This is a genomic window from Bacteroides cellulosilyticus, assembly GCF_020091405.1.
Taxonomy (GTDB): Bacteria; Bacteroidota; Bacteroidia; order Bacteroidales; family Bacteroidaceae; genus Bacteroides.
Window position 1 is genome coordinate 519042 of record NZ_CP081903.1, and the last position, 230686, is coordinate 749727.

Annotated in this window: 180 protein-coding genes, 4 tRNA genes and 2 pseudogenes (2 of these 186 only partly in view); 60 read left to right on the forward strand and 126 right to left on the reverse strand. The window is 44.0% G+C overall.

What is annotated here, in order from left to right; genetic code table 11:
* The 5 genes from K6V21_RS01750 to K6V21_RS01770 form a co-directional block, all read right to left on the reverse strand.
* On the reverse strand, positions 1-2130 hold the 5' portion of the coding sequence (locus K6V21_RS01750) for a DUF6055 domain-containing protein (RefSeq protein WP_224320663.1). Its footprint begins 216 nt before the window's first position; 2130 of the gene's 2346 nt are visible here — the first part of the coding sequence; the start codon lies at positions 2128-2130; the stop codon falls past the left edge of the window.
* A 34-nt stretch (positions 2131-2164) separates the two neighbouring features.
* Entirely contained in the window at positions 2165-3163 is a 999-nt protein-coding gene (locus tag K6V21_RS01755) for a DUF4859 domain-containing protein (protein WP_025832589.1), read from the reverse strand.
* A gap of 6 nt (positions 3164-3169) precedes the next feature.
* The gene (locus K6V21_RS01760) at positions 3170-4864 is read right to left on the reverse strand and encodes a RagB/SusD family nutrient uptake outer membrane protein (RefSeq protein ID WP_224320664.1); all 1695 of its coding nucleotides are present in this window, start codon (positions 4862-4864) and stop codon (positions 3170-3172) included.
* Positions 4865-4886: 22 nt separating this feature from the next.
* Positions 4887-7940: a SusC/RagA family TonB-linked outer membrane protein gene (locus K6V21_RS01765; protein ID WP_224320665.1), complete on the reverse strand. Its 3054-nt coding sequence runs from the start codon at positions 7938-7940 to the stop codon at positions 4887-4889.
* Positions 7941-8009: 69 nt separating this feature from the next.
* Complete coding sequence (locus tag K6V21_RS01770; protein ID WP_224320666.1) at positions 8010-10445, reverse strand: glycoside hydrolase family 127 protein; 2436 nt, start codon at positions 10443-10445, stop codon at positions 8010-8012.
* Positions 10446-10854: 409 nt separating this feature from the next.
* Here K6V21_RS01770 and K6V21_RS01775 point away from each other — a divergent pair, with 409 nt between their 5' ends.
* The 6 genes from K6V21_RS01775 to K6V21_RS01800 all read left to right on the forward strand — a co-directional run bounded on the left by K6V21_RS01775 (position 10855) and on the right by K6V21_RS01800 (position 21579).
* Positions 10855-11112, forward strand: a complete 258-nt coding sequence (locus K6V21_RS01775) for a type II toxin-antitoxin system HicA family toxin (RefSeq protein ID WP_117988064.1) — start codon at positions 10855-10857, stop codon at positions 11110-11112.
* A gap of 16 nt (positions 11113-11128) precedes the next feature.
* The gene (locus tag K6V21_RS01780) at positions 11129-11467 is read left to right on the forward strand and encodes a type II toxin-antitoxin system HicB family antitoxin (RefSeq protein ID WP_034524379.1); all 339 of its coding nucleotides are present in this window, start codon (positions 11129-11131) and stop codon (positions 11465-11467) included.
* 218 nt (positions 11468-11685) lie between these two features.
* Positions 11686-14418, forward strand: coding sequence for a glycoside hydrolase family 97 catalytic domain-containing protein (locus tag K6V21_RS01785; protein ID WP_224320667.1), 2733 nt, complete (start codon positions 11686-11688; stop codon positions 14416-14418).
* Between the two features lie 67 nt (positions 14419-14485).
* A complete protein-coding gene (locus K6V21_RS01790) occupies positions 14486-16888 on the forward strand; it encodes a family 43 glycosylhydrolase (RefSeq protein WP_224320668.1) in 2403 nt (800 codons plus the stop codon).
* Between the two features lie 22 nt (positions 16889-16910).
* Complete coding sequence (locus K6V21_RS01795; protein WP_224320669.1) at positions 16911-19316, forward strand: beta-L-arabinofuranosidase domain-containing protein; 2406 nt, start codon at positions 16911-16913, stop codon at positions 19314-19316.
* A gap of 13 nt (positions 19317-19329) precedes the next feature.
* Positions 19330-21579, forward strand: coding sequence for a S9 family peptidase (locus K6V21_RS01800; protein WP_224320670.1), 2250 nt, complete (start codon positions 19330-19332; stop codon positions 21577-21579).
* Positions 21580-21627: 48 nt separating this feature from the next.
* Here K6V21_RS01800 and K6V21_RS01805 read toward each other — a convergent pair whose 3' ends face one another.
* The 7 genes from K6V21_RS01805 to K6V21_RS01835 form a co-directional block, all read right to left on the reverse strand.
* Entirely contained in the window at positions 21628-23067 is a 1440-nt protein-coding gene (locus K6V21_RS01805) for an ATP-binding protein (protein ID WP_224320671.1), read from the reverse strand.
* A 21-nt stretch (positions 23068-23088) separates the two neighbouring features.
* Complete coding sequence (locus K6V21_RS01810) at positions 23089-24213, reverse strand: hypothetical protein (protein WP_007217220.1); 1125 nt, start codon at positions 24211-24213, stop codon at positions 23089-23091.
* Between the two features lie 202 nt (positions 24214-24415).
* Positions 24416-25165 (reverse strand): hypothetical protein, encoded by a 750-nt coding sequence (locus K6V21_RS01815; RefSeq protein ID WP_118424427.1) that lies wholly within the window; start codon positions 25163-25165, stop codon positions 24416-24418.
* Positions 25166-25402: 237 nt separating this feature from the next.
* Entirely contained in the window at positions 25403-25975 is a 573-nt protein-coding gene (locus K6V21_RS01820; RefSeq protein ID WP_217713730.1) for a K(+)-transporting ATPase subunit C, read from the reverse strand.
* A gap of 14 nt (positions 25976-25989) precedes the next feature.
* The gene (gene kdpB, locus K6V21_RS01825) at positions 25990-28038 is read right to left on the reverse strand and encodes a potassium-transporting ATPase subunit KdpB (protein WP_224320672.1); all 2049 of its coding nucleotides are present in this window, start codon (positions 28036-28038) and stop codon (positions 25990-25992) included.
* Positions 28039-28057: 19 nt separating this feature from the next.
* Complete coding sequence (gene kdpA, locus K6V21_RS01830) at positions 28058-29764, reverse strand: potassium-transporting ATPase subunit KdpA (protein ID WP_224320673.1); 1707 nt, start codon at positions 29762-29764, stop codon at positions 28058-28060.
* A 50-nt stretch (positions 29765-29814) separates the two neighbouring features.
* Positions 29815-29895 carry a potassium-transporting ATPase subunit F gene (locus K6V21_RS01835; protein ID WP_073313148.1) on the reverse strand — a complete coding sequence of 27 codons (81 nt, stop codon included), beginning with the start codon at positions 29893-29895 and terminating at the stop codon, positions 29815-29817.
* 369 nt (positions 29896-30264) lie between these two features.
* On the opposite strand from K6V21_RS01835, the gene K6V21_RS01840 reads away from it, so the two are divergent.
* The 8 genes from K6V21_RS01840 to K6V21_RS01875 all read left to right on the forward strand — a co-directional run bounded on the left by K6V21_RS01840 (position 30265) and on the right by K6V21_RS01875 (position 38692).
* Positions 30265-31947, forward strand: coding sequence for a helix-turn-helix transcriptional regulator (locus K6V21_RS01840; RefSeq protein ID WP_224320674.1), 1683 nt, complete (start codon positions 30265-30267; stop codon positions 31945-31947).
* 192 nt (positions 31948-32139) lie between these two features.
* Positions 32140-32412: a hypothetical protein gene (locus tag K6V21_RS01845; protein WP_224320675.1), complete on the forward strand. Its 273-nt coding sequence runs from the start codon at positions 32140-32142 to the stop codon at positions 32410-32412.
* 11 nt (positions 32413-32423) lie between these two features.
* Entirely contained in the window at positions 32424-32936 is a 513-nt protein-coding gene (locus K6V21_RS01850) for a hypothetical protein (RefSeq protein WP_224320676.1), read from the forward strand.
* Between the two features lie 96 nt (positions 32937-33032).
* The gene (locus K6V21_RS01855) at positions 33033-33572 is read left to right on the forward strand and encodes a DUF3575 domain-containing protein (protein ID WP_224321985.1); all 540 of its coding nucleotides are present in this window, start codon (positions 33033-33035) and stop codon (positions 33570-33572) included.
* Entirely contained in the window at positions 33569-34474 is a 906-nt protein-coding gene (locus K6V21_RS01860; RefSeq protein ID WP_224320677.1) for a hypothetical protein, read from the forward strand. The genes K6V21_RS01855 and K6V21_RS01860 overlap by 4 nt, the downstream gene beginning before the upstream one ends.
* A 99-nt stretch (positions 34475-34573) precedes the next feature.
* Positions 34574-35536, forward strand: a complete 963-nt coding sequence (locus K6V21_RS01865) for a fimbrillin family protein (RefSeq protein WP_224320678.1) — start codon at positions 34574-34576, stop codon at positions 35534-35536.
* 41 nt (positions 35537-35577) lie between these two features.
* Entirely contained in the window at positions 35578-36462 is an 885-nt protein-coding gene (locus K6V21_RS01870) for a hypothetical protein (RefSeq protein ID WP_224320679.1), read from the forward strand.
* A gap of 49 nt (positions 36463-36511) precedes the next feature.
* A complete protein-coding gene (locus K6V21_RS01875) occupies positions 36512-38692 on the forward strand; it encodes a fimbrillin family protein (RefSeq protein WP_224320680.1) in 2181 nt (726 codons plus the stop codon).
* Here K6V21_RS01875 and K6V21_RS01880 read toward each other — a convergent pair.
* Positions 38632-39033, reverse strand: a complete 402-nt coding sequence (locus K6V21_RS01880) for a hypothetical protein (protein ID WP_224320681.1) — start codon at positions 39031-39033, stop codon at positions 38632-38634. The two genes, K6V21_RS01875 and K6V21_RS01880, sit on opposite strands and share 61 nt — an antisense overlap.
* Positions 39034-39841: 808 nt before the next feature.
* Between K6V21_RS01880 and K6V21_RS01885 the strand changes: the two genes are divergently transcribed.
* The 4 genes from K6V21_RS01885 (at position 39842) to K6V21_RS01900 (ending at position 42076) form a co-directional block, all read left to right on the forward strand.
* Positions 39842-40354, forward strand: coding sequence for a DNA-binding protein (locus K6V21_RS01885; RefSeq protein ID WP_224320682.1), 513 nt, complete (start codon positions 39842-39844; stop codon positions 40352-40354).
* Positions 40355-40528: 174 nt separating this feature from the next.
* Positions 40529-40687 (forward strand): hypothetical protein, encoded by a 159-nt coding sequence (locus tag K6V21_RS01890; RefSeq protein WP_217713739.1) that lies wholly within the window; start codon positions 40529-40531, stop codon positions 40685-40687.
* Positions 40688-40695: 8 nt separating this feature from the next.
* Positions 40696-41208 (forward strand): GNAT family N-acetyltransferase, encoded by a 513-nt coding sequence (locus tag K6V21_RS01895; RefSeq protein WP_224320683.1) that lies wholly within the window; start codon positions 40696-40698, stop codon positions 41206-41208.
* A gap of 265 nt (positions 41209-41473) precedes the next feature.
* Positions 41474-42076, forward strand: coding sequence for a hypothetical protein (locus tag K6V21_RS01900; protein WP_224320684.1), 603 nt, complete (start codon positions 41474-41476; stop codon positions 42074-42076).
* Positions 42077-42212: 136 nt separating this feature from the next.
* On the opposite strand, the gene K6V21_RS01905 is transcribed toward K6V21_RS01900, so the two are convergent.
* The 3 genes from K6V21_RS01905 to K6V21_RS01915 form a co-directional block, all read right to left on the reverse strand.
* A complete protein-coding gene (locus K6V21_RS01905; RefSeq protein WP_224320685.1) occupies positions 42213-42956 on the reverse strand; it encodes a DUF3990 domain-containing protein in 744 nt (247 codons plus the stop codon).
* Positions 42950-43198, reverse strand: coding sequence for a DUF3791 domain-containing protein (locus tag K6V21_RS01910; protein WP_224320686.1), 249 nt, complete (start codon positions 43196-43198; stop codon positions 42950-42952). The genes K6V21_RS01905 and K6V21_RS01910 overlap by 7 nt, the downstream gene beginning before the upstream one ends.
* Positions 43199-43282: 84 nt before the next feature.
* Positions 43283-44626, reverse strand: a complete 1344-nt coding sequence (locus K6V21_RS01915) for a sigma-54-dependent transcriptional regulator (RefSeq protein WP_044267437.1) — start codon at positions 44624-44626, stop codon at positions 43283-43285.
* A gap of 280 nt (positions 44627-44906) precedes the next feature.
* Between K6V21_RS01915 and K6V21_RS01920 the strand changes: the two genes are divergently transcribed.
* Complete coding sequence (locus K6V21_RS01920) at positions 44907-46244, forward strand: ACT domain-containing protein (protein ID WP_224320687.1); 1338 nt, start codon at positions 44907-44909, stop codon at positions 46242-46244.
* A gap of 189 nt (positions 46245-46433) precedes the next feature.
* Here K6V21_RS01920 and K6V21_RS01925 read toward each other — a convergent pair whose 3' ends face one another.
* From K6V21_RS01925 to K6V21_RS02000, 16 genes are all read right to left on the reverse strand, one after another.
* Positions 46434-47225, reverse strand: a complete 792-nt coding sequence (locus K6V21_RS01925; protein WP_034753418.1) for an SGNH/GDSL hydrolase family protein — start codon at positions 47223-47225, stop codon at positions 46434-46436.
* A gap of 41 nt (positions 47226-47266) precedes the next feature.
* The gene (locus tag K6V21_RS01930) at positions 47267-48454 is read right to left on the reverse strand and encodes an AGE family epimerase/isomerase (protein WP_224320688.1); all 1188 of its coding nucleotides are present in this window, start codon (positions 48452-48454) and stop codon (positions 47267-47269) included.
* 47 nt (positions 48455-48501) lie between these two features.
* On the reverse strand, positions 48502-49887 hold the full coding sequence (locus tag K6V21_RS01935; protein WP_007217204.1) for an MFS transporter: 1386 nt from the start codon (positions 49885-49887) through the stop codon (positions 48502-48504).
* Positions 49888-50065: 178 nt separating this feature from the next.
* Complete coding sequence (locus K6V21_RS01940; RefSeq protein ID WP_007217201.1) at positions 50066-51241, reverse strand: glycoside hydrolase family 130 protein; 1176 nt, start codon at positions 51239-51241, stop codon at positions 50066-50068.
* Between the two features lie 14 nt (positions 51242-51255).
* Entirely contained in the window at positions 51256-52371 is a 1116-nt protein-coding gene (locus K6V21_RS01945; RefSeq protein ID WP_224320689.1) for a glycoside hydrolase family 26 protein, read from the reverse strand.
* Positions 52372-52505: 134 nt separating this feature from the next.
* Positions 52506-52958: a hypothetical protein gene (locus K6V21_RS01950; RefSeq protein ID WP_147330719.1), complete on the reverse strand. Its 453-nt coding sequence runs from the start codon at positions 52956-52958 to the stop codon at positions 52506-52508.
* A gap of 99 nt (positions 52959-53057) precedes the next feature.
* Positions 53058-54761, reverse strand: a complete 1704-nt coding sequence (locus tag K6V21_RS01955) for a glycosyl hydrolase (RefSeq protein ID WP_224320690.1) — start codon at positions 54759-54761, stop codon at positions 53058-53060.
* A gap of 80 nt (positions 54762-54841) precedes the next feature.
* Positions 54842-57157 (reverse strand): hypothetical protein, encoded by a 2316-nt coding sequence (locus tag K6V21_RS01960; RefSeq protein ID WP_224320691.1) that lies wholly within the window; start codon positions 57155-57157, stop codon positions 54842-54844.
* A 20-nt stretch (positions 57158-57177) separates the two neighbouring features.
* Entirely contained in the window at positions 57178-58521 is a 1344-nt protein-coding gene (locus tag K6V21_RS01965) for a glycan-binding surface protein (protein WP_025834435.1), read from the reverse strand.
* A 20-nt stretch (positions 58522-58541) separates the two neighbouring features.
* The gene (locus K6V21_RS01970) at positions 58542-60272 is read right to left on the reverse strand and encodes a RagB/SusD family nutrient uptake outer membrane protein (protein ID WP_224320692.1); all 1731 of its coding nucleotides are present in this window, start codon (positions 60270-60272) and stop codon (positions 58542-58544) included.
* Between the two features lie 20 nt (positions 60273-60292).
* The gene (locus K6V21_RS01975) at positions 60293-63496 is read right to left on the reverse strand and encodes a SusC/RagA family TonB-linked outer membrane protein (protein ID WP_410490258.1); all 3204 of its coding nucleotides are present in this window, start codon (positions 63494-63496) and stop codon (positions 60293-60295) included.
* A 163-nt stretch (positions 63497-63659) separates the two neighbouring features.
* Positions 63660-64643: a glycoside hydrolase family 5 protein gene (locus tag K6V21_RS01980; protein WP_217713754.1), complete on the reverse strand. Its 984-nt coding sequence runs from the start codon at positions 64641-64643 to the stop codon at positions 63660-63662.
* A gap of 1 nt (position 64644) precedes the next feature.
* Positions 64645-65931: a glycoside hydrolase 5 family protein gene (locus K6V21_RS01985; protein ID WP_224320693.1), complete on the reverse strand. Its 1287-nt coding sequence runs from the start codon at positions 65929-65931 to the stop codon at positions 64645-64647.
* 26 nt (positions 65932-65957) lie between these two features.
* A complete protein-coding gene (locus tag K6V21_RS01990) occupies positions 65958-67241 on the reverse strand; it encodes an acetylxylan esterase (RefSeq protein ID WP_224320694.1) in 1284 nt (427 codons plus the stop codon).
* A gap of 71 nt (positions 67242-67312) precedes the next feature.
* On the reverse strand, positions 67313-68200 hold the full coding sequence (locus tag K6V21_RS01995; protein WP_007211754.1) for a helix-turn-helix domain-containing protein: 888 nt from the start codon (positions 68198-68200) through the stop codon (positions 67313-67315).
* 179 nt (positions 68201-68379) lie between these two features.
* Positions 68380-70680: a glycoside hydrolase family 3 N-terminal domain-containing protein gene (locus K6V21_RS02000; RefSeq protein WP_224320695.1), complete on the reverse strand. Its 2301-nt coding sequence runs from the start codon at positions 70678-70680 to the stop codon at positions 68380-68382.
* Between the two features lie 295 nt (positions 70681-70975).
* On the opposite strand from K6V21_RS02000, the gene K6V21_RS02005 reads away from it, so the two are divergent.
* Positions 70976-71983: an aldo/keto reductase gene (locus tag K6V21_RS02005; protein ID WP_217713759.1), complete on the forward strand. Its 1008-nt coding sequence runs from the start codon at positions 70976-70978 to the stop codon at positions 71981-71983.
* 437 nt (positions 71984-72420) lie between these two features.
* Here the strand turns inward: K6V21_RS02005 and K6V21_RS02010 are convergent, their stop codons facing one another.
* On the reverse strand, positions 72421-73305 hold the full coding sequence (locus K6V21_RS02010; RefSeq protein WP_254888453.1) for an IS3 family transposase: 885 nt from the start codon (positions 73303-73305) through the stop codon (positions 72421-72423).
* Positions 73306-73313: 8 nt separating this feature from the next.
* A complete protein-coding gene (locus K6V21_RS02015; protein WP_224319826.1) occupies positions 73314-73697 on the reverse strand; it encodes a transposase in 384 nt (127 codons plus the stop codon).
* Between the two features lie 176 nt (positions 73698-73873).
* Between K6V21_RS02015 and K6V21_RS02020 the strand changes: the two genes are divergently transcribed.
* Entirely contained in the window at positions 73874-74506 is a 633-nt protein-coding gene (locus tag K6V21_RS02020; RefSeq protein WP_217713760.1) for a DUF4136 domain-containing protein, read from the forward strand.
* Positions 74507-74576: 70 nt separating this feature from the next.
* The gene (locus K6V21_RS02025) at positions 74577-75206 is read left to right on the forward strand and encodes a porin family protein (RefSeq protein ID WP_224320696.1); all 630 of its coding nucleotides are present in this window, start codon (positions 74577-74579) and stop codon (positions 75204-75206) included.
* Between the two features lie 197 nt (positions 75207-75403).
* On the opposite strand, the gene K6V21_RS02030 is transcribed toward K6V21_RS02025, so the two are convergent.
* From K6V21_RS02030 to K6V21_RS02045, 4 genes are all read right to left on the reverse strand, one after another.
* Positions 75404-78544, reverse strand: coding sequence for a glycoside hydrolase family 3 N-terminal domain-containing protein (locus K6V21_RS02030; protein ID WP_224320697.1), 3141 nt, complete (start codon positions 78542-78544; stop codon positions 75404-75406).
* 130 nt (positions 78545-78674) lie between these two features.
* Positions 78675-81677, reverse strand: a complete 3003-nt coding sequence (locus tag K6V21_RS02035; protein ID WP_224320698.1) for a glycoside hydrolase family 3 N-terminal domain-containing protein — start codon at positions 81675-81677, stop codon at positions 78675-78677.
* 199 nt (positions 81678-81876) lie between these two features.
* Positions 81877-82797, reverse strand: a complete 921-nt coding sequence (locus K6V21_RS02040) for a bifunctional metallophosphatase/5'-nucleotidase (protein WP_224320699.1) — start codon at positions 82795-82797, stop codon at positions 81877-81879.
* Positions 82798-82842: 45 nt separating this feature from the next.
* The gene (locus K6V21_RS02045) at positions 82843-83616 is read right to left on the reverse strand and encodes a 5'-nucleotidase C-terminal domain-containing protein (RefSeq protein ID WP_224320700.1); all 774 of its coding nucleotides are present in this window, start codon (positions 83614-83616) and stop codon (positions 82843-82845) included.
* Positions 83617-84097: 481 nt separating this feature from the next.
* Between K6V21_RS02045 and K6V21_RS02050 the strand changes: the two genes are divergently transcribed.
* Entirely contained in the window at positions 84098-85063 is a 966-nt protein-coding gene (locus tag K6V21_RS02050; RefSeq protein ID WP_224320701.1) for a GNAT family N-acetyltransferase, read from the forward strand.
* Complete coding sequence (locus K6V21_RS02055; protein ID WP_224320702.1) at positions 85060-86202, forward strand: DegT/DnrJ/EryC1/StrS family aminotransferase; 1143 nt, start codon at positions 85060-85062, stop codon at positions 86200-86202. Before K6V21_RS02050 ends, K6V21_RS02055 begins: the two co-directional genes overlap by 4 nt.
* Here K6V21_RS02055 and K6V21_RS02060 read toward each other — a convergent pair.
* From K6V21_RS02060 to K6V21_RS02185, 26 genes and pseudogenes are all read right to left on the reverse strand, one after another.
* Positions 86199-88958: an endo-1,4-beta-xylanase gene (locus K6V21_RS02060; RefSeq protein WP_408912639.1), complete on the reverse strand. Its 2760-nt coding sequence runs from the start codon at positions 88956-88958 to the stop codon at positions 86199-86201. The genes K6V21_RS02055 and K6V21_RS02060 overlap by 4 nt on opposite strands.
* Positions 88959-88995: 37 nt before the next feature.
* Positions 88996-90555, reverse strand: coding sequence for a glycoside hydrolase 43 family protein (locus tag K6V21_RS02065; RefSeq protein WP_224320703.1), 1560 nt, complete (start codon positions 90553-90555; stop codon positions 88996-88998).
* A 260-nt stretch (positions 90556-90815) separates the two neighbouring features.
* Positions 90816-91181: a DUF86 domain-containing protein gene (locus tag K6V21_RS02070; protein WP_224320704.1), complete on the reverse strand. Its 366-nt coding sequence runs from the start codon at positions 91179-91181 to the stop codon at positions 90816-90818.
* Positions 91174-91467, reverse strand: coding sequence for a nucleotidyltransferase family protein (locus K6V21_RS02075; protein ID WP_224320705.1), 294 nt, complete (start codon positions 91465-91467; stop codon positions 91174-91176). The genes K6V21_RS02070 and K6V21_RS02075 overlap by 8 nt, the downstream gene beginning before the upstream one ends.
* Before the next feature lie 156 nt (positions 91468-91623).
* Positions 91624-91719, reverse strand: coding sequence for a smalltalk protein (locus K6V21_RS02080; RefSeq protein WP_157445240.1), 96 nt, complete (start codon positions 91717-91719; stop codon positions 91624-91626).
* A gap of 47 nt (positions 91720-91766) precedes the next feature.
* On the reverse strand, positions 91767-92276 hold the full coding sequence (locus K6V21_RS02085; RefSeq protein WP_007217172.1) for an HU family DNA-binding protein: 510 nt from the start codon (positions 92274-92276) through the stop codon (positions 91767-91769).
* A 308-nt stretch (positions 92277-92584) separates the two neighbouring features.
* Complete coding sequence (locus K6V21_RS02090) at positions 92585-92797, reverse strand: hypothetical protein (RefSeq protein WP_224320706.1); 213 nt, start codon at positions 92795-92797, stop codon at positions 92585-92587.
* 1 nt (position 92798) lies between these two features.
* A complete protein-coding gene (locus K6V21_RS02095) occupies positions 92799-94205 on the reverse strand; it encodes an undecaprenyl-phosphate glucose phosphotransferase (RefSeq protein WP_224320707.1) in 1407 nt (468 codons plus the stop codon).
* A 93-nt stretch (positions 94206-94298) separates the two neighbouring features.
* The gene (gene rfbC, locus K6V21_RS02100) at positions 94299-94871 is read right to left on the reverse strand and encodes a dTDP-4-dehydrorhamnose 3,5-epimerase (RefSeq protein WP_224320708.1); all 573 of its coding nucleotides are present in this window, start codon (positions 94869-94871) and stop codon (positions 94299-94301) included.
* Between the two features lie 10 nt (positions 94872-94881).
* Positions 94882-95432, reverse strand: a pseudogene (locus K6V21_RS02105) (NAD-dependent epimerase/dehydratase family protein).
* Positions 95433-95442: 10 nt separating this feature from the next.
* Positions 95443-96528 carry a GDP-mannose 4,6-dehydratase gene (gene gmd / locus K6V21_RS02110; RefSeq protein ID WP_224320709.1) on the reverse strand — a complete coding sequence of 362 codons (1086 nt, stop codon included), beginning with the start codon at positions 96526-96528 and terminating at the stop codon, positions 95443-95445.
* Between the two features lie 31 nt (positions 96529-96559).
* Positions 96560-97603 (reverse strand): mannose-1-phosphate guanylyltransferase, encoded by a 1044-nt coding sequence (locus tag K6V21_RS02115; RefSeq protein WP_224320710.1) that lies wholly within the window; start codon positions 97601-97603, stop codon positions 96560-96562.
* A 15-nt stretch (positions 97604-97618) separates the two neighbouring features.
* Complete coding sequence (locus tag K6V21_RS02120) at positions 97619-98443, reverse strand: YjbH domain-containing protein (protein ID WP_224320711.1); 825 nt, start codon at positions 98441-98443, stop codon at positions 97619-97621.
* Positions 98444-98465: 22 nt separating this feature from the next.
* Entirely contained in the window at positions 98466-99596 is a 1131-nt protein-coding gene (locus K6V21_RS02125) for a glycosyltransferase family 4 protein (RefSeq protein WP_224320712.1), read from the reverse strand.
* A gap of 21 nt (positions 99597-99617) precedes the next feature.
* The gene (locus tag K6V21_RS02130; protein WP_224320713.1) at positions 99618-100490 is read right to left on the reverse strand and encodes a polysaccharide pyruvyl transferase family protein; all 873 of its coding nucleotides are present in this window, start codon (positions 100488-100490) and stop codon (positions 99618-99620) included.
* Positions 100477-101760 (reverse strand): hypothetical protein, encoded by a 1284-nt coding sequence (locus K6V21_RS02135; protein ID WP_224320714.1) that lies wholly within the window; start codon positions 101758-101760, stop codon positions 100477-100479. Before K6V21_RS02135 ends, K6V21_RS02130 begins: the two co-directional genes overlap by 14 nt.
* Positions 101761-101824: 64 nt before the next feature.
* Positions 101825-102895, reverse strand: a complete 1071-nt coding sequence (locus K6V21_RS02140) for a glycosyltransferase family 4 protein (RefSeq protein WP_224320715.1) — start codon at positions 102893-102895, stop codon at positions 101825-101827.
* An 809-nt stretch (positions 102896-103704) separates the two neighbouring features.
* The gene (locus K6V21_RS02145) at positions 103705-104655 is read right to left on the reverse strand and encodes a glycosyltransferase family 2 protein (RefSeq protein WP_224320716.1); all 951 of its coding nucleotides are present in this window, start codon (positions 104653-104655) and stop codon (positions 103705-103707) included.
* A gap of 61 nt (positions 104656-104716) precedes the next feature.
* A complete protein-coding gene (locus K6V21_RS02150; RefSeq protein WP_224320717.1) occupies positions 104717-105940 on the reverse strand; it encodes a hypothetical protein in 1224 nt (407 codons plus the stop codon).
* A 44-nt stretch (positions 105941-105984) separates the two neighbouring features.
* Positions 105985-107493, reverse strand: coding sequence for a lipopolysaccharide biosynthesis protein (locus tag K6V21_RS02155; protein WP_224320718.1), 1509 nt, complete (start codon positions 107491-107493; stop codon positions 105985-105987).
* Between the two features lie 10 nt (positions 107494-107503).
* Entirely contained in the window at positions 107504-108697 is a 1194-nt protein-coding gene (locus K6V21_RS02160; protein ID WP_224320719.1) for a polysaccharide pyruvyl transferase family protein, read from the reverse strand.
* Between the two features lie 177 nt (positions 108698-108874).
* Positions 108875-111343: a GumC family protein gene (locus K6V21_RS02165; protein WP_224320720.1), complete on the reverse strand. Its 2469-nt coding sequence runs from the start codon at positions 111341-111343 to the stop codon at positions 108875-108877.
* Between the two features lie 50 nt (positions 111344-111393).
* The gene (locus K6V21_RS02170; protein ID WP_224320721.1) at positions 111394-112191 is read right to left on the reverse strand and encodes a polysaccharide biosynthesis/export family protein; all 798 of its coding nucleotides are present in this window, start codon (positions 112189-112191) and stop codon (positions 111394-111396) included.
* Between the two features lie 50 nt (positions 112192-112241).
* Positions 112242-112673 carry a BT0820 family HAD-type phosphatase gene (locus K6V21_RS02175; protein ID WP_224320722.1) on the reverse strand — a complete coding sequence of 144 codons (432 nt, stop codon included), beginning with the start codon at positions 112671-112673 and terminating at the stop codon, positions 112242-112244.
* Between the two features lie 311 nt (positions 112674-112984).
* Positions 112985-113470: a UpxZ family transcription anti-terminator antagonist gene (locus tag K6V21_RS02180; protein WP_007217155.1), complete on the reverse strand. Its 486-nt coding sequence runs from the start codon at positions 113468-113470 to the stop codon at positions 112985-112987.
* A gap of 18 nt (positions 113471-113488) precedes the next feature.
* Entirely contained in the window at positions 113489-114022 is a 534-nt protein-coding gene (locus tag K6V21_RS02185) for a UpxY family transcription antiterminator (protein ID WP_025835383.1), read from the reverse strand.
* A 690-nt stretch (positions 114023-114712) separates the two neighbouring features.
* On the opposite strand from K6V21_RS02185, the gene K6V21_RS02190 reads away from it, so the two are divergent.
* The 3 genes from K6V21_RS02190 to K6V21_RS02200 all read left to right on the forward strand — a co-directional run bounded on the left by K6V21_RS02190 (position 114713) and on the right by K6V21_RS02200 (position 116333).
* Positions 114713-114973, forward strand: a complete 261-nt coding sequence (locus K6V21_RS02190) for a hypothetical protein (RefSeq protein ID WP_025835117.1) — start codon at positions 114713-114715, stop codon at positions 114971-114973.
* Between the two features lie 169 nt (positions 114974-115142).
* Positions 115143-115496, forward strand: a complete 354-nt coding sequence (locus K6V21_RS02195; RefSeq protein WP_224320723.1) for an SH3 beta-barrel fold-containing protein — start codon at positions 115143-115145, stop codon at positions 115494-115496.
* A 33-nt stretch (positions 115497-115529) separates the two neighbouring features.
* Positions 115530-116333, forward strand: a complete 804-nt coding sequence (locus K6V21_RS02200) for a DUF4373 domain-containing protein (RefSeq protein ID WP_224320724.1) — start codon at positions 115530-115532, stop codon at positions 116331-116333.
* Between the two features lie 136 nt (positions 116334-116469).
* Here K6V21_RS02200 and K6V21_RS02205 read toward each other — a convergent pair whose 3' ends face one another.
* The 7 genes from K6V21_RS02205 to K6V21_RS02235 form a co-directional block, all read right to left on the reverse strand.
* Positions 116470-117567 carry a glycosyltransferase gene (locus K6V21_RS02205; RefSeq protein ID WP_224320725.1) on the reverse strand — a complete coding sequence of 366 codons (1098 nt, stop codon included), beginning with the start codon at positions 117565-117567 and terminating at the stop codon, positions 116470-116472.
* Positions 117564-118466: a glycosyltransferase family 2 protein gene (locus K6V21_RS02210; RefSeq protein ID WP_224320726.1), complete on the reverse strand. Its 903-nt coding sequence runs from the start codon at positions 118464-118466 to the stop codon at positions 117564-117566. The genes K6V21_RS02205 and K6V21_RS02210 overlap by 4 nt, the downstream gene beginning before the upstream one ends.
* A gap of 75 nt (positions 118467-118541) precedes the next feature.
* Positions 118542-119852 (reverse strand): TolC family protein, encoded by a 1311-nt coding sequence (locus K6V21_RS02215; protein WP_224320727.1) that lies wholly within the window; start codon positions 119850-119852, stop codon positions 118542-118544.
* Positions 119853-119894: 42 nt separating this feature from the next.
* Positions 119895-120995 (reverse strand): efflux RND transporter periplasmic adaptor subunit, encoded by a 1101-nt coding sequence (locus K6V21_RS02220; protein ID WP_007211957.1) that lies wholly within the window; start codon positions 120993-120995, stop codon positions 119895-119897.
* 74 nt (positions 120996-121069) lie between these two features.
* A complete protein-coding gene (locus K6V21_RS02225) occupies positions 121070-122314 on the reverse strand; it encodes an ABC transporter permease (protein ID WP_224320728.1) in 1245 nt (414 codons plus the stop codon).
* 59 nt (positions 122315-122373) lie between these two features.
* A complete protein-coding gene (locus K6V21_RS02230; protein WP_224320729.1) occupies positions 122374-123633 on the reverse strand; it encodes an ABC transporter permease in 1260 nt (419 codons plus the stop codon).
* Between the two features lie 34 nt (positions 123634-123667).
* Positions 123668-124384: an ABC transporter ATP-binding protein gene (locus K6V21_RS02235; protein WP_224320730.1), complete on the reverse strand. Its 717-nt coding sequence runs from the start codon at positions 124382-124384 to the stop codon at positions 123668-123670.
* Between the two features lie 178 nt (positions 124385-124562).
* On the opposite strand from K6V21_RS02235, the gene K6V21_RS02240 reads away from it, so the two are divergent.
* Complete coding sequence (locus K6V21_RS02240; RefSeq protein ID WP_007217144.1) at positions 124563-125543, forward strand: ROK family protein; 981 nt, start codon at positions 124563-124565, stop codon at positions 125541-125543.
* 108 nt (positions 125544-125651) lie between these two features.
* On the opposite strand, the gene K6V21_RS02245 is transcribed toward K6V21_RS02240, so the two are convergent.
* From K6V21_RS02245 to K6V21_RS02295, 11 genes are all read right to left on the reverse strand, one after another.
* Entirely contained in the window at positions 125652-126089 is a 438-nt protein-coding gene (locus tag K6V21_RS02245; protein WP_034753399.1) for a helix-turn-helix transcriptional regulator, read from the reverse strand.
* 25 nt (positions 126090-126114) lie between these two features.
* Positions 126115-127797 carry an O-antigen ligase family protein gene (locus K6V21_RS02250; protein ID WP_224320731.1) on the reverse strand — a complete coding sequence of 561 codons (1683 nt, stop codon included), beginning with the start codon at positions 127795-127797 and terminating at the stop codon, positions 126115-126117.
* Complete coding sequence (lepB, locus tag K6V21_RS02255; protein ID WP_224320732.1) at positions 127797-128690, reverse strand: signal peptidase I; 894 nt, start codon at positions 128688-128690, stop codon at positions 127797-127799. The genes K6V21_RS02250 and lepB overlap by 1 nt, the downstream gene beginning before the upstream one ends.
* A 6-nt stretch (positions 128691-128696) precedes the next feature.
* On the reverse strand, positions 128697-130613 hold the full coding sequence (locus K6V21_RS02260; RefSeq protein ID WP_224320733.1) for a hypothetical protein: 1917 nt from the start codon (positions 130611-130613) through the stop codon (positions 128697-128699).
* Between the two features lie 19 nt (positions 130614-130632).
* Positions 130633-131505, reverse strand: a complete 873-nt coding sequence (locus tag K6V21_RS02265; protein ID WP_007217139.1) for a DUF1573 domain-containing protein — start codon at positions 131503-131505, stop codon at positions 130633-130635.
* Positions 131506-131509: 4 nt separating this feature from the next.
* Complete coding sequence (locus tag K6V21_RS02270; protein ID WP_007217138.1) at positions 131510-132127, reverse strand: hypothetical protein; 618 nt, start codon at positions 132125-132127, stop codon at positions 131510-131512.
* On the reverse strand, positions 132124-133329 hold the full coding sequence (locus K6V21_RS02275; RefSeq protein ID WP_007217137.1) for a 6-bladed beta-propeller: 1206 nt from the start codon (positions 133327-133329) through the stop codon (positions 132124-132126). Before K6V21_RS02275 ends, K6V21_RS02270 begins: the two co-directional genes overlap by 4 nt.
* Positions 133330-133398: 69 nt before the next feature.
* The gene (locus K6V21_RS02280) at positions 133399-133638 is read right to left on the reverse strand and encodes an NVEALA domain-containing protein (RefSeq protein ID WP_007217136.1); all 240 of its coding nucleotides are present in this window, start codon (positions 133636-133638) and stop codon (positions 133399-133401) included.
* 259 nt (positions 133639-133897) lie between these two features.
* Positions 133898-134974 (reverse strand): BF3164 family lipoprotein, encoded by a 1077-nt coding sequence (locus K6V21_RS02285; protein ID WP_007217135.1) that lies wholly within the window; start codon positions 134972-134974, stop codon positions 133898-133900.
* The gene (locus tag K6V21_RS02290; protein ID WP_007217134.1) at positions 134946-135173 is read right to left on the reverse strand and encodes an NVEALA domain-containing protein; all 228 of its coding nucleotides are present in this window, start codon (positions 135171-135173) and stop codon (positions 134946-134948) included. Before K6V21_RS02290 ends, K6V21_RS02285 begins: the two co-directional genes overlap by 29 nt.
* Positions 135174-135321: 148 nt before the next feature.
* On the reverse strand, positions 135322-136383 hold the full coding sequence (locus K6V21_RS02295) for a hypothetical protein (RefSeq protein ID WP_224320734.1): 1062 nt from the start codon (positions 136381-136383) through the stop codon (positions 135322-135324).
* A gap of 379 nt (positions 136384-136762) precedes the next feature.
* Between K6V21_RS02295 and K6V21_RS02300 the strand changes: the two genes are divergently transcribed.
* On the forward strand, positions 136763-137692 hold the full coding sequence (locus K6V21_RS02300; RefSeq protein WP_224320735.1) for a DUF6266 family protein: 930 nt from the start codon (positions 136763-136765) through the stop codon (positions 137690-137692).
* A gap of 531 nt (positions 137693-138223) precedes the next feature.
* On the opposite strand, the pseudogene K6V21_RS02305 reads toward K6V21_RS02300, so the two are convergent.
* The 4 genes and pseudogenes from K6V21_RS02305 to K6V21_RS02320 all read right to left on the reverse strand — a co-directional run.
* Positions 138224-139009, reverse strand: a pseudogene (locus K6V21_RS02305) (AAA family ATPase); the annotation flags it as partial.
* Between the two features lie 131 nt (positions 139010-139140).
* Positions 139141-139494 carry a 50S ribosomal protein L19 gene (gene rplS, locus K6V21_RS02310; protein WP_007212144.1) on the reverse strand — a complete coding sequence of 118 codons (354 nt, stop codon included), beginning with the start codon at positions 139492-139494 and terminating at the stop codon, positions 139141-139143.
* Positions 139495-139633: 139 nt separating this feature from the next.
* The gene (locus K6V21_RS02315; protein ID WP_224320736.1) at positions 139634-140710 is read right to left on the reverse strand and encodes a hypothetical protein; all 1077 of its coding nucleotides are present in this window, start codon (positions 140708-140710) and stop codon (positions 139634-139636) included.
* 120 nt (positions 140711-140830) lie between these two features.
* Positions 140831-141679, reverse strand: a complete 849-nt coding sequence (locus tag K6V21_RS02320) for a S1 RNA-binding domain-containing protein (RefSeq protein WP_224320737.1) — start codon at positions 141677-141679, stop codon at positions 140831-140833.
* A 241-nt stretch (positions 141680-141920) separates the two neighbouring features.
* Here K6V21_RS02320 and K6V21_RS02325 point away from each other — a divergent pair, with 241 nt between their 5' ends.
* The 4 genes from K6V21_RS02325 (at position 141921) to K6V21_RS02340 (ending at position 143816) form a co-directional block, all read left to right on the forward strand.
* Positions 141921-142922, forward strand: coding sequence for a malate dehydrogenase (locus K6V21_RS02325; protein ID WP_007217126.1), 1002 nt, complete (start codon positions 141921-141923; stop codon positions 142920-142922).
* Between the two features lie 156 nt (positions 142923-143078).
* Positions 143079-143151, forward strand: a tRNA-Phe gene (locus K6V21_RS02330).
* Between the two features lie 16 nt (positions 143152-143167).
* Positions 143168-143240, forward strand: a tRNA-Pro gene (locus K6V21_RS02335).
* 96 nt (positions 143241-143336) lie between these two features.
* Complete coding sequence (locus tag K6V21_RS02340) at positions 143337-143816, forward strand: DUF456 domain-containing protein (RefSeq protein ID WP_224320738.1); 480 nt, start codon at positions 143337-143339, stop codon at positions 143814-143816.
* Positions 143817-143906: 90 nt separating this feature from the next.
* Here K6V21_RS02340 and K6V21_RS02345 read toward each other — a convergent pair whose 3' ends face one another.
* The 3 genes from K6V21_RS02345 to K6V21_RS02355 all read right to left on the reverse strand — a co-directional run bounded on the left by K6V21_RS02345 (position 143907) and on the right by K6V21_RS02355 (position 152732).
* The gene (locus K6V21_RS02345) at positions 143907-147068 is read right to left on the reverse strand and encodes a DUF4450 domain-containing protein (protein WP_224320739.1); all 3162 of its coding nucleotides are present in this window, start codon (positions 147066-147068) and stop codon (positions 143907-143909) included.
* 231 nt (positions 147069-147299) lie between these two features.
* The gene (locus K6V21_RS02350) at positions 147300-149450 is read right to left on the reverse strand and encodes a hypothetical protein (protein WP_224320740.1); all 2151 of its coding nucleotides are present in this window, start codon (positions 149448-149450) and stop codon (positions 147300-147302) included.
* 342 nt (positions 149451-149792) lie between these two features.
* A complete protein-coding gene (locus K6V21_RS02355; RefSeq protein WP_224320741.1) occupies positions 149793-152732 on the reverse strand; it encodes a glycoside hydrolase family 2 protein in 2940 nt (979 codons plus the stop codon).
* A gap of 724 nt (positions 152733-153456) precedes the next feature.
* Here K6V21_RS02355 and K6V21_RS02360 point away from each other — a divergent pair.
* The gene (locus K6V21_RS02360; protein ID WP_224320742.1) at positions 153457-153978 is read left to right on the forward strand and encodes a hypothetical protein; all 522 of its coding nucleotides are present in this window, start codon (positions 153457-153459) and stop codon (positions 153976-153978) included.
* A 24-nt stretch (positions 153979-154002) separates the two neighbouring features.
* On the opposite strand, the gene K6V21_RS02365 is transcribed toward K6V21_RS02360, so the two are convergent.
* The 21 genes from K6V21_RS02365 to K6V21_RS02465 form a co-directional block, all read right to left on the reverse strand.
* Complete coding sequence (locus tag K6V21_RS02365) at positions 154003-155223, reverse strand: PepSY-associated TM helix domain-containing protein (protein ID WP_224320743.1); 1221 nt, start codon at positions 155221-155223, stop codon at positions 154003-154005.
* Between the two features lie 92 nt (positions 155224-155315).
* Complete coding sequence (locus K6V21_RS02370) at positions 155316-156713, reverse strand: DUF4374 domain-containing protein (protein ID WP_224320744.1); 1398 nt, start codon at positions 156711-156713, stop codon at positions 155316-155318.
* Between the two features lie 165 nt (positions 156714-156878).
* A complete protein-coding gene (locus K6V21_RS02375; protein ID WP_224321989.1) occupies positions 156879-159176 on the reverse strand; it encodes a TonB-dependent receptor in 2298 nt (765 codons plus the stop codon).
* A 227-nt stretch (positions 159177-159403) separates the two neighbouring features.
* On the reverse strand, positions 159404-160780 hold the full coding sequence (locus tag K6V21_RS02380; RefSeq protein WP_224320745.1) for a polysaccharide lyase family 1 protein: 1377 nt from the start codon (positions 160778-160780) through the stop codon (positions 159404-159406).
* Positions 160781-160909: 129 nt separating this feature from the next.
* Positions 160910-162907, reverse strand: coding sequence for a RagB/SusD family nutrient uptake outer membrane protein (locus tag K6V21_RS02385; protein WP_007217113.1), 1998 nt, complete (start codon positions 162905-162907; stop codon positions 160910-160912).
* 14 nt (positions 162908-162921) lie between these two features.
* Complete coding sequence (locus K6V21_RS02390; protein ID WP_224320746.1) at positions 162922-166128, reverse strand: SusC/RagA family TonB-linked outer membrane protein; 3207 nt, start codon at positions 166126-166128, stop codon at positions 162922-162924.
* A 331-nt stretch (positions 166129-166459) separates the two neighbouring features.
* Entirely contained in the window at positions 166460-167857 is a 1398-nt protein-coding gene (locus K6V21_RS02395) for a sulfatase-like hydrolase/transferase (RefSeq protein WP_224320747.1), read from the reverse strand.
* A gap of 61 nt (positions 167858-167918) precedes the next feature.
* A complete protein-coding gene (locus tag K6V21_RS02400; RefSeq protein WP_224320748.1) occupies positions 167919-169340 on the reverse strand; it encodes a glycoside hydrolase family 28 protein in 1422 nt (473 codons plus the stop codon).
* Between the two features lie 235 nt (positions 169341-169575).
* Positions 169576-170496 (reverse strand): AraC family transcriptional regulator, encoded by a 921-nt coding sequence (locus K6V21_RS02405; protein WP_007210551.1) that lies wholly within the window; start codon positions 170494-170496, stop codon positions 169576-169578.
* A 133-nt stretch (positions 170497-170629) separates the two neighbouring features.
* On the reverse strand, positions 170630-171928 hold the full coding sequence (locus K6V21_RS02410) for a glycoside hydrolase family 105 protein (RefSeq protein WP_007217108.1): 1299 nt from the start codon (positions 171926-171928) through the stop codon (positions 170630-170632).
* Between the two features lie 70 nt (positions 171929-171998).
* On the reverse strand, positions 171999-172808 hold the full coding sequence (gene rhaD / locus K6V21_RS02415; RefSeq protein WP_224320749.1) for a rhamnulose-1-phosphate aldolase: 810 nt from the start codon (positions 172806-172808) through the stop codon (positions 171999-172001).
* A 100-nt stretch (positions 172809-172908) separates the two neighbouring features.
* Positions 172909-173940 (reverse strand): L-rhamnose/proton symporter RhaT, encoded by a 1032-nt coding sequence (rhaT, locus tag K6V21_RS02420; protein ID WP_007217106.1) that lies wholly within the window; start codon positions 173938-173940, stop codon positions 172909-172911.
* A 246-nt stretch (positions 173941-174186) separates the two neighbouring features.
* Positions 174187-175437 (reverse strand): L-rhamnose isomerase, encoded by a 1251-nt coding sequence (locus tag K6V21_RS02425; RefSeq protein WP_007217105.1) that lies wholly within the window; start codon positions 175435-175437, stop codon positions 174187-174189.
* 66 nt (positions 175438-175503) lie between these two features.
* The gene (gene rhaB, locus K6V21_RS02430) at positions 175504-176961 is read right to left on the reverse strand and encodes a rhamnulokinase (protein WP_007217104.1); all 1458 of its coding nucleotides are present in this window, start codon (positions 176959-176961) and stop codon (positions 175504-175506) included.
* 119 nt (positions 176962-177080) lie between these two features.
* A complete protein-coding gene (locus K6V21_RS02435; RefSeq protein ID WP_022209528.1) occupies positions 177081-178604 on the reverse strand; it encodes a glycoside hydrolase family 28 protein in 1524 nt (507 codons plus the stop codon).
* A gap of 37 nt (positions 178605-178641) precedes the next feature.
* Positions 178642-180471 (reverse strand): silent information regulator protein Sir2, encoded by a 1830-nt coding sequence (locus tag K6V21_RS02440; RefSeq protein ID WP_224320750.1) that lies wholly within the window; start codon positions 180469-180471, stop codon positions 178642-178644.
* Between the two features lie 143 nt (positions 180472-180614).
* On the reverse strand, positions 180615-183443 hold the full coding sequence (locus K6V21_RS02445; protein WP_224320751.1) for a glycosyl hydrolase: 2829 nt from the start codon (positions 183441-183443) through the stop codon (positions 180615-180617).
* Between the two features lie 8 nt (positions 183444-183451).
* Positions 183452-185983: a glycoside hydrolase family 88 protein gene (locus tag K6V21_RS02450; RefSeq protein ID WP_224320752.1), complete on the reverse strand. Its 2532-nt coding sequence runs from the start codon at positions 185981-185983 to the stop codon at positions 183452-183454.
* Positions 185984-186136: 153 nt separating this feature from the next.
* The gene (locus K6V21_RS02455; RefSeq protein ID WP_224320753.1) at positions 186137-186439 is read right to left on the reverse strand and encodes a type II toxin-antitoxin system RelE family toxin; all 303 of its coding nucleotides are present in this window, start codon (positions 186437-186439) and stop codon (positions 186137-186139) included.
* Positions 186436-186690 carry a hypothetical protein gene (locus tag K6V21_RS02460; RefSeq protein WP_224320754.1) on the reverse strand — a complete coding sequence of 85 codons (255 nt, stop codon included), beginning with the start codon at positions 186688-186690 and terminating at the stop codon, positions 186436-186438. The genes K6V21_RS02455 and K6V21_RS02460 overlap by 4 nt, the downstream gene beginning before the upstream one ends.
* 112 nt (positions 186691-186802) lie before the next feature.
* Positions 186803-187027: a hypothetical protein gene (locus tag K6V21_RS02465; RefSeq protein WP_224320755.1), complete on the reverse strand. Its 225-nt coding sequence runs from the start codon at positions 187025-187027 to the stop codon at positions 186803-186805.
* An 843-nt stretch (positions 187028-187870) separates the two neighbouring features.
* Here K6V21_RS02465 and K6V21_RS02470 point away from each other — a divergent pair.
* The 12 genes from K6V21_RS02470 (at position 187871) to K6V21_RS02525 (ending at position 203249) form a co-directional block, all read left to right on the forward strand.
* Positions 187871-190639 (forward strand): two-component regulator propeller domain-containing protein, encoded by a 2769-nt coding sequence (locus K6V21_RS02470; protein WP_408912640.1) that lies wholly within the window; start codon positions 187871-187873, stop codon positions 190637-190639.
* Positions 190640-190779: 140 nt separating this feature from the next.
* On the forward strand, positions 190780-192783 hold the full coding sequence (locus K6V21_RS02475) for a family 16 glycoside hydrolase (protein WP_224320757.1): 2004 nt from the start codon (positions 190780-190782) through the stop codon (positions 192781-192783).
* A gap of 3 nt (positions 192784-192786) precedes the next feature.
* Positions 192787-194511: a family 43 glycosylhydrolase gene (locus tag K6V21_RS02480; protein WP_224320758.1), complete on the forward strand. Its 1725-nt coding sequence runs from the start codon at positions 192787-192789 to the stop codon at positions 194509-194511.
* Positions 194512-194523: 12 nt separating this feature from the next.
* Complete coding sequence (locus K6V21_RS02485; RefSeq protein WP_224320759.1) at positions 194524-194691, forward strand: hypothetical protein; 168 nt, start codon at positions 194524-194526, stop codon at positions 194689-194691.
* Between the two features lie 119 nt (positions 194692-194810).
* On the forward strand, positions 194811-196181 hold the full coding sequence (locus K6V21_RS02490; RefSeq protein ID WP_224320760.1) for a glycoside hydrolase family 43 protein: 1371 nt from the start codon (positions 194811-194813) through the stop codon (positions 196179-196181).
* Positions 196182-196206: 25 nt separating this feature from the next.
* Positions 196207-198294 (forward strand): glycoside hydrolase 43 family protein, encoded by a 2088-nt coding sequence (locus tag K6V21_RS02495; RefSeq protein ID WP_224320761.1) that lies wholly within the window; start codon positions 196207-196209, stop codon positions 198292-198294.
* A gap of 135 nt (positions 198295-198429) precedes the next feature.
* Positions 198430-198903 carry an arginine repressor gene (gene argR, locus K6V21_RS02500; protein WP_007210574.1) on the forward strand — a complete coding sequence of 158 codons (474 nt, stop codon included), beginning with the start codon at positions 198430-198432 and terminating at the stop codon, positions 198901-198903.
* Between the two features lie 99 nt (positions 198904-199002).
* Entirely contained in the window at positions 199003-199560 is a 558-nt protein-coding gene (locus K6V21_RS02505; protein ID WP_044267617.1) for an N-acetyltransferase, read from the forward strand.
* A gap of 12 nt (positions 199561-199572) precedes the next feature.
* The gene (locus K6V21_RS02510) at positions 199573-200778 is read left to right on the forward strand and encodes an argininosuccinate synthase (RefSeq protein WP_022394330.1); all 1206 of its coding nucleotides are present in this window, start codon (positions 199573-199575) and stop codon (positions 200776-200778) included.
* A gap of 110 nt (positions 200779-200888) precedes the next feature.
* Positions 200889-201101: a PspC domain-containing protein gene (locus K6V21_RS02515; protein WP_007210577.1), complete on the forward strand. Its 213-nt coding sequence runs from the start codon at positions 200889-200891 to the stop codon at positions 201099-201101.
* Between the two features lie 21 nt (positions 201102-201122).
* Positions 201123-202091 carry an N-acetyl-gamma-glutamyl-phosphate reductase gene (gene argC / locus K6V21_RS02520; protein WP_044267620.1) on the forward strand — a complete coding sequence of 323 codons (969 nt, stop codon included), beginning with the start codon at positions 201123-201125 and terminating at the stop codon, positions 202089-202091.
* Between the two features lie 33 nt (positions 202092-202124).
* Positions 202125-203249, forward strand: a complete 1125-nt coding sequence (locus tag K6V21_RS02525; protein WP_224320762.1) for an aspartate aminotransferase family protein — start codon at positions 202125-202127, stop codon at positions 203247-203249.
* Positions 203250-203399: 150 nt separating this feature from the next.
* Here K6V21_RS02525 and K6V21_RS02530 read toward each other — a convergent pair whose 3' ends face one another.
* Genes K6V21_RS02530 through K6V21_RS02550 form a run of 5 tightly spaced genes read right to left on the reverse strand, consistent with a single transcriptional unit; the run spans position 203400 to position 208279 of the window.
* Complete coding sequence (locus tag K6V21_RS02530) at positions 203400-205052, reverse strand: WG repeat-containing protein (protein ID WP_224320763.1); 1653 nt, start codon at positions 205050-205052, stop codon at positions 203400-203402.
* Between the two features lie 58 nt (positions 205053-205110).
* Complete coding sequence (locus tag K6V21_RS02535) at positions 205111-205917, reverse strand: hypothetical protein (protein ID WP_224320764.1); 807 nt, start codon at positions 205915-205917, stop codon at positions 205111-205113.
* Positions 205918-205927: 10 nt separating this feature from the next.
* Positions 205928-206533, reverse strand: a complete 606-nt coding sequence (locus K6V21_RS02540; RefSeq protein ID WP_224320765.1) for a hypothetical protein — start codon at positions 206531-206533, stop codon at positions 205928-205930.
* Between the two features lie 13 nt (positions 206534-206546).
* The gene (locus K6V21_RS02545; RefSeq protein ID WP_224320766.1) at positions 206547-207719 is read right to left on the reverse strand and encodes a caspase family protein; all 1173 of its coding nucleotides are present in this window, start codon (positions 207717-207719) and stop codon (positions 206547-206549) included.
* Positions 207720-207721: 2 nt separating this feature from the next.
* On the reverse strand, positions 207722-208279 hold the full coding sequence (locus K6V21_RS02550) for a hypothetical protein (protein ID WP_224320767.1): 558 nt from the start codon (positions 208277-208279) through the stop codon (positions 207722-207724).
* 679 nt (positions 208280-208958) lie between these two features.
* Here K6V21_RS02550 and proC point away from each other — a divergent pair.
* From proC to K6V21_RS02570, 4 genes are all read left to right on the forward strand, one after another.
* Positions 208959-209735, forward strand: coding sequence for a pyrroline-5-carboxylate reductase (proC, locus tag K6V21_RS02555; RefSeq protein WP_025725745.1), 777 nt, complete (start codon positions 208959-208961; stop codon positions 209733-209735).
* 33 nt (positions 209736-209768) lie between these two features.
* On the forward strand, positions 209769-210323 hold the full coding sequence (locus K6V21_RS02560; protein ID WP_224320768.1) for a helix-turn-helix domain-containing protein: 555 nt from the start codon (positions 209769-209771) through the stop codon (positions 210321-210323).
* 95 nt (positions 210324-210418) lie between these two features.
* Positions 210419-212074, forward strand: a complete 1656-nt coding sequence (locus tag K6V21_RS02565; RefSeq protein ID WP_217712418.1) for an AMP-binding protein — start codon at positions 210419-210421, stop codon at positions 212072-212074.
* A gap of 137 nt (positions 212075-212211) precedes the next feature.
* The gene (locus K6V21_RS02570) at positions 212212-212409 is read left to right on the forward strand and encodes a DUF2007-related protein (RefSeq protein WP_025725744.1); all 198 of its coding nucleotides are present in this window, start codon (positions 212212-212214) and stop codon (positions 212407-212409) included.
* A 70-nt stretch (positions 212410-212479) separates the two neighbouring features.
* On the opposite strand, the gene K6V21_RS02575 is transcribed toward K6V21_RS02570, so the two are convergent.
* The 11 genes from K6V21_RS02575 to prmC all read right to left on the reverse strand — a co-directional run bounded on the left by K6V21_RS02575 (position 212480) and on the right by prmC (position 220688).
* Positions 212480-212929 (reverse strand): hypothetical protein, encoded by a 450-nt coding sequence (locus K6V21_RS02575; protein ID WP_217712420.1) that lies wholly within the window; start codon positions 212927-212929, stop codon positions 212480-212482.
* A gap of 5 nt (positions 212930-212934) precedes the next feature.
* Entirely contained in the window at positions 212935-213579 is a 645-nt protein-coding gene (locus tag K6V21_RS02580) for a hypothetical protein (RefSeq protein ID WP_217712421.1), read from the reverse strand.
* Between the two features lie 72 nt (positions 213580-213651).
* Complete coding sequence (locus K6V21_RS02585) at positions 213652-215313, reverse strand: beta-N-acetylhexosaminidase (protein ID WP_224320769.1); 1662 nt, start codon at positions 215311-215313, stop codon at positions 213652-213654.
* Between the two features lie 745 nt (positions 215314-216058).
* Positions 216059-216145, reverse strand: a tRNA-Leu gene (locus tag K6V21_RS02590).
* A gap of 14 nt (positions 216146-216159) precedes the next feature.
* Positions 216160-216232: transfer RNA gene (locus tag K6V21_RS02595), tRNA-Gly, on the reverse strand.
* A gap of 85 nt (positions 216233-216317) precedes the next feature.
* Entirely contained in the window at positions 216318-216767 is a 450-nt protein-coding gene (locus tag K6V21_RS02600; protein WP_217712423.1) for a Rieske (2Fe-2S) protein, read from the reverse strand.
* A gap of 12 nt (positions 216768-216779) precedes the next feature.
* A complete protein-coding gene (argH, locus tag K6V21_RS02605) occupies positions 216780-218120 on the reverse strand; it encodes an argininosuccinate lyase (RefSeq protein WP_224320770.1) in 1341 nt (446 codons plus the stop codon).
* A gap of 25 nt (positions 218121-218145) precedes the next feature.
* Positions 218146-218556: an SRPBCC family protein gene (locus tag K6V21_RS02610; RefSeq protein ID WP_217712425.1), complete on the reverse strand. Its 411-nt coding sequence runs from the start codon at positions 218554-218556 to the stop codon at positions 218146-218148.
* A 99-nt stretch (positions 218557-218655) separates the two neighbouring features.
* A complete protein-coding gene (gene pyrE / locus K6V21_RS02615) occupies positions 218656-219294 on the reverse strand; it encodes an orotate phosphoribosyltransferase (RefSeq protein WP_007210602.1) in 639 nt (212 codons plus the stop codon).
* A gap of 81 nt (positions 219295-219375) precedes the next feature.
* Positions 219376-219855 carry a regulatory protein RecX gene (locus K6V21_RS02620; protein WP_224320771.1) on the reverse strand — a complete coding sequence of 160 codons (480 nt, stop codon included), beginning with the start codon at positions 219853-219855 and terminating at the stop codon, positions 219376-219378.
* Positions 219852-220688: a peptide chain release factor N(5)-glutamine methyltransferase gene (gene prmC, locus K6V21_RS02625; protein WP_224320772.1), complete on the reverse strand. Its 837-nt coding sequence runs from the start codon at positions 220686-220688 to the stop codon at positions 219852-219854. Before prmC ends, K6V21_RS02620 begins: the two co-directional genes overlap by 4 nt.
* Before the next feature lie 53 nt (positions 220689-220741).
* Here prmC and ribD point away from each other — a divergent pair, with 53 nt between their 5' ends.
* The 10 genes from ribD to proB all read left to right on the forward strand — a co-directional run.
* Positions 220742-221779 carry a bifunctional diaminohydroxyphosphoribosylaminopyrimidine deaminase/5-amino-6-(5-phosphoribosylamino)uracil reductase RibD gene (ribD, locus tag K6V21_RS02630; RefSeq protein WP_217712428.1) on the forward strand — a complete coding sequence of 346 codons (1038 nt, stop codon included), beginning with the start codon at positions 220742-220744 and terminating at the stop codon, positions 221777-221779.
* 144 nt (positions 221780-221923) lie between these two features.
* Positions 221924-223285, forward strand: coding sequence for a DUF6242 domain-containing protein (locus K6V21_RS02635; RefSeq protein WP_224320773.1), 1362 nt, complete (start codon positions 221924-221926; stop codon positions 223283-223285).
* Between the two features lie 55 nt (positions 223286-223340).
* Positions 223341-224036, forward strand: a complete 696-nt coding sequence (locus tag K6V21_RS02640) for a DUF6089 family protein (RefSeq protein ID WP_224320774.1) — start codon at positions 223341-223343, stop codon at positions 224034-224036.
* Positions 224037-224041: 5 nt separating this feature from the next.
* Entirely contained in the window at positions 224042-224776 is a 735-nt protein-coding gene (locus tag K6V21_RS02645; RefSeq protein WP_007217075.1) for an isoprenyl transferase, read from the forward strand.
* 28 nt (positions 224777-224804) lie between these two features.
* Entirely contained in the window at positions 224805-227447 is a 2643-nt protein-coding gene (gene bamA, locus K6V21_RS02650) for an outer membrane protein assembly factor BamA (protein WP_217712431.1), read from the forward strand.
* A gap of 23 nt (positions 227448-227470) precedes the next feature.
* Positions 227471-227986: an OmpH family outer membrane protein gene (locus K6V21_RS02655; protein WP_044271366.1), complete on the forward strand. Its 516-nt coding sequence runs from the start codon at positions 227471-227473 to the stop codon at positions 227984-227986.
* Between the two features lie 133 nt (positions 227987-228119).
* Positions 228120-228623 carry an OmpH family outer membrane protein gene (locus tag K6V21_RS02660; RefSeq protein WP_217712432.1) on the forward strand — a complete coding sequence of 168 codons (504 nt, stop codon included), beginning with the start codon at positions 228120-228122 and terminating at the stop codon, positions 228621-228623.
* 168 nt (positions 228624-228791) lie between these two features.
* Positions 228792-229631, forward strand: a complete 840-nt coding sequence (gene murI / locus K6V21_RS02665; protein WP_224320775.1) for a glutamate racemase — start codon at positions 228792-228794, stop codon at positions 229629-229631.
* A gap of 83 nt (positions 229632-229714) precedes the next feature.
* Complete coding sequence (locus K6V21_RS02670; RefSeq protein WP_021968041.1) at positions 229715-229951, forward strand: DUF2007-related protein; 237 nt, start codon at positions 229715-229717, stop codon at positions 229949-229951.
* Positions 229952-229997: 46 nt separating this feature from the next.
* Positions 229998-230686, forward strand: partial view of a glutamate 5-kinase gene (proB, locus tag K6V21_RS02675; RefSeq protein WP_217712435.1) — the 5' portion only. 394 nt of this gene lie beyond the right edge of the window; the window shows 689 of its 1083 coding nt (coding positions 1-689); its start codon is at positions 229998-230000; its stop codon lies off the right edge, out of view.

A 230686-nucleotide genomic window follows, 5' to 3' on the forward strand; every position in this document is an offset into this window, starting at 1 on the left:
TAACTCACCACCACAATTATCTTCATAACTATAAGTACCATCAGGCAATTTCAGACGCATACAGATTTTTCCTTCGGCCAATCCCTCAGAACTATGTTGCTGGATGGCTGCAAAATCTTCCGGCATCAGGCAGAAAGCATGGCAAATAGCTGCATTATCGTAGTAAGCGATGTTATAATGAGCAAATTCATAAGATGCATCAGCCGTACCGCGCACATTAATAATCATCTCAACGCTTTTAGGCTTAGCATTCGGATCAAGCACCACTTCAACTACATCATTATAACTTTCCACGTCGGTGCCACTCAAAGTAATAGTATAAGGCCATTGTTCGTCATCTTCTTCCTTATCATTCCAATACTGACGATTGTATTCATCGGGAGCAGCCATTATCACGAAGTAGAGTTCATTGGTGCCTGCAGGTACTATATATGAAGCCGTACCTTCGGCACCTTTGCTCATTTCCGAATAGGTCGGTTTACCATTTACTATAGCTACATAACCATAACGGTAATCAGATGAAGTATTATCCGAAGTATTGTAGGCCGTGGTTTTAGCCACAACTTTTCCATCTCCATCTACCTGCTCGCCTTTATCTCCCTTGGCAAGAGCACTTCCGGGAGTGATAGCACCAACCGTAGTAGAAACTGTAGTACCGGCAGCAGGCACTTTCATTTTAATAACATTGAAACCGGTAGTTCCGGGACAACTCGCATAACCCACCTGATATTTGAGGTCGCCTACCTTGTATAAATCAGTACTATAATCACCTTTCACATAATCAGGTACAGTCACCGGTTTACTTTCATTATTGGCAAACTTCAAGTCATAGTATACCATACGTGAAGCATAGTCATAAAGATCAGCATAAAGAACATTCTGATTATTACCGCAATATATACGCTGGTAAGTTTGCAATGGATCTTCAGGATATTCCGAATCACGCCAAATACGTCCATATGCATCAATTCCATGTTTCTCTACCCAAGTATGCTGCAACCAGTAACTGGCGTAACGCATCCATTCATGGTTGAAGTGTCGATGATAATTCTTTTTCCAAACATCAAGATGATAGCCGAACATTTCTTCCGGATAGTCAAGTTGAGCTTGCCATTGCGCACACTGTTCCCAGAAAGCACAACCTCCGGCACCATCGGGGCCAAATCCATAACGGAATCCATGATGTAAATCAGCCGGAGCCCCCTGCTTGTTCACTTTATCAGCATAAACTTGGTACTGGAATGAGTGACCGATTTCATGAGCTATGGTAGACCCTACAGGCTGACAAGTAGATGGATTTACCCAAAGGGCACCTATTTTGTCATCATAACCAGAACCAGTGGCAAGCCACTCATCCTGATAAATCAGATAAATCTGCATCTTATAATCGTCAAGCATAGATTTACCTTCACCCAAAGTCGCCATCTTAAGAATGTTAACATTGGTATTGAAGTATAACTCCGCTTTCTTAAGAAGGTCATCAATATCTACGCGCATGGCAGCCGAAACGCTTTCCGCATTTGGATCTTCTCCAAACTCCGGTGACCAGAATACAAAGAAGTGTTCACTTTGCTTCATGCGATGCCATGAATAGTAGCTGTCATGACGAAGCATATACTCAGGACCTTCCTCGAAGTGAGGATTTCCGGCACCGGGACAAATGTATTTGGCATAATCTTTAATTTCATCAGGTTTCAGGTACAATACCTTATACTTTTGAACCAACTTAATAGCCTGCGACTGACCTTTTACGGTAGAGATTGTAACAGTGGCAGAACGGTCATTGGCAGTGTCTTCGTTCTCCTGCATGGTCACAGTCAACTTCAACTCTTCACCAGCTTTACCTTCAGCAGGTGACACACTAGCCCATGAACAGGCATTACCTTCGGCATCCACAACGGCAACCGTCCAGTCCATGTCACTCTTAAAGTTTATTTCCAAGTTCTTGTCTTCGGCTTCAACCGCATAATCGGCCTCCATACCTGCAATAGAACCTTTATATCGAGGATCATAATCAGCTACACGTTTTGACATATCGTCATCTTCACATGCAGTAGTGAGAAACGATGTTCCACTAACAACCATCAACATAGCTGCGAAGTAGAAATAGTGTCGTATATTGCTTTTCATTTTATATTGTTTTAGAAAGTTTAAAAATAAGGTATTACTCGAAAGTTGCGTTCAAAAGGAACGACATCGCTTTTTGTTTATCAGGAGTAGCCAAACCAAATTTAACCATCATTGTAGTTCCCGATGCGATACCCGGAGCACGTCCGATAGCCATGCAAGCCGGATCATCCTCTAACCAAGGCTCGATGAAGAAAGAGAAGCCATCTGCTCCCCAAGTGCAAATTTCGTTATTTGCATTACACCAGTAACCACCATTATTTGCAGTAGAAGTGCCGTCCCAAACATATGCATTAGTTTCAAGGTTCATTATATAAGGTTTTACTGCGCCATCAGAAACAGCAGCAACCAATTCGGCAGAAGACATGCCAAACACATAATTGATATTTTCAGCTACACTCTCGAATGTCAACGAATAAGCATTATAGTCACCAGCAGGAATCGTTATATCCTGAATGATGAAACTCTTATCAAATACAGTCATAGCCATAACGAAACGAATAGCCGTATTGTAGTTTGGTCCATCAAGGGCAAAGCCAAACTCTATCGAAGCTGCACCACCGGCATTTCCATCGGGATAAAAATTGAAGCATTTGGTTGCGGCATCGAATTCAATGATGCCATACAAGGATACATCATCAATTTCACATACATTACCGTTTTTATTAACATACCAGCCATATTTCTTCCCTTCTACATTGGCTTTTGCTTTGTTCCATACACTACGGGAGGCATTAATGGGACAGACAACCACTTTCCCGCTCTCAATAGCACTCATCAGTTCATCTACTGTCATGCCGAGCTGTTGCTGTATTATTGTTTCATATTGTTCGATACTAATGGTAGCAGGAACAGGATCGCCAGCTTTTTTATCAAAGGTACTGGTTACAGTTCCCTTTTCATCTGTTTTCACGGGTGGATTCTCATTTGGACCGTACACATGCATACTTGTAGCATCTGTATATTCTTCACTGCAAGCGGTTGTCATAAACAACGCACCACAAATCATCAGTATATAGATTAATTTCTTTTTCATGGTTCTTTATTTTGCGGTTGTATAACCAGGGTTCTGAACTAAGTTAGGATTGGCATCCAGATTATCCTGCAGGATGGGGAAGATGTCAAGATGGTGATCATTCGGATTAGTGTTAGCACTCTTGCCGAACCATGACTTACCATTGAAAACATTGCATCCATTAGTCATCTTGAAGCGAATAAGGTCTTGACGACGGTGGTGTTCATACACAAACTCCCAAGCCAATTCATCAAGCAAACCACCAAGAATGATATCATCACCACCTTCGTGAGTAGTAATAACTTCAACATTGGTAAGGTTCTTGTCATCATCAAGCGTACCTTGCGTTTCGCGCAATCCATAATCGTATACGCTGCCTCCTTTCAGTTGGGCAACAGTACGGACTGCTTTTTCAGGGTTGTTTTTGAATGCACGACGACGAATCATCGTTACAATATCCGCAGCATCCTGCTCTGTCTCACCATTATATCCGCCCAGACGGAGCAAACATTCAGCCTTAATAAAGTAGGCGTCTGTCAAACGAAAGAAAGGTACATTGTCATCACTGGTACCAATGTTACCCGGTTGAATCTCATAGAGCCATAAACGAGCACCCTGATAGTCACCTGCACCTGGCTTTTCAATAGCCCATACTTCGGGAGTAAGATTCACCTCTTTTCCGTTATCATAGAGTATATTTCCTTGTTGGTCACGCTGAACGCCCCATTTCCAAGTATCAGCCTTACGGGTGTCATCTTCATCATAAGTATCAAAAAACTGCGGTACGCAAGCACTTCCATTCCAAGGGTCGAACGAAACGCCAAATACATCCTTGCAGATGGCGGGAAACCATTTGCAGAAGTGGTTCGTACCATGACCAGCATATTTATTGCTATACATCAGTTCGAATATATTTTCCTTGCTCCCGGCTACGGAGAAAGGCTCACGATAATTCTCGGCCAATGTATAGGCACCATCATTGATGACTTCATTCACCTGTTCGATAGCCAAACCATAGTATTTATTATCAGGAGCATCGGGGAACCAAGCATCATGGTTCAGATACATCTTTGCCAGTAGCATACAGGCACCATAGTAATTCAGCTGTCCTTTTTCCACTTCTTTAGTAAGCAATGGTTTCGACTCTTCTACTTCTTTCACTATGAAATCGAAAGTAAACTGCGGAGTCTCCTGTTTCGGCATATAGTCGGCCGGCAGTTTCAAAGTAGTAGTTACAGGAATATTGCGATGCAAATCGAACAATACATAATAGAACAGCGCACGGAAAGTGCGCAACTCGGCTGTTGCTCTTTCGTTACTGCTGATGGTTTCATCGTCAAGCAACTGATTGCAAGAGTTTATACCTTGATAACAAGAGTACCAAGGGCGATAAAGATGATTAATAGTAGGATGGAATTCATGCTTGTGCAATGAAACATATTGTGCACCCCATCCTCCATAAGTACGGTAAGGGGTCATAATCAAGTCACCACACTCTTGGCTAATATCCATATAACCTTCCCAGCCATCGTACATATCGCGTAAACGGTCGTAAATTACACCATATTGAGCCGCAATCTCGGTTTCAGTAAATTCGTAGCTACCATCACCAGGAAGTTCACTATATAAGGTTTCACTCAAATCGGTGCAACTGCCTAACAGAATTGAACCGGCAAATAATATACCGACAGCACCTTTCTTAAATATCGTATTATATTTCATAATTATTTTGCTTTTAATGAGGTTAGAAAGTTACGTTCAAACCTACAGTGAATGAACGTACAGTGGGATATTTATCACGACTGTCTACACCAGCAGTCCAAAAGTTGTTGCTGCCGAGTTCCGGATCAGATCCCTTGTACTTAGTGATTGTAAAAAGATTATCTATACTACCATAGAAGCGTATGCTTTTTACATAAGTACTTTTCTTAAAGTCATAAGTATAGCCCAAAGTCATATTGGTCAGTTTCAAGTAATCACCATCTTCAATGTAATAACTGGTTACTACTTGTGACTGCTGTGCAGAGAGTGGGCGAATACCGCCAATTGCATCGGCTGCCGATTTCAACTTATTGTAAGCATGGGCGTTGTTTTCATAAAACACACGCTGCTGGTTGATAATCTTATAGCCAAACTGACCGGTAAACTGCATAGTCAAATCAAAATTCTGATAGCGGAATGTATTATTCCATCCCATAGAGATTTTGGGAATGCCATTACCCATACGTTGGTACCAGTTGTCGCGGTCGTTACGCATTTCCTGATAAAATTCGGCAGCCTGGCCAGTTTCCGGGTTTTCTATCAAGAACAGACCTGTCTTTTCTGATACACCAACTGCTTTCAGTGACCAGATTTCGCCAAAGCTCTTGCCTACCTCCACTTTGTGGGTATACTGGCTCACAGGGTCACCTACACCTTGCTGCCAAAGAATATTCTCAGTCTGATAAAGGTCATTGGAAAGGCTTACCAACTTATTGGCATTATGTTGCATTGTTAGTGCAGTATTCCATTCAAAATCTTTGGTTTGAATAGGAATGGCACGAACCATAATTTCGATACCGGAATTGCGCATCTTACCTACATTGGCCAGGGTAGAAGTATACAAATTAGGGGGACTGGGTACGGCATAATCAAAAAGCATATCCGAGGTATTCTTTACATAGAAGTCTACGGAACCACCCAAACGGTCATTCAATACGCCCCAGTCCAGACCTACATTGAGTTCTTTGGCAATCTCCCATTTCAAATCAGGATTGGCATTTGATAATGCTTTCAATCCTTTAGCCCATTTCCCATCACGGTAATAATTACCACCGGAGTAACTATAGCGAACAATAGATTGGTAAGAATAAGCCGGAATTACACCAGTCACACCATAACCGGCACGAAGTTTTAAATTGTTCAACCAGTTACGAGTCGATTCCAGAAAACTCTCATTCATGATATTCCAACCCAAGGAAACAGAAGGGAAAGCGCCCCATTTATGGTTGGCACCAAACTTGGAAGAACCCTCGTAACGAACAGAAGCCAAAATGTTATAACGATTATCAAAACCATAGCTGATACGGGCAAATGTACCAATCAAAGTCGATTCTGTCTTTGAGCTACTCATTGAAGCCTTACCATCAGTAAGATATTCACCGGCACCCATATTGTTGTAACCAAAGTAATCTGTCGGGAAATTGGCATTCCACATACCAGCACTCTCATAAGTATTTCTTGACCAGCTGTAACCTACCATACCTTCAAAACGGTGCTTTCCTGCAAATGTAGCGTGATATTTAGAAGTCAATTCCAAGTAATCTGTACGATCATAATTATCACTTAGACTTGCCTCGCCAGTCAGGTTACCAATCGCAGTAGTAGTATGATACTTAGTGTTGTATGAACCGGTTTTACCTGTTGAACGGTGACTGGCCAACATTAAGTTAGTTTGCCATCCTTTAATCGGTTCAAAAGTTACATTTCCGGTAATTCGAGTATTTATTTCCTTTGTTTCACCTGTACTTTCATTCTGCAACGAAACAGGATTGTAGTATTGTAACAGTGAACGTTCGTTGTAAGTACCGTCTTCATTCCAAATTGGAGAAGTCGGATTTCGAATTACAGCTTGTCTATAAATTTGCGTAAGGCTATTTACTCCATAAGCATCATACTTATCCAAATACTTATAATTGTCTTGCACAATGTTTAGGTTTACCTTCAACATATTGTTGAACATCCAATGACTCACATCAAACGACACACTCAAGTCTTCGTTACCAGACTTCTTCATTACCCCCTGCTGATTGCGATAAGTTACATTACCATAATAAGAGGTAGTAGAAGAACCGCCTGTGATAGAAAAGCTATGATTATGTGTCACACCAGTACGACTCACCGCATCGAGCCAGTCAGTGTCATACCCTTCGTCATTATATTGTGTTTTTCCTGCACGAATGTCATCAGGAGTCATGAAATCTGCTTTCTTGACCCAATTAGAAAATGAGACGTAACCAGAATAAGTGGCAGTTGCTTTCTGTTCGCGCATGCCGGTTTTGGTAGTGATAAGAATAACTCCACCTGCACCTCGCGTTCCATAAATAGCGGCAGCAGAAGCATCTTTCAGTACATCAATAGAGGCTATGTTCTCAGTAGGAACAGTACTCATGCTACCAGGAACTCCGTCAATCAGTACTAATGGAGAAGCGTTACCCGATACAGAGACAATACCACGAAGACTGATTTCAGTGCCTACATTAGGGTCACCCGAAGGTTTAGCAATGGTCAAACCGGCCACTTTACCCTTCAGTAAATCACCCGCATTATTAAAATTACCTACCAAGAAGTCTTCAGCTTTCACACTGGCAATGGCACTCGTCACATCACCCTTCTTCTGCGTACCATAACCGATAACCACCACTTCATCCAACAACTCCGTATCATCGGCAAGAGTAATATCTATTTTTCTCTTGTTTCCTACCGTTATTTCCTGTGCCTTATAGCCTATATAAGAAACAGATAATACTGAATTGGCACCTTTCACCTTTAGTGTGTATTGGCCGTCTACATTGGTTATCACACCGTTAGTGGTTCCTTTCTCAAGAATGTTGGCACCAATAATAGGCTCGCCACTCTTATCTTTTACTACACCCGTGACTGTTACCACCTGCTGTTGTACAGCCTCGATGTCCATTGCTCCCACTGTTTCCGCAAACGTTGCTGTCGGACTGATGCCGACACCCGCTGCAAGGAAAAGACAGGCCGTAGCCCTTAGAACAGCTTTGCTGAACAAGGCTCGATTTTCATGTGTTTTCATATTACATCTTTAATTAAAAGGTTACTATTCAATTACAAGTTATTATTTTTTAATTTTAAAAAAATGGATTTAGTTTACTTTCCATTCAATCACCCCGCCCGAAGCACCTTTCTGCAACTGAGCGGCAATTTTCAATCCTGTCGTTTTTACCGGCTTAAAGTCAAGGCTATTATAGCAGTCTTTCTTCACCACATACTCACTCAATGCCTCTACTTCTTTCCAAGTTTTACCATCTTTATAGTAGAGTTTCCAGCTTTCCGGCACACGGAAGTTTCCATCGTAATGATCGAAGTCCAGCCAATAAACCTCTACGTTTGAAACAGTGTAAGGCTGATCAAATTGATAGGCCAAGGTTTCTAGCGTTCCGTTTCTCAACCACCAATAGTGGTAAGGCTTAGAAATATCCGATGAACGTTTCGGTTCCCATTGGTCATTCACACCCCATGCCCAAGTTTCAACTGAGGCAGATTCAGGAGCGTCTTTCTGGATAGGAGCCTGTATCATCAGCGTACGTGCCTTGCTGGCAATTGTCGGTTCGGGAGTGGGGTGGGCATACTCGGCAGCTTCGGGAATCCATACTGCCATCTGGTCTGCACCACGGTTATTCCAGGTTGAATAAGGGATAGCTTTGAAAGGAACCTCTTTCACACTGCCGTCTTTACCTATTTCTTTCGCATGACCGGTCAGCACCACAACACCGTTCAACAGATCAGCGTCAAAAGCAGCTTCCATAGATGTTCCATCGGGAATGAATTTGTTGAAAACAATGCTGTCCACTTGGTCTTTGCCTTCCAGACAGAACATGATAGGACCACGCTCGATAGCCAGTTTACCACGGTCATCCTCTACATTATCATTGGCTTTAATGCGGCGTACATCCATCGGAAGACTAATTTCTACTACATCACCCGCCTTCCAGGTACGTGAAATAGTGGCGTAGCCATCATACTGCTTGGCATTTATCTTTTTACCATTAACTGAAATGCTGTAAGCACCTGCTTTATCAGTAAATGAATAAAGATCCGTCGGCACGGGAGCATCCTGCGCCCAACCCGGAATGCGGAAACGCAAAGCGAATTCCTGCTCTTTCTCTGGAGTAACCGAGATGGAAACCTTTCCTTCCCAAGGATAATCAGTAGTCTGTTCCAAAGCTACATTGTTGCTTTCCGTATTCAGATCAGCTTTGCTCTGGATATAAAGATTAACGTAAATATCATTGCTTTGAGTAGCGTACATATAATAAGGTACAGAAGCCATGAAACGGGTCACATTGCCCGGACAGCAGGCACAACCAAACCAATGCTGGCGTTCGTGCTGACCCATGGATTCCAACGGGTTATCATAGAAGAACTTGTCACCACTGAGAGAAACACCAGAAATGACTCCATTATATAAAGCACGTTCCAATACATCGGCATATTTGGCATTACCTGTAGCCAGGAACATGCGATGATTCCAATAGACATTGGCAATGGAGGCGCAAGTTTCGCAATAGTTGGTATGGTTGTTCAACTCATAGTTGGGACCGAAGCCCTCGCCTTGAGGACGTGAACCGATACCGCCGGTTATATAAAGTTTCTTGCTCGCCATATTCTCCCAGATGTGGCTCAGGGCGTTGAAGTATGCTGTATCCTGAGTCAGGGCAGCCACATCGGCAACACCGGAATAAAGATATCCGGCACGCACGGCATGCCCCACAATCTCATCTTGCTGCAAAATAGGTTTATGATCCTGACTGTACTCGCTGAGGTGGTGGCCGTCCGTTCCGCGTCCGGTTTCTTCTACGAAGTATTTAGCCATTTTCAGATACTTCTCGTCGCCTGTCACCTTATATAATTTAGCAAGTGCCATTTCGGCAATGGGATGGCCGGAAGGAACATGTTTTTGCCCTTCATCGGGACCAAACACCTGACAAACAAGGTCGGCGTTTTTGATAGCGACATCGAGCAAGGTACGTTTGCCTGTTGCGCGATAGTGGGCAACCGCAGCTTCGTACAAATGACCGCAATTATAAAGTTCGTGGCTGTTGATTTTCTCCCAACGATGCGTTCCCCACCAGCCGGAAAGGCGGTAACACTTATTAGTTACGCATGTAGTGAGGTATCCGTCCGGTTCCTGGGCAGCGGCAATAAGATTTATGACACTGTCCAGATAAGCATCCAGTGCTTTATCATACTTCACAGCCAGCGAGTAGGAAGCTCCTTCTATTATCTTATAAGGATCGGTATCGTCAAAAGAGAAATCACCACGGTGTTCACCTTTCATCAATCCTCCGGCAATGGCAAAATTATCGAAGCGTCCGTTCTTCTCACATTCTTTAAATGCAGAAGGAATGGAGACGGTGCGATTGGTTTCAATACGCGGAGTCCAGAAGTTATCGTTCAGGTGGACTTGTGTGAAAGGGACTTCTTTTATCGGAGCATCAGGCTGAACGTAGGGTTCGCTGCAAGCAATCATACCCAAGAGGGCGATGCTACCGAAAAGGAATTGGATTCGTTTCTTCATAATATCATATATGTATTTTTAGTTCGTTACCAAAAGTGTACGGCAAAGGAAAGGGATTTATCTTAAACTGAATAAAACGAAAGTCCATATGAATGCAAAAATAGTCGGGCTATAAAGGCTCTGGAGGATATTTAGATTATTATTGTATTGGCTTGGATTATTTTTTCATGGCTACAGATATTATACCCGAAACGTATCTGGGATGCACTTGCTCCGTACATTCTTCGCTCAGAAGTACCTCTACACGGAGAAAGTACGGAGAAGGTACGGAGCAAGTACATTCCAGGAAGGGAACAGAGTATAGATTCATTCATTTTGGAGTAATTATGAATATTTTTTGTATACTTTATACCTACCTCCATTGGATTGTAACTATTTTGTAGTTACATTTGCAAAAACTTATAAATGAATGGGTACAAAAGAAAAACTTATCGAACGTTTTAAGACATTGCCCACAAACTTTACATTTGAGGAAATGGAGCGTTTGTTGTTGATATTTGGTTATAAAAAATCAAATAAAGGCAAAACCTCCGGTTCGAGAGTTATCTTTAAAAATGAAGATAAACGCCCGATAATGATTCATAAACCCCATCCCGGCAATATCATTAAAAGTTATGCCATGAAGCAAGTACTGAATGATTTGACGGATGCAGGTTTTATAAAATGAAGAAAGGAGTATAATTATGAACACGTTAAAGTACAAAGGCTTCATTGGTTCTGTCAATTTCAGTGAAGAGGACAGTATTTTCTTCGGCAAAATAGAAGGAATAAATGGAATGGTCAACTTTGAGGGACAAAGCGTTCAGGAATTAACAGAAGCATTCCATGAGGCGGTCAATGATTATCTGGCATATTGCGAAGAGGAAGGAATACAGCCACATAAAAGTTACTCAGGATTATTAAACGTTCGTCTAACTCCTGAAATACATAGCCGTGTGGCAATGCTGGCACAACGTGCCGGAATCTCAATCAATGCTTTTATCAAGCAAGCATTGGAAAAACAAATTACAGCTATGTTATAAAAGTACCCTCTTAAAGGAACTGATTATGAGATGTAATTCCTAATCGACTCCTATGCAAAAATAGTCCAAAGACTAAAAAGATAATCCAAACATAGTCCAAGAATATCACAAAAGGGTGATTCTTGGACTATTCTTTTATTACATTATATTATTCAATCCTTCCGTTCATCCTTTTTTCGTTTACTTTGCACACGAACCAAATAAAGAGCTAATCGATTATGAAAAACTGCACATCTCTCAAATTAGTCGTTATTTCCTTATTTTTATACCTCGGAAATAATCCACTCGGGGCAGCTCCCGGAAAGAAATATGCGCTCTCCTCTCCCGATGGGAAGTTGAAGGTAGAAGTTACTACCGGAGACAAACTGTCTTATCAGGTGATGCACGAAAACGATACAATTCTCTCTCATTCTAACATAGGATTAGTTCTGGCAGACGGAACTACAATAGGAAACAATTCTCAGGTAACAGGTATTAAAAGGAAAAAGGTCAGGGATAATGTAGCATCTCCTTTCTATCGCTTCAAGGAGTTCATAGCCACATGCAATGAACTCAACTTGAAGCTGAAAGGTGATTTCGGCATTACCTTCCGCGCCTATAATGAAGGAGTGGCTTATCATTTTTACACAACGCAAAAGACAGAAGTAACCATCAAAGAGGAAGTGGCAGAATTTAACTTCAATCAGGATTACACAGCCTATCTTCCTTATACAACCAACGATAAGAAGCCAATGGCAATGGCGTTCCAGAATGTCTACGACATCACTCCACTATCGAAGGCACAGCCGAAACCGGCTTTCCTGCCCGTAACCGTGGACTGTGGTAAAGCCAAGCTGACGATATTGGAGTCTGACCTCGAAGCTTATCCCGGTATGTTTGTAGAGAAAGTTGTCTCCTCGTCAACTTACTCCCTGAAAGGAATATTTGCCCCCTACCCCATCAAGACAGATTTCTACCCCTGGCGCAGACAGGAGTATGTGACAGAGACAACTGATTTCATAGCCCGCAGCAAAGGCGCCCGTCCTTATCCCTGGCGTGTGCTGGCTGTGACGGAAAAAGATACGGATATGCCCGTCAACAATCTGATTTATGCACTGGCATCCCCCAACCGCATAGGCGACACTTCCTGGATAAAAACCGGGAAAGTGGCTTGGGACTGGTGGAATGACTGGAACCTAAAAAGTGTTCCCTTCAAGGCAGGCATCAATATGGATACTTACAAATATTATATAGATTTCGCCAGCCGCAACGGCATCGAGTTTATTGTGCTCGACGAAGGCTGGTACGACCCCAAAAGCGGTGATATGCTGACCGTCATTCCCGAACTGAACCTCCCGGAGCTGGTCGCTTACGGAAAGGAGAAAGGAGTGGAACTCATACTTTGGACAGTATTCAACGTACTCGACAGCCAACTGGAAACTGCTTGCAAGAAGTACTCCGACATGGGCATCAAAGGTTTTAAAGTCGACTTCCTCGACCGCGACGACCAGAGAGCCGTTGAAATGGTATACCGCATTGCCGAAGCCACCGCCAAGCATAAACTGACGCTCGACCTGCACGGCATCTATAAACCGACAGGTATCAACCGTACTTATCCGAACATCATCAACTTCGAAAGTCTGTTTGGCATGGAAGAAGTGAAATGGACGGACATTAAAAATAACATGCCGCTTTATGATGTCACTTTCCCCTACATCCGTATGATGGCAGGTCCGGTAGACTACACCCCGGGAGCTATGCGTAATGCCACAAAAGCTGACTGGCGTGCCGTTTACTATACGCCAATGAGTATGGGAACCCGTTGTCATCAACTGGCTGCCTATATCGTGCATGATTCCCCCCTCACCATGCTGTGCGATGCACCGACAAATTATCTGAATGAACAGGAATGTGTAGATTTCATCACTTCCATTCCTGTAGAAACTGATTCTACTTTTATCGCCGCAGGCAAATTAGGAGAATACATTGTGACTGTCCGTAAGAAAGACATCAACTGGTACATCGGCGGAATGACAAACTGGGATGAACGGGATGTGGAAATAGACTTTTCTTTCCTGCCAACAGATGCCCATTACACCGCCACATTATTCACTGACGGCATCAACGCCAACAAACAGGCGGAAGATTACCGCACAGAAACGCTCACAATAGATAAAAACAGCCGGATGAAATTGCATTTAGCTTCAGGAGGAGGATTTGCAATGAAACTCGAAGCCTGTCCGATACGCGGAACGGTGACGGCAATACCCGAAGGCAAAAATATTCCTTCTTTCTACAAGAAATACATTGAAACGGAAGGTTTATATGTCACTTCATCTGAGCGGGTGAGCGACGAGGCGTTGCTGAAGGCCTGCGATATTATCAGTCTGATGTTGGCCAAACGCCCTGATGTAAAAGCGTATATGGTGAAAAAAGGTTGCCATGTGATGGTTATCGGTAAAGACGAAGAAACTTGTGATTTACCGGAGTTTGCCCATATCTGCAATTCTCCTGACAGCATTGCATACTGGAACTGGCGTGCCCGTGGTTTCGGTGGAGCACCGGAAGATGAGTTCTCCGCCAGTTGCGGAGAAGAGAATCTGTTGGCTTTACCACAAGATAAATATACGGGCGAAAATATTCTGATTCATGAATTTGCCCATCTGATACATATGGTAGGAATAGCAGGTGTGGAACCGGATTTCAATGACCGACTGGAAGCATTGTGGAAAAGTGCTGGAGAAAAAGGACTATGGACCGGTACTTATGCATTAAGTAACAAAGAAGAGTATTTTGCGGAATGTGTACAGTCTTTCTTCAACTGTAACCGTTACGCTGATCCTGCCAATGGGGTACACAACTCCATGAACCGTCGCATAAAGCTGAAAGCCTACGATCCGGAAATGTACAAACTGTTGAAAGAATATTTTTATGAAATAGAGATACCGATTAATAATGAAATACACAAATGACCAGCGTAGCGCTGGAGCAAGGTTTGCTGCGCGGTGCAAGTAATTTTTCTAACAATAAAGTAACAATATGAATAGAACCATCCTTTTAATCACTTCCTTTTTAATAGGAGTTGTCTCCGCCTTTGCGCAGGCCGCTTTCAATACTCCCGGTGCCGGCAATCCCGTGATTCCCGGATATTTCGCCGACCCTACCATCAAGAAGTTCGGTGATACCTACTACATGTACGCCACCACCGACGGCAGCGGTGCAGGCTTCGGTCCTGCACAAGTATGGATCAGCAAGGACTTCGTTAACTGGACCCTGATGCCCATGAACTGGCCCGACAGCCACTGGATATGGGCTCCCGACGTGATGCAGCACTCCGACAGGAAGTACTATTACTTCTATTGCCAACCCTGCATCATCCATTGCGGCGTTAGCGAAACGCCCCGCGGCCCGTGGAAGAATATCCTGGGCGATAGCGAAGCTGTCCTCATCCCCGACCGCTTCGTAACAAATGCCATCACTCTGGACGGACAAACATTTGTGGACGATGACGGCTCAGTCTATATGTACTGGGGAACCTGGGGCATTTACAAAGGCTTTGGTTGCGGTGCCGGAAAATTAGCTCCCGATTTGAAGAGTTTTACCGAAACCCGCCTCATCCCCAATACCGAAGCCACCGATTTCTTCGAAGCACCTTTTGTAATCAAACGCAATGGAACCTACTACTTTATGTATTCCTCCGGTTCCTGCCACGACCACACATACCGTGTGCAATACGCCACCTCAGACAAGCCTCTGGGTCCTTACACCTATGGCGGCTGCATCCTCGAAACCAATGCTGACGGAACCATTCACGGTCCCGGCCACCACAGCATCCTTCAGGAAGGCAATGATTACTATATCGTTTATCACCGCCACGACAATCCACACTCCAACCGTGGCTTCCACCGCCAGCTTTGCATCGACCGCATGACATTCAATGCAGACGGGACGATTCAGAAAATCATCCCTACTCATGACGGCGTAGGTGCACTGGCCCCCTCCGTTGTTAAATCAACCAACCTTGCCTTTGGTAAAAGCGTGCGTGCCTCTTCCTCTTATGATGACAATTTCCGTCCCGAATATGCCGTAGATGATAACAACGGAACTTTATGGCGTCCGCGCGGTATGGGACAGGAATGGCTTGAAATAGACCTGGGACGCCCCCAACAGATACAAACGATCTGGACACAATTTGAATATGGCACTCAGTTCTATCAATACCTGATTGAAACTTCAACAGATGGTAAACGCTGGACTATCTTTGCCGACAAGCGGAACAATCATCTGGCAGGCAGTCCGATGGTAGATTTCGGAAAAACCAAAGCCCGCTTCGTACGCCTCACCTATACCGGCGGACAGAAGAATGGTTTCGGTGGCGCTATCTGGAACATCAAGGTATTTTCCGGTATCGAAGACTCCGCTCCCCAACAGTGGCTCGGACTGACAGCCGCTGACTGGAATGGCCGCGAATGGCAGAACAATGAAGGAATGTTAGGAGGTGCTTTTATCCTGAAAGCAGGATCAGCCCGTACCGAGCGCATTGACGGACGCGACGCACTGGTTCTCGAACCGGGCACTACGCTGGAATACCGTCATCCGTTACTTTCTCCCTCCAAAGAGCATACAATTAGTGGGTTAGTTCATAGGTTAGGTGAATGGCAAAGCTACGAAGCGGAGTCCGCCCTTTCATCCGGTGTGATTTCGCTTCAAAGCGGAGCCGAACCCTTAACCATCACTAATCTGCGCTATTATAACTGGAAACAGGCACCTGCCGAACAGGAATATGATACCACTACGGATATCGTCCGCTTACCGGCTGCCGATCAGCAAAAGCGTGGCTTGATAGTAAGCATTACCGCTGATGACTTCGCCGCAGGAGACACCGTACATTATCTTTCCAATCATGGAATAGAAGGATACTTCGAAGCCCACAAAGCCCCCTCCATCATCAAGGAAGTGGAAGGCAAGAAAAGTTTCAGCTTTGATGGTCATCAGGTATTCCAATCCAACTTCTCCCTGCCTGCAACATTGCTGAACAATGCCCCCTATACATTGGAAGCCTGGATACTGAATGATTCCATTGCTGAAAATGAATGTGTAGCCGACTTCACGACTTCGCATGACGAATTGGAAAAGATTATGCTCGTAAACGGTACGGAACCCCGATGCGGCGTCATCAACCACTATGGCTGGTACGAAGATGCCGGATACAAGGACATGAAAGAGCTGACCGGCAAATGGCAGCATATCTATATTGGTTTCGACGGCCGCATGGAACAAGTATATATCAATGGTAAATTAATTAGCGAAAAAGATATTCAATTGCTGATAAAACCATCACAATACGTAACTTTGGGGCGGAATGCAGAACGCAACTGGCCGTTCACGGGCTACCTGCATTCACTGAAACTATGGGACGAATATATTCCAATCAAGAAATAATACCATAAAACGAATAATAACCATGAGAAAAGTATTAGTTACCACCCTGCTGGTTGCCGCCACCGTAGGCAGCCAGGCGCAAGTGAAAAACCAATCGCACGGGTATCCCATCGATCCCGTACCTTTCACCTCGGTGAAAGTAACCGACTCCTTCTGGGGACAACGCCTCAACGCGAGCCGAGAGGTAACCATCCCCCTGGCATTCAGCAAATGCGAGGAAACCGGAAGATATCAGAACTTCGTCAACGCAGCCCACCCCAGTGATACCATTAAAGTAGGCGGACTCGCTTTCGACGATACGGACGTATACAAAACCATCGAAGGTGCCAGCTACCTGTTGCAGACATATCCCGATAAGAAACTGGCCAAATACATTGACAGTGTGCTCGTCATCGTAGCCGCCGCACAGGAACCGGACGGATACCTCTACACCAGCCGAACCATGAATCCGAAACATCCACACGAATGGGCGGGAAGCAAGCGCTGGGAAAAGGTAGAAGACCTGAGCCACGAGTTCTACAACCTGGGACACATGGTGGAAGGCGCCATCGCCCACTACCAGGCCACCGGAAAGAAGAACTTCCTCAATATTGCTATCCGATATGCCGACTGCGTATGCCGTGAAATCGGTACAGGCGAAGGACAGCAAATCCGTGTCCCCGGACATCAGATTGCCGAAATGGCACTTGCCAAACTTTATCTGGTCACCGGGGACCAAAAGTACCTCGACCAGGCCAAGTTCTTCCTCGACCAGCGTGGATATACCAGCCGTACCGATGAATACAGCCAGGCACATAAACCGGTGGTTCAGCAGGATGAAGCTGTAGGACACGCCGTTCGCGCCGCATATATGTATGCAGGTATGGCCGACGTAGCCGCCCTGACGGGAGACACTGCCTATATTCATGCCATCGACCGCATTTGGGACAATATCGTCGGCAAGAAATATTACATCACCGGCGGTATCGGAGCTACCGCAGCCGGAGAGGCTTTCGGCAAGAGCTACGAATTGCCCAACATGTCAGCCTATTGCGAGACTTGTGCTGCTATCGGCAATGTGTATGTCAATTATCGTCTTTTCCTCCTGCACGGTGAATCCAAATACTACGATGTACTGGAACGCACTTTATACAATGGTCTGATTTCAGGCGTATCCCTGGACGGTGGCGGTTTCTTCTACCCCAACCCGCTGGAAAGTATGGGACAACATCAACGCCAACCCTGGTTCGGTTGTGCCTGCTGCCCGTCCAACATCTGCCGTTTCATCCCGTCCCTGCCGGGATATATCTACGCAGTGAAAGATAAAGACGTTTACGTTAACCTCTTCATGTCCAATACTTCCGACCTGAAAGTGGATGGCAAAGCTGTTTCTATCGAGCAAACCACCAAATACCCGTGGAACGGTGACATCACCATCGGCATCAACAAGAATAACGCCGGACAGTTCAACCTGAAAGTCCGTATTCCCGGATGGGTTCGGGGTCAGGTAGTTCCCAGTGACCTGTATGCCTATAGTGACGGCAAGCGTCTGAAGTATACAGTAAAAGTAAACGGAGAAGCCGTACAGAATGAACTGAAGGATGGTTATTTCTGCATTGACCGCCGTTGGAAAAAGGGTGATAAGGTGGAAGTACACTTAGACATGGAACCGCGTACCGTGAAAGCCAGCAATAAGGTGGAAGCCGACCGCGGACGCATTGCCGTAGAACGCGGACCGATTGTATACTGTGCAGAATTCCCGGATAATAACTTCGACATCTTCAGCGTATTCATGAACCGCAACCCGAAGTTTGAAGTAGTGGAAAAGCCCGATCTACTGTATGGCATCAACCAATTGAAGACCGGCGCACAGACACTTGGCTATGACGATCAGGGGCGCCTGACCACTACCGATGTGAGCCTGACACTGATACCTTACTACGCATGGGCCCACCGTGGTTCGGGAGCTATGGAAGTATGGTTGCCGCAAGAGCTGAGCGCATCCCGCCCCACCATGCCTGCCACACTGGCTTCGGAAAGTAAAATAGACGCATCCCACCGCGCAAGCTCCATTTCAGCCATCAACGACCGCCTGGTTCCGAAAGATGAAAATGACCGCTCCCTGCCCTACTATCATTGGTGGCCCAAACAGGGAACTACGGAATGGATCACGTATGAGTTCCCGGCAGAAGCTACCGTATCAAGTTCTACCGTATATTGGTTCGACGATGCTCCCTGGGGCGGTTGCCGTGTACCGAAAAGCTGGAAGGTATATTATAAAGATGCACAAGGCCAGTGGCACCCCGTCACAGGTACCGACAAATATGGCGTTGTAAAAGGTGCGGGAAACACTGTAAACTTTGATCCCGTGAAAACCAAATCAGTAAAACTGGAAATTACCCTGCCGGACAAACATGCAGCAGGTGTTTATGAATGGGAAGTACAATAAAGGTTAGTTAGATATGAATGTTTGTAAGTTAGGTTTGTCGATAGCCATGCTCCTTAGCGGGGGCATGGCTTTCGCACAAGGCACAGTGGATGATTATAACCGTGCCTACGCATTAAGAGAGAAATTCAGTGCCAACAAAGTTTTCTACTCCAACGTCACGCCGCAATGGATAGAAGGCACACATCAGTTCTGGTATGTACGCAATACGCCCGAAGGCCGTATCTACGTATCGGTGAACGCAGACAAGAAAAACAGAAAGGAGTTGTTCGACCATAAGCGTCTGTCAAGCGCACTGAGCAACGCATCCGGCAAAGAAGTAAAGCCCGAGACAATCCAACTGGAACGGTTACGGGTGAACCCGAGCTTAGATACGCTTCGTTTTGTATTTGGCAATCAGCGCTGGATGTACGCCACCCGCAAAAATCAGTTGGTAAATGAAGGCAACCTGCCCGGCCGCAATGCACCACAGAAACACTGGATGGAACGGGATGACGAAAAAGAAGCCGCTCCCGTAACTTCACCCGATGGAAAGTATACCGCCTATATCAAAAATCAGAATGTATATGTGAAGGAACTTACCACCGGAAAAGAGAAGCAGTTGAGCCTTGACGGTACGCTCAGCAACTACTACTCAGCTTATATCCGCTGGTCTTCGGACAGCAAGAAAGTGGCATCCTGCAAAATCCGCCCGGTAGAGAAACGATATGTATACTATGTAGAGTCTTCTCCGGCAGATCAGCTCCAACCGAAACTGCACAAGCAGGAATATGCCAAACCGGGAGACGAACTTCCTTTCAAAATACCTTGCATTTATGAAGTTGAAACAGGACGAGGCATCATCCCCAGCACCGACCTCTTCGACCGGCAGTATGAAATATACGGCCCCGAATGGAACCCGGACAGCCGTTCTGTTACCTTCGAGTACAACCAGCGCGGACATCAGGCATATCGTGTACTTGAACTCTCTGCCGAGACAGGCGCCGTGCGTCCTCTGATAGAAGAAACCAGTGACAAGTACGTGAACTATACCCGCCGCTTCCGCCACGACCTGAGGGACAACAAGCACATCATCTGGATGAGCGAACGGGACAACTGGAACCACCTATACATGTACGACCGCACTACCGCACAGCCCGTCCATCAGATAACCCGCGGCGAATGGTATGTGCGCGAAGTGCTCCGCATAGACGAGGACAACCGGCAGATTTATTTCTCCGCCAACGGTGTGCAGCCGGGCGAAGATCCTTACCTCATCCGCTACTACCGCATCGGCTTCGATGGCAAAGGATTCACCTGCCTCACTCCCGAAGAAGGTATGCACCGGGCCTGGTTCTCACCGGACATGAATTATCTGGTAGACGTTTACTCTATGGTAAACAAAGCCCCCGTTGCCGTATTGCGCAGTGCCGAAGACGGCAAAGTGGTGATGCCGCTGGAGACAGCCGATATCAGTCGTCTGGAAGCAGAAGGTTGGAAAGCCCCCGAAGTATTTACAGCCAAGGGCCGCGACGGGAAAACGGACATGTGGGGATTGATTGTACGCCCTACCAATTTCGACCCGAACCGGAAGTACCCGGTGATCGAATATATCTACCAAGGCCCCGGCGACCAATATGTGCCCAAAACCTTCATTCCGTACAATTGGTACATGACTTCCCTTGCCGAACTCGGCTTTATCGTCGTCATGGTAGATGGAATGGGAACCTCATTCCGCTCACGTGAATTTGAAAATGTATGCTACAAGAATCTGAAAGATGCAGGACTTCCCGATCACATCTCCTGGATTAAAGCTGCCGGAGAGAAGTATCCGTATATGGATATGGACCGCGTAGGCATCTATGGCTGTTCCGCCGGAGGCCAGGAATCCACCACTGCCGTGCTGCTGCATCCCGAATTCTATAAAGCCGCTTATTCCGCCTGTGGCTGCCACGACAACCGCATGGATAAAATCTGGTGGAACGAACTCTGGCTGGGATATCCCGTAGGAGATCAATATAAGGAAGGATCGAATGTAGAGAATGCCCATCTGCTGAGCCGCCCCCTGATGCTGGTGGTAGGCGAACTGGATGATAATGTAGATCCTGCCTCAACCATGCAGGTGGTGAACGCACTGATAAAAGCCAACAAAGATTTTGAATTGGTAGTGATTCCCGGTGCACACCACACGATGGGAGAAGATTTCGGGGAACATAAACGCTATGATTTCTTTGTACGCCATCTGATGGGGGGAAACCCGCCGAAGTGGGAAGAGGTGAAGAAGTGATAAAGTGATAGGGTGATAGAGTGCTTATCACTTTACCACCCTATCACTCTACCCCTTCAGTCGCATAATGAACTTACTTCCTTTCCCCAATTCGCTTTCCACCGTCAATGTTCCCCCATGTGCCTCCACAAAGTCTTTTGAAATGGAAAGTCCCAGTCCACTGCCTTGCACCTTTGTGCCGGGCACACGGAAATAACGGTCGAAGATACTCTGATGATAACGGGGATCGATACCTTTACCAAAATCCTGCACATACAGTTCAACAAAGTCTCCCTCACGCTTGGCACCAATAACGACACGTCCGTTTTCTTTTGAATAACGGACTGCATTGCTCAGAAGGTTCGTCAATACCCAGGCTATCTTCTCACTATCCACAAACAGTTTCGGCATTTTTTCCTCCGGATACTCCACTTCTATCTGGATGCCGAACTTATCCGCCTGAACCTGATTGGCTTTAATGGCATATTCTATAAGTTCGATAGGCTTGGTTATCTTCGGCATCATCTGGAGCTTGCCGGCTTCTACTTGTGTCATGTTCAGGAGTTCACCGGTGATACCCAGCAGGCGGTCGGCATTCTCTTTAATGCTTTTCGATAATTGTTCCTGCTCATCATTCAAAGCTCCTACCCGCTTGTCTTCCAACAACTGCAAACTCATAAGAATAGCTGAGATAGGCGTTTTCAGTTCATGGGAGATGGTGGAGATAAAGGTTGTTTTGGCAGAATCCAACTCTTTAAATTCGGTGATATTCTTCAGCAGGATCACATCACCCAGATTCTGCGGTTCATCCGTATCGGCATCCGTATTCATAATGGTGATGTAAGAAGCCTGAAAATAGCTTTCCTTATTATCCGCATAGATTTTCAAGGGTTCTTTCTTCTCACCCGGAGTAATCAGTTCCCGAACCAGACGACGAAGGAGATCATTCTTCAAGGACAGTTCCTCGGCAGAGTGGCGGATTACATCTTCACGTTTCAGATTCAATACGGTAAGTGCTTCTTTATTGATAAAGAGTATTTCATGCTCACAATTCAGACCGATAATAGGTTCATGGATACTGTTCACAACGGCTTCAAGAAACTTCTTGGCAAAAAGAATATCGTTCAGCGTACTGGCACGATATTCAGTCAGGCGCTCGGCCATACTGTTGAAGCTATCGGCCACCTGGCGGAATTCCTCGTGTCCGCTCATATCCAAACGTTTCTCATAGTTATGATTGGCGATTTCAAGGATGCCACGCGTCAGTTCCTGGATAGGCTTGTTGATGGAACGGGGAAGCCAGACCAGCAACACGATACTGGCAAGAATGCAAATAGCACCTGTAACGGAAATCCACAGCAAAGCACGTTCCAGTCCGGGCATGGCGGCAGGGCTGTCCGGTTCGGTGGCTGTCAGTATCTGAAGATTCACTACGGAGAGAGCAACCAGCAAAATGATCATACCGGCCAGAATGCCTACACTGAGTATTAATTTAGTACGAATATTCATAATGCACTGATGAATTAAATTTTATGCAAGTATAATCAAATCTATGTTTGCTTGCGCCAATTCGCTCACAAATTTTCTGTATTTCAACACCATGAACAAGGATTGCGGAAAGCGGAAAGCAGGACTACCCATGCAAACCGTCGTAATTTGCCGCTCCCGGCAGGCCCGTACCACGGCATCCAGCACGTCCCGGGACTGTACCTGGAGGACTTCACCATCCAACTCAGTGACCAGTTTGAAGTGGTTCAGCAGATAACGCTGGCTTGCCAGGTCGATGCGGTCGGCACTCTCGCGGGGCGTCTGCACATACAGGGCAATGAAAGAAGTATTGTAGCGGGTAGCCAGCCGTGCCGCCTTACGGATGATGCGCCGTGGCGTCTTCTCATGACTGCTGATGCATGCCAGAAACTTCTCGTGCCGGACGCCTACGCTCGAAATGACGACTTCGTTCTCCACCTTCTTCTCCACTCGCAGGGCTACTTCCTTCAAGGCCAGTTCACGGAGTTGGAGGATGTTCTCGGTGCGGAAGAAGTTGGTCAGTGCCGTCTGCACCTTCTCCGGGCGATAAATCTTGCCGGCTTTCAGACGGGTTATCAGTTCTTCGGCAGTCAGGTCGATGTTCACCACCTCGTCCGCTTCCTGAAGGACACTGTCGGGGATGCGCTCTTTGACTTCGATGCCGGAGATGCCTTGCACTTCTTCGTTCACGCTCTCGATGTGCTGGATGTTGACGGCGGAAATCACGTTGATGCCTTCATCTAAAAGATCCATCACGTCCTGCCAACGCTTTTCGTTACGACTGCCTTCTACGTTGGTATGCGCCAGTTCGTCCACGATGACTATTTCGGGATGGATGCGGATGATACCCTCCAAATCCATTTCTTCCAGTTCCTTGCCTTTGTAGAATATCCGGCGGCGGGGGATGACGGGCAGGCCTGCAAGGAGAGCTTCCGTCCCGGCACGTCCGTGGGTTTCGATGTAGCCGATTTGCACGTCTACGCCGTTGTCCAGCAGATCGTGGGCTTCCTGGAGCATCCGGTAAGACTTGCCCACACCGGCTATCATGCCGATGTAAATCTTGAACTTGCCACGACGGGATTTCTTTATCAGGTCGAGGAAGTGTTGCACGTTTTGTTCTCTGTCCATACCTTTAAGTAGTTATCATTATGGGTTAGCCGGGATTAGTAAGTGAGTTGGCATATCATCAATACGGATGATGGGTATCATCAATACGGATGATGGGTACAATCAATGCCAATGATTCCTACAATCAATGCCAATGATTCCCACAATCAATGCCAATGATTCTATGCTAAGTCATAGAGACAAGATACCTCTGTCACTTACATTAAGGCTTTAAGGTTATGCCAAAGACTAAGTGGGTATCTTCCAAACAAGGATTCCAGATAGCCTGTGCAAATATAGGCAATGAAAACGAGTCTGTTATCCTGATAGCCGTAGTAGCTTTCAATGCTACATTGGTAAAGGCAAAACCGGAGTTTCCATATCCTACCGTATAAGTTTCATAAGGAACGAATCCTACGGTTGCATTCAAACCTACCGACTTCACGCTGAACGGATAGTTCAGTTCACAATAGGAAGAATAGTTTTGCGCGCCTTCCTCATTCTTATCGGCACCGGCAAACATAGTGTACCAAGCTATGGACAGGGGAAACTTCTCGCAAGGCAACGTATAGGCCAGACCAGCTTCAAAGAAATGTGCCGTCTCATGACTTTTGAAGTTGAAATACTGACGGGCACCCTGTCCCGCCCACCAAAGGCTCGCCACAGACAGTGACAGACCGGACTCGCCGAATGCGTAAGCTGCCGTCAGGTCTATCTCCTTGTTTGCCTGGCCTTCGGTAGATTTATAACCGTCGAAGTCCGTGGAACCCCACGCAGTCAGAGAAAAGCCGCCGATGCCGAAACCCAGTGTAGGTTGGAAGCTGGCTCCCGTCTGATATACGCCGCGCCAGACGTAAGAGCTTACTAAATCACCCTGCACGGTAAATTCCTGTGCCTTCACATCATTTGTCCCGAAAAAACATGCAGCAACAATGGCTGCTATTACAAAAAACGTTCTTTTTACTTGTTTCATAATTCATTCAATCTTTAAAATACAATCTTTTAAAAAGAGAGAGGCGTGTCTCCGTTCACCCTGTTTTTAGACATCACCATGGCAAAATATGAACGGAGCCTGTCCGCCTCTCTGTGAGATACAAGATACGAGCTACAAGCTACGAGTGACGAGTACCTTTCGGCATGATAGCCGGGCGAATAATTATTCGCCCACAAGTATAGCGCAGCAACTTGTAACCTGTAGCTTGTAGCTTAACTACTTATTTGCCTCTTCGAGTGCAATGTTCAGTTTCAGCACATTCACTTTCTCCGTACCGAAAAGGCCGAGAAGCGGTTTCTGTACTGCATTGTCTACGAGAGTCTTTACTTGTGCCTCATCCATGCCACGTGCCTGGGCTACGCGTTTCACCTGTACATAAGCACTGGCGGGAGTGATATCCGGATCAAGCCCCGAAGCACTGGCTGTCACCATTTCAGCCGGAACGTCCTTGCGTTGCAGATAGGGATGGTGCACCAGGAAAGTATCAATACGGGCTTCTACTTCCGAAAGATATTCTTCGTTGGTAGGGCCTTTGTTGCTACCGGAAGAACTGGTAGCATCGTAACCGTCACCGGCATGGGAAGGGCGTCCCCAGAAGTAGATGTCTTTTGTGAACATCTGTCCTACATTAGCGGCACCGACCACCTTACCATCCAGAGTCGCTACTTCCGCATTACCCTTATTTGGACCTGCCACCTGGGCAAATATCCACAGGATAAGGATATAGAATACAGAGAAGAACACGCAAAAAGCAAGTGTTATTTTGAGGGATTTCAATAAAGTTTTCATTATCTTGTTATTTATTAAAAGAATAAACTGACCACCATATCTATTAATTTAATTCCGATAAAGGGTGCAATGACACCGCCTAAGCCATAAATCAGCAAATTGCGGCGAAGCAATGCACTGGCACCAATCGGTTTATACTGTACTCCTTTCAGTGCCAACGGAATCAATATAGGAATAATGACAGCGTTAAAGATTATAGCTGAAAGGATGGCTGACTCAGGACTATGCAGCCCCATGACGTTCAGCGGTGCTAACTGAGGGATGGCTACCATAAACAAAGCGGGAATAATCGCAAAGTATTTAGCCACGTCATTTGCTATAGAGAACGTGGTCAATGTACCGCGCGTCATCAACAACTGTTTACCGATTTCCACAATTTCAATCAGCTTCGTAGGATCATTGTCCAAGTCCACCATATTACCGGCTTCCTTTGCAGCCTGCGTACCGCTATTCATAGCAACGCCCACATTTGCCTGTGCCAATGCCGGAGCATCATTTGTACCGTCTCCCATCATTGCCACCAGTTTACCGGATTGTTGCTCTTTCTTGATATATTCCATCTTGTCTTCCGGCCGGGCCTCAGCTATAAAATCATCCACACCGGCCTTTTCTGCGATGTACTTTGCCGTCAGCGGATTATCTCCAGTCACCATCACCGTCTTCACTCCCATCTTGCGCAGACGTTCGAAACGTTCCTGAATACCCGGTTTGATGATATCCTGCAACTCAATAACGCCAGCCACCTGCCGGTTGACACACACTACCAACGGTGTACCGCCGTTACTTGAAATTGCAGCAATCACATCTTCCACCTCTTTCGGGAAACTGTTTCCGGCACTCTCCGCAATCCGGCGGATAGCATCGAAAGCACCTTTACGTATCTGAGTACCATTTTGCAAATCCACGCCTGAACACTTCGTTTCGGCAGTGAACTTAATCATCCGGGCACCCGTAGTATTCAGGTCACGCATGCGGCGACCTGTTTCCCGTCCCAGTTCTATAATTGATTTACCTTCCGGCGTTTCATCGGAGATGGAGGACAGCAGGCAAGCCTCTATAAAATCACGTTCGTCCACACCGGGAGCTGCATAGAACTTCGTAGCTTTACGGTTACCGATTGTAATAGTTCCCGTCTTATCCAGCAGCAACGTATCAATATCACCGGCCGTTTCCACCGCCTTACCCGATTTCGTTATCACATTGGCACGAAGCGCACGGTCCATACCTGCAATGCCGATAGCGGAAAGCAGCCCACCGATTGTGGTCGGTATCAGACAGACAAACAGGGAGAGAATAGCTGCAATCGAGATGTACGTTCCCGGATGATCTATGTTCGTATAGTCCGCCATCGGAATCAGCGTGACGCAAACAATCACGAACACCAGTGTGAAACCGGCCAGCAAGATAGTCAACGCTATTTCATTCGGTGTTTTTTTCCGGGTAGCGCCTTCCACCAGGGCAATCATCTTGTCGAGGAAGCTCTCACCCTGTTGTTGGGTTACCAATACCTTTATCTTATCAGAAAGTACCTTCGTACCACCGGTTACAGAACTTTTATCTCCACCCGCCTCACGGATTACCGGGGCAGATTCGCCTGTGATGGCACTTTCGTCAATGGAAGCCAATCCTTCTACAATCTCACCGTCAGCCGGAATCGTATCACCGGCTTCGCAAATAAAGTAATCACCTTTCTTCAGGCGTGCACTACTGATATTGCAGACTTTGCCATCAATCAGGATTTTAGCGGGAGTCTCCTCACGCGTCTTGCGCAGGCTGTCTGCCTGAGCCTTACCACGAGCCTCGGCAATGGCCTCAGCGAAGTTGGCGAACAGCAGAGTAACAAAGAGAACGACGAACACCAGGAAGTTGTACCCGAATGTTCCATATTCCGTAGTCCCCAGCGAGAGGATGCAGACTACCAGCATCACCAGCGTCACAAGCTCCACCGTAAACATAATCGGATTCTTAATCATCACCCGTGGATCCAACTTCACGAATGATTGCTTCAAGCTTTCCATAACTTGCTCCTTTTGAAACAAAGAAGCTGATTTCTTATCTTTCATATCTTTCTTTTTCTACTACTTACAAACTAAAATGTTCAGCAATCGTACTCAACGCATGCACCGGGAAGAATGACAGGGCAGCTACAATGAAGATAACCGCAAAAGTCATCACAGCAAATGTAACCGTATCTGTCTTCAGTGTACCGGCACTTTCCGGGATGAACTTCTTCTGCGCCAGCAGTCCCGCAATGGCCACCTGCCCTACAATCGGGATAAAACGGCTCAGAATAAGCACCCAACCGCAAGCGTAGTTCCAGAAATAAGTATTATCTCCCAGTCCCTCAAAACCGGACCCGTTATTAGCTGCACACGAAGTAAACTCATACAGTTGCTCGCTCAGCCCGTGGAAACCCGGATTATTCAGCCAACCGCCCTCGCTTGCCACAAAGTCGGGATGATGGGCAAACAGATACGTGGACAGAGCCGTTCCTACCAGAATCACAAACGGATGAAGCAACGCCACAACGGTCGCAATCTTCATTTCGCGTGCTTCCACCTTCTTACCGAGGAACTCCGGTGTACGCCCCACCATCAGTCCGCTGATAAACACGGCTATAATTATAAATGTATAGTAGTTCATCCAACCTACCCCGACACCACCAAACCAGGTATTAATCTGCATATTCAGCATCTCCATCAGTCCGCTGAGCGGCATCGTAGAGTCGTGCATACCATTCACTGAACCGTTGGAAGTGACGGTGGTCGTAATACTCCACAAGGCTGTTGCAGCAGCACCAAGCCGCACCTCTTTTCCTTCCATCGCTCCGCCATCCTGCGCAATACCCAGTTCGTCAATACGCGGGTTACCGTTCATCTCCTGATAGACATTGATGCCGACACCCGCCAGATAGGCAAAGAGCATTACACCGAATATACTATAAGCCAGTTTCTTACGATTGGAATAGAAACCGAGTGCGAAAACCATTGCCATCGGGATGATAAGGATAGACCAACATTCCACCATATTGGACAGATACGTAGGATTCTCCAACGGATGCGAAGAGTTTACACCGAAATAACCGCCGCCATTGGTACCCAGTTGTTTAATAGGCACAATGGCAGCCGCAGGCCCCTGCGATACCAGTTGTTCCTGTCCTTCGAGCGTGGTCATCTCCATCTTTCCGTCAAAGCCCATCGGAGTACCTTCTATAATAAGGATGAAACCCACAATCAGCGAAAGTGGCAACAGGATACGTGTACTACTCAATACAAGGAAGTTCCAGAAGTTACCTATTGTCTTCGTTGTCTTTGCGGAGATGGACTTCATGATACCCGCCATAGCCGCCATACCCGTTGCCGCCGTAATAAACTGGAACAGCATGATGACAAACAACTGCGTAAAATAAGTCAATCCACTTTCACCGGAATAGTGCTGCAAGTTACAGTTCACCATAAAACTGATGCAGGTGTTGAATGCCTGATCCGGTGTCTGCGACCCGTTACCGTCGGGATTCAGAGGCAGCCAGTGCTGAGTAACCAGCAGCACCATGCCCCACACAAACCAGAAAGCGTTTAGTATCAACAATGCTTTCAGGAACTGTTTCCAGTTCATCTCCTCCTGTGGGTTAATGCCGGAAACTTTAAATATCAATCTCTCAATCGGCTTCATGAAGTCCGACCATGTCTTCTCTCCTTTATAGACCTTTGCAATATACCGTCCCAACGGATAAGCCAACGCCACCATCAGGACTATTTGCAGGACTACACCTAAAATTTCTGTGTTCATTTCTCTAATTCATTAATAGAATGATACCTTAATTGTCAACTGTCAATTATCTAAAACTTCTCCGGCTTCACGAGCACATACATCAAATACCCGAAAACCGCAATACCTACTACAAATAATGCTGTGTACATACTTCTCTCTCCTTCTTTAAATCCGTTCAAACCAATCCACACATTTCCAAAACAGCCCGAAGGCGAGTAACCCGCTCAACAGGCAGAAAATAAATGAAACCGTTATTCCCATGTCTTTTACCTTTTATCAGATTAATACTATTATCTTGTTTATCACAACAATGCCAAAGACGTGCCAAAGAAAAGAGAAGAGCCTTAATAAACTGATTTACAACAGGCTGATAATTTCATTGCAGCTACTCCACCTCCGCCCCACCCTTCCAAAATGAAAGGGTTCCCTATCAAAACAGCAAGAAAAAGTCTCACATTTCTCTACCGTTTCTCACTTTTTTATTACTTTTGCCGCTACACACATAAAATCAAGACAGCATGAAAAACCTACTCATACTCCTCGTGTTCCTCACCCTCTTTCCGATGCCCCCCGCAGCCGCCACCTCCCTCGTCGACTCCCTGCGCCAACTCGCCCCCACCCTGCAAGGAAAAGACAAACACTTCGCCCTTGCCCGCATCGCCCTCACCACCAACGACATTGCCGACTGGGATTCCGTCATTGCCAACGCACGCACGCTGCAAGACACCGTCTCCCTCTCCATGGGACTCACCAACCGCATCATCTGCCTGTCCAACCAAGCCCCCATCGAACTCCTGCAAACCGAAGTAGACAAAGCCCTCTCCTTCCTCCGAAGTTCCCGCCAGTTCAACTATTACTTCCATACCTACCGGGTATATATCAACACCCTCTTCACCGCCAGGCAACGCGAAGAGGCCCAACAAGCCGCCACAGACATGTTCGAGGCCGCCCGGCAGGAAAAGCAACCCCTGGGAATGGCCATGGCCCTGCAAGTGCAGGGCAGCATGTACTACCAGCTCAACCTCTACACCAAGGCTATGGATGCCCTGGAAGAAGCCTGCCGCGTCTGCCCCGCCTATACCAGCGAAATCAATACCCTCGTCACCCACGCCCTCATCTGCGAGTGGCTGTGCATGACCGCCCTGAAGCTGGAGGACACCGGCAAACTCACCACCTATGCCGACCGCTACCACGAGAATGTGGAATACCGGAACGAAATCCGCCTGGGCGACCCCTCCGGGCACTTCCCCGTCACCGCCGCCGCTTTCCGCGCACAGGCAATGCTCCGCTCCGGACGGCAGGAGGAAGCCCGTGTGCTCCTCGACCATGCCCTCACCTTCATGCGTCCCGGCATCCCCGCCCGTGCCTACGAACACTACTACGAAGCCCGTTGCGAACAACTCTGCCGGCAGGCCGATTACACCGGCGCCCTCATTGCCATCGACACCTTGCTGAATACCCACCAAGGCTACTTCCCCTTCTACCTGCACGACCTACTTCGCAAGGCCGAGATACTCGCCCACCAGGGGAAAGGCGTAGAAAGCACACGTCTCTATTCCCGCTACATCGCCATGCAGGACTCCATCGAACGGATAGAGATAGCCGCCCGGATGGACAAGCTCCAGACCCTTTACGAAGTAGACCGCCTCAAAACGGAGCAAAGGAACTCCTTCCTCTGGTTCCTTATCGCCACAAGCAGTTGCACACTCACCCTCATCATATTTGCCGGATACATCGTCTATTCCCGCCGCCTGCACCGCAAGAACCGCATCCTCTACCAGCGCTACCTGGAACAGGAGAAGATGGAGGAACGTGTACTCGACGCCATCGAAGTGCTTCCCATCAACAGCCTCTCCAAAGAATCGCAACTCTTCTGCCAGCTCAGCGAACTGATGCACGAACAGAAACTCTTCACCAACCCCAACCTGAAACGTAAAGACCTCGCCGAATTGTTGCACACCAACGAAACCTATCTTGCCAACGCCATACGCACCAACACCGACGGCAAGAATTTTCACGACTACATCACAGACCTGAAACTGAAATATGCCTCCCGCTTGCTGATAGAAGACGACACTTTGTCCGTTTCAGAGGTGGGCGAAAAGTCCGGTTTCAACTCTTCATCCACCTACTTCCGCGTCTTCCGCGAGCGTTTCGGCATGTCTCCAACCTACTTCCGCAACATCTCAAAGGAAAAATAATCGTTTGTAACCATCTGATAGTGTGTGAATTCCTATTTTGGGAGTTTAATTACCTATTTTGGGAGTTCACTTTCAAATACATTGTCTACCTTCACCCCAGCTTACGACAAAAACCGGGGTGAAGCCTTGCGGGTTCCGGCGGATTTACAGTCCGCCCAACATCCGCCGCCACCCCATAAAACGACAAGAGATATGATAGAACTATTAACAGACAAACTGCCTTATTCCGAGTGGATGGAACAGTTGAACCAATGGGAATACCTGTGGATAGCAGAGGTCATCGGCGTATTCCTGTTACTGATACTTACCGGCATAGCCTTGCGGACATACTTCAGGATGAGAGAAGCAAAGCGCAAGCTGGACGAATACAAAAAACGAAGGGAGCGCAAAGACCCTTTCGACTACCTGACCAAAAAGGAAGGAAGCCCTAATCACGACTTTACAGAAAGCCCCAATCACGACTAAATAATATAAATATGAAGAAGATTATTCTTATACAACTACTATGCCTGTCATGCCTCGCCACGGCATGGGCACAGAAGGCAGACAGTCTCTACATCTTCCGCTTTGTGCAGGAGAAAGACGTGTTCTACGTTCCCTGGCGGGACAATGGCGGACAGCTTGAACAACTCGTCAGCTTGCTGCAACAATACAAGGAAGCCATCACCGCAGGCAGCATCCCCCTGTACATCAACGGTTATTGCACCGGACAACCCACACACCGGAAAAACCTCCGCATGACAGCCATACGCAGCAATCGCGTCAAGTCCGAACTTATCAGGCGGGCAGGGCTGGCCGAGGAACATTTCATCACCGCCAACCATCAGGGCAGTTATAAAGAAGAACGGAACGTAGTGACCGTAACCGTCCGCATTCCTGTAGATACAAGGGAAGTGGCGGAAAGAGATTTTTCAGACACGGATGACACGGATGACACGGATTTAAAAGCTGCGCAACCCCAGGAACCGACTGCGCAACAAACCGTGTAACAGCCTGAAAACGCTGTGCAGCAACCGAAGAATACCGTACAGCAGCCTGAGAACACCCCACAGCAAGAAAAAAAATCCGTGTCATCCGTGTCATCCGTGTCTAAAAAATCCCCTGCATCCCCCTCCCGCAAAACATGCATCCCCCTCTCCCTCCGCGCCAACCTCCTCCGCTGGGCAACCCTCACCCCCGACCTGGGCATCGAGTGGTACGCCACCCCGCACATCAGCATCCTGTTGAACGCCTCCTGGACCTCTTGGAGCTGGAAGGAGAAAGACCGCCGTTACGCCCTCTGGAACCTCTCCCCCGAAGTGCGCCACTACCTCGGCACCGCCCGCCACGGCTACCTCGGACTTATGTACCACACCGGAGAGTTCAACTACAAACTCACCTCCACCGGCCGCCAGGGCAGTTATCACGGTGGCGGCATCACCGGCGGCTACCTCTGGATGTTCCGTCCCTCATGGGGCATCGACTTCCACCTCTCCGCCGGATATACCCGTGCAGAGTACGACACCTACACCCTCGCACCGACAGGCATACGCGTATATAAAGAACACAACGCCTCCCGCAACTACTGGGGCATCAACAGCGCAGCCATCACACTAATATGGAAGATAGGAGGAAACAAGCAATGAAGACAATCAGCACCCGCACCCTGACCCAGGCCATCAGCATCCTGACGCTGACCGCCGCAACACTCACCGCCTGCATCAAGGACGACCTGTACAACACCCCGCACCCCGACCAGGGCGCCATCATCCTCACCACCGACTGGACACAGCGTGGCGAAGGCATCCCCATCCCCACCGACTACACCGTCGAGGCAGCCCGTTCCACCTTCGTCCTGCAAGCACAGGAGAAGGCCATCCCCGCACTCTTTGCTCCGGGCGCCATAACCCTACTGGCCTACAACCTCCCCGACGGCGTAAGCATCGCCAACGGCACCGCCACCGTAGCCCGTACCACCACCGGCGGCAGCCTGCAACGCCCCGACCCCGGAATGCTTTTCGGCGGCACCGCCGTCACCACCGTCATAGCCGACGACACCGTGCGCGTCGGCCTGCCCATGCGCCAGCTTTTCCGCCGGGTGCAATTCGAACTCACCATCACCGGAGGCGACCCCGAACGCATCACCGGCATCGAAGCCCGGCTGGAAGGCGCAGCCCCGTCCGTCCGTATAAGTACGGGGGAAGTGACAGGCGAAACGATAAATGCAACCGCAAATACAGCCACAGGCAGCGCCGTCGCCGTGCAAATCCCCTTCGTCCGCACGGGCAACAAGCTGACAGCCGCCATACAGATGCCCGGCATCATCGCCACCGCCCCGCAACGCACCGTCATCACCCTCACCTTCACCGACGGCAAACGGCAGACCGCCGAAACCGACGTCAGCGAAGCCTTTACCAACTTCAATGCCAACCGGCTCACTCCCCTGCGCCTCAGCGGCAGCCTCTACGCCCCCGAAAGCGCCGAAGCGAGTGGCAGCATCGTCAATTGGACGGATGTGCAGGGAGGAGACGTAGACGCGGAAATGTGACAATCCGGTCACCTCTTAGTACATAAACTAATTAGAAACATTTTACTTATTCATAAACTAACAATTAATTATTAACAACTTTCAAAAACAGTAACGATTATGAAAACCAACTCAATTCTCAGCAACCTCGCCGCTCCGGCATTGTTCATCCTCCTCTTCGCGGCATGCGAATCAGACAATCACCTGACAGACGACAGCCCCATAGCCGCCCGCATCACTTCCACCATCGCCCAAACCGCCGACACCCGCGCCAGCGAAACCACCTGGAACGACAACGACCGCATCGGCGTAAGCGCCACCTCCACCGAGGGTGCCACCGCCTACACCAACATCCAGTACACCGCCACCGACACCAGGGGCGACTTTGCCGTAGTGAACGCCGCAGGCGAGGACAACGACATCTACTTCCAGGACAAGAAGTCCGTAGACTTCATCGCCTACTACCCCTACACCGGCTCCAACGGCACCCTCCCCGGCACCAACGGCATCATCTCAAAGACCCTCACCCCCGCCGACCAGGTACTTGCCGACCTGCCCCGGATAGACTACCTCTGGAGCCACGCCGACGGCATCACCTCCGCCAACCCGCAAGTCAACTTCAACTTCACCCACCGCATGAGCCGCCTGAAGCTGAACTTCGTGGAAGGTATGGGCATGGCCTTCCCCGCCTCCGGACTGACCTACACCCTCTCCGACCTCAAACTGGCAGGCACCTTCAACACCCTTAACGGAACCGCCGAAGCCGATGCCTCAGCCACAGCCGCCAAACTGGAAAACATCCCCGCTTCCACCACCGCCCAGAACACCCTCTCCACCCTCATCCTCTGGCCGCAGGAAGCCGCCACCGCCTCACTCAGCGTCACCGTCAGCGGCAGCAACTACAGCGCCACCCTCAACCTACTCGACCTGCCCGGCGTAACCCCCGCCACGCAAGGACTTGCCTCCGGCTATTCCTACACCTACAACGTGAAAGTGCACAAGACCGGGATAGAAATCTCCGCAGCCCAAATCACCGCCTGGACCACAGGCACAGGAGGCGATGTAGACGCCAAAGAAGAATAGACCGGCACCGGAAAAAAGAATAACCCTAAATACCGACAGATATGAATCCCATCCTCCCATTCACAGCCCTCGCCCGTGTCCTGCGCCGGACAGGCTTCGTGCTCCTTCTCGCACTCAGTGCGGGAAGCTGCACCACCAACGACGTGTTTCCCAACACCGCCACCGATGACGCCACCCTCATCCGCTTCGACATAGCCCCACGCCCCGGCTTCACCGACCGGTCTTCCACCCGCATCGCACAGACCACGGACGCCGCGCAATGGGAGGAAGGAGACATACTGTGGATACGTGCCGAATTCTACGACAATACGAACACTCCGAAAACCACCTACATCACCGCCCTGAAACGGGACGGAGGCCGCTGGCGTTCACTCACATACGAGGAAGAAGCCGCCCACATAAGCCCATGCACATCACTCCGCGACTACTACAAGAACGAAATAAGGTGGCCCAAGAGTTTATACGGCACCACGGGCACCTATTGCCGAATCTACGCCAGATATCTCGGGCAGCAATACCCCGACGCAAGCGGAAAGATAGCAGTGACCCCGGACATCGACGTGATTAATATCCCCAATAACTACAGCACCTCCTATCCGGGAGAGGTTGTCGAACTCCGGTTCTTCCAGCCTCTGGCGCGCCTGCGCATCACAAAGGCATGCCTACTCAAGTTCAAGAGTTTGAACTACGCGTTCCGTTTCCCCGAGTTTCTCGAAGCCCCAGACTCGTATGTCGACAATGTCTTTTATGTTCCCTCGGACGGAAAAGACTATTTCCTCGACTCCGAGGACAAGAACAGCCAAACCATTCGCATAAACGGGCAGGAAATCCAACTCCTTCCCGATGCCCAAGACAACTTTAAAGGCATGTCCTACACCATCGACCCCGATGCCCTGCCCTCCGGCCCCATCGCCCCCGAATTCTGACGGACATTCAAATAGCCCCCCCATATTCACCCCATAACCCGCAACAGATATGAAAACCTCCACATACACCCGCTTCCGCCGCCTCGCCCACAGCCTCGCCCACAGTGCCGCCCTCGTGCTCGCCGCCGCCTTGCTTGCCACCGCCTGCACCGACCCCGCCGACCCCGCCGACGGAAGCCCCGCCTCCACCGATGCCCTCAGCTTCGGCGCCTCCCTCCTTGCCCCCGGCAACTCCGGCAAGCACACCGCCGACACCCGCACCCGCGCCACCGCCCCCGTCACCAAAGATGCCTTCACCAAGGGCGACCGCATTGCAGTAAGCATCGACAACCAAGTGAAACCCTACGTCTACGGCACCGACCGCCGCTTCACCGCCACCGCCACCGACAACTCCTTCTACTGGACACCGGGACAGCAGCGACAGGACGGCGTCATCGCCTGGTACCCTTACTCCGACGAACTCCCCTCCCTATCCTCCCCGCTCAACATCTCCCGGCAAGACACCGACGACGCATTTGCCGCCGCCGACTTCCTCTTTGCCGGCCCCGCCACCCTGACCCGCAACCCCTCATCCGCACTGACCTTCAGCCACCGCACCGCCCTGTTGCGGCTGAACATCAAAGCAGACGGAAAGACCGTAGTCCCAACCCAGGGATTCGACGTGACCGGAGTAGACGTTAAGGGCACACCGGTAGACGCCACCATCAACCCCACCGACGGCACACTGACGGGAACCGGCAACACCGCCGTCATACACACCCACCGTTGCGCCGCCACCCCCGACGGCTACACGGCCACCTACGAGGCGCAAATCATCCCGCACACCATCCCCAGCGGCGGCACCAGCCTCACCATCCATACCACCAATCCCGATAAGAGGTACAACGGCATCATCCTCAGCGGCAGTTACGAAGCCGGACACATCCATACCTACAACATCACCCTCGGCAACGACCGCGTCTCCATCACCCCCACCGACGAAGACCTGTCCTGGAACGACGGTGACATCCGCCCCGGCCTACCGCCCACCGGCTACGACCTCACCGTCTCCACCGCCCAAGAACTGAAAGACTTTGCCGACGCAGTGAACAACGGCAGCACGATAGGCACCTCCTTCGTAGAAGCCCGCAGCGCCCGCGTGCTGCAAACCGCAGACATCGACTTGACGGGGATAGACGACTGGACGCCTATCGGGAACTACGTTTCTCCCTCTAACAACTATTTCAAAGGAAGCTATAACGGAAACGGATACACCATCTCCAATCTGAAAATCAAAAGTGGAGAATGGTTTAGGGGGCTGTTTGGGCTGGTAATCGGTGAAAGTAGTTCAACTCCCGCTGTGCTCACAGGCATTCATTTGAGGAATGCGGATATAGAGGTGTCTCACAATTCGGATATATCGTGCGGTGCCATTGCAGGGAGAGTTAGCAATGCGGTCATCACCTTCTGTTCCGCCCAGGGAGAAATAAAAACAGATATGAACCAACAAAGGCGAGCAGATAACCATAGCGGAGGGATAATCGGGGATAATAACGGCGGGACTATCAGCTATTGCCGGGCCGATGTAAAAGTCGCCGCTTCTTCCGATACAAATGATACGGGTAGAGAATGCAACGCCGGAGGCATAGCGGGTAGGAATGACGGCACCATCCTTGCCTGCGAAGCCTCAGGCAGCGAGGTTTCTGCCAAAGCCTATGGTGCAAAAGCCCGAGCCGGAGGCATAGCAGGAACGACTTACGGCAGTAGCTACATCGCCTCTTGTGCATCCGGAGTGGGAAAAATTATTGCCAAGGCCGATAGACAAGAAGCAAATGCCGGCGGTGTGGTAGGATATAAAAGCGGGGTGCTGTACAGCTCTTACGCACGGGGAGATGCAACAGCAGAAAGTGCAATATCCACAAATATGGGTGCCATCGTGGGCGACAATAGCTCTGGCGATACAGACCTGTGCATCGGCACCGGCGCAGGCGGGCAAGGTACGTCAAACCTGCCACCATCACCCGGTAGTATCCTCTACGATGCAGATGCCACCGATAAAGAGATATACAACCTCATGAAAACCAAAGATTTTACGAAAGAAATCTCTACCACCACCTACGACGCCACACGCTTTCCCGCCTATGGCATCGAGGTGACGAAGGTGACATTCAGCAGCAAAGGCGCATGGAGTTACGACCCCGCCAGCGGCAAAATCCGCATCAGGGGTCTGCCGTCCGTCCCTCTGCCCTGATGCTGTTCGCGCAAGCGGATATGTAATCCCGGCACCGTTCTCCACCCCGATACCGTTCGCGCAAGCGGATATGTAATCCCGGCACCGTTCTCCGCCCCGATACCGTTCGCGCAAGCGGGCATGTAATCCCGGCACCGTTCTCCGCCCCGATACCGTTCGCACAAGCGGATTTGTAATCCCGGCACCGTTCTCTGCCCCGATACCGTTTGCGCAAGCGGATTTGTAATCCCGGCACCGTTCTCCGCCCCGATACCGTTCGCACAAGTGGATTTGTAATCCGCATCCTCAAGGTATCGCATAGGAGTGGCAGAATATCGTGAAAGAGTGGCAGAGCACCTCAATTGCGGGCATGTCAAAACAGAAAAAGTAATGAAGCAAATGATAAGCGATACTATCTCAATTCTCCTCCTCCAGTTGGAGGAGGAGTACCCGTAGGGGGAGGTGGTAGGTAAAACAATAAAATACCTATAAATCACAAGCCTAAGGAATTCCTTTCTCACCTACCACCCCGCCCTAAAGGGCACCCCTCCTCCAACTGGAGGAGGGGAATGGAGATAGTCCGTTTGATTCAAAACGGTGCAGAAAGGAGTAAAGTTACGAGCTACAGGCTACGAGCTACGAGCTACAAGCTACAAGCTACAGGCTACAAGCTACAAGCTACAAGTAGCTGCGCTATGTTCCGAAAGGCACTTGTAGCCCGTAGCCCGTAACTCGTAGCCTGTAGCCCGTAGCCCGTAGCTCGTAACTGATTCAGAAATAAAGGGCACTTTCAATGCAGTCGCCCTGCAATACTATAAACAACCTGAAAGATATGAATTATTAACCCGTGAAGCCACCGGAAAAACGCTTGTGCAAGGAGTCTGAAAACGCTTGCGCAAGGAGCTGAAAATGGAAGCGCAAGGAATTAAAAATGGAAGCGCAAGCATTTTAAAATGGAAGCGCAAGCATTTTTAAACGGAAGCGCAAGCATTTTTCAGCGCCTGTGCAAGCATTCGTCAAGCGTCCGTGCAAGTGTTTTTCGGCTGCATGGCAACAGCCTCAAGTCCCTCCGTCCCGCCCCTCCGTCGCCTACCCCGGGAGTCGCGCGTTCGGTCGTGTTCAGAGAGGCTCAGCCTGCGCGGCTTTCACACTAAAAACCGATTGGAATATATGCCAAAATTCAGATTTGTGAAACGCAAGAGCCTTCAGAAGAAGGACGATCCGGGCAAGTGGTACGCCTCGCCCATAGTAGAAAACCGCCTGAACACCGGCACCGTGTGCCGCGTAGTGACCCGAAACACCACTACCGCCCCCACGGAACTGGAATCGGGCTTCAACCTGGTGTGCGACGCCATCCCCCTGCAATTGCAGTTGGGCAACAGCGTGCAACTGGGCAAACTGGGCATCCTGCGCCTCAGCTTCGGCAGCTCAGGCGTCGACAACATCGATGCCTTCAACGCCGCCACCATGATACGCAACGTAAAGGTCATCTTCACCCCCTCCAAAGAACTGATGTCCGCCATCAAAGACGGCCTCTCCTTCGAGAACGCCGGTGTGGTGGACAACGGCTTCGTCTATGCCACCACCCGCGCCTTCAAAGAGGCACAGGGCGGAGGCGGCTCCGGTTCGGGCGGCTCCGGTGGCTCCGGCGAAGGTGGACTGGAAGAAAATCCGCTGGGATAAAGACCAGAGGATATACCGGGACAAGGAAATCCCCTCCGGGCAGTGGGTTAGGGCTGCGGGGAGGGGATTAAAATATCCCAACCATAGATAACTCTCTGAAAGATTGACTTGGAGATGAAGGAAAAAGCAATTATCTTTGCATTGTAATTTATTAATAGAAAGGAGGAAAGCCATATGGCAAGACCTATCAAGGAAACCCCGATACTAAAGGGAGAAGATGCTGCCCGTTTTGAAAAAGCGATGCGCGAAGTAAAACCGTTGAGCAAAGAACGTCAAGAGCAGATTCGTAAAGAAAGTGAAGCATTCCGCCGCAAGGTGATTATAAAAATCTGATTTTTGTTATGGAACTGATAAGATTGACGGCGGATTATAAGATGAAACCATTCGATTGCGGTGATACCGAATTGAATGGTTTTCTTTTAGATGATGCGAAATTCTACTTGAAACAGAAAATTGCAAATACGTTTATTCTGGAAGAAGAGAGCAGAGTTGTGGCTTACATTAGTTTGCTGAATGATAAAATATCCAAGCAGGAAGTAGAGAAAGCCACATGGAGAAAAGTCAAAAAGGCATTTCCGCATGAGAAGCACTTCAACAGTTATCCAGCTATCAAGATTGGCCGGTTTGCCGTTTCCCAATATTACAAAGGGCAGGGCATAGGAAGCGAACTAATGTCCTATCTGAAAGATGTCCTTTTGGGACAGAACGGCTATTCAGCCTTTCGCTTTCTAACAGTAGACGCCTATCTTGAAGCTATTCCGTTTTATGAAAGAAATGACTTCAAGATGTTAATTGCAGACGAAGAAAATGAGCATACACGCACCATGTATTTTGATATGATGCAAATCCCTTAAATAATCCGCCGGGGCAGACGGACATCCGCTTTTCAGCTTCCAGTTTTTTCAGGAGTTCAAGAGTTGTTCCCGCGACAGTTTCCGTGTGTAACATCTCAATTCTTCTTTTTTAATCTCCCGGAAACCACTGATGCCACCATACCGATTATTTGTTTTTAGTCAATGCTTTCCTAGGGTTTCTCCGATAGATTTACTACATTTGCATCAGCCACATAAAAACGTGTTAAAACATGGAAAGAACCTATATTAATGAATTTCATAAGCAATGGATAGAGAGCACCTTGGAGTCGATTACCTCTTGGCAGAAGCAGCCTATCTCGTTAGAAGAGAAAAAGAAGCAACAGGAAATGCTGAACCGGCAGAGGGCTATAAGAGAGGGCAAATTGAAAAGCTAAAAGAGTTTGCCACCCTTAATGACTTATGGATCGACTTTAACACTCTTTCTTTATCTTACCTCAATAAAGGTGGGGAAAATGAAGTATTCACCGGTAATGAAGATATTGTATTCAAGCTGAATAACTTTGAGTATGCAGGTGATGACCTTACTAACTTTTTCATCCGAATAAAAGCACATAACCATTTCTTCTATAATGTAGCTTATACTTTAGTAGGTTTTGCCTATAATAGCATACATGAGTTTTGTGCTGTATTAGTTCAACCTTATGTCAGGGCAAAACGAGAAGCTACGGAAGAAGAAATAGCAGATTATATGGAAGCATTAGGCTTTGAAATGGACTATGAAGATGAATACCATAATGAAGAATATGAAGTTTTTGATGCTGTTCCTAATAATGTTCTCTATGGGATAGATCATAAACTATACTTCATAGATACTCAAATCAGACTAAGATCAAGTCATATTGAATGATATGTTCAAGCGAATTTGTAATCCGCCGGAACGCAGCATAGAAATTCTTCAACCATCCTCCTATTCGTTTATAATATAGTCTCTTATCTCTTTCAGTTGAACAACACAAAGATAGCAAACAAAGAATGATAAACTTCTACTGTTTCCTCTGCAACTCAAGAATAATCTCATCAGCCAGATATGCATCACTCTGACAAGCCAAATCACCTATGCGGGCTGCCAGGCGCAAGTAAGTGTCACTGGTATAGAACAAATGCATAGCACGAGGCATAGCCAAATGGAGATGTTCGGACAACAAACGGATAATTCCGTTGAACTTGGTTTGCATGGCAGCATCAACCGGTTGCGGGGTGACACCTGCCTGGAGCTTCCCTGACATCCCTATTACATCATCCGGCGACAGTTCGCAAGCATCTACCGGATGAAGATGATTGTCTATCACTTCCTGGCTGACCAGGCACATCTGATTATTGGGCGCCTCATGTACCAAACGTCGAAGAGCTTCCTCACGGGTGTAGTCGCCTCCTAGGAAAAGGTCAATAGTGCGAATCACCCGGTCGTCGGCAATCCCTCCTTCGATAGCGTCATATTGCTGCCAAATATCATATCCACGACGGCAGGCAACCACGAAATCGAACCAGGCTTCATTATAAGCATCGAACCGGAGATAGCGATAACGTGTAGAACGGATAATATCAATGTCCAACTCATACGTATTCAGCCAATGAGGTTTGCCCGTATTGACAGCTCGCAAAGCCCATTTTATGGCTTGAGTACGTAGCCCTGTCACATAGAAACCCCGCCCGAAGTCGAGATTATTACGGCAAACATCCGCCAACGGCATATCTACACGGCAGGTAGAACCATGATACACTAACATGACTTGCTCCTTCCATGCTGTTCACGCTCCTTCCACTCCCTCATCACTTGCATCACTTCGTCTACAATCCGTTCTTTACTCTGAGTATGCAAAACCTCATAAGAGTCGAAAAGCAAAGGCTCGACAGCGCCCAAACGGTAAAGTTCGGCATAGACTTCGGCTCCTGTAACTCCCATACGGGCAGCTACGCTCTCAATGCAGAATACGGCAAATTCTTGTTTCTTTTGAGTTAATGTCATCATAATCAAGTTCTCCTTTCTCTTTAAACAACACAAAGATAGCAATGTTTTCCGAAAAGCCCGTCGCTGCACGCCCCGAAATGCACCTCAAATCTTATATTCCTCTATCTTCCTGTACAGCGTCGTCAACCCGATTTTCAGTAGCCGAGCCGCTTCCGTCTTGTTGCCTTTCGTGTATTCCAGCACACGGGCGATGTGCCGCCTCTCCATGGCCGAAAGTTCAAAACTGCCGGGAGTCTCCTCGTCCGACTGTTCATAATGGGCATTCTGAATGTCGAGCGGCAGGTCGGCAATAGTCAGCTGTTCCCCTTCGCAAACAATAAGGCTGCGCTCTATCACGTTGCGAAGTTCACGGATATTCCCCTTCCACGGTTGCAGTTCAAGCGTAGTGAGAAATTCGGGAGTGATCTCGGTTATCGAACGGGCCAGTTGTGCGGAGAAGTTCTTCACGAAAGCCTTTGCCAACAGGCGGATGTCTCCCGCACGCTCACGCAACGGCGGCAAGTGCACCTGGAACACCGAAAGGCGATAGAACAAATCTTCACGGAAACGCCCTTTGGCTATCTCTTCCGGCAGATTGCGGTTGGTTGCCGCAATGATACGCACATTGACGCGTGTCGGCTTGGTATCGCCTATCTTGATATATTCGCCCGTTTCGAGGATGCGCAGCAACTTCGCTTGCAGTTCAAAAGCCATCTCACCGATTTCATCCAGGAAGATAGTCCCGTTGTTCGCTTCCTCAAAAAGCCCTTTCTTATCTTTCAACGCCCCCGTAAACGAACCTGCCTTGTGCCCGAACATCTCGCTCTCCAGCAATTCCTTGCTGAACGAGGAACAGTTCACCGCAACGAAATTCTGCCGGGCACGTTTGCTACTGTAATGGATGGCCTGCGCAAACACCTCCTTGCCTGTTCCCGTCTCTCCGGTCAGCAATACAGGTACATCGGTCACCGACACTTTCTGCGCCAATGACACAGCATCTTTCAAAGATTTGGACTCTCCCAGGATAGAATCGAAAGAGTACGCCTGCCCCACCTTCTTCTCAAGCTTTTCAAGACGGGCATTCATCGCGGCCTTCTCTACCGCACGGCTGACGAGGGGAATAATCTTGTTATTGTCATCTCCTTTGGTGATATAGTCGAAAGCCCCGTTCTTGATGGCTTGTACGCCATCGGGGATATTGCCGTGGGCCGTCAGTAGAATGACCTCCACATTAGGCGCAGCTTTCTTGATAGCCAGCACCAGATCCACCCCGTTCCCGTCGGGCAGGAAAACATCACACAAAGCTACATCGGGACTTTGCAATTCCAACTGTTTCAGGGCAGCCCTGCAATCACCAGCCTGACAGACTTCATATCCCTCCAACTCCATCATACGCGCCAAAAGGGTACGGATTTGCATCTCGTCATCAACGATTAAAATCTTACTCATATCTTATTCGGATAAGTGTTTAAACTGATAATGCTAAAAACAGGGTGTGCAAATATAAAGCTTTTCCCGAATACGAACGGCACATCTTTTGAACTTTTATAGTAGAGAGCCTGAAAGCCCCGAAACTGATTTCATAGCTTAACTCCATTAGTACAAGGAGATAAGGGCAGAAAAGAGAGAACAGGCAGCGGGGAGTTTCCTTTCCATTTTGATAAAACCATTCTGAAATGGCAAGGAGGCTTCACAAGAAGATTGGATTAATAACTTAAAAAAGAAGAATATGGAAATCTACAAATTCGATGGAAACGCAACCGCATCCGTAAAAGGTATGCAACATGTGGCAAAACTGATTCAAGACAATACGTCTAAAATAGTCGTACTATCCGCTCCCAAAGATGTCACCAAACATTTGGGCGAGGTAGCCGCCAACTTCTTCAACCGAAACATAGAGGAAGCACACGACAAAATAACCCGGCTGGAATTCCAGTTCATTGACTTTGCCAATGAACTACTTACGGACGACACTATCAAGCACGAAGCCATCCGGGGCATTCTCGACTGTTTCCAGGCAATATGGAAATACAGCATGGAGCCTTTCTACGCTACCGACGAAAAGGAAGTCCTGGCACAAGGCGAGTTACTGACATCCACCTTACTGGGATTCTACTTGCAGGAACAGGGAGTGGACAACAGCGTGATTTGTGCCTTCGACTTCATACGCACCGGTATGAACGGGGAAGCGGATGAGGAATATATCAGCCGGAAGGTGAAAGAGATATGTAAATCATACCCCGATACGCATCTGTTTCTCACACAGGGAAGCATTTGCAGGAATGCCTTTGGTGAGACCGATTGTCTGAAACAAGGCGGAAGCGACTACACCGCCGCCCTGATAGGGACAGCCATACAGGCGGAGGAAATACGGATATGGACAGATGTCGATATACACAGCAACGACACACTGGTAGTGAAAGATGCCGACACGATAAAGAACCTGAGTTTCAGTGAAGCCGAACGGCTCATCTACTTCAATCCCCAGATACTGCACCCGCTTTGTCTGGCTACGGCATGGAAAGAGAATATTCCCATCCGTTTGCTCAACCCGGTGAACCCGGCATCAGAAGGGACTTATATATCCGCCAACAGATTGAACGGGAACATGGTGAAGGCAGTCGCCACCAAAGATTCTATCACATACATCCGGTTCGAATCGAACCACACGCTCCGGCCTTATATGTTCATCAGCAAGATTTTCGATATCTTCGCCAAATACAAGACGATGCCCTGTCTGTTGACTTCATCCAACGATAACATATCCGTAGCCACGGATGACGGGAACTTCCTTTCGCTCATCCTGCGGGAACTGAATAAGTATGCCCGGATATGGGTGGAAGATAAGATGAGTATCATTTCTGTAGTAGGAAACATGAAGTCATCGTGCATCGAAACCGAAGCGCGGATTATGGATGCGTTGAAGAATATTCCGCTGAAGATGATTTCTTACGGAAGTGATGAGAATGATGTGTCGCTGGTGGTCAAGGCAACGGACAAGGCGGAAGCACTCCGGTTGCTCGACGAGAAGTTGCTGAAGAAGGAGTGGCTTAAGAAGGCGTCTTGAATGTATTCTCTATATAACCCGTTGGCGGAATTAATTCATAATGGGAAAGTAATGAGTTTTCACCACAGAGTAACACAGAGTCTCACGGAGTTCTATTCTTTTGATTTCAAATTGATTAAACTCTGTGATACCCTGTGTTACTCTGTGGTGAATTAATTCATAACCGCTCAGAAAGAAATCAACCCGCACCTAAAAGAAATTATTCCGTATTTCTTTCGCAATATAGCGCCCCATCAACTCCTGCCCTTCTTTATCGGGATGTAAGCCATCGCGCAGATAGCGTCCCCTGCCCGAAGGCTGTTCGAATTTCCCGGTTATACCGCTATTAGAGTAGCAATCTATCAGTTGTACGGAGAGAGCACGGCAGATTTCACGCAGAATGGCAATCTTCTCCAGATTACGTTCATTGCGGGCTACATCACCGGTTTGAATAGGGGTACACACAAAAACACGACATTTGGGATAATGCTCCAGAAGGGTCTGTATGGCCCAGCGGGCACCGCCTGCCATAGTGGTAACGTCCACCTCTGCAAGAGTATTACCTCTCAAGGCTTCTTCGGCAGAGCCTAAATCCTTGTCGTTCGTCCCCATAGAAAAGACAAAGACATCGGGAGCCGGATATTGCCCGCTCTCCACCTCGGCAATGAATTTCTGGATATGGACTTTGGAGACATTGTTATGGCGCATTTGCAATTCACGCCCGTCTTCGGTAGGCTGCCAGCCCCCGGATATTCCGGCAAAACCGGCACTTCCGTAATCCTGGGTATCGGGGTGGCACGCCCACGTTGCAGAACCTACCGCTACATTATGATGGGTGGCAAATCCAAGTAGATCGACCACCGTCTTCGACCATTGTTCACCCGCCGTGATGCTGTTCCCATCACAACCGAAATTCATCTTACTGAAATCAGGATAAAGGGATTGCGCTTGCAACGCAATCCCTATCCACAACACAACACAAAATCCAATCGATCTTCTCATTCCAAACATCTAAAATACTTATGAAATAACCTCTAAACCACTTATGAAAAACGTTCCATTATCTCCATGCACATACGTCCGTTATGATACGGGCATTTCCAGAATCCGGCCTTGTCATCCTCAGTATTCACTGTGCCGTCGGCACGCACGCTCCAATGCCATTCGCCGTTCCGGTAATCTATCAGATGCTTCTTGATGAAATCCCAGCAATGAAAAGCCTTGCGCAGTGCCACTTCATCTTCAAAATGTTGGTAAAGATTAACGTGTCCCACCACATTCTCTGCCTGCACCCACCAATGGCGGTCGGTATCGGTCTTCTGTCTATCCGGGAAAGTCTCATAAATCATGGCACCGTCAGGCGTCAATCCTTCACCGGCGGCAGCGGCGATAAACTCAACCAGCGGTTCCACTTTTTCCAGTAAAGTCTTATCAGCCAGTATCAAAGCGGCTTCATGTATCAGCCAGGAAGCTTCTATATCGTGTCCGTAGGAAACAATGCGATACTTACTCCGCCAATTGTCATCGAAGAACAATTCCAGATGTCCGGTCTCAGGATTAAGAATCCGGTCCGTGAATAGTTCTATCAGGTTGCGGAGTTGCTTCTTTAGGCGATCATCTTTCCATACACGGTACAGATTGGTATAAGGCTCCAGGATATGCAGATGGGTGTTCATGGTCTTACGTTCATTCTCGTCTTTATCGCTAAGACGCATATCGGCAATCTCTCCCCACTGGCGGGTAAGAGCCTCGCAATAGCCATTCTTCACAGGGTCGAAGCTATGCTTTTCGATATCCTCGAACAGGCGGACGGCATATTCCAAAGCCTCAGCATCACCCGTGGCACGATGATATTCGCTCAGCCCGTAGATGGCAAAGCCGATGGCATAGATTTGCTTCTTCGTATCTAAAGGGCGACCTTCACAATCGAGCGACCAGTAGACACCGCCGAACTCGCGGTCATAGAAATGATCTATCACATAGCGTTTGGCACGCGTTGCCGCAGACAAGTATTCTTCCTTCTTCAGCAAACGGTAGGCTGCCGAGAAAGTCCAGAGAATACGGGCATTCAATACAGCACCCTTTTCTGTTTCCGGCATCAGGATTCCGGTTCCCGTGATGCGGCCATAGAAGCCACCGTTCGCTTCATCCGTCATCCGGTTCATCCAGAAGGGAAGAATGTTGGCTGTCAACTCTTCTTCCATCTCTTTTCGCATATTCTTGACGTCCATAAAAAAGCGTATTAGTTTATATTTTGAACCCGTTTGGGGAATGAAAGTCAAGCCATACCCTTCGCCCGTATGGGTTTCAGTTTCTCGTTAATCTCCTCCACGCGCTTCTTCGTCAACGGATAGAAGTACACGACCACCATAGCCAGCACTGCCACAGCAGCCGGTATCCAGCTCATAAGCAAGTTCAGACCGGTCAGCGCCTCCTCCGTTTGCACGGCACCCTCAGCCGTATTATAACCGAAGGATGCCAGTATCCACATCACAGCCGCCCCGCCCATAGCGCCGCCAAACTTCTGCGCCATCGACGAAGATGAGAATATAAGCCCGGTCGAAGCCGTTCCGTCTTTCAGTTCGGCATAGTCCGAAACGTCGGCATACATACTCCATATCAACGGTGAAACGATACCCGTACAAATAGATATGACGATTTGCATAATCAGCATCATCCAGAAGCCCGCCGGTGTGCAAGGCAGATAGAAGAACAGAATGCTCAATACCGCCAGTGCCGCCATCGTGGCGATATAGGTGGATTTCTTGCCCAGTCCGCGCGAAAGGGGAACTGCCAGCACCACACCTATCATATTGGAAACCTCTCCCACACCCAGGAACAGCCCGGCATAAAACAGGATTGTGAAATCACCCAGGTTCAGGAATATACTGTCGCCTATGTAGTCTTTGAAGAAATAGGCAGCCGTAGCGCCACGCACCGTATTGAACAGGTTGGAGCACAATGCCGCTCCGATAAGCAACCACCAAGGCACGTTGGCAAGCAACGATTTGAAGTCCTTCCCGATGGAAACCGTAGATACGCTCTTCACGTACTCCCTCGTCATGCTGAAACATAGCAGGAACACGACGAAGCACAACGCAGCAATCACAATCATGGAATATTGCCAACTGACGGTCACCGAACCGGTCATCTCCCTGAACCACGTGCAAAGCGGCTCCCAGGCAAACAAGGCTATGAAACTACCACCGTATGCAAAGAACATCCGGTAGGAAGAGAACACCGTCTTCGTGTCCGAGTCATCCGTCATCACCCCCAGCATAGCCCCGTATGGAACATTGATAGCTGTATAAACCGTCATCATCAGAATGTAAGTGACGTATGCCCAGATAAGTTTCCCCGTAGGCCCGAAGTCGGGCGTGGTAAACATCAATATACCGCAGACGGCAAACGGAAGAGAAATCCACAGCAGATAAGGACGGTATTTTCCCCATCGCGTATGGGTTCGGTCGGCAATGATGCCCATCATCGGGTCGGACACCGCATCCCAAATGCGCGTTACCAACAGCAGGACGCCCGTATCCGCCAGACTCAGCCCGTATATATTAGAATAGAATATAGGCAGATAATAGGAGAATATCTTCCAGAACATAGAGGAAGACATATCACCAAAGCCATAACCAATTTTCTCTTTCAGTGTTGCCATACTATTAAATTAAAGATTTATAACCATCGATACGCAAACTTTGCCACCGCGTCCACACACCCTTCTGAGCGGGGGTGAATTCAGTCCTGGACTGAATAGGGTTCAGTCCAGGAGTGAACCTATTTCAGTCCCGGACTGAATGCCATTCACTGACGGGCTGATAAAGGCACAAAGATATTTATTTCCGCATGAGTTGCAAATTATTACTAATAAGTTTCTTCAGCGTCTCCACCGAAGCCGAAGAGGACAATCCGTCCACCGGCGTATTCATGCAGTAATCCACCAGCTTGTCCACCGTAGAAGTGGCTACGTGCATCCGCGTGTCCGACGAGGCATAATAGATGAACACCTTGCCGTCTTCATCCGCAATCCAGCCGTTGGTGAAGAGCACATTGCTTACGTCACCGATACGTTCTTCTCCCTCAGGAGCCATAAAGTAACCGCCTGGAGTAGCTATCAGGCGTGTAGGATCGTCCAGGGCGGTCATATACATATAGAGCACATAACGCAGTCCGGCAGCGCAGGCACGCACCCCATGAGCCAGGTGCAACCAGCCTTTCTCCGTCTTTATCGGATGCGGACCCTCACCGTTCTTTACCTCCTTGATGGTGTGGTAGTAGCGTTGGTCGATGATGGTTTCCTCTTTCACCTCCGCGTGTGTCATGTCGTCTACCAAGGCCCAGCCTATGCCGCCGCCGCTTCCGGCATCAATAAATCCATCCTGCGGACGGGTGTAAAGGGCATATTTGCCATCTACAAATTCGGGATGAAGCACCACATTACGTTGCTGGCTCTTAGTTTTCAGGTCGGGCAGACGCTCCCAAGTCTTCAAATCACGGGTACGTGCAATGCCTGCCGTAGCCGTTGCCGAGGATAAATCGCCCACGGGGGCATTGTCATCATGACGCTCGGCACAGAAGATACCATAAATCCATCCGTCTTCATGGGCGGTGAGGCGCATGTCATAGACATTGGTAGCCGGTATCACGTCTTCGGGCATCGTGACGGGATAATCCCAGAAGCGGAAGTTATCCACACCGTTAGGACTTTCCGCCACGGCAAAGAACGACTTACGGTCGGCCCCCTCCATGCGCAGCAACAGCAAGTATTTACCATTCCACTTGATAGCGCCGGAGTTGAGCGCGGCATTCATGCCGATACGTTCCATCAGGTAGGGATTGGACGCTGCATCCAAGTCGTAGCGCCAGAAAACAGGCGTATGGGCAGCCGTCACCACCGGATATTTATAACGTGTAAATATGCCGTTGCCACCTTCCACCGGTTCATTCTTTCTCGTGATCAACTCCTCGTGTTCCTGAAAGAGTCTTGATACCTTATCATTAAAAGTTTCCATATTCGTTGTTTATCTTATTTATACAAAGAGTTTACGTCTGTCGCAAAAAGGGTCTTGGGATGATTATAGAATGTTACGAAATCTTCGGCTGACGCCTGTCCGGGATAGGGGGCATAGAAATGCGTGACACGTTCGCGGGCATTGCGCCACACCAGGACGTAGGCTATCGGATACTCTCCAATGGCCGGCAACAGGGTTTCAGTCCACCATTTCGGATCGGGGATGCCTTCGTAGCCCGTCTCGGTGATGGCAATCACTTTATCGTGCGTCCGGCCTATACTGTCTACGATAGCCAGACTTTTGCCCACATTCGCCAGATAAGAAGGGCGGTCGAACTGATAGGTATCGAAACCGATTACATCTATTAGGTCGTCACCGGGATAGCGTTTCAGATACTGTGCCGTATCTTGCGGTTCACTGCCGGGGGAATAGGCATACAGGGCATTGTCCACTCCATCACCCCGGAGGATGTCCACCGTCATGTGCCAGAGGGCTTTATATTCTTCAGGCGTACAGAGCTTCTCTCCCCACCAGAACCAGCTGCCCGTATGTTCGTGCCACGGGCGGAAGAGTACCGGAACTTTCACTCCGTCTTCCGTTTGCAGGGAGTTGATGAAAGCCGATACTTTACTTACCCAGCCTGCAAACTTCTCATGATTGGCTCCGCCGGGCAGAATGGACTTCACCACCGTCGTATCTGACACATCCCAGGAGTCTCCCCCTGTCAGCGGATTGCGCAGATGCCAGCTAAGAGAGGATAGCCCTCCTCTTTTATATTGGTTCAATATCTCTCTTCTGATTTTGCTGAACGGCACTTTGTCCAGGCTCAACGTATCGCCCAGTTCCAGATGTCCCAGGTCGAAACTGATGACTGCGGGATAGTCTCCACAGACGCTCTTTACATCGGAACGCCCTTCATCGCCTTCCCAGCCGATGCCATAGTTGGTGTCGTCATGATGACCGAACATAAAGCCGCGGGATGATACTTTTTTAAGATTGGCGAGCAGGTTCTCGGTCTCGGGGGTACGCGCAGAAATGGCTCCGTCATCCGTCACCTTTTCTTTCTTTGAAGGGCTGCAAGCAGCCAAGGCACTCACCGCTAAAGTAATGGCTATAAATTTAAGTTTCATATAATGATTTTTTTCATAAATACTATCCGAATTCACAGCACAAAGATAGCTGATGAATAGAATAGATAGTGATACGATTTTATCCCTTTGCTATATTAATTTCATGTTCTACATATCGAATGAATCTTCCGACCTTACTTTGTCTTGACAGATAAAACCTTATGAAAGAATTCATATAGCTCTTTTTCAGGAATTGAATAGTTCATGAAGCAACTAACATCAACTGAATAGACATCTGTAGCACTATGGCTTGAAGGACACAAAAATTTCAAACGGTATCTAAACGTTTTAGTCGAATGCGGATTAATATCTATAAAGCGTTGATAGTCTATGCCTTCAAAAAAAGCGGCATCATACAATGAAATTTCCTTGCCCGCTTTATCTTTAAGATGAAATTGTACAAGACTACCGGAACCGGAACCATCGTCATTTCGTATTCGCATCGTCTTATCGGCATTGTTGGCTATATGAATTAATATCGTAGTATCGGATGGCAAATAAGAAACACTAAGACCGATGTCCGATTGAGCCATTAATTCCATTGGCATTAACGCAATTATGAGCAGTAACAAGTTCTTTATTTTCATATAAAATTTCATGTATTAATAAAAATGTGGTAAGATAACAGAAAAAAGGCTCTATTGCTTACCACATTTCAATTCATTCTAAATAACAAGAAGGAAAAATTATTCCATAGAAGGCACTTCTTCACGAGTAATCACATAACTCTGTCCCATAGCATCCTTCCACCAGGCTTCATCGGCATGTACTATCGGGGCTCCATCTTCTTCCTCACCATCATACCAAGGCATAAACCAAGACCAGCGTGCACCGGCAGCCCATTGCTCGGAGATTTTACCTACCGAACCACACTCACTCAGCGTAATCATCTTGTTGCCGTATGTAGCCGAAATAGCCACATATCGCGATGCGCAAGTTTCCACATCCTTCGAGTAGATATCACTCCCGATAATATCCACATACTGGTCGCCCGGGTACCAATCTTCATCACCGGTTTCAGCGGTCCATACCCAGATGAGGTTGTCCAATCCCTGCGCCTTGAAGTAATCGAACATAGCAATCCAGATGGCCTTGAAGCTAGCAGCGTCTTTTCCCCACCAGAACCACTTGCCCGCCGCTTCATGAAGCGGACGCCACAGTACAGGTATGCCGGCTTCTTTTAGCAGTTTCAGATAACCTGCCACACTGGCAAGGTCTTGCACAAAGAATTTATTTTCCCAAGTACCTTCTATCAAGGCATTGGATGCATCAAAGTTGGTTTCATCTTTATAGAAAGCATATCCGGTTCCAAGGTCAGGAACGCCAGTGATACCTTCGCCTTCCAGATAGATGCCAGTAGCCACGTAGTGGTGACCGCCTACAATCAAGCCGTTTTCCTTCAGTACCGTGAGGATGTCCTCGGTAATGGGCATGGTGAAATCACCCGTAATGTCGAAGTATTCGTATTCGGGAGTGATTCCTGCCCATGTGCTTCCATGCTTAAAGGCAGCTTGTGCACCCTCTTCTACATCTTTCACAGCCACACGCACCACGTCACCCACTTTGGCAGTGGCAAAGATAGCTTTGGCGGCATCATTATTCAGTTGCACAGATTGACTCCAGTCGGCAGGCATATCCTGTTCGCCGCTCCATAATGTGATGTAGTCGGCAGGAGCTTCCTTGGGCACGTTCCAGTGCCACATACACGACACGATACCATTTTTGTCCGCCCATTCCTTTACGGGAGTGATGTCTCCATAGTTTATCCAGTTGGCACCTGCCACCGACCATGCCAGATGACCATAGTCGAAGGTATTGATGGCAGGATATTTGCCCGTCCATTGATAGACGCGTTCGGACATGTCTGTATTCCACGACTCTTTGGCCATCATGCCTGAGAGCGATTTGGTTTCGTAGTTGGCAAGCAGATAGTCATAGAGCTTCATAGCTTTGGCCGAAGTAGCCATTACCGGTGTCTTATCCAAAGCAACGGTAGTAAACTGAAGAGACACTGCCGGAGCAGGCTCCTTGTTCGGTCCCAACACTACGCCTTCGGGAATAGAGAGCGTACAAGCTGTTTCGCGCCCGGGCACATTCACAGTCAGTGTCAGTACGTTACTCGATCCATATACGTCAGCACTGATCAGCGTGCCGCCGGTAAATGAAATCTTATCCAAGTCTTTCGTAGCAAAAAACACGTTCTTGTCATACTTCACCTCAATGGTGATTTCGCCCCTCTTTACCTTGGCGGCATTCGCCTCCGGAGTGGTGGACACCAGTACTGGTGCCTCCACTTCGGGAATGGTATATTGCGCATCGGTGTCGGTGCAGGATGTAAGTCCAAAGGCTGTTGCCGCAAACAGGGCAGCACATATCTTATTTATTTTCATAATCTACTACATTTTGATGTTTGAGAGAGGAAAAGGGGTATCAGAAAGAGACATCTTTTCCTCCCTTTAAGAATTGCATTCTATTCAATGGTAACTTTTGTAAGTGTACAACCCGTGCCTTGCACAATAAAACTATATCCCCAGTCTATAAGAGTCGTCAATTTGGTAGCCAAGTCATCATCTACAGAAATAGCAATCACTCCACTGGCATCGGGTACCAGTTCCGCGCCATCAAACAAACCACCCCAATGACCATCGAACAATTTCACTTTACTGTCAGCATCATACACATCGAAATAGAGCCTCAACGTCATACCTGCCTTCAGTCCGGCATCCACAAACATGGTGTTAGGTTTCATCTCATGATTCACTGACCAAGCTGCCATATCAAGGCTACCTTTCCACACAGCAGTTTCCAAGCTGATATGTTCTGTTAAGGTAATCTTGCCAATGATGTAATTGCAACCGGTCATAACCAGCCCACCATTATTAACCAATTCATCTATCATTTCCTGAGTCAACGTAAGCGTATAGCTTTTAGCACCGGCTTCAAGTGAAATATCTCCACCACTGCCAGGCAATGCAGCCCAAGAACCATTACCAAAACGCATTTGCCAATAATCAGCAGTCTCATATTCAACGAAATGAATTGTTAAGTCTGTTCCGGCAGTCACCGTAGACCAGTCATAGCCACCCCAGGAAAGATCGGACATGCCTCCCCAAGAACCTACATCACCAACACCCGTCCAGATGACGGTTGTAATCTCAGTCGCCGGAACGAAATCAATGCTATAATCAATCGTGCCGTTAGAAGAAATCAATGTTACCTTAGTCCCTTTACCAGCTGCCTGCGGAATACTTATATAGAGTTTATCACCGTTGATGATATACTGAACATTCTGGCTATTTACCTGAACACCTGTCAGTTTATCACCATTTGCGACCCCAATCTCGAATATCTCGCCACCTTTTAACTCCGTTTCTTCACCCGGCAATACAGGGATGTAGCAGAACTCGGGAGCATTAATAGTAAGTTTTCCCGTTTCAACACTCTCTCCATTTGCCATCACCAATGTCAATACACCGGATTCCGTGCCCATAGTAGGCATCTCTACAGTCAGTTCTGTCGCAGAAGCCGGAATAACTTCCACTTCGGCACCACCGGTATAAACCACCTTAGCTACTAAGTCAAGATTCTTACCTTGAATAGTTACATCACCACCCAAAGAAACGGCATCATTGGCAAATGACATGAATTCAGGTTTCAGAGTAGTAATAGCCACCGGTACGGAAGTACCACTTGCCGTGTTCAGCAGCAACTCACCACTGATGGCAGCAGCAGGCATCGCTACTTTCACCTCGGTAGCACTCTTCGAAGCAGGCTCTACAGCCTCTTCCATACCCGGGAAAGTAATGGTAGTCACCAGTTCCATATTGACACCCGTCAATGTAATCACATCACCGCCGCGCAATCCGTCAGCCGGAGTTGCTACTACCTTTTCAGGCAGTGCCATGCCAATGTTGGCAATAGCTACTTCCACACCCGAAGCGGGAATCATCACAACAGCTCCATCCGTTGCATTTTTCGGTAATATAAATGTGATGGTTTCTTCACCCCCTTCAGATTTATCGTATGCAAATTCCACTTCTTCACCATTTGGCATCTTCACCGTATTTACCAAATCAAGGTCTTTACCCTTCACTACAATTTCATCACCCGGTTTCTTTGCAGTCAGGTCAAGCGGAGCTTCCACAGAAGGCAGAATAATAACAATTCCCTCCACTTGTATCAGGTTACGCAAAGCATCGGAATCATCGGAAGAAGCATCAGCCAAAGTCACGTCACCCGTCTTTGCTTCCATTGGAACTTTCACCTGAATTTCCTGGCGTGAGTGTGCGATGAAATCAGCCTCACCTACCGGTAACTCTTCAAAGAAGATCACCTCTTTAATAAGATTCAGATATTCACCCTTGATGGTGAGTACATCGCCAGGTTTCACCGGATTAGGTGTAATCGTCTCCACACCGATAGGCTCGGTATAAGTAATCTTAGTCTTTGTAGTAATCTCTCCCGTAGGTGTTTTCAGAGTAACATACCCTACTTCAGCCGTTTGAGGAACGGTTACGCGTATCTCATTCGCACTGATTACTTCTATATCAGTAATCTCCCCGCATCCGGGAATAGATACAGATTGTATCTTATCCATTCCGCTACCCAGGAAGCGGAGTACACCGCCACGGGCTACAGGACTGGGACCAAACACATTCAAGCTGATACCACCTTTATATTGGTTAGTATCTTCTTCATCTCCATCATCGCAGGCCGAAAATGACAAGCAACCCAAGAGTATGAGGCACATCATCCAAAGTGCCGAAAGTTTATATGTCTTGTTCATATCTATAGTATCTTTAAAGGTTATTTATTGGGAACCGCACGGATATTATCGATTTTGATAATCGGCGTACACTCTGTACCATTCACACCTCCGCCTACAACGAAGAATGTCAGACTGGCAAAATCTCCCGGTGAACTGGGAACACTTTCAGCCGCTGCACCTAAACGGTCGAGAGTAAAGTTGGAAATAGGTACAGTTACAGTTACCCATTTATCACCGGTATCGTAAGAGCCGGTATCCATCCAAGGGCGGTACAACGCACGACCGTATGCCCCTAAACCGTCTTCTCCATTAAAGACCTTGGCATTGGCTCCTGCAACAACCCCGTCAAATCCTTCTATAGGATTACCACTCAGCGTCACCTTGTCATAACCTGCAAAACAAATCTGCATAGCACCCGCACTCCACGGATTAGACGTAGGAATATACATCTCGAACTTCAAGGCCATATTAGCAAAATCTGTAAAATCTACCAGATTATGCAATGCAATACCATCACCCGATGTCACATTCTGCGGACTATCCCACGAACCACACCAATATTCGAATGCAAATACACCGTCGTTCCAACCACCGTCCACACTCATTTTTGATGTACCGTCACCCAACTGGACAAAGTTGCCCGTAAGTGAGGTTTCATCCGTCTTGATTTCTCTTTCGTGCCAGCCGTGATTACCCAAACCAGTCTTTCCGTCAAAGTCGAACATAAGGCCACGCGAATCGAGATAGTGGAACGTAGAAGTGCTTTCACCATAAATAGACGCTACACGAATAGAGCCCTCTGTATCACATTCGGGCATTCTGAAAGTGATAGTACTATTAGTGAGCTTTGTAAACGTGGTAAGTTGTTTACCATCTGGAAGAATAACAGTAAGCGGCACATTAGGATCATCAATGAAGTAATTTCCATAAAGAGTCACTTCACTTCCGGCAGTAGCGTATTCACATGACATAGAAGCTATCATTGGCTTGGGAACGATCACATGGAAAGCATATTCTACCGTATCCTGCGAGGCAGTCACCATATAAATTTTGTCACTCACTTCTTCAGGTATATTGTCAGGTATCTGTACAATCATAGTATGAGATGTGATATAGCTGGTATTCAACTGTGCCTTTTGATCATTAAAATAGAGTTCCTTGATACTTGTAAGGTTATCACCCACAAGGCAAATAACAGATTTCAGACTAGCCTCCACAATAAGCGAATCCGACTGTGCCAAATAAGGCATACGTATATAACTCACCTGGGGCAGACCACCGGTTAGCTCAAACTTATCAGGCTGGTCCTCACATGAAGTAAACATTCCCGCAATCAGCAGCAGACTTACTACCAACCCTTTGAAATATATATTCATTTTCATATTCATTACTGTTTAACTGATTAATAAACAAACTCCGTTCTTACATCCACGTGTTGAGCCTCATCCAGCAAATGGGGATTATACACCACATCTTCGTCAGGGAGGGGGAGCTTGAAAATAGATGCCGTCACATTAGGTTTCGGAGTATTAGTCTCATAGTACATGGTAGATTCATCTACGTTCCATACATTATTCATCTTATACTCTTTGTAGAGATCGGGTAATCCATAGTAACCGTTACGGCGTTGCGCTTTAATGATATCCATTGCTTTATTTACATCGTAATAAGACATACGAACAAGGTCGAACCAATAGTCACCTTCAAAGGCCATTTCTAAACGACGTTCCTTCAAAACCTGGTCAAGAGTGATACTGGAAGGTCTTTCGTAAGCAGATACAGCACGCTGGCGAACTTTATAAAAAGCGTCAATGGCACTTGCATCCGTAGTAGAATTGTTGTTACCGATTACAGCCTCGGCATAAACCAGATATATATCCGCCAGACGGAGCACATGAGTACTCAACGAGCTGCATTGTTGTCCCGGACTGATACCGAACGTCTTGATATGGTCGTTTGTATTTCCATAAAGATGCTTAGCGATATTGGCACCGGTGCCCGACTGCAAACCGTCATTAGAACCGGGTGCATATTCCTTATCATAAAGAAAATCCAGATAATTGAATCCTCCCTTGTCCTGCCACCAATAACTATACTTATCACCAGCCATCATCATTGTGGCTTTGCGGCGGGCATCACTCTGGTTCCGCTGAGTAGGATTATCAAGCGGAGAAACACTGAACGCATCCTGCAAGTCAACAGAAGGTGCAGTCCAATCACCCCAACAATTATAAGTTTCAAAGCCCTTCATGGCAAGTTCCGAAGTCAGACAGTTTCCACAGGTATAATTATTTTGTTCAGCAGTCCAGCGCCAGCCAAACAAACTCTCATCACAAAAGTCATTTTCTCCTTTGAAAATATCCTCATAATTAGCCATCAGCTGTTTACCTGAATTATTGATGACATCTTTAGCATAATTGGCAGCCTTAGCCAGGTCATCTGCATCCCGTTGTCCGTTTCCATTGGCGTTGATTCCGGATTTTGTCAGGTAAACTTTGGCCAGCAATCCTTTGGCAGCCCATCGGTCTATACGCCCGGCTTGATTTTCCTCCGGCAGTAATTCAATGGCCTTTTCCAAGGTCATAATGATATATTCATAAATGTCGGCAGCTTTCACTTTATATTTTTCATTGTAATTGCCTGCCGCTATTTCCGAACTGTTATCATGAACGATTGGCACTTCACCGAAAATACGTACCAGATAAAAATAAGCCATCGCCTTCCAGGCCAGACATTCGCCCATAGCGGTATTCTTCACACTTTCAGAAGCATTGGCCGTTTTCAATCGGTTATAAATGGTATTGGCCTGCGCATTGACAGCCCACAATGAGTTAGATGTACTTTTCATATCTTCGTCACTGCCGTTTACCGTAAAATTGGCATAAGGGCTTCCACCCAAAAGCAAGTTACCCGACAATGCCTCAGGAATTTTATAATATCCACGACTCAAAAAGTCGTACCACGGTGAATTGTAAAGTGTATTGACACTTACTTTGGTCTGGGCATCATTCTGGAAATAGTTGCCATCGTTGTAACTATCCTCATTGGGTCTGTCAAGGAAATCCTCGCACGATACGAAGGATAATCCCAGTATCGCTCCCATTGCTATATATTTAAGTTTTGATACTTTCATGTGTTATTCTATTTAAACGGTTAAAAAGAGAGATTCAAACCAAAGGAATAAGTAGTAGGTGAAGGATAACGTCCAAAGTCCACACCATATACATTCGGAGACATTGTACTGACACCTATCTCGGGGTCATAGCCGTCATAGCCTGTAATGGTCAGCAGATTCTGAATGTTACAGTAAACACGCAGATTCTCTATACCGCACTTGCTCATCCACTTTTTAGGGAAGGTATAACCCAACGAAATATTCTTCAGACGAATGTAAGAACCGTCTTCCACATAACGGTCACTGATACGGTCGTTATCGTTAGGATCACCGATAATAGCACGCGGTAAAGAAGCATTCGGATTGGCTACACGTACATTCTCCACATGATTGTACCACTTCGTACCGTCGGTATATACAATAGAGGGATCAATCGGTTCCAGTTGGGCACGTTTCAAAACATCAGCATGCTGATTGGCCCAAGGAGAACTCATGGTAGTCAGATTGCGTTTAGTAAGATTCATCACTTTATTGCCATAACTTCCGTTGATAAAAATACTCAGGTCAAAGCCTTTATAGCGGAACGTATTGTTCCACCCGAATGTGAACTTAGGCATGGGTGAACCGATATTGGTACGGTCATTCTCGTTTATCACACCATCACCATTCAGGTCTTTGTATTTAATATCACCCACATATACAGTATTAGCACCATCAAACACTCCATTCGCCGGATATTTCACAGGTTTGGGTGAAGTTTGCAAATCGGCAAGATCCTGATAAATACCATCTGTCACATATCCATAAAAAGAGTAGAGACTTTCGCCTGTATCAGAAAGGCTTACCAATGTACTTCCCCATTGCGCATACCCCATAATGGCCGAACTGGCTGTACCGTTCAAGGCTATCAACTTATTCTTATTCCAAGAGATCTGGAATTCCGAGTCCCACTGGAAATTGCCAACCAACGGGTGAGTATTCAGCGTCAACTCTAATCCGGTATTACGGATGTGTCCGTAGTTACCCATCGGTGCTCGCAGTTTAGAGTTATCATTGCCCGAGGTACCCATGTAAGTAGGCATCTGCAAATCCATCAGCATATCCTTGGATTCCTTTTGATACCAATCGAGAGTTACATTAATTCTATCATTGAGGAAACCGAGGTCAAGTCCCAGATTTATCTGTTCTTGTTTCTCCCATTTCACATCCAGATTAGGAATATTCTGCGGACGGTAACCAGCTCCAAGCGAGGTATACACCTGTTGCATATTCACACCCCACACATAAGAATTAATACTGGAATTACCAGTCTGCCCCCAACCGGCACGGAATTTACCATTGCTGATCCATTTGATATTCTTCATGAACTTCTCGTTAGTAAAGCGCCAGGACAGAGCGAAAGAGTGAAATCCTGCCCAACGATTGTTCGGGCCGAAGTTTGAGGAACCGTCGTAACGGTAAGTATAGGTAGCATTGTAACGGTTGTCATAGCTATAAGTCCAGCGAGTAAAGAACGAAGCCATAGAACTACTGCCAAAACCAGCACCAATGGTTGGGGTATTAGTACCTAACATCGGATTATGTACAGCGTCGGAAGGCAGATTGGAGTTAGCGACTTTAGTATAGTCATATTTACTTTCCCAGCATTCCTGACCTACCATTGCACTTACAGAATGCTTCTCAGCAAACGTGTTATTATAAGTCACGTAGTTCTTCAACTGCCAGAAAGTATTGTTATTTTTCTGAATACTACTTTCATTAGCTTCTTTCCAGTTAGGCAAGTCTATGGCGTTGTTATACACTTCTGCCTTACTGTAACCAATATCATAACCTAGTTCCGCATGCCATGTCAAATTCTTGACTGGTGTCAGTTCTGCGTAAATATTACCTGAAAGCTTCTTACGATTCAACATATTGTTGTGCTCCATAGCCTTGGCAATAGGGTTATGAATGCTGTAATTCTCGCGGGCAAAAGAGGCATAGTTTCCATCAATGTCATAAATAGGAGCCTCAGGTAAAGAAGTCAGAGCGAAACCGACAATACCTTCGGCACCATCAGCCAACTTTATGTCATCATTCGAATCGGCAAACGTAGCACTCAACCCCAATTTCAGCCATTTCTTCAACTGCGCATCTAAATTTACACGTAGAGACAAACGATTGAAGTCAGAACCGATGATAGTACCTTCCTGATCCATATAACCGGCCGATACATAGTACTGGATTTTCTCCGTACCACCTTGTGCCGACACTTGATGTTGCTGTTGGAAAGCTGTCTGGAAAATGGCATCCTGCCAGTTGGTACCTACGCCTAACAAAGAAACATCACTATAATAAGGATCTTCTTTCACGCCCCCGAAGCCTGAAGCCACAAAATCATTATAATACCCTCCAAAACCCCGGAGATTGAGCATATCCAAACGTTTGGTTTGACGACTTACAGCCATCATACCATCGTAAGAGAACTTGGCTTCACCGGCTCTACCTCTCTTAGTAGTAATCAGAACCACACCGTTCGCACCTTGTGCACCATAGATAGCTGTAGCAGAAGCATCTTTCAGAATCTCCATACTTAAGATGTCAGCGGGGTTAATGGTTGACAATGGGGAAATAGTGGACGTAGTACCATTGTCCAGCGCATCACCAAAGCCTAAAGAAGAACCGCTTGTACTTCCGCCTTGCACAATCACGCCATCTATCACATAAAGCGGTTCGGCATTAGAATTGATGGTGGCCTGTCCGCGTACACGGATAGAGGAAGCTGAACCCGGGGCACCCGAAGTCTGCACCGCCGTCACACCGGCTGCACGTCCCTGCAAAGACTGGTCAAGATTCGTAATAATCGAGCCTTTAATTTTATCTTCGCCCATAGATACCGACGCACCTGAAAGGTCACTCTTTTTCATTGTACCATAGCCTACAACGACCACTTCATCCAGAAGTTCCGAGTCTTCTTTCATTACCACATTCACAACTTTTAGTCCCGGCTTCAAGGTAATTTCCTGCTGCTTATATCCGATACAGGAAATTACCAGCACGTCTTTGCCGGTCGGAACACTCACACTAAATTTCCCATTTACGTCCGCTATAGAACCGGTACCGGTTCCTTTTACCAGGACATTGGCGCCAATCAGAGGGGAACCATCCGTACCGTCAGTAATTGTACCGGTAACTGTGGTTGGTTGGGCCATCACATGACAGCTCAGGAAGAGCGTCATCAGAAACAACATAAAGTTCTTCATACTATAATTATTAGATTTAATATGTCACAAATCTTTCACGACAAAGGTAGATGATATCAGTAACGCAAACAAGTACAATTTTATCTGGAACTAATACTATATTTACAAAATAACAGTATCAGTCCCATACCTTTGCTCTAATGTCTGAATTGATTATATGATTCTATTTTTTCTGTAGTTCATCGCGTACTATCTGCCCCCATTCTTTCACATCCTGATCAGCCCAATCGCCATCAGAAGAAGCTGAGGGGAGAAGCATCGAGCAAGTCTCATTCTTATCCGAAACAGACCACGCTACCCAACTTATGGAACGTTGCTGCATCCAGTCCAGCCAGTTTTGCCACTCTTCTTTATTTACTGCACCGTCGCCACTGGCCTCCATACCGGCACATTCGGATATGAATATTGGAAGCCCTTTGCTCAAAGCATAGTCCGTACGGTCACGCAACCATTGTCCGTGAGTATTGGCATAAAAGTGAACAGTATACATTATATTATTATAGCCGGTAATAGGATTATCTGCCGCCAGGTGAATATCCTGATCCCAATGCGGACAACCTACCAGAATAACAGCCTCCGGTTCTATGGCACGGATGGTTTTGATAATTTCGACAGAGTATGCCTTCACTTGTTCCCAACTATCTTCCACCGGTTCATTAAACACTTCATAAATCACATTAGGGACACCCTTATAACGAGTTGCCATTTGTGCAAAGAATTCCTTGGCTTCTTCCTGACGCAGATTATGGCTATGCCAGTCAATGATTGCATAAACATTATTTTCAATAGCCGCATCCACTACTGTCGTGACACACTTAATGCCAAACTCCGGCTTGTACACATAGCAGGCACTATCCAAGTCCACTCCCATAGAAGCTCGAAGCACCTCCGCCCCCCAATCTCCTGAAAGATAAGCTACGGTAGAAGCATTATAGAAACGAGGCCAAAACTGATGCCACCCATAACTAACACCTTTCAGTACAACCGTATCGCCCTGTTCATTCATCAATTGCGTACCAGTCACACACAGACGGGGCAACTGCTTTGCAGCACCTTCCTGATTTGCTTTTTTAGACGCACCTGCCCCACACCCAAACATTGCGGTCAGCAGACAAACGGCCAACAAACTTTTCCAGATATTCATCATATTATTTCAATTTTGCATTTTCAGTTTTTATAATCTCAACAGTAGTATCCGTTGCGAAAACAGAATTCAACCCCTGCTCTTCCTGAGCCGGATCTCCGGTGTAATCATCTCCCTTTTCCCAATAGATATGGTCGGGATTCTGTTCAGCAAAACCACCCCATGCCCAAAAGTTACATCCGGCAAAAAGTCCGCCGTTCTCCCGGTCCTGACGAATCAAATCAAATACATATTGATAATACTCATCACGAACTTCTGTCGAAGTGCTTTTAGAAAAACGAAAACCATCACGAGGGAAGCCAAATTCTTCAAGTACCACAGGCTTCTTATATTTCTGCGCAACCACCATGTGATCATTAATATATTTCTTCGTATTCTCCTTAGCTCGCGGAAGAAGTTCTTTCAAACTATCAGCTTTTACCCATCCCCAGTTATAAGGCCAAATATGGATATTCAGATAGTCAATATTCGGATCTGCATGCACTCTTTCATATAATGCAATGTCCCCCTCACATCCCGCAGCACCTTCACTTCCCGAAGAAACCATGTGATTGGAATCAAGTGACTTAATAAGAGCGGCAACATCCGCCATCCATTTAACGAAAGGCTCCTTGTTTTCATCGGAAAAAGCGCGAGGCTCATTGCCTATCTGCCAGGACATAAGCGTTGGATCATCCACATATTTTATCTGATTATACCTATTTGTTCTTGTGACGATGTCTTTGACATAATTGACAAACAACACCTTCGCGCTATCCGATTGCTGAAATTGTTTCACGTACTCCATATAGGCAGGCCAGCCGTCTATTGCAGGCACTACAGCCTTACCGTGTCCCGACCATTGCAGATATACAGAATAACCACCACTCCACTCCCAGGAGTTATTCAAATAAAGTACGGCGGTCATATCCCGTTTGCGCAATTCATTCATGAAGTAATCCAATCCGGCTAAAATAGTATCATTATACACACCGGGAGCTACTTGCAGAGAAGGTTGCACACGGGTTTTCACACCATTTTCACCGTCCGCACCTACCAATACACGCAAATTATTAATACCGATACTTTTCAGAAAATCCAATTCTTTATGCAGGCGTTCACGATCGCCTCCTTCACCTTCAGAACCAAGAATGGCACCGTACCAGAAATTGGTACCTACATAATAATAGGGTTTTCCATTACGGATGAACTGTCCGTTCGCATTCACATGAACGAATGAGCTTTCAACAGGTTTAGGAGTACATGCACCCAAAAAGGATAAAAGAAGAGTCAATAAGAATAAGTGTCTCATATTATCAGGTTTTAGTAACAATTTTATCATTTCCCTATTCCCAACTGTTTCCACAGCCATGCCAGCCATTCGTCCCATTGTTCCTGATACCAATAATGACCTGTTTCAAGATATGGATGGAGTTCTTTGGGAGAAGTCACCACATTATAAGCGGCATACATGGAAGTCGGCGGACAAACATCATCATTATATCCCCAACTGAACCAACCGGGTACTGTAAGACAACGGGCAAAGTTCGCCGTATCATAATAACGCACCACTTCCAGTTCTTTAGCATCGGGAGCACCATAATAATAGAAATAATGCGGCCAGCCACAAGCACGTTTCTTCATAAAGGCTTCATGGTCGCACAGTGCCGGATGAACGGCAGCAAAGAAAGTGACGCGCGGATCAAGGGCCGCCGTCATCACAGAAAGTGCCCCACCCTGGCTGGAGCCTGTCACACCAAGTGCCTGCCCGTTATATTGCGGCAATTCACAGATGAAATCAACCGCACGTAAAGCACCGATAACCACCCGGTGATAATAGAAATTCCTCAAATCATTCCGGCAGAAAGTCCAGTAACCATTCAATGCACCATTCATCAGATTATCATAAAAAGATTGCTCCATAGTAACGGGAATACCATGGATGCCAACTTCCAATGTGATTGCACCTTGTTCCGCTGTATAAACATCTCCGGCATACGGACGTATACCTGCACCGGGCACACGCAACAGAGCCGGATACTTACCTTCTTTTTTCGGTACACAAAGGATACCGTAGAAACGGGAACCCCAACGATCTGTTTGAAAGCTGACATGATAGACATTGACTGTCGCAGTACATCGCTCGGGAAGCAGAGTCATCAAGGGTTGAAGCGATGTCCGGCGGGCGCCTTCCAGCTCTTTCGCCCAAAATTCACGAAAATCCGCGGGAAACTCCGTAATAGGCTGCAATTGTTCGGGAGCATAAGCAGCGGTCGCCAATCCTTCGTATTTACGATCACCTACGTGTGCCGTCACTTTACAACGCAGGAATCCGGATGTCTTCATCGTCCCTTGCAACTTTAATTCACCATTCTTCAGCAATACACCTTTCTTGACTTCGGTAGGATACATCTCCGGCCCCAGCTCATAATCCACCGTCACATTCTGCAAAAGATTCTGAGCTTTCAGCACTCTCACGGTAAATGTACATTTGTCATTCAAACGATAATTCCAATCGGTATGATCAGGAGAAACCATTACACGGATTTCATTACCGCGTATCTGCGCTGTTGCAGCAAGCATACACAACAGACATCCAAAAAGAAGTGATATTTTTCTCATGGTAGAAAACTAAGATTTGTTCGTTGTTGCAAATGTACGTGGTTTCGAAGAATAATAATGATACAATATTATCATATCACAATCTTCTTCTTCCTATAGTTTTCCCTGAACTCCTTCGGTGAACAATCTTTTTTACGTTTAAACATCCGGTTGAAGTTGGACAGATTATTGAAGCCGCAATCATAGCAGATTTCGGCAATGGTATGCGCCGAGTCCACCAGCAGGCGTGTAGCAAACCCCAGGCGAATATCTATAATATAGTCGGAAAGCGTCTTCCCTGTACGTAAACGGAAGAAACGGCTGAACGAAACCGGTGTCATGCCCACCATATCCGCCAGAGTATTCAAACGGATGTCTTCCTGATAATGATCGGCAATATATTTCTGTACCTTCTGCACCCGGCGGCTGTCAGAGAACGTCTCGATCTTAGCAAAGGAAGAACTGGACAGCACCTTTGCATCATCATACAAAGACAATTCATAAAGAATGCGCAGAAAATGCATCACTGCATAGAATCCCTGTTCTTCGGAAGCCAGTTTATCCAGCCAGTTATACACCTTCATGATGGCTTGCATGGGGAAACTAATGCCGCATTGCGCCTTTTCCAGCATACGTCGGATGCTGTCGAACTGGTTCTTATTCATGAAGTTCTTGAAAAACAGGTCGGATGAGAACTGAATCGTGATTTCCCGTATCTCCTTCGAAGTACATTCGTGTTGCTCCCACACATGCTCCAGTTCTTTGCCGGTGATCAGTACCAGATCATAGTCACTGATCACCTCGGCAGAGTCTCCCACTACCCGGCGGACACCGGCTGCATGTTCCGTAAAGTTTAGTTCGAATTCGGCATGACAGTGGATAGGATAAGTAAACTCCGTCTTGCGACGGTCGGCGATATAAAAACAATCGCGGTCGGACAAGGGAGTAATCTCCCTCATAATGTAGTTTGAGTTTTCCATATTGATTGGTTAAAATAGTATCATGTCACAAAAATAACCATTCTTTTTAATCCCGAATGGTAGAATTTGTTTTATTATGGGGTAAGATTTGTTATAAAAGAAAGAAAGGTTATACCTAACCATCGGAAAGATATAACCTTAAAAGAAAAAAGCAATAACTGTATTTTATTTCTCCTATTTTATTTCACAAAGAAAGAATCTTTCAGCAGATCTTTATCATCAGAAGATGCACCTACCATCACGATAAACTCACCCGGTTCTACAATCTTCTTCATCTTTTTATCATAGAAAGCCAGTTTATCGGGAGTGATCTTAAAGTTCACGACCTGACTTTCGCCGGCTTTCAGCGATACGCGGGCAAAGTCTTTCAGTTCCTTCACCGGACGGGTGACGCTACTGAATTTATCACGGATATACAGTTGCACGATCTCCACTCCATCACGGTCGCCCGTATTCGTAACTTTTACACTCACATCCACCGTGCCGTCCTTAGTGATTTCTTTCTGTGCCAATTTCAGGTCATCATATTTATATGTAGTATAAGAAAGACCGTGACCGAACGGATAGAGCGGAGTGCTTGGCTTGCCTGCCGCATAAGGATGGAAGTATTGTGACGGCTTATGGTTGTATATCATCTGCAACTGACCTACGCTATGAGGGATTGTTATAGCCAACTTGGCTGACGGATTCACCTTACCATACAGAATTTCGGCTACTGCCTGCCCTCCGTACATCCCCGGTGCCCATGCTTCTACGATAGCGGGAAGATTTTCGGCCGCCCACTGCACACCGAGAGGACGTCCGTTCACCAAAATAAGAATAGTCGGCTTACCGGAAGCGGCCACTTTCTCTATCAACTCGTTCTGCAAACCTACCAGGTCGAGATCCGACCGGTCGGTATCTTCACCGTCCGTACGGTCGTTCCAACGGAAGCGCATCATATATTCGCCTGCCACTACGATATTGAGATCAGCACTCTTGGCACGTACAGCAGCTTCAGCCACTTTCTTCGGATCCATGTTGCGAGGGTCCCAACCTTGGTCTACAAAATCAAACTGAGTATCGGGAGCAATCATCTTCAGACCTTCCAGGATGGTAGTTACGTTTTCATCTTTCTCAGGAGCACTCCAGTCACCCAAGATATTCTGGTCGTCGGCATTGATACCGGTCACCAGGATCTTCTTATATCTGGAAGCGTCCAGAGGAAGTACACCGTCATTCTTCAATAATACAATGCCATTGCGGGCAGACTCAAGAGCCGTTGCACGATGTTCATCACAAAGGCGCACTTTCATGGTTTCGGCCTCATCGGCATAAGGTTGTTCGAAAAGACCGAGACGGAATTTGATATCCAGTATGCGGCGTACAGATTCGTCAATACGGGATTCGGGGATACGTCCTTCCTTCACCAACTCCACTACCATCTCATTCCAGTGGATACCATGCATATGCATGTCCATACCTCCCATAATAGACTGATAAAAAGCTTCCTTCAGATTTTCGGCAGTAGCATGCAGGTCATGAATATGTTCAATGTCCATCCAGTCGCTGACTACGAATCCGGGGAAGTTCCATTCACCACGTAGAATATCATGCATCAGCCACTCATTGCTATGACAAGGGATACCATTCAGTTCATTGTGGGCAGTCATCAGGGACATGGCTCCCGCCTTCACTCCTGCCTCAAAGGGAGGAAAGAAAACTTCACGAAGTGTACGCTCTGACAAATCAGTGGGAGAACCGTTTGTTCCGTTGATGGGTTCACTGCCACCGACAAAATGCTTGATACAAGCCAGTACATCTTCGTTGCCATTCAAATTGCCTTGATAACCTTTCACGGACTGTACGCCCAGCAAAGTAACCAGATAAGGATCTTCACCATACGTTTCGCCAACACGTCCCCAACGGGCATCACGGGCTACTTCCACATTCGGATTAAACGTCCAGTGCATGTTCATGGCACGCATTTCCTTTGCAGTCTGCCGGGCTATCTTATAAGCCATCAGCGTATCAAAGGAACAGGCAAGGTTGATGTTGGTGGGGTATACCGTATTATCCGGCGCATTAGCATTGCCATGAATGGCATCGATACCGAATATAATAGGTATCTGTAAGCGGCTCTTCATTGCGAGAGATTGCAAATAGTTGGCTTCTTCAATGGTCAATACGTGCAGAAAAGAGCCGATCAGGCCTTCTTCCGTCCACTTCTCTATATCTTTCTCCGTAAAACCTGGATAGAAAGCATTTGCGGTATTATTCTTCAATTCTTCTTCGGTCATCACGGCACTGTTTGCCTTGATATGTTCCACACCGACGAACTGGTTCATCTGACCTACTTTCTCCTCCAGAGTCATTCTTTTCAAAAGATCTTCTACCCTGTCCTTTACGGGTGCGGTAGAGTCTTTATACACTTCCTTCTGGCTTCCGCCGCAGGAACACAAACAAGCTCCGATTGCCATAGTTGCGATTATTTTCTTCATTATTATAGGGTTATGAATCAGTTACGAGCTACAAGCTACAAGTAGCTGCGCTATGTTCCGAAAGGCACTTGTAGCTTGTAGCCTGTAGCTCGTAACTTCATTCCTTTCTGTACTGTTACACCGCAAAGATAGTGCTCTCCATGAATTTCCGGCAACAGTTTCTTATCCAATTGTAGTACAATTTGTTTCAAATCGAGGTATCAGTTGTATTCCTCATACTTTTGATGAACAAAACAAGTCTTTTCCGGAAGAAATGTATACTTTTGTATCCGAACAATCTCTTAAACCCAATAACATGATAAACCCCATTTACTCTCCCGACAGCAACCGGTATGACAATGGTATGAAGTACCGCCGGTGCGGACGAAGCGGCATCCTGCTGCCCGAAATATCCTTAGGCTTATGGCACAACTTCGGCGACGTAAACACGCTGGCCAATTCCCAGGCGATGGCACATTATGCTTTCGACCAAGGCATCACCCATTTCGACCTTGCCAACAACTACGGCCCATCCTACGGTTCTGCCGAAGAAACCTTCGGAATGATTATGAAGAAATCGTTCATGCCCTACCGGGACGAACTGTTCATTTCAACCAAAGCCGGTCATGACATGTGGCCCGGCCCATACGGTGAATGGGGGTCCAGAAAGTATCTGATGAACAGCCTCAACCAAAGTCTGAAACGGATGAATCTGGACTATGTAGACATCTTCTACTCGCACCGCTATGATCCGGAAACTCCATTGGAAGAAACACTGCAAGCTCTTGTTGACATTGTCCGACAAGGCAAAGCCTTATACGTGGGTATCTCCAAATATCCGAAAGAAGCTGCCGAATTTGCTTACCGCTATCTGGAAGAGAGAGATGTGCATTGCTTGCTTTATCAAGGAAGATATAATATGTTCAACCGGGAACCGGAAGAAGAAGGTATTCTGCAACAGGCCAAAGAAAACGGAACAGGTTTCATCGCCTTCTCACCGTTGGCACAAGGACTGCTGACGAACCGTTATCTGAAAGGTATTCCCGAAGACTCACGCATCGCCAAAGGCGGTTTCCTGAAAAAAGAAGCATTGACTGACGAGACACTGAAGAAGATAAAAGCCCTAAACGAAATTGCCACACAACGCGGACAAACTCTTGCTGAGATGGCTCTGGCATGGTTACTGAAAGATGATATGATTACTTCAGTCATTATCGGAGCAAGCTCTGTAGCACAGTTAAATGACAATCTGCAAAGTATCAAAAATACGAAATTCACGGCAGAAGAATTAGAAAAGATCAATCAGATAGATAGTCTGAAATAAACTGATAACAAGGACTTGTTTTATCGTCTGCAGGCAGGTAAATCGGTTCCTTTTAAGAGTAACGAGCGTTTCCACGAAAGGGAACGCTCGTTTCCATTAAGGGAAACTCCAGTTCCCATTAAAGGAAACAGGCGTTCCTACGTGAGGGAACGAGCGTTCCCTTTCTTAAAGATGATGTGTACTGGTTTTAGTTGACAACTTCGTTTGTTATAACTGGATTAGTTTACTCAATATACTTTAATATCTAAACAGGTTTACTTTTGTTTTTCTTATTCCTATTTTAGTTGTCTTTTGTTGGTGCTTGCAAATTTATGCATCTTCCTTTATTTACGCAAGCCTTTTTCAGGAAAATGTAATGTTGCCAACAAACAAAAACTCTTCGGTCGGGGATCGCCCTAGCGGCAAGGGGCGGGACCACCCGTCCCGACGAGCGGGTATTATGCTGTAAATTCTACCGTTTCTCTGAGCACTTCCATAGGTGTCCTCATGTTTATCCCTTGATGAGGCCGCACATGATTATATACATATACAGCATCTTCAATGCGCTTGCTTACTTGCTCGAAGCTCTCATCATCACAGTCGAATAGCCAACCGTTTTTAATGGTGTTGTTCATTCTTTCAGCCAATGCATTATGCAAAGGATCACCACACTGCGTCATACTGATGTTGATTTGATGCTCTTTAAGCCTCTCTACATATTTATTTGAGCAATACTGGACACCCCGGTCGGAATGATGAATAAGAGTGCTCATGTCTATGTGATACTTCTCATAGAATGATATTGCCATCTCCAAAGCTTTCAAGGGTCCCTCCGTCTCAAGAGTTTTGTAAAGCGCATATCCCACGATGGCACGACTTGCCGCATCGGTAAGCAACGAGAGGTAAGCCCAGCCCTGACCGGTGTTTACGTAGGTTATATCCGCCACTACCATAGCGCCCAATCGCGTAGCGACAAATTTGGGTGTAACATTCAACAGATCGGGGTAGATATAGTAATTATGGTTCGAATTCGTTGTTTTAGGACGCTTGCGACTTGTACGTTGACACAAACCATTGGAGCGAAAAATGTCATAACAACGATCACGACCTATAACCATCTTTGGTCCAAACTTACTCACGCAGCAGGCGTATAACTCGCGCATACCAGCTTTAGGCATGAGTTCCAACAGTTCCTTGCAGTACAACACGATGCTTGTGGTAAGGATATCAACCTCCAAATGCCGGTTCACATGCTTGTAATAACCTTGTCGGGTTATGCCGAAGTAATCACAGAGGAACTTTATACAACCATGTTTGCGTCGGGTTGAGTGCCTCTGTGACAAGGTGTCGATTACTTGGCATCGGAGTTTTTTCGTACCTTGATATGATACGTGGATTCAGCAAGATTGATGAGTTCTTCGCACGCCTCATGACGTAAACTCTCATCAGCAAGAGCCCGATGAAGTTTACGGTTCTCAGCACGCAATAGCGATAGTTCTTTCTGGAGCTCAGAAATACTAGAATCAATAGCATCGCTATTTACCGGTTTAGGTGATATACCCATAACTTTGTCTTCCATTTGATACTTGTTAAGCCAATAAGTAAGAAGCTTGGCACAAAAGCCGTTACGCTTACAAAACTGAGATTTGCTCTCGGGACTTGATAAATATTCACGAATATAAGACATTCGTTCATCATCACTGTAATAGTTGTACTTCTTTTTCGAATATTTCATCTTTATTTTCGATTTTTGAAGTGTCAACTTATTCAGTACACTACAAGACTTTTTTCACCAAGAATACAATTTTAACATACCCCCTTCTGAACCTTTTATTTTTTATCTTGTTCATGTACCAAAAGCCTGAGGTACCAGGGCAGGATTTTTATATTTAACCTAAACATTATAAAAGTATGAAGAAATTAATTCCCCTATTATTGGTGGTCTTGACTTTCGCAGCCTGCGAAAAAGACCCTGACACGGATAAGCTGGACAACAAGTATCTGGTTTATACCAACTATGACACGAAAGCTGATTTCAAAGCTTTCCAAACGTACTACATGCCGGACAGCATCCTTATCATCGGTGATAAGAAAGAAGCTGAATACTGGAAAGACGAGAGCGCTCAGGAGATTCTGCAAGCCTACGCTACCAATATGAACAATCGCGGTTTTGTCCGTGTAGACGATCGTGAAGAAGCCAACCTCGGTTTGCAGGTCAGCTACATCAAGAGCACTTACTACTTTAATGACTACGGACGTCCCGAATGGTGGTGGAACTACCCAGGCTACTGGGATGCACCTTACTGGGGTAACTGGGGCGGATGGTACTACCCGTATGCCGTGACCTATACTTACAGCACCGGTTCATTCATCACCGAGCTCCTCAACCTGGAAGCCACTCAAGGCGAAAAGGAAAAATTGCCCATACTCTGGACAAGCTATATGAGCGGATTGCTTAGCGGTTCTACAGCTGTAAACACCAAACTGGCCGTTGAAGGTGTGAACCAAGCCTACACTCAATCTTCCTACCTTACTAATAAGTAATTGTTAGTAGTAAATAGTTAAGTAGAGAGGTACAGCCTGAAGTATCTCATAACTAAAAACAATAACAAGTATGAAAACAATAAAATATCTTTCCGTGAGAGTACTGGCAATCACTGCCCTGGCTCTCGTCTTCGCCATGCCGGCAAAGGCACAATTAACCGATAACGGTTATGCCAACATCGATTGGCAATTCAACTTCCCCCTGAGCAACCACTTCGCTGATAAAGCCAGCGGATGGGGTATGAGTTTTGAAGGCGGTTACTATGTGACTCCGAATATTGCTCTTGGTGCCTTCCTGGCCTACCACAGCAACCACGAATACTTCGGTCGCCAGACACTTCCCGTAGGTGAAGGCGGTAGCATCAATACCGACCAACAGCACACATTGTTCCAATTGCCTTTCGGCCTTGCCGGACGTTATACTTTCGACCGCGGTAGCGCTTTCCAACCTTACGTTGGTGTGAAGGTAGGTCCTCAATATGCCGAAATCAAGTCTACTTTCAATGTGTACGAAGCTAACAAGAGCACCTGGGGCTTCTACGTATCACCGGAAATTGGTATCAACATCTACCCATGGGCTTATGGTCCGGGTCTGCACGTTGCCGCTTACTATAGCTACGGCACGAACAAGGGAGACTTGTTCACATACAGTGTAGATGGTTTGAGCAACTTCGGTTTACGCCTGGGTATTGCATTCTAACATAATTTGCATTGCAACACAATAAGTTTGACTGGTATTAATTGATTGTTTCAAGACGTGAAAAAAGGGAATAACCGGCCGCGTGAGCGGGGGGCTATTCCCTTTTGTAGTTACGAGTTACAAGCTACGAGCTACGAGTTGCTGCGCCGAACAATTATGCCGCATGGTACTTGTAGCTCGTAGCTCGTAACTCGTAACTATTTCACCGCCTGATACATCACCTCCTGTATTCGTGTACGAATATCCATCTTCATCAGTTTCGTATTCCATACATTGGGATAAATGCGATTACACAGGAAGACGTAAACAAGGCCGTTCGTCGGGTCTACCCAAGCACAAGTACCCGTAAAGCCGGTATGACCATAGACGGTAGAAGGGGTAGCAGCAGCGCATGGGCTCTTTGCCGGATTCTGACGGTCGGGCTTATCAAATCCCAGACCACGGCGGCTGATGCGCGAAACCGTAGTAGTAAATACACGGCAAGTCTCCGGACTCAGATAACGCTTGCCATCCAGTTCACCACCATTCAGCAACATCTGATAAATTCGCGCTACTTCCGTTGCATTAGAGAATAGTCCGGCATTCCCCGATACACCACCCTGGAAGGCTGCCGACTCATCATGTACAAAGCCCTGAAGAACAGTCTTCCGCAAGAAAGGATCAAAGGAAGAAGGTATAATTTCGGCTTTCGACAGAGGAGCATGGCCACCGGAAACAATGCCGGCATAAACCGTTCCCGCAGTAGCTGCACCTCGCAGCGGCAGGTATCCGGTACGTTTCAGTCCCATCGGAGCATAGAACTCCTGCTCCAGAAAAGCATCCATCGACATTCCCGTACGCGCTTCCACCAACTGCTGCAACAGGATGAAGCCGACACAACTATACCTATAGCGGCGGTCACGCAACGGAGTTTCTATAATCTTCTGCCGATATGCCTCCTTGAAGGAACGATTCAGCCATAAGCTATCAGAAACCTGCAATGTGTGCTCTGCCGTCCGTACCTTAGACATCAGCCCCTTCTGGAACTTGAACTTCGGGTTTGCCCAGGTACGTACACCGATCTGTGCGGAATGTGCGGCATCGGGCTTTGCCTTGAAAAGAGTTCCTTCATAACTTTCCTTATCGATAGCTTCCAGATAGAATAACAACGTGGAAGGCAATCCGGACTCATGTAACAGTAATTGCCGGACAGTAATATCCTTTTTATCCGTATCCTGAAGCCAAGGCAGATAGTCCGACACACGGTCAGTAAGATTCAGACGCCCTTTATCATACAGCTTCATGACGGCAAGCAGTGTTGCCGTAGTCTTTGTCAGCGAAGCAAGGTCATAAACATCCGTCGGGGATACCGGCAAGGTAGCACCCGGAATAACGGATGCAGAAAGTCTGTTGGCAGAAGCGCCCGGCCAGGTATGCGTTCCGAATGCCTTATTATACATTTCCTTTCCATCTTTCAATATCACGATCTGGCAACCGGGATAGGCACCTTCCTTAATCCCTTCTTTCGCAATCTCATCGATACGGGTCAGCAGACGAGAGTTCACTCCATACTCATCGGGCACAAAGTGGAGCGGTGTCTTCGGAGTAATAACCTGCCCCGTACCTGTGGCAAACAAATTGCTTATGCTTGCCGAAAGGCGTCCGTCGGCTGTTGCATCTCCATAAAGTATTTTGGCTGTCCGGCACTGCACATCATCTATCGAAGAATGCGCCAATACTACGGCGTCCGCAGCCGACACTGCCCGGCGTATCTGCAACATCTGTTTACCGGGAATAAAAAGCAGATAAACCACCGGCACATCGTGAGTAAACTCGGCAAAGAAGGGTTGGTAGGGTGCCAGGCGATGTTCCGTGACGCAGACAAGAATACGTTTATATTGTGACAATGAATCACGCAACAGCTTGCGTGCAGCAGGCTGCAAGTCTTTCTTCAGCTGAAAGACGGTGGGACTTCCTTCCGTCCCGGCGGAATTTATATATCCGGAGAGTTCTTTCAGGAACGGCTGTACCTCTTTCGCATCCCCCACATTGAGCACCGCCACTTCACGGGTATCCGCATCCAGCGGAAGCACATTGTTTTTATTTCTCAGCACAGTGATCGCCTCCTGGTTCAGACGCCGTATCAGATCACGCGTATGTGCCGTATTGATACGGTTTCCCAAACCGGAAAGACGGACAAAAGGTTTCTTCGACAATCCGAGAGCATATTTATAGGTAAGCACCTTCCGGCACTTCGCTTCGATTTCCGCTTCTGTCAACTCACCGCTCTTCACGGCATCCAGTATAGCTTCCAACTCTTCCTTTATCCGCCGGGGAACAAGCAGCAGGTCGTGCCCCGCCTGCAACGCCTGCAAGCAAATACTCGTGTTATTGGCAGATACTCCCTTCATGGCAAGTGCATCCGTAAACACCAACCCTTTGAACTGCATCTCCTGCGTCAACAAATCATGCACCACTTTGCGCGAAAGCGAAGAAGGCACTCCCCGTTTCGGCTCAAGCACCGGCACTTCCAAATGTCCCACCATCATACCGGACAGTCCGGCCTGAATCGCCTTTCTGAACGGATAAAGCTCCACGCTGTCCAGACGTGCACGCGAAAACGACAGCTTCGGCAATGAATGATGCGAATCCACATCCGTATCTCCATGACCGGGAAAATGCTTACTTACGGAAAGTACACCGCCATCTTCCAGCCCACGTGCATAAGCTATCACTTTATCCGCCACATTTACCGGACTTTCTCCAAAAGAGCGGGTATTGATAACGGGATTCTTCGGATTGATATTCACATCTGCCACGGGAGCAAAGTTGACTTGCACGCCAAGCTCACGGCACTGCCGGGCCATCTCGCGCCCGTACTCATAGAGCAGGCTGTCGTTTTGTATACAGCCCAGAACCATATTTCGCGGAAACACCGGTGTACCCCGCAAACGCATGGAAAGTCCCCACTCACCGTCAAAGGTAACCATCAACGGAATATCCGCCATTTTCTGCGCTTCATTAGTCAGTGCCACCTGGTTTTCCATTAAACCACCGGAAAAAAGCAGACCACCCACTTTGTAGTCGTCCACTACTTTGCGCAACAGGTCGCGGTTCGCTTTATCCTGTTGGGGGGCAATGGTATAAATGAATAGCTGTCCGATACGTTCTTTCAGACTCATCTTGTTGAGCACTGAGTCCACCCACTGCCGGCAGCGGGCATCATTGGTAAAGGGACGCATCAGGATAGGTTCAACAGGCGCAACAGGAGATTGCGGTGCCGGCAAGCGATGTGTCTGAGCATCAAAACGGGCACAACAACTGAATAGTATCAAGAGGAATAGGAATAGTTTCTTCATTATTATCTATACATTAAGGCTACCAAAGTTATAGTATTTCAAACACAAAGACACGGAAAACACAGAGTTTTTTCGACTAATTAGTAAAAAACGCTGTATTTCCCGTGTCTCCCGTATTTCTATGTTCCGGCTATTTCAGACTTTTATAAATCACCTCCTGTATATCCGTGCGAATATTCATTTCACCCAATTTCGTATTCCACACATTGGGACACAGGCGGTTACTGAGGAAGACGTACACCGTCCCGTGTTCAGGATCCACCCAGACGCAAGTCCCCGTGAAACCGGTATGCCCATAAACGGCAGCGGTAGCAGAGGCAGCACAAGGACTGTTCTTCAAATCCTTCAGATTAGGTTTGTCGAAGCCCAATCCCCGGCGACTGATAGCGGAAGTTTCCGTAGTGAACAGGCGGCAGGTCGCTTCGCTCAGATAGCGTTTACCGTTCCATTCGCCACCGTTCAATATCATCTGATAGATTTTAGCCACTTCGGAGGCAGTGGAGAAGAGACCGGCATTACCGGATATGCCACCCATGCAGGCAGCAGCCTCATCATGCACATAGCCACACAAGTCCTGACGACGCAGGAAGTCGTTTGCAGCCGTAGGCATTATCTCTTCTTTGGAGTATTTCTGCAAAGGCAGGTACATGGTACGCTGCAAGCCCATAGGCGCATAGAACTCCTTAGCCAGATAGAGGTCCATCGGCAACTTGACAATTGACTCTACTACCTGTTGCAACAGGATAAAGCCGAGATCACTGTACACATACCGCTTACTGTCCATTTCGCAACGGGCAATCTTTTGCAGGATGGTATTCTTAAAGCTTTTATTCAACCACATCTTATCAGCTACATGCAAGTTGTAAACCGATGATTCTTTCTCCGACACCAGTCCTTTCTTGAACTTGAAGTCCGAACAATAATAGCTATGTTCGCTTACCCGCGTGCGATGCCATTCATCCACCCAACTTTGGGCATACGGTCCATGCACGGAGTTCGGGTCGATAGCCTCCAGATAGAAACGAATATAAGGCGGCAGGCCGGACTCGTGAAGAAGCAAGTCCTTAATTGTAATATTCTTCTTATTCGTACTTCGCAGGAAAGGTAAGTATTGGGAAACCTTATCCGTCAGTTTCAACTTACCACCATCATAAAGTTTCATCACGGCAAGCAGCGTTGCGGTAGTCTTTGTCAGAGAAGCCAGGTCGAACAGATCCGTAGGACGTACAGCAGTGGTATCCTTATCGGAATGTATGCCGAAGCATTTATCATACACCGTCTGACCGTCTTTCAGCACCAGCACCTGGCAACCGGGATAAGCTCCGGCAGCCAATCCCGCCCGAACGATAGCATCAATGCGATGCAACTCATTGGACTTCATCCCAAAATCCTCGGGAATAATGCTTCCCGGCTTCATCCCCGGAGTGATCACACTTCCCTCACCGGCCTGATAAAGACTTCCGATACTCATGGAAAGTTTGCCTTGGGCAGGCACTTTGGCAAAGATGACACCTGCCACATACTGTTGGATATCCGCCTCGGAAGAATGTCCCAGCACTACGGCACTGGCTTCGTTCAAAGCAGGCTCTAACGGTTGCATTCCACGATAAGACGTAAAGAAAGCATATACCAGCGGCACGGACAAGTCCAACCCCGCCAGGAAATCGGCATAAGCAACCACATCGGCATCTTTTCCCGATACGCTGACCACTATACGCCGATAGTCCGCCAACTTACGCGCCAGTTCACGACGGCCATCTTCCGACGTTTCTCTTGTCAAACGAAAACACTCCATAGGAACTGGAGATAATTTCTTCATCTCATCCACAAAAACACTGTCTTTGCCTTCGCCTATACTCAGAAGAGCAATAGGAGCACCACCGACCGGTGTCAAAGGCAATATCCCGAAATGATTGCCAAGCACCGTAACGGAGGCTTGGCGCAACCTGGTTACCAGAGCCTTCGCCTCATCCGTATGGATACGATAGCTCATTCCGCTAACTTGCAACTGCGGGCGTGGCCGGCGCAAGCCTAACAAATATTTATAAGTAAGTATCTTACGACATTTCGCTTCCACTTCTTTCTCAGAGAGAACACCCTCTTTCACTGCACTCAGCACTTCCTGTACAGCGTTTGCGGTGTTGTACTGCACCAGTACCATATCATTTCCGGCAAGTAGGGCTTTTGTAGTAAGCTGGGGCACAGACGAAACACCTTTCATATCCAACGCATCTGTAAACACCAAGCCCTGAAAACCCATTTCATCTTTCAGTAATCCCGTTACTACATTTCTGGAAAGTGAAGATGCCGTTTTGGCGTCCGGTTCCAAAGCAGGCACCTGCAAATGACCTACCATCACACCGCCCAATCCGGCACGCACCATTTCGCGGAACGGATACAGCTCGACGCTATCCAAACGTTCACGATTATAGTAGAGCACCGGCAGTCCCTTATGCGAGTCCACGTCCGTATCTCCATGACCGGGAAAATGTTTGCTTACGGACAGCACGCCACCACTTTCCAATCCACGACTGTAAGCCAGCACCTTTTCGGCTACTTTCTTCGGATCTTCACCGAACGAACGTACATGAATCACCGGATTCAAAGGATTGGTATTCACATCCGCATCAGGTGCAAAATTGACGTGCACACCCAGTTCGCGAAACTCCCGTGCCACTTCACGGCCGTATTCATAAATCAGCTGATTGTCTTCAATGCAGCCCAGAGCCGCATTCTTTGGGAAATAAGGTGTACCTTCCAGACGCATGGAGAGCCCCCACTCACCGTCAAAAGTGATCATAACGGGAACTTTGGAGTTCTTCTGCGCAGTATTCGTCAGTATTGCCTGTTCTTCCGGCGTGCCTTCGGCAAAGAGCAGACCTCCGATCTTATACTTCTTCACAAGATCACGTATCTGCTTTTTTCTCTGCTTATCCGCCTTGGCCGGGAAGGTGGTGACAATCAACTGCCCCACTTTCTCTTGCAGGTTCAGACCGGAAAATACGGAATCTACCCACTGTTTGCAACGTGCATCTGCCGCTGAAGGTAGAAAAGGGGCTTCTGCCTGGGCATGAAGCAAGGATGTGCCACCCCATAAAAGGACAGCCAACATCAAGAGAATTGTTCTTTTCATTTCTTTGTAGTTCGTTGGCGGTATTCATTCATTTCTGTACGGGTTATGATTCTTTTCACCACAGAGGACACAGAGGACACAGAGTTTTTATACTTCTAATTCAGAGATAATTATAACCTCTGCGTCCTCTGTGTCCTCTGTGGTGAAATAGTTCCTTTTCCAATACAAATAAATCCTCCCCCAACTAATTATGTATTATCTATAATGATGGTTGGGATTCTTCTTCTGCAAGTGTCAGTTTCAACATTCCCACATAAATTCCACTTCTTCCTGTGTGCATCACAGGTACATTCTTACCGTCTTTATTCAAGTAGATAGCGGGTTCTTTCATGAAAGTATGGGTATGTCCGCCCAATATGGCATCAATATTATTTGTTTTCTGCGCCAGTTCTTCGTCGCAAGGAGCACCTTTAAGCTGATAACCCAGATGCGACAAGCAAATAACAACATCGCAACCTTCCTGGTTCTTCAGCAGATCCGTCGTCTTCTGTGCCGCTTCTATCGGATCATTATAAACCACACCTTCACATTTATCGGCCTGCACCAATCCTTCCATCTTCGGAGCAAGACCAAAGACACCGATCTTCAATCCGTTGCGGCTGAAAGTAGTATAAGGTTTCACCAGTCCTTCCAGTACCGTACCTGTTACGTCATAGTTGGCACATACCACCGGAAAGTTTGCCATACGGAACAGACGTGCCATATTCTCCAGACCGAAATCAAACTCATGATTACCAATCGTCATGGCATCGTAGCCCATAAGGTTCATCATCTTGACTTCTACTTCCCCCTGGAACAGATTATAGTAAGGAGTTCCTTGGGAGATATCTCCACAATCGAACAACAACAGATCAGGGTTCACCTTGCGCGCCTCTTTAATAAAGGTGGTCCGTCGCACGGTTCCGCCCATACCGGCATAGCGGTCGGCAGCATTTACAGCAATAGGCTCAATGCGGCTATGTGTGTCACTTGTTTGCAGAATCACCAGTTGTTTGGTTTTCTGTGCAGAGTCGGGAGCCAGCAGACAAAGGGGTTCCTCGGAGATTTCCCGGGTAGATTGTTGTGCTGATGCCGGAAGAAGGCAGCAGACTGCCAACGTTAAAAGAATATATCGTTTCATGATTTCTGATTTATGAATTATGATTTGTTTTCTCGGTGAGCAGGATTACTCATCTTTCACAGTTACTCTACCTTCCAGACGGGAAGTGATCTTCTTTCCGGCAGCAGTTTGACGTTCCACATAGTCCATGAACAGGCCGCGCAAAGTAGCTCCGTCCGGACATTCCCGTTTCTCAGCCTGGGGCAAGGCAGTCATCCCGTCGTTTCCGTCAGCCAGATAGTCGATTGTAGCAATCGTATAGAGTTGATTGTCTTCTATCGGACGCCCGCCAACCGTACCTTGCAGCAATTTCCCGTCTTTTGTAATCAGAAGCTGCACACCACTGACGCCTTCGCCATGACGCACGGCGATATTATTAAACAGTTCTTTCAGATTGACTCCCTTCATAGTCAATATACAAAGAGAATTTTCGAAAGGTAATATCTCATAGATGTTTTCGGTAGTGATAGGGCCTTCTGTCAGTACATTACGCAAACCACCCATATTTATCAGCCCCATGTCGGCAGGCTCACCCAGCACTTGTGCGGCAGCATTGCGCAGTACATCCGCTACCAGATTGGAAAGCAAGCTCTCCGGAGCTCCTTTATCCATACTCATTTCCGCAGTACCCACCACACGATACATGATACTGTCAACTTTTGCCTTATAAGGAGCAAGCAGTGCCACCGCTTCAGCATCCGGGTTCACATCCCAAGTAGAGTCAATCGCCACCATGGTTCCCTCTGACTTCGTCACCTTATATACAGAAGTACAAGAACTTAGCAGGAATGCAGCTGCCAAAAGTACACCGGGAATGAATTTCAAAGTTATTCTTTTCATTTTGTTCGGGTTTTTAAATTGCTACAAATATAACGAATTGTCTTTCTTATCCCGTCCTGACGGAAAGAAAAAAGATGAACTTTTTCGTTTTCAGGCATATTTTTAAGTTTCGGGATGATAGTGCTGCTACTCATAACCAAAAGGAAGGCATAAAGCGTAGTATCGGCTTTTAACTCCTCTCTGAGCGGTTATGAATCTTTTCACCACAGAGGACACAGAGTTCACAGAGTTTTTAGGCTTCTAGTTCAGAGATAATTATAACCTCTGTGTCCTCTGCGTCCTCTGTGGTGAAATAATTCCTTTCTTTTCCGTTATGGGCCCAATTCAATTCCTGATTCACATAAATAATAAACCGCCGAAACTTACGTTATTAAAATATACGTAAGTTACGCACACAGCCTTTCAAGCTGACACAGATGCAAAACTTTAAAAATATACCTATATTTGAATTCCGAAAGTAATATAAAAGACAGGCAGATACATGGAAATAAGTGTGGCAACCGACCAGGAATGGCATATAATCCGCTACTCGGCAGGAGATAAAGAGCGCTGGGACCGCTTCGTGCGCCGCTCTAAAAACGGTACGTTCCTCTTGCTGCGTGACTATATGGATTATCATGCCGACCGTTTCCAGGATTGTTCCCTGCTGATCTTCTGCAACCGGAAGTTAACAGCCCTGTTTCCCGGTAATCTTTCCGGCAGTTGTTTCCATTCCCATCAAGGACTGACGTATGGCGGAATGCTCCTTTCCCCTTCCATCACCCTGCAACAAGTAGAAAGTGTATTTCATGCCGCACTCGATTATCTGCATAAGGAATGCAGTGTGCAGTCGATAGTCTATCGTGCTATCCCACATATCTATCACCGCTATCCTGCAGAAGAAGACCTTTATGTCCTCACCCGGCTGGGTGCAGCCCTTGTGGCACGGAGCATCTCATCCGTCATTCCACTGGACGACCGCCTGCCTTTCCGTACTCTCCGCCGTCGCCAACTGAAAAAAGCCCTGGCATCTTCACTGACGATTGCAGAAGATGAAGACTTTGCTTCTTTCTGGCCGATACTGGAAGAAAACCTGCACGAACGATATGGGGTCTCTCCCGTACATTCGCTGGAGGAGATTACCCGTCTGCACAACAATTTCCCCCGCCAGATCTCCCTTTTCCGTGTATGCGATGAAGCCGAAACGTTGGGTGGATGCATTGTGTATGAGACTGACGAGGTAGCCCACGTGCAATACATCGCAGCTTCCCCACGCGGAAAGAAATGCGGTGCGCTCGACCTGCTTTTCCACCAATTAATATACGACCGTTATGCGCAGAAGCGATACTTCGACTTTGGCATATCTACCGAACACGGCGGACAAATGTTGAACGAGGGATTACTCTTCCAAAAAGAAGGTTTCGGTGCAAGAGCAATTATGTATGACGTTTACGAATTACGCTTATGATAAAGTATTTAGACCTGCAAAAGATCAATGCCTCCTTCGAACCCGAACTGTCGGATGCTCTGTTGCGTGTTTCCCATTCCGGATGGTATCTGCACGGGGAAGCTACAGCCCGTTTTGAAGAGGAGTTCGCTGCTTATTGCGGTACTTCTTATTGTGTTGGCACTGGAAATGGTCTGGATGCTCTTACTTTGATATTTCTGGCTTACCGGGAACTGGGAGTGATGGATGCAGGCGATGAAGTTATTGTTCCTGCCAATACATACATTGCCACCCTGCTTTCCATTCTTCGTGCCGGTCTGAAACCAATGCTTTGTGAACCTTCTTTCGAAACATGCAATATAGATGCCGCCTATGCCGAGACACAGATTACTCCCCGTACGCGTGCCATACTGCCCGTCCACCTGTACGGGCGTTTAGCTGACATGAAAGAGATATGCGAGTTAGCCAACCGCTACGAACTGAAAGTCATAGAAGACGCTGCACAAGCACATGGAGCTGTCTGGAACAAAGGTTTACCGGGGAAAGGAAATCAGCCTCTGCGTGCCGGTAATCTGGGAGATGCCGCTGCTTTCAGCTTTTATCCTGCCAAGAATTTAGGGGCATTAGGGGATGGCGGCGCTATAACCACTCACGATGAAAGACTTGCCGCCACAGTGCGTTCCATAGCCAATTATGGCTCCACGGAGAAATATGTCCATCGATATCAAGGTATAAACAGCCGTCTGGACGAGTTGCAGGCGGCAGTCCTTTCCGTGAAGCTCCCCCGGTTGGATCAGGATAATATCCGTAGAAGGGAAATAGCGCAAATATATAAAGAAGGAATCGACTGGCAGCGTCTGGAATTACAGAGTACTGTCCATACGAATGACATCAATGAAGCCAATGTTTTTCATATCTTCCCCGTCTTTTCTCCCCGCAGGGATGAATGGCAACGTTATCTCAATAGTCACGGCATTTGTACTCAAATTCATTACCCCATCCCTCCCCATCGCCAGGAAGCGTTGAAAAAAGAATATGGAATGCAACAACTCCCCATTACGGAACGCATCCATAATGAGGAGTTAAGCCTCCCTATATCTCCATTACTGACGAATGAAGATATAGAGCGGATTATTGACTGTGCAAATACCTTTATTTAGAAATTCAACACTTTATAATACGACGATTTCGGCAGTAAGTTTTCGTCAAACAGAAGCGGATAGTTACGCTGACGGTTACCACGGCGGCGATCCAACCATGAATCACCATCATATACATTCCAGAAAGTAACATTGCTAACCACATTCTTGTATTCGCGCAGCACCCGGAACAGCATATCATACTGGGCTACCTGTGCCGCATCCGCTTCAGGAGTCAATTCCAACGTCCTGTTATCCTGGTTCACACTCAACTGTCCTCCCTGCTCTCTCGTATTTATACGAACGTCCAGTTCAGTGATATGGATATTATCAACCACCTGCGAATAAAGCTCGATAGCCTTCCTAAACTCATCCTCCGTAGGAGAAAGGGTATTATAATGTCCCTGCATTCCGATACCGGAGATGGGTATTCCCTCAGCCTTCATGCTTTTAACCATATTATAAATGCGGTCACGCTTCGCCGGGTTTGTCTCATTATAATCATTGTAGAAGAGCAATGCTTTGGGATCTGCCTCATGAGCATATTCAAAAGCCTTCTTTATAAACTCGTCCCCTGCAATCTTATAATAAAGAGACTGACGATAAGGCACTTCCGCTTTCGGATCATCCGTCATCGCTTCGTTCACTACGTCCCAGGCATAGACGACATCCTTATATCTATTTACAATCGTATGGATATGCTTTCTCATTCTCTCAAACAGTACCTCCTTGGAAACCAAATTTCCCTTTTCATCATGGAACATCCAGTCCGGAGTCTGGGCATGCCAGACAAGGCAATGACCGCGAAGCCCTATTTTATTGGTACGGGCAAAGTTGGCTATCTTATCAGCGTTCTCCCAGTTCCACTGTCCCTCCACTGGCTCCGTAGGCTGAGGTTTCATATCGTTCTCTGCAGTGATACTGTTAAAGTTGGAAGTAATCAGTGCCATCTGTTGAGGTGATTTCAGATTTGCCATATTTATCGCACAGCCCACAGTGAAATAATCAGCATACGCATCTTTCAGGTTGTTCACCACAATATCATTCGCAGAAGTAGCATACAAACCTATCAGACAGCCGGTAAAACCACCTGCCACGTTCGTTGAAAGAATATCACCGGGCACGGTATTTCCCAACTGTACGAAGTCAGTTCCATCCGTTGAATAATAAAAGCCATAGCCATCTCCCTCACCCTTTACTCGCAGTTGAATGGGATTCTTCACATCTACTTTCGCACTTGCAACAAGTCCGGATTTACCTCTTGCCGTTCTTTCCAGCACCATGTAGAAATCTTTGTCCTTCTTTGTCAAGCCAAAGACATAATTGAATTTTTCACTCTGCACGCAAGTGATGCCTGCCAGATCTTTCTCTGTCTTCGGAACATACTTCAATGTGGTAGTAAACGAAAAGTTATTATGCTGCTGTCTGTAGAAGAGTGTTGAAGTAGGCTTCACCTCTTTTATGTTCACCGGGAAAGGAGTAATCTGCAATCCTCCGTCTTTCAATACTGAGATGAACTCTTCACGAGGACCTCTCAAACCAATCCAGCGGTAATCCAGTTGCGGAGATGTGAAGTTTTCAGTGAACGTAAAATTACCATTGGGGAAGTAACCGTCTTCTCCGGTTTTATTCTCCACTCCTTTAGGTGTTTTCAGCTTCGGCTCCATCGGGATCAATCCGTTTTCAAAGACAGGGAATTCTCCCGACCAGTCAACCGGCAGGATAAACGTTTCACGGCCAATGTTCACTCTGCCCTTCTCATTCGGGCGGATAGCCAGGAATACACCGTAATATTTGCCGTCAGGACCTTCCACTAAATCGGCATGTCCGGCCCAGTCCACCATATTCTTCCGCTTCTGATTCAAGTATCTCTGGCTCAGGATAGGATTATTGGGAGCCGGAATAAAGGGACCTTTCGGGCTGTCACTCACAAAGATTACTTCACTATGCCAATCTCCGGTACCACCTTCGGCACACATCAGATAGTAGCGTCCGTTCTTCTTATAGATATGCGGAGCTTCAATCCAGATAGGTTTCTTGGACAAATCCACACCACCATTCACAATTACCTGATCCGAACCGGGAATCACCTGATCGTTTTCCACATCATACTCCCAGATTTTAATTACACGATGTCCGTTATAGAGTTCTTCACCACGCTTCGGTCCATCGTTATGAACCACATACGCCTTGCCGTTATCATCAAAAAAGATAGAAGGGTCAATACCGTCAAAATTCAACTTGATAGGATCACTCCATCCTTTGAAAGGATCTTTCGACTTTACAATGATGTTCCCGAATCCCCCCGCAAACTGGGTGGTGATCATATAGAAAGTATCATTATTGGGATTATACTTGATGGCCGGAGCATACACACCGGCACTGATACCCGTATCATGTACTTTCAGCTGTGAGGTACGGTCCAGCACATGACCTATCTGCGTCCAGTTCACCAAATCCTTTGAATGGAAGATAGGCACACCGGGAAACATGGCGAACGATGAACACACCAGGAAGTAGTCATCCCCTTTGCGGGTTATGGACGGATCGGGGTAACAACCTTGCAAAATAGGATTATAAAACTCACCGGCCTGCAACGGATTCTCGTTATACACCTGATCATTCCCCTGATAAACCGCTTGCAAGAATACCGGAGCACCCTTCACCTTTTTACCTTTAGCCCCTTGGCTAAAACCTGCCACTGAAAACATTGTCATACAAAGTGACAACAAAATGATGCGCTTACCCACGGAAAGCGTCGATTTCACCTTTTTCATATCTAATATCAATTATGATTTATAATTACTCGCTATCTCATTTACTGTCACTTATACGGAAATAATCAAAGTCCACATACCCTCCGGGAGCCTTGGTAGCATAATTGAATAGTCCGAAACGGTATCCCATAAAATGCGGGAGAGTATAAGCCATCTTGAGCTGGCTTCCTATTTTTGTCCACTTCTTGCCATCCAGGCTATAGTAGAAGTCCGCTATATCTTTCTTATCGGTGAAGTCACATTCGGCTTTCAGGAATACTGTATTCTGGTTCAGTGGCAGACTTTCCACCTCTTCCGGTTTGTCAGTCTGCGCACTTACCATTACAATCTTCTTTACCCCGTTTTCATATTTTACACCTACTAATCCATATTTCTTCTGGAGAAGTGCAAGCCCTGCAAAATCACCTTCTTTCATATCAGACACATCCATAGAAGTAGTTCCTGAACATACCGGACCAATCGTCCGCTGTGTCAACGTGTTTCTTGCAGACAGGAAATCAGTATCTATCCGTCCGGTTTTGAGTCGCAGATATCCCTTCCGTTCACTAACTGACCAGAGAGAATTATCCGGGTTGTGATTCCACTGCCAAACCAGCGGCAAAGCCGCATCCTTCTTCTTGCGTGTAAACTCATCCGAGGCAACAATACCCGGTATCAGTCCTTTACTTGCCGGCAGATCTAATGTTTCCGGAACCTTTCCATTTATTCCGAGAACCGGCCATCCATCTTCCCATTTCACCGGAACAAGGTAAGGGATACGGCCTACAGAACCATTATCACGGAAAAGATAAGCAAACCATCTGCCATCAGGCGTATCTATCAAGCCGCCTTGGGCAACACCTTTATCCTGCAAAGCCACTCTACCTTCCCAAGGACCATTTATATTATCAGCGCGGTGAATAACCACTGTACGCATTCCTCCTTTCGGCCAAGTAATATTAAACAAATAATACTTCCCATTTACTTTAAATAACTGTGAACCCTCGGCAGGTAATCCGACATTATCTCCTGACGGAGCACTGGCATTCTCTATAAAGATACGTTCGGTACCCTCTTTGATCCCGGATAAATCGGGTTTCAGTTCCGCTATATGCAATTTGCCACCTCCCCAGATGATATAAATACGACCATCATCGTCAAAGAAAACAGAATGATCATGATAGGAAGGATTAAAGGATATTGCTTTCCAAGGACCTTTCTCTATATCTTTCGTAGTATATATATAGGTCTTCCCGGTAGTACTGGAGAACGTCGACACATAAAACATATTATTATGATAACGAATGCAGCTTGCCCACGTACCACTGCCATAAGCATTCTTACCATTATTTAGGTTCAGTGCATTCACATCGGCCAGTATATCGTAACAATAACTCACCAACTCCCAGTTCACAAGATCTTTAGATTTCATAATGGGCACTCCCGGAGCCATGTGCATGGTAGTACTACTCATGTAATAAGTATCTCCCACCCGGATCATTGACATATCGGGTACATCGGCATGAACCACCGGATTTTTGGCAGAAGTGTTTTGCGCAAGAGTCGCATAACTGTAGAAAATAGATGCCAGCAGAAAAAGACAAAAATGTTTTCGCATAGTTATATCCTTTTTTATTATTGTTTTTGAAAAGACAAAATTTACCGACAGCAAATATACAGTATCGAATCCAAGAGATACCTATAATCATTTTACACATTCTTTCGCTGATATTACATCTTTACCGATGTATGTTTCATAATCTTTCACTCACGTTACATCGGGCTGTTACAAGTGCTTGTTGGGTGGTTTTAATCGAAAAAGCCGCTACCCGAAAATTCGGATAGCGGCTTCTATTTTTTATTAATCTATAGTTAGAATCAAATTTCTTTTTTCATCCTTTGAACAGTTTCAAGCAATACCGGAAAATCATTTTTTATCACACTAAATATTTCCTCTGCATCAATACGATGGTATTCATGTGCTATAACATCGCGTAAACCCATAATCTCACGCCAAGGGATTTCAGGATAATGCACCAAGTATCCGGCATTCTTTGCATCAAGCACTTTAATACTTTCACCAATAAAAATGAGTTGCATACAAACTCCCCCCAACAAAAACATACCCGAAGAAGAGTTCAAAAAATCATCGGGCGCAACGATATGCTCTGTCTGTTCTCTTACCAGAAGAATAGCATCCTCCACTCTTTCCAGCAGAGAGTAAATACGTGCCTCCTTATACATAAATCAAATCTCTATCAAGTTCTTCACCAAACAGAGTACCCGAGAATTGTTTACGCAGACGTATCAAGTCCACCTTACATCCAAAGAGTTTTTCTAAATCCATTTTCATACGAACACGCAAAAAGAGATTGGGCGTCCCTTCATAAGCCACATCCACATCACTATCTTCATTTTGCTCACCACGAGCCACAGACCCAAACAAAGCCATTCTTGTGACTCCTTGCTGGCTAGCCACTTCTTCAAAATAATGGCAAAGTATTTTCTGATATTCCGTCTTAGATTTCATGTTCATACTCCTTTCTTGAAACAAAGATACTACAAATTACCAGAAAAGCAATAAAAGAAAAACTTTATTTATCCTTCTACAACTCACTATATTACGAAAAAGCCGCTATCTAAAAATTCAAATAACGGCTTCTCTCTTTTTATAAACTGTATCACTTTAGAAAGTCATTGCTTGCCCTCCAATCACGCCTGCAATGGCGGTGGCAACAGCAATAATCACTTTTAAAATCACCTTCCAATTCGTTTTCTTCATAGCGATTTTCTTGATTTTCATTCTCATTTTTTATTTTTTAGATCTCCTTATCCGAGTGGATTCTCATCCAGTCCTCCGCCACCTGAGTTACCACCCGAACCACTGTCTGATCCGCCTCCCGTAGGAACATTCGCCAGTCCTTTCAGGTAATCATCCAAACTGACCAAATCCAGTTTCTCACCGGCACGCGTAGCAGCCTTGGTTATCTTCAACTCTTTGTTAGCCTGAAAGAATATGCGAACGCTTTCCACGCTTTTAGCTGTTACCTCCTCGGCTTTATCCTCTCCTTTCGACTTAGCAGCCAGCAAAAACACACCCAACCCGGCAATATTCACTGTCTTACCTTCCAACAGTTGCTCTTTCAACTTCTCCACAAAGTTCTGCATGGTACTCTTGATATCACCAATAGAGAGTGAAGAACGATCCTGCATCTTCTGAGCAATAAATGCCAAATCTACAGTCTGTCCTAAAGTTATTAACTGCGGAAAATACTTTTTGGGAGAATTCTCAACCCGAGGGTCGGACGGTCTCTCCACCGTTCTAAAAATTACGCTCATACTTTTTTCATTTAGAGATTTAAATTCTGTTTTTAATTCACTTCGCTAATCAACGATGATGCAAAGGTGAAGATTAAATCTCTAATAAAAGAAAGAAAAAAGACACCGAGAGCAGTTTTTCTGAGAAAAGTTGTAAGTAGCAATAAATCAATCAGTAATCATATAGGTTCTTAGCTTCAATCTTTATCGCTTCACTTCAATTTCTATAGTCCATTATTACCAAAACAGCCGGAACCACTCCTTTTATAGAGCAATCCCGGCTGCCGCCTAAAACAGAGTAACCGCTGTTACCTGTCGTTTATCTTCTCTTAAACCTTCCTCTTACGGACTATTGAGGGAGCTCCTAGTTCCTCCCTTTCCAGCACTTCCAGCCATCCGCTTTGCTCCAGTTCAAACAGAGCAGGATATACTCTTAATTTATCGGCACCGGAGTGCAAAATGACATCATCCACCGAAACTCCATTAGCAAACGCCCCTATGTAGTCAATGATACGCTGCGTATCTATTTCTTTATAATTCATATCAATAAGCATTCTTTTCTCCACGGAACATATTCACCACTGTCATCACCATAATACGAAGGTCCAGCAAAAAAGTCCAATTCTCAATGTACCAAAGATCACGTTTCACACGTCCTTCCATCTGAGATACCTTTTTAGTCTCCCCGCGAAAACCTGTCACTTGTGCCCAGCCCGTAATACCGGGTTTCACCAAATGACGCATCATATATTTATCCACCAGCTGGGAATATTCTTCTGTATGCTTCAGCATGTGGGGACGAGGACCTACAAGAGACATTTCCCCTTTAAAGACATTGATAAATTGAGGCATCTCATCCAGATTACTCTTTCTTAAGAAGTTGCCGAACTTTGTCTTGCGCGGGTCATTCTTCGTAGCCTGAATTTTATCAGAATCCTTGTTCACCTTCATTGAGCGGAACTTATAACACTGAAAAATCTCCCCATTTTCACCGTTACGATCCTGCTTGAAAAAGATAGGTCCCGGAGAAGTGATTTTAATGATCGTTCCCACAACAATATATAATATCGGAAAGACAGTTATCAGGAACAAAGAAGAACATAGTAAATCAAAACATCGTTTCATCCAACGGTTCATTGGTTTCTGCAAAGGTTCACAACGAATAGACAACACAGGCACATCCCCCAGTAAAGTCAGCTGCAACTGCCGTTTCACATAATTGCGAAGAGAAGGTACGCTATAAAAGCGGATCAGATTATTTTCACAATAACGAATAATGGATAAAATATCATCCTTATACACAGCAGAAAGACCACAATATAATTCCTGAACTTCATTCTCAGAAAGCCATTCCTTCAATCTTTGCATTTCTGCGCGACAGAAAGATTCAGACAATGTATCTCCCTCTACTCCATCCTTCGCAAAAAAGACTTTCTTTACTCTATATCCGTAAGTCACATCACTTAGTACCTGATAAAGCTCGGTCATATTATCACCTCCACCTACCAGTACAACCGTGCGTACATTTTTTCCATGTTTGCGAACAAGTTTCACTATATGCCTTAGAGTCAATCTCCAGCCGACGAGTAAAGGCAGGAACAACAGATAAAAAGACAAGAGATAAATACGGGAAAAATTTCCAACTTTTATTAAAGCCAGCGCTGTTAAAAACACCACGATATGCAAAGCCACAGTCCCTAGCAAACGCCCTACAATTTGTTCAGGACGAACAATCCGATAATGCAAAATCACTTTAAAAATTGAAATACAAGGCACATAACACAGATTTGACACTACCAAATAAGTTTTAAACGGAAAGGCAACAGCTGGCACATTTACCATTTTCAATAGAAAATATACTGCCAGCATCGAGAAGTTTAACAGCAGAAAGTCACCAAGTATGGCAACGTCACGGATGGATTCTGCCCGATCAGAAGTCAGCGGTTTCATAGTAAGTACGTTTTTATTAAGAGAGTGAGGATATTATCCTACGTTAGTTTTATACGGTCTTTACGTGTTGCTTAGTTGCCTGATGATTGTTCATCATTCGTATAAATTTGTATTGTAATCAAAGGGAGAATCATATTCAGCCAACAGAGGATGCTTCAAATCTTTTTCACTCAGAATAGTCTTGCTGGGCGGTATTCGCCAATCAATGCCCAGACTTCCATCAATCAGCTGAATACCACCATCCGCCTGAGGAGCATAAAAATTATCGCACTTGTACTGGAAAACAGCTATTTCCGTTAGAACAGAAAAGCCATGTGCAAAGCCGCGAGGTATAAAAAACTGACGATGATTATCCTCAGATAATTCCACAGCCACATGTTGCCCATAAGTCGGGCTGCCTTTACGGATATCCACTGCCACATCCAAAACCGCACCTTTTACACATCGTACCAGTTTACTCTGAGTGTAAGGCATCTTCTGGAAATGGAGACCACGCATCACACCATAACTAGACATGCTTTCATTATCTTGTACAAAGTTTATGGGGATTACTTTCTTGTCAAATTCCTGCTGTGAAAACGACTCAAAAAAATAGCCTCTCTCATCACAAAAAATACGAGGTTCAATAATCACCACACCGTCTATCTCTGTTTTTATTATTTCCATTCTTGTATATTCATTTCAAGAGTTCACCTTTTTCCGGCATATTCAAACTCTGCAATCCCTCCAGATACCACTGATACAACCGATGAATACCTTCATCAATCTCCACCTTGTGATGCCAGCCCAAATTATGTAACTTCGTTACGTCCGTCAATTTCCGTAACGTTCCATCAGGCTTCGAAGTATCCCAGCAAAGTTCTCCTTAAAACCAATCTCACGTATGGCTTTACCAGCAACATCTTTTATACTCAATTCCTTCCCGATTCCCACATTGATATGGCAGTTACGAATGTTTTTCAGCCCGGAAGCATACGTATCTTTAAAATCCGCACGATATTGCAAATTAGCCATAATTTCACCTACATGAGCAGCAGCCAATACAACAGCATCAGGTCGTTCCTCATCAAAAAAGCGCTTCACTGCTGCACCATCTAAAAGGTCCAGTTCTTCGTGGCTATAACCTACCAGATTGTCATAACCACGTTGTCTTAAGTTATTCCAAATGGCCGAACCGACAAGCCCTCGATGCCCGGCCACATATATTTTCACAGTCCTGTCAAGCATTACCAATTTTTTATTCTTTGTCGAGTCGCGCTTTCAGGTGAAGCTTCTTCACAAAGTTCATGTCGTGATTCACCATTATCTGAACCAGCTGTTCAAACGATGTTTTCGTCGGATTCCAACCTAGTAAAGTCTTAGCCTTAGTCGGATCACCCAAAAGCTGTTCTACTTCGCAAGGACGAAAATATTTAGGATCGACCTCCACCAAAATCTTACCGGTAGAAACATCAATACCTTTTTCATTAACGCCTGTCCCCTCCCACTTTAATTCTATATTTAAATGCTGGAAGGCCAGGGTTGCAAATTCACGAACTGTATGCATTTCACCTGTAGCAATTACAAAATCCTCCGGTGTATCATGCTGAAGGATAAGCCACATACATTCCACATAGTCCTTTGCATACCCCCAGTCGCGCAATGAGTCCAGATTGCCCAAATAAAGCTTATCTTGAAAACCTTGTTTGATACGGGCAGCAGCCAATGTTATCTTACGGGTCACAAAAGTCTCGCCACGACGTTCACTCTCATGATTAAACAAGATGCCGTTCACGGCAAACATATCATAGCTTTCGCGATAGTTCTTAGTTATCCAAAAACCATATTGTTTGGCAACACCGTAAGGACTACGCGGATAAAATGGGGTCGTTTCTTTTTGCGGTACTTCCTGCACTTTACCGAATAACTCCGAAGTAGAAGCCTGATAAATACGACAGGTACGTTCCAAGCCACATATGCGTACGGCTTCCAACAGTCGAAGCGTACCTACCGCATCAGCTTCTGCCGTATATTCCGGTACATCAAAAGACACCTTTACATGGCTCTGCGCAGCAAGATTATAGATTTCTGTCGGATGGACATCGCTAATAATACGTATCAACGAACTACTATCTGTCATATCCCCCCAATGAAGATTTATCAAACGATTTTTTTTCATGTCTCGGACCCATTCATCCAAGTAGAGATGTTCTATTCGGGATGTATTAAATGATGAAGAACGACGAAGAATGCCGTGAACCTCATATCCTTTTTCTATTAGAAACTCGGCCAGATAGGAGCCATCTTGACCGGTAATGCCGGTAATTAATGCTACTTTTCTCATAAGTAATGAATATGTTATGTACTTATTATATTTAGTTTACAAATTCTTTAATCCTTTGTTCTTCCTTCAGGCTACAAACTAGTAAGGCACCTTTATTTTCAGCTATTATATAGCCATCCAGTCCTTCCACTACAACTCTTCTCTCCTCTTGCGTATGAACAATACAATTCCGACAATTATACATTCTTACATCTTCACCAATACAAGCATTACTATCTTCATCTTGGGGTAACAACATTCGGAGCGCCCCCCAACTACCTAAATCACTCCAACCGAATTCAGCAGGAAGGGTGTATATCTTTTCGGCTTTTTCCATTACAGCATAATCAATGGATATTTTATCACATTTAGGGAATTGTTTACTAACAGTTATTTTTTCAGCTTCCGTAAAGAAATCTATTGACATTTCATCCATTATTTTTGATAAGTCAGGAGTGTATCGTCTTATTGATTCGTCAATAGTATTCACATTCCAAACAAAAATGCCTGCATTCCAGAAATAGTTACCCAGCTGAAGATAGCGTTGTGCCGTCTTTAAATCCGGTTTTTCTTTAAAGCCTTCAACACTATATAACCCCGTGTTTCCAACTTTCTCAGTTGCACAAATATAACCATAGCCCGTTTCAGGTCGATTAGGCTTTATACCTATCGTTACGATACTATTATTTGAGGCAGTAAACTCAAGCGCAGAACTTATTACTCTTTGAAACTCAGCAATATTAATAACCAAAGCATCCGAAGGTGTAACGACTATATTAGCTTGAGGATGACGCTTCTTTATTTTCCAACAAGCATATGCAATACAAGGGGCAGTATTACGAGAAAGTGGCTCTGCAAGAATATTGTCTGTCGATAATTCCGGCAATTGCTTCTTTACAATTTCTACATATTTTTCGCTGGTCACAACCCAAAAGTTAGTCATAGAACAAAATGTAGAAAAACGTTCCACAGTTAATTGGAGTAACGATTTTCCACATCCTACTACATCTATAAACTGTTTTGGATATTCTTGCGTACTCATAGGCCAAAAACGACTACCAATACCACCGGCCATAATAACAACATGCGTTCCCATCTTTTACTATATTTACTATTTCAAATGAATTTTAAAAACCAAACCGGTTGATACATACTTACATTGATTAAATTCTACAACGGCATTAATATAATCTTTCCAGAAACTACAGTTAACACCAATATTCACTGTTTTTGAATCATATTCTGCCATTAAATTTAGATGATTCAAAAATTCAGTAAAAAAGCTATCATTCGATAAACCTAATCGAAGATTCATTCCTACAGCAGGACCATTAAAATGATAATCTTCACGTTTATTATATAAATAAGCAGCATGAATTCCCAACCTACCAACCGCTCTCATATCAAGATATTTTGTTGCAACTATATAATACCTACTATAAAAACCATTACCTTTCTTTGAAGACATCTCAAATTTATTACCATCTGCCCATGAATTATTTAAAACATCATTACCGCCTAGCACTATTTGTGGAGTCCATTTTTTCCACCAGCCCTCTTTCCACAAGCGAAAACGAACTGAGAAATTTCTATCTTGATTTACAAACTTTCCATAGGTAGAAGGTACCCAATATCCATCTGCTAAAAAAGGATCATTTTCAAACGCTTTATGAAGTGTACATGTATATGCTATCTCCATCCAAGGAAAGAAAGTAATGTTGACATAGTAATTATAAGTATCATAAAACCATCTGGCAGGAGTAGCATGTCTCTCTAAAAATCCTCCTCCAAACATAAATGTTTTATCTCTTTGCATCTCTGCAGTAGGCATATTCAGCAACCCTGTTGTACCATATGTAAATTGCGCTTTACAAGTAATATTAATACCTAGAAAACACAGAATTAATAAGATTCTCCACTTGAAAATAAACTTCATATCAAGTTGTACATATTAATATTTATCGACTTTCACAGAGATTCAGAAACATTTGCTCATGTTCGGAAGCAACCCTTTTAATATCAAAAAAGGCATCAACACGTTTCAAACCATTATTTATTAATTTTCTTCTTAATTCCTTATTATTATATATATTCAAAACGGCAGCTACTATTTGCTGTACATTATCGACATCAACCAATAAACCATTATCACGATCTGTTATCAAATCAGGAATTGCATTTATTTCAGTCGCAACAACAGGTTTACCTAATTTCATATATTCAGCAAGTACTAAACCAAAACCCTCCCAACGAGAAAGCAACAATGCCTGATCAAACAACATTATATAAGACAATGGATTATCAACCCAGCCTGTTATTATAAGACTTTTTTGCAAACCCATTTCACACACTAATTGCTCTATTTCACCACGCTGATCACCATCACCAACAATAATAAAATGTGATTTAGGAATTCTTTTGTGTATTTCCACTGCCGCACGAACAAATATATCTGGAGATTTTTGGGGTGAAATACGACCAACCATTCCAATAACATATGCATCATGCTCTATTCCCAATGAATCTCGTGTAATACTATTTTCACAAAGTTTCCATTGTATATTATCGATATCAATTCCGTTAAATATTACTTTAATTCTTTTAGCTGACGTTACACGCTCCTCAACTGCAGACAGTTTCTCATAATTAGATATCGCAATAATTTTAGTAGTAAAAAGAGCTAAAAATCTTTCAATCCATAAATATAGCTCCTTTCTCATCCACGAATTATTCATATTAAAAGCCCACCCGTGAGGATTATAAACAATTGGGAATCTTAACCCTATATTTGCAATTCGTCCTATCCCTCCAGCCTTACTGCTATGGCAATAAATAACATTAGGTTGATATTCCTTTATTAAGCTACGGACTATTTTTATCGCATTTCTATCTTTTTCAAAAGATAATGAATTACACATATCAATCTGAATAAAATCCTCTACAAGTTGTTCATAATCAGCTTTGCAATAATCAAACGAACAAACCATAATGTGTTCAAATAAAGAACGATTCATATGTGCTAATAACATACGGAGATAACAATCAACACCGCCAGCACATTGAACAACATGCATTATTCTAACCTTCATTTATATTACTAATTAATACATTTATTGATATATGTCATAGGGAAAAGCCTCTTTGAGTTTTCTACGCAATTCATCTAAATGAGGTAACTCCACTGGTATAGTATCTATGGCTTCTCTAACACAACCAGCAACAGGAAAGCGATAACGACCTGTACTATAATACCAATCATAATATTTTAATATGTCAACTTGAGGTCGTAATAGTACAGCTTTGATACCATAAGATTCTGCCAAAATAATCCCATGTAAGCTTGATGAAATTATCACTTCCACACTATTAAGTAAATCTACAAATTCATGGAAATTTGTAGTGCAAATATTTATTGAAATAATATCTGAATTTGCTTCAAATTCCAATATTTGATCCTTATGCATAATAAGCCCAAACTTAAATTTCTTTTCTATTTTAACTGGTGTATAAATCTCTGGTAATAATATAGCAGGATCACCATAAACACTTGGACAATTAAAACCATAATCCATAAGTACAACCTGAGTAAACGGACCACGCACGGCTCTAATATCTAGTTTACGATTCTTGAGCCTGTAAGTTAAAGTTGCATTTAATATTCCACTTCCCCAAACTGTACAATCTTGAATTCCTGCTGTTAAAACACTACCCACTGCATAAAGATGATGGCGTTTTTTTACCTCCATGTCACAAGAAATCCCCCGCAGAGAAAGCATATAATTAACTATTACAGGAGATAGAGTATCGCCCAAATTCTCTGATTCAAGCCAATAGTTCAAATTAACTCTCCTTTTTTTAGCACGGTTTGCATAATTAAAAAGCATGAATTGATTACGTTGCGGAAATAAAAGATATATTAACATTTTCTTTACATTATTCCCTAAAACTTTTTTAATCCACAAATTAAAATTATTGGTTTGCATCTTTATGTAATTTTACAATTGAACAGAAATCAGAATATAAATCACGTTGAATTGTCTTTATTTGATGATTCTTTACTCCACAATTCCATGATTTCTCAGAGTATTCCATTATCACATCTGGGTTATCAACAACTTCCTTAAGTTTACCTTCAATATTCTTGATATTAGTTTCTACAATAGCAGCTGTATTTTCACTTAAGTACCTCATTGAAGCGGTATTTCCCCCTACAGCGAGAATACATTTTGCATTATAAAAATAATCGACAAGTTTAGTTGAAAAAGATAATCTAAAAAATAATTTATCTTTCAAAGACACAGGCTCTACGTGTAACAATATATCAGCTTGGCTCATTGTATTTAAAACTTCTGATGCTGTAACAGGTTCCATTATATGCGAATCACCAACATTAAGAGCTCTTATCATTGCGCGAGATTTAGGAGACATCGTATATACATACAACTCTATTCTTTTCCCTTTACAATTAATAGCGTTTACCGCTTTAGCGATTTTAGCTATAATTTTCCACCTTCCTGAACCAATATTTCCCATATAAATCATTCGGATTGGATGGTTAATAGTATGCACCCTCTTTCTATCTGAGAAATCATAACCTTTATAAAGAACCTTACATATCTTTCCAAAACATAGGCTATATTCATACCTCATTTGTTCTGTAATAGTATAAAGCATCATACATTGTTTTGCACATTTATAAATAGCATGTCTTTCAATAAAAACTTTTATCCAAAAAAACGGTGAGAATGAAAGTTTTTTTAACGAATAATGATCATCCCAAGGATATGTAATCAAAGGTACATTAAACTTCTTACTAATATAGGTCATCAAATTATTAGAAACAGGCATTCGCCCAAGAGGACCGAAAACAATATCCGGAGCAAAATTTTCTACAAAAGAGTCTAATTGCGAAGATTTCCAATTACCTAAAATACCTATTAAATCTTGTAATAATAGGAATAACTCCCAGCGCAAACTCCTTACCTTATTATAGCTATTCGACAATTGTTTCTTTTTAATACTTTGAAGAGTAATCTCTTTACCTGTATATTTTCTCGTTAAAATCCTTTTCGCTAACAGACTTTCTGAGATATGATAATAACGCTTCACCAGTTGATTATTAGGAGGGTCATCTCTAAAATAAATATTAGCAAATTCAATTTGATTATCCATTCCTCGAAATATGTTAGATAAAGTATTCCCAACGCTAATATCATCATTCCAAGGCAGATAAGATACAACTAAGATTTTCATTCAATACGCCTTATTACTTCACTTAATGCAATATAATATTACATTTTTCAATTAGTATATATAACTACAATATTTTTCTATATACACATTCTGTTTTGGCAGCTGTTTTTTTCCATGTAAATGTCTTCATTCTACTATATCCTTCTTCTTTCAAACAAGATAATAAACTGGAATCAGATATAGTTTTTGATATAGCAACTTTCATATCTTCAACACTGTTTGGATCAAAATAAATAGCAGCATTTCCAGCAACCTCTTTAAAACACATTAGATTACTTATTATACAAGGACATCCACAACGAAAAGCTTCAAGGATAGGTAAGCCGAATCCCTCACTCATTGAAGGATATATAAATGCTACAGCATTACACAATAGATTATTTAATTCTTCATTCGAAACAAACATTTGATGAACCCTATCTTCAAGGCCTAACTGAAGAATCAATGACAACTCCATAGAATTAAAAGAAGTACCAGTACAAATTAAATGAACATCTTGATCAATTAAGCTAAATGCTTTTAAAAACATGGGAAAGTTTTTATAAGAATTACGTGACCCTATATATAATATATAAGGTATATCAATTATCTTTTTTCCAGAACTATTGATAAGCGTCTGATCTATACCATGATATATTACAACTATTTTTTCATCTGGAATATTATAAAATGTCATCAAATCTCGTTTAGTTTCTTCACTAATTGCAATAATAATATCTGAAGCTCTTATAATCCGCTTTCTTTTTTCAATTACCGTGGAAGCCTTAGGTAGTAACTTAGGATATTTTTCATGTGTCAGATCATGCATAGTGGAGACTACAGGTTTTTTGACATGATTTATAAAATACGGATTCAAAAATGTAGGATGAAAAACATCATATTTAGCATTCCTTAGTATATAAATGCTACGTGCTATATTCAAGATTTTAAAAATATTATCCTCCATCATGAATTGTTTATTAAATAAAGCAGTATGACACCGTGCATTTATTTCAGATAAGTAGATATTTTTACTAAACAATGTAGGAAGTACTACCTCAACATCATCTGAAAAATTTTTTATCAATTCCGTATGATAACGACTCACTCCGCCAACACATTGAGTAAAGGCCTGATAATCAAATAATATTTTCATTTTAAGCAACCAATAATAAAAGCAATTCTACTGTGCACCTAGTATGCATTATACATTCCTCTAATCGCATTGAATATTTTTATTAATTCAGACTCACGTTATATTCATTGATAAAAGTAAAATATAATCAATTTCAAACTAAAATAAGCTTTATTGAAATATCTGGAGTACATTAATCGTTCATAATCCGTTCATCTTACAAATCTCAATAAGAGAGTAAATCAAAAGAAATTCTTAGCTGCCCTTCTCTAAGCGCAAAACTAACAATTATTCTAACTTAAATGAATAGCTTTCATCACATGTTCGGTAGGTATTATTATCAAGCGCCAACTTACTATTATTCACGTAATGACCTATAAAACTTCACCATCTCAACGATTCATCATAAAGAGAAAAATGCCCTCGCACCAAAGAAGTTCACGTAAATATAAAACCAACTTACTAGGTCAATAAAAGTTCCCCAGATATAAAAAAGTAAAAATGGAAACAACACTTTTAAAATAACCTGCAATCACCCAAAACATATTGTACTGATACTTGCCATTCAGAATCTAAGTAATCATAGCTACAACCACAGCTATTTATTTTTCATACAAGCCTGTTATATAAAAATTATTATGCAAAAGATAAAATATATAATTAGATCAAAAACAACATACATTAGGTACAATACTTAAATGAGAGTGTGTCAAAACTGAATAAAAGAACGCAAATTACCCGAATTACGCAAATAACAAATCGGATAAGTTTTGATTATCGGAAGTATAGAAAAATATTATTTGCGTTCTAATCTTCACTTTAACACACCCTCAGTAATTAGTTTTTTTTATTTTCAATCTATAGTAGAAACCTGATATAAAAGATCTCAATATCAATAAATAACTTAAACTATAAATATCACGCAATTTAACCCAATACCAAAGATTTGAAAAAGTATTTTTTACCAAATCACGGGCAATAATGGCATACCTAAGTTTACAGAAACGTTCTTGCAATGATTTCTTCAGTAATTTCCAATATAGCTTATCTTCACTATTTATTGGTTCTTCTGACAAAAACTGCTCATACCACTTCCAAATCTCTACCGTAGCCTCCATCAATACTTTCCCATTCCCATTATTAGAAATTGTCTGACTATTAATGCGGTATTGAAAAACTGCATTATTAATATTCGCAATTCCATTTTCTTTTGCCGCAATTGCTACAGAAATATCATCACTACATAAAGCAAATGGAATCTTAAAAAAACCATTATGCTCCCGAAGAGTAGATACCTTAAAAAGAAAATCACCTATATATTGAACCCGTCCATTCCACCTATACCAAATCATCGAATATACAGACTCAAATCGAGGTCGTTCCTCTTGCTTTTTTATTACTTTAGAGTTTTCATCTATAATTTCTGTCCTTGCATGGTAAACATTAAGATGAGGAAATAATTTTATTAATTTATAATACTCTTCAAGACAATTGGGCTTCAATTTATCATCATCACCCATGCAAATTATGTAATCTCCAGTAACATAATTTAGACATATATTCCAATTATCCACCACATTCAACGCCCCACAATTTCTCTTGTTTTTATAGTAATGAATTCTAGAATCATGATATGTATTTAACACAGAATCTAAATCCTCAGGCGAGGCATCATTTACAACAATCAGCTCAAAATCAGCATATGTCTGTGCCAGAACACTGTCAATGCATTCTTGAAGAAAACTCCGCTTATAAGCTGGGATAGTTACACTAAATTTCATAGAATTTATCTCTTTCATTATTCCGATCTAAATCAATCCCTTTGAATATACATTATAAAAATTATTCATAATCATTTTTTGTTGTAACTAAAATAGCAACAAATAGCGCGATAAAAACTTTCAATGAAAATGCACCTGTTAAGAGTGCATATGCAAAATAAGCAATCAGATAAAATAGCACTGTATAATTTTGAGTAAGCCTAGAAAGCTTAAAAAACGAATAGAATAAAAAAGGATAGACAACAAATAATCCCCACATTCCCCCTTCTGTATAGGAAGAGAATATCAAACTTTCAAAGCCTAAAAGAACAGGATGGAGCCCATGCAAATTAATGTAATGCCTAATCCACCCCAATCCATTGCCAAATATTTCATTATTTCCAACAATTCTTTGCAAGCCACGAAATTGTTCTTCTCGCATAAAAATAGACGAGCCTACAACATCTTCACTACGACTCATAACATCCAACGATGATAGAAAATCATCAATATTAGGAATGAACGGAATAATCACTAATACCAAAACTGATAGAATAAGCAAAGATTTGAATTTATATTTGTAATATAAAGAGAATAACAATAAAGCAAAAGCAGGAACAAGAGCAGAACGAGATCCTGTTAAGACAATACTTATCAATAGCATTAAAATAACACATAGTTTCCCTTTATCAATTTTCACTTTTTGATTAATATCCACTAAACAGTATCCTAATAAAACCAGTAACTCTCCTCCTAAAAACACAGGATTACCCAAATGACCTCCGACTCGCCCTTTAAGTCCTCTAACTTCTGCAAGAGACGTTTCTATATAGTCTAAATCATTCGTAAAAGAAGCAACAAAAAGCATATATGGATTAGAGTCTGTTACATAACAATAAATCGTATATAATGATACGATCACAGAAGATATGTAAACGCATTTTTTTATTATGTTTTCTATCTTTTTATCACAAGCTAAGATAGCAAACGAATAACCATAAAATACAATTAAAATAATATTTTTAATACCAACAAAATAGAACTCTATATCATAAAATAATATGGACATAATATTCCCCAAAAACGATAAGAAAAAAAACATTCGAAACATAGAATGTACTTTTCTTACCATTACTTGGTCTAAACCAATCTTCTCATGTAGCATGAATGCCAGGAGTACATTCAAATATAAGAAAATGTTATAAAGAGCACTTCCTATCAGCGTAATCTGTGGAAAACAAAGAAAGAAAAATAAAGATAGAAATACTGAAATAAGAGATATTTTACGAATAATAGAGATTTCCATAACTGAACTTCCCAACAGAATACTAATTAAGAAAAAGATCTTTTTTATTTTCTAAATAACTTCAAATCAACAATATGCAACCCACAAAGGAGTGCTAAATATGGTATAAGCCACAATAACGATTTTATTATACAAATACTTATATATTGCAGACGCTCATCAAATATAGAAAACCATTCCATCTTCATAGGTATTAAAGATGCAAGAACGAGCATCAGCAGAGATATTAAAGTGGGAACAATAAAACAGCGGAACATTCTCCAGCGGCTTAAGTTAACTATTTTTTTATAGTAAACTATATAATACAATCCAATGACAATAAGTATATAAACAAGATACCCTACAATAGCAGAACCAACTTCGTAACGTGAACACAATACAATATTTATCACTATGGATAAAACACAAGCAATAGCCGAAGTAATGATTAGCAATTTCATGCGTCCATATGCCATTATGAGTGCATTACAAGGAGTCGTATGTATTTGCATTAAAACAATCAAGCACCAAACTATCAACCATTTAGAAAGGTTAGCATACCCAACACCCACATAAGCCGACAAAACCTCAGAAGCACAAAAAATAAAAGGAATGCAAAGAATGTTTGCAAGGACGGTTGTCAACGTAGTCCACCTATAAGCAAAGTGCTCTATTTCTTGTTGATTATTCTGAGCTACCATTTCAGAGACCTTCGGAAGAAATATGCCAGAAAAGGTTCCTCCGATCAAAATGATTAACTGAGGGATAACTTCTAAAATACGATACTCTGAAACAGTTTCAGCACCATTACTAGAGAATATACTAAGTATTATAGGGCGAGATTGTGTAGCAGTTACTTGGAAGAGTGAAAGAGTAAAAATCGAAAGACTGAAGGTCAGTACTATTCTAAATTCTTTCCAATAAGCAGCCGGTTTCAAACTGTCAATAAGCTGTTCTTTCCGGCATTTTATAGCATAAGGTAACAATAGTAAGGCTAAAAGGGCAGTTAAGCAGAAAAAATAAACAGAAAGAGACAGATTTAACCACAATACAACAAGAACGAGAAGCATTTTTAATAAAATTTGCCCACATTGTACTTGCATTGTAAAACCTATTTTCTTGTCGGCTATCAGCAACTGGTTAAAAACCGTAGTTATCCAACTAAAAATAGAAAATATAGCAATTATAAATAAGCACATTCGTAATTGGAGAAACTGCTCATGGGTAACAGAAAACAATTCTTCCCCAAATAAAGCCAAAGCGACAAGAGCTATTACATTAACACACGCTACTAACAAATAAAATGAAATATTTGTCCGTGCAACCTGATATATCAAAGTTTGTTTTCCTTCTGCCTTCCATAAAGAAAAGAATTTTACAGTACCAGTATTCATTCCCAAATCTAATAAATGCATATAGCCATTGCAGGCAGTTGCTATAGACAAGATACCATATTCCGCCTTACCATAATATCCCAACAGCAATGGAACGGAAATAAATCCCAAAATAGCATTGAGTATTTTAGCTAAAGTACTCCAAAAAAAAGATGAAATATAATAGTTGTTTATCCCCATTTTACTCCCACTAACTGAGTGTCTTATCAATAGTGCTCTTTATTTGATCAATAAACAATTTCATCTCACTCTCTTTGTGATTTTTAAGCGCTTTCTCACATAGATCACACAAATTATATTTTGTAACATATTTAGGTTCAATTATTAAATTCGATGCATAAATCATATTCATAAACGTAACAAATTTACGGTCTGCATTTAGACTAATGACAGGTGTATTACTTCGGTATGCCATAATAAGACCATGTAGATTTTGAGATATAACTAATCTAGATTCTCCCAAGACCTGTTGTAATTCAAATACATTTTTGGGAATAAAGAGTTCCGCACATACATCCCTATATATCAATGAATTATAAACAAACAAAGCTATTCCTATTTGTTCATACCAAAGTTGTGTAACAGCTACAATTATTTTTGAATCATTACTTTGGGATATTCTTTTTATGTTTTCACATAAATTGTCTATATTATCCATTATATCTTTTCTGAATGGCACAACAACTATTTGTTTTTTCTTTCTGTAAAAGGACTCCTCATATAATGCCAAATCTGGAATAGCTTCTTCTTGGCATTCTATCCCCATGTTTTTTGTATCATTAATGGACTCTACATCTCGATAAAAGATACCATGCATTAAAGAACAAATCTTTTTAGCTACACTAAAGCTACCTTTGGAAATGAAAGGTCCAATTGTTTGACCAATAAGATAACATTTTAATCCCTGCTTATTGGCAATAGTAGATTCAATATACTTTGCTATAGCCATTTCTGTCCATTCATTCAAATAACCACCACCTGACATTATATACAGACTTGCAGATTCACAAAGATATTTGAAAGATTCTATAGCATCAGCATTTTGTTCTGAACATATTTCATTTAATAATAAGTCGCTCTTTATAGCATTCTTTACTTTTATCTCGTATTTGTTTATTTTCCTTTTTATGTACTGCTTTATTTTCAAAGAAATATTCATTGAAACATTAATGCGCACATCTCCAAATTTTTTTTTAAAGATAGATTCTTCAATTTCAATCTCTGATTGATCCAATAATATTTGCTCTGTTTCTTTCACATTATTTGTCAACACTACAATATTCGACAATGGATATTTCCACTTTAGTATCTTTATCGAAGCCAACAATATGGCATCATCTCCCAAATTACCAAATCCCCATCCACCTGATAAAATAATTCTCATAAATTCAATAAATCATAGTAAATATATAATTTTCACATAGTCAATAAATAGAAATTCCTAGATCAAACTTACAGAAAAAAACAGCAATATCTAATATTATATTTTTATATAATACTAAACGACTTCAAATAAAATATTTTTTGAGAGAAATACGCTCTATAAAATATTTCTATAAATTTACTTCTCTTCCTTTTTATTTTTCCCATTTGTTTCGTAACCATACCCATAGCCGTAACCATACCCATACCGCTTACCGTAACCATAACCATACTTCTTACCATAACCATAACCATAGCTATTTTTACGTTTACTCATATCTATGCTATTGATGACTGTGGCCAATTTAGAGAACTTCTTCTCATCACGAAGTGTATTAATATAACCAAAAGCAGCTTTTGGAGTAACATCAGCACGACAAACATAGACACACAAATCAGCAACACGACCAATAATAGCAGTATCTGTTACCAAACCAATAGGAGCAGTATCCAAGATGATATAATCGTAATGTTCTTTTAACTGTTCAATAGCCTTGTCAAGGACATCACTCGCCACCAGTTCCGTTGGATTAGGAGGAATAGGTCCCCCGGGAAGGATATCCAAGTTAGAACTGATATCACTGTGTTGAATCATATCAAACAAGTCTGCATGTTTAGGATCACTCAAATAATTAGTAATACCTTCTGCACGGCGAGACATATTAAAAACTTTATTCAAACCGGGTTTACGAATATCCATACCTACAATAACAACTTTCTTGCCCATATAGGCAAGACTGACGGCTGTATTACCTGCAATAAAAGATTTACCTTCACCAGGTTGGCTAGAACTAAAAAGAATCACTTTTTCATCACTTCCCAGCATGAAAAGCATATTAGTACGAAGAGCACGGAAAGTCTCTTCCATCATGTCATTCCTATTCTCACGAACGACAATAGCACCTTCTTCTGGCTTAGCGCCCAAGGGTATTTCGCCTAAAATAGCTACATTAGTAATCTTCTCTACATCTTCACGATTCTCAATCTTATACTTTAACAAGTCATTCAAATAGATGATACCCACAGGAATACCTAAACCCAATATTAAAGCAGCAAGCATAAATACCTTTTTCCTAGGAGATACAGGATATTTACTAGGCAAAGGTTCTTCAATAATACGCCCGTTGTTAGCGGTAGCAGCAAGAGTTATGGCATTTTCCTCACGCTTCTGCAAAAGCATAATATAAAGAGCAGCCTTGATTTCCTGTTGACGGGAAATAGTCATAAATTCCTTCTCCTGCAAAGGGGCATTACTGATACGACCCTCAAATTTACGAGCTTGGCGATCAATATCATCACGGGTTATCTGAAGACCTTTCAAGACACTATTGACAGTAGTCTGAACATTATAACGCATGGCCTCAATACCCGTGTTCATATTGATGATAGCAGGATTATTCTCAGAAGACGTACGAAGCAAACGTTTGCGCTCAATCAACATTGTGTTATATTGTTCAATGATTGACGCAAGATTGGCATCACTCAAACCTACATTAGCTGGAATGACTTCATCAAGATTCTTAGGATTATTGATATAGTCATGCAGATAGGTCACCAGACTAATCTGAGTAGCATTTTCAGTTCGTTGCTGTTCGTATCTAGAGTTTTCCTGCAAAGCAAGCTGAGCATCACTCGTCAAATCAGTCAAACCCGAACGTTGTTTGAAATCAGCAAGTTCACTTTCAGTAGTTCCCAACTCACGATTGATAATGCCAATACGTTCCTCTATGAATTCTGCACTTTTCTGAGCCACCTCATTCTTCTCATCATTGGTATCCTGATTATAGAAAGCTATAAGGCGATTGATAAAATCAATTCCACGCTGCTTAACAGTACTCTGTAAGCTCAATAGAGCAATTGTAGTAGTTTTAGATGCAGGTTCAACACTCAGATTCTCTGCATAATTCTCTGCTATGACTGTAGGACTACCAACATAGGCAGCCAAATAGACATCTTCTTCTATAGGTTGAATAGTATCATTCACAATGGATTCATTAACCGTAAAACTAAGCACACCCACAGGAGTAGGAAGAACTGCGGGAAGTTTATCGAAACTGTGCTCAAAGTCATATTCCGCTTCATCGAGAGTATATTCTCCTTTAACAGATAATTTACCGTCCGTAGCATAAGCCATTCTTAACTTGATACCCGCTTCCAATTTTTCAGCCTCTTCCGGAGTCATATAGACATTAACCGGAGAACTCTTGTACAAAGGAGTATTATAACCAAAAGTACGTTCCTCGGAAATACTAATATAAAGCCCCAAATCATTCACTACTTTCTTTATCAAAGTACGAGATCTCAGGATTTCAACTTCATTATCAAAGTTATTCGTCATAGAAAACATGCCCAAATCTTGAAGAGCACCTAGAGGATTATTAGCCGAATTTCCACTACGCTTATCATTCTCTTTAATCAGGACAGCAGAACTTACATTATAAACAGGAGCTTGATAACGAAGATAAATATAACAGCCTACTAAACAGATCAACACACTGGCTACAAACCAGGGCCAATAGACAAAGTATTTAAAGAAGATGGCATACAGATTGATAGATTCGTCACTCTTTGATTGATCACTATCTAAATTTTGGTCGTCTCGCAACATGGGAATATTTACAATTTAACAATTTACGATTGAAATTACAATAAGGTTGATTACCGTACGATATTAACTATCAGACTGGCAATGGATACCAATATGGAAGTAGCACTGAACCAAAGGGTGGTACTACTACCTATATCAGAATTCTTGGCTTTCGTCTTATTAGGAGTGACATACAGGATATCGTTCTGGCGCAAGTAATAATAGGGTGAAAGCACCAAATCGGCATTGTTCAGATTCAAAGTGATTATTTCACGCTTTCCTGCGGCATCCTCGCGAATCAGCTTCACATTGTCACGAATACCATAAACTGTCATATCACCGGCCATAGCAAGGGCTTCCAGAATATTCACCTTTTCATTACCAACAGTAAACGTGCCCGGACGAGCAACTTCACCCAAGACTGATATCTTGTAATTAGCCATACGTACGGTCACAATCGGACTCTCTTTCAAATAAGGTTGCAACTTCTCCCGAATAAGGTCTTCAGCCTGATTCTTGGTCAAACCACCAACTTGAAGACGACCAATGACTGGGAAATCGATTTCACCCTTATTATTCACGAGATATTGCTGCAAAGTGGGCTGCGTAGTAGTATTGATATTGGTCAAGGCAGCATTCAACGGTGTCTGTACTGTCAGATTGAATGGAGCAGCTGCCTGAGGATCAGTAGTATTCACGGTGATACTCAGCAAATCTTTCGGCATGATTTCAGCATCATACAAAGGAAGAGAGTTACTGCCACTATTCACAACTTCAGGGTTCTGCATGTAAGGAACACTCTTATAAGAAGTACAGCCTACCAATACTAAAGGAATAGCCAGTACTAAGAGAAAATTTCTGATTTTCATATTTGTTGCTTGTTTTTTAGCAAGAGTAATAATATTATAAAAATAAGTCCCTATTTCCCGAACAGGCGAGCAAAGAGACCTTTCGGCCTTTCCGGTTCTGATTCGTACTCATATCTGCGCATGAGATCTTCATAGGTAAGTTTACGGTTAATCATCTCGTAGATCATTCCCCAGTCGGGAAGACCGCCAAGATTACGGTCGTCAATAAATACATCCGCTTTCAGCTTGCGGGAAAAATGGTTATTCAAGTTCTTCTCCTCTTCCGGATAGTCACGGTTGACGGCATAAAACTCAAGACCACGCTCACGACAAAAAGCAACAGCCTCATCCAAAAGCTTACCCTCACGGACACTCCAGAGGATAAGCTTATGGCGTTCGGAAGTCAGTTTTTTTAGGGTATCGATGGCGAAGGGAATCTCACGGCCGATAGAGGGATAACGATGCTCGACTATGGTGCCATCAAAATCTACTGCTATAACCAAAATAAAACAGATTGTGTTAAGTTAAATATCAAAGTATACTTGACAACAAGTCAGAAAAGTAAAAGGAAAAGCATATAAATCAGCCCGAACATCATCAAAAGCCAAAAAAGAAACAGAATTCTCATGCTATTCTTCTTACTCATTCGCATACACTTGTTCATCATTATTATATATCATCCGCTGACAAAAGTTCTGACAGCAAGCCTATATTGCAATAGAAACCGGGGACGGAAACGCCTGAGGGTGATTTATTGATTTATATTTATTATGCGTAGAATACAGACGCTCCAAACAAAATCCCCGGTTATTTTTTACTCATCGACATATTCCCATGGATAGGGATTCTCTTCTACATTACGAAGTTCTTCAACAGCCTCAACCTGTTCGGATGTAAGAGAAGCCTGCCCCCATCCATCCACAATCTTACGGGCAGACTGCAACAACGCTTCTTCATAAGTCTCACCATAACAATAGGTCAACAGCCTAACTTTGAGCAAGGAGTCCGGAAGCCGTTCCAAAACATCACAAGCACGCACAAGAATCTCTTGCTTTTTCTGCTCCTTATCACCATAATTGTATATAGTGGCATTGTAGCCCATCAGAAGAGCCAGACACAAATTGGCCTCTTCTTCGATATCGGAACTTTTTGCAGCAAAAAGAGAATCGGATTTTAAGAGAACATCTTTATTCTGACGACAAAAGTCATCAGAATAAAGAGGCTCACCATCCATGCCGAGATACATTAAAGTATGGGCGGCATGCTGAAGCTCAACAGCACGAGAAAGTAAAGAATTCATTTTATAATTGAGATGATATTATTTTATAAACTTTAGATAGGATTTGGGTACTTTGACGCTTGCAATCAAAACTCCCTTGATACGGATAACCACATAAGTTTTGTTAGCTTCTGTAGCAACCTCACCTTCAATGCCACTAAAATCCCCCTTGACAACTTTCACTTTATCTCCAATAGCAAAAGGTTCGTTATCAAAATTAACCCCATCAGGATTCAAATCCATCACAAACATGAAGTCTTCCATCTGCTTATCAGGAACAACCAGCATGGAATGAGTAAATAGATCCTTCATGTAGAAAAGCTGGACATTATAAACATTGGATATGTCGCAAGCGGTTTGTTTAGTAGCACGGATGAAGATTAAATTTCGGATAACAGGAACCTCACTACGTTTACGGCGATACTTCAGTTGTGATATCACAATTCGCGTGGGAAGATAACAGTCAAGATCCAGCTTCTCTTCGGACTTAAGCTTATCTAAGGATTTTCGGACAGCAAACTCTTGCTTGTCACGAGTGCGGGCAGCAAACCAATATTTTTGATTTTCAATCACTTGCAAAAAGAGAATCGAGAATTTTACTATAGTTCCGGGTGCGCTTCGCGGTTTGAACGAGACATATTCTCTTTCAAACCGTAGCAAATAGATATTTCGACTTAATGCGTTATAAACGAAGATATTAAATTCAAAAAATCGTTTTTTAATCGTTCGTTTAATAGACAACACGATCATGCCTTCAACATGAAATTTGAAATCATAAAAATGAGAGGATATTAAATATATATATTATTAATATTATCACATTGATTACTAATAATATAACTGACAAAAAATGAAATAATAGAAATATTTTTATTAAACATCTTGCACGTTCGAAAAATACCCCTTATCTTTGCGCCCATTAAACGAACGTTTTTTAAACACCCCCTATTTTTTGCTATACCATTCTAATTTACTGCACATTACATCTGCCAAAAAAGTTTTTATTTCATTTTATTCATCTTCCTCAACTCTGCACATCTACAATCCTAGTATCTTTGCACCCTTATTTACAAATTAACTGTTTTTAATTAAATATTTTCATAAAATGAGTAATTCAAAAAAAACGCTGTTAAAAGCGAAGAAAAAGAGTTAGTAAAACCAAGTGAACAGAACAGGCAATCCTCTGAACAAGCGGAAAATAAACCACACAGAGGCCGTCCTAAGGGTAAAAAGGTTAAAGGAATTAACAATAACCAAGAAAGTATGCTGGGAAACCTTTTGGATGGATACATCGAAGGTAATTTCTACGTTGGAAACAATGAAAAGATTCCACCCGAAAAACTCGAATTAGCCCCGTTCATAGAACGCATAGCGGAAACCAAACTCTTCCTAAATGATGACGGAACCCCTATGTCAAAGAGCACTTTAACCAAAATGGCAGAAAAAATGTGGCAAAAGGATAAAAGAGTCAGACACAACGAAAAGCATAAGGAGAAATCACCCTCCAGAAGAGGCAGGAATTAAAAAGATACTATCAAAACAGCAAGACCTACCTTTGCCCCCACGTTAACAAGACCAAGTCAGACTTCAATGAGATGCCGCTTCCTCTTATGCGAAGCGACATCTTTTTTTTATGCTATGGCATGGGCTTGAAAACGTAACCAACATTATTATTAATTAAATATATCGTAAGATGAAAAGACACGAGTTCAAAAATTCGGTTCCAGTCCGTGAAAGAATGGCAGAAAAATGGAAAAAACGGTTCATGTTCGAAAAGGGGTATTCCGAAGAATGTGCAGAATACATGGCACAAAGATTGATCGACCTCATTGACCACATGCAGTATGGCTATGCCCTTATCGCCTTTCACAAACAAGGCACAATCTTCAAAATGGTGAAAGCAACCCTCATGCCCTATGAAAGTTTCTTCCATCGATTCTATGAAATGGAGCGCATAGAAAGTACTGTAGTTTACTGGGATGTAGAGTCACAAGCTTGGAGAAGTTTCCAGTTGGAGAATTTACTAGACTGGAGCCCCGTCTGCTAATCATTAATCACTAATCGTTTAATAACTAAAGAAATGGCAATGAATTGTACAGGGGTACTGTATTTCCCCATAACTATAAGTCTGCTCGAAGGAGTAGCAACAGAACTGATAGAAGCCCGGTTCGGACTGAAAGGTGTAGCGGCATTCATAAAGCTACTCGGAAAAATTTATAAAGAAGAAGGGTATTACTTGGTGTGGAACAAAGAGCAGTGCATGCTCTTTGCCCACAAATTAGGAAACGAACTATCGGACGAGGAAATGCAGGAAATCGTAGAACTTCTGATAGCGAAAGACATATTCGACCGGAAAATGTATGAGGAACATCACGTATTGACATCCGAACCTATCCAAAAAGTATGGTTGGAAGCCACCAAGCGCAGAAAACGGGACTTGAATCCCCTCCCTTACTTCCTCGTAGAAACCAAAGTTCCTAAAAACGGGAAAGAAGAAAATGAGGTACAGGATGTATTGTTTCCACCCAAAAATGCATGCAATTCCGAACAAAGTAAAGAAAAGCAAAGTAAAGAAAAGGAAAACACTCCCCCTCTAACTCCCCAAGGGGAGGATGGAGGAAAAGGAACGGAGGGTTCTTCGATCGAGATTCCGGGATACGCCTACAACAAGAAGACACACAATCTGGAAGGTCTGATGCTGGAACTAAATCAATTGCACATCGTAGATCCGAATGAGCTCAACGCCATCCTGCGGCTTTCGGATTACGGAAGGCTCGGAGGTTATATCTTCAGAGTGATCGGCTCCACCCGATGGAGCACAATCCTGGCAAAAGGGAAATACATCATTGCGGCATTGCGAAAAGAGCGTTGCGGAAACGGCTAAGAATCAAGCCCTTGATCTGACAGAAAAAGGGCTACACCCTTTCGCCCGGATGGTGTAGCCCTTTGCACAAAAGGGTGTAACCATCCATGGGAAAGGGTGTAGCCATCCTGTAATATACATTTCCGCTAATGCATGATTAATGTTTTTCCCAGAAGTCCAGATATTGGCGGGCCACCTTCACATGATCGTGATACTTGGCTACATATTCAATGCTTTGCGCCGATAATTCCGGAATACGCTCTTTATGAAGCACTATATCTTCCAACTTTTGATAAATATCTTGCTCGTCGGGCAGAACATTGATAATGGGACGAAGTTCTGTTTCATTCAATATCTCATAGTTCTCCGGCTCACCGCCTCCCACTACCGTTACTCCTTTTGCCATAGCCAATAGTGAATTCATGGAAGGAGTATACGAATACAACTGATCTAACTGAACATCAGCATCATCCATCAACTGCTGATAGCGGGCATAAGGCACATCATGCACTTCAGTGACGCGGCAAAGCTCAGAATACTTACGCCGCACTTCTTGCAAAACGGGCAGCATAACATCAGTCCCCTTCAAATTACTACGGGCAGACTGAATGCCGATGAAGAAATTCAGTTTCTCCGGCACACTGCGAACGCGGGATGTTACCTCACGCAAATCGATAGGTAAAGGAATGAAAGCTGTCTTATCTGAAAAGTAAGGCTGATAGGAAGCGTAATACTCCCACAAACAGGCGATAATGCCATTACAAGTTTCGGCTATAGCCCGAGTGGCACGAGCTGCCCCACCATAATACCAATCCTGAAGAGTAATCTGATTAAAAGCCGTATCACGATACCGGTCTCCGATCTTAAAATCCGAATAGTGGAAAATGCTTGTTTCCATACAAGCACGAATATAATAATAGTCGGTCCCGAAAGCTCCCAAAAAGACCTTGCCATTGTGCCGTTGCAAATAACGGTAAACAGGCAAAGTACGTTCACTGCGTAAACGCAAAAAATAAGGACTGATAATCTGCACAACATCATATCCCCGAAAACCCGGCAAATGACGCAATATACGGAGAAGGCAACAGATACCATCACGCAAACTATCCGTCGGCCGGTCAAGAGCTATATCACGCGGATAGTTCCTCCAACCACAACCATCGGAAGCAACACAGACATCGTGCCCCAATGCCCGAAGCCCTTCCGCAAGATTCCAATGCAGTCCGCTAAACTCTCCAAGTAACAATATCTTCATATAACAAAACGGATATAAACATTAATGACAGGACAAACCAAACGATACTTCCAAGAATACTTTTTATAGGGCAAAGGTACTAATCCCTCTTGTTTCAGGATAGCTAATTGCCGGTTCATCTCATTTATACTACATTTATTCCGCCACATCTGACGGATATAGTCGATAACAAGAAAATGGATTCGTCTATTCAATGCCTCCAAACACTCGACAGAGGTGTCAGACTGACAGGCCTGACTAAACGCTTTCAACCGAAAAAGCATTTCTTTAAAATCAGATACCCTCCTCCGACATTCATCTTCAGCAATCATTCTCGTTAAAGAAGAAGATGAACAGTAATAACCATACACTTTATAAGAAGTCACCAACATTTTTCGGGCGAAGAAGTAAGCTTTGGCAACAAACTCTTCATCTTCAAAAAGGCTCGTCTTACTGAAATAAAGAGAAGACGTCTCCAATAAACTTCGACGGAAGAAATGCGTCCAAACAACTCCCGTAAAGTTATTTAATGCCATGAAGTGGGCACCGGATGAGTATTCTACATAAGACGGCAATTGATTGGTCGGATTCTGCTTCTCCAACGAAGAGACACAAGTAAACTCCTGAAAACCAAATTTTAAAATATCAGGTGAATATAGTTTCAACAAAGAAAAGCAAGAAAGAAGTGTATTCGGTACTAAAATATCATCAGCATCTACAAAAAAAAGATATTCACCATGCGCTTGTTTCATTCCACTATTACGTGCTCCCCCCGTAGTCTGACTCTTATCGTCCGCTACAATGATTTCATAACTCCCCTCTTCCATTCCCTGTTCACGGATAGAAGTAATACAGCGTTGCAGCAATACCGGGTCTGCCGTACCATAAAAAGGAATAATTATGCTGATAAAAGGACTCATGTGGCAAATATACAGAAAATCCTCCCCCAGCCTCGCAGCCAAAGAAGGATTTTCAAGAGAAAGACACTAAAAAAGTTATTCAATCGGTATTCCTTTATAGAAGTCCAATATCTTTGTACGGAACAGATATTCATATTTGGCCTGCAACTCATCAGACTGGGCTTTCATCAAATTCTGTTTCGCTTCGTTATACTCTACGGCATTAGCTTTGCCATTATCATACTTCTCACTCATCAGCTTGAAAGATTCCATACTGGCATTGGCTGCCGTACTACTACTGGTATACTTGCTTTCGGAAGCCAGTGCAGTGTACCAGGCTTGCTGAATTTCTTTATAGAGCGTTTTCTTGGTATTATCCAGTTGCAGAGAATAATTCTCCTGCTGTAAACGCGCTGTGCGCACACGGTTACGAGTAGTAAAGCGATTAAAGAGAGGAACACTCAGACTAAATCCTACATACTTACTGAAATTATCCCGCATCTGCTCACTAAAATTACGATCAATAGTAGAATAATAATTAGTTCCAAGACTACCGCTAAAACTCAATTGCGGATAAAAAGCACTTTGAGCTATACGGATATTATGCTTGCTACCTTCCAAACGATATTGTGCTGCCCGAATGGCAGCTTTAGTCGACAAAGCCGTCTGATAGACCTCATCCGGAGGAGTAAGGGGCTCTAAGTCAAGCTTCACTACAGGAGCGGCTAAACCGAATCCTTCCGGAGTTTCCAACTCGATAAGCTGACTAAGGTCAAGTAATGCCAACTGAAAATTATTATCAGTCTGCACAGCACTCATCTCATCCTGAGCAACACGGGCTTTTGCCTCAGCAACCTCCGCAGGAGATGCTTTACCCAATTCCGCAAGACGAGAAATACGGGCATATTGCTCTTTGCTCAACTCTACCTGGCCAAGAGAAACCTGATGTAATTCTTGATTGAACAGTACCTGCAAATAAGCAGAAGCAATATTTATAGAAATATCTTCTTTGGCTTTTTCCAAATCCGCCATAGCAGCTTTAAGATTCAGTTTGGCCAAAGCATACTGATTAGGAATCTGTAAACCGGTGAATATAGGAACATTAGTAGACAAAGACATATTAGTACTGTGGCTACTCACACTAATGTACTTTTGTTCATCTCCTATACGCACATCCGTACGTCCCCAGTTCCAACTTTGCCCTGCACTACCGTTCAAATTCGGCAGACGCGCCCATTTGGCCGTATTCACGCTTACGGCACTTTGTTCTGCCTCATTAGCACTCTGACGGATACTGATATTATGTTCTATAGCGTAGTCGATGCATTGGCGTAATGTCCAGCCCTCCTGTGCCTGCACCGAGACAGCAAAGACAGCCATACATCCTATTATTAAGTTCTTCTTCATAATCTGTTATTATTGAATTATACAAGGTTACTTCACCGGCATTTATTTATCCTTCTTCTCTGCACCGCGCACTTTGGCTTTGCCGTCCACACCGTCTTTGATAACAATCTTGATACCGTCACTCATACCCACTTTCACCTCTTTACGCTCGAACTTCTGGGCAGGCACACTATCCGTCATCACATATACAAATGTGCTGTCTCCACTAAACTCAATAGTACTTTCAGGTAAAGTAAGCGCCTTTTGTGCACGTTCCAGTACAATTTCCGCATTAGCAGAATACCCCGAACGAATCATCACCGTATCGGGCACCTGTATAGCTGCCTTTATCTCAAATTGATTGGCACCGTTTTCTTCTACCCCCTTCGGAGAGATATATTCCAGTATAGCGTCAAATGAAAGATTCTGCAAAGCACCAATTGTCAACTTCACAGGCATACCTTCATGAACACGACCGACTTCCGTTTCATCAATTTTACCTCTGAAAATCAAATCATTCATATTGGCAACCGTAGCGATTGTCGTACCATCATTGAACGTGTTACTCATGATCACCGAGTTACCGGCTTTTACCGGTACATCCAGTATCAAACCATCAATTGTGGAACGGATCAATGTACTTGAGAAAGAAGCACTGCTCTTTGTAATGCCTTCCTTCACAATTTCCAGGTTATCCTTAGCAGTCTGCAACTCTTCACGCACCTGCTTTACACTTACCTCGGCTTTTTCATATTCTTCACGACTGATCAGCTTGTCTTCAAACAACTTCTCTATGCGGGCAAAGTCTGTTTCGCCCTGTTTCGCATTAAGTTCCGCCAGACGCACACGGCTCTCGGCAGAGTTCAACGTACCTAGTTCGGGAATCACTTTCACCTTAGCGATCACTTCTCCCTTGCGTATAGTCTGTCCCGCTTCTTTATACAACTCGTCAATGATACCCGATATCTGGGGTTTAATGAGAATCTCGTCCCTCGGTTCTACCTTTCCGGTTGCCACAGTCGTTTTTTCCAGGTCGGCCACTGTCGGAGTTACTGTATCATACACCGTAATCTTGGGTTTAGACTTCTGGTAAAGGAATACAAACGTGAAGATGAAAATGGCAGCTACAACTACCAATAATGCGATTTTCAGATACTTTTTCATACTATTATTATATTATTGTTTCTTTATTTCTATTTTAGGGAATTAAGGAGTTAAAGGAGTTATCGCTCCTCTTATTATTCATCTCTGATAGCCTCAATAGGTTTAATTGCCATGGCACGATAGGCCGGAGCCAAACCTGCAAGCACTCCTAAAGCAATCAATAGCGCACAGGTACCGATAGCCAGGCCGAATGAAACCTGATAATGAGTAGTGATATGCCCCGGATCATTGGCGGCAGCCTCCAATACCTGCAATACCAGTACAGCAAAAGAGATACCTGCCATACCCGCAATAGTAGTCAACACCATACTTTCAGAAAGAATCTGCTGCAAGATATCCCTCGGACGTGCTCCGATGGCGCGGCGAATGCCAATTTCCGTGGTACGCTCACGCACTGTCACCATCATAATGTTCGATACGCCAATAGCTCCGGCAAACAAGGTACCCAAACCTACCATCCAGATCAATATTCGGACTCCCGTCATCAGATTGTCCACCATAGAGAACATGGCCTCCGCATTCAGCATCATCACTGCCTGCTTATCATCCGGAGAAATGTAATGAGCCGCCTTTACTATGCGCTCCACCTTATCCTGAATATCCGTCACCTTGACACCGGGCTTCACGGTGAAACATGCCACATGTATCCGGTTGCCCAGATTATAGGCTTGTTTCATGGTTGTATAAGGCAATGTTATTGCTTCCGAAGCCTGTCCCTGAATATTCATGTTGCCCTCGGACGAGCACATACCCACCACCTGATAGTAAATACCGTCTACCCGGATATACTTTCCACAAGGGTCTTCTCCCGGGCGAAACAAACTTTCATACACACGTTTACCTATTGTGCAGACTTTACGTGCTTCCTTAATATCCACATCGTTGATGAAGCGTCCATACGCCATCTCCTGGTGCTCTATATGTTCATATTCGGGATACAATCCCTTTACGCTACATTCATATTTCTTATCTCCATGCACAGCCGTTCTTCCCCAGTAGGCGATGGAAGGAGTGATGATATCAATTTCCGCCACCCCATTGCGCAGGCGCTCAATATCAGAGAGTTCCAGATTCCACCAACGTCCTTTCCGGAAACCTTTATACGCCTCTCCCGTCTTCTGCGAAACCAGGAAAGCCGAATTCGTGGCAAAGCCTTCGAACTGGGAACTCATAGCCTGCTGCATCCCCTGCCCGCCACCGATAAGCGCCACCAGCATGAAGATACCCCAGAATACACCGAATGCCGTCAGCAAGCTTCGCGTCTTGTTTCTTGTAATCGTGATGAGGATTTCCTCACAAGAGTCTATATCTATTCTCATGTTAATAGTGATTAATGTTTAGTGATTAGTGATTCATACTTTATATTCATCGTTAGCCACTAATCCGCTCTCAATGCTTCTATCGGACTGATGCTTACAGCCTTCTTTGCCGGGAAGAAACCGGCCAGCGTTCCCGCTATAATCAAGGTCAGCGTAGCCTGAATGGCGACACTCAAATCTACGGTCGGATTCGAAAACATGGTTTGCTGGAACATACCCGCATCCATAGTCTGAGTACCAAAAGCCGAGTTCATCCATTCCGTGACGGCAATGCCGGCCACCATCCCTATATACCCGAACAAAGTAGTGATAGCAACGCTCTCCACAATAATCAGCCAGAGAATAGACAATGGCTTCGCTCCAAGTGCCTTCCGGATGCCAAACTCGCGAGTACGTTCTTTCACCGTAATCAACATGATGTTCGAAACCCCGACTATTCCGCTCAACAATGTGAAAATACCAATCACCCAGATAGCTGTGCGAAGCATTCCCATTGCATTTTGTGTCCGCATATAATCAGTGAAACGGTTCCATATCCAGATAGCACTGTTATCCTGAGGATCAAAACGACGGTTGGCGCCGATCACCTTGCGATAATTAGCCTCAAAAAGCTCATTACTCTCTATTGTTTCCAGATTCTTAGTAGTGAAAATGATATTATTCAGCTGTTCGCCTTTATTATAGATAGTCTGTAAAGTGGAAAACGGGATGTAAGCCTCACTGGCTTCACGATCTCCCTGGTCATTATAAATACCTACCACCTGATATGCTACACCACTTGCATTGACAAACTGCCCGATAGGCTCGGTATGAGTTTTATCGAATAGAATTTCAGCAGTCTTCTTATGTATAACTATAACCTTCCGGCGTTCTTTCAAGTCATTCTGATTAATAAAACGCCCGTCCGCAGTTTTCACAGTTTCCACCTCCGTATAGTTAGGATGCACTCCCATCAGGGAGATATTTACATATTCCTGCCCGAAACTTACGTTTACATTGCTCTGCCGCACAGTAGCGCCGGCACTAATTACATAATCGGGGAAATACTTTTCAGTAGCTTCCAGGTCATTGTTCTCCAGACGAACGCGGCGTCCTTCTTTCAACCCTGCATAAGGCTTGGAAGTCCATCCCGGGAAAATGCGGATAGAGTTCAATGCACGTTCTGAGGACGACTGGTCGAAAGCATGGATGATACCGTTTCCGGCACCCAGCAGCACTATCAGCATAAAGATGCCCCATGCCACGGCAAACCCTGTGAGGAATGTACGCAACTTATTCCGCTTGATGGTTCCGTATATTTCTTGCCAAATATCAAACATAGTTGGATTAATTAAAAAATTAAGGATTCTTCCATTATTTCATGATTCCGTCTTTTCCAAACGGAGAAGCGTCATGATTCAGATTTTCTTCAATGCTGCCGATAATACCATCCTTGATATGAATAATCTTATCCGTTTGATTAGCTACACCGCTTTCATGGGTAACCACAACAATCGTCATACCTGTCCTGTGCAAATCTTTAAGGATCTGCATAACTTCCACAGAAGTCTTACTATCAAGAGCGCCGGTCGGCTCATCAGCCAAGATAATCTGAGGCTGCGTTATAAGAGCACGTGCAATGGCAACACGCTGTTTCTGTCCGCCGGACATTTCATTCGGCATGTGATGCGCCCAGTCCTTCAATCCCAGGCGGTCCAGATATTCCAGTGCCATGGCGTTGCGCTTGCGGCGACTTACTCCCTGATAGAAAAGCGGAAGCGCTACATTCTCTACTGCGTTTTTAAAGGAAATCAAGTTAAACGACTGAAAGATGAACCCGATCATACGGTTCCGGTATTCAGCCGCTTTAGTCTCACTGAGGTTTTTGATCAGCGTACCGTTCAGATAATACTCACCGGTATCATAGTTATCCAAAATACCCAATATATTAAGTAAGGTGGATTTACCGGAACCCGAAGCTCCCATGATGGAAACAAACTCACCCCGCTTGATATCGAGGTTGATGCCTTTGAGCACATGCAAGGGTGCTCCGTTGTTGTAGGTCTTGTTAATGTCTTTCAGTTGTATCACGTATACCTCTGTTTTAGTCTGTTTTCTTATTAATTTTCACTATTAGACGCAGCTATGTTACGAAAAGTTGCAAAGAGGGTGAACTTTTTTTCAAAAAGATTTTGAAGTGTCGTTTTTCTTTGTGTAATTTGTAACCATAATACTAATTAACTAACCCTTTAAACAAAACATTAATATCATGAATTCAAGCATGGAAAAACCCTACGTAGTAGGTATTGACATAGGCGGAACAAACACCGTCTTTGGTATTGTGGATGCACGCGGAACTATTATTGCAAGCGGTTCCATCAAAACCGGCGCTCACGATCAAGCAGATGATTATGTAGATGCAGTCTGCAAGAATCTGTTGCCTTTGATTATCGCTAATGGCGGTGTAGATAAAATCAAAGGTATCGGTATCGGTGCTCCCAATGGTAACTACTACAGCGGTACTATCGAATTTGCCCCCAACTTGCCGTGGAAAGGTGTAATACCTTTGGCAGCCATGTTCGAGGAGCGTCTGGGTATACCTACTGCATTGACTAACGACGCTAACGCCGCAGCTATCGGTGAAATGACTTATGGCGCTGCACGTGGTATGAAAGATTTTATCATGATTACTCTGGGTACAGGCGTAGGTAGCGGTATCGTTATCAACGGTCAGATGGTTTATGGTCACGACGGTTTTGCCGGAGAATTGGGCCATACTATTATTCGTCGCGAAAACGGTCGCCTTTGCGGATGCGGACGTCATGGCTGTCTGGAAACTTACTGTTCAGCTACCGGTGTAGCACGTACAGCCCGCGAATTCCTGACTGCACGTACCGAACCAAGCCTGCTCCGTTCTATCCCTGCAGAGAACATTACTTCTAAGGACGTATACGACGCTGCCGTTCAAGGTGATAAATTAGCACAGGATATTTTCAATTTCACGGGTACCATTTTGGGCGAGTCCATTGCTGATGCTATCGCTTTCTCAAGCCCCGAAGCTATCATCCTGTTTGGCGGATTGGCCAAATCCGGAGATTATATCTTCAAACCTATCCAGAAAGCTATCGATGACAATGTGCTGAATATCTATAAAGGTAAAGCCAAATTGTTGATGTCTGAGTTGAAGGACTCTGATGCAGCTGTTTTAGGTGCCAGTGCACTGGGCTGGGAACTGAGAGACTTGAAATAAATTGTCCATCATAATTTTAAGTGAAATCCTCCTTTTGCCGGTAAAACGGGGAAGGGGGATTTTTTACTATCACTATATTCAGGCTACCACTTGATGCAAAAATTAAAATCAATATTGTTGTATATACTTATCCAAACTATCCGTAGCAGCTAAATCTAACTTATTTTTTATACGCTGTTTAGCTTTCAATACAGACCGGGGAACTATATTAAAAAGAAGAGCAATTGTCTTATTATCTAAGTGAGCACGTACCAGATAACACAATCTCAACTCTTGGACACTTAAACTAAATGGTACCAATTCTTCTGACAGGCACCCACCATAAAACAAGTCTATGACGATAAACAGATCCCTCCATTCAGCCTCATCCTTGACTATACCATAAGCAGGTTTTTGATGAAGACACAGCAACTGCCCCATTGCCACAATCAAAGAAGAAGAACATCCGGCTAATGCCGAAGCTTTCTGGTAATCCTTCAATTGTTTTGTCAACTGTTTATTGCGGTACAGCAGACAAGCATTCCAACTATCCTTATACGTATCCATATCCACCATGTTATATCATATTAACCTATTCAATCTTCGTATTACACCAGTCGTTCCCTATCTTTTCCACTTCGCCCCTCATTTCCCTGATAGCGGTGGAATGCACTTTCGGCTCTTTAGTCAATACAATCCGTTGCATCTTCTCAAACTTCTCCCTATTCCGATAGCCCGGTTCCGCATAGAGTTTTGCCAGCAGGTAGTAGGGATAAATCCGCCCCGGCAACCGGCGGACCGATGCCAGGTAATAAGTTTCAGCCTTTTCATAGTATTGCATTTCCTGATAATTCTTACCTATAATATTCAATACCATTGGATCAGCACTATATAAGACAGCCTGTTCCAGAAGCAAATTAGATTGATCATAACGACCGGACTTATGCAAACTATGCCCATATTCAAACAAGAATCCCCCCCTTTCTTCCAACTGCGGGTAGAGCTTACGGTAAGCCTCATTGGCAGCAGTATAATTTCCCTGATGATAAATCATCCTCGCATACACCCAATCCCGGCATGCATCTTCCTCCCGTTGCCATTTACCGTTAAGCCCCACTACCCATATCAGTGCACAAGCGCTGCAAATAAGAATTTTTCCGCCCACATCACCGGCTCCACAAGCAAACAGCAGACATATACCGGTTACCACGAAAACCGGAAAAGACATGGGATAAGAAGAAAAAGAGAAAACAAGCAAGGATATGAGTGCTCCGCAAATTTCATAACGCCCCCATTTTGTCCCTAACCACAGAACTATCCCAATAGTCAAGAGGAACATGACACAAATCATAACTCCGGCTGTTAACGCCAGTTCCAGATATTCATTGAAAGCATATTCCGGACTTCCGGCCACACGTTCTTCCCAAGCTGTATAGTCTCCGCTACCAAAGTATTTTTCCTGCGCTTCACCATAGGCATAAGCAAATCCGTCATAACATCCCCAAGGATGTTCTACGATAGCTTTACAAGTAATTTTCCACATAAACAGACGTCCCATAGCAGAGTCAGGCTTCAAAAAGAAAATACCAGCACCTCCTAATATCAGAACAAAAAGCCCGACCACTCCCCATGTAAGGTAACGTTTCTTATATCTCCGCCACAATACGCCCCACTTACGTCTGTCACGATGCATATATGCCACCCAGGCACAGCTTATCGCAGCAGCAATCCAGGCAGAACGGCTCATTGTGGCCGGTAGTACACATAAGATCAGAATACCGGCAAGCCCTGCCGTCACTTTTACTATTTTATGAAGAACATCTGTGCTTTTCCACTCACAGGCACGTAAATACAAATGCAGGCAAACAGGTAATATCATCGCTAAATATCCCCCATACGGACCGGGGTTGAAGAAAGAGCCTGTAAGTGCATACCGTGAATGACCGGAAAAAGAAAATCCATATAATTGCCGCAAGCCCCAAACGGCTTCAATTGTCCCTAACAATACCAGGCTCCAAGCCACATGAACAAAGAAATGCCGGAAACACAAAACATCTGTCCAGGAAGTTTTTCCTAAGAGCTGTAGCAGACAAGAAACGATTATACATCCCGCCGAAAGCATTACGGCTTTCCCAAACCACACCCACTGGCCGATAGTTTCTCCCGCAGGCAATTCAGGAGTTGTCGCACATACCATACTCAGCAGTGAACAAACAGCTACAAACTGTAGCAAAACAACTGTAGCCTCTCTTATTTTATGTGTCCATCCTATCATTATTCTATCTTTTTGAATATCCTATTCCACCGCACTCTATCCGTCCTCTTATCCACTGATTTCCATATCCTGACAGCCTTTCCAACAATATATTCTTCTGGCAACAGCCCCCAATAACGGGAATCTTTTGAGTTTTCAGCTCTATCTCCAGCCATGAAATAATAGTTTTTTAAAAAACGATATTCAGCAATGAGGCTATCACCTAAATATATATTCCCCGCTTCATACCGAAGATTCTTTTTCTGCTCCCATTCCACCATATTCTTGTAAAGTTTAGCAGACCAATAATCCATCGGAACAATGTCACCAGATTTAGGAATATACAAAGGTCCAAACTCTTTCACAGTCCACCCTATCAGGGAATCTCCGGGATATGCCCTCACCCCAGTTGCATCGTCAGCAAGCGCCTGCTCTCTTATCAGCGCCATAAACTTATCCTGCGCATCCACACACCCTAACGTTCCAGCATAGCCATTCACCTTATAACGTCCGTCTACAATACAGAACGTATCTCCCGGTAGCGCAATACATCGTTTCACATAATACTGCATCACATCCATCTCAATCTGTTTCCACTTCTTAGGACAAGGATAATTAAAGACGATCACATCATTCCTTTTGATTTCACCTATTCCCGGCAAACGTTTTATCTCCACCTGCTTTCCTGCAACGGCTTCCATCACATTGAACAATCTTGCTCCATACACCAATTTATCCACCAGTATCACATCACCAGCCAATAGCTCCGGCTCCATCGAATCACTTGGTATATGAAATGAAGTCATGCAAAAGATCTGTATCAGCAGCCATAGCACAACAATTCCACACAACCAGAGAAAGAGATTAATCCCTTTATCTACGATTTTCTTCAAGGATATGCCTCTTATTGCCATTCCGAATTATATAAAAAGTTGCTTCCCATCTTTCATATAAAAGCATCGTTCTTCTTTTCCACGAGTATGATTATGAAGCCAAAGCAAAGCACCATCAGGTACTCCCTCATAATAAAGTTCCGTACCTTCTGCTATCTGCTTTCCTAAAGATATCCAGCCTTTGATTCCACCATGATAGAACAATTCATACCGATCCCCCAAATGGATATAATTATCGTCATTGCGGGGAATCAAAATAAAGTGACTTAGAATTTGTGGAATACCCAAATCAAATATAAGTTGTTCTCCCTTTACTGCTGACATATAAAAAGAACTCCAGTCATCATCAGTCAATAAACTTAGAATTTTCTTATGTATATCACTCAAAGGATGATTAGCCCAAATCTTCTCCGGCGCTATCGCTGTTTCTGTATCTATGCCATACATATACCATTCTCCAACCTGTATTTGTTTTTCCTCCGGAGCAGAATAGCGCACATACCTGAATTTCTTCTGTACAGTTGGGAATAGTATATTATAATTTATTTTTGGAGTGTCCACAACTTGGCATAGCAATTCTGCATCCCGAAAATCCTTACGATTAGCCCCTTCTATTTTTACTCCAACAGCAGTTCCTAAAAACATAGGATTTCTTCCTATCGGGTATTTTCGCGTCAATACTACGCAACGTTTTCTGGTAGTATCAGGAATAAAATATTCTATTGAATCCTCTTTCAGCAAAAAAGGATAGTTAAATGCCTGCATTTTCCCAGCTTTTCGAAATGCAGGAAAATAAATCAGGCCAGGTTCCACGTTGGCAAACTCAATCTTCTTTCCATGAAATTCAGAAATATCTATCGGCTGTAATTCTGTCCCTGTAAATACACACAAATACCCCCAATGATCATCAATAACTTCATTACTTTCCAACTTGACATTACTCTCCGGGAAATATTCATCACTGGCATCTTTCATGAAAGGACGCCTAAAGAAAGCAGGAACTTCCTTGTCAGTATAAAGTCCGGAATACTTTTCCGGCTGTATTCCATAACAAGTTCTATATACCTTTCCTTTTTTCCGTTCATCCTGCGGTCGGCGTACTATCTCACGCTCTATATAATTGAAAGGTACAACAAGTCCTGTCGTATCTATCAATGCACTCCAAAAATGGCGGCTATTGTAACTGGGGGACATTTCATAAAAATCCATTGTTATTGGGATGCCCAATGAACGCATTACATAGGTAGCAATATCACAATTATCCCGACAGTAGCCCACTCGGTTTTCCAACAAAAACAACGCTCCTAAATGAGGCAAATTAAAATCCGTATGGTTAGTAAAGCCCTCTTCTTTCAGATAATTAGCCATTACGCGCGCAGCCTCTACTACATCATTCCCCTGATATAGAGAATCAAGCACAGGAGAATAACGTTCATAATATATTCGTCTCCATTTCTCTAAAGGTTCGTCCCCTATCCTATATGGAAGAACATATTCACAAAAATCCTCAAAACTATATTGCTTGCTCCAAGAGCGTTTTTCCCATGCCTCAAAAGCCAAGTCAATATTTTCAATTAAGATATCCGCTTTTATCACATCTATATCCTTCACCACCTGCGAAGAGCTATAATCGAAAGATTTCCAATGTGCAACGATTTCATCACTAATACGTCCTTTCTGAATGCTTTCCTTTTTCATTCGCTTCAGGCTGTCTATCTCCTTTCCTACATACGTCCGGTGAGCAGGCATATTTGCAATCAAAAAGCGAGCGGCTTCAAGCTTAAGAGGAATATTTCGATAATGTTCTAATACCTGCAACAACTCATCACGGTTATCGTCTGCTGAAGATAGGACGGCTCCTACCTGACTACCACCTCCACTACATGACATGACATAACAAGCACAAATCATGCCTATCAGCTGTTGTATTAGATGTCTATACACAGTATCACTTGCTTTATTTTCACTCTGCATTTCCTGATATTGTCAACCTTAAGGGTGAAATTTTGGCATTACAATACACAGTTATCGTTTTATTGAAGTGTTCTGGATGATCTGCCTTATAAATAACATGTAAACTCACATTCTTTCCGGGTCGAACAGGTTCCTGGGCATACTCCACAGTAGTACAACCGCAAGAGGTTGTGACATTTCCTATAACTAACAGATTCTCACCGATATTTTTCAATGTAAAAACTACTTTTTGCTCTTTTTTCCAGTCAAAACTACCAAAAGATAAGAATGTACTGTCAATACCGACTTCTGTCATCAAATCAGTATCTTCATTTGTTTGTACAATTCCTCCTCCTTGAATAATCTTCATATAGAGTTCCTTTATCTTAGAGTTATAAATAGGATTACCAATTGCCATTACTTTATTATCTTTATCTAACAGAAATGTTCGAAAATCATCATCTGTAGGTAAATTATTTAAAGCATTAAAAGAACCTCCCTCATTAAAAACAACCGGATAGTTAAAGTTATATCTCTTCAACATATATTTTGTTTCTTCTGACATTCCTGTTTGAAAAACAAAAAGGATAGAGACATTATAATAAGCATTCAACTCTTCAATAAAAGATTTCCATAACCCCAATTTCAACTTACAACTCATACATCCAATAGAGTCCACATATGAAAGAATATGGAACTGAGACTTTTCAGCAGTTTTAATTGTATCTTCTCCATAAATTGTATAAACGAACTCATCAGGATAAACAATCTCTTTTCCCTGCCAACCTCTCACTAATTGCACTTGATTCCGCTCTCTTGTATTACAAGAAACAAGCAAAAACATCACACCAAGAATACAAAACACAGCAAATAACCTATACATAAAATCAGTTATTAAACAAACGTTCTTCTACTATATTCAGATAACTTTCTACTTGAGAAGAATTAGTCATATAAGGTATAAACACATTATCAATATACCGATTTAGAGTTAGTAAGAATGAAATAGGTTCTATATTATGTTCCAACAATTTATCAGTCTTAATAACAGAATAAACTCTCATACGAATATTATGCTCAAGCAGTAACGATTTCAGCCCTATCCGATTTTCATAATCAGCCAACAAAAACACTCTATCAAAACCATGTTTTCTAGCCAAAGAGTTCACTTGTTTCAAATATGGCAAATAACACGTTGTACAACTTTTCTCAGAAATGAACAGAAAAAAAGATCTTTTTATAGATAACAAAGAATTTAATGATACAGTATCTTTATCATAAAAATCTGCTAAAACCATATCTTCCATCTGTTTACCCTCAAACCAATGCTGCATTTTAGCGATCTTCTCATTATCCTCAATTTCTCGTTCCAACAATTTATTATGCCGATAAAGCATTTGTTCTGATGCAGACAAATCAGTCACATTTTTATTCAAGTTCACTATCTGAAAAAGTTGAAACAAAGTCAAGACCAAAAACAAGATTAAAAGTACATACCGCTTCATTGCACCATTTTTTTTAACTTAATCTTTAACAAAACCGGATTATCTTCTTCGGATATATTTTCACATAAATCCACCAAAAGAGCATGCTTTTGTTTGAAATCATCCCATTCTTGTAAAGACATTGATTGCTTACTGTTTGTATACCCATTAATAAGAACAGTAGGACTTATTGGTGCATACAAGTAATCATCAATTACAATATGAGGAAGATTAGTATATTTCAATTTTAGAATATTATTTTTAAAATACATATCATCCACAATATTAACCCCATTCATGATTTTACCTGTTTTCAATGAATAAAAACACAAACTAGTTTTTCCATTAAAGCCCAAACCAAGCATTAAGAAATCAGAACAGACCTGAAATCCCCAAAGTGAAACATATTCTTTACGTGACAATTTTTTATTTATAGCAACCACCCCATCATTAGGTTCTACTTCACTATAGTCCACTTTATATTTCCCAAAATCTAAATAAAAAGTAGGAGTGACTTTATTTATATCTAACGAATAAATTGTATCACAATAACAATATGTAAAGTAGTGTTTCCCTGCATTAGATGAAAAAGCATTCCAATTAAGATAATATCTCATTTTCGTTTTTTCAATAGGAGAAAGTTCTAAGAATGATGAAATCTCTTCATCTTCTTCTGTAAAACTACGTAACACTTTATTTGCCTCTCCTCCTAAATTGGTATATCTCATTATATAGGAACCATTTGAAAACGTCACGACATCACCCGCATAATAAGGCATAGGAGATTCATATAAATAATGACCTACAGAATCGTAAGTAACAGCTTTCCCCCAACCCAAAACTTTTAAATCAGCATTAGGCATTAATGCGAAAGTTCCCATTTCTACATATTCCCCTTTACCTTGTCCAATACAATCCAGTTCACAAAGAAATTTGCCTTGCTCAGAAAACACTAATGCCCTAGCATTACTCAATCCACTCGTCACTAACATATAGTAACGTCCATTTCGATAATATATCTTCCTAATTTCACCAATCAGACTTTGCGAAGTAGTTTCTAATGGTATAACCTCAACAGACTCAGCAAAACTTGACAACTTCAAGGACGAAGTAAATGATAAATCTGATAAATCAATTTTTTGCACTTCTACTGTTCCATTCGTCTTTTCATTAGAGCAAGCAAAAAGCAACATAGTAATAAAAATATAAAAGAATATCTTCATAGCATTTATAGTTTTTGAGAAGTCCTCCATCCTTCAAATGAAAGACTTCTCTGCTTAATTTAAACTGTCTTAGCAAGGGACTTGATCATGTACATTACATGTGCTTGTATCGTCTCTTCTACACACTAAGCAGCTACCCTCTTGTCTCAATTCATAGCCACCATAATCTACAATCTCACCACGGGCCAATGCCTCCACATCACTCAAAGCCAAATCAGAAATAGCTATTCGTCCTTGAGTAGAGTAAATATTATAGCCTGCAATTGCCGCAAACGCTGCAACAAAAGCTATTTTCATAAACTTCTTCATTCTTATATTGTTTAAAACGAAAATATTTTTAATTAACTATATCAAGCACACTTCATGTGCAGTCGAAAATTAAGATATAACTATCTCATTAGAGCATATTTCACACTGCGCTATCGTCACAGCTGAAACCAGTTTCCGTTTTTCATTAAAAATTTGTATCTTCGCCAGGCTTCTAAATTTTAGGAGTTACGGAGCATTCGGTATTCTATTGCAGCAACAAGTCGTTTACCGTCTGCTCCTTTTAATAAGCTTTATCACTCTATATAGTTTTTACGCTATATTCTAATATAGGTTCATCCCGATTCACATCCGTAGCATAAATAACTCCACGTTGTTCATCTACCAATATACCACAAATGTAATGGTCTAATATATATTTCTTTAATGGTTCACCTGTCAGACTAAATACATAGATATATTGTCCACCGTCCAAGTGATTAACGCCATTCTGCACATCTCGTGCTATATCCTTGAATGAACGCCCATGAAAGACTGTATAAATGGCTCGATCCGTCACCTGCACATCACTAAATCCCATAATACCCGTAGGAATACCATAGCCTCCAGATACCTGAAATTCCGGCTCACCATGAGGCCCCATGCATACAACATGCGTACTGTCTTTCAGATTATAAATTTCGAGTACTTCACCCAACTGAGTGGCAACAGCAAGTATTCCATTTCGGGGATTGTAATCTATAAAACTACGCCATGCTTGCGCCAAAGCCGGACGGGCACTCTGTAAAGCATCTTCATTGACAGTAGGAATAGCGCCAAACTTATACATCAATTTTCCATCTCTGCATACTTTGCAAAAGCGACTATCACCCGAATAATCGGGAATGATAAAGGTAGAGTCCTCACACATCACAAAATCGAGTGCCCTAAGAATATCTCTATCCAGACTCACCGCTTCCTGACGAAGCAGTGAATCACCGGATAAAGCAAACTCAAACCTTGTTAATTCTGACTTATTAGCATCCAATGTCCACAAAAAAGCCCCATTCCATCGGCAATTTTCAGCAGAAAGCATGTCCTGCGGTGCATCTCCACGCTTCCCGAAAGAAGACAGGTAACGGAAATCAGGGTAACTGAATGCATGAAAAAAATAATCTGTTCCATGCAAATCAAGTACTACCGCCTTTCTATCTCCGATATGCAACCTAAAAGGATAGCGGAATAAGGCTGTATCCAGCAGTATTGTTTTTGCCTTCAATTCTTGTTCCTGCGGAAAATCAGTATAGTCCTTTTTACCGGAAATAACTGACTCTGAAGTACAGGAAATGAAAAGAAAGATATATGCAATACTAATAATATGAGCGATACGGAGTGGCATAAGAATAGACTTTATCGTGATTAAATGGACAATCAACCGAACCCGTTCCAAAACAAATAATATTAGTATTTTCAGTATCTGCCAAAGCTTCAATATTCTCTAATAGCAGAGAGGACATTTTTACAGATGACTGTTTACTGTAAACATACCCACCCATTGCAATAGCCACAACTCCCATAAATACCAGAATCTTTTTCATATTGTTTTTCATTTAACTATTATATTTTCCATCAATGATTATTACGCCGACAAATGTAAAAAATGAATAGATTCAAAACGCGTTTACAGGGGTTAAAAAAGGCGTAAGAAAATTCTTACGCCCCTCTTTTAGGCTGATAATAAATCACTTATCTTTTTTCAACAAACAAATAAAAGCCTAACTCATTTTGCTTATTTTTACCGGATTCTATTTTCACATGCGACTTTTCACTGTCAAGCAACGTCCTAAGATGGCTTATGGTCACTCTTCTTTTACCATCAATACCGGTATGTTGAGGACACCAACCACAAATCGCAACAACCCGGTCGTTTGATAAGAAATGATTCTTCGTATGAATAAATGCAGATAGCAACTTATAAGCTTGCCCTGTACAATTCACCACTTTATCTTCAAAAGTAAGCGTACACGCTTCCTCATCAAAAATAACTCCACCTATTTTATATTTCTTTTCAGAAATGTATAACACAACATCATCCGAGCTATTCACTTCATCGTTATCCTCTTTTTTCCGGTTATGCAAAAAGAGCAGGATAAATGCACACAAACAAAGGGCAGCAATAGTAAAACAAGCTATAACCCCATTCTTTCTCCAATCGGCATAGAACCAAGGAGACGGAACTGAAAGATAAGCCGTCAATTCAAGAAAATACATATCATCTAAATAGTAAGTTCCTAACTTGAACTTATCAGTCATCAGTGTTGAATCACCAGTCGTAAACCTTTCTCCTTTTCTATCACTCGGCAGTTCTGACTGCAACACGAGAGCAGAAGAACAATATGATTGTTTACCGTCTATATCTTTTTGCCACAACTCATTCAAAAGATCAACAGAGGGTGTATCCAACAATAATAATATACGAGCCTTTGAACTTAACACCCATGAAGTAATCAATAGTTTTCTTTCCTTCAACGAATCAACTTCCACCACCATTTCTCCTTCAGCTAGCACCATACGACGTTTCTTACTTTTCACTTTCTCCTCACCTCCGCTAAAAGAATACGGAATTCCAAGTTTATCAAACTCCCGATTCACCCAAAGCTCTGCAGCAGATTTCAATGAAGCTTCTGCCTTTTGCTTACAGCGTTCACGCCCCTCCAACCCACTCTCATAGCCTCTATAAATAAGAGTCCCCAGAGAAAAGAATAACGCTCCTCCCAAGATATAGCATATCAGTTTATAGTGTTTCATAATATAAATATACGTTTTACCTTACAAAACTACTCAATTAAAATTAAACACAAAGCATTACAAGGAGCATTTACACCACACAGCAATTTCTGCAGATTCAAACCTCTATTTCATACCCAACCGCACTATACCCGGGATGCACTTGCTCCGTACATTCTCCACTCAGAGGTACCTCTGAGCGAAGAATGTACGGTCTTGATACGGAGCAAGTCCATCCCAGGTATAAAGAGGATCAGTTATAGCACAGTGAAGAACATCCGATAATTAACTATGCAAAATGAAGCAAATGAACGCAAAAATCACGTAATTCGGAATAAGAAAAAAGTTTTTCCATACCTTTACACAATAACAAAAAGAACAACTTAAGAAACTGAACATCATGGGAATTATCAACCAAGGCATTCTCGGAGGTTTCTCCGGTAAAGTGGGACCAATAGTAGGATTCCGCTGGAAATCAAACTACTATATACGCGCACGGGCTGCCAAAGTCAGCAATCCGCGTACACCGAAGCAACAGGAACAACGCGGCAAATTTGCCACGGCATTCAACTTCCTGAAGACTATCAAACCTTTCATACGCATTGGCTACAAGGAGTTCACAGAAAAGAAATCCGCATTCAATGCCGCCATGTCCTATATGCTGAAGAAGGCAATAACAGGAGACGGGAAAGATATCAGGATTGACTTTAACCGGGTACTGGTATCTACCGGAAGTCTGATGCCGGTATTTGAAGTCCAGACTACAGTAACTAAAAGGAAAATTGCTTTCGACTGGAAAGACAACAGCGGCATGGGAAATGCGGAACAGGATGATACGGCCATGCTACTGGCATACAACAAGGATAAAGAAACAGCAATCTACGACACTGAAGCCGCCCTGCGCCGTGACGGACATGCCGGACTGGTACTCCCGGACAACTGGGAAGGTGATGAACTGACCGCCTATCTCAGCTTTTGCAGTGCCGACGGAAACAGTGTGGCCAACAGCATCTGCCTGCCGATATCCGTAACAGAAACAACCTTACATACCCCAGACTGTAATAGTCCGTCCGCCGAACTCCTCGCGACGATGCCAGATTTTATCGTCCCAACAGACCGATTTATCCCGGTTGAAAAGAATAAAATGCCCCTCGTTAATCACGCCACCACACCGGTCCATATAGCCGACTGTTTGTTCCAGACCTTTGGCAATAGTCTTTTCAAGGTCTCCCCGCTTGATTTTCAGCTCCAGGACAATACGCTGCAACGGACCTCCGTAGCCATCGGTCAATGGCTTCGTTATCAGCAGGTCTGTGCGTCCACGGCCTAAGCCGTATTCGCGGTCGATGTATCCCCCGCCATTTACCACCCGTTGCAGGAAGGCTTGCAGAAGGAGCTGGGGACCGCTTTCCTTATAGTCGAAACGTTCTATCCACGAATCGGCATTCTCGCGGAAGAATTGCTGGAAGTCGAGGAGGAGTTTCTCCATATTGATGCTGTTGTCGGGGTTGATGTACCAGGCAGCTTGCTGCACAAGTGTCTGCTGGCGTGCCCACGTCAGTTCACGGGGAATGATTTCTTTGTAAATGGCATTGGCTATCCGTAGGGGCTTGTCACGGACAATCAGTCCCATATCCACTACGTACTGGATATCGTCGTCGCGCAAATGTTCTTCAACGTCCCCGTCCTCTCCTGCCAGGATGGGGGCAATGACATTGCGCACACGCTCCTCGCGCAACTTGTCTATCAGGATATCTATGTGCGTATCCCGACGGTAAATAATGCGTTCCTGTGCTTTGTAAATCATTTCGGGAATGATACGGATGCTGCGGTTGCGGTTCTCCCGCATCTCCTCGGTCACCTCGTAGCCCAAGGCATTGACCAGCCAGGGTTGACCTTCGGTTGCCTCCCAAATCATAGGAAAGCAACCTTCGTCAAATTCTTGCCCCGTGGTAGCGGTATGTTGCAGATAGAGTTCATGAATCTCTTCACGCGAAAAGTTCCCTAAGTGCAGGGACTTGGCTTTGATATTGAAAGCCGAACCACCAGTAACGATGTCCTGATTGGAAGTCACGATACGGTAATCGCGTACATCACGCACACCGCAGAGAATAATGCTTTGCGGAAAATGTTGCGGACGCTGATCGTAACCGGCACGTATCTGCCGGAGGACGCTGACAAGCGAGTCGCCCACCAATGCATCTATTTCGTCAATAAAAAGAAGAAGCGGCTTGTCGAGGGCTTCGCTCAAGAGGCGAAGATAGGAGGTTATAAAGCCTTCTCTTTCTTTTTCGGCTTCTTCCATCACTTCGTAAGGGATACGGTTATTCAGCACGATGGAAGCCCGGCTGGCAATGGCACCTACAAAGCGTTGCTCCACTTCGTGGATATTGTTGCGAAAAGCTTGTCCGGCTTCCACATTGGCATAAACGACATAGAATTCACCGCGGGCATTCAGATAGTCACGGAGCGCCAACAGGCAGGAGGTCTTCCCTGTCTGGCGGGGAGCGTGAAGAACAAAGTACTTCTTCTGATAAATCAAAGACTCTATTTCTTCAAGCTCAATGCGGGTAAGAGGGTCAATATTATAATGGTCAGCAGGCTTTATCGGCCCTGCCGTATTAAAGAACTTCTGTACTTTTCTCATGACTCTAATTCATTTATCGTTGTCAGACACAAAGATAACGCATTTCTCCGATAAATGCAGGAAGAGGCATTAAAAAAGGGAAACCAACGAATCGGCTTCCCTTTTTTATTTCGAAACGAGAGTATAGCTGATTAGCCATTAACTCTTTTTTCTTTAATTCTTGCTTTCTTACCGGTAAGAGCACGCAGATAGTACAATTTAGCGCGACGAACCTTACCTACCTTGTTCACTTCGATGCTGTCGATAGCCGGTGATTCGATTGGGAAAATACGTTCTACACCTACGGTACCAGACATTTTGCGTACAGTGAAACGCTTTTTGTCTCCATGACCGGAAATCTTGATAACAACACCACGATACAGCTGTACACGTTCTTTGTTACCTTCGATGATACGATATGCTACTGTAACAGTGTCACCTGCTTTGAAGCTCGGGTGTTGTTTACCGGTAGCAAATGCTTCTTCTGCAATTTTAATTAAATCCATTGTTATTATTCTTAAATTGTTTGATCGTTACAACGCAACATACCAGGCTTCTCTCGTAGGTCCTGACAGCGATTGCGCGAAAGCGGTGCAAAGGAACGAATTATTCGGCAGATACACAAATAATTCGCTCGTTTTTTGCTTAGCGACGATCGCCTGAAGAACGGCTGGAACTACCGGAACTACTGCTTCTTGTTGAAGAAGAACCGCTGCTGCGGGTACTGCTTCCGGAAGAACTCCGTACATTGGAAGAACTGCTTTCCTTACGTTCGGTACTCGGTGTAGTACTGCTGCTACGGCGGGAAGAGCTTGTATTGCTCTTCGTTTCACTACTGCTATTGGTACGCGTACTGCTACTGTTAGTACGAGAACTGCCACTATTACGTGAACTACTATTATTGGTACGCGAGCTATTATTAGTGTCAGTAGCACTACTCCTCGTACTACTGTTGGTACGACGTGAACTACTATTATTGTTGCGTGAACTGCTGCTGGTATTAGTAGTTGCATTGCTGTTCGTACTTTCCCTGCGGGTAGTGCTTGGAGTGGTAGTGCGATTACTACTTGAACTACTGCGACGGGTAGTATACACATCATCTCTCGACGGCACACGGTCAGAGCCGGGACGTACAGTTACAGAGCCAAAATCCGAACGGCGGTGTGTTGTATAAGACTTGGTATCACGAATACGATACGAACCATTATAAAATGGATGTTTGTAGCGTCCGCGATAATAGCTCACATTATTATGATGCGTGCGATAGTGCCCGCCTACATACGTGCGGTAGTGATACGGACGGGGGAAATAGAAATGATTGTGGTTGGTATACGTGACATAAACACGGAAGTACCAACGGTTTCCACTGGTATAGATGGGGCGGTAAAAATACTCCGCCTGCATAAAGCGGGTATACTGTCGGCTACTAAGCACCCAGCGGAGATCGTCATTACGTACATCCAGATAGTCATAATATCGGTTGAGTGCCCATTCATTACCATATAGCACATCATCCATTACATAGCGTACACCGGAAATGAAGTCATAATTGATTTCATATACATCATTGTATTGTTCGGTGCTCAGGTTCAGCTCGTAAGCCATTTTATCTGTGAGGAAACGAGTCTCCTTACGTACTTTGCTATTACTCATAGCATTCGTGCCTGCGCTGCAAACAGCAGTACTCAAAGTGGCAAGCAGGATAAATAATATTCGTTTCATGATAGCGTTTTTTACTTAGTTTATGAATTGTCTATTCTTTGTTGGAAACAAAAATAGGGGAAGATTATCCCCTATTCATTTGTTTCTCTCTATTCTTATATAGGGATTTCCCTAATCTGTTTAGGACTTCGGGGATTTTGCCAACACGATGCCATCCTCTTTCAAAAGGATGAGATGTTTCTTATAAAGGTCGCCTACACCTTTCTTGAAAGTTTTCTTGCTAACGCCAAAAGTGGCATAAATGTCATCTGCCGGACTTTTATCATTCAGAGATATCTGCCCGCCATTATCCTTTATATATTGCAACAGGGTTTTCGAGAAGTCATCCACTTTTTCAAAACCCGGCTTCTGAAGTATCAAGTCTATCTTACCATCCTCACGTACTTGCTTGATGAAAGCTTTCACCTGATCGCCGGTATGCAAAGGCTGGAATATCTCACTATCATACAACAAGCCACCATACTTATTCTCAATGATCGCCTTGAAGCCTAAATCCGTTTTTTGCCAGATGAGGATATTCACCTCATCTCCGGCTTCATAAGGCGCGTCCTCTTTAGAAAGATAACGATCTACTTTGGCCGAAGCTACGATACGGTAGCTTTCATCATCCAGATGAGCATGGATAACGTATTTCTTTCCTACCTGCATCTTCATCTTCTGTTCACGGAAAGGCACGAAAAGGTCTTTCATCAATCCCCAGTTCAAGAATGCTCCATACTCATTTACCCATGCTACTTCCAAACAGGCAAACTCGCCTACCTGCACCAGCGGCGTCAATGTTGTGGCAACAAGGCGTTCCTCGTTATCCAGATATATAAATACATTCAATTCGTCTCCCGGCTGGCAACCTTCGGGCACATAACGCAGAGGAAGCAGGATTTCTCCATCCTCACCACCATCCAGATACATGCCGAACTCCACCTCCTTGACTACCTGCAAGATATTGAATTTACCTAATTCGATGCTCATAATTTCTTTCGTTTGGGGCAAAGATAATGCAAACCAAAGGCAGTACAAAATAAGCTTGATTATTTTTAATGCTAAGATGCAGCTTATCTTCGCTTTTAAGCAAAGATTAAGCATAAGGCATAACTTTTCAATCTAAGCCATAACTTTTTTCTATGAACAAATCTCTTGGAAAACAGTTATTTTTGTATCGGGAAACTAAAGATAAGGAAAATTATATTCACCTTTTAAATACATAAAAGTTATGGAATTTCTAACAAACGAAAAGCTTACGATTGTAGGAGCCGCCGGAATGATTGGTTCTAACATGGCACAGACTGCCATTATGATGCATTTGACACCCAATATTTGCCTGTACGATCCGTATGGACCGGGACTGGAAGGTGTAGCAGAAGAAATGTTTCACTGCGGTTTCGAAGGACTGAACCTTACGTATACTTCCGACATCAAAGAAGCGTTGACCGGAGCCAAATACATTGTATCTTCAGGTGGTGCCGCCCGCAAAGCCGGCATGACACGTGAAGACCTGCTGAAAGGTAACGCTGCCATTGCTGAAGAGTTCGGTAAAAATGTAAAAGCTTACTGCCCGGACGTGAAACATGTAGTAGTTATCTTCAATCCCGCCGACATTACCGGATTGATCACTCTGTTGTATTCCGGTCTGAAACCTTCACAGGTAACTACTCTCGCAGCTCTCGACAGTACCCGTTTGCGTAGTGAACTCGCCAAGCATTTCCACATTTCTCCTGATAAGGTAGAAAATTGCCGTACGTATGGCGGTCACGGAGAACAGATGGCTGTTTATGCTTCAACTGCCAAAGTAGATGGTAAACCTCTGTTGGAAATCATCGGCACACCTGCCCTTACCGCTGAACAATGGGCTGAAATCCAAAGCAAGGTAACCAAAGGTGGCGCTAACATCATCAATCTTCGCGGACGTTCTTCTTTCCAAAGCCCGGCATACGTTTCCATAGAAATGATCGCTGCCGCTATGGGTGGTAAACCATTCCGTTGGCCTGCAGGTACGTATGTACACAGTCATGGCTTCGACCACATCATGATGGCAATGGAAACTGAAATCACCAAAGACGGTGTACACTACAAAGAGTTGAAAGGCACTCCGGAAGAGGAAGCCAAGCTGAAAGAAAGTTATGCTCACCTCTGTAAATTGCGTGACGAAGTGATTGGAATGGGAGTACTTCCTGCTATTAAGGATTGGAAAAGCATCAACCCGAACATTGACTAAATTATATATATAAGGGAATACCCCCGAGAACTCCTGTTTAGACTTTCCTTCTTGCGCTCACACAAACCGGGCGCAGGGGGAATTTTCTTTTATTTTTTCAGAAATCCTTTGGCTGTATTAAAAAAACTATTTATCTTTGCACCCGCAAACGAAGAAGGTGCCATAGCTCAGTTGGTAGAGCAAAGGACTGAAAATCCTTGTGTCCCCGGTTCGATTCCTGGTGGCACCACTCGTAAGCAAAGTATCGGAATGTAGCGCAGTTGGTAGCGCACTACGTTCGGGACGTAGGGGTCGGGCGTTCGAGTCGCCTCATTCCGACACAAAGAAGGTCTGATTCTCAAAAGGAGTTAGACCTTTTTTGTTACATTCTCAATCCCCCAAACAACATTATTCTAATTCTAATCCGATTCTATTATGCTTGACATCATACTGATCATATTAGGAAGTCTATGCCTCATAGTAGGCTTATTGGGATGTATCCTCCCTATAATTCCCGGACCGCCCATTTCATACGCCGGTTTGTTATTACTCCATATTACAGATAAGGCGCAATTTTCCACATCTCAATTACTGATTTGGTTATTTCTGGTAGTGATAGTGCAAGTATTGGACTATTTCACTCCCATGATTGGAAGCAAGTACAGCGGAGGAAGTAAATGGGGAAGTTGGGGCTGCCTGATAGGTTCAATCCTCGGAATCATCTTTCTCGGCCCGTGGGGAATTGTTATCGGTCCTTTTGGAGGGGCTTTCATCGGAGAACTCTTGGGAGAGAGAAGTGCAAGGGATGCCCTAAAATCAGGTATTGGAGCACTGATTGGTTTTCTGGTGGGGACAGTGTTTAAGGTAGTAGTTTGCGGGTACTTCGTGTGGTGTTTCGTAAAGGCATTGATATGATTTCACCACAGAGTGACACAGAGTCCCACAGAGTTCTGATTTCAAATTAAACTCTGTGGGACTCTGTGTCACTCTGTGGTGATTATACTATTATCGTTGCAATGTAATTCCCATCAACCCAATCACCACATCATTAGAAAGAGTTTCAAGAACGAGGTGGGAAAGTTTCTTATCAGGATTCAAGGGCATTTCAAGCAATATGGCACCACCACCATCCAATTCACGGGAGGCACCGGGAAAGCCTAATTCTTCTCCAAAGTTATTGCTGACCTCACCCGTTTTAAGACGCAGGCGATAAAGTGCCGGAGCATGTCGGTTGAAAGCCATACCATCTTCAAAGAAAATATGCTCAATGGGCGCCCAGTTATCGGGATTACGCAAAGCCATCTTATCGCAAGTACCATCTTTGTAATAAACACGTATCAGCCCATTGTCAATATGGCACTGCATGTGATTGGTGCTACCTGCCATGAGTAAATAGGCACGGGATGCCTTTCCTTTGAGAGAGACCGTCAAACTATCCGGATAATTATCCCACAAGGATGTGAAAGCTATATTTTGACCCTCAGCAGGAGTACGGAAAGGAACTCCCAGCTTAGTATTCAACACTCCCTTCTGAACGGAAGAACGAAGCCCGGAATCATCAATATCCACCGTATGCAAAGGATGGCACCATTCACCGATGCCTTGCTTGGGTATCTGCAAAGTGGTATAAGGAGAACGGGGTGAAAGATACTCATTACGGAATATATCTGTAACGGCAGAATTGAATTGCTCATCCATCACAACCGGTTCACACTTAGAAGAATTGACTTTAGCAAAGGCGGAGAACTGAGTAGAATTACCCTTATCTGCGGCCATCGGATTATCTACAGGAGCCCACCATTTCATATCCCCTTGTTGCATCGGAACGAAACGAACAGGAGCTTCGGCAGGGGTAGCTTCTATCTGAGACTTTGTCGGACTACCAAGCACTTCCCCACCCCATTCAATGTTAATTTCCACTTTTTCATCCGAGGAAGCAGGGGTAATAACGGAAAGTACCGGACGGGTGATGGAGTTCTCTACCAATGTCCATGTTGCAGGCTTTCCATTGACTGTAAGTTTCGCCACTTCCGAGCGCTGTGCCGGAAACTGAAGCTCCAATGTACGCACCGCAGGTAATCGGTGGATGATTGTATAGGATGTTACCGCTTCATTAGTATGCTTAAAGTCAAAATCAATATCCGGAGTATGCAGAGATGCAAAAGGCCAAGAGGAAGGTAAGCCGGGTTTCACCAGCAGGCGTCCGTTCATGGCATCAGGAAGGATACCATAGAGTCCTTGTATCAATACACGGGAAGCTACACCTATAGGATCTCCGAAGTCACGGTAACACTCTCCACGGGCAGCATCATAAAAACTGATTTGCCCGAAGTTACCGGGGCTTTCACCCAGATACATGCCATCGAGGACAGAACTCTTGAGCAGATGGAAACCTGCATCCGCACGTCCTGCCTGAAAATAAGCAAGAGCAGTATGCATCACTTCGGCAAAAGCAACGTTGTTGATACTCCAGGAATAAGGCAACCAGTTCGTAGTGGAAATAGTAGCATAACCTTCATCTTTCAAGCCATCGCCACGAACGGGGATATGTGGTATTTCGCGATCCACATAACTGGTGGCAAGATAGGCTTGGAAAGGATCGGCGATGTCACTATCCAATGCATGATAGATAGTCCATACACCGGGACTGGTATGCAGACGTTTATGCCCCATGAAATCCTGAAACTCAGCCCAATGTCCACGTTCGGGCATCCAAAGGCGGGCATTCAGAGCTTTCAGTATTCTGTCAGCTTCTTCACGATAGGATGCAGGGTCTTCGCCAATCTTCTCGGCAATCATAGCCGCGAGGCGATTGGAACGATAGTTATAGGCAGAAGAATGAGTGACCGCACCACTATTATAATAAAGGGCATCACTTGCCCAGATGCAGGCATAGGCATCATAAAGTCCGTCATTATCGGGATCATAGTTTCGTTTTTCCCAGGCAAGGTGACGGGTCAGGACAGGCCACATACGGCGGGCGTATTCCAAATCACCGGTCCAGTTGAAATGCCACAAGAGTTCATCAATATAACAAAGATTCATGTCATAATGATGCATCTGATCGTTCCGACGGGGGTTACGGCAGATATAGCCGTTACTGTATTGTGGGGTTCCCCACTTCTTTTCAGAGCGTGCCAAAGCAAGAGCTGAATCCTGTGCAGGGTGTGGAATCGTGTTCGGCACCTCTGTCACCTGACTGGCGGCATAAGCATTGAAGTGCGTACGGGCACGGTCGTGCCAACCTAAGGCATCACCGGTATAAGCAGCACGCCAGCCACTGAGAGGCATGCGCCAGCCAATAGCCCCATGCAACCAGACTTCACCATCCCAGATGCCATCAGCAGCTACGGCAAGAGCACCACCCAGAGTATTAAAGTATGGATCGGGGGTTGTGATCCTGATACGTGAGGCAAGATCGGCACGAGCTTGTTCAGACTTATTATAAAGGGAAATGCCTTCTTCCTGTGAAGGTACTACCAAGGAATAGTCACGTACAAGTACATAAACATCCTGCCGGTCGAAAAGGGAGATACCCAATGATTGTAATTGCTGAGGTTGCTCGGGCGCATCAAAACAACCGGGAGGATCGGCCCCCATGTCACCGTTACGGCTCAATCTGTTCAGGCGGATTTCACTCAACATAGGGCGCAAGACTGCACCTACAGGCATATTTACGGGAGTAATCTTCCAAATGGCAGCATCTTCATCCGGCAAAGCAAGAGCAGAGATTTGCAGTTCAGCATCTGCTCCCCAGGAGGGGTGCTTCAGACGATAGGAACGCCGTCCGGGGGTGTAGCGAGACTCACACCAAGCGGTTTCTTCCAATGGAGTCACTGAACTATCAGCCAGTACGAGATGGAAATGTATATTCTTACTGTTGCGCTTTTCGTAGACAGCAAAAATAGGACGGTCACTCGTTTCCAGACGGAAAGCGGTATGGCTGCCATAAAGGGCACGAGTATAGCGGTTCTTTCCATTGACACTTACAAAATCTTCACCGTCCGGGCGATATTGCAGGGTACGGGCAGCACCCCGCTTATGATCATTGTAAGAGGTGGATTCGATGCGGTCGCCGGCACTTTTCGGTTTATTACCGGTGGTATATTGCGCATAGGCGAAAGCAGGCAACAAGGAGATGAAGGTATAGAAAAAGATTCGTTTCATTATGATATAAATAAAAGGTGATAGGGTGATAGGGTGGTAAGGTAGTGGGTGATAGGGTGGTAAGGTAGTGGGTGAGAGGGTGATAAGGTGGTAGGGTGAGAGAGTGGTAGAATGATAACGCTCTGCGATATATAGCGTAGCTACTTTATCACCCTATCACTTTATCACCCTATCACTTTATCACTTTATCACCCTATCACCTTACCACTCTTTTCCTTCTTTTCTTTTCCGTTATGGCATCGGTTTCAAACCTTCCCAACGGACATCCCATGTTCCGTCCTGCGGGAAGCCCGGATTCTTCACCTGGCAACCATCCCAACCGGCACACATCAGCGCTACGGCAGTCAGCAAGCCTCCATTACCGGGCAGGTAACAGCGCAGACGGCCATCCTGATAGTTATGTCCATTCTGTAAATATGTATTCGTGCGCTTATCCATCAGCAGGGCACCGACAGCTTTTTCCGGTTCGCCCAGACGAGTGGCATTCATGGCGGTCATCGGATAATCCCATCCCCAGGTCTTACCCCAGTTCCAGTTGTCCCACACCCAGTGCAGGGTATTCTTCATGTAGTCGTCACGGATGAGCTTATTCATCGGAAGGATACCTACAGACCCCAATACAGCCATGTGATCGCTAGTAAAACGAATATCTTTGTATGTATCAACAGCATCTTCGGAAGCAAGGTAAAGATGATCCTCATTATAGGCAAGCGGAGAAAGTTTATCAATCATCTCATCCCACTCCAGGTTACGCTTCTCTCCGGCACGCTCGCGCCACTTCTGCGCGGTCTGCATGGCAAAGTGCCAGTAAGACAACTCGAAAGGCGGGTTGATGGTAGTAGCTGCACGCAGCGTCTCTTGTGCAGGGATAGCTCCCTTCAGAATGAAACGTCCGTGAAACTCATCATAAGTTGCAAAAGCATACATGAACTCGGCAGTTTCCTGTACCAGGCGATTGTATTTCTTAATCACTTCATCCGAAGGATTGGCACGGTAGACTAGCTCTGCCAGATAGATAAAGTGCGGTTGTTGCCAGATCAGGAAAGAACCTACATTTGAGGGAGCTTCCGTACCACTGGGGTCGGTCATTTTCATCCAGCGTACACCGGGGAACCCTTGACGACGGGCTATTTCACGGGCAACAGGCTCTACTGTTTCGTACCAACCCAGTGTACGGTCCAGCAGATTGGCATGTCCCCAAAGAGGTTGCCATGCCTGATGCCACCAGATCATTTCGAGATGGAATTTACCAAACCAAGAGTTATAAGTCAAACCTGTTTCCTGCGGAGGTACACTTCCAGCCGACTGGATAGCAAGCAGATACTGACTCAACAATACGCGACGTTCCAATTCCGGGGCACGCGGATCCGTGCAATGAGAGAAGTCGACGGCAGCACCATTCTTCCAGAAATCCGTCCAGTATGTGGCACTGGCGGCAGCGGTTTCGGTGAAAGCGGGCAATGCTTTGTCATCGGCATAGACAGCAGGTTCACTTTCGAATATGGTTCCCTGAAAGTTCGGTGTAAACAGGCAGGAAAAGGCCAGCATATCTTCTTCGGGGGTCAGTACGAAATAGTTCTTCGACTTCTCGGCCAGACGGGCCTTACCTTCCCAACGGAGGGTTACGTAATAAGTTGTTTCGTCAAGCACACGCTTCAATAAAGCACTTTGAGCATCCTGACGAACGATAGTTGTGGAATGTTTGTCGTTCGCATTCCAATTGCAGGCATCATCGGCATGTCCGCCTGTAGGATAAGGAAAACGCAGATTAACACCCGCATGCGCACGACTGGTAACACAAGCAGAAATCATATCCTGGTTAGGATGGCAGACTGTCTGCACATCGAAAGCATTGCCATTCAACATGAAGTGGCTGGTGATTTCACCTTTCCACATATTCAGTGTCTGCTGAATCTCAGTAATATCAGAAGCTTTCACTCCCTCGCCCAGTTCGAGGCCTATAATGCCCAGATGCAGGCGATGCGGATTCATACGAAACCAATCGGAAGATTCTTTCTGGCGGCCCGGTTCCTTGAACTGGCAGGCATAGAGTTCTTCGTGACCACGACCGAAATCAAAGGCTTTCAGTGTTTCCTCATGCTTATATCCTTTAGGATTGGCAAATGAATGCCAGCCCCACTGACTCTGTGTGCCCAAGGGTACACCTTTACTATACATGGCCGGAAATGTCTGCAAACCGGTAGCATCTACCGTGAACGCAAATTCACCGTTGCCGACACTAAGCGAAGCCAACGAATCGAATGAGGATACTTGGGGATTGTTACGGGCCACCAATGCTTCACGGTCTATCGGAGCTTGTTTCTCCGAACCACAAGCCGTCAGCACGAAAGCGGCAAGAAGGGAATAAAATACTTTTCTCATGGTATTCTTTATAACAGATAGTTAGATTAATAGCTGGGCACAAAGATAGTAGTTCCTAAGGTGGAGGACTATATATAGTTTGTCAGAAATGATAAGGTAAATGATAATTTACCAGCGTAGCGCTGGAGCAAGGTTCTCCTTCGGCGTGCAAGTAATCTTTCAGACACGGATGACACGGATGACGCGGATTCTTTTTTCCTTCGGTGTGATATGCCGGTATGTATAGCGCAGCTTTAAAAATCCGCGTCATCCGTGTCATCCGCGTCTAAAAGATTAAAGTCCGCGTTCGTCCGCCTTATCCGCGTAGTCCGCGTACCCATTCCATCTCCGCTAAATTATCATTTACTTGAAGTCAAACATCAGATTGAGGCGTAACCCCTCATCCCCCTTCTTGATACGGATAATTCCCGGCTGGCTCTGTGGCCCGTGCTGACTAATAGGTTTGAAGCTACGGATAGCAGGTATATCGAGCAGGAAGGAAATATCTCCGGCAGGGAAGTCGGGCATGGTGTTCAAGCCATCCTGACGTCCGTGAGGTTCTTCGGGAGTGAATACCCGAAGGAAGATTCCGTCACTTGCCGCATAAACCGTAAATGGAGCGGTAGGACTTTGCAAAGTTGCCCAGTAGAGATTGGCATGATAGCCCTTGAACTCCGGATAAACCAGACGTTCGGTACTTTCACCGGTGATTGTATTATTATAATCTTTCTGCCAGATACCATAATTTGCCCCCGGAATACGATTCTTCCATACACGATATGGACCGCGTCCCATCCAACGCATACCGGAACACTCGGACTCAGGATAAGAGAAGGTAAGGCCAAGATTCAGCACTTCGGTGTCCGTGAAAGCATCGTCGAAGCCACCACCACCGGAAGCTCGGTTCAGTAACACAGCATCCATCGAGAGCAATCCGTCCGGCGTCAGACGCCAAACAATAGAGTCTGCCGCACCACGATAACGGGCACAAAGAACCGCATCTCCATTTTCTGTACGAGCAGACAGATCAGCCAACACCATCTTCATCCCAACAGCAACAGGACCATCTTTCAACGGAATGATTCGTCCGTCAGCATTCCTCGTCACAGAAGTGATAGTGGCATCGCTCTTTCGGAAAGAGACAGTGATGGCAGAAGAATGCAATGTAATCAGAGTATCAGTTTCCTCAACATGACAATTACTTACAGTTATATTCTGTGAGTCTGTACTTACTGATGTACTTTGTGAACCGGATGGATGGGCATCTGCCCCCTTCGGCTGTAACTCACCTTTCAGATAGTCTTTCGCGTAATGTATCGGGAATGTACGTGTACAGACACTCTCACCATCTGCTCCGTATGCTTCAAGTTCCAGAATGTCTCCGTTGAAGAAATTATCCGGCAGATCGATGCGTGCAAATCCTGTTTCTCCGGGAACTAATGATGGTAACTGCACCCTTCCACTGTCCAGCACCTGACGCCATGCCTGTGCACCTCCGTCAGCGACTGTCACAACTTCCCCTTCTCCATCACTATTCAGTGGTGACGTGCAATGAAGCACGCGCCAGCGCATGGAGCATGCACCTAGGTTTGTAAACAGATATCTGTTCGATACCCGGAAATCCCCACGGAACGAAGGAGTAATCATTAATGGTTCTACGTGTATCGGCGACCAGACTTCACGAACTGAATAATAGCTGCCCTCTTTTTCCCGGAAAGGCCCCAGAATACCATCCGGTGCATTATAATCTTCACTATCCAGTGCCCCGCCGCGGTCTGAACGACACACTGCCTCATCACTATATGCCCACATGAAACCTCCGGCAAAGAGCGGATGAGCGGTGTAGCGTGCCCAGAAATCTTCCAGTCCGGCACCATGCCCCTGGTCGTACTGGCCGTGCATGAACTCGGCAGGCATAAAGACTTTATAGCCATTGGTGAAACGGGCCACTCCTGTAAGATAAGCGGGATAGTGATGGGTATCCAGTTCGTCAAAGTCCGCCCAGGGATGGATGACATGACGTTTCTGGGGATCGTATGTACGGAACAGGCTGTCGATGGCAGTATTCCATCCGCCTTCATTGCCATTGCTCCACAACACGATACATGGATGATTCACATCGCGCGTCAGCATTTCGCGGACAAGCCGGGTGCCGGTCGGGGTATCGTAAGCATTCTGCCAGCCTGCCAGTTCATCGATATAAAGCAAGCCCAGCGAGTCGCAGGCATCGAGGAAATGCTCATCGGGCGGATAATGAGAACGGACGGCGTTCATATTCATTTCTTTGATAAGCTTCACGTCCTCTATGCTGAGTTCTTTATTTGTGGTTCGTCCGCCATCGGGATGGAAAGAGTGGCGGTTGATTCCCTTCATAACCAGCTTGGTACCGTTCAGGTAGAGTCCGTCGCGGGGGCGGAAATCAATGGTGCGGAAGCCTATGCGCGTATCCATGGAATGAATGATGTTTCCTTCCTTACCGAACAAAGAGACTGTAAGCCGATAGAGTACAGGAGACTCAGGAGTCCATGGAGAAATACCATCAAAATGAGCGGTCAACAGCTGAACAGGTTCTTTAGTAACCTTCACGGGGCGGTGTTCGGCATCTTTTGCAGATATCGGTGCCACTTCCATAGAGAGGCTTTCTTCTCCGGTAGTACCTTGTAGATGTACTTCAACTTTCAGTTCCCCATCCGCACGGGCGTCCACAGCCAGACGTTCTATATGTGTTGCCGGTTTTGCTTCCAGCCATACCGGGCGGTATATTCCACCGAACAGCCACCAGTCTGCTTTACGTTCGGCGGCATTTACTGTACGGTTATCGGAATGTTTCTTCACCCGTACTTCTATTTGGTTGGAACTTCCGTATTTCAGCAATTCCGTTACGTCATAAGAGAAGCGATAGAAACCGCCCTGATGCACCGGTCCTGCCGATTGCCCGTTGATGAGAACCTCGGTATCGGTCATTACACCGTCAAACCAGAGACGTATGTTCTGTCCCTGCCAGTTGCGGGGTATGCGGAAAGAACGTTTGTATGTACCTTCTTCCATCGAAGGGTTCTTCACGCCCGGCTTTTTATACCAGCGGCCGTAGGTGTATTCGCCGAAGCCTTGCAATTCCCATTGTGAGGGGACTTCTATTTTACTCCAGTGTCCGCTGTTCCGGCCTTCGGAGACGCGGAATTGCCAGGTCACCGTGTTGCCCAGCCCGGTGCCGGAAAGATATTGGCGTTCTGCCTTCTGGGCTTGTACAACCCAAGTGGTCAGTAAGAAAAGGATGGTTCCGAGAAAGTGCTTCCTGCTCATAGTATTTGGCTTTATTATTCGATTTTACAAAGGAAGGCATTCTCAGGCAAACAGGAAATAAATAGAATGATTTTCTGGCTGTACAAAATGATGTAAGCTATATAAGCTTCTTCTCACCACAGAGGACACAGAGAACGCAGAGTTTTTAGACTTCTAATTCAGAGATAATTATAACCTCTGTGCTCTCTGTGTCCTCTGTGGTGAAATAATTCCTTTCTATACTATTTTAAAAATAATTCCCCATATCTTCTTATTTACTATATATATTCCTTACCTTTGTCATATGGGTGACTGACCGTTCATCTTTTATCCTGATGATGACCTTATACATATATAGATGAAAACCAAAAGTATTTACAGATATTTATGCTTCGACACCATCGCTTTACAGATGAAATTTCCCTAGTTAAATAGGCGTTAACTCCCCAGTTGGGGAGTAACGCATTCCCCAACTGGGGAACAACGCACTCCCCAACTGGGGAATAACGCACTCCCCAACTGGGGAGTTAACACCCCCCTAAAATGGGAGGTACTACCCCCTCTACAATACGCTGTAGCGTGGGTCAGTAAAATTCGGCTTGTTCAGTCGCTGAAATCGGAAGATAGAGAAAAAGAAGAGAAATATAAAAAGAGAGGCATACATAATTATCAACAATCAGCCGATCGCCAATAAAACCTTCATAAGATGGCATGACGAAAGACTACTTTAAAAACAAGAGAATATATGATAAAGATTAATCTTATAAAGAGAGTTAACCATTTAAAAAAGGATAAACCTGCCAAATGGTATGGAGTCTCTAATACAGGCAAAGCGGAAAATACCTATGTCGTTACCCGTAATGCCTCTGAAAATACATCGACTGCACCTACTGAAATGGATTCATCCATTGAGTTGTTCTTCAGAGAAGCTATAAAGGAGTTATTAAATGGAAATTCTGTACGCGCAGGCCGGTACGGAAACTTCCGCATCGCTTTCAGAAGCGAGGGTGTGGAAGATATCAATGAGTTTAATGCGAACTCAATGATTAAGGATGCCCGTATCGTGTTTCAACCCAGTAAACTTTTCCGTTCGGAAGTTATCAATAAGCTTCAGTTTACAGTGAACTGTGTAACTGAAGATGAAGTGAAATATGCTTCCCTTTCCGACTATCGCCGTGCCAAAGGAATCAGTGGAGGTGGCTCCGGTTCCGACAAGCCTTCGGGCGGAGATAGCGGTGGCGGATTGGATGAAAATCCTCTTGGATAATCATCCATCCGCATATCTAGTTTCCTAACGTATTGCTTCTCTTTTTATTTTTCGCTTCTTTAATCGACGTATCCACAAGTAATATCCTGTTAATGGAAGACTTGCACCTACCAAGGCGGCAATAAACGTCAATATTCTTGTCAGCATACCTCCCCAACTGCCCACGTGCACGGAGTAAATCCATCCACGGATTTTACCGGAGTTATCCAGATCCTTATAGAGCGTTGTTTCGGTAATCTCGCCATTACGTGGATTAAACTTATAACGGTCTGTTCCCCGCTGGTTGCCGAAACGAGGGAGAGCAACACTGGCAGAACCATCGGATACGCTGATTAGTTTGTAGTCCGGATTTGCCTCGGCCAACTGTTCGTATATCTGTTGCCAATTAGTATAAGGAGAGTGTTTCCTTCCTTCCCGACTTTCGGAATGTTCTCCCCTGCCTTCAGGCTTTTCACCTCTATTCCAGGGTCTTCCACTTCTGCCTTCGGGACTCTTCTCCCGTTTACCGCCTTTGGCCGTCGCATTGGCTGCCGCATTTCCATGCCCCATACCGGGCTGCACTTCCACGCCAAAGGTTTTATAAAATCCTGTCCTGTACCACTGGAAAGACCATGTTAATCCTGTAAGAGACATAGCGAGCAAGAAGACAAGTGCATACATTCCGCCTGCCACATGCAAGTCGTACCAAAAACGACGCCAACCTTTATTCGCTACAATCTTCAGACTGTTCTTCAATGCCTTGCGCGTACGCGGCCACCAAACGACTACACCCGATATCAGTACAAACACGAACATCAACGTACTGGTACCGACAATCATCTTCCCCCAGAAGATGCCGCCATCCTGCTTCATGCTGTCCAGCAACCAACGGTGCATCCGGAACATAAAGTTGAAAAAGGGCGCTCGTTCATATTTACCCATAATCTCACCCGTATACTGATCCACATACATAGATGCACGACGGGGTTTGGAAAGCGTGACCTGGTAAGCCCGTTCAGGATCAGACGAAATATTAACGCCGGTCACTGATACGCTATCGGGCAAGGTTGCCGCTACTTTAGTCATCAATTGCTCCATGGGTAGCGGAGCAGCCTCAACCTTTTTCACAAAGTAGAGCTCGCGATGGCAAAGTTCCATCACTTCTTTCTCGAATACCAGTGCCGCACCCGAAAAGCAGATCAACGTGATCAGTATTCCGAAAGGAACGGAAAGCCATAAGTGTATATTACGGAATATCTTTCTCATTATGTCAGTTTATGAAGCTCGGAAAAAGAGCCTGCCCGGCACATACTAGCAGGCTCTTTATCCCTAATTATAATCAATGAATGGTTTTGCGTTTATTTAGTAGGTGTCAACCGGCCCACACCGCTGATCTGAGTAGCTTCAATGGTAACTCCCTTCGTTGCAGTGGCGCTCGATGGATTGATCTTGTAGATGGCAGGATACCCCTCGGTTGTCGTTACAGTCAGATAAACATTGCCATTTTCGGTATAAGGCGCGTTGCCGAAACCGGAAATCAAATTAGTCTCAGGCAAGCCGGTTACATAAGTCAGCTTCTTGTCGCCTGCCTTGAAGATGGCCAGTTGATTCGCAGTAAAATCATCTTCAGTCAAAGGACGGTCATACATCAACATAAGGAAGTAGTCACCCGTAATGTGCCAGCAACGGAGGAATGATTTTCCGTCACTTTGAGCTTCCAGATCACAATAGTAATCGTCAAAGTCTTCCGTGCCGTTAGGAATACGTACTACACCGGCAGGCAGAGTGGTCTGTTGGCGTGCATCGTCCATCGTCTTGGCATAACTGGGAGAGAAAACGTAGACGTCACCGTTATCTGCTTCCCAGATTGTCTGGTAATACTGAGATCTATTGCGCCCGCAAGCATAGCTGATCCGGTCTGTACTGATCAGTTTCTTGCTGGTAAGAGTCTCATCATCGAAGATGGCTACCCAACACTCATTGGGATATTGTGTCCATTGCAACTCGCCTTTCTTATAGCTGCTGCTGTTTGAGCCACCGTCTTCCGTCTTTATCAGGTCTTGATTACCCGGCAACACCCACTCGCCATTATTGTACGCTGCACCATACTGGCTCAGCCCCATCGGAACAGCTGCGCTGTAAATCTTGTTGCCGTGTTGTAAAATACCTGCCAGCGTCACAAACTCACCATTTCCCAGGAAATTCTCTGAGAGATAGGCCTTGTTTTGAGTGTCATTGGTCTTATAAGTTTCGGCCTCTACATCCAGATAAGAAAGCAGGAATGTCTTAGGTAAGTAACCATTATCATCGGCATACCCGGTATATCCGTCACCTGTAGAAGAAGTGATGATATATCCCCCGTAAATACCATAGCTGGTGAACCGCTTCACTGCATACTCGCCCGAGCGTGCCACCATTTCGTAATTTGAGTTCATGACGAATGAACGGGTAGTACCGGCATTACCCTGATTGTAGGTCAAACCATACAGATATTGATCTTTATAAAAGATCCATTGTGACGCACCGTCATTCACAAGGCCATTATTTATGGCGGAAACCGTTCCTTTATCCAATGTTTCGGAAGTCAATAGAACGTTCGTAGTATTTCCCGAAGCTGTAACCGAGGATGCTATCACATACTCGCCTCTACCTTCAGTGCCACCACCAAGGCTCGGTTCATTGTCAGTACACGCTGTCAGCGCCAGTCCGGTTATTGCTGTTGCAAAAAGTCCGGTTAAAAAGTTCTTCTTCTTCATCTTGCTTTTACCTTTAATATTAATCTAAATTTATACTATAATTTCACCACAGAGGACACAGAGGACGCAGAGTTTTTAGATTTCTAATTCAGAGATAATTATAATCTCTGTGTCCTCTGTGCCCTCTGTGGTGAAATAGTTCCTTTCTTATCGGATCAATCATCTTTAATTTCCAAAGTATACCCTCACTTTCCCGTAGAATGCCCGTCCGGGCTTCTGAAGACTGAAGTTGTCATACAGTTTCTCGTCCGTGAAGTTGCGGCATTCAAACGATAAATTATACCGTCCGTTGCGCAGGCTATAAGAAAGCGCCAGATTGTGCGAGAACTGATTAGGTACCACATAATCGTCCTTATTCGATCCGATATTAGATGAATAATAAGTAAAACTATGCAGATACTGGTTGTCGTAGGAAACCGTCAGTGTATTACCCTTCTTCCAAAGGTTGCGCCAATAGAACGTCACATCCGAATCGGCAAACATATACGGCAGATTGGGCATACGCTCCTTATAGGCAAGATTGGCCGCACTGCTGGAGATCGAGGTCTTCATGTTGTCACGCACGTTCATCTGCGTAAAGTTTCCTCCAACACTCAGCCATCTTCCGAAACCATATCGGGCGGAAACATTAAAGCCTTTCGTCAACACCTTACCATAATTTATATAGGTAGCAGCTGATTTACCTCCGCTCAGGTCAGCAATGTTACGCTGAATATAGTCTTTTGTATTACGGTATATCAGGCCTCCTTCCACATATACGGAGTGTTTCCCGAATGTCCGGGTATAGCTGAGGTTAAGGTTCAGGTTGTCGCTATTCTCAGGCTTAATGCCGATATCTCCCATTTCCAGGTCTTCATCACCGAACATTTCTTCAATAGTAGGCAGTCGGTAGGCTTTCTCATAGGACAATTTGGCCTGAAGGCCGGGCAATATGAAATAGGTTCCGGCTGCACCATAGCCCATGGAACTCACATCACGGGTAGTGCGCACATACTCACTCTGATTACTGGATGTAGCCATCGGCCCTCCTACAAACTGGTGATAATATTTGCCGAATACGGAGAAGTTCCAGTTTTCAGACGGCATCAGGCGATAGGACAGGCCGGAAATATTCTTGCGGGTCTCCTTAGCGATAGCCTCTTTTTGCTCTTCCTTGGCAAGCAGCGAGGTGTTGGAACGGTGGAAAGCATTCAGTACATGATTGAAAGTCAACATTTGCGCCTTATCAATGCGGTAGTTCACGGTCAGCGTACCGTTCCAGTTGTTATTGTCCGCCCGTGAATGTTGGTAAGACTGTTCACCGGGAGAGTTCAACAGGGCCTTCTGCCCATACCAATTGTATTTGTATGAAGCAGTATCCACATTGGTAGTTTCATTCTTATTGTAATTGACGGTCAGTGCCATATCCAGACCTTTAGTGAGCAGGTCACGCTTGCTATATTCCAATGAAGGCATCAGTGAATGGCCTTTACGATGCTTCTGACCGTATACGATTTCCTGGCGGACACCGGTCTGTATATCCTTATACATGTGCGAATAGGTGAAACCCAACAACAAACGATCCGCCCACGACTTATCTATAAAACCAATCTTTCCGATAATGGCTTCATTATGATATGTATCGTTGAAGCGCTTTACACGTACCTTCTTATCCCTGTCAATTCTGCCGGTTTCGAAGTCTTCTACCGGTGCCTCTACATGATAGTCGTTATCTGAATAATTCTGGAAAGCATTGATTTCATACGTAAAACCATTCTTAAAGGTTTGTCCGAAGTTGACGTATGATTTATGTGTATTAAATGAGCCATAAGAATAGGAGGCATCCAGAAACCAGCGTCGACGTTTCTTGTTGGTTACAATATTGATGACCCCACCGATGGCATCGGTACCGAATCCCACAGGTACTACTCCTTTATAGACCTCAATCCGATCGGCAAAGTTCACAGGAATATTATTCAGCCCGAAAGAGTTTCCTACGCCTTCCTGCGGTACACCGTCAATGAATACCTTGACGTGCTTTCCACTGAATCCATCCAGCATGAGTTGCATATCCGAACCTACACCACCCGATTCACGAAGTTTCATACCCGGTGCCTTGGTTAAGGCATCACTCAGATTCTTAGTAGTGTTCTGTAACTCTTTCGTATCGACAGCCACTGCATTAAAGGCTGATCTCTTCAAGCGGGTTACTCCTGTAGAAACAATGGTCACTTCGTCCAACTGCTGTGTCTCGGGAGTAATCGTGAGGTTCTGTTTCGCGCGCTCCCCTGCAATCAGCTTCACTTGTTTCTCTACTGTCTTATAGCCGATGGCAGACACTACCAGGGTATAATTGCCTGCGGGAGCCTTTATATGATAGATACCTTCTTGGTTGGTAGTACCTCCATAGCTGGTTCCTTTCAAGTAGACAGTCGCAAAATCAACGATTTCCTTCTCGGTAGACAGTATCTTGCCGGAAATCATAGTCCCGCCTTGTGAATAGACTGATAATGAAGAAAATAATAAGACAATAAATAAGGTAAGTCCTTCTATATTTGCTTTCAATTTACAAAGAGTTTTATGCAGTTAATAAATCACTGCAAAAGTCTCTATAAATTGAAAGCAAAACAATCGCTATATGCAGGTAAATATCTTGCCGGAGTATTCGATAGGAGTATACGCCGCAATCGCTATTAATAGGTATATTACATTTACCGGCACAAACTATTCAGATAAACTTCAATATTAGTATAGTTCTCATTCAATGTATAAGCAGATGCATCCGAAGCACTTCTCGGATTTAAGCCATGCTTACTTTCCCAATCATCGGGCATGCCGTCTCCATCACTGTCCTTCAATGCTTTCCCAGCTTTTAATACAGGCCAACCGCCTACATCTTCCTGTGAGTTGATAATACCATTTGTACCGAATGTACCAAGCCCCTCTCTTACTTGACGTAAGACCTCACGATCATAGCTATCCTGCGAGAAACTACATCCCACAGATTCCAAAATCCGCTGATAAGCAACAACAGGTGTATCTTCATGGATCGGTTCACTCGGGAAAGGAGAACCGACCAAACAGGATGCACATTCTTCACCCGAAGCCGGAATAGCTTCGGGAGAAATCCCAGAATCCGGTCCGGCACTTTTTCTGCCAGGGATATAGCATTTTCCGGCACAATCAGTTATAGCACTGTGATTATCATGTGTCACAGCATCATCACCTGCCATCACGTTACCGGCCACATAATAACGCCCTGTCCCATCCTCTGCAACATCAAGCAAACGATGATGCTGTGAAGCCGGTCCTGGTTTATAATAGTTATTCACCATGTTAATCTCAGCATGATGCCCACCTCCATAAGCGGTCTTGAATCCCCAATTATACACCACATTATTACGGTAATCCACCCATTTCGTACCATCTACAGAGGAGAAACGAGGATTGCGGCTCGCATGATTTGCCAGCAGATTGTGATGGAAAGTAGCCTTATATCCTCCCCAAATACCTCCAAAGCCATGGCTTCCTTTTGTATGAACCGAAGTGTTCAGACTATGGGCAACCAAGCACCATTGTACGGTAAGGTTCTCGGTTTTATAAATAGAGAGACACTCATCAATGCTCCAACTAACAGAGAGATGGTCGAGAATCACATTCTTCTGTCCGTAACGTCCACCTCCCATACCGTCACTGTCCAAACGGTATCGATCGCCCACACGTACACGGATATAACGTATGATAACATTACTGGCATTCACCACTAACGGATAATCCTTTAGACAAATACCGTCACCCGGTGCAGATTGTCCTGCGATAGTAATACTATCATTATTTATACGAAGCGGAGACTTTAACTCAATGGTTCCATCCACGGCAAAGACCACTATACGAGCACCGGTTTGCTCCACTGCATCGCGGAAACTGCCTTCCCCACTGTCATTCAGATTAGTCACGGTAAGTACACGACCACCACGGCCGCCAACAGTCCATTTTCCATACCCCTCAGCTCCGGGAAAAGCTATTTGTTGCGCTTGCATACAAGTAACTGCAAAAAGCAGGCAAGTGATAAGAAAAGTATTCTTCATGATTGCACTATTTTACTGTTTTGATTTTGTATTCTGAAACGTAGATTGTCATTCAATAAAAGTATGCTACTGAAGAAAAAGGCGGTACCTCTCTCAAGAGATCCGCCTTTTCCTATTTCAAAGCATTTATTAATAACACGGATGCTGCTGACCGGCAAGTCCCGGATTCACATCAATAATATTCGTAGTATTGAATGGCAGTATCTCCACCATATTCTTTTTCATACCATAAAAGACACCGGTCTTACCCGTAATCCATGCATTATTAGCAGAAAGTCCCTCAACGTCTTCCACACAAAGGTTTCCTTTCTGTTTAATAGAATTAACACTGAACATGTTCAGAATCGTATATTCCACTTCTTCCACCTTCTTTGCATCAGCCGGCACATCTTCTTTCTTAAAATAAACCTTTCCATCCGCTTCAAAGAAGTTGGTCTTCAAGGCACCTTTAGAACCAGAATTTAATGTATGCAAAGTAGTCAATGCATCTTCAGAGAGTCCCATATTCACCAAATCCTGTTCAGTCATTGAGATGTAAGGCAAGGCTATCGTCGGATCTGCAAAAGACGGCGTTGAAGCCAGCTTATAAGCACGATATACATCCACATCAGCATATCTGCCCTCACGCTTGGCCAATTGAACCAACTTTTCCTTTTCAGCCGTCAGATAATCAACTAATATACCCCAACGAGCCAAATCACTTTTGCGAAGTCCTTCATTGGATAACTCCAGTTTACGCTCCTGTATAATGTAATCCCTGAAATCTCCATAGTCGGAAGGGATCGTCCCCACTTTGGCAGCATCATTCCTGAATGCGCGCAGGCGTACATCTTCTACAGCCTTCTTGGCTTCGGAAGTGGCACCGTTGTTCAGTTCATTCAAAGCCTCAGCATACATCAGCAAGATATCAGAGTAGCGCAATATAGGCCAATTAAAATCCCGTTTACTATCAGAAGATCCTCTAACCTTTTTCCAGTTAATGCGATATTTACCTACTCCCATGCCAGCAAAAGTATTCATTTGGTAAGCGTTGTTACCGGTAGATAATTTAAGTCCATAATTACATACCGAAACATCACGCCGTTGATCGTCCTCTTCAAACTCAAAATAGAATGTCGGCATAGCTATCATCTGGCTACCACCCTTACCTAAACCTTCATTATCCGTACCGCTCGTAGGTATACCATTCGTATAACCGGTGCGGACATCCGGTCCATTAGTACTGTACCAACCATACTCAAGCATGGTCTCAGCATTATATTGCTGATTTCCCAAATCTCTGAAAACCTGGTCATAGTCTTCCAGCAATTTATTCTCTCCCTTAGTTATAACCGCTTTACAAGCATCCGCCGCTATCTGATAGAGTTCCTTTATACGAGCAGCATCACTACGTTGCGCAATCTTTAAAGAACTCTGAGTATACGGTACCGTATTCAGATCCCAACGTAAAGAATAACCGGCAGCATAGAGCGCAACACGAGCCAATATACCATATGCCGAATTCTTAGTAAAACGCTCGGGAGTAGCAACCATACCTTCACTTTTCCAAGGTAACAGCTCTATGGCACGCTGCAAATCTTCGATACAATTATCATAAATTATATCACGACTGACGCGCGAAGAAGAAAATGTAGTCAAATCGGCTGTCGGCACATTAGTGTAAGGCACATCGCCATAATAACGGACAATATTCCAATAGGCATAAGCCCTTATTGCCAAAGCCTCACCCAACAGTGCATCTACTTTTTTCTTCTCACTGTCACTGACACTCATTTCCGGAAGATTCTTGACGCACACATTAGCATATTCAATAGCCTTATACATATTAGTATAAGTAGAACTCAACATACTGGAAGTATTGGTATAGTCATAGTTGGCCACATTGTATTTGGAATTGGACTCTGTTGAAGCCGACTCATCCGTACCCATCAATAATTGATATCCCAATTCTTGAGTGTGCAACCATGAATAGCCACCCATCACAGCCATCTCTGCTCTTCCTACTGTTTCAAAAACAGTGGAACTATCCGCTTTTGATTCGGAAGGCATATCCAACCAGTCTTCACAAGAAGTAAAAACCAATAACATAGCTGCGGATACACCTAAAATATTTATTATCTTTTTCATATTCATTGTCTAATTTAGAATGTTAAGTTTACGCCTACTACCCAACTTTTGGAACGCGGGTAGGAAGAATTATCAATACCCGGTGTTAATGCACTGCTTGATGCGGACACTTCAGGGTCATACCCCGTATAATCGGTAAAAGTATGAATGTTATTCAAGGTACAATACACACGGGCATTACTGATTTTAGCGCGTTGCACTAATTTCTTTGGTAAAGTATATCCCAAGGTGATCGTATTTAAGCGTAAATAAGAGCCATCTTCCAAGTAATAACTACTGCGTTCACTAATGGCAGTCTTGTTATTCCCTGAAATATTCCACAAAGCATTACCATCATATTGGTGTGGATTCAGTGCAGCCAAACGAGCCAAATCAGAACTTTCTTTACCCGTTGAAGGATCAATCAATGTGAAACGGTTCTTCATTTTTTCAAGTGTATTCTGATTAGCCAGATACGGGCCAATAAAGCGCTGAGTACTCATGCTGAACACATCATTACCTACTACGAAATTCATGAAAATAGTCAAATCAAATCCTTTATAAGTAAAGGTATTGTTCCAACCTCCAGTGAAATTAGGAGCTGCATTTCCTATCACAGTACGGTCATTAGTACCCCATACCGGATTTCCATCTGCATCTACCTCACCAGCCGTCGGTCTATATTTAGCATCACCCGGCTTTACATTTTCACGATTAGAACCTTTCAAATAAGGAACACCTGCATTCAATGTATAGCCACCATCAGCATTCTGTGTAAAATCATCTGTCGTATAGATACCATCATAAATCAAACCAAAGAATTGTCCCAACGGTTTTCCTTTTTCAATTTTAAAACCCATACGAGATTCATACTCTGTTATGAAATTATCAGTTTCACCATCACCATAAATATCCAATACCTTTGAACGGTTGAAAGCAATATTGAAGTCCATTGTCCAAGTGAAATCCTTTGTACGAATATTAGTCGTATTCAAAACTAATTCTACACCACGATTACGGATAGAACCAATGTTCTGGAATTGATGGGTATAGCCAGTAGAAGTAGGTATTTGGTTCTTAATTAACAGATTGGAAGATTCATTGTTATACCAGTCTACTGACAGATTAACACGGCTATTAAGAATTGATATATCCAAACCGACATTGGTGGTAGTAGTTTTTTCCCACTTCAATTTCGGATTTCCAAGTGTTGTACCAGGCACAAGTGTTATGTAATCACTACCATTATAGCCATAATGACCTGAGCCATAATCTGTAGCATACATATTATTATCAACGTTATTATTACCAGAAGTACCATAACCTACACGCAATTTCAAGTTCTGGAAGAAATCAAAATCCTTCATAAAACCTTCTTCTGAAATTCGCCATGCTGCAGAAGCAGAAGGGAAGTAACCCCATTGTTGGCCACGGGCAAACTTAGAAGAACCGTCGGCACGTAATGTTCCTGTAAACAAATAACGGTCACTATAATTGTAAGAAAGACGGCCAAAGAGAGAGACAAGGCCAACTCTACTTTTCCCTGATTTCCACGTCTGCGGAGTACCCATACTGACATCATTCAAGCCAAAGTTGCCATCTGAGAATTTTCGGTATTCATTATCCAGATTCATAGATTCTTGATACCAGGTTTCCTGACCAAGCAGAACATTAAAACGATGGGCTTCTTTCACATTAAATGCATAATTCAATGTATTCGTAATCTGCCAAGAAAACTTTTCGCTGTTATTGCGATAACCATATCCATAAGGACTTTGATTGGACGAAGCTGTCTTCGTATTACCATTATCCCAATAATCTTTACGCACTTGCTGCCACATGTAACTTCCGGATGTACGGAAAGTCAAATCTTTCAATATATCTATTTCCAACCCGGCATTCACTGTTGCCATACGAGTATATTTCTCATTGGTTATAGATTGATTATTGATGATTGGATTATTAGCATCATAATTATCCCCACCATACATTTCAGAAAAGAGGTCAGCCAAATCAGAACCTAACAATTGTTCATTAGTCCACTTCACGCCACCTGTCACCGGTTGCAAAATTGTCTGTTTCAATGTACCGCCCAATGAACCTCCACCATCAATTTTTGTCATTTGTAAGCTGGAAGAAAAATCAAAACGTACACCTTTCCATAATTCATGATTAATCTTAGCACGGATACTATTCTTCTGATATCCATGTTTATCCATTATACCATCCTCACCCGTGTAGTTATAGCTCAACATATACTTAGTCTTCTCACTGCCACCACTGATATTCACATTGTGATTCTGTGTAATACCCGTATTACCGAACACCTCATCCTGCCAATCAATGCCGGCACGATTACCATACTCATTAGCAATACGACCGTATGCACCGGTATAGAAATCACCAGAATTAATATCTCCACCAAAAATATTCGAGAAGTTATCTTCATTGCCACGAAGTAACTGGAACTCATACTGATACTTTACATAGTCTTCAACTCCCATCAAATCCAGTTTCTTTCCTAATCGGTCAAAACTGACAAAACCATTATAAGAAACTTCGGTCTTACCTGCCTTACCGGATTTCGTAGTAATCAATATAACACCATTGGAACCACGAGCACCATAAATAGCCGTTGCAGAAGCATCCTTCATTACATCAATAGTTTCGATATCATTGATGTCTACATTCTGCAAACCATTTTCCATTTGGAAACCATCAACAATATAAAGTGGTTCTGTTCCTTGTGTGATAGATGTACCACCACGTACCGTAATATTAATATCAGCCCCCGGAGCACCACTTTGCTGTACGATATTCACACCTGCCGCTTTACCCGCCAATGCTTGTGCTGCAGTAGTCACAGGAGCGATAGCCAAATCCTTACTACCAACAGAAACAGAAGAACCAGTCAATTCTTTACGCTTCACCTTCGCATACCCAATAGCAACGACTTCTTCCAACATTACTGAAGATTCTTTGAGCGTAACTGCAAAATGGGTTTTGTTACCAATAAGAACAGTTTGATCTTCATAACCAATAAACGAAACCACCAATTCCTTAGCCGAAACAGGTACAGAGAGTTTGAAATTACCATCCATATCGGTAATAGTACCAATAGATTTGTCACCTTTCACCGTAACAGAAGCTCCGATCACCACGTCAATCGCATCGCGAACCGTACCGGTAAGCGTCTTGTTCTGGGCAAAAATGCTTAGAGGACAGCTTATTAACAGAAGCATTAATAAGCACATTTTTCTGTGTAAGATTCTCATAGATTATTAATATAATTTGATTAATAAATAAATTTAAGCCTAACCAAATGCACAACCGTTATCGAGCACATTATTCTGGTTACAAATATAGAATTTGAAACCAACCTACAAGATGTATTTTTTGACCGAAACACTTTCTCTTTTGATTTTCTTAATAAATAACCTAATAGTTCAAACAAAGAATAGGATTTATTGTAGTATTCTTAATAGGTTAAATATAAAATCAATCCTAAAAATGCCATAAAAAAAGGATGCTCACTACGAACATCCTTTCCTCATAAACTATCATTACAGCTACTCAAAACTCACCGGGTAATGGCCAATTGGGAGTAGGTACATGCATTTTCTCCATTTCCTTTTCAAATTCAGCTATTACTCCAGGATATTTATCGGCTAAATTCATAGACTCAGTCATGTCTTCCTTTATATTATATAATTCTAAAGGAGCATCTTTTTTAATAGTAACAACTTTCCAGTCACCTCTGCGAGCTGCACGTTGTTTTCCGGGAAACTCCCAGTATAGCAAACGATTATCCGTATCCATCTGCTTACCATAGAATAGAGGTAAGACATTTATCCCATTTAATTTTTGAGGCAATTTATCTGTAGCATTAGCCAATGCGGCCAATGTAGGCATTATATCCGGGAAATAAATAATGTTATTCAATTTCTGAACCGGAACTTTACCTGGCTGATTAACAATAAAGGGCACACGAATTCCTCCTTCATAAAGTTGTCCTTTCATACCCTTCAGTGCACCTTTACATCCTAACTCGGCCAATGGCGCCTGCTTAGCGGCTCCATTGTCTGAAGCAAAAATGATCATTGTATTCTCACGCAATCCTAATCTGTCAAGTTCTGCCAACAAGCGTCCAATTGCCCGGTCCATGTGTGTGATAAGCGCAGCATACCGTTTAGTATTCATATCCCAAGTTTCATCATCATACCAAACCGTTTCATCTATAATATAAGGTTCATGCGGTGCATCATAGGCCAAATACAAAAAGAATGGATTTGTCTTGTTCCTATTTATAAATTTAATCGCATCTTCCGTTGAAAGATCAGTATTATGCTTTATATGTTTGTCTCCTTCATTCTCTCTTATATTTTCAAGTTTCTCATTATTGAAACGCCAATAAGGATAGTAATATGGATCATTAGAATAAACCGTACTAATAAGCCAGCCGTAAAACTCATCAAATCCTCGATTCAAAGGGGTAGCCTCAGGATTAAAACCATCCAAATGCCATTTGTTTACCAAACATGTCCGATAGCCAGCACTACTTAATACAGTAGCGATTGTTGTATCATTCGGTAACAAATGCATTCTTCGTATAAGCTTTGTACCTTTCATCCCTTCAATACCTCCTGCATTACAGAAATTATCACGAATGGTAGTATTCCCCGTATTCCGCCCCGTCATCAACGCACAACGAGAAGGAGAACTTATTCCCGATCCTGCATAACACTGAGTAAAAGAAGTGCCAGTTGCTGCCAGTTTATCAATATTAGGAGTTTCAATATATTTATTCCCATAACAAGCCAAATCACAATACCCCATATCATCCGCCAATATAAAAATAATATTAGTTTTTTTATCGTTTACCGCAGTTGACTGCTGAGCTTTAACCACTATTTGAGAAAGAACCAACATATTTACGGCACAAAATCCTCCTAAAAGTTTATTCTTATTCATATTCTACATATTTTTATTCATAGTTTCATTCTGTCTCACGAACATTATACTCCAACGCACATTATGGCATATCAACATTCTCATTATACTCCAACATCAATTCATCATGAGCTTTAATCTGAACGTTATCTAATTTCCAGCCCTTAGCCCAAATGATTTTTCCAGCTTTATCACCTTCAATACAGACATTACGAAGTATAAAGTTTTCGATTTTGCTATTTGCTATTCCAACTACATTCATACAAGTTCTTGCATTAGAAGCTGTTACATTATCAAGAGTAACATTCCGAAAGACAGGAGTGCCTTGTTCCAAACTTACCGATTCTAGCATTTTACTCCAGTACACTGGAATGTTCTCCATATCATATCCCTTTGGAAGTTTAGAAATACTATATGCAGGATTCCAATTCAAATCAACAACAAATGGTCGTTCAACCCCTATCATCTCGATGTCATACAAATAAATGTCTTCAATCACTCCACCACGCTGACAAGTACTCTTGAAACGCAATCCACATTTTGTACCTACACCTTTCATTCGGTATGCCACTATATTACGAATTCCCCCCGAGGTTTCACTACCACAAGTAAACATCCCCCCTCCTGAACCAGCTACACAATCACGAATCACTACATATTGGCAAGGGCGATTCACCCTAAGCCCGTCACTATCTCGTCCGGCTTTCAAACAGAAATTATCATCATTGCAATTTATATTAGCATTCTGAACAAGAATATATTCAGATGAATCAATATCAATGCCATCTGTACTTGGACCATGACCTTCAATATTATTACTAATTATAATACCATCAATTGTTATATGCTTACTATATAAAACATGCAAACTCCAAAAACCAGGCTGATACAATACAATATCACGTACAGTCACATTCTCACATTCGGCAATAAGAATTCCGCGAGGGCGTTCACAATCATAATCCACAATCCAACGTAATCCCTTTGCCTCATAATCCTCCCGCATATTCCAGTACTTATCCCAAAACACCTTGCCACGCCCATTTATCACTCCATCACCAGAAATAGCAGCATTTTTCTTACCAATGATATTTATCAATGCAGAAGGCCACTCCATTTCTATTCCTGCAACGCGCGTATCTATCTTCTTATAATCACCTATATCTTGAGAGCCTATAAGAGTGACTCCTTTTGAAATATGAAGATTTACATTGTTCCCTACAAATAAAGAACCGGTAAGATAAATGCCTGGATGAAACACTACAATTCCGCCTCCGGCTTGTTCTGCAGCATCAATTGCTTTTTGAATAGCCACAGTATTCATACTTAGAGCATCTCCCTTTGCGCCATAGTCTGTGACATTATATACAGCCTGCTGTACCGGATAAGACATAGCACCTACTTTTTTCATCCAAAAGAAATCTGGTATTTCTCTGCCATGAGCGTTCGTGGATAAACCGGTCATCCATACAGACAACGTAAACAGAATAAAGTAATTCTTCATTATATAAATTAGATTAACAAGTAAATTATGCGTTATTGAAAGGTCAATTAGTAAACAATAATTCTTATAAAGGACAAAAGTAAACAATTATACAGCTACAATTATATTCCTTTTGACCCTAATACTTTTCCTTTTGATTTTGTCCAATCAAAAAGTATCTATTGTCTCATCTTACGCTTAAATTCTCTCCGACTATTATTGTCAGAAGAGTCTTTCAACTTTTCAAAAGTAGTGTTTATTCCTCGTCCACAATTCCGGTTTCACGCCCAAAAGATCTATATTCCAAGGGTGTAAATCCAGTACGTTTTTTGAAAAGAGAGAAAAAATGCTCAGTGGATTTATAATCGAGCATAAAAGATATTTCCTTGACAGACTGAGATGTACCTACTAACAACTGCTTTGCTTTACGAAGTTTCAATTCCTGAAAATATTTGGCAGGCGCATATCCCGTATAATCCTTAAAGACCTTGCGGAACCAGGAATAGCTAATATTCAGTTTCATAGCCAATTCTTCCGGATCAATATCTTTGAACACATTTTCATTCATAATAATTTTTGCCTGTTCAATCTTTTGATCAACATCACCAACCTCAAAAATCTTATTCTTAGAAATGGAAAGGATCATTCCTATCATATGCAACACAATACCAGAAAGATATTGTTGAGAAGAAATCTTATCAGCTTCAGCAATTTCCAATGCACGCGAGAAAAGAGTAACTAATTCTTCATTCAACCCCACCTCTAATACTTGATTATCTTTAGAAAGGAAACCACCTTTCAACATATCATCTATGACCGGTCCTTCAAAACCAATGTAGTATTCATTCCATCCTGTCTGCTGGTATGGGTGGTATGTGTGCCACTGTCCGGGAAACAGCACCATGAGCCTTCCCTTACAAACTTGCTTTTCAGGAGTGGTCTCAGAGGTAAATAATCCTCGACCTTTAGTAATGTAAACCAGTTGATACTCACGTAAAACACGTCCCTTCTGAGCATTGAAGAAGTAACCAGAAGGATGGTCCTTCAAGGGATAGGGAGAATTCGGCTGGATAGACTGAAAGCCTACAGTATTTACCCACAGACCGAATTTCTGGTCCATGTCATTTACAATCAAGTACTTAAATTCAACCCCTAAATCATTATAGTTCTTAGTCATAATACGTGTTTTTACAGGATAGGATAGGTAAGGGCAAAAATAGAAATTATTTGCGAATAAAAAAATGTCCGCTCCGGGTTAATTCTAAAAATATACCGGAGCGGACTAATAAATACGAATAAAGAGAAAGAGTCTATTTCTTTACGACAATCTTATCATATTGTTGTTCAGCCTTGATTTCTGTATACTTAGGTGCATCTATCATCTCGATAAGTGCACGGAGTACAGGACCTTCACCCATAGGATCGTTCTCTTGGGTAGGACGGTTGTAATAGTATGCCACAGAAGGCATAATACCGGTTCCTACACAAATAGAAGTTACATCACCATCATCAGAGATTTTTCTCATCATACCCTTCAAACCTTGTTCCGCCACATAGATAAAGTCCGGATGCAACCAACCTTCCTTCACACCACGGGCAATACCGAACACGAACATGGCGGTACCGGTGATTTCTTCATAAGAATCTTCCTTATCCAGCAATTGATGCCAAAGTCCGTTCTTACCTTGATAGCGAGCTACACCACTGGCTTGCTGGCGGAAATTTTCAATAACCGCTTCACGCATCGGATGATCTTTCGGCATCATACTGAGCAAATCAGCTTGTGCCATAAACACCCAGCCGTTGGCACGGCTCCAATGAGCTACTCCATGTTCCTTATTGTCTGTATGATAACAGTGATAATAAATCTGCTTTTCAGGACACCAGAGATAGCGATTATAATTCAATACCTGATTAGCGGCATCATTGAAATACTTCTCATCACCAGTCAACTTACCCATACGTGCCAAAAAAGAAATTGCCATGAACGCATCGTCCGCCCAGATAGTATTAACGTGTGGCCAGATGCGGGCAATGGTACCATCAACCAAACGAGGTTCACCGTAATTCAGATGTTCGGCAGTCTCATTAATATAACCCAAAAATGAATCATTAGGATACTTCAACTGCAACTCTATCAAACTGGCTCCCATCGGTCCATTATCGTCCAGACGTTTGCCACGGAAGATCATGTGCCAACTCAATTTGCGGACAGCATTCCAACCATCCCGCTTAAAAGCTTCATCATATTGTTTACGGAAGAAATCAAGGTTACCTTCGTTGAATACGAAGTTCATATTCTTCAAAACATATTTCTCATACTTCTTATCACCGAGCTTATCACCCAGTTCCATCAAAGCCATGTTTGTTACCCCATTGGTATAGTGCCAGTTATTATACTTGCAAGCAACCTTTACGTCCATATCAAGAGGTAACTTCTTGACGGACTTATATGTCTCACCAGTCTTCGTATTCTTGAACTCGTATGTAGTGCTGGCAAGAATGCGGTCTGCAATCTTTACGGCAGCTTCTCTTGCCGTCATCTTGGTTTGGGCGGTAAGGGTTGCCACTGCCAACAGCAGGGCGAGGGAAAAGAATGTTCGTTTCATGATTATAGTTTTAAGTAGTTAGTAGCAAGCGGATAGTAGCAGGCGGAAACTACTACTATCCGCTTAAGAGTTATTTAGGAAGATTAAATGCGCGAGTCATTTCCTGCATTTGCTCCTGACTCATGCCATCAGGTTCAAAGCCCATGTTTTTGGCAGCAATATAAATCAAGGCAGATTTATTCAATACATCTACCTGATCGAAAGCTGACATAACATCCACATCTACAGCAAAAACACCATGTTTTTCCCACATAGCCACGTCATAATCTTCAAGTTGTTCAATAGTTGCTTCCGCCAGTTTCACAGAGCTTGGCAGTTCGTAAGGAATGATGCCTAAACCACGCGGACAGAAAGCCTTTGTTTCAGGAATCATACTCCAAAGTAAATTGGTAGCCACATCTTTCTCCAGGAATTTCTTGCAATGCGTCATAGCAATCAGTTCGATAGGATGGGTATGCAATGAAGCTTTATAGGGAGATCCTTTCTCAATCAAGCGATTGTGCACACTAAGATGGGCAGGAAGTTCGGAAGTAGGCATCACCGGATGATCGGCAATGATAACATAGCTGGCACAGCCATCCAGAATACGAATCACAGAACCGTGCTCCATTGGCCAACGGGCCAGATCGCGCATGCGCTTATTGGTGCCCTTGCAATAGAAATAGCAATCTTTCAGATACGGAAGAGTAGCGCCGATTTGTTTCACTTCGCTGATGGCAGGCAATGCTTTTATTTCATCGTCTACAAATTCAGTAATATTCAGGGTGATATTACCGCCATTACGTTCGGCCCACCCTTTTTGCCAGAGATATCCGGCAACTTCTGCCACTTGATTGACTGCATAAGTCAATGTCGGACGGTTTTCGAGAATTGATTTCATTATAATAAATTAAGTTACGAGTTACGAGCTACAAGCTACGAGTTGCGCGCTATCATACCGAAAGGCACTTGTAACTCGTAGCTCGTAGCTATATATACTATTACACTTGCGCCATTGCCACCACAATAATAGAAGATATCAGAACTACCAAACCCAAAATAAGGACTGCAATCGTAGTATTGCTGACACCTTTCCATTCCTTCAACAGAATTCCCCAGACATTGCTGAACGTTACGTTCAATGACATCAGGATGCTCCAGGAGAAAGCAAGCAGTACAGGACTGTCTGTCAGGAAGCTCTTACCCATTTCAAGGCCGAAGAACTGAGAATACCACAATACGCCTGCAAGCGCACAGAACAACAGATTATTCGTCAGTACCGAACCTTTCACAGAAAGATATTCCTTACCCGTCTTATTCTTGATATTCTGCCAGATACAATAAGCGGCATTCGTACAGAAACCTCCAAGAGTTACCAGGAAGATTACAGGCAGTCCGGCATAGAGCGCTTCTACTCCACCAACCAAAGCTGCCTCTTTTATCGGTGTTCCCGCATCCAGACCGAGAGCGAAACAAGCGCTCATCACACCTGCCAACAGAGCCACAAGCAGCCCTTTTGTCAGAGCAAAATCCTTAACGGCAGCGCGTTTTTCCTCTTCCGTCATATTCTTGGAACGGAGACTGCCGGCATATCCGATAATAGCAATACCTGCCAACGTGATACAGACACCGATGAGCAACATCAGCCCTTCACCATGAAGCAAATCTTTTCCGGCAAACAACGCGGGGAAGAGTGTTCCGAAGCCGGCACACGTGCCAAGGGCGATACTCTGTCCGAGTGCTACACCCAAATAGCGCATACTCAATCCGAATGTCAGTCCGCCCACGCCCCACAGAACGCCGTAAACCATAGCTGGCAAAGCGCCTCCTGCGCCCCAGAGTTCCAGTAAGGAGCTTCCCGCCGGAATGGCAAGCAGTGCGCCCAACAACGGAAAGACGAGCCATGCAAAGATTCCTTGCACCAGCCAGAAGCTTTCCCACGACCATCCGTCCACTTTTTTTATCGGCACATACGAGCTGCTCTGCCCGAAACTGCCAATGGCAATAATCAAAAGTCCTATCAGTGTATTCATAATTTTCGTCTATTTGAGTCATCCGCAACGAACTAATTATCAAGTGCTTACACACTTCCCAAAGATACCGTGACGACAAGCGCATGTCAGTGGTGACGACAAGCGCATGTCATGGGTAGTGAGAAGCGCATGTCAGGGGGTGGTGAGAAGCGCATGTCAGGGATGGTGACAAGCGCATGTCATGAGTGGTGACATACGCATGTCATTATCGCCCTCATCCTTAGCCGTTGCAAATGTACACTAATTTCAGCGTTTCGACGTAACGTCTGCTTCGTATTTCTGTATCTCAGTAATGAATTCCTCGCCTACAGGTACACCGTTTCTCAGACAGAACATATCCCAAACAGCATTCCAAGGCAGAGATTTTCCTTCTTCGAGCAGAGCAAGGCGTTCAAACAGCTGATCGTTCGCCTCGTATTTACGCAATGTATCCAGCGGTTCCAGCAGAGCTTGCAACACACATTTCTGTGTAGCACGGCTACCTACTACATACGCACCGATACGATTGATAGAAGCATCGAAATAGTCCAAACCGATATGCACGCGATCCAAAGCATTACAACGTACGATTTCTTTGCAGAGGTCCATCGTCTCATCATTCATTATCGTTACATGGTCAGAATCCCAACGTACCGGACGGCTCACGTGCAACATGATTTCCGGAATAAACAGTAACAATGAAGACAACTTGTCGGCAACGCTTTCTGTCGGATGGAAGTGACCTGTATCCAGCGTAACAATCTTATTACGGCTCACACCATAACCGATATAGAAATCATTGGAACCTACCGTATAACTTTCCAGACCGATACCGAACACTTTAGACTCCACACAGTCCTTCATATTCTTGTATTCCACCTCGAAGATACGATCCAAAGAATCCTTCAGTAACTCGCGATATAACATACGGTTTACAGTAATATCCTTACTTCCATCATGCACCCACAGGTTCATGATACAAGGATCGCCCTGGCGTTTACCCATTTCCTCGGCAATAGCACGGCAACGTTTTGTGTGCTCCACCCAGAAATCACGGATTCCTTTATCAGGATTAGCAAGTGAAAGATTGCCACTCTTCGGATGAGAGAAAGAGGTAGAGTTGAAGTCCAGCTTCATATTGTTTTCGGCCGCCCATTGTATCCAGCTTTCAAAATGAGCCGGCTCCACCTGGTCGCGGTCAACGAACTTACCGCCGAAGTCACCATAGATTTCATGCAGATTCAAACGATGAGTTCCGGGGATATAGCTGGCTGCCTTCAAGACGTCTTGTCTCAATTCTTCCATATTGCGAGCTTTGCCGGGATAGTTTCCGGTAGCCTGGATACCTCCTGTCAGCGCACCCTGCGCTTCAAATCCGGCTACATCATCTGCCTGCCAACAGTGCAGGGAAAGGGAAATCTTTTGCAAAGCATCCATTGCTTTTTCTACATCTACGCCAATAGCCGCATAACGTTCTTTTGCCAATTCATAGGCTCTCTGGATTAATTCTTCTTTCATGATGGTACTAGTTTTAATTATAAAGTTTTAAGTATTAAGTATTTTCTATTCAGGCGGTAAGGGAAATCAGGCTAACTGCAGGAAGTGCAGATAAGCAGCATTCCATACTTCCACATTTTCCGGGGTGAAGGTTTTCAACGGAATGGAACGGTTGATGAGCTGACGCATGGAAACAACGTCACTCGCCGCACCCGCTGTAAGGGCTTGTATCATGACATTACCGATTGCTGTCGCTTCTGACGGACCGGCCACTACTGGTATACCTACTGCATTGGCTGTCCACTGATTTAATAAATCATTACGACTGCCACCTCCGATAACATGCAGGGCCTCTACCGGACGGGGAGAAAGATTGCGCAGATTCTCCAGCACCTGACGATAGCGCAGTGCCAGACTTTCGAAGATACACCGCACCACCTGTCCGCGAGTCTCCGGTATCGGCTGATGATGGTCAGCACAATAGGTACGGATTGCCTGTTCCATATTCATCGGATTGGCAAACAGAGCGTCATCCGGATTTATCAGGCTACGGAACGGTTCACAGGCTTCCGCTTCGGCGATCAGTTCGGGATAAGAGATCTCTTCCCAATCACAGCGACAGCGTTCCAGTAACCACATACCACAAATATTCTTGAGCAAACGAATGGTTCCGGCAACACCGCCCTCATTCGTAAAATTTAAAGCTTCGGTTTCTTCATTAATAACCGGTGCATCCGTCTCTACACCCATCAATGACCATGTGCCGCTACTCAGATAAGCAAAGTTACGATCCAGTGCCGGCACAGCCGCCACAGCCGAAGCCGTATCATGCCCGGCAACAGCAATCACCGGAATTGCTCCCAGCCCAGTGATCGTTTGTATTTCTTTAGTCAATACACCTACCTTTTCGCCCGGATAAACAAAACGGCCGAAATGCTCTTCCGTTAATCCGATTTCTTTTAACAATGCCGATTCCAAACGACGTGTTTCGGCATTCACCAGTTGCGCTGTGGTGGCAATGGTATATTCTGTCACCATCTCCCCCGTCAATAAGTAACTGAGTGCATCCGGCATGAAAAGTATCTTATCAACTGCTTCCAGTGCGCTATCTTTATTACGACGTAAAGTATCTAATTGAAAAAGTGAATTGAAATTCATGACCTGGATGCCTGTCCATCCATAAACTTGCTTACGGGGAACACGGTTGAAGAATGCCTCAGGAGCACCCTTAGTATGCGGATCACGATAAGAATAGGGCTGGCGAAGCAATCCGCCGTCTTTACCTACGCATACAAAATCCACTCCCCAAGTATCAATTCCGATAGAAGTTATCTGTACATCATCCATACGGGCAGCCAGTTTCAAACCTTCCAGAATGTGACGATACAATTCGTAAATATCCCAGTAGTAATGTCCGCCGACTTCGATCAGATGGTTAGGAAAGCGGTTTACATCCTGCAATTCCAATCCCTGGGGAGTGAATGTTCCCAATATGGTACGGCCGCTGGTGGCTCCCAAATCAACCGCAAAAAAGCAATGTTTCATGATATTAAATATAATTTGACGATACAAAAATAGGGGAAACCTCCCCTATACTTTGTATTAGTTTTGATTGAAAAGGTGCTGTTTCTGATATTCTTACCAGAGAGTGCACAGAGATCAAATTACTCCTCCACTCCTTCACAATAACGGGTCACTATCTTTTCTCCTTCCGTATTACGAATATTCACATTCTTCATACTGATATTCTTACTATATATAAATTCAGCTCCCAATTTAGAAGTAATATCTATATCTTCCAACACAATACCATCAATCGGCATTTCAGGGATACCATTGAAGAATAAGGCACGGCGGGCTCCGGCACAAACCAGGTTCTTCACATGAATATTACGGAAACAAGGCGTAGTTTCATCCACCGGCAGCGGTTCTACTTTAGCAGGTACCTTCTCACCACTTTCCAACACTTCAACAGCCGATTTGCCACCATAATAAAGATTGAATGTAATCGGCTCCGTCGGGATATCCATCATGGCAATATTACGTATCCAGATATTCTCAACAACTCCTCCGCGTCCGCGCTTGCTCTTAAAACGCAAACCAACATCCGTACCCAGAAACTGGCAATTACTGACAGAGACATTGCGTACACCACCACTCATTTCACTACCAACCACAAAACCACCGTGGCCTTTGAATACTGTACAACCATCTACCACCACATTCTCACAAACACGTCCCCGGCGGCGGCCGTCTTCGTCTTTACCACTCTTCAGACAAATACCATCATCGCCCACATCAAATGTAGAGTTCACAATCAGTGCATTCTTGCAAGATTCCAGATCCAGACCATCACCATTCTGTGCATAACTCGGATTACGTACCTGCACTTCTTCTATCAGCACATTCTCACACATCAACGGATGCAGGTTCCATGCCGGTGAATTCTGGAAAATCACACCCTGCAACCATACATTCTTACACTCTATCAGGCTCACCATCACCGGACGAAGGAAATGACGCACACTCTGCCACTCTTCCTCGGTTTTCAGATTCTGAGGTACATTCATATTACTGATAGTATCCCCTTTCAGCGTCTGTGGATAAGGGAACCAATAGGTGGGACGTTTATAAACCCCACCCCGGGCGATAGTCTGTTTCCATACACCTTCTGTCACTTTCTCCCGTTTCAGAGGACGCCAATAATGTCCGTTACCATCAATGGCACCTTCTCCCGTTATCGCTACATTTTCCAGATTGCGTCCGGAAACAGGCGATTGGCAACGACGGGTATCCAATCCTTCAAATACAGTCTCTACCAATGGATAGAGGTCCACATCAGGTGAAAAGAGGATAACAGCACCTTTTTCCAAGTGCAGGTCAATATTACTTTTCAGGACAATAGGACCTGTAAACCAAACACCGGCAGGAACAATCAAATGTCCGCCCCCCTTTTCTGCCAAAGCATCAATAGCCTTGGCAAAAGCCGCCGTACAAAGTTCTTCGCCATTACCCACTGCACCGAAGTCAGCAAGGTTCACCTTGCGATCGGGGAATTTCGGTGCTTCTACCCTTGGCATATCAAAAGGCAGGTCTTTATATACCGCTTCATACTTATACGTTGAAGATTGGCAAGCACTGAGCAACCACAGACACACGGCTGCAATCACATACAATTGTTTCGTCATTCTTAGTTCTTTTTTATTTATAATCAGATATTTATTTCTATTCTCCCAGATAGAAGGAAGGTACGGGCGCCTGCGGATACCCCATGCTGCGATGCGCCACATAGCTACGATAAAGCGGATCCTGCATCAGCGTTACGCGGCGGTCGCAAGCCGAAATATTGGTATGATAGATACGCAACTCTCCCGGCAAAGCAGTAATCAGTTCTTCACGCCAATCACCTTCCAGGTCAGCTATCATCAAGATATCACCTTCGATTCCTCCAGTCAACACTTCCCCCTGCCATTTCCAGATGCTTTGTTTGCGCCCACCGGAAGATGAAGAAGCTCCCCAGCGGTTATCATCTCCTTTAAAAGTCTCACGCAGCAGATCCGCATCCCACCATATCCAATTACGGCAACCGGGTACTTCTGCATTTGTAGTGTTTATTTTCTTGCCAGCGGCAGTGAGCAGGTATTTATCCGTACTGCCACCTTTACGGTCTTCACTGGCAAAACATTCCATACCGGGATGTGAAGGGTCAAAATCGGCCACCATACCGTCACCTACATGATAGGTGGTCTGCCCGATTTTCCAGATCAATTTGCCGGTAGCTGCATCCACCACGGAAACACCGCGACCATCCTCTTTCTTCGGTTCACTCACCATAAACACCTGCATACCTTCCATATCCGGCTGAAGTTTGCAAAGATAAGCCTTGTCACTATGTCCCAAGCCGGAAGACCAAAGTAACGTACCATTATCATCGAGCATACACGAGCCTAACAAAATCTCATCCCGTCCGTCACCGTCCACATCAGCCGTCACCATGCTGTGCGCACCCATACTGCGCACAATGGGATTTTCTTCATCCCCATCCCAACGCCAGGCACGTTGCAGTTTTCCGTCTTTCAGCATCCAGGCATCTACCACCATCAGTTTGTAAGTGCCGCGGGCAGCCAATATATAAGGTGTCTTTCCATCCAGATAAGCAACCCCCATTTGGTTGCGGTTCTGGCGAATCAGATTTCCATAGCGGTCGTTCCGTTCAGGCCAGTCCACGCGATCTATCTCTTTACCGGTCATGCCATCCAGCACGGAGAGGTATTCACTGCCACCACAAACACGGCCTTTCTCATTCTTCACATAGTCATCAGCAGCGGTCTTGATGGCAACTTCAGCTTTCCCATCTCCATTGAAATCGTATACAATGAAAGGAGAATACCAGATTCCCGGTTCGATACCCGGTCCCATATCATAAGTCCAGAGATAGGTTCCGTCACTCAGGTAAGCGGATATTTTATATGTTTTTCCGGTGGTATCTCCGGGCATACCGGGGTCAACATTCGTTTCGGGAGTACGGATGATATAGTCATAAATACCGTCACCGTTCAAATCTGCTAAAGCGATCTTCCCGGCTTTCACATTCTCTTTCAATGGAATAGAAGTATAAGGTTTCAATTCGGAAAGGATCACTTCCCATTTCTCTGACAGGGCGGGCTTCTTTCCTTTCACCAGGGCTTCCACCCAATAAGACGCCTTTTCGGCAGGAGTAGCATCTATAAAGTCACAAGTCTGCGTAAGTGGCTTTTTAGTCAGGCGACGCACTTTACCGTCAGCTTCCCGATAGACATGAAAAGCAGTGCCGGGGGCATCCGATGCCAATAACCGCCAGCTGAAATAAACACCTTTGCCATCGCGGGCAGGAGTTACTGTCAGTCCACGACTCAGATTCTCGGTCACCCGTTCCCGGGTAAAACCTTCCACTAAGGGTTTCGGTTCGTGCCTCGGATCAAGAATTTCGTAGTAGTAATGCCTCTCGCGAGGATCCTGGGCATTCAGAGTACTTGCCAATCCAAGCAAGCAGAGCATAATTAGATTCGATTTCATTGATTATTGCTTTAGTTTGAAGTGACACTAATGTACCGTTTGTGTAACACAAGCGTTACACTTGTACCACACAAGTGTTTGATTTGCGTAACACTTGCATTACATTTATGCCACACAAGTGTTGTTCAAGGGCATTATAAATACTATTCCAAAATCTGCATAGGAATCAAGTGCACAGGTCCCAGTAACCCGCTTGGGACCGGTTCCCATTTGCCATAATTATCCTTTTTATAATGGATATTCACAATATTGGCATCCTTATAAATACGCCAGGGAACATCGCGCCGATCCATATCAGCAATATGGTTAGCGGGCAGATTGGTAACTTCCACCTCCAATGTATTCACGCCCGGACGAAGATACTTACCCACCAAACAACGATAAGGAACTGCAATAAGCGTAGCTACCGCCTGTCCGTTGATGCGTACACGGGCACTCTCACGAACATCCCCGAGGTCGAGCATCCACTCTCCGGCATCGGCAGGACTCTTCAGTGTAAACGTAGTGGTATAGCAAGCAGCTCCCATCACATTCTTTGCACCTTCGGCAGGAATTTCCGTCCATGAGCCAAGAGATACACTGTCCGGAGTGGCAGCAACCGCAGGGCTTGCCTCTACAAAGCGGAATCCCCATTTACCGGTAAAAGAATAAGTTACCGGAGACATCTTATTCACATCGTTCTGCATCACAGGCGTCCAGTATCCATATTCGGGTGCAGAAACTTCCTGGTCCGCGAACGTCTTCAGGATAACAGATTCACCGGATGCCAATTGCAGGAACACTTCCGTCCTGCCATTATTCTGGCGCAACCGTGCCTTACCGGAGGTTCCGTTCATCGGATTATAAAGCATTGCCGAACGTGCCTGCACAGCCAAAGGTATCCAGTTTTCGGTATCTTCTGTTTTCAAAGCAGAGATGAAATAGTGGTGTCCTTCAGGATGCGAGCGACGAATGCTGCTTAATCCGAAAGTAGTCTTCATCTCTTCGGGAACAGCAGCAGTGGCGGCCAGTGTACGAGCATAGTCTGTTCCAAAGAGAATATGTCCCTTTCCTTCCCGCTCCTTTATCTGTGCCAGCGCCTTATTGAACTCAGTACGGCGTCCTTCCAAAGTATTCAGCCCCGGCACATCCTCCGGATATTGCTCCAGAAAGACAATCGTAGCACCTTCATCTGCCAGACGGAGCAGTTTCTCCAGTACATCGGCAGGCATCAGGCGGGCGCCGGGAACTACCAGCGCTTTATAAGAGACACCACCGGAAGTCAATATCTTGCCATCCTGGCACATGGCATTACGGATGAAGTTATCGGAAATATAGTCCATATCATATCCCGCACTATAAATACGATGTACCGCCTCTATAAAACGGGGAGCACGTTTTGCCATCTTATGAATATCGAAAAGCAACAGACGTCCATCCTGTTCATCCCACATATCGTATACAGGCAGATAAACCAGGAAGTCATTATCCGGTTGTCCCATTTGCAGGAAACTCTGGCAACGGGTGACATAATCGAAAAATGCAGGGGCATCCCGCCAAATAGTATTCGTAGGACTCATATCAATGGAAGCATAGAACTTCCAACCCGGCCAGGCAGCCTCAGCGGGCGAGTAAGTGGTTCCATGAAAATACATGTGATTCACACCCGAGATAAACATCAGGTCCATATCGGGCTTGCACTGCGAAAGTGAAGTGCGGAAGTGCTCTGTCAGCCAGGTGAATGTCTCCGAAGTAGTGAACGGTTTTCCGGCAATATGCGCTGCCGAAGAAGCATATTTCAGCATGGAAAGATCAGAGTCGTTGGGGCGCGTCAGCGAGTCCTTACGCAATCCTCGGATACCGAAGTCGGACAGTCCGAACCCCTCACATTCGGGCACGTCGACCGTTGCATAAAGATCTATCAGATTACCGGGAGAACCGTGTGCCTGGTTACGGGTACGTGAACCATGTTTGTGCGCCCAGTCCGTCCACTGGCGGGTGAAGTTCTCCTGAAGCAGTTCGGCAAGAGTTTCGCGATAATCGGAGATAATGCGGCGGGTAGTCTCTGTCCGGTCTTTCGAAAGGAAATCCGGAAGAAAGTGTTCCAGTTTATAGCCGCGATGACGGGCAAACTGTTCAAACAGGTCGTCCGTCCAGTCGGCACCGTAAACTTCATAAGAGTCATTGAAGAAATTATGCGGATACTCTGTTGGAGTTCCGGCAGAACCATCAGTCGCCTTTCCGGCGAAGGCCTGTTCAAACCGGTTCAGATAATTGGATACTGCTTTTGCCGAAAAGTGGTTCATCACATATCCTTCACCGCCGGGAGCAGCACGCTTCACTTTCTGAAATGTTTTACCAACGAAAGCGGCAATCAGCCGCCACTCCCCTTTCGGAGCCTTCCATGCCAGCTTTCCGTTCTCTATCTTCGAAGTCAGGTCATAGCAACGTACAGCCTTTTGTTCTTTCGAAGTAGAAGCGTCAGTCAGCACTCTGAAAGCCATCAGCTTACACAGTTTGGCATACGGACGTTGTTTTTCATCCGTCACTTCTATCTTTTCTTTCAGGCGTTCACCACCCTTCAGTGTATATTCTTCAATCAGCAATTTACAGGCAGCATCTTCTATACCCACTTCCGGGCCACCGAAAGGCCAGCCCGTACCTGTGTTCATATCAATCTTCATACCCAGGCGTGCAGCTTCACTTTCCGTATGGCGTAACATTTGCATCCACCCGGGAGTCAGGAACTGAATCTCGTTTGCATCATTACCCTGCACACCATAGATAGGAGTAACTTCCATCGTGCCCATCCCGGCTTTGGAATATGCTTCCAGATTGCGGGTCAGGTTAGCCGCATCTACCGCACTCCCCATCCACCACCAGCGAGCACCCGGTTTAGTTTCCGTAGTTACTTCGGGCCACGCTATATTTTGTGCGGAAAGGGTTCCGGCACAGAAAGAAGCAAAGATTATTGCCAATAAATTCTTTTTCATGATATATACTATTTATTCAGCTCCAGACAGCCCATAATGAACGGTCCTGTTGCTTTTGCATCATTATCCCGCATCTTCTCACCGATATAATATTCGAAGCTGCCATCGCGATACGGATGTCCGCCCAAGCCGCCCACCTGACAGCAACGTGTCAGTGTCAGCGTACCATCCTGGCGTTCTACCATCAGTTTACTCTTCAATCCGTTGAAAGCCTTCTCAGCCACAGCACGATATTTCGGGTCAATATACCCTTTATTCACAGCTTTTGCATAAGCATACATGAATTGCGTGGTCACAGATGCTTCCGGGAAGTTTCCTTTCCGTTTCGGCTGGTCGAGTACCTGATACCACAAACCATTTTTGTCCTGATAAGCGGGCAGCACCTCAGCCAGTCCCTGTATCCAGCCAATCATCCGGGCGCGTCCTTCGTGGTTTTCGGGAATGAAATCCAACGCATCCACCATCGCCATGAACCACCATCCGATACTCCGTCCCCAGAAGTTAGGCGAATGTCCTGTTTCCGGATCTGCCCAACGCTGGCTCTTGCTTTCATCCCAAGCATGATGATAAAGTCCGGTTTTGGCATCATACGTATGTTTCTGGCAAAGCGTAAACTGCTTTACCGCCTCATCAATCCATTCGGGTTTGTTGAACTCCGCGCCATATTGTGCAAGGAAGGGAGACGCCATATACAGGCCATCCAGCCAAATCTGATGCTGATAGATCAGTTTATGCCAATACGCGCCTTCCAGCGTGCGCGGATGGTTTTTCAGTTGCTTAACCAGGGCATCCATTGCTGTTTTATATTTCTCTTTGCCTGTTTCACGGTACAGGTCGAACAAAACCTTACCTGAATTTATATAATCGATATTGTATGTTTCCACATGATACAAATGGATTTCTCCTTTATCATTAATCAGTGAATCCGCCCATTGCTCCACATAGTCGAAATAACGGCGCTCTCCTGTCTTCTTCCACATTTGCAACATCGCACAGCAGCCTACACCCTGCGCATATCCAAAGAACAGACGCTTCCCATGATCCAACTGATAGGCTTTCGGAAAACGTACCATTTCCGAATCGGCAAACCAACGGGCATACGAATCCGGCTCCCACGTATCTGTACGGAAAGGAGTGGCCGGGAATCCGGCTTTATTATAAAGATTCACGCGGAAGAAATTGCAATATGCATAACGCACAGCTACCGGCACGGAAACCTGCGGAGCGGAAACTTCCAGTCTGCCTCCCTTAATTACGGCTGTAGCCGGATAAAAGCGGCGATCTTCACCGGCAATGATAAAGCCTTTCACCGGTTCATTGTCCGGAGTCATCAGTCCGTCGTCAGCATAGTCAAAGCTCAACACGGCTTTATTCCCTTCCACCTTCATTGTCTTGAACAACGGGCCGGAATAAGTCACGTCCTTACCATATTGCTTTGCCAATGCCCAGGCAGCCAGGCGTTCACCTGTCACTGTTTTATTGCGGGGATGGATATCGAGCGAGTCTCCCGCATCAGTGATAACTGCCATACCCACATTCTTGAGTCCACTTTGCCAAGTCCGGAGTTGCGCTTCGCGGATAGTGGCCGGCTGTCCGTAGTGCGGAGCTATCTGCACAAAGTAGAATGGCATATCCGGCTGTTTCCATTCCTTACGCCAACTGTTTATCATATTGGTGAATACCTGCTGGTATTTATCGGCACGGATAGAGTTTGACTCTCCCTGATACCAGATATTTCCTTTTATCGTATATCCCAGAATGGGATGTATCATACCATTCCACAATGTTGCGGGTACTTTGCAATAGTTTTTCTGTTGCTTCACGCCTTCCAATGCAAAGTCTTTCAGCACATCGACATAAAGCGGATTTTTCTTCATTACATCCAGCTTCGTCCATGACTCCGCATGTGTTCCGCCCCAGGTAGACTGAATCAACCCTACGGGCATCTTCAGCTCTTTATATAACTTACGTCCGAAGACAAAGCCCACGGCCGAAAAGTCATACAGGTTCTTCGGATTGCAAACCAACCATTCCCCTTCACAGTCGTCCAACTCGCCCTCGTGCGCCAACTGGTGTTTCACATGGAACAGGCGGATTTCCGGATAATCGGCATCCTTCAGTTCTTCCGCTTCATTCAGCATTCCGGTATTCCACTTCACATCCGGATGGCGCGATACGGGGAACTCCATATTACTCTGTCCCGTACAAAGCCAGACTTCACCTATTAATACATTATTAATGGTAATCTCATTTTCACCGCTCACCGTAACGGACTGGTTGGTTGTTGCCTTCGGTGTCTTCAGTTTCACGGCCCATTTACCATTGGCCGCAGCCTTGGCAGTCACAGCTTTATCCAGCCATGATGCTTTAACCTTTACTTTTTCTCCGGGCGCAGCTTTCCCCCACACATTCACCTGTGTGTTTTGCTGCAATACCATGTTGTCTGAAAAAATAGCAGGAAGTGTCACCTTTGCTTCTGCGGTGAGAGAAGCAATCAAAACTAATACCAGAAAAATAGAAAATCCAAGAAGCTTTTTCATGTGCCTTTAATAGTTTATAGATTCACATAGATTATTTTATAGAACATGCCAATACCTGACGGCACAAAAATAGGGGTTTCCACCGAAACCCCTTCTTTATATTTTGATAGTTTTCTTATTGCTTTTGTCGTTTCCATAAAGACTTGCAATGATTCAGATGTCATGTTTCCGAAGACCATCCTTACTTTTCTTTGCATAAGCCTCCCCTCTGGGAACAAGATATTTAAATTTCGCTGTATCGTCTTTTACTTCTACATGAAAAATAAAAAAAGCTCGGTAATTGCCTATCCGAATCCGATAAACAAAATCATATCCGACTAGTTTCTTACAATCTGTAATCTGCTCTATACATTCAGCCTCTTTCACCTCTCGAATCACTTCTCTCACAGAATCAAGCAGTTTTCCCGACAGTTTACGAACCGTCTTTTCGAAGTCTTTAGAATATTCAACTTTCATAATCTTAACCAATCCTCAAAGGATCTCGTTTCTTCTTCGTTAAGCATATCTTTTCCTTCGGGACGTTTCTCACATAAATAAGCATACAAATGCGAATCATCTGCATTATCTGCATAGTCTACTAACATTTTCTCAATAAAAGCTTTCAGATTAGTTCCGGAAGCCGCTGCTCTCACTGATAAAGTCCTGAACGTTTGTTCTGGTATATCAATGACCTTTCTTCTTTTTGCATTCGATAATGATGTATCCATAAGTCTTATTTTTAGCAAATATATATCATATATATGAGATATACAATAATGCATCTGAAAGTTTACGTTTAAACAAGGACCATTTTGATTCTTTACATTTTCATACAAACCATTAGTCCTTCATCTTCAGCCAGCCCCAAATCGTTTTTTTTCGGGAGATGCTAAGTAAAGCAGCCCCCATCAGGCAACAGGCACAGCGTAACTCTTTATTGGAAAGTTTATTAAGATTATCAACAATACCGGGTAAAGGGTAGTTCTCTTTAAAAAAGGAAAATACATCGGCTGAGTTTTCTAAGTCGGTTTTCATCTGGCAGGTGCAAGTAAAAGGTTCATCCATCGTGTTATAAGTTTTAAAGGTTGATATCACCCCCATACCTCTATAATAAAAGTGGCGTAAGAGCTATTAACATATTATTTAATTCAAAGGCTCTGGTAAACCCGCAAGCAAATAATAAGCAATAGCTCCACGCCAGAATGTATATAACAAAGTTATATGCAACTCAGACGTGGAGACCTTCACTTATTATCCGTGCTTTTAAAAATTTACCAGACTTTTTGAATTACGAATAATAAAATGATCTCCAAATCATAAAACATACCTCTTCACCGCTGAAGAAATATGCAACAAAGATACACAAAATATCAAAAGATATAGATTTAAGATACGACAAATTTTATTTTCTATTTTCCATATCCGTTACAATCAATTTCCCCCCCTCTGAAATATACAAAGTATACCGGGAGATGTATAGCTGGAAAGACGACTATATTTCTCTGAAAAAGAAGAATCACAAGAGCTAAGTAACAGGACCGCCACTTTTATCTCTTTTTCCTACGACTGCTAAGGAGAAACGCAGTATCTATTTATTCTTTCCACCACGGAGATTCTTTCTTTCCATCACGGTGGAAAGAAAGAATCCCCGTGGTGGAAAGAAACTTTCTCCATGATGGAAAGAATAGTTATTTGCAGGAAAGCATGTTAATCTTCGGCAGAAAGAAACTTAGGAGATGCCGGGCTAGCGGTTAACAAATTAAGTGTTGTTCTCTCCCCCGATAACGGGGGAATCAGAGGGGAATTGAGACAGTTTTAATAACATACAGGCAACTTGCGAAACTTAAATTATTATCTTTGCTACAGAATTTCTAAACAAAGAATGCTCCTTTAATGAAAAAGTTCCAAATGATATTACAAGAAAGAGTCAAACTGCTACTGTTTGTCTTGCTTTCTATAAGTTTGAACTCTTTCTCTACCAATGCCAAATTCTACAACATCAGTGACACCTATGGCATCACGTCAGGAGAAGCATTTTCCATCTGTAAAGACCAGTATGGTTTTATCTGGACCTCCACCAAAACCGGCATTTTAAGAGTGACTGAAGGCGACTGCCGCAATTATGAACTTCCCTGCCGAACCACAGATTTTGTATTCGTAAAGCTGACTTATAGCAATTCACAACTGTTCTCCTACACCAATAACGGCCAGATATTTCATTATGACGAGCCTACAGACCAGTTCTTCTTCCTGACAGACTTGCGGGAAGAAACCGACAATAGCCACATTACAATAGGAACCATCGTTGCCGATACAAGCAATGTACTTTGGATGGCTACCTCGATCGGGCTTTTTAAATATGAGAATAACATACTTACAAAAATCCCACAAACGGAAGAGGACATAAAGCATCTCACTTTTTATGATGACAATCACTTATTCTATATTACATCGGCAGGCATTTCACTACTGAATATTTCGACATCAGAGAGCCGGCTTCTTTATTCAAACACTACGGAAGATTTCTTTCAGGTATCCAGCCTGTACTATGATGACCAGCTAAAACGTCTATGGATTGGAACCGGATCGGCCGGGCTTTTCTACTATGACATCATCCGGAAATCTTTATCAGATATCCCTATCAGAAACTTTCCGAAGCAACCCATTCTTGCTATCAGGAAGGATGCCAAAAACACCCTTCTGATTGGTATTGACGGACAAGGCATCTGGAACATCAGCGAAAAAGGAGATACAATTCTCCATATATATAAGGAGGACCTGAACAATCCTTTTTCACTCCGGGGTGACGGAGTATATGATATTCTTTGCGACGGTTCAAAAAACTGGATAGCCACATTCACCGGAAAGCTGTCTTTCTTTGAAAACAACAATTCCCAGATCACACCGGTCACTTACCAGATAAACAACCCAAACTCCTTAGGAAACAACTACGTCAACCAGATTATTGAAGATCACGAAGGGCATATATGGTTTGCTACAAACAACGGTTTAAGCCGCTGGGATGCAGCATCCAACAAATGGAAGCATTATTACCAGAATAAATCGGAACAGGCAAAGGTATTCTTATCTCTATGCGAAGATAACCGGGGACATATCTGGGCAGGAAGCTATTCTTCCGGCATCTATCTGTTGGATCGGGAAACCGGAAAAACACTGAAACATTACTCTTCCAAGACCAACACTCCCGGCTTTACTGGCGATTTCATCTTTGACTTTTTCGTGGATAAAGAAGGAGACGTGTGGATAGGCGGCAACCAAAAACTATCCTGTTATCTGGTAAAAGAAGATCGTTTCCGTGAATATCCGGTCCGGCCCGTCAGCGCATTTGCCGAACTTTCTCCGGGAAAACTGTTGCTTACAACCTCACGTGGTTTGTTGCTGCTGGATAAAAATCAGGGAACAGTGGAAACATTAGTTGAAGGCAGTCTGACTCAGGACGTAGTAGTAACCGGCAATACAATATGGGTTGCCACTTGCAGAGACGGCCTGATAAGATATGACTATGACAAACAACAAACAGAGAGATTTACAACGGAATCCGGCCTGACGTCCAACTATGTGAACAGTATCTTATTTGACAGCGGTTTCTTATGGATCGGTACAGAACGAGGCTTGTGCCGGCTCAATATCTTAAATAATACAATCCAACCCTACACATCGATCTATTCCCTTTCAACCACGACTTTCTGCGTCAACTCCTGTACGCGGCTGAAGAATGGCAAGCTGATCTGGGGAACAAGCAACGGTGCAATCATGTTTGCGCCGGAACTGATTCAGGAAACCCCTCCGCAAGGAAATATCTTTTTCCAGAATATCACCGTAGCAGGCCGCTCCATACGCACAATTCCCGATTTATTAAACAATACTCCCGTCAATCAACAGAAGAATCTTTCCTTAAACTACACTCAGAACAATTTCATGTTAGAGCTGCTTCCAATAGGAAATTCTTCAGGAAACATGAAATTCTCGTGGCTATTAGAGGGGATGGACGCAGACTGGAGCCGCCCTTCGGAACTTCACTTTATTAATTATACCAACCTTCCGGGTGGGAACTTCAAATTACATATCAGGATGTACGACAGTTCCCTATCACAAATGATTGATGAACGCAGCCTGAACATACACGTCACGCCTCCTTTCTGGAAAACCTGGTGGTTTGCAGCTATCATCGGCCTATGCACCATCTGCTATATCATTTATGCTTTCAGAAGTTATTCGAACCGCTTGAAGCGGAAGAGTACCAATGACAGACTTATTGCCGATGCTGTCCAGGCACTCATGCAAGAAAGAATGGCACAAATGGAATCTGAAATCCGGGAAGAAAAGCCTGCACTACAAGTCAAGCCCAACGACCCGTTTGTCAGCAAGGCAATAACCGTCATCAATGAAAACATTGCCAACTGTGAATTTGGCAAAGAAGAATTTGCCGCAGCCATGAATGTGAGTTCTTCACTTCTATATAAGAAAATTAAAACATCGACGGACCAGTCCCCTTCCGATTTCATCAAGACTGTAAAGATGAACCATGCTCTCAAACTTCTGCAATCCGGACAATATACTGTAACCGAAGTTAGCGAACTTTCAGGTTTCTCAAGCCCCAGCTATTTCAGCCGTGCCTTCAAGAGCTATTTCGGTAAAACACCTACCGAAATCTAAGAAAATCCTCAGAAACAAGTCCGGAGACCATTATGCAGGCCTTTTTTATCTGAAATGCAAAATGAAATATCTAAAATGAAAAGCCCTTTCACAGTCTCCTCCCCTAACTTTGCAGGCAGAACTTTTAAAATATCAGCAGAATGAAAAACATGTCACATCATCTACAGCTTATATTAATAATGCTGTTCAGTTTCGGGGCAACCGCCAACGGATATGCCCAGAATAAAAAAACAAACATTGCATCTGACTTTGACAAAGTGGGTTGGAAAGTAGGTATTCAGTCCTACACCTTTACCCGGTACTCTCTTTTTGACGCTATTGATGCAGCGGCGGATTTAGGTCTGAAATATGTAGAGGCTACAATCTGGCAAACCATAGAGAGAGGAAAAGAAGAACGATTCAATCCATGGCAAATGTCAGAAGAGACTAAACAAAAAATCAAGAATAAATGTCTGGAGAAGGATATAACACTTACTTCATTCTACTGCCGTCCAAGCAAGGAAGATGCTGAGAACGGACAAACAGAGAAATTGTTCCAATTCTGCAAAGAATGGCATATATCTTTGACTACCGATCCTGTCCGTATTGCAGAAGGTCCGGGAAGTATGGACTTCTATGACGAATTATGCCAAAAGTATGGCGTTTATATGTTTCTGACCAATCACCCCAAAGCACATGGTTCGCCCTATTGGAACCCTGTGGATGTATTGACCGATTGTAAAAACAGGAGTAAATACATCGGTGCTTCTGTCGATGTAGGACACTTTATGCGCGATGGTACCAATGTATATGAGGCTGTTAGAAGCTACACCGATGCAGGTCGTATGTATCATTTTCATTTTCGTGATGTAGACCGTTGCGACAAAGAAGGAAAAGATGTAGTCTTGGGTGAAGGAGCAGCTCAAATCAAAGAACTGCTAACCTATCTTTATGAAAAAGGCGCTACTCCCATTATCGTATTCGAATATGAAAGGGATCAGGATGAACCGTTGAAATACGTGACTCCCAGTGTGGGCTATCTTCATCAACTCAGTAAAGAATTGTTCGGAAATAGGAGAGCGAAAAACTCCAATAAGAATGAAACCGTAAAATTGTGGGCACAGAATGCCCGGACAGAAGGCGGATTAAAGGTATATGACAAAGATACATTAGCAACGATACATGGCTGGAATAACACGGATCAACTTATTTCGTGGAACACCTTCTCTAAAAAAGGGAACTATATCGTACGCATGAAGTATGCTGAACCCTACCAAGGTAGCGCCCTAACTGTTACGGCAGGACAACAGCAGCTTGCCGCACTGATTCAGCCGACCAACAATTGGAACGAATACCGGGAGATGGATTTAGGCGTCATAAATATTCCCGTTACAGGAGAAATAGATATTAAGCTCCAAGGCATCCAACTCTCTTTAGCAAAAGATGAGAAAGGCAGACTGGTACACAAAGAAGCACTGCCCGATGTGCAATGCCTTTCACTGATACCAACAAAGGAAAAAGCGATTTCCACTCCAATGGACATACTGAAAGTATTCAAGGGAAAAACTCTCTTTAATGGAAAGACATTCAAAGGCTGGACTGGCAATAACGGCGACAACAGCATGAAGTGGTTTCGCATAGAAGAAGGTGCCATTATCGGCGGAAGCATAGAAAAGGATATTCCTAAAAATGAGTTCCTGCGTTCCGACCGCGAATACAGTAACTTTGAACTCCGCCTGAAATTCAAAATTAACTGTGCGGATGACTCATATAACGCTGGTATCCAATTCCGTAGCCAACCCCAAACAGAAAAGAACAAAGAACATGAAATGATAGGTTATCAGGCAGACATTATCTCATGGAAAAAAGGAGCGCTTTACGATGAGCAACGCCGGTGGGATTTCTTAGGTACGCCTCTCTGTAAAAACCCGGACTATAATCCCAAAGAATGGAACTCATATATTATCCGTTGTGAAGGTCCGCGTATCCGCATCTGGCTGAATGGTACACAAACATTGGACTACATCGAGCCTTTCTCTGACTGCCCTCACCCGGATGCACAAATAGGTAAAATTCCACTGACAGGATACATCGCTTTACAAATTCACGAAGGTAAAGCTTGTGAGGCTATCTATAAAGATATTGAAATAGAAAAAATCAAATAGAAAATGAAAACAACAATCAAGTTCTTTCTGCTACTTTCCCTATTATCCGTTCTATTGACAGCATGTAGGGAAAAAGAAAATAAGGTCAAAACAATCTGTAATCCGGTAAATCTAAGTTATCGTTTTTCACTCGACTCTCCGTCCTGGCGTGAGGCAGCAGACCCCAGTATGATAAAATACAAAGGAGAATATTACCTTTTCCTTTCTAAATCCGGCGGTTATTTCCATTCAGCAAATCTTGTTCATTGGGATTTAATAACCACTGACAACCTTCCCATCGAGAAGTATGCTCCTACCGTTATGGAAATGGACGGAGAGATCTACTTCACGGCCTCCGTAGCCACCAACAAAATCTATAAAAGCTCTGATCCCAAATCAGGCAAATGGGAGTTGGTTACCGATCAGTTTCCTTACATCCTGGCAGACCCGATGTTGTTTTACGATTCAGATACTGACAAAGTATATCTATACTATGGTTCCGGCGCAGCCACTCCCATGATGGGAATGGAATTGGATAAAGAAACATTTATGCCCAAAGGGGAAGCCATTCCCTTATTTTACAGTAATGCTGAAAAATACGGTTGGGAAGTATCCGGAGACTATAATACCAATTACAAGCACACTTGCTGGCTTGAAGGCGCATGGATGAACCAATACAAAGGGAAGTATTACCTGCAATATGCAGTACCCGGTACCGAATTCAAAAGTTACAGCAACGGAGTCTACGTATCGGAAAATCCATTGGGTCCATTCACTTTACTCGAACATAACCCTTTCTCTTATAAGCCCGAAGGTTTTGTCAACGGAACCGGACATGGCAGCACATTTCAGGATTTATATGGAAACTACTGGAATATCGGTACTTCCACAATCTCACGGAGGCACATGTTCGAAAGAAGGATTTCCCTATATCCAACCTTCTTTGACAAAGATGGGAATATTTATGCATACACAGCATGGGGAGACTATCCAATGCTTGTTCCTGATAAAAAAATATCTTCTCCACAAGATTTATTTCCGGGATGGATGCTCCTATCTTATAAAAAGAAAGTAGAAGCGTCATCTACATTGGAAGGATATCCTACAGAGAATGCCGTGAATGAAGATATCAGAACATGGTGGAGCGCAAAAACCGCAGACAAAGGAGAGTTTATGACTGTTGATTTAGACCGGAACTCCAAAGTCTACGCCATTCAGATCAACTTTGCCGACCAGGATGCTACCGCATTGGGAAAATCGGATTCCATATATTACCAATACCGGATAGAAGATTCCCAAGATGGGATTACATGGAATCTGTTAGTTGACAAATCAGAGAACAAAGCAGATGCTCCCAATGACTACATCCAATTGGACAAACCGGTAGACGCCAGGTATATCCGTATAACCAATATCTATTTCCCTTCCGGCAAGTTTTCCATCTCCGGCTTAAGAGTATTCGGGAAAGCGGATAAACCGGTTCCGGCAACTGCCCAATTCACGGAATTAACCAGAAACAGCGATAATCGCAGAACCGTAAATCTGAGTTGGAACAAAGTCAACGATGCTACCGGATACAACATCCGGTTCGGTACACAGAAGAACAAATTATACCATAATTATCTGGTATATGAAGACAACAAGGTCTCCATTAATGTATTGAACGCCGACCAGACTTATTATTTTGCGATTGACAGTTTCAATGAAGCGGGCATTACTATCGGAAAAGAAATCAAAATCATTCAATAAATATGTAATATCATGAAAGCCACTTTTTATCTTAGGAAATCACTTTTCTGCTTATTACTGTTTGCATCATTTGCATCGATCAGCAAGGCGGATTATCCGCTGTTTTGGCAACGATATACAGCCGACCCATGGGGAATAGAATACAACGGACGTAGCTATTCCCAACACTGGTATATTTGATCTGTACTTTGTATTCAAAGGCAATAAAGAAGACTTTGCCCACATAGATTATTGGGAATTCACACATTAATATCCACAATAAATATTTGTATTAAAAGCAACTATCAACAATAATAATTATGATGAAAAACAACATTTTAGCCCTATATCTGGGATTCCTTCCACTTTTGGCAACGGCTCAAAATCCGATTATTCAAACCAAATATACAGCCGATCCTGCCCCAATGGTGTATAACGATACATTATTCCTTTATGTGGGATGCGATGAAAAGGACGCTCCCTCCAACGCATACCTGATGAGAGAATATCGCCTGTATACCACTACCGATATGGTGAACTGGACGGACTGTGGAGCACCTCTGAAAACAAGTGATTTCAAATGGTCAGCCGGAGATGCCAGCGCCGCACAATGCATAGAACGGGATGGCAAGTTTTATTGGTATATATCCTCACAAAACAAATTCAGTCCGGGTTCATCCATCGGTGTAGCCGTTGCAGATACTTCTTATGGCCCCTTCAGAGATGCATTGGGCCAGGCATTGGTAACCAACAATATGACTACAGCCGCCAAACACTCCTGGGATGACCTTGACCCTACAGTCTTTATCGACAGTAATAAACAAGCATATCTCTATTGGGGAAACGGGGCTTGTTATCAGGCCAAACTGAATAAAGATATGATATCTCTGGACGGCTCAATCACAGCACTCGACATCAAAGACCAGACCGCCTTTGTGGGAAGGTTCACAGAGGCGCCCTGGGTATATAAGCGTAACAACCTTTATTATATGATTTATGCCGCCGGATTCCCGGAATCCATACATTATTCAACCGCCCGGACCGCAGAAGGTCCCTGGAAAGCCCGGGGAGTCGTAATGCCATTGGAAAAAGGAAGTAATACCAACCATCCCGGAATAATAGATTTTAAAGGTAACTCCTACTTCTTCTACCACAATGATGCGCTGCCCGGCGGACACAGTTATTGCAGATCGGTATGTGTGGAACAATTCACCTACAACCCCGACGGAACCATACCGCAAATGCACATGACTAATGAAGGTATAAAGAAAGGAACAGGTACACTCAATCCATACAAACGAACTGAAGCTGAGACTATAGCATGGGCACAAGGCGTTACATCTGCTACAGATAAAGAAAAAGGTGTATATATAACCGCTATCCATAATACCGATTACATCAAGGTACGTGATGTGAACTTCGGACAGAAAGGTACTTCGCAATTCATCGCCTCCGCATCCAGCAGATATCATGGAGGAGAAATAGAACTAAGAATCGACTCACTCGAAGGTGAAGTGATCGGCACCTTAAACATTCCCTATACCGGAGAATGGGATAATTGGGAACAACACGCTACCCATGTGAAGACGGTCAAAGGAATTCATGATCTATACCTTATATTTAAAGGTAAAACTCCCCACGAACTTTTCAACTTCGATTATTGGATGTTCTCCGAAAAGTCCTCAAATTAATTAATTTATTCTATTTATTATGACCATGAAGCATATATTCTCTATCATCCTCGGCCTGATGGCATTTTGCCAGTTACAAGCCCAGTCGTGGACAGCCGACAACGGCAATGGTACTTTTACCAATCCTCTGTTTTACGATGAATTTACCGATCCTGACCTGATACGTGTGGGAACAGATTATTATATGGTTGCCAGTTCCATGCATGCCATGCCCGGACTACCGCTACTACGTTCCAAAGATCTGGTAAACTGGGAGTTCGTAACATATATCTTTGACAAACTCGATTTAGGACCTGATTTTCATCTGGAAGGCGATAAAGGCATTTATGGAAACGGAATATGGGCACCTGCCATCCGCTATCACAAAGGCACTTTCTATGTATTCGTCAACGTAAATGACCACGGTTTACAAGTCTTCTCTGCCAAAGATCCCGCCGGTCCCTGGACACACAAGAATATGGGTGGCAGAATTTACGACCTGGGCATATTGTTTGATGACGACGACAAGATATACGCAGTACATGGTTACGATGAAGTACATCTGATTCAACTCAAACCAGATTTCAGCGGTTATGTGGAAGGTAGTGAAAAAGTAATCATCCCTAAAGGTAATGCCATGGGAGAAGGGCATCATTTCTATAAAATAGACGGAAAGTATTATATCATCAGTGCAGACTATGCACCCGTAGGCCGTATGCAATGCGCCCGCGCCGACAAGCTGGAAGGTCCTTACGAAACCGTGGTTATCAGCAATCGTGAAACCATGGGTACACAACGTGGCTGGTGGACCAAAGGATATGGCTTTTGGTCGAACATCCCCAATGAAGGAGAAGCAATGGAATTTGAGCGCCCTTCTGAAAATGGTTTCGGTGCAGTAACGCTCCATCAGGGAGGCATCGTCGACCTGCCTAATGGTGAATGGTGGGGATTCTCAATGATGGACGTAAAATCCGCAGGACGACTGACTTTCCTTTCACCCGTGACCTGGAAAGATGGTTGGCCCTACTTCGGACTGGAAGGAAACCTGGGACGCTCACCACGCACCTGGTTCAAACCGGATACCGGAACGGATATAGCTCCTCTAACAACTTATCAGCGTGATGATGATTTCTCGTCTGCCAAACTAAAACCGATCTGGCAATGGAACCATATTCCGGTAGATAAGAAATGGTCGCTCACTGAGAAAAAAGGTGTACTGCGCTTGCACACTCTCCCTGCCAAAAACTTCATGTATGCGAAAAACACACTTACTCAACGCGCTATCGGTCCGGAGTCCAGCGCCACCGTCGAATTAAATGCCAAATCCTTAAAGAAAGGTGACGTAGCCGGACTTGGGTTATTGAATGTTCCCTATTATTGGATCGGTGTAGTACGTACTGATGAGGGATTCATCCTGAGATTTTACGACTTAGTAAAGAACCAGTCTACAGACGAACCATTATCCGGGCCACAAGTGTACCTGCGTGCCAGTGGTGATTACAATAGAGACCTGGCAACACTCAGTTTCAGTACAGACGGCAAAACATTCAAAGAAGTCGGCGGCGAACTGCGCCTGGGTTATCAAATGAAGACTTTCCAGGGAGTACGGTATGCCTTATTTGCTTTCAATACGAATGGAAAAGCGGGAGGTTATGCCGACTTCGACAATTTTAAGGTAAAGGAACCATTGGCAGATCGCTCTAAAAATCTTCCTCTCGGCAAAGTGATAACACTAACCAATCTCGCAAACGGTGAGCAAGTCTGGGCTAATCCCCACGGTATGCTGAATCGTTCCTATCCGGGAAGTAATACGTTCAACGGTACCGGATGCCAGTTCCGTGTACACGACCGCGGACAAGGACGTATAGCTCTTGAAGCATTAGACGGATCAGGCTTTGTCACCGTCACTGGAGCCGGGCTCTCAGCAGATGTCCGACTAATGAAGAAAGAAACGAAAGGCAGCCTCTTCATGTGGCAGGATATGCTATGGGGACAATGTATGCTACTATCCCTAAAGACCAATCGCTTCATCGGTTTAGATCCGCGTACAGACGAACCCTATTCTGCCGACTGGCCCGGAACTATACCCAACCGTAAAGATGGGACTGTATTTTCCTGGCAGGAAATAAAATAATTGCATATATCCTCCGATTTATGCATAAAACATAGCATTCATAGTATAAAAAGTACAAAATTTCTCTCATTAATGCATATTCTTTCCAAAATTATCGCTACTTTTGCGCCATTCTTAGAATAATTATACAGAACAATGAAGAAAAAAGCCAATCGGTTAGACGCTATCAAGATGATTATCTCAAGCAAGGACGTCAGTTCTCAGGAAGAACTGCTGCAAGCTCTGAGCAAAGAAGGCTTTGAACTGACACAAGCCACTCTCTCCCGCGACTTGAAACAACTGAAAGTTGCCAAAGCGGCAAACATGAACGGGAAATACGTATATGTATTACCCAACAACATCATGTACAAACGTTCCAATGACCAGAGTGCCAGCGAGATGCTGATGACCAGCGGATTCGTGTCCCTGCAATTCTCCGGTAACATTGCCGTTATCCGTACACGACCGGGATATGCCAGCAGTATGGCCTACGACATCGACAACCGCGAATGTCCCGCCATTCTGGGCACTATTGCCGGAGACGACACCATCATGTTGGTAGTGCATGAAGCCGCTTCACATGGCGAAGTACGCGAATTTCTGTCGCAAATCATTCCGAACATTAAATAATATAAATGAAGAACTAAAAATGAAGAATGAAGAATTGCCATGCGGCATACTTGCACAGCGTAGTCAAATTCTTCATTCAAAATTATTAATTAATAAGAAATGGATACCAAAAAAGTGGACGTGATGGTGGCTGACGCCTCTCACGAAGTTTATGTGGATAAGATTTTGGATACCATCAGAGAAGCGGCCAAAGTACGTGGAACGGGCATCGCAGAACGCACACACGAATATGTGGCGACAAAAATGAAAGAAGGAAAAGCCATCATCGCCTTATGCGGAGACGTGTTTGCAGGCTTCAGCTACATCGAGAGTTGGGGAAACAAACAATACGTTGCGACTTCCGGTTTGATTGTGCATCCCGACTTTCGCGGTATTGGATTGGCTAAGCGTATCAAAATGGCATCTTTCCGCCTGGCACGCTTGCGATGGCCCAACGCCAAAGTATTCAGTCTCACCAGCGGAGCCGCCGTCATGAAAATGAATACGGAACTGGGATACGTTCCCGTTACTTTCAATGAACTGACTGATGACGAATCCTTCTGGAAAGGCTGCGAAGGCTGCATCAACCATGATATATTAGTAGCCAAGAACCGCAAATTCTGCATCTGCACAGCAATGCTCTACGACCCGGATCTGCATGAAGATGATAAAATTTAAAAAACAAAGGATATGGAAGATAAGAAAAAAGTAGTAGTCGCATTCAGCGGCGGTCTTGATACTTCATTTACGGTAATGTACCTTGCCAAGGAAAAAGGGTATGAAGTGTATGCAGCTTGTGCAAACACCGGTGGTTTCAGCCCCGAACAACTGAAAACAAACGAAGAAAACGCCTATAAACTGGGCGCAAAAGAATATGTCACTATCGACGTGACGCAGGAATATTACGAAAAGAGCTTGAAATACATGGTATTTGGTAACGTGCTGCGTAATGGTACCTATCCTATTTCCGTAAGTTCCGAACGTATCTTCCAGGCACTTGCCATCGCACGCTATGCCAACGAAATCGGTGCAGATGCTATCGCTCACGGTTCTACCGGTGCAGGCAACGACCAGATTCGTTTTGACATGACATTCCTTGTATTGGCTCCGGGCGTGGAAATCATCACACTGACCCGTGATATGGCATTGAGCCGTCAGGAAGAAATCGATTATCTAAACAAACATGGTTTCTCGGCAGACTTCACCAAACTGAAATACTCTTATAATGTAGGTTTGTGGGGTACCTCTATCTGCGGTGGTGAGATTCTGGATTCCGCACAAGGATTACCCGAAAGCGCTTATCTGAAACACTGTGTAAAGGAAGGCAGCGAACAACTCCGTCTTACTTTCGAAAAAGGTGAGTTGAAAGCTGTGAACGATGAGAAATTTGATGATCCCATCAAAGCAATCCAGAAAGTGGAAGAAATCGGTGCTGCTTACGGCATTGGCCGTGACATGCATGTGGGTGATACAATTATCGGTATCAAAGGCCGCGTAGGTTTCGAAGCTGCTGCTCCGATGCTGATTATCGGTGCACATAAGTTCCTGGAAAAATATACACTGAGCAAATGGCAGCAATACTGGAAAGACCAGGTTGCCAATTGGTACGGTATGTTCCTGCACGAAAGCCAGTATTTGGAACCGGTAATGCGCGACATCGAAGCCATGCTACAGGAAAGTCAGCGTAACGTAAACGGTACGGCTATTCTGGAACTTCGCCCATTATCTTTCTCTACGGTAGGTGTAGAATCAGAAGACGATCTTGTGAAAACGAAGTTCGGCGAATATGGTGAAATGCAAAAAGGCTGGACAGCAGAAGATGCGAAAGGTTTTATCAAGGTTACTTCTACTCCACTGAGAGTATATTATAACAATCATAAAGACGAAGAAATTTAATGAAATGAAGAACTAAAAATGAAGAATGAAGAATTGCCATGCGGCATACTTGCACAGCGCAGCAAAATTCTTCATTCTTCATTCATCATTCTTCATTAAAAAAAGAATTTATGGATAATAATAACAAAAAACTTACTCGCTCACGCAGCGACAGAATGCTTGCCGGCGTCTGCGGAGGACTGGCCGCTTATTTCGGACTCGACCCTTCACTCGTACGTATCGGCTATGCGTTATTGACGTTTTTTACCGTATTTGCCGGTATCCCCGTATACCTTATAATGTGGCTTATTGTTCCCGAGGAAAAGAACTTGTATAACAGATAAAAGAATATAGTATAAACTAACATGATTAAAGTAGGAATCATCGGCGGAGCCGGATATACGGCAGGTGAACTAATTCGTTTGCTGATCAATCATCCGGAAGCGGAAATCGTATTCATCAACAGCTCAAGTAACGCCGGAAACAAAATTACCGACGTACATGAAGGATTGTACGGCGAAACGGACCTTGTCTTCACCGACGAGTTACCTCTAGACGAAATTGACGTGTTATTCTTCTGTACCGCCCATGGCGACACGAAGAAGTTCATGGAGAGTCACAACCTTCCCGAGGAGTTGAAGATTATCGACCTTTCTATGGACTACCGCATCGCTTCTCCGGAACATGACTTTATCTACGGTTTGCCGGAATTAAACCGTCGCGCTACCTGCAAAGCAAAACATGTGGCTAATCCGGGCTGCTTTGCCACTTGTATCCAATTGGGATTGCTCCCCCTTGCCAAACATCTGATGCTGAACAATGACATCATGGTGAATGCCATTACCGGTTCCACCGGAGCAGGTGTAAAACCGGGGTCAACCAGTCACTTCAGTTGGCGCAACAACAACATGAGCGTTTACAAAGCATTCGATCACCAGCATGTACCCGAAATCAAGCAATCCCTGAAGCAATTGCAGAACAGTTTTGATGCGGATATTGACTTTATCCCTTACCGCGGTGATTTCGCACGTGGTATTTTTGCTACCATCGTAGTAAAAACTAAAGTTGCCCTGGATGAAATAGTCCGTATGTACGAAGAATATTACGCCAAAGACTCTTTCGTGCATATCGTAGAAAAGAACATCGACCTGAAACAAGTAGTGAACACCAACAAATGTCTTCTGCATTTGGAAAAGCACGGTGATAAGCTGCTTATCATCTCCTGCATCGATAACCTGCTGAAAGGTGCCAGTGGTCAGGCGGTACACAACATGAATCTGATGTTCAATTTAGAAGAAACCGTCGGCTTACGATTGAAGCCCAGCGCCTTCTAAGTAATTTGTATTTTGTAATTTAGAATTAAAGAAATGAACTTATTCGACGTATATCCCCTTTTTGACATCAACATTGTCAAGGGAAAAGGCTGCCACGTGTGGGACGAGAACGGTACTGAGTACCTCGATCTCTACGGCGGACATGCTGTTATCTCCATCGGTCATGCACATCCGCATTACGTGGAGATGATCAGCAACCAGGTTGCCACGTTGGGATTTTATTCCAACTCTGTGATTAACAAGCTACAGGAACAGGTTGCTGAACGTCTGGGAAAAGCATGTGGTTATGATGACTACTCCTTATTCCTGATTAACAGCGGTGCAGAAGCCAACGAAAATGCTTTGAAACTCGCTTCGTTTTACAACGGACGTACACGTGTGGTTTCCTTCAACAAGGCATTCCACGGACGTACTTCACTTGCCGTGGAAGTGACTAATAATCCCAAAATCATAGCTCCTATTAATGACTGCGGACATGTCACTTACCTTCCGCTGAACGATATTGAAGCCATGAAAAACGAACTGACAAAAGGTGATGTCTGCGCAGTGATTATCGAAGGAATTCAAGGTGTGGGTGGTATTCAATTGCCGACAGATGAATTCATGCAGGCTTTGCGTGAAGCTTGTACAGCTCATAATACGATATTGGTTTTGGACGAAATTCAAAGTGGTTATGGCCGCAGCGGTAAGTTTTTCGCTCATCAATATAACGGTATCAAAGCAGATATTATCACTGTAGCCAAAGGCATCGGTAACGGTTTCCCAATGGCCGGTGTACTTATCAGTCCGATGTTCACTCCGGTTTACGGACAGTTGGGCACTACTTTCGGCGGTAATCATCTGGCATGCAGCGCAGCGCTTGCTGTCTTGGACGTAATAGGTCAGGAGAATCTGGTTGAAAATGCAGCCAAGGTAGGTGAGTATCTGATGACGGAGTTGAAGAAGTTCCCGCAGATCAAAGAAGTTCGCGGACGTGGTCTGATGATCGGTCTTGAATTTGAAGAACCGATAAAGGAACTTCGTCTGAAACTGTTGAAAGAACAACATGTATTTACCGGTGTCAGCGGTACAAATGTACTCCGCCTGCTTCCACCCCTCTGCCTCAGCATGGAAGAAGCGGATCTGTTCCTCAAACGTTTCAGAAAAGCATTAGCATAAGGCACTCTCACCATCTTGCTACCCGCAAGACATACAGATTAATAATCAGCAAAAGAAAATGCAACCCTGTCTATGAGTATTTTTCACCGACAGGGTTGTCCATTTTCCAACTTCTTCAACTATCATACCTTTGATATGCACTCGGATTCTTTATTTCTGATTGCCATTATATCTTCGCAAGTTATAAATTTTATGTTCATGTTCTTCACATACAAGTATTATCTCACCTTTGGAATTGATAAAATAGCCAATATTTGAACTTCCGTCTAATTTCACAAATGCCATACCATCACTGCGAAAGTTACCAACAGCAGCATAGTCACCACACACCTTATTGCCTTTATAGTCTATATAAAACCATTTATGGCCATCTTCAGTAACAGCAGCCAGTCCAAAGCTAAAACTTCTGGTAGATAAATACTTGCATGGAACAACCATTTTGGCATTTTCTGAAGTTATATTATAAAATCCATATTTACCATCTTTCTTCACCCAACAATAATTCAAATCCAAAGAATTCACCAATACAGATCTTGATCTGGTATAATTCTCATAAATAAAAGGGACTTTCACAATGCCGTCATGATTCATAAAACCCCACCCTTCTCCTTGCTTAACAGGTGTCAGCAATTGCCCTTTCGAATCCCACATTCCAATATAGTCATATATATCAGAGACCATTTTCCCAGACTTATTTATCAAGAAAGCTTCTTTCATCTTATCCTCCTTTTCATTGAAAACCGAAGCCACACCATTTACAAAAGACGATGCTTCGTCAAATTTAAAGGGGATTACAACCTTTCCCTTAATATCAATATAGCCAAATTTTCCATTCAGCTTAACACAAGCCAATCCTTCAGAAAAAGGAAAGGCAAAAGTATATTGAGGCGGTATTTCTATTTCTCCATCCTTACGCATAAACCCATATTTATCCCCCTCTTTATATTTCATGAGCCCATGATTAAAAGGAGCTTCTTCCGGATCTGATGAGAATTTTGTCATAGATAGTTTTTGCATAAGTCCATTCAAGAGTTCATAATCTGAATCTTGTACTCCGGTATTTCTTTTAAAATACATCTTCTTTGCCCAAAATTGTGCCATATAATGCGTAGCTCGTCCTCCATACTCTTCGCATCCTTGACGCAAAAACAACATATTCGCTAACGCATATTGAGAATTCATATCATCACGAATAGCACTCTGCTCAAACAACAAAAGAGCCGATTTATACTTCTTCTCTTTATAACACCGACTGGCAACTTCATTAAGTTTTGAAGGACTGTAACCCAAGGAATGTTTCAACAAGAACTCAATATCTTTATCATTAGTGTCAAATTCTGCTTTTTCAATATATGCGATTTCTTCTTTTTCAAGATTCAACCGAATCACATTTTTAATCTTTATATTCTTGCCACCGCCTTCAATACGCTTATTTACATAGACAAATACATTATCGTACTCATAATTATCCGTATAAGTAGGAACAGACACTGGATGACAAATAATTGAGTCATAGCTAATCTTGAAAGTATAGCTGTTCTTATCTTCCAGAATACCAAATTGCAATAAATAATCATCAATATTGCAAGCTGTGGATTTATTCAGAATATCTTTAAATGAATACAAATCATTATAAACCGGAGTTCGGAATTTATTCTCACACATCATAATAATATCCGTTCGCAATTCTGCCGCTTCTGCTCCCATCGGATGATTTGCATAGCGGGCTAACATTTTGAAATAGCGTTCAACACACGTTTCTGCTTTTTCTCTTTGTTCAATAGTTAATTCATTCTGCGCCATCAACACGTTCGTCAATAGCAGACAGGCTATAAAGATTAAATATTTCCTCATAACTACCTTATCTATATAATTCCTTACTACAGTTATTTCTCTTATTTCCGTCTACCCGTTTAAAAGACGAAATCAGCCATCCTGTGTTATTCCCCTCACGTTCAACACGCTCCACAGTAAACGTATATCCCGGAACTTGCAATAGATGAAACTTCGTTTTTTCTACAACATCCAATGTGAACTGTCCGGAATAAATTAGAGCATAAAAGACAGACAAAGCGTCCGGCAAATAATTCTTTTCTGAATAATTCAGAATATTCTCATTACCTATTGCTGCTATTTTAGATAGGTCAATAAAACCCACTTCATGATTATCCGGTTGAATATCTAACCCATGATTTCGTTTCAATGGCTCCAAATCCAGGATTTTACCTTTTGCACCGACAATCACCCAGCGATATACATATACTTCCACTCGCTCGGGCTTTAAAAGCAAAGTTATTTTTTCTTCTTTGCCCTTATAGTGGCAATGGCATAATACCTCAGCCGTCCACGTAGAATCTGTATAATGTAAAGAAATAGAATCCTTAACAGCAGCCTCTATAAACTCAAAAGCCGCATTTTTCATAGAATCCGGGGTATTTAGGAACAGTTCACTGTCAAAAAGATACAGCATATTTGTACGCCGTATCAAAGAATCTTCCAAAGCCAGAGGGATACTCTCCATTCCATTAAAACGTTTCATAAATTCATCCATCTGTTTTACACGATAACGAAATGTTTCATTGAAAGACTGGTTATTCATCAATTGCCCATACGTCATATACAGACAACCAAACAAGATACAAATTGATAATGCGATTTTTCGTCTCATACACTTTTTATTAATAGGTATCCAATACTTCACTGTCGCCTAACAATATCACATATTGATTGCCAACGCTCGTGATTTCTTGCTGAAGATATACATTAATTGTCTTTTCCGTGATGTCTTCATAAATCACTTTTTCATCCCTCATTCCTACAAATTTCTGCTTGATTGTCACCGCAGCTTTGTATAAGCCATCTCTGACTTTGTAGAAATCAGAGACATAGCATACGTCAGCTTGGGTTATCTGTACTTCTGAGTAACTTAGATTAGTCAAGTTCCTCAGATAAGTCTTTGTCTGTATCCATTTCTTTGTATTACGCGCTTTTGAAGAAACTTGAGTACGTACAGCAGGCTGAATATTATTATAAATATCCTGATAATTATTTCCCTCTCCCATAAATAGTTTTAATGCCTGCTTCATATAAACCGCCTTCGTAGCATTATCATTCTTCTTGCTCCCGATGAACGACAAGTACATCTGATAAGTATTAATTCGATTTCGCACCTCCTCTTTAAACATTTCCAAATCTTCTTCCGATAAATCATTGGTTTGTGCATACCCCATCGAAACGCACATCTGAAAGATTGCAACGATAGTAACTAATATAATCTTTTTCATAATCGTATAAAATCTATTTCTTATAAACCTCATTAATTCTCAAAGAAGTAATCTTCCCATTATTGTCTTGAGTGAAAGATAGTACATTGAAATTTATCAAATAATATTCTGTACTCAACCTTTCCAAAAAGTTTCTGGCTGTCTCTCTTGCTACAATGGTTTTACAGTTCCTACCCAGCATTTCTACAATAGCATTTGCATTAGAAAAATACTTGTTTAGAATAGGGGTGACCATTGCGATACGTTGAGGGGCAGCTATATTCGTATCTATTAACTGCCGCAATCCTTCCAATACCTGATTCTGTGTATTTGCCGACACATCCGCTCCATGAATCACCGTTGTATTGGTCGATTCATCTACTACAGACTCATTTGCCGACACACTCGTTTGGGACACGACTGCATCAGACACAGAAACGTCAAAGACTGGATGCTGCTTGTTTCCGGACAACTCAATGGTGGCATCCCGAGTAACCTCCAATATATTATTCCAATCTGAAATATTTTGCTTATTAGCTTCAGCCATAACAGTCAAGTAACCATACGTCAGAAATCCGCCAATCTTTAAATTGCATGCTGATGTTTCACCCGCTTTACTACTTGTGATAATCATGGCACCTGATTTCTTCATAAACAAATCTTCATAATTCGTTTCAACCTTTCTATTTATACAGGGGGCACTTTTACTTAATTCCAGTTTGGGTGAAAGATTTTCACTGTAAGAATTGCAGCAATCCGTTATCATGATACAAAGTCTCGGGCATTTTCTCTTAATAACATTGAACGTACCTTCTGCTGAAATAAGTTCATTCTCATAATGGGCACCCAAACTCATTTGAGGATATTTTGAAGTATCATGCAAAGAACGGGCACCATGACCACTATAATAAAGAAAAACCACATCATCTTTTCCACATTGAAGACGACTCAAAACATTGCGTAAATTCTGAGGCGAACAGCGATTAGCAACATTAACATCATATTCAAATGAAATTTTATTTTGCAAAGCTGCTTGAGCCTCTGCAAGCATACAACTTATCCGTTCGATATCCAACTTCACAGTATTACCTATAGATTCATCATTAGTGTCACCGAAAAGAATAGCATGAAATGTCTGTGCTCTGAGCGGAATATTAACTAGAACCAAACATAAGATTAATAAAAAAACATTTTTCTGTAGTTTCATAATCATGGGAGCTTTAAAAGAGTTTTTAAATATTCATTGTCAGGAAGAAGTCCTAAAGCGAATTTCACTAAATAGCGGGCATGTACATACTGCTGTCGACAATAGACCTTATCATCTTTCACAAAAGCTAATTGATTACCATTAAATGCTACAAGCAAGTACAGCTCCTCCTTATTTTCATCGACAAATTTTATCGCTATATTAGGTTCAAAAGGAGTTTTAACTATACTCCCACTCAGATCATAATTCAAGATATCTTGCAAAAAAAACTGTAGGATAGAATAATAGGATGCAGCAAGCTCACCAATTTTATAATCTATGGCGTACTGGGCAATCAATGTATCCTGTTCTGCTTTTTGGGGACGCATCTTATACCCTATCACTTCTGTTGGACTGTAAACAAACTGACATATTGTGTCACCTAATAAGACTACAACTTGACTGTCTGGAACGATTGAGTGATTATCTATCTTCCGTGGAATATTCTGACTACTTCTACAAGAAGCACAACAAAAAATGAACGCTGTAATAGACAGAAGAAGCATATATTTAGTTCTCATCTTTTTATATTTTTAAATGGATATTCTCGATATTAGGTGGTTATTCCACCTGTAAAATGCAAGTATTCTGTAGAAAGATGTCTATGTTTTCATTATGTTTCAAGTGCGTCTTCTCCAATTCCTCCTAAGACTGCTAAGCTTATTATACAACGAAACGTGGAACTGCATACTTTCATCTGTAGCCGAAGGTCCTAGGAAAACCCAACTACACAGACGACAGACAGCAATCCCACGCATAAGCGAGAGAACCACTGCACCAACATCTTGTGTAGTTTTGAAAATTTCCTAGGTTTTCGACTACAAGATGAAGCACAACGCTTCTTATTTTTTATCTAACAAATAAATCAGAATGCAACGCTTTCCATTCTCAACAAGCACAAAATTACAAAAAAGGTTTATATTAAAAAGGAAAAATTGATAAAAAATGTATCCGTAATTTACAATCCACAATATCTGTCATATCAAAAGGATTTAGCTATTTGTCCTGATAGGAATTCATTTCTTTTTCAGACATAATCTATCATCTTTAGTTGAACTAATATACTCATTATCTTCTATATTAAACAAATAAAGCTTGCATTTTGCAGAGTATTCAGCAAAAAACGTTTAAACTGTTTCATATATCGACTAAAAAATATCTACCTTTGCCCATCGACAACCCTTTTAATAACAGAATGATATGAGAACAGCAATTATCGGAGCAGGAAACATGGGCGGCTCTATAGCCCGTGGATTGGCAAAGGGAAGTATTATCCCCGCCTCGGATATCATAGTGTCTAATCCCTCACAAGGAAAGTTGGATGAACTGCAAGCGGAGTTTCCTGCTTTACAAATCACCCATGACAATCAGGAAGCCATCATCGGCGCCGAATTCATCATACTCGCTGTAAAACCGTGGCTTATCAAAGGTGTGCTGCGCGAACTGAAACTGAAAAGCAAACAAATTATCATTTCTGTTGCTGCAGGCATCAACTTTGAAGAGCTGGCTCACTACGTACCCGAACCGGAAATGACCATGTTCCGCATTATTCCTAACACCGCCATCAGCGAGATGGAAAGTATGACACTGATTGCCAGTCGTAATGCGACCAAAGAACAAGAACAACTGATGCTGGATATTTTCAATCAGATGGGACTTGCCATGCTGATTCCCGAGGAAAAATTCGCAGCCTGCACTTCCATGGCTTCCTGCGGAATCGCTTATGTGTTAAAATACATCCAGGCTGCCATGCAAGCCGGTATAGAAATGGGTGTTTATCCCAAAGATGCTATGAGAATGGTGGCTCAATCCGTAAAGGGAGCAGCCGAACTGATACTGAATAATGATACGCATCCCAGCGTAGAAATCGATAAAGTATGTACCCCCGGCGGTATTACCATCAAAGGTATCAATGAACTGGAACATGACGGCTATACATCCGCCATCATCAATGCTATCAAAGCGAGTAAGCAATAAGACTAACAATTAATTCATTAAATAAACAACCACATGGACGAACAAATTAAGCAAATAGCAGAACGCCTTCGCGGGCTTCGTGATGTACTGGAGCTGACCGCTGAAGACATTGCCCGTGAATGTGACATCTCCGCTGAAGAATACCGCCTCGCAGAGTCTGGAGAATTTGATATTTCTGTCAGCATGCTGCAAAAGATTGCACGCAGATACGGAGTCTCATTAGATGCACTGATGTTTGGCGAAGAACCGAAAATGAGTTCTTACTTCCTTACCCGTGCCGGAAAAGGTACCAGCATTGAACGTACCAAAGCCTACAAATACCAATCACTTGCCGCAGGCTTCATGAATCGTAGTGCTGATCCGTTTGTAGTAACCGTAGAACCGAAACCGGAGAGCGAACCGATACACTATAACAGCCATGCCGGACAAGAATTCACCCTTGTACTCGAAGGGCGCATGATGATAAGCATCGATGGCAAAGAGCTTATACTAAACGAAGGAGACAGCCTGTACTTCAATTCCAAATTGCCGCATGGCATGAAAGCACTGGACGGAAAAACGGTACGATTCCTGGCAATAATAATGTAATCATTAAATGAAGAATGAAAAATAAAGAATGAAGAATTGCCATGCGGCATACTTGCACGGTGCAACAAAATTCTTCATTCTTAATTCCTATAATTATGGTAGAAAGATTTTTATCACAAACCTCTTTCACTACACAAGAGGACTTTATCAAAAACTTTAAAATAAACGTACCGGAAGACTTCAACTTCGGATACGATGTAGTAGACGCCTGGGCTGCCGAACAACCTGACAAACCTGCATTGTTATGGACTAATGATAAGGGTGAACACCGGCAATTTACGTTTGCCGACATGAAACGTTATACGGACATGACCGCCTCGTATTTCCAAAGCCTCGGCATCGGCCATGGTGACATGGTAATGTTGATATTGAAACGCCGCTTTGAATTCTGGTACAGCACCATAGCTTTACATAAACTCGGTGCCGTCGTCATTCCCGCCACTCACTTGCTGACAAAGAAAGATATCGTGTACCGCTGTAACGCTGCGGACATCAAGATGATTGTTTGTGCAGGAGAATCGGTTATCACGGATCATATTGTAGCTGCCATGCCGGATTCCCCCAGCGTGAAGAAACTCGTCAGTGTAGGTCCCGAAGTAGCCGAAGGATTCGATGATTTCCACAAAGGGATCGAAAATGCCGCACCTTTCGTGAAGCCGGAACATCCGAATACGAATGAAGATATCTCACTGATGTACTTCACCAGCGGAACCACCGGTGAACCGAAAATGGTTGCCCATGACTTTACATATCCGTTGGGCCATATCGTTACCGGTAGTTTTTGGCACAACCTGACGGAAAACAGCCTACATCTCACCATCGCCGATACCGGTTGGGGGAAAGCTGTGTGGGGCAAACTTTACGGACAATGGATTGCCGGAGCAAATATATTTGTGTATGACCACGAGAAATTTACCCCTGCCGCCATCCTGGAGAAGATACAGGATTATCATGTAACTTCTCTCTGCGCACCTCCCACCATCTTCCGTTTCCTCATTCACGAAGATCTGACAAAGTACGATCTCTCATCACTGCAATATTGTACCATCGCCGGTGAAGCTTTGAACCCAGCTGTATTTGAGACCTTCAAGAAACTAACAGGCATCAAACTGATGGAAGGATTCGGACAGACAGAAACCACACTGACCATCGCTACCATGCCCTGGATGGAACCGAAACCGGGAAGTATGGGATTGCCTAATCCACAATACGATGTAGACCTGATAGACAATGACGGCCGTTCCGTAGAAGCTGGTGAACAGGGACAAATCGTAATCCGCACAGACAAGGGTAAACCACTGGGATTGTTCAAAGAGTATTACCGTGATCCGGAACGTACACACGAAGCCTGGAACAACGATATCTACTACACGGGAGACGTTGCCTGGAAAGATGAGGACGGTTATCTCTGGTTTGTAGGCCGTGCCGACGATGTGATCAAGAGCTCCGGTTACCGTATCGGCCCCTTCGAAGTGGAAAGTGCTCTGATGACGCACCCTGCCGTAATAGAATGTGCCATCACAGGCGTACCCGATGAAATCCGTGGTCAGGTAGTAAAAGCTACCATCGTACTGGCTAAAGAATATAAAGGGAAAGAAGGTGAAGAGCTTATCAAGGAATTGCAAAATCATGTGAAGAAAGTGACAGCCCCTTACAAATATCCGCGTGTGATTGAATTTGTAGACGAACTGCCGAAAACCATCAGTGGAAAGATCCGTCGGGTGGAAATCCGGAAGAACGATACGAAATAAGAAAAAAATATGAGGAATAAGCTACTTCTAAATCGTTTGCACCTTTTATGTTACTTTTTGATCGATTTGAGCTATTCGGTTTCCCGCAAACCACTTACATTTGCGACCGGAAAGTACAACTAAAAAGTTTAAAGCACATGATTACAAGTAGAAAGATTTCTCAGATTAACGTTTTCGCAGGTAGCCCCTGGGAAGTGGAAAGTGTGAAGCAATTGCTGAAGTCAGCTTACATCACCGCTTCAACAGAGGACAAAGGTAATGGCATTCACGTGTCTGTGCCTTGTCAGCAGTACACTGCCGCCATGCGGGTTATCAGTAACCGAAAGGCTTTATAAGACTGAAAAGAAAACGAAGTGAAAAAAGGACTGCCCGCCGGAAGATAATTCCGAACGGGCAGTTTTTTTATTAATAGATCACTTCTCCTCCTTCGGACTCTTCACTATATCGTATATCAAAGCGTCCCTCTGTTACACTCCCGCCACTGAACGTTCCACTGATAATCGTTCCGTTCATACGGGTGATATATGCCTTGCCATCTTCCAGTTTTACACCATCAAAACTGGCATTAATATAAGTACAGACAGCCCCCTGCCGTGGATTCACAAGCGTAAAATGCAAAGAACTGAAAACACCGGCGTCCGCACCAATCGTAACATAATGGTTACCGTCTTCATCGTAAGTACTGACATCCGGCTTTCCAAACCGCCCGGAAGTATGCACCCAGCCGTCTATCAAACAACCTAACGTATTTTGCCCCGTCGTCGTAGCTTCGGGCATCAGTGTCGGGTCCACCGACTTATCTTCCTCGCAGGCACAACAGAGAACCAGCAGGAACAGAAATAACAACTTTTTCATAACGCTCAAAAATGATAATTTAAACCGAAGACTAAAGATAACTGACCGAAATAACCGGTACCGGTTTTCGGATTTTCTACATTCCACCTCTCATCGTGATACTTCACCGAGTAGGTTTCCGTGCTGGATGCCAGCCAGTTCAGACGGGCCGAAGCTCCCCAATGGCTCGTCAGGAAATACTCGCCCGAGAGGGCCAGGTTACCTGCAAGTTTATCCATCGAAACATTCCGCGGCTTGCCATACACCTTACTCTTATCTTTATAAAACTGATAGCCTATTCCACCTGCCAACTGAAGTTGATAATGCTTCTTCACCATCGTCAAAGATACCTGCGGCGCCATGTAGTGCATCAGAATCTTGTCCGCCCCGGTGTCGTGCGTATTTTTATAGGAACTTCCCTGATACAGTGCTCCCACCCCGAACTTCAACTTCCGGCCGGCAACTTGTGCCAGATAGCTGACATCCCAAGCCACTCCTTTTCGTAAATCACTGCGATAGGCATCCGATCTGTCGGTGATTCCCATCAATTGTCCCAAATACCATGACGGTCCGGCATGAACAGAAAAAGAGGACCTTTTATCACCTGCACTTTGGGCGTACAGAGAGGTAGTTAACAATACCCCAACAAGAAAACAAAGCAAGTACTTCATAATGATTTGTATAGCGTTTTTCTTATTAAATGCAAAAAAATGAAAAGTACTGCACACCGACCGTTATTTCTGTTATCTTTTTCGTTCCACGTCTTGCGTACGGAAGAATGCTTCGGAATAGCGCGCTCCCCAAAGCTCATAACGCTCATACTGCGTCTCTACTTTACGGGCGAAGTTTTCCCAGTCCTTCTTCTCCAAAGGCGACCAGACATTTTCCGCCAGTGCTGACATACGTGGGAAAACGGCAAACTCCGCTTTCCAGGTAGTAGGGATATACTCAGTCCACAAGCACCCCTGCGCTCCCCAGACCAGTTTCTGTTGTTGCGTAGTCAGCGAATCGGGCACAATCTGAAAACCATATACTTTCTCCAGAGGCAACGGACCGCGCGGGCCGATTTCCGCTTGGGTACGGCTCTCTTTCAGATTGAAGTACGACCAGGCAGAGCAGGTGGATATGGTGCGGTGGTTCGTCTTCAACGCTTTCTTCCCAAATTCCGGACGGCGCCAGTTCATCACGATGCAATCTTCCGAAATACCTCCTTCAAGGATTTCATCCCAACCGATCAGCGTCTTTCCTTTACCATTCACCACATCCTGTACATAATGAACGAAGTAACTTTGCAATGCTTTCTCATCTTTCAGTCCGTGCTCACGCATGAATTGCTGCGTTTCTTCCGATTCCTGCCACCAACGCTTGGCACATTCGTCACCGCCCACATGGATGTATTGACCGGGAAACAAGTCACACAATTCGGAAAACACATCTTTTAGGAAGTCGAAAACTTCCGGTTTGGGAGCCAGCACGTTATTGAACTTATTGAAGATACCCCACGTCAGCGCTGCTTTCTTCGGCTCATCCGGCGTAGTACTAAATTGCGGATAGGTGGCAAGTACTGCCATGCAATGACCGGGGATATCTATTTCGGGTATCACCGTGATATAACGTTCGGCAGCATAGCGCACTATCTCGCGCACATCTTCGTGGGTATAATATCCGCCATAAGGCAATGGCTGGTATTTTCCCGGATAAAGTCCGAGGATTTCCCCTTCGCGTACGGAACCTTTCTCTGTCAGTTCCGGCCGGCATTTCATTTCAACACGCCAGGCCTGATCGTCCGTCAGATGCCAATGGAAGTAGTTAAGTTTATGAAGGGCAAGGTAATCAATATACTTTTTGATGAAATCTACGGGGAAGAAATGGCGTACCACATCCAAATGCATACCACGATAAGGGAAACGCGGATAGTCGTTAATTTTCACAGTCGGAAGGATAGGTAGCACACCTGCACGGGTGGGTAATAATTGTATAAGCGTCTGAATGCCATAGAATACACCCGTCTCGTCATTTCCTTCGACACGTACACCACCTACAGGGGTAATTTCTAACTGATAGCCTCCTGAAATTCCTCCATTCTTTTGGTTTATCAGAACGATACAAGGTTGTTCACCCGACTTTGGAAGTATTACTTCTATAGCAGACGACCTTTTCTTTCTGGATTTTCCAGACTTTGGGACTTCCGTTTGTAAGGGTATGCCGAGATAGCGATCCATATAATCAACCAAATAGGTAGCCGAAGATGCCAACACCGGTTCTGACATACGAATGACCGTATTACGTTGAATCAAATACTCTCCCTGTCCGGTTACAGTTATCTCCACCGGTTCGGGAATAATGCTAAAAGTTTTCTCCTGTGCCTGCCCGGCAAGCGCAGTTGCAGCAAAGGTTGCAGTCATAATTTTCTTTAAGTACATAGATGATGATGTATATTATATTGCAAATATAATCCTTTTGCAGAAAGATGTTTAAGATTTCCAACCTCTTTTTGACGAAAAAAGAAAGTATGACATTGAACAATACCACACAAGTGTTTAATGTATACCATACAAGTATTTCATATCTGTAACACAAGTGTTTTATTTACAGGATACAAGTATTACATAAGTACCCTAATAATAAGCCTTCCGTCCATATAGCAAGGTGATCAATCAATATTGAAAGAGTATAATTTAATATTATAGAGGCAAACAACTAGTTTGCATCGTGAAAATAAAACTGGGAGAATAATATCCTTCATTCTTCTCACTATGCCCTTCCACACGACTGCATTCCTTTATTCATCGGCCTTAGCGGGTGAAAGGGATAAAAGCACCCTTCCACCCGCTAAGGCCGATGAATAAGGAAGTGTAGAAGTGTGGAAGGGAATTAAGTTTTCATTGTTTTAAGTCAATAGATTAAAGAAGTACCAAAGCTTATGCACCATAATCTCACTTGCTCCTTGGATCTCATATAAAAGGACTTTCAGTCTGTAACACAACACATTAACAGTAGCCTTCATACATTTTTCCGGTTTACATCTTGGTTTACATGAACCGTATAATTCATAGGAAATGTCACTCAATTTAATGCTAAAGGATGCTTTTTCTTAAGAAGATATAGAAAAGAAAAGCTCCGCAAACACTTGGTTTACAGAGCTTTAAATGGTACTCGAAGCGGGACTTGAACCCGCACAGCCGCAATGGCCAAAGGATTTTAAGTCCTTCGTGTCTACCATTCCACCATTCGAGCATCCTATAAAGGAGAGCGGAAAACGAGACTCGAACTCGCGACCCTAACCTTGGCAAGGTTATGCTCTACCAACTGAGCTATTTCCGCAGGTCTTTTTTTGTAGAACGGGTGCAAAGATAAGGAGTTTCCCCGTTACAGCCAAATTTTTTACATAGAAAATGTTACAGTTTTATTAGTTCCTCACTTGCAAAGAAGTGCCGGACACAGTGACTTTATAATGCTTCAGATACTCTGTACCTTCCCCCGTAGGAAATCCGCCACTACTCAAATTATATTTGGTATGGCATTTAGGACATTCTGCCGTCCCCAATCCATCTTCCAAGACCTCTACCGAAACATTACGACTGGCCTCCACCGGACAAGCTGCATCATAAGCAACATAAGTATTCCCCTCTGAGAAAACACTCTGCCCGATAATCAATCCCGCATAGCCCACCGGCAGTCCATTTACATTCTTCTCTATCTTCAGAAACTGACCGGGAGTCGTAATCTTATAATAAGGAGACTGTGAAAGACTACATGAAAAATTAAAGGTAACGGAAGGAATGCTCGATTCGTAGGAATCACCACAACCGGTGACACACAACCAAAGCATTCCTATGACTATACAGAGTTTCCGCATACAATATCGTATTTATCGACCAAGCAAAGCTTTTTCAGCCACTTCCATTCCATGAAAATTGAAACCATCTACCACTTCCTGCATCAGCGCCGAGATTTCATCGTTACAGAGATTACCGATACTTCCCTCATGTGTGTGATGCACTTGCTTGCTGTGTGAGAAGTTTCCGGCTTCAATGTCCAATCCCACTTTCTTATAAGCATCCCGGAAAGGCATACCTTCGCGTGCCAAGCGGTTCACTTCTTCCACACTGAAAATAAGCAGGTATTTATCATCGTCGAGGATATGTTTGTTTACCTTTATCTCATTCATAATATAGGTAGTCATCTGCAAACAGTCTTTCAACTCTTGGAAAGCAGGCAAAAAGACTTCCTTAATAATCTGCAAATCCCGGAAATAGCCGGACGGCAAATTATTGGCAATCATCATGATCTGTTGTGGCAATGATTGCAGTTTATTGCATTTAGCACGCGTCAGTTCAAAGACATCCGGGTTCTTCTTATGGGGCATAATGCTGGAACCTGTCGTGCAATCATCAGGCAGCTTTACGAAACCGAAGTTCTGACTGTTGAACATACAAGCATCAAAAGCCAGTTTGGAAATAGTTCCGGCAATACTTGCCAAAGCAAAAGCTACATTACGTTCCATCTTGCCACGCCCCATCTGGGCATAAACAACATTATAGTTTAAAGAGTCAAAGCCCAACAAACGTGTTGTCATCGTACGATTCAATGGGAATGAGGAACCATACCCGGCAGCCGACCCCAAAGGATTACGATTACACATCTTGAATGCTGCCTGCAAAAAGAGCATATCATCCACCAGACTCTCGGCATAAGCGCCAAACCACAATCCGAAAGAAGACGGCATAGCTATCTGCAAATGAGTATACCCCGGCATCAGCACATCTTTAAAACGTTCACTCTGGCATATCAGCACATGAAACAGTTGTTCCACAGCTTCAGCAATCTCCTTAATCTGCGCACGCGTGAAAAGTTTCAGATCGAGCAACACCTGATCGTTGCGCGAACGACCACTATGTATCTTCTTACCTATATCACCCAATTTACGCGTCAGCATCAATTCTACCTGCGAGTGTACATCTTCCACTCCTTCTTCTATCACAAACTCCCCTTTCTCGGCAGCCGCATAGATATTTTTCAGTTCTTCAAGCAAAAGAGCCAGCTCTTCCTTCGTCAGCAGACCGATACTTTCGAGCATGGTGATGTGAGCCATAGAACCTACCACATCATGTTTAGCCAGATAAAGGTCCATCTCGCGATCACGTCCTACCGTGAAGCGTTCTATATCCTTATTTACCTGAACGGATTTCTCCCAAAGTTTCTGAGCCATTTATTTAGTGATTAATGGTTAGTGATTAATAGGGTATTATCGACAGCATATCCGCCATCTTTTCCAACCCTTCTTGCAAAGGTTTCTGGACCATACCTTTCATGAAAGGATTCAGTTCCAAGCCAATGGTCAATTTCAGTTTACATTCTGTTTCTGTTACCGGAACAATCTGTATCCACAGATTAAAGGGCAGTGGTGAAGTAGTTGTGGCAAACTTAATACACTTGCATGGTTCTTTCCCTACTATACTCAGCGCTATTTTACCCACGGGAGCTACTTCTATCATCATACTCTCCGAGTCAAAACTCAAGTTCTTTACTTTATCTTCCGGCAAGCTGTCTTTAAGCTTCTCCAGATTATTCAAATCAGATAGTTTCTCATAAACAGCCTCCTGTGAGGCAGGTATAGTTTTTACACTACTTTCAAATTTTGTCATATTTTGATTCTCTTTAAAAGACAAAAAAAGAACTATCCGGACAGAAACTATCCGAATGGCCCTTTTATCATATTAATTATTTTATAGTATAAACCGCCGTTACTTTCCAGCATCCCAATGTGCAGGGTCCTTACGCCATTCGTTCAGCGTTGCAATATCATCTTCTTCGATGTAACCCGTACGAAGTGCAACATCCAGAACCGCTTCATAATTCGTCAACGTCACCAAAGGAACTTTGGCATCCTTGAATGCTTTTTCTGCAACCGGGAAACCATAGGTATAAGCTGCAACCATACCGATTACTTCACATCCGTCGCGACGAATAGCTTCTACAGCCTTCAAGCTACTTCCACCTGTAGAAATCAAATCTTCAACCACCACAACTTTCATACCCGGGCGAAGCTCTCCTTCGATCAGGTTTTCCAATCCATGGTCTTTCGGGGTAGAACGTACATACACAAACGGCAAATTCAGCGCATCGGCAACTAAAGCCCCCTGAGGGATAGCGCCTGTTGCTACGCCGGCAATTGCATCCACCTGCCCGAAACGTTCCAATATCAAACGGGTAATCTCAATCTTTACAAAATTACGCAAAGAAGGATAAGAAAGTGTTTTGCGGTTATCACAGTAAAAGGGGGATTTCCATCCGGAAGCCCATGTAAAGGGATTTGCCGGTTGTAGTTTAATCGCTTTTATCTTCAGCAACTTCTCTGCGAATAGTTTTTCTAAAGTTCTCATAACTAAATTAGCTATTTATAGTAAATATGGCACAAAAATACAGAAACAGAACGAGAATAAAAAAAAGAATAAAGAGATTTTTCACTCAAAGTCGTCATTTTCGTCAGAAAGTTGTATACAATGACGAATATCTTTCATTTCAAAACCCCGACTCAGGGCAAAACGCTTCAATTTTCCATTCAACTCATACTCATTCTCCGCATGTATGCTTTTCCTTTTTGCAGTCAGCAACCTATCTAAAATAGACAAGTATTCTTCTTCATCTATTTCATTCAAGAACTGCCGGCATGTATTATAAGGAACTTTCTTCAATTGCAGTGCCTGCGCAATTTTCACTTTTCCCCATTTGGCAAAGCGATATTTATCATTCACAAAGGCACGGCAGAAGCGTTCTTCATCAATATATTTTTCATCTACCAACCGCTTGAGAATGCGGTCAATGGCATCATAGGGCAATCCCCAACGTTGTAGTTTTTCAGAAATCTCTGCACGGCAGTGTTCCGCTGCAGAGCAATAGGCAGCTACTTTATTCAGCGCCTCTGTTTCAGTAATATTCGTCATTTTTCGGCTATTACAAATCGATCATTATGAGAAATGTCCTTTTGGAGTCGGACAGCACGATATCCTGATTCACACAACATCGCTACAGTATCTTTTCCAAAAGCACGGTTAATTTCAAAATAAAGTTTTCCACCGGGCGTAAGCATCTCAAGTCCCAGCACGGCTATGCGACGATAAAAGCGCAAAGGATCTGTATCGGGCACAAACAATGCCAACGAAGGCTCCCAGTCCAGCACATTATGTTCCATCTCTTGTTTCTCAGCTTCAGTAACATAAGGCGGATTGCTCACAATTACATCATAACAGTCCGCCACACAAGGTTCATAGGTTAACACATCGCGCTGTTCGAACCGTACGGATGCCTGCAAAGCCTTACTATTAGTAGCAGCAATAGATAAAGCTTCTCCCGATACATCCCAAGCGGTGACTTGCGACTCCGGTAATTCTTTCGCCAAAGAGATGGCGATACAACCGCTACCTGTCCCAACGTCTAAAACACGAGAAACGGGAGAAAGTTCTTTCAACATCATCTCTACCAGCTCCTCGGTTTCCGGACGGGGAATGAGTACACCCGGAGCCACGCGAAAAGTTCTTCCCATGAAGCGGGCTTCCCCTAAAATATATTGTATCGGTTCAAAATTACGTAAACGGGCAAGAATGCTTTCCAATTCCTGTTCCTCTTTTACGGATAAAGTTATATCTTTGCCCAAATAATAATCTACTGTACGCTGCCCCAATATCTCGCAACAAATAAGCCTGGACAGATTGCCGGCTTCCTGCGGAATATAAAAATCCTGTAGTTTCTGACGGATGTAAGAGGCGGTAATATTCATAAATGGATATTTTTGGAGTGCAAAAGTAAGAATTATCCGAAAAGAAAGCACACATGGAAGAAGAAAAATACATGCGCCGCTGTATACAACTGGCGCGAAACGGACTTTGTAATGCAGCACCTAATCCGATGGTGGGGGCGGTAATCGTATGCGACGGGAAGATCATCGGTGAGGGCTATCATGTACGTTGCGGAGAAGCACACGCTGAAGTCAATGCTATTCGTTCCGTAAAAGAGACCTCATTACTAAAGCGTTCCACCATCTATGTGAGTCTGGAACCCTGCTCTCATCACGGGAAAACTCCCCCCTGTGCAGATTTGATTATTGAAAAACAAATCCCCCGTATCGTCATCGGCTGCCAGGACCCTTTTTCCAAGGTTGCCGGACGGGGCATACAGAAACTGAAAGATGCCGGACGAGAAGTAATCGTAGGAGTACTGGAAGACGAATGTCGACACCTAATCAAAAGATTCATAACCTTTCACACCTTGCACCGCCCATATATCACACTGAAATGGGCAGAATCCGCAGACGGGTTTATTGATTTATGCCGGACCGAAGGAAATCCTGTGATTCTATCCACTCCCTTGACCTCCATGCTGGTACATAAAAAGAGAGCAGAACATTCTGCCATTCTTGTAGGCACACGTACTGCTAAACTGGACAATCCATCTTTGAATGTACGCAACTGGTATGGGCGCTCTCCCATACGTCTCGTCATCGACCGGAAACAGAGTCTGTCTCCTACCCTTCATTTGTTTGACGGAAGTGTACTGACACTCGTCTTTACCGAACACTTTCAGGATGCTCTGCCCAACGTGGAATACCTCCCGATAGATTTCCAACAGGACATATTACCTCAGATCATGCAGATATTGTATGAGCGTGGTATTCAATCTCTGTTGGTGGAGGGCGGAAGCGCCTTGCTACAATCTTTCATCGATGCGGGGCTTTGGGATGAAGCGTATGTTGAAGAAAGTCCCAGATCACTGATATCCGGTGTTAAAGCTCCTGAAATGAACGATAAAATTAGTTATGCCAGTGAGCAATCTTTCGGCAGAAGTATACGGCATTACACAGCAACGAAATAGTCCGAATTACCTCATTTTGATGCTTTTTTATCGAGAAAAACAGGGGTATTATCTATAATTTTATATAAAACTTCCCCGGGATGCTGATTATAGAAAAAAATGTTCCTATTTTTGCAACTTGTAAATAAACACTATCTTTAGAAAATGAAAATAAAGTTTTTATCCGTAATACTGAGTTTTCTTCTTATGTCAATTGCCATAAGTTCGTGTCTTGACTCAGATGAAAATTATGAATATAGTTCCGATGCGACGATACGTGCCTTTGGTATTGATAGTATAACAAAAGGCGTATATTATAAGTTTACGATTGACCAGTTGAAAAGAGAAATTTATAATGTAGACTCGCTTCCTATGGGTGCTGATTCCATCATAAAACGTATCTTAATCGACACACTGACGGTAACAGGATGGGTAACTTCAGGTCTGAATGATACTGTATTCAACATGAACGACTCGGTTGACCTGAGAGAACCGATCAAACTAAAAGTACATGCAGCCGACGGAATCACTACCCGCGAATATACCATCAAGGTAAATGTTCACACACAGGATCCGGACTCACTGATTTGGAGAGAGATGCCATCACTGCCCGTTTCTCCGGCTTCCGGAAAACAAAAGTCTGTAGTACTGAATAAAAATTTAATTATCTACACCTCTACTACGACAGCCTATCGCAGTTCCGTAGAAAATCCTGCCAGCCTTCAATGGGGAAGCCCGATCACAATCAACGGTCTACCTTCAGATGCAAAATTAACTTCTATCGTTCATTTCAACAACCGATTATACATCACCACAGAGAGTGGGAAAGCGTTCGATTCCGACAACGGTATTGATTGGGCCGAAATGGATGTGCAAGGAATGCAGATGGTGACATTCGTAGCAGGTATTCCGGAAGACGCCGTAACGGGAAGTAAGAACAAACTTGCCGGCATCTTCACGAAAGATGGCGCCTATTACTTCTGCGCGAGAAATGCAGAAGAAACGGAATGGCAACCGAGTGAAGAGATTGTTCCTTCAGATTTCCCGCTGGAAGGTATATACTCCACTGTATTCACAAATGCAAGTGGCATCAAGCAAACAGTGATAGTGGGCAATACGGAAGAAACAGCCAAAGCGACAGTACCTTGGTCCACAATGGACGGGCTTACTTGGGTTGACATAAATACGCCTTCAGACTTTTTCTGTCCGGTCATGAAGAATCCGTCAATCATGTACTACGGAGGCTTATTCCACATGATGGGTGGAGATTTCAATATAATCCGTTCTTCCCTCGTAGGAATAGCTTGGAACGAAGCTGCCACGAAATTCCGGTACCCGACAAAGATTGAAATAGAAAAGGGTGAAGGCACAGATGCTAAAGATACGATTAAGTATATAAGTTTATTCAAAGACAAGGGAGATTACTCTCTGACCATTGACGCAAACCATTATATTTGGATTGTATGGAGCAGCGACGGTTCTGTTTGGCGTGGGCGTCTAAACAAACTGGGTTTCAAGCAACAATAATAAAATAGTCAAATTTCCGTTTCCTTATATAATTAAGGAGTAACAAGAAAACGGTATGACTATTATAAGAAATATAAAAATAGTATTTTGCCTGCTCATGTTCCCATTCTGTTGTGCCATGGCACAGGAAGAATATACTTGGGAGATGGGAGGAGCCATTGGAGGAAGTTTTTATATGGGAGATGCAAATAGCAGCATCCCGTTTAAAGACACAGGTATAGCGGGAGGTTTTATAGCCCGGTACTTACTGAATCCACACATGGCAATAAAAGGCAATCTGACAGCCGGCAGGATTTCCGGTGACACGAGAGATTTCAAAAATGTGTATCCGAATGGAGAGTATGCCACTTTCAAACGGACTATAATCGATTTGGGAGCACAGTTTGAATATAACTTTTTGGGATATGGTATCGGTAATACGTACCGGGGTGACCGTCGGTTTACACCTTATATATTAGGTGGATTGGGTTTTACGTTTGCACCAAAGCCTGTAAAGACGGTCTTTACGATGAACATCCCCATAGGAGTGGGAATAAAATTCAAAGCAACCCCACGCATCAATATAGGATGCGAGTTTACGATGCGGTTCAGCCTTAGCGACCAGTTGGATGTTACTCAACGGGAAGGTTTGCAACTGGAAGATCCATACCAGATAAAAGGAAAAGGTTGGAAGAATAAAGACAGTTATGCATTTACCGTCTTTTTCGTCACCTACGACCTCTTCCCAAGATGTAAGGAATGTAACAACTAAAAAAGATGCAATATAAAGAACAAATTGATTTGAGCCGGATACCCCAGCATGTGGCGATTATCATGGATGGCAACGGACGATGGGCGAAGCAGCGCGGACACGAGCGCAGCTACGGACATCAGGTCGGTGCAGAAACCGTCCATGTAATAGCCGAAGAGGCAGCCAGACTGGGCATCAGATATCTGACCCTATATACGTTCTCAACCGAAAACTGGAACCGCCCGACAGATGAAGTGGCAGCCTTGATGAGCCTTCTTTTCGACTCCATCGAAGAGGATACGTTCATGAAGAACAACATCAGTTTCCGGATCATCGGAGATATAGAAAAGTTACCCGCAAATGTACAGACACGTTTATACAATTGCGTAGAAAATACTTCTAAGAATACAGGTATGTGCCTGGTACTTGCACTCAGCTACTCTTCACGTTGGGAAATCACAGAAGCCAGCCGGCAAATTGCCGCTTTGGTGCAGAAAGGAGAATTGACACCCGAACAGATCGACTGCGATTTAATGTCAAAGCACCTGACTACCCACTTCATGCCTGATCCCGACTTGCTGATACGCACCGGTGGAGAAATCCGTCTGAGTAATTACCTTCTTTGGCAATGCGCGTATTCGGAACTTTATTTTTGTGAAACCTATTGGCCCGATTTTCGGGAAGAGGAACTTTGCAAAGCCATTTGCGACTACCAGAGACGGGAACGCAGATTTGGCAAAACCAGTGAACAAATCAGTTAAACTCAAACATATTTAATCAAAAACATAAATGCACTATCGTATTTTCTCTATACTCACAGCGTTTATCTGCCTCTTCGGTTGTGTACTGACAAGTGCGGCTCAAGATGCCAATGGCACCGATAATGATGCAGCAAAACCGGTTATTCTCTATTCGGGAACACCCAAGAAGTATGAAATTGCAGAAATTAAAGTAGAAGGAGTTAAGAACTATGAGGACTATGTACTGATCGGACTATCCGGTTTGTCTGTAGGACAAACGATTACCATACCGGGTGACGAAGTCACTCAGGCTTGTAAGCGTTACTGGAAACATGGTCTGTTCTCCAATGTTCAAATCACCGCAGATAAGATAGAAGGCGATAAGGTCTGGCTTACGATTCATCTGACTCAGCGTCCGCGTGTATCCGATATCCGCTATCACGGCGTGAAGAAGTCAGAGCGCGAGGATATAGAAAGCCGAATCGGTATGATTAAGGGCGGACAGGTGACCCCTAATGTCATTGACCGCGCCAAAACTTTGATTAAGCGCTACTTTGATGATAAAGGCTTTAAGAATGCAGAAGTTATTATCTCGCAGAAAGACGATGTATCCAACGATAACCAGGTGATCGTGGATATCGACATCGACAAAAAGGAGAAGGTAAAAGTACACGAAATCACCATCGTTGGCAATGAAGCGATTGCAACTAAGAAGTTGAAACGTATCATGAAGAAGACCAACGAAAAGAATAAATTGCTCAATCTGTTCCGTACCAAGAAGTTCGTGGAAGAAAACTTCGAGGCAGACAAGCAGTTGATCATCGATAAGTACAACGAATTAGGCTATCGTGATGCTATGATCGTAGAAGACAGCATCAAACCGTACGATGACCGCACCGTAGACATCTTCATGAAGATTGATGAAGGAGATAAATATTATCTGCGTAATGTAACGTGGGTAGGTAACACCTTGTATCCTTCCGAACAGTTGAACTTTATGCTTCGCATGAAGAAAGGTGATGTATACAACCAGAAATTACTGGAAGAACGTACCATGTCAGACGAAGATGCTATCGGTAACCTCTACTATAATAACGGCTATTTGTTCTACAGCCTTGAACCCGTAGAAGTAAATATCGTAGGAGACTCCATCGACCTGGAAATGCGTATTTTCGAAGGCCGCCAGGCTACCATTAATAAGATCAACATCAATGGTAACGACCGTTTGTACGAAAATGTAGTACGTCGTGAACTCCGTACCCGCCCGGGTGACTTGTTCAGCCGTGAAGACCTGATGCGTTCTATGCGTGAAATCCAGCAGATGGGACACTTCGACCCGGAACAAATCAAACCGGATATTCAGCCAAGACCGGAAGACGGAACTGTAGATATAGGTTACGATCTGGTATCCAAAGCTAACGACCAGGTGGAATTCTCTGCCGGTTGGGGACAAACCGGTATCATCGGTAAGTTGAGTTTGAAGTTCACTAACTTCTCACTGGCCAACTTGTTGCATCCGGGTGAAAACTACCGTGGTATCCTACCGCAGGGTGATGGCCAGACCTTGACCGTCAGCGGACAGACTAATGCCAAGTATTACCAATCCTATAGCATTTCATTCTATGACCCGTGGTTCGGCGGTAAACGTCCGAACGCATTCTCTCTGTCGGCCTTCTATTCCGTACAGACAGATATCAGTAGCCGCTATTATAACTCGGCATATATGAATAGCTACTACAACAGTATGTATAGTGGTATGTACGGTTATGGTATGTATAACTACGGTAACTACAACAGCTATGAGAACTATTACGACCCCGACAAGTCTATCAAGATGTTCGGTGTAGCAGCTATGTTCGGAAAACGTTTGAAATGGCCGGATGACTACTTCCAGTTTACCGCTGAGTTATCTTACCAACGTTATATCCTGAGCGACTGGCAGTACTTCCCCGTTACAAACGGTAAGTGTAACAACCTTAGTATCAACCTGACATTGTCTCGTAGTTCTATTGACAATCCGATCTATCCCCGTTCCGGTTCTGAGTTCTCATTGTCTGTACAGTTAACTCCGCCGTACTCACTGTTTGATGGAACTGACTACAGCAAGTACAGTACTACCAGCCAGGACGACATGAACAAGATGCACAAATGGATTGAATATCACAAATGGAAATTCAAATCCAAGGTGTACATCCCGTTGATGGACCCGGTAGCTGTTAAACGTACTCCGGTATTGATGGGCCGTGTTGAATTCGGTTTGCTGGGACACTACAACAAGTATAAAAAATCTCCGTTCGAAACATTCGACGTAGGTGGTGACGGTATGACCGGTTACTCCAGCTACGCAACGGAAAGCATCGCCCTTCGTGGTTATGAAAACAGCTCATTGACTCCTTACGGTTACGAAGGTTATGCTTATACCCGTCTCGGACTTGAGTTAAGATATCCGCTGATGCTGGAAACAAGTACCAGTATTTATGCGTTAGGTTTTGTAGAAGCCGGTAATGCATGGCATGATGTGAAGAATTTCAATCCATTTGAATTGAAACGTTCCGCAGGTGTCGGTGTCCGTATCTTCCTGCCGATGATCGGTATGATGGGTATTGACTGGGCTTATGGTTTCGATAAAATACGTGGTTCCTCAGATTACGGTGGCAGTCAATTCCACTTTATCTTAGGACAAGAATTCTAATTGTATCACAAAAACCAAACGTTATGAGAAAGTCTGTTTTATTAATGATCTTGCTGTTTGCCGTAGGCATGACAGCCAGTGCACAAAAGTTTGCCTTGATCGACATGGAGTACATTCTGAAGAACATTCCGGCCTACGAACGTGCTAACGAACAGTTGAACCAGGTTTCCAAGAAATGGCAGAGTGAAGTAGAGAAGGTTGCCGAGGAAGCCAAGACGTTGTACAAGAACTATCAATCGGAAGCCGTCTTTCTTTCTGAAGAACAAAAAGGAAAGAAAGAGGAAGCGATTGTCGCTAAAGAGAAAGAAGCTGCTGAACTTCGCCGCAAATATTTCGGCCCTGAAGGGGAATTATTCAAGAAACGCGAAAGCCTGATGCAACCTATTCAGGATGAGATTTATAATGCGGTCAAGGAAATATCGGAGCAGAAAGGATACTCTGTAGTCGTTGACCGGGCATCTGCAACAAGCATCATTTTTGCTTCTCCGCGTATTGATATCAGCAATGAAGTGCTTGCTAAGTTAGGATATTCAAATTAATTTCATACATTTGCTTCGCGAATATGGCCACACTCCAACATTAAAAATAAGCAAGCTTATTTTGTATTGCGTTCAGTTTGCACTATATTTGCATTTATTCAACGACTAATTATTAAAATAAACAATAAACATTATGCTTAAAAAAATCGCACTACTCGTGGTACTGTTCGCTCTTCCTTTGGGAGCGATGGCACAAAAATTTGCTCACATGAACTCTCAGGAGGTTATTGTTGTTATGCCGGAATATACTAAGGCACAAGCTGATCTCGATGCTATGTCAAAAAAGTATCAGCAAGAAATGGAACGCACTCAATCAGAATTCAACAAGAAAGTGCAAGAATTCCAGCAACAAGCAGACTCTCTGCCGAGAAATATAGCAGAAAGACGCCAGAAAGAATTGCAAGAGATGGCTCAAAGACAAGAAGAATTCCAACAGGAAGCTTACCAAAGCATGCAGAAAGCACAACAAGAAGCACTGGCTCCCATCTATAAGAAATTGGATGACGCTATCCAGGCTGTAGGTAAAGCAGAAGGCGTAGTCTATATCTTTGATTTGGCTCGTACACCGATACCTTATGTAGGTGCAGAGAGTGTAGATGTTACAACTAAAGTAAAAACCCAACTGGGAATTAAGTAAAGACATATCTTATTCAAAGATAGAAAAAGGCGTGGGCTGTTTGCAGTCCACGCCTTTTTCTATCTTTGAATAAGATAAGCGGCATCCCAGCATAACTTTTTCATGCAAGCATGAAAGTTCTGCATTCGGTTTGCATTATCTTTGTAGCCTATACAAAGTTTTTCTGTTATGAAGCAAAATTTACCCACTATCCCCGGCCCTATCGGTGTATTTGACTCCGGATATGGCGGACTGACTATCCTGAGCAAGATACGGGAGGCCCTGCCTCAATATGACTATATTTATTTAGGAGATAATGCACGCACTCCCTATGGTACACGGTCTTTCGAAATCGTATATGAATTCACACTACAAGCAGTCACTAAACTGTTTGAGATGGGATGTCATCTTGTCATTCTGGCTTGCAATACAGCATCTGCCAAAGCATTACGCAGTATACAGATAAACGATTTGCCCGGAATGGATCCGGCACGCCGTGTATTGGGTGTCATCCGTCCTACCGTTGAATGTATAGGTCACATAACACAGAGTCGCCATGTCGGTGTTCTTGCCACAGCAGGAACCATTAAATCAGAATCCTACCCGTTAGAAATCCATAAGCTTTTTCCGGACATTCGGGTAGAAGGTGAAGCTTGTCCTCTATGGGTATCTCTCGTAGAAAACAACGAAGCCGAAGGAGATGGAACAGATTATTTCGTTCGTAAATATATCAATGAACTTCTGGCGAAAGATGCACAGATTGATACTGTGATTCTTGGCTGTACCCATTACCCCTTACTTCTGCCTAAAATTAAGAAGTACATGCCGGAAGGAGTTACTACAGTGGCGCAAGGCGAACTGGTAGCCGAAAGCTTGAAAGACTATTTACACCGCCATCCGGAAATGGATATCAAATGCACGAAAGGTGGAAACTGTACTTACTACACCACGGAAGCGGAAGAGAAGTTCATTGAATCAGCATCCACCTTCCTGAACGAAGCGGTCACCGTACAACGAATAGAACTATAATCACTAATATTTACCGGAAAACAAACCTTTTCTCCGAAATACTTGTTATATTTGTAATATTAAACCTATTAATACTTACCATTATGAAATCAACCGACTATAGCCGCACAGTTGAAGTGTTCAAAGGATCACCGTGGGAAGCAGAACTTGTCAAAGGTCTACTCGAAAACAATGGTATAGCAACTATTATCAAAGACGGGCTTATGAGCACCATCGCACCTTACATAGCACCGGATGTAACCATTCTCGTCAGTGAGGAAAGATATGAAGATGCCATGGAGATAATCCGTGAGCGTGATAAAGGAAAAGACGAAGAATAATCCTTTCACTCTCTTACTGAAACCACATAAGAACGATATACAACACATGGAACAACAATTTTCGAGAATAGCTGTTAAAGTTGGCAGCAATGTCTTGACACGCCGTGACGGTACTCTGGACGTAACACGTATGTCCGCTTTAGTCGATCAGATAGCCGAACTGCATAAAACAGGAGTAGAAATTATACTTGTATCTTCCGGGGCCGTTGCTTCCGGACGTAGTGAAGTGCATCCGACCAAAAAACTGGATAGCGTAGATCAACGCCAGTTATTCTCCGCCATAGGACAAGCCAAACTCATCAATCGTTACTACGAACTCTTTCGTGAACATGGCATTACTGTAGGACAAGTACTGACAATGAAAGAGAATTTCGCAACCCGCAGGCATTACCTTAACCAAAAGAACTGTATGACGGTGATGTTAGAAAACGGAGTCATTCCTATTGTCAATGAAAACGATACGATTTCCGTAAGCGAGTTAATGTTTACGGATAATGATGAATTGTCCGGTCTGATTGCCTCTATGATGGATGCACAGGCATTAATCATACTCAGCAATATCAATGGTATCTATAATGGTTCTCCTACCGATCCTGCCTCGGAAGTGATACGGGAGATAGGCCAGGGCAAAGATCTGTCCTCCTATATTCAGACTTCCAAATCCAGTTTCGGACGTGGAGGTATGCTGACTAAAACCAATATTGCCCGCAAAGTGGCCGATGAAGGAATCACCGT

Excerpts from the sequence above, each read along its gene's own strand:
- K6V21_RS02135 (WP_224320714.1), bottom strand. The coding sequence starts at position 101,760 with ATGAAAATCTTAGTTGTATCTTATCTGCCTTGGAATGATGATATTAGC.
- K6V21_RS02205 (WP_224320725.1), bottom strand. The coding sequence starts at position 117,567 with ATGAAGATATTGTTACTTGGAGAGTTTAGCGGACTGCATTGGAATCTT.
- K6V21_RS02515 (WP_007210577.1), top strand. The coding sequence starts at position 200,889 with ATGGATAATAATAACAAAAAACTTACTCGCTCACGCAGCGACAGAATG.
- rhaT (WP_007217106.1), bottom strand. The coding sequence starts at position 173,940 with ATGAATACACTGATAGGACTTTTGATTATTGCCATTGGCAGTTTCGGG.
- pyrE (WP_007210602.1), bottom strand. The coding sequence starts at position 219,294 with ATGAGAACTTTAGAAAAACTATTCGCAGAGAAGTTGCTGAAGATAAAA.
- K6V21_RS02475 (WP_224320757.1), top strand. The coding sequence starts at position 190,780 with ATGAAAAACATGTCACATCATCTACAGCTTATATTAATAATGCTGTTC.
- K6V21_RS01910 (WP_224320686.1), bottom strand. The coding sequence starts at position 43,198 with ATGATGACATTAACTCAAAAGAAACAAGAATTTGCCGTATTCTGCATT.
- K6V21_RS01870 (WP_224320679.1), top strand. The coding sequence starts at position 35,578 with ATGAATCCCATCCTCCCATTCACAGCCCTCGCCCGTGTCCTGCGCCGG.
- K6V21_RS02015 (WP_224319826.1), bottom strand. The coding sequence starts at position 73,697 with ATGAAATATTCGAAAAAGAAGTACAACTATTACAGTGATGATGAACGA.
- ribD (WP_217712428.1), top strand. The coding sequence starts at position 220,742 with ATGGAAGAAGAAAAATACATGCGCCGCTGTATACAACTGGCGCGAAAC.
- K6V21_RS02360 (WP_224320742.1), top strand. The coding sequence starts at position 153,457 with ATGATAAAGATTAATCTTATAAAGAGAGTTAACCATTTAAAAAAGGAT.
- K6V21_RS02575 (WP_217712420.1), bottom strand. The coding sequence starts at position 212,929 with ATGAAAAAGTTGTTATTTCTGTTCCTGCTGGTTCTCTGTTGTGCCTGC.
- K6V21_RS02055 (WP_224320702.1), top strand. The coding sequence starts at position 85,060 with ATGATAAAGTATTTAGACCTGCAAAAGATCAATGCCTCCTTCGAACCC.
- K6V21_RS02290 (WP_007217134.1), bottom strand. The coding sequence starts at position 135,173 with ATGAAAAAGATTCTGGTATTTATGGGAGTTGTGGCTATTGCAATGGGT.
- K6V21_RS02375 (WP_224321989.1), bottom strand. The coding sequence starts at position 159,176 with ATGATTTCCGGCAAGATACTGTCTACCGAGAAGGAAATCGTTGATTTT.
- K6V21_RS02020 (WP_217713760.1), top strand. The coding sequence starts at position 73,874 with ATGAAGAAATTAATTCCCCTATTATTGGTGGTCTTGACTTTCGCAGCC.
- K6V21_RS02030 (WP_224320697.1), bottom strand. The coding sequence starts at position 78,544 with ATGAAGAAACTATTCCTATTCCTCTTGATACTATTCAGTTGTTGTGCC.
- K6V21_RS02080 (WP_157445240.1), bottom strand. The coding sequence starts at position 91,719 with ATGAAGAAAACGAATTGGAAGGTGATTTTAAAAGTGATTATTGCTGTT.
- K6V21_RS01945 (WP_224320689.1), bottom strand. The coding sequence starts at position 52,371 with ATGAAACTTAAATTTATAGCCATTACTTTAGCGGTGAGTGCCTTGGCT.
- K6V21_RS02525 (WP_224320762.1), top strand. The coding sequence starts at position 202,125 with ATGAACTTATTCGACGTATATCCCCTTTTTGACATCAACATTGTCAAG.
- K6V21_RS02620 (WP_224320771.1), bottom strand. The coding sequence starts at position 219,855 with ATGACGAATATTACTGAAACAGAGGCGCTGAATAAAGTAGCTGCCTAT.
- K6V21_RS02035 (WP_224320698.1), bottom strand. The coding sequence starts at position 81,677 with ATGAAAAGAACAATTCTCTTGATGTTGGCTGTCCTTTTATGGGGTGGC.
- K6V21_RS02220 (WP_007211957.1), bottom strand. The coding sequence starts at position 120,995 with ATGAAAAAGTATCTGAAAATCGCATTATTGGTAGTTGTAGCTGCCATT.
- K6V21_RS02090 (WP_224320706.1), bottom strand. The coding sequence starts at position 92,797 with ATGAATTATAAAGAAATAGATACGCAGCGTATCATTGACTACATAGGG.
- rhaB (WP_007217104.1), bottom strand. The coding sequence starts at position 176,961 with ATGAAACATTGCTTTTTTGCGGTTGATTTGGGAGCCACCAGCGGCCGT.
- K6V21_RS02450 (WP_224320752.1), bottom strand. The coding sequence starts at position 185,983 with ATGAAAAAGCTTCTTGGATTTTCTATTTTTCTGGTATTAGTTTTGATT.
- K6V21_RS02070 (WP_224320704.1), bottom strand. The coding sequence starts at position 91,181 with ATGTATAAGGAGGCACGTATTTACTCTCTGCTGGAAAGAGTGGAGGAT.
- K6V21_RS02505 (WP_044267617.1), top strand. The coding sequence starts at position 199,003 with ATGGATACCAAAAAAGTGGACGTGATGGTGGCTGACGCCTCTCACGAA.
- K6V21_RS02245 (WP_034753399.1), bottom strand. The coding sequence starts at position 126,089 with ATGGATACGTATAAGGATAGTTGGAATGCTTGTCTGCTGTACCGCAAT.
- K6V21_RS01790 (WP_224320668.1), top strand. The coding sequence starts at position 14,486 with ATGAATAGAACCATCCTTTTAATCACTTCCTTTTTAATAGGAGTTGTC.
- K6V21_RS02350 (WP_224320740.1), bottom strand. The coding sequence starts at position 149,450 with ATGAGAAAAGTATTTTATTCCCTTCTTGCCGCTTTCGTGCTGACGGCT.
- K6V21_RS01980 (WP_217713754.1), bottom strand. The coding sequence starts at position 64,643 with ATGATGAATATCTGGAAAAGTTTGTTGGCCGTTTGTCTGCTGACCGCA.
- K6V21_RS01840 (WP_224320674.1), top strand. The coding sequence starts at position 30,265 with ATGAAAAACCTACTCATACTCCTCGTGTTCCTCACCCTCTTTCCGATG.
- K6V21_RS02365 (WP_224320743.1), bottom strand. The coding sequence starts at position 155,223 with ATGAGAAAGATATTCCGTAATATACACTTATGGCTTTCCGTTCCTTTC.
- K6V21_RS02190 (WP_025835117.1), top strand. The coding sequence starts at position 114,713 with ATGCTGGGAAACCTTTTGGATGGATACATCGAAGGTAATTTCTACGTT.
- K6V21_RS02210 (WP_224320726.1), bottom strand. The coding sequence starts at position 118,466 with ATGAGTCCTTTTATCAGCATAATTATTCCTTTTTATGGTACGGCAGAC.
- K6V21_RS02285 (WP_007217135.1), bottom strand. The coding sequence starts at position 134,974 with ATGCCACTCCGTATCGCTCATATTATTAGTATTGCATATATCTTTCTT.
- K6V21_RS02125 (WP_224320712.1), bottom strand. The coding sequence starts at position 99,596 with ATGAAGGTTAGAATAATGCATGTTGTTCAATGTGCTGGCGGTGTTGAT.
- K6V21_RS01905 (WP_224320685.1), bottom strand. The coding sequence starts at position 42,956 with ATGTTAGTGTATCATGGTTCTACCTGCCGTGTAGATATGCCGTTGGCG.
- K6V21_RS02550 (WP_224320767.1), bottom strand. The coding sequence starts at position 208,279 with ATGAGAACTAAATATATGCTTCTTCTGTCTATTACAGCGTTCATTTTT.
- K6V21_RS01895 (WP_224320683.1), top strand. The coding sequence starts at position 40,696 with ATGGAACTGATAAGATTGACGGCGGATTATAAGATGAAACCATTCGAT.
- K6V21_RS02400 (WP_224320748.1), bottom strand. The coding sequence starts at position 169,340 with ATGAAGAATTACTTTATTCTGTTTACGTTGTCTGTATGGATGACCGGT.
- K6V21_RS02535 (WP_224320764.1), bottom strand. The coding sequence starts at position 205,917 with ATGAGACGAAAAATCGCATTATCAATTTGTATCTTGTTTGGTTGTCTG.
- argR (WP_007210574.1), top strand. The coding sequence starts at position 198,430 with ATGAAGAAAAAAGCCAATCGGTTAGACGCTATCAAGATGATTATCTCA.
- K6V21_RS02215 (WP_224320727.1), bottom strand. The coding sequence starts at position 119,852 with ATGAAGAAGAACTTAATAATAGGATGTATGGCTGTCTTTGCTGTCTCG.
- K6V21_RS02270 (WP_007217138.1), bottom strand. The coding sequence starts at position 132,127 with ATGAAGCGGTATGTACTTTTAATCTTGTTTTTGGTCTTGACTTTGTTT.
- K6V21_RS02265 (WP_007217139.1), bottom strand. The coding sequence starts at position 131,505 with ATGTATAGGTTATTTGCTGTGTTTTGTATTCTTGGTGTGATGTTTTTG.
- gmd (WP_224320709.1), bottom strand. The coding sequence starts at position 96,528 with ATGAGAAAAGTAGCATTAATTACCGGCATTACCGGTCAAGATGGCTCC.
- K6V21_RS01820 (WP_217713730.1), bottom strand. The coding sequence starts at position 25,975 with ATGAAAACTTTATTGAAATCCCTCAAAATAACACTTGCTTTTTGCGTG.
- K6V21_RS02300 (WP_224320735.1), top strand. The coding sequence starts at position 136,763 with ATGGGAATTATCAACCAAGGCATTCTCGGAGGTTTCTCCGGTAAAGTG.
- K6V21_RS02075 (WP_224320705.1), bottom strand. The coding sequence starts at position 91,467 with ATGAAATCTAAGACGGAATATCAGAAAATACTTTGCCATTATTTTGAA.
- K6V21_RS02355 (WP_224320741.1), bottom strand. The coding sequence starts at position 152,732 with ATGAGCAGGAAGCACTTTCTCGGAACCATCCTTTTCTTACTGACCACT.
- K6V21_RS02230 (WP_224320729.1), bottom strand. The coding sequence starts at position 123,633 with ATGTTTGATATTTGGCAAGAAATATACGGAACCATCAAGCGGAATAAG.
- K6V21_RS02000 (WP_224320695.1), bottom strand. The coding sequence starts at position 70,680 with ATGAAGAAAATAATCGCAACTATGGCAATCGGAGCTTGTTTGTGTTCC.
- K6V21_RS01940 (WP_007217201.1), bottom strand. The coding sequence starts at position 51,241 with ATGGAAACTTTTAATGATAAGGTATCAAGACTCTTTCAGGAACACGAG.
- K6V21_RS02455 (WP_224320753.1), bottom strand. The coding sequence starts at position 186,439 with ATGAAAGTTGAATATTCTAAAGACTTCGAAAAGACGGTTCGTAAACTG.
- K6V21_RS02560 (WP_224320768.1), top strand. The coding sequence starts at position 209,769 with ATGGACGAACAAATTAAGCAAATAGCAGAACGCCTTCGCGGGCTTCGT.
- K6V21_RS02250 (WP_224320731.1), bottom strand. The coding sequence starts at position 127,797 with ATGATAGGATGGACACATAAAATAAGAGAGGCTACAGTTGTTTTGCTA.
- K6V21_RS02345 (WP_224320739.1), bottom strand. The coding sequence starts at position 147,068 with ATGAAACGAATCTTTTTCTATACCTTCATCTCCTTGTTGCCTGCTTTC.
- K6V21_RS01990 (WP_224320694.1), bottom strand. The coding sequence starts at position 67,241 with ATGAGAAAAATATCACTTCTTTTTGGATGTCTGTTGTGTATGCTTGCT.
- K6V21_RS02565 (WP_217712418.1), top strand. The coding sequence starts at position 210,419 with ATGGTAGAAAGATTTTTATCACAAACCTCTTTCACTACACAAGAGGAC.
- K6V21_RS02610 (WP_217712425.1), bottom strand. The coding sequence starts at position 218,556 with ATGACAAAATTTGAAAGTAGTGTAAAAACTATACCTGCCTCACAGGAG.
- K6V21_RS01950 (WP_147330719.1), bottom strand. The coding sequence starts at position 52,958 with ATGAAAATAAAGAACTTGTTACTGCTCATAATTGCGTTAATGCCAATG.
- rhaD (WP_224320749.1), bottom strand. The coding sequence starts at position 172,808 with ATGAAATCAATTCTCGAAAACCGTCCGACATTGACTTATGCAGTCAAT.
- K6V21_RS01925 (WP_034753418.1), bottom strand. The coding sequence starts at position 47,225 with ATGAGAAGATCGATTGGATTTTGTGTTGTGTTGTGGATAGGGATTGCG.
- K6V21_RS02295 (WP_224320734.1), bottom strand. The coding sequence starts at position 136,383 with ATGAAACACTATAAACTGATATGCTATATCTTGGGAGGAGCGTTATTC.
- K6V21_RS02180 (WP_007217155.1), bottom strand. The coding sequence starts at position 113,470 with ATGAATTCTTTACTTTCTCGTGCTGTTGAGCTTCAGCATGCCGCCCAT.
- K6V21_RS02155 (WP_224320718.1), bottom strand. The coding sequence starts at position 107,493 with ATGGGGATAAACAACTATTATATTTCATCTTTTTTTTGGAGTACTTTA.
- K6V21_RS01845 (WP_224320675.1), top strand. The coding sequence starts at position 32,140 with ATGATAGAACTATTAACAGACAAACTGCCTTATTCCGAGTGGATGGAA.
- K6V21_RS02670 (WP_021968041.1), top strand. The coding sequence starts at position 229,715 with ATGAAATCAACCGACTATAGCCGCACAGTTGAAGTGTTCAAAGGATCA.
- K6V21_RS02570 (WP_025725744.1), top strand. The coding sequence starts at position 212,212 with ATGATTACAAGTAGAAAGATTTCTCAGATTAACGTTTTCGCAGGTAGC.
- kdpB (WP_224320672.1), bottom strand. The coding sequence starts at position 28,038 with ATGAAAGATAAGAAATCAGCTTCTTTGTTTCAAAAGGAGCAAGTTATG.
- K6V21_RS01850 (WP_224320676.1), top strand. The coding sequence starts at position 32,424 with ATGAAGAAGATTATTCTTATACAACTACTATGCCTGTCATGCCTCGCC.
- K6V21_RS01920 (WP_224320687.1), top strand. The coding sequence starts at position 44,907 with ATGGAAATCTACAAATTCGATGGAAACGCAACCGCATCCGTAAAAGGT.
- K6V21_RS02395 (WP_224320747.1), bottom strand. The coding sequence starts at position 167,857 with ATGAATAAGAATAAACTTTTAGGAGGATTTTGTGCCGTAAATATGTTG.
- K6V21_RS02510 (WP_022394330.1), top strand. The coding sequence starts at position 199,573 with ATGGAAGATAAGAAAAAAGTAGTAGTCGCATTCAGCGGCGGTCTTGAT.
- bamA (WP_217712431.1), top strand. The coding sequence starts at position 224,805 with ATGCACTATCGTATTTTCTCTATACTCACAGCGTTTATCTGCCTCTTC.
- K6V21_RS01915 (WP_044267437.1), bottom strand. The coding sequence starts at position 44,626 with ATGAGTAAGATTTTAATCGTTGATGACGAGATGCAAATCCGTACCCTT.
- K6V21_RS01995 (WP_007211754.1), bottom strand. The coding sequence starts at position 68,200 with ATGGAAAACTCAAACTACATTATGAGGGAGATTACTCCCTTGTCCGAC.
- K6V21_RS02640 (WP_224320774.1), top strand. The coding sequence starts at position 223,341 with ATGACTATTATAAGAAATATAAAAATAGTATTTTGCCTGCTCATGTTC.
- argH (WP_224320770.1), bottom strand. The coding sequence starts at position 218,120 with ATGGCTCAGAAACTTTGGGAGAAATCCGTTCAGGTAAATAAGGATATA.
- K6V21_RS02545 (WP_224320766.1), bottom strand. The coding sequence starts at position 207,719 with ATGAAACTACAGAAAAATGTTTTTTTATTAATCTTATGTTTGGTTCTA.
- K6V21_RS02195 (WP_224320723.1), top strand. The coding sequence starts at position 115,143 with ATGAAAAGACACGAGTTCAAAAATTCGGTTCCAGTCCGTGAAAGAATG.
- K6V21_RS01795 (WP_224320669.1), top strand. The coding sequence starts at position 16,911 with ATGAGAAAAGTATTAGTTACCACCCTGCTGGTTGCCGCCACCGTAGGC.
- K6V21_RS02405 (WP_007210551.1), bottom strand. The coding sequence starts at position 170,496 with ATGACTAAGAACTATAATGATTTAGGGGTTGAATTTAAGTACTTGATT.
- K6V21_RS01785 (WP_224320667.1), top strand. The coding sequence starts at position 11,686 with ATGAAAAACTGCACATCTCTCAAATTAGTCGTTATTTCCTTATTTTTA.
- K6V21_RS02095 (WP_224320707.1), bottom strand. The coding sequence starts at position 94,205 with ATGAAACCGCTGACTTCTGATCGGGCAGAATCCATCCGTGACGTTGCC.
- K6V21_RS01970 (WP_224320692.1), bottom strand. The coding sequence starts at position 60,272 with ATGAAAGTATCAAAACTTAAATATATAGCAATGGGAGCGATACTGGGA.
- K6V21_RS01875 (WP_224320680.1), top strand. The coding sequence starts at position 36,512 with ATGAAAACCTCCACATACACCCGCTTCCGCCGCCTCGCCCACAGCCTC.
- K6V21_RS02445 (WP_224320751.1), bottom strand. The coding sequence starts at position 183,443 with ATGAAAAAGAATTTATTGGCAATAATCTTTGCTTCTTTCTGTGCCGGA.
- K6V21_RS01890 (WP_217713739.1), top strand. The coding sequence starts at position 40,529 with ATGGCAAGACCTATCAAGGAAACCCCGATACTAAAGGGAGAAGATGCT.
- K6V21_RS02165 (WP_224320720.1), bottom strand. The coding sequence starts at position 111,343 with ATGTTGCGAGACGACCAAAATTTAGATAGTGATCAATCAAAGAGTGAC.
- K6V21_RS01770 (WP_224320666.1), bottom strand. The coding sequence starts at position 10,445 with ATGAAGAAACGAATCCAATTCCTTTTCGGTAGCATCGCCCTCTTGGGT.
- K6V21_RS01765 (WP_224320665.1), bottom strand. The coding sequence starts at position 7,940 with ATGAAAACACATGAAAATCGAGCCTTGTTCAGCAAAGCTGTTCTAAGG.
- K6V21_RS02465 (WP_224320755.1), bottom strand. The coding sequence starts at position 187,027 with ATGGATGAACCTTTTACTTGCACCTGCCAGATGAAAACCGACTTAGAA.
- K6V21_RS02440 (WP_224320750.1), bottom strand. The coding sequence starts at position 180,471 with ATGAAATCGAATCTAATTATGCTCTGCTTGCTTGGATTGGCAAGTACT.
- K6V21_RS02115 (WP_224320710.1), bottom strand. The coding sequence starts at position 97,603 with ATGGGAACGCATGTTGTTATTATGGCCGGTGGTATTGGTAGTCGTTTT.
- K6V21_RS02530 (WP_224320763.1), bottom strand. The coding sequence starts at position 205,052 with ATGGCGCAGAATGAATTAACTATTGAACAAAGAGAAAAAGCAGAAACG.
- K6V21_RS02340 (WP_224320738.1), top strand. The coding sequence starts at position 143,337 with ATGCTTGACATCATACTGATCATATTAGGAAGTCTATGCCTCATAGTA.
- K6V21_RS01885 (WP_224320682.1), top strand. The coding sequence starts at position 39,842 with ATGCCAAAATTCAGATTTGTGAAACGCAAGAGCCTTCAGAAGAAGGAC.
- K6V21_RS01815 (WP_118424427.1), bottom strand. The coding sequence starts at position 25,165 with ATGAAACAAGTAAAAAGAACGTTTTTTGTAATAGCAGCCATTGTTGCT.
- K6V21_RS02280 (WP_007217136.1), bottom strand. The coding sequence starts at position 133,638 with ATGAAGAAGTTTATGAAAATAGCTTTTGTTGCAGCGTTTGCGGCAATT.
- argC (WP_044267620.1), top strand. The coding sequence starts at position 201,123 with ATGATTAAAGTAGGAATCATCGGCGGAGCCGGATATACGGCAGGTGAA.
- K6V21_RS02380 (WP_224320745.1), bottom strand. The coding sequence starts at position 160,780 with ATGAAGAATACTTTTCTTATCACTTGCCTGCTTTTTGCAGTTACTTGT.
- K6V21_RS02130 (WP_224320713.1), bottom strand. The coding sequence starts at position 100,490 with ATGCAAACCAATAATTTTAATTTGTGGATTAAAAAAGTTTTAGGGAAT.
- K6V21_RS02140 (WP_224320715.1), bottom strand. The coding sequence starts at position 102,895 with ATGAAAATATTATTTGATTATCAGGCCTTTACTCAATGTGTTGGCGGA.
- K6V21_RS02410 (WP_007217108.1), bottom strand. The coding sequence starts at position 171,928 with ATGAAACGAACATTCTTTTCCCTCGCCCTGCTGTTGGCAGTGGCAACC.
- K6V21_RS02655 (WP_044271366.1), top strand. The coding sequence starts at position 227,471 with ATGAGAAAGTCTGTTTTATTAATGATCTTGCTGTTTGCCGTAGGCATG.
- K6V21_RS02085 (WP_007217172.1), bottom strand. The coding sequence starts at position 92,276 with ATGAGCGTAATTTTTAGAACGGTGGAGAGACCGTCCGACCCTCGGGTT.
- K6V21_RS01955 (WP_224320690.1), bottom strand. The coding sequence starts at position 54,761 with ATGAAAATAAATAAGATATGTGCTGCCCTGTTTGCGGCAACAGCCTTT.
- K6V21_RS01985 (WP_224320693.1), bottom strand. The coding sequence starts at position 65,931 with ATGAGACACTTATTCTTATTGACTCTTCTTTTATCCTTTTTGGGTGCA.
- K6V21_RS02120 (WP_224320711.1), bottom strand. The coding sequence starts at position 98,443 with ATGAAGTTTATTTTCAAGTGGAGAATCTTATTAATTCTGTGTTTTCTA.
- K6V21_RS01805 (WP_224320671.1), bottom strand. The coding sequence starts at position 23,067 with ATGAATATTCGTACTAAATTAATACTCAGTGTAGGCATTCTGGCCGGT.
- rplS (WP_007212144.1), bottom strand. The coding sequence starts at position 139,494 with ATGGATTTAATTAAAATTGCAGAAGAAGCATTTGCTACCGGTAAACAA.
- K6V21_RS01780 (WP_034524379.1), top strand. The coding sequence starts at position 11,129 with ATGAACACGTTAAAGTACAAAGGCTTCATTGGTTCTGTCAATTTCAGT.
- K6V21_RS02435 (WP_022209528.1), bottom strand. The coding sequence starts at position 178,604 with ATGACGAAACAATTGTATGTGATTGCAGCCGTGTGTCTGTGGTTGCTC.
- K6V21_RS01960 (WP_224320691.1), bottom strand. The coding sequence starts at position 57,157 with ATGAACAAGACATATAAACTTTCGGCACTTTGGATGATGTGCCTCATA.
- K6V21_RS02585 (WP_224320769.1), bottom strand. The coding sequence starts at position 215,313 with ATGACTGCAACCTTTGCTGCAACTGCGCTTGCCGGGCAGGCACAGGAG.
- K6V21_RS02060 (WP_408912639.1), bottom strand. The coding sequence starts at position 88,958 with ATGAAAAAGGTGAAATCGACGCTTTCCGTGGGTAAGCGCATCATTTTG.
- K6V21_RS02460 (WP_224320754.1), bottom strand. The coding sequence starts at position 186,690 with ATGGATACATCATTATCGAATGCAAAAAGAAGAAAGGTCATTGATATA.
- K6V21_RS01965 (WP_025834435.1), bottom strand. The coding sequence starts at position 58,521 with ATGAAAATGAATATATATTTCAAAGGGTTGGTAGTAAGTCTGCTGCTG.
- K6V21_RS02495 (WP_224320761.1), top strand. The coding sequence starts at position 196,207 with ATGAAGCATATATTCTCTATCATCCTCGGCCTGATGGCATTTTGCCAG.
- K6V21_RS02200 (WP_224320724.1), top strand. The coding sequence starts at position 115,530 with ATGGCAATGAATTGTACAGGGGTACTGTATTTCCCCATAACTATAAGT.
- K6V21_RS02240 (WP_007217144.1), top strand. The coding sequence starts at position 124,563 with ATGAATTCAAGCATGGAAAAACCCTACGTAGTAGGTATTGACATAGGC.
- K6V21_RS01975 (WP_410490258.1), bottom strand. The coding sequence starts at position 63,496 with ATGAAGAACTTTATGTTGTTTCTGATGACGCTCTTCCTGAGCTGTCAT.
- K6V21_RS02005 (WP_217713759.1), top strand. The coding sequence starts at position 70,976 with ATGATAAACCCCATTTACTCTCCCGACAGCAACCGGTATGACAATGGT.
- K6V21_RS02150 (WP_224320717.1), bottom strand. The coding sequence starts at position 105,940 with ATGGAAATCTCTATTATTCGTAAAATATCTCTTATTTCAGTATTTCTA.
- K6V21_RS02485 (WP_224320759.1), top strand. The coding sequence starts at position 194,524 with ATGAAAGCCACTTTTTATCTTAGGAAATCACTTTTCTGCTTATTACTG.
- K6V21_RS02385 (WP_007217113.1), bottom strand. The coding sequence starts at position 162,907 with ATGAAAAAGATAATAAATATTTTAGGTGTATCCGCAGCTATGTTATTG.
- K6V21_RS02600 (WP_217712423.1), bottom strand. The coding sequence starts at position 216,767 with ATGCGGAAACTCTGTATAGTCATAGGAATGCTTTGGTTGTGTGTCACC.
- proC (WP_025725745.1), top strand. The coding sequence starts at position 208,959 with ATGAGAACAGCAATTATCGGAGCAGGAAACATGGGCGGCTCTATAGCC.
- K6V21_RS01755 (WP_025832589.1), bottom strand. The coding sequence starts at position 3,163 with ATGAAAAAGAAATTAATCTATATACTGATGATTTGTGGTGCGTTGTTT.
- K6V21_RS02050 (WP_224320701.1), top strand. The coding sequence starts at position 84,098 with ATGGAAATAAGTGTGGCAACCGACCAGGAATGGCATATAATCCGCTAC.
- K6V21_RS01810 (WP_007217220.1), bottom strand. The coding sequence starts at position 24,213 with ATGGACAGAGAACAAAACGTGCAACACTTCCTCGACCTGATAAAGAAA.
- lepB (WP_224320732.1), bottom strand. The coding sequence starts at position 128,690 with ATGGCAATAAGAGGCATATCCTTGAAGAAAATCGTAGATAAAGGGATT.
- K6V21_RS02065 (WP_224320703.1), bottom strand. The coding sequence starts at position 90,555 with ATGCGAAAACATTTTTGTCTTTTTCTGCTGGCATCTATTTTCTACAGT.
- K6V21_RS02170 (WP_224320721.1), bottom strand. The coding sequence starts at position 112,191 with ATGAAAATCAGAAATTTTCTCTTAGTACTGGCTATTCCTTTAGTATTG.
- K6V21_RS02635 (WP_224320773.1), top strand. The coding sequence starts at position 221,924 with ATGAAAATAAAGTTTTTATCCGTAATACTGAGTTTTCTTCTTATGTCA.
- K6V21_RS01835 (WP_073313148.1), bottom strand. The coding sequence starts at position 29,895 with ATGTACACAGCATTATTTGTAGTAGGTATTGCGGTTTTCGGGTATTTG.
- K6V21_RS01935 (WP_007217204.1), bottom strand. The coding sequence starts at position 49,887 with ATGGCAACACTGAAAGAGAAAATTGGTTATGGCTTTGGTGATATGTCT.
- K6V21_RS02480 (WP_224320758.1), top strand. The coding sequence starts at position 192,787 with ATGAAAACAACAATCAAGTTCTTTCTGCTACTTTCCCTATTATCCGTT.
- K6V21_RS02315 (WP_224320736.1), bottom strand. The coding sequence starts at position 140,710 with ATGAAACGAATATTATTTATCCTGCTTGCCACTTTGAGTACTGCTGTT.
- K6V21_RS02540 (WP_224320765.1), bottom strand. The coding sequence starts at position 206,533 with ATGAAAAAGATTATATTAGTTACTATCGTTGCAATCTTTCAGATGTGC.
- K6V21_RS02660 (WP_217712432.1), top strand. The coding sequence starts at position 228,120 with ATGCTTAAAAAAATCGCACTACTCGTGGTACTGTTCGCTCTTCCTTTG.
- K6V21_RS02275 (WP_007217137.1), bottom strand. The coding sequence starts at position 133,329 with ATGAAGATATTCTTTTATATTTTTATTACTATGTTGCTTTTTGCTTGC.
- murI (WP_224320775.1), top strand. The coding sequence starts at position 228,792 with ATGAAGCAAAATTTACCCACTATCCCCGGCCCTATCGGTGTATTTGAC.
- K6V21_RS01930 (WP_224320688.1), bottom strand. The coding sequence starts at position 48,454 with ATGGACGTCAAGAATATGCGAAAAGAGATGGAAGAAGAGTTGACAGCC.
- K6V21_RS02370 (WP_224320744.1), bottom strand. The coding sequence starts at position 156,713 with ATGAAGAAGAAGAACTTTTTAACCGGACTTTTTGCAACAGCAATAACC.
- K6V21_RS01760 (WP_224320664.1), bottom strand. The coding sequence starts at position 4,864 with ATGAAATATAATACGATATTTAAGAAAGGTGCTGTCGGTATATTATTT.
- K6V21_RS02045 (WP_224320700.1), bottom strand. The coding sequence starts at position 83,616 with ATGAAAAGAATAACTTTGAAATTCATTCCCGGTGTACTTTTGGCAGCT.
- K6V21_RS02325 (WP_007217126.1), top strand. The coding sequence starts at position 141,921 with ATGGAATTTCTAACAAACGAAAAGCTTACGATTGTAGGAGCCGCCGGA.
- K6V21_RS02470 (WP_408912640.1), top strand. The coding sequence starts at position 187,871 with ATGATATTACAAGAAAGAGTCAAACTGCTACTGTTTGTCTTGCTTTCT.
- K6V21_RS02425 (WP_007217105.1), bottom strand. The coding sequence starts at position 175,437 with ATGAAAGAAGAATTAATCCAGAGAGCCTATGAATTGGCAAAAGAACGT.
- prmC (WP_224320772.1), bottom strand. The coding sequence starts at position 220,688 with ATGAATATTACCGCCTCTTACATCCGTCAGAAACTACAGGATTTTTAT.
- K6V21_RS02390 (WP_224320746.1), bottom strand. The coding sequence starts at position 166,128 with ATGCTTCTGTTAATAAGCTGTCCTCTAAGCATTTTTGCCCAGAACAAG.
- K6V21_RS01865 (WP_224320678.1), top strand. The coding sequence starts at position 34,574 with ATGAAAACCAACTCAATTCTCAGCAACCTCGCCGCTCCGGCATTGTTC.
- kdpA (WP_224320673.1), bottom strand. The coding sequence starts at position 29,764 with ATGAACACAGAAATTTTAGGTGTAGTCCTGCAAATAGTCCTGATGGTG.
- K6V21_RS01900 (WP_224320684.1), top strand. The coding sequence starts at position 41,474 with ATGGATAGAGAGCACCTTGGAGTCGATTACCTCTTGGCAGAAGCAGCC.
- K6V21_RS02580 (WP_217712421.1), bottom strand. The coding sequence starts at position 213,579 with ATGAAGTACTTGCTTTGTTTTCTTGTTGGGGTATTGTTAACTACCTCT.
- K6V21_RS02160 (WP_224320719.1), bottom strand. The coding sequence starts at position 108,697 with ATGAGAATTATTTTATCAGGTGGATGGGGATTTGGTAATTTGGGAGAT.
- K6V21_RS02040 (WP_224320699.1), bottom strand. The coding sequence starts at position 82,797 with ATGAAACGATATATTCTTTTAACGTTGGCAGTCTGCTGCCTTCTTCCG.
- K6V21_RS01860 (WP_224320677.1), top strand. The coding sequence starts at position 33,569 with ATGAAGACAATCAGCACCCGCACCCTGACCCAGGCCATCAGCATCCTG.
- K6V21_RS02490 (WP_224320760.1), top strand. The coding sequence starts at position 194,811 with ATGATGAAAAACAACATTTTAGCCCTATATCTGGGATTCCTTCCACTT.
- rfbC (WP_224320708.1), bottom strand. The coding sequence starts at position 94,871 with ATGGAAATAATAAAAACAGAGATAGACGGTGTGGTGATTATTGAACCT.
- K6V21_RS02645 (WP_007217075.1), top strand. The coding sequence starts at position 224,042 with ATGCAATATAAAGAACAAATTGATTTGAGCCGGATACCCCAGCATGTG.
- K6V21_RS02225 (WP_224320728.1), bottom strand. The coding sequence starts at position 122,314 with ATGAGAATAGATATAGACTCTTGTGAGGAAATCCTCATCACGATTACA.
- K6V21_RS02025 (WP_224320696.1), top strand. The coding sequence starts at position 74,577 with ATGAAAACAATAAAATATCTTTCCGTGAGAGTACTGGCAATCACTGCC.
- K6V21_RS01775 (WP_117988064.1), top strand. The coding sequence starts at position 10,855 with ATGGGTACAAAAGAAAAACTTATCGAACGTTTTAAGACATTGCCCACA.
- K6V21_RS02145 (WP_224320716.1), bottom strand. The coding sequence starts at position 104,655 with ATGAAATTTAGTGTAACTATCCCAGCTTATAAGCGGAGTTTTCTTCAA.
- K6V21_RS01800 (WP_224320670.1), top strand. The coding sequence starts at position 19,330 with ATGAATGTTTGTAAGTTAGGTTTGTCGATAGCCATGCTCCTTAGCGGG.
- K6V21_RS02320 (WP_224320737.1), bottom strand. The coding sequence starts at position 141,679 with ATGAGCATCGAATTAGGTAAATTCAATATCTTGCAGGTAGTCAAGGAG.